214 protein-coding genes and 13 pseudogenes (1 of these 227 cut by a window edge) are annotated in these 230686 nt (G+C 37.9%); 168 read left to right on the forward strand and 59 right to left on the reverse strand.

The annotated features are described in order from the left end of the window. Positions 1–86 precede the first annotated feature (86 nt). Positions 87–962, forward strand: coding sequence for an SDR family oxidoreductase (locus ABC374_RS07600; protein WP_413016769.1), 876 nt, complete (start codon positions 87–89; stop codon positions 960–962). 412 nt (positions 963–1374) lie between these two features. Further along, positions 1375–1650, forward strand: coding sequence for a hypothetical protein (locus ABC374_RS07605; RefSeq protein ID WP_413016771.1), 276 nt, complete (start codon positions 1375–1377; stop codon positions 1648–1650). Between the two features lie 602 nt (positions 1651–2252). Here the strand turns inward: ABC374_RS07605 and ABC374_RS07610 are convergent. Beyond that, positions 2253–2804 (reverse strand): hypothetical protein, encoded by a 552-nt coding sequence (locus ABC374_RS07610; protein ID WP_413016773.1) that lies wholly within the window; start codon positions 2802–2804, stop codon positions 2253–2255. Between the two features lie 255 nt (positions 2805–3059). Here ABC374_RS07610 and ABC374_RS07615 point away from each other — a divergent pair, with 255 nt between their 5' ends. The 4 genes from ABC374_RS07615 (at position 3060) to ABC374_RS07630 (ending at position 8064) form a co-directional block, all read left to right on the forward strand. Next, the gene (locus tag ABC374_RS07615; RefSeq protein ID WP_413016775.1) at positions 3060–4124 is read left to right on the forward strand and encodes a sulfite oxidase; all 1065 of its coding nucleotides are present in this window, start codon (positions 3060–3062) and stop codon (positions 4122–4124) included. A gap of 502 nt (positions 4125–4626) precedes the next feature. Further along, on the forward strand, positions 4627–5262 hold the full coding sequence (locus ABC374_RS07620; RefSeq protein ID WP_413016777.1) for a hypothetical protein: 636 nt from the start codon (positions 4627–4629) through the stop codon (positions 5260–5262). Between the two features lie 770 nt (positions 5263–6032). After that, complete coding sequence (locus ABC374_RS07625; RefSeq protein WP_413016779.1) at positions 6033–7442, forward strand: processed acidic surface protein; 1410 nt, start codon at positions 6033–6035, stop codon at positions 7440–7442. A gap of 1 nt (position 7443) precedes the next feature. Then, a complete protein-coding gene (locus tag ABC374_RS07630; RefSeq protein ID WP_413016781.1) occupies positions 7444–8064 on the forward strand; it encodes a class D sortase in 621 nt (206 codons plus the stop codon). A 109-nt stretch (positions 8065–8173) separates the two neighbouring features. On the opposite strand, the gene ABC374_RS07635 is transcribed toward ABC374_RS07630, so the two are convergent. The 3 genes from ABC374_RS07635 to ABC374_RS07645 form a co-directional block, all read right to left on the reverse strand. Then, entirely contained in the window at positions 8174–8572 is a 399-nt protein-coding gene (locus ABC374_RS07635) for a DoxX family protein (RefSeq protein ID WP_413016783.1), read from the reverse strand. Positions 8573–9192: 620 nt separating this feature from the next. Next, positions 9193–9765 carry a YitT family protein gene (locus tag ABC374_RS07640; protein WP_413016785.1) on the reverse strand — a complete coding sequence of 191 codons (573 nt, stop codon included), beginning with the start codon at positions 9763–9765 and terminating at the stop codon, positions 9193–9195. Positions 9766–10071: 306 nt separating this feature from the next. Then, positions 10072–11577, reverse strand: coding sequence for a DHA2 family efflux MFS transporter permease subunit (locus tag ABC374_RS07645; RefSeq protein ID WP_413016787.1), 1506 nt, complete (start codon positions 11575–11577; stop codon positions 10072–10074). A gap of 936 nt (positions 11578–12513) precedes the next feature. Between ABC374_RS07645 and ABC374_RS07650 the strand changes: the two genes are divergently transcribed. From ABC374_RS07650 to ABC374_RS07665, 4 genes are all read left to right on the forward strand, one after another. Further along, entirely contained in the window at positions 12514–13857 is a 1344-nt protein-coding gene (locus ABC374_RS07650) for an amino acid permease (RefSeq protein ID WP_413016789.1), read from the forward strand. A gap of 135 nt (positions 13858–13992) precedes the next feature. After that, positions 13993–15006: an SIS domain-containing protein gene (locus ABC374_RS07655; protein ID WP_413016791.1), complete on the forward strand. Its 1014-nt coding sequence runs from the start codon at positions 13993–13995 to the stop codon at positions 15004–15006. Between the two features lie 62 nt (positions 15007–15068). Further along, complete coding sequence (gene frlD / locus ABC374_RS07660; protein ID WP_350302104.1) at positions 15069–15851, forward strand: fructoselysine 6-kinase; 783 nt, start codon at positions 15069–15071, stop codon at positions 15849–15851. An 81-nt stretch (positions 15852–15932) separates the two neighbouring features. Beyond that, a complete protein-coding gene (locus tag ABC374_RS07665; protein ID WP_101221531.1) occupies positions 15933–16661 on the forward strand; it encodes a GntR family transcriptional regulator in 729 nt (242 codons plus the stop codon). A gap of 36 nt (positions 16662–16697) precedes the next feature. Here ABC374_RS07665 and ABC374_RS07670 read toward each other — a convergent pair whose 3' ends face one another. Both ABC374_RS07670 and ABC374_RS07675 read right to left on the reverse strand, forming a co-directional pair. Next, positions 16698–16868 carry a hypothetical protein gene (locus ABC374_RS07670; RefSeq protein ID WP_413016794.1) on the reverse strand — a complete coding sequence of 57 codons (171 nt, stop codon included), beginning with the start codon at positions 16866–16868 and terminating at the stop codon, positions 16698–16700. A gap of 42 nt (positions 16869–16910) precedes the next feature. After that, positions 16911–17417: a DinB family protein gene (locus tag ABC374_RS07675; RefSeq protein ID WP_413016796.1), complete on the reverse strand. Its 507-nt coding sequence runs from the start codon at positions 17415–17417 to the stop codon at positions 16911–16913. Between the two features lie 314 nt (positions 17418–17731). On the opposite strand from ABC374_RS07675, the gene ABC374_RS07680 reads away from it, so the two are divergent. Beyond that, positions 17732–17938: a hypothetical protein gene (locus tag ABC374_RS07680; protein ID WP_413016798.1), complete on the forward strand. Its 207-nt coding sequence runs from the start codon at positions 17732–17734 to the stop codon at positions 17936–17938. A 268-nt stretch (positions 17939–18206) separates the two neighbouring features. On the opposite strand, the gene mscL is transcribed toward ABC374_RS07680, so the two are convergent. Then, a complete protein-coding gene (mscL, locus tag ABC374_RS07685; protein WP_413016800.1) occupies positions 18207–18605 on the reverse strand; it encodes a large conductance mechanosensitive channel protein MscL in 399 nt (132 codons plus the stop codon). A gap of 623 nt (positions 18606–19228) precedes the next feature. Here mscL and ABC374_RS07690 point away from each other — a divergent pair. Beyond that, the gene (locus tag ABC374_RS07690; RefSeq protein WP_413016802.1) at positions 19229–19579 is read left to right on the forward strand and encodes a hypothetical protein; all 351 of its coding nucleotides are present in this window, start codon (positions 19229–19231) and stop codon (positions 19577–19579) included. A 114-nt stretch (positions 19580–19693) separates the two neighbouring features. On the opposite strand, the gene ABC374_RS07695 is transcribed toward ABC374_RS07690, so the two are convergent. From ABC374_RS07695 to ABC374_RS07705, 3 genes are all read right to left on the reverse strand, one after another. Continuing rightward, positions 19694–20515, reverse strand: coding sequence for a DUF2935 domain-containing protein (locus ABC374_RS07695; protein WP_413016804.1), 822 nt, complete (start codon positions 20513–20515; stop codon positions 19694–19696). A gap of 288 nt (positions 20516–20803) precedes the next feature. After that, positions 20804–22444: a ribosomal protection-like ABC-F family protein gene (abc-f, locus tag ABC374_RS07700; RefSeq protein ID WP_413016806.1), complete on the reverse strand. Its 1641-nt coding sequence runs from the start codon at positions 22442–22444 to the stop codon at positions 20804–20806. A gap of 338 nt (positions 22445–22782) precedes the next feature. After that, positions 22783–23244: a general stress protein gene (locus ABC374_RS07705; RefSeq protein WP_413016808.1), complete on the reverse strand. Its 462-nt coding sequence runs from the start codon at positions 23242–23244 to the stop codon at positions 22783–22785. A 567-nt stretch (positions 23245–23811) separates the two neighbouring features. Between ABC374_RS07705 and ABC374_RS07710 the strand changes: the two genes are divergently transcribed. Beyond that, positions 23812–24582, forward strand: a complete 771-nt coding sequence (locus tag ABC374_RS07710; RefSeq protein ID WP_413016810.1) for a GH25 family lysozyme — start codon at positions 23812–23814, stop codon at positions 24580–24582. Between the two features lie 50 nt (positions 24583–24632). Here the strand turns inward: ABC374_RS07710 and ABC374_RS07715 are convergent, their stop codons facing one another. Beyond that, positions 24633–24812 (reverse strand): H-type small acid-soluble spore protein, encoded by a 180-nt coding sequence (locus ABC374_RS07715; protein ID WP_034313120.1) that lies wholly within the window; start codon positions 24810–24812, stop codon positions 24633–24635. 556 nt (positions 24813–25368) lie between these two features. On the opposite strand from ABC374_RS07715, the gene ABC374_RS07720 reads away from it, so the two are divergent. Continuing rightward, positions 25369–26115 (forward strand): TerC family protein, encoded by a 747-nt coding sequence (locus ABC374_RS07720; RefSeq protein WP_402903558.1) that lies wholly within the window; start codon positions 25369–25371, stop codon positions 26113–26115. A 129-nt stretch (positions 26116–26244) separates the two neighbouring features. Here ABC374_RS07720 and ABC374_RS07725 read toward each other — a convergent pair whose 3' ends face one another. The 3 genes and pseudogenes from ABC374_RS07725 to ABC374_RS07735 form a co-directional block, all read right to left on the reverse strand. Beyond that, positions 26245–26433, reverse strand: coding sequence for a response regulator transcription factor (locus ABC374_RS07725; protein WP_413020291.1), 189 nt, complete (start codon positions 26431–26433; stop codon positions 26245–26247). A 60-nt stretch (positions 26434–26493) separates the two neighbouring features. Beyond that, positions 26494–26814 (reverse strand): annotated as a pseudogene (locus tag ABC374_RS07730) (GAF domain-containing protein); the annotation flags it as partial. Positions 26815–26829: 15 nt separating this feature from the next. Next, entirely contained in the window at positions 26830–27378 is a 549-nt protein-coding gene (locus tag ABC374_RS07735) for a hypothetical protein (protein WP_413016812.1), read from the reverse strand. Between the two features lie 287 nt (positions 27379–27665). Between ABC374_RS07735 and ABC374_RS07740 the strand changes: the two genes are divergently transcribed. The 8 genes from ABC374_RS07740 to ABC374_RS07775 all read left to right on the forward strand — a co-directional run bounded on the left by ABC374_RS07740 (position 27666) and on the right by ABC374_RS07775 (position 35897). Next, entirely contained in the window at positions 27666–28409 is a 744-nt protein-coding gene (locus ABC374_RS07740) for an SDR family NAD(P)-dependent oxidoreductase (RefSeq protein WP_413020292.1), read from the forward strand. A gap of 313 nt (positions 28410–28722) precedes the next feature. Beyond that, the gene (locus tag ABC374_RS07745; RefSeq protein ID WP_413016814.1) at positions 28723–29148 is read left to right on the forward strand and encodes a DMT family transporter; all 426 of its coding nucleotides are present in this window, start codon (positions 28723–28725) and stop codon (positions 29146–29148) included. Positions 29149–29164: 16 nt separating this feature from the next. After that, positions 29165–29863, forward strand: a complete 699-nt coding sequence (locus tag ABC374_RS07750; RefSeq protein ID WP_413016816.1) for a Crp/Fnr family transcriptional regulator — start codon at positions 29165–29167, stop codon at positions 29861–29863. Between the two features lie 18 nt (positions 29864–29881). Continuing rightward, positions 29882–30352: a DMT family transporter gene (locus tag ABC374_RS07755; protein ID WP_413016818.1), complete on the forward strand. Its 471-nt coding sequence runs from the start codon at positions 29882–29884 to the stop codon at positions 30350–30352. 539 nt (positions 30353–30891) lie between these two features. Beyond that, positions 30892–32553 carry an amidohydrolase gene (locus ABC374_RS07760; protein ID WP_413016820.1) on the forward strand — a complete coding sequence of 554 codons (1662 nt, stop codon included), beginning with the start codon at positions 30892–30894 and terminating at the stop codon, positions 32551–32553. Positions 32554–32726: 173 nt separating this feature from the next. Then, positions 32727–33980, forward strand: coding sequence for an MFS transporter (locus ABC374_RS07765; protein WP_413016822.1), 1254 nt, complete (start codon positions 32727–32729; stop codon positions 33978–33980). A 385-nt stretch (positions 33981–34365) separates the two neighbouring features. Continuing rightward, a complete protein-coding gene (gloA2, locus tag ABC374_RS07770) occupies positions 34366–34752 on the forward strand; it encodes an SMU1112c/YaeR family gloxylase I-like metalloprotein (RefSeq protein WP_413016824.1) in 387 nt (128 codons plus the stop codon). 260 nt (positions 34753–35012) lie between these two features. Then, positions 35013–35897 carry a DMT family transporter gene (locus ABC374_RS07775; protein ID WP_413016826.1) on the forward strand — a complete coding sequence of 295 codons (885 nt, stop codon included), beginning with the start codon at positions 35013–35015 and terminating at the stop codon, positions 35895–35897. 95 nt (positions 35898–35992) lie between these two features. On the opposite strand, the gene ABC374_RS07780 is transcribed toward ABC374_RS07775, so the two are convergent. After that, positions 35993–36679, reverse strand: coding sequence for an ArsR/SmtB family transcription factor (locus tag ABC374_RS07780; protein ID WP_413016828.1), 687 nt, complete (start codon positions 36677–36679; stop codon positions 35993–35995). A 770-nt stretch (positions 36680–37449) separates the two neighbouring features. Between ABC374_RS07780 and ABC374_RS07785 the strand changes: the two genes are divergently transcribed. Both ABC374_RS07785 and ABC374_RS07790 read left to right on the forward strand, forming a co-directional pair. Continuing rightward, on the forward strand, positions 37450–38214 hold the full coding sequence (locus tag ABC374_RS07785; RefSeq protein WP_350302132.1) for a hypothetical protein: 765 nt from the start codon (positions 37450–37452) through the stop codon (positions 38212–38214). Positions 38215–38818: 604 nt separating this feature from the next. Next, complete coding sequence (locus ABC374_RS07790; RefSeq protein ID WP_413016830.1) at positions 38819–40231, forward strand: DHA2 family efflux MFS transporter permease subunit; 1413 nt, start codon at positions 38819–38821, stop codon at positions 40229–40231. Between the two features lie 345 nt (positions 40232–40576). Here ABC374_RS07790 and ABC374_RS07795 read toward each other — a convergent pair whose 3' ends face one another. Continuing rightward, complete coding sequence (locus ABC374_RS07795) at positions 40577–41374, reverse strand: carbon-nitrogen hydrolase family protein (RefSeq protein ID WP_413016832.1); 798 nt, start codon at positions 41372–41374, stop codon at positions 40577–40579. 22 nt (positions 41375–41396) lie between these two features. Beyond that, positions 41397–42671 (reverse strand): sigma-54 interaction domain-containing protein, encoded by a 1275-nt coding sequence (locus tag ABC374_RS07800; protein ID WP_413016834.1) that lies wholly within the window; start codon positions 42669–42671, stop codon positions 41397–41399. A 191-nt stretch (positions 42672–42862) separates the two neighbouring features. Here ABC374_RS07800 and ABC374_RS07805 point away from each other — a divergent pair, with 191 nt between their 5' ends. The 3 genes from ABC374_RS07805 to ABC374_RS07815 all read left to right on the forward strand — a co-directional run bounded on the left by ABC374_RS07805 (position 42863) and on the right by ABC374_RS07815 (position 46373). Next, positions 42863–43666: a carbon-nitrogen hydrolase family protein gene (locus ABC374_RS07805; RefSeq protein WP_413016836.1), complete on the forward strand. Its 804-nt coding sequence runs from the start codon at positions 42863–42865 to the stop codon at positions 43664–43666. Positions 43667–43719: 53 nt separating this feature from the next. Continuing rightward, positions 43720–45072, forward strand: coding sequence for an APC family permease (locus tag ABC374_RS07810; protein WP_350302137.1), 1353 nt, complete (start codon positions 43720–43722; stop codon positions 45070–45072). Between the two features lie 404 nt (positions 45073–45476). Then, on the forward strand, positions 45477–46373 hold the full coding sequence (locus tag ABC374_RS07815; RefSeq protein WP_413016838.1) for a DMT family transporter: 897 nt from the start codon (positions 45477–45479) through the stop codon (positions 46371–46373). A 152-nt stretch (positions 46374–46525) separates the two neighbouring features. On the opposite strand, the gene ABC374_RS07820 is transcribed toward ABC374_RS07815, so the two are convergent. Further along, the gene (locus tag ABC374_RS07820; protein ID WP_413016840.1) at positions 46526–48310 is read right to left on the reverse strand and encodes a laminin G domain-containing metallophosphoesterase family protein; all 1785 of its coding nucleotides are present in this window, start codon (positions 48308–48310) and stop codon (positions 46526–46528) included. A 418-nt stretch (positions 48311–48728) separates the two neighbouring features. Here ABC374_RS07820 and ABC374_RS07825 point away from each other — a divergent pair, with 418 nt between their 5' ends. Together ABC374_RS07825 and ABC374_RS07830 are read left to right on the forward strand one after the other, a co-directional pair. Continuing rightward, positions 48729–49493, forward strand: a complete 765-nt coding sequence (locus ABC374_RS07825) for a class I SAM-dependent methyltransferase (RefSeq protein WP_413016842.1) — start codon at positions 48729–48731, stop codon at positions 49491–49493. A gap of 148 nt (positions 49494–49641) precedes the next feature. Further along, entirely contained in the window at positions 49642–50193 is a 552-nt protein-coding gene (locus ABC374_RS07830; RefSeq protein WP_413020293.1) for a GNAT family N-acetyltransferase, read from the forward strand. A 548-nt stretch (positions 50194–50741) separates the two neighbouring features. Here ABC374_RS07830 and ABC374_RS07835 read toward each other — a convergent pair. Next, positions 50742–51068 (reverse strand): antibiotic biosynthesis monooxygenase family protein, encoded by a 327-nt coding sequence (locus ABC374_RS07835; RefSeq protein WP_413016844.1) that lies wholly within the window; start codon positions 51066–51068, stop codon positions 50742–50744. Between the two features lie 209 nt (positions 51069–51277). On the opposite strand from ABC374_RS07835, the gene ABC374_RS07840 reads away from it, so the two are divergent. The 7 genes from ABC374_RS07840 (at position 51278) to abc-f (ABC374_RS07870) (ending at position 58695) form a co-directional block, all read left to right on the forward strand. Next, positions 51278–52123, forward strand: a complete 846-nt coding sequence (locus ABC374_RS07840) for an aminoglycoside 6-adenylyltransferase (protein ID WP_413016846.1) — start codon at positions 51278–51280, stop codon at positions 52121–52123. Positions 52124–52195: 72 nt separating this feature from the next. Next, on the forward strand, positions 52196–52747 hold the full coding sequence (locus ABC374_RS07845) for a dihydrofolate reductase family protein (RefSeq protein WP_413016848.1): 552 nt from the start codon (positions 52196–52198) through the stop codon (positions 52745–52747). 144 nt (positions 52748–52891) lie between these two features. Beyond that, positions 52892–53857 (forward strand): alpha/beta fold hydrolase, encoded by a 966-nt coding sequence (locus ABC374_RS07850; protein WP_413016850.1) that lies wholly within the window; start codon positions 52892–52894, stop codon positions 53855–53857. Between the two features lie 18 nt (positions 53858–53875). Continuing rightward, positions 53876–54547: a response regulator transcription factor gene (locus ABC374_RS07855; RefSeq protein WP_413016852.1), complete on the forward strand. Its 672-nt coding sequence runs from the start codon at positions 53876–53878 to the stop codon at positions 54545–54547. Then, complete coding sequence (locus tag ABC374_RS07860) at positions 54544–55539, forward strand: sensor histidine kinase (protein ID WP_413016854.1); 996 nt, start codon at positions 54544–54546, stop codon at positions 55537–55539. Before ABC374_RS07855 ends, ABC374_RS07860 begins: the two co-directional genes overlap by 4 nt. A gap of 204 nt (positions 55540–55743) precedes the next feature. Further along, positions 55744–56613 carry a cation diffusion facilitator family transporter gene (locus ABC374_RS07865; RefSeq protein ID WP_413016856.1) on the forward strand — a complete coding sequence of 290 codons (870 nt, stop codon included), beginning with the start codon at positions 55744–55746 and terminating at the stop codon, positions 56611–56613. Positions 56614–57066: 453 nt separating this feature from the next. Then, positions 57067–58695, forward strand: a complete 1629-nt coding sequence (abc-f, locus tag ABC374_RS07870; RefSeq protein ID WP_413016858.1) for a ribosomal protection-like ABC-F family protein — start codon at positions 57067–57069, stop codon at positions 58693–58695. 224 nt (positions 58696–58919) lie between these two features. Here abc-f (ABC374_RS07870) and ABC374_RS07875 read toward each other — a convergent pair whose 3' ends face one another. Then, entirely contained in the window at positions 58920–59267 is a 348-nt protein-coding gene (locus tag ABC374_RS07875; RefSeq protein ID WP_101221618.1) for a potassium channel family protein, read from the reverse strand. 203 nt (positions 59268–59470) lie between these two features. Between ABC374_RS07875 and ABC374_RS07880 the strand changes: the two genes are divergently transcribed. Further along, the gene (locus ABC374_RS07880) at positions 59471–59896 is read left to right on the forward strand and encodes a VOC family protein (protein ID WP_413016861.1); all 426 of its coding nucleotides are present in this window, start codon (positions 59471–59473) and stop codon (positions 59894–59896) included. 327 nt (positions 59897–60223) lie between these two features. Here ABC374_RS07880 and ABC374_RS07885 read toward each other — a convergent pair whose 3' ends face one another. Together ABC374_RS07885 and ABC374_RS07890 are read right to left on the reverse strand one after the other, a co-directional pair. Beyond that, a complete protein-coding gene (locus ABC374_RS07885; protein ID WP_350302151.1) occupies positions 60224–60496 on the reverse strand; it encodes a ribbon-helix-helix domain-containing protein in 273 nt (90 codons plus the stop codon). Positions 60497–60730: 234 nt separating this feature from the next. Continuing rightward, positions 60731–61018 (reverse strand): annotated as a pseudogene (locus ABC374_RS07890) (DUF6434 domain-containing protein); the annotation flags it as partial. Between the two features lie 114 nt (positions 61019–61132). Here ABC374_RS07890 and ABC374_RS07895 point away from each other — a divergent pair. Further along, positions 61133–61414: a PTS sugar transporter subunit IIA gene (locus ABC374_RS07895; RefSeq protein ID WP_350302840.1), complete on the forward strand. Its 282-nt coding sequence runs from the start codon at positions 61133–61135 to the stop codon at positions 61412–61414. A gap of 273 nt (positions 61415–61687) precedes the next feature. After that, on the forward strand, positions 61688–62590 hold the full coding sequence (locus ABC374_RS07900) for an aldo/keto reductase (RefSeq protein ID WP_413016863.1): 903 nt from the start codon (positions 61688–61690) through the stop codon (positions 62588–62590). Between the two features lie 616 nt (positions 62591–63206). Here the strand turns inward: ABC374_RS07900 and ABC374_RS07905 are convergent. Then, positions 63207–63374, reverse strand: coding sequence for a hypothetical protein (locus ABC374_RS07905; protein ID WP_413016865.1), 168 nt, complete (start codon positions 63372–63374; stop codon positions 63207–63209). 443 nt (positions 63375–63817) lie between these two features. Between ABC374_RS07905 and ABC374_RS07910 the strand changes: the two genes are divergently transcribed. From ABC374_RS07910 to ABC374_RS07950, 9 genes and pseudogenes are all read left to right on the forward strand, one after another. Further along, a complete protein-coding gene (locus ABC374_RS07910) occupies positions 63818–69418 on the forward strand; it encodes a DNRLRE domain-containing protein (RefSeq protein WP_413016867.1) in 5601 nt (1866 codons plus the stop codon). Positions 69419–70389: 971 nt separating this feature from the next. After that, on the forward strand, positions 70390–70725 hold the full coding sequence (locus ABC374_RS07915; protein ID WP_413016869.1) for a hypothetical protein: 336 nt from the start codon (positions 70390–70392) through the stop codon (positions 70723–70725). A 630-nt stretch (positions 70726–71355) separates the two neighbouring features. Further along, positions 71356–71691 (forward strand): hypothetical protein, encoded by a 336-nt coding sequence (locus ABC374_RS07920; protein WP_413016871.1) that lies wholly within the window; start codon positions 71356–71358, stop codon positions 71689–71691. A gap of 519 nt (positions 71692–72210) precedes the next feature. Then, entirely contained in the window at positions 72211–72624 is a 414-nt protein-coding gene (locus ABC374_RS07925) for a HEAT repeat domain-containing protein (protein ID WP_413016873.1), read from the forward strand. Between the two features lie 616 nt (positions 72625–73240). After that, complete coding sequence (locus ABC374_RS07930; protein WP_413020295.1) at positions 73241–73558, forward strand: aldo/keto reductase; 318 nt, start codon at positions 73241–73243, stop codon at positions 73556–73558. 237 nt (positions 73559–73795) lie between these two features. After that, entirely contained in the window at positions 73796–73984 is a 189-nt protein-coding gene (locus ABC374_RS07935; RefSeq protein ID WP_413016875.1) for a lysozyme family protein, read from the forward strand. A gap of 12 nt (positions 73985–73996) precedes the next feature. Next, positions 73997–74134, forward strand: a complete 138-nt coding sequence (locus ABC374_RS07940) for a hypothetical protein (RefSeq protein WP_413016877.1) — start codon at positions 73997–73999, stop codon at positions 74132–74134. Positions 74135–74218: 84 nt separating this feature from the next. After that, a complete protein-coding gene (locus tag ABC374_RS07945) occupies positions 74219–74527 on the forward strand; it encodes a hypothetical protein (protein WP_488199293.1) in 309 nt (102 codons plus the stop codon). After that, positions 74496–74672: pseudogene (locus tag ABC374_RS07950) on the forward strand (IS4 family transposase); the annotation flags it as partial. The gene ABC374_RS07945 and the pseudogene ABC374_RS07950, both read left to right, overlap by 32 nt. A 10-nt stretch (positions 74673–74682) precedes the next feature. On the opposite strand, the gene ABC374_RS07955 reads toward ABC374_RS07950, so the two are convergent. Then, positions 74683–76962 carry a transporter substrate-binding protein gene (locus tag ABC374_RS07955; protein WP_413016881.1) on the reverse strand — a complete coding sequence of 760 codons (2280 nt, stop codon included), beginning with the start codon at positions 76960–76962 and terminating at the stop codon, positions 74683–74685. Positions 76963–77273: 311 nt separating this feature from the next. On the opposite strand from ABC374_RS07955, the gene ABC374_RS07960 reads away from it, so the two are divergent. The 5 genes and pseudogenes from ABC374_RS07960 (at position 77274) to ABC374_RS07980 (ending at position 80498) form a co-directional block, all read left to right on the forward strand. Further along, the gene (locus ABC374_RS07960; RefSeq protein ID WP_413016883.1) at positions 77274–77456 is read left to right on the forward strand and encodes a hypothetical protein; all 183 of its coding nucleotides are present in this window, start codon (positions 77274–77276) and stop codon (positions 77454–77456) included. Further along, entirely contained in the window at positions 77449–78873 is a 1425-nt protein-coding gene (locus ABC374_RS07965) for an amidase (RefSeq protein WP_413016885.1), read from the forward strand. Before ABC374_RS07960 ends, ABC374_RS07965 begins: the two co-directional genes overlap by 8 nt. 284 nt (positions 78874–79157) lie before the next feature. Beyond that, positions 79158–79477: pseudogene (locus ABC374_RS07970) on the forward strand (MazG nucleotide pyrophosphohydrolase domain-containing protein). 124 nt (positions 79478–79601) lie between these two features. After that, positions 79602–80114: a GNAT family N-acetyltransferase gene (locus tag ABC374_RS07975; protein ID WP_413016887.1), complete on the forward strand. Its 513-nt coding sequence runs from the start codon at positions 79602–79604 to the stop codon at positions 80112–80114. A 57-nt stretch (positions 80115–80171) separates the two neighbouring features. Beyond that, complete coding sequence (locus ABC374_RS07980) at positions 80172–80498, forward strand: DUF4825 domain-containing protein (RefSeq protein ID WP_413020296.1); 327 nt, start codon at positions 80172–80174, stop codon at positions 80496–80498. 41 nt (positions 80499–80539) lie between these two features. Here the strand turns inward: ABC374_RS07980 and ABC374_RS07985 are convergent. Both ABC374_RS07985 and ABC374_RS07990 read right to left on the reverse strand, forming a co-directional pair. Further along, positions 80540–81339: pseudogene (locus tag ABC374_RS07985) on the reverse strand (IS4 family transposase); the annotation flags it as partial. 65 nt (positions 81340–81404) lie between these two features. Further along, a complete protein-coding gene (locus tag ABC374_RS07990) occupies positions 81405–81953 on the reverse strand; it encodes a helix-turn-helix domain-containing protein (protein WP_413016889.1) in 549 nt (182 codons plus the stop codon). Between the two features lie 255 nt (positions 81954–82208). Between ABC374_RS07990 and ABC374_RS07995 the strand changes: the two are divergent. Together ABC374_RS07995 and ABC374_RS08000 are read left to right on the forward strand one after the other, a co-directional pair. Next, positions 82209–82382 (forward strand): annotated as a pseudogene (locus tag ABC374_RS07995) (TrmB family transcriptional regulator); the annotation flags it as partial. A gap of 60 nt (positions 82383–82442) precedes the next feature. Then, positions 82443–83339: a DMT family transporter gene (locus tag ABC374_RS08000; protein WP_413016891.1), complete on the forward strand. Its 897-nt coding sequence runs from the start codon at positions 82443–82445 to the stop codon at positions 83337–83339. Between the two features lie 526 nt (positions 83340–83865). Here the strand turns inward: ABC374_RS08000 and ABC374_RS08005 are convergent. Further along, positions 83866–85425, reverse strand: coding sequence for a PucR family transcriptional regulator (locus ABC374_RS08005; RefSeq protein WP_413016893.1), 1560 nt, complete (start codon positions 85423–85425; stop codon positions 83866–83868). A gap of 159 nt (positions 85426–85584) precedes the next feature. Here ABC374_RS08005 and ABC374_RS08010 point away from each other — a divergent pair, with 159 nt between their 5' ends. The 8 genes and pseudogenes from ABC374_RS08010 to ABC374_RS08045 all read left to right on the forward strand — a co-directional run bounded on the left by ABC374_RS08010 (position 85585) and on the right by ABC374_RS08045 (position 94730). Further along, a complete protein-coding gene (locus tag ABC374_RS08010; RefSeq protein ID WP_350302170.1) occupies positions 85585–86952 on the forward strand; it encodes an aspartate aminotransferase family protein in 1368 nt (455 codons plus the stop codon). After that, complete coding sequence (locus tag ABC374_RS08015) at positions 86933–87631, forward strand: CoA transferase subunit A (RefSeq protein ID WP_413016895.1); 699 nt, start codon at positions 86933–86935, stop codon at positions 87629–87631. The genes ABC374_RS08010 and ABC374_RS08015 overlap by 20 nt, the downstream gene beginning before the upstream one ends. Continuing rightward, positions 87616–88275 carry a 3-oxoacid CoA-transferase subunit B gene (locus tag ABC374_RS08020; RefSeq protein ID WP_350302172.1) on the forward strand — a complete coding sequence of 220 codons (660 nt, stop codon included), beginning with the start codon at positions 87616–87618 and terminating at the stop codon, positions 88273–88275. Before ABC374_RS08015 ends, ABC374_RS08020 begins: the two co-directional genes overlap by 16 nt. Before the next feature lie 11 nt (positions 88276–88286). Further along, a complete protein-coding gene (locus ABC374_RS08025; RefSeq protein ID WP_413016897.1) occupies positions 88287–89468 on the forward strand; it encodes a thiolase family protein in 1182 nt (393 codons plus the stop codon). Between the two features lie 25 nt (positions 89469–89493). Continuing rightward, on the forward strand, positions 89494–90768 hold the full coding sequence (locus ABC374_RS08030) for a peptidase (protein ID WP_350302174.1): 1275 nt from the start codon (positions 89494–89496) through the stop codon (positions 90766–90768). A gap of 62 nt (positions 90769–90830) precedes the next feature. Beyond that, positions 90831–92270 (forward strand): amino acid permease, encoded by a 1440-nt coding sequence (locus ABC374_RS08035; RefSeq protein ID WP_350302175.1) that lies wholly within the window; start codon positions 90831–90833, stop codon positions 92268–92270. Positions 92271–92366: 96 nt separating this feature from the next. After that, positions 92367–93029, forward strand: a pseudogene (locus ABC374_RS08040) (IS6 family transposase). A 588-nt stretch (positions 93030–93617) separates the two neighbouring features. After that, entirely contained in the window at positions 93618–94730 is a 1113-nt protein-coding gene (locus tag ABC374_RS08045; protein ID WP_413016900.1) for a DNA alkylation repair protein, read from the forward strand. 147 nt (positions 94731–94877) lie between these two features. Here ABC374_RS08045 and ABC374_RS08050 read toward each other — a convergent pair whose 3' ends face one another. After that, positions 94878–95432 (reverse strand): HPP family protein, encoded by a 555-nt coding sequence (locus tag ABC374_RS08050; protein WP_413016902.1) that lies wholly within the window; start codon positions 95430–95432, stop codon positions 94878–94880. Positions 95433–95746: 314 nt separating this feature from the next. Beyond that, positions 95747–96331 (reverse strand): CGNR zinc finger domain-containing protein, encoded by a 585-nt coding sequence (locus ABC374_RS08055; RefSeq protein WP_413016904.1) that lies wholly within the window; start codon positions 96329–96331, stop codon positions 95747–95749. 325 nt (positions 96332–96656) lie between these two features. On the opposite strand from ABC374_RS08055, the gene treP reads away from it, so the two are divergent. From treP to treR, 3 genes are all read left to right on the forward strand, one after another. Next, positions 96657–98108 (forward strand): PTS system trehalose-specific EIIBC component, encoded by a 1452-nt coding sequence (gene treP, locus ABC374_RS08060; protein ID WP_350302179.1) that lies wholly within the window; start codon positions 96657–96659, stop codon positions 98106–98108. An 82-nt stretch (positions 98109–98190) separates the two neighbouring features. Beyond that, positions 98191–99861, forward strand: a complete 1671-nt coding sequence (gene treC / locus ABC374_RS08065; protein ID WP_413016906.1) for an alpha,alpha-phosphotrehalase — start codon at positions 98191–98193, stop codon at positions 99859–99861. 31 nt (positions 99862–99892) lie between these two features. Beyond that, entirely contained in the window at positions 99893–100606 is a 714-nt protein-coding gene (gene treR / locus ABC374_RS08070) for a trehalose operon repressor (protein WP_350302181.1), read from the forward strand. Positions 100607–100733: 127 nt separating this feature from the next. Here the strand turns inward: treR and ABC374_RS08075 are convergent, their stop codons facing one another. Together ABC374_RS08075 and ABC374_RS08080 are read right to left on the reverse strand one after the other, a co-directional pair. Further along, a complete protein-coding gene (locus ABC374_RS08075; RefSeq protein ID WP_350302182.1) occupies positions 100734–101081 on the reverse strand; it encodes a DMT family transporter in 348 nt (115 codons plus the stop codon). A gap of 25 nt (positions 101082–101106) precedes the next feature. Then, positions 101107–101436 (reverse strand): DMT family transporter, encoded by a 330-nt coding sequence (locus ABC374_RS08080; RefSeq protein ID WP_101221634.1) that lies wholly within the window; start codon positions 101434–101436, stop codon positions 101107–101109. Positions 101437–101701: 265 nt separating this feature from the next. On the opposite strand from ABC374_RS08080, the gene dnaN reads away from it, so the two are divergent. Continuing rightward, entirely contained in the window at positions 101702–102832 is a 1131-nt protein-coding gene (dnaN, locus tag ABC374_RS08085) for a DNA polymerase III subunit beta (RefSeq protein ID WP_413016909.1), read from the forward strand. Between the two features lie 331 nt (positions 102833–103163). Here the strand turns inward: dnaN and ABC374_RS08090 are convergent, their stop codons facing one another. Continuing rightward, entirely contained in the window at positions 103164–103310 is a 147-nt protein-coding gene (locus ABC374_RS08090) for a hypothetical protein (RefSeq protein ID WP_350302184.1), read from the reverse strand. Positions 103311–103653: 343 nt separating this feature from the next. Here ABC374_RS08090 and ABC374_RS08095 point away from each other — a divergent pair, with 343 nt between their 5' ends. Continuing rightward, positions 103654–104115, forward strand: a complete 462-nt coding sequence (locus ABC374_RS08095; protein ID WP_350302185.1) for a GNAT family N-acetyltransferase — start codon at positions 103654–103656, stop codon at positions 104113–104115. 71 nt (positions 104116–104186) lie between these two features. Here the strand turns inward: ABC374_RS08095 and ABC374_RS08100 are convergent, their stop codons facing one another. Continuing rightward, positions 104187–104489, reverse strand: coding sequence for a CotD family spore coat protein (locus tag ABC374_RS08100; protein ID WP_413016912.1), 303 nt, complete (start codon positions 104487–104489; stop codon positions 104187–104189). 129 nt (positions 104490–104618) lie between these two features. Further along, on the reverse strand, positions 104619–105539 hold the full coding sequence (locus tag ABC374_RS08105; RefSeq protein WP_413016914.1) for an aminoglycoside phosphotransferase family protein: 921 nt from the start codon (positions 105537–105539) through the stop codon (positions 104619–104621). Positions 105540–105685: 146 nt separating this feature from the next. Between ABC374_RS08105 and ABC374_RS08110 the strand changes: the two genes are divergently transcribed. After that, on the forward strand, positions 105686–106450 hold the full coding sequence (locus ABC374_RS08110) for an alpha/beta fold hydrolase (RefSeq protein WP_413016916.1): 765 nt from the start codon (positions 105686–105688) through the stop codon (positions 106448–106450). A 255-nt stretch (positions 106451–106705) separates the two neighbouring features. After that, entirely contained in the window at positions 106706–107395 is a 690-nt protein-coding gene (locus ABC374_RS08115; protein ID WP_413016918.1) for an N-acetylmuramoyl-L-alanine amidase, read from the forward strand. A 938-nt stretch (positions 107396–108333) separates the two neighbouring features. Here ABC374_RS08115 and ABC374_RS08120 read toward each other — a convergent pair. After that, on the reverse strand, positions 108334–108972 hold the full coding sequence (locus tag ABC374_RS08120; RefSeq protein WP_413016920.1) for a LexA family protein: 639 nt from the start codon (positions 108970–108972) through the stop codon (positions 108334–108336). 134 nt (positions 108973–109106) lie between these two features. Here ABC374_RS08120 and ABC374_RS08125 point away from each other — a divergent pair, with 134 nt between their 5' ends. The 3 genes from ABC374_RS08125 to ABC374_RS08135 all read left to right on the forward strand — a co-directional run bounded on the left by ABC374_RS08125 (position 109107) and on the right by ABC374_RS08135 (position 112978). Next, entirely contained in the window at positions 109107–109331 is a 225-nt protein-coding gene (locus ABC374_RS08125; RefSeq protein ID WP_101221641.1) for a helix-turn-helix transcriptional regulator, read from the forward strand. A gap of 773 nt (positions 109332–110104) precedes the next feature. After that, positions 110105–111637, forward strand: a complete 1533-nt coding sequence (locus ABC374_RS08130; protein ID WP_413020297.1) for an esterase/lipase family protein — start codon at positions 110105–110107, stop codon at positions 111635–111637. Between the two features lie 726 nt (positions 111638–112363). Continuing rightward, on the forward strand, positions 112364–112978 hold the full coding sequence (locus tag ABC374_RS08135; RefSeq protein ID WP_241594279.1) for a glucosaminidase domain-containing protein: 615 nt from the start codon (positions 112364–112366) through the stop codon (positions 112976–112978). A gap of 225 nt (positions 112979–113203) precedes the next feature. Here ABC374_RS08135 and lexA read toward each other — a convergent pair whose 3' ends face one another. Then, positions 113204–113827, reverse strand: coding sequence for a transcriptional repressor LexA (gene lexA, locus ABC374_RS08140; protein ID WP_101221643.1), 624 nt, complete (start codon positions 113825–113827; stop codon positions 113204–113206). Positions 113828–113982: 155 nt separating this feature from the next. On the opposite strand from lexA, the gene yneA reads away from it, so the two are divergent. The 7 genes from yneA (at position 113983) to ABC374_RS08175 (ending at position 119669) form a co-directional block, all read left to right on the forward strand. After that, positions 113983–114294: a cell division suppressor protein YneA gene (yneA, locus tag ABC374_RS08145; protein ID WP_137020070.1), complete on the forward strand. Its 312-nt coding sequence runs from the start codon at positions 113983–113985 to the stop codon at positions 114292–114294. A 19-nt stretch (positions 114295–114313) separates the two neighbouring features. Continuing rightward, positions 114314–114970: a YneB family resolvase-like protein gene (locus tag ABC374_RS08150; RefSeq protein WP_350302192.1), complete on the forward strand. Its 657-nt coding sequence runs from the start codon at positions 114314–114316 to the stop codon at positions 114968–114970. A gap of 65 nt (positions 114971–115035) precedes the next feature. Next, positions 115036–115269 carry a DUF896 domain-containing protein gene (locus tag ABC374_RS08155; RefSeq protein ID WP_241594277.1) on the forward strand — a complete coding sequence of 78 codons (234 nt, stop codon included), beginning with the start codon at positions 115036–115038 and terminating at the stop codon, positions 115267–115269. A gap of 223 nt (positions 115270–115492) precedes the next feature. Further along, entirely contained in the window at positions 115493–117496 is a 2004-nt protein-coding gene (gene tkt / locus ABC374_RS08160) for a transketolase (protein WP_413016924.1), read from the forward strand. A 296-nt stretch (positions 117497–117792) separates the two neighbouring features. Next, positions 117793–118233, forward strand: a complete 441-nt coding sequence (sirA, locus tag ABC374_RS08165; RefSeq protein ID WP_413016926.1) for a sporulation inhibitor of replication protein SirA — start codon at positions 117793–117795, stop codon at positions 118231–118233. Positions 118234–118317: 84 nt separating this feature from the next. Continuing rightward, complete coding sequence (locus tag ABC374_RS08170) at positions 118318–118533, forward strand: YneF family protein (protein WP_034312934.1); 216 nt, start codon at positions 118318–118320, stop codon at positions 118531–118533. A 971-nt stretch (positions 118534–119504) separates the two neighbouring features. Continuing rightward, on the forward strand, positions 119505–119669 hold the full coding sequence (locus tag ABC374_RS08175) for a hypothetical protein (protein ID WP_350302206.1): 165 nt from the start codon (positions 119505–119507) through the stop codon (positions 119667–119669). A gap of 196 nt (positions 119670–119865) precedes the next feature. Here ABC374_RS08175 and ABC374_RS08180 read toward each other — a convergent pair whose 3' ends face one another. Then, positions 119866–120135, reverse strand: coding sequence for a hypothetical protein (locus tag ABC374_RS08180; RefSeq protein ID WP_350302207.1), 270 nt, complete (start codon positions 120133–120135; stop codon positions 119866–119868). A 422-nt stretch (positions 120136–120557) separates the two neighbouring features. Here ABC374_RS08180 and ABC374_RS08185 point away from each other — a divergent pair, with 422 nt between their 5' ends. The 3 genes from ABC374_RS08185 (at position 120558) to ABC374_RS08195 (ending at position 121861) form a co-directional block, all read left to right on the forward strand. Further along, complete coding sequence (locus tag ABC374_RS08185; RefSeq protein ID WP_413016929.1) at positions 120558–121124, forward strand: hypothetical protein; 567 nt, start codon at positions 120558–120560, stop codon at positions 121122–121124. Positions 121125–121391: 267 nt separating this feature from the next. Beyond that, complete coding sequence (locus ABC374_RS08190) at positions 121392–121610, forward strand: hypothetical protein (protein ID WP_413016931.1); 219 nt, start codon at positions 121392–121394, stop codon at positions 121608–121610. A gap of 101 nt (positions 121611–121711) precedes the next feature. Next, on the forward strand, positions 121712–121861 hold the full coding sequence (locus ABC374_RS08195) for a YneF family protein (RefSeq protein WP_413020299.1): 150 nt from the start codon (positions 121712–121714) through the stop codon (positions 121859–121861). A gap of 318 nt (positions 121862–122179) precedes the next feature. Here ABC374_RS08195 and ABC374_RS08200 read toward each other — a convergent pair whose 3' ends face one another. From ABC374_RS08200 to ABC374_RS08210, 3 genes are read right to left on the reverse strand one after another with little or no spacing between them, the layout of a single operon-like run. Further along, positions 122180–123316 carry a zinc-dependent alcohol dehydrogenase gene (locus ABC374_RS08200; RefSeq protein ID WP_350302210.1) on the reverse strand — a complete coding sequence of 379 codons (1137 nt, stop codon included), beginning with the start codon at positions 123314–123316 and terminating at the stop codon, positions 122180–122182. 13 nt (positions 123317–123329) lie between these two features. After that, on the reverse strand, positions 123330–123692 hold the full coding sequence (locus ABC374_RS08205; RefSeq protein ID WP_350302211.1) for a spore coat protein: 363 nt from the start codon (positions 123690–123692) through the stop codon (positions 123330–123332). A gap of 11 nt (positions 123693–123703) precedes the next feature. Continuing rightward, the gene (locus tag ABC374_RS08210) at positions 123704–123919 is read right to left on the reverse strand and encodes a spore coat protein (RefSeq protein WP_413016934.1); all 216 of its coding nucleotides are present in this window, start codon (positions 123917–123919) and stop codon (positions 123704–123706) included. 184 nt (positions 123920–124103) lie between these two features. On the opposite strand from ABC374_RS08210, the gene ABC374_RS08215 reads away from it, so the two are divergent. The 6 genes from ABC374_RS08215 (at position 124104) to ABC374_RS08240 (ending at position 127268) form a co-directional block, all read left to right on the forward strand. After that, entirely contained in the window at positions 124104–124310 is a 207-nt protein-coding gene (locus tag ABC374_RS08215; protein WP_137024438.1) for a hypothetical protein, read from the forward strand. Then, entirely contained in the window at positions 124307–124606 is a 300-nt protein-coding gene (locus tag ABC374_RS08220; RefSeq protein WP_350302213.1) for a spore coat protein, read from the forward strand. Before ABC374_RS08215 ends, ABC374_RS08220 begins: the two co-directional genes overlap by 4 nt. A 177-nt stretch (positions 124607–124783) precedes the next feature. Beyond that, positions 124784–125203 carry an RrF2 family transcriptional regulator gene (locus tag ABC374_RS08225; protein ID WP_413016936.1) on the forward strand — a complete coding sequence of 140 codons (420 nt, stop codon included), beginning with the start codon at positions 124784–124786 and terminating at the stop codon, positions 125201–125203. Between the two features lie 100 nt (positions 125204–125303). Continuing rightward, the gene (locus ABC374_RS08230) at positions 125304–125687 is read left to right on the forward strand and encodes an IDEAL domain-containing protein (RefSeq protein WP_350302214.1); all 384 of its coding nucleotides are present in this window, start codon (positions 125304–125306) and stop codon (positions 125685–125687) included. 51 nt (positions 125688–125738) lie between these two features. Next, entirely contained in the window at positions 125739–126053 is a 315-nt protein-coding gene (gene trxA / locus ABC374_RS08235; RefSeq protein WP_137020079.1) for a thioredoxin, read from the forward strand. 93 nt (positions 126054–126146) lie between these two features. Continuing rightward, positions 126147–127268, forward strand: coding sequence for an NADH-dependent flavin oxidoreductase (locus ABC374_RS08240; RefSeq protein WP_413016939.1), 1122 nt, complete (start codon positions 126147–126149; stop codon positions 127266–127268). A 529-nt stretch (positions 127269–127797) separates the two neighbouring features. On the opposite strand, the gene ABC374_RS08245 is transcribed toward ABC374_RS08240, so the two are convergent. The 3 genes from ABC374_RS08245 to ABC374_RS08255 all read right to left on the reverse strand — a co-directional run bounded on the left by ABC374_RS08245 (position 127798) and on the right by ABC374_RS08255 (position 130515). Beyond that, on the reverse strand, positions 127798–128616 hold the full coding sequence (locus ABC374_RS08245; RefSeq protein WP_413016941.1) for a hypothetical protein: 819 nt from the start codon (positions 128614–128616) through the stop codon (positions 127798–127800). A 728-nt stretch (positions 128617–129344) separates the two neighbouring features. Continuing rightward, positions 129345–129743 (reverse strand): DoxX family protein, encoded by a 399-nt coding sequence (locus ABC374_RS08250; protein ID WP_137020082.1) that lies wholly within the window; start codon positions 129741–129743, stop codon positions 129345–129347. Positions 129744–130155: 412 nt separating this feature from the next. Continuing rightward, complete coding sequence (locus ABC374_RS08255) at positions 130156–130515, reverse strand: DUF4183 domain-containing protein (protein ID WP_350302218.1); 360 nt, start codon at positions 130513–130515, stop codon at positions 130156–130158. Between the two features lie 135 nt (positions 130516–130650). Between ABC374_RS08255 and ABC374_RS08260 the strand changes: the two genes are divergently transcribed. Next, positions 130651–131031, forward strand: coding sequence for a DUF4183 domain-containing protein (locus ABC374_RS08260; RefSeq protein ID WP_350302219.1), 381 nt, complete (start codon positions 130651–130653; stop codon positions 131029–131031). A 185-nt stretch (positions 131032–131216) separates the two neighbouring features. Here ABC374_RS08260 and ABC374_RS08265 read toward each other — a convergent pair whose 3' ends face one another. Beyond that, positions 131217–131390, reverse strand: a complete 174-nt coding sequence (locus ABC374_RS08265) for an aspartyl-phosphate phosphatase Spo0E family protein (protein ID WP_084737866.1) — start codon at positions 131388–131390, stop codon at positions 131217–131219. Positions 131391–131647: 257 nt separating this feature from the next. Between ABC374_RS08265 and ABC374_RS08270 the strand changes: the two genes are divergently transcribed. From ABC374_RS08270 to ABC374_RS08295, 6 genes are all read left to right on the forward strand, one after another. Then, positions 131648–132355, forward strand: coding sequence for a cytochrome c biogenesis protein CcdA (locus ABC374_RS08270; RefSeq protein WP_350302220.1), 708 nt, complete (start codon positions 131648–131650; stop codon positions 132353–132355). A gap of 413 nt (positions 132356–132768) precedes the next feature. Then, positions 132769–133245 (forward strand): CcdC family protein, encoded by a 477-nt coding sequence (locus ABC374_RS08275; protein WP_137018031.1) that lies wholly within the window; start codon positions 132769–132771, stop codon positions 133243–133245. Positions 133246–133398: 153 nt separating this feature from the next. Then, positions 133399–134454 carry a YeeE/YedE thiosulfate transporter family protein gene (locus tag ABC374_RS08280; RefSeq protein ID WP_413016945.1) on the forward strand — a complete coding sequence of 352 codons (1056 nt, stop codon included), beginning with the start codon at positions 133399–133401 and terminating at the stop codon, positions 134452–134454. 40 nt (positions 134455–134494) lie between these two features. Then, a complete protein-coding gene (locus ABC374_RS08285) occupies positions 134495–134722 on the forward strand; it encodes a sulfurtransferase TusA family protein (protein ID WP_048685981.1) in 228 nt (75 codons plus the stop codon). Between the two features lie 128 nt (positions 134723–134850). Beyond that, complete coding sequence (locus ABC374_RS08290; protein ID WP_350302222.1) at positions 134851–135156, forward strand: DUF3219 family protein; 306 nt, start codon at positions 134851–134853, stop codon at positions 135154–135156. Positions 135157–135236: 80 nt separating this feature from the next. Then, a complete protein-coding gene (locus ABC374_RS08295) occupies positions 135237–135665 on the forward strand; it encodes a DUF2621 domain-containing protein (RefSeq protein WP_137018029.1) in 429 nt (142 codons plus the stop codon). A gap of 144 nt (positions 135666–135809) precedes the next feature. On the opposite strand, the pseudogene ABC374_RS08300 reads toward ABC374_RS08295, so the two are convergent. Together ABC374_RS08300 and ABC374_RS08305 are read right to left on the reverse strand one after the other, a co-directional pair. Further along, positions 135810–135971: pseudogene (locus ABC374_RS08300) on the reverse strand (transposase); the annotation flags it as partial. Beyond that, positions 135971–136200: pseudogene (locus ABC374_RS08305) on the reverse strand (transposase); the annotation flags it as partial. The pseudogenes ABC374_RS08300 and ABC374_RS08305, both read right to left, overlap by 1 nt. Before the next feature lie 367 nt (positions 136201–136567). Here ABC374_RS08305 and ABC374_RS08310 point away from each other — a divergent pair. Both ABC374_RS08310 and ABC374_RS08315 read left to right on the forward strand, forming a co-directional pair. Further along, on the forward strand, positions 136568–137713 hold the full coding sequence (locus ABC374_RS08310) for an exonuclease SbcCD subunit D (protein WP_413016947.1): 1146 nt from the start codon (positions 136568–136570) through the stop codon (positions 137711–137713). Continuing rightward, complete coding sequence (locus tag ABC374_RS08315) at positions 137710–140841, forward strand: AAA family ATPase (RefSeq protein WP_413016949.1); 3132 nt, start codon at positions 137710–137712, stop codon at positions 140839–140841. Before ABC374_RS08310 ends, ABC374_RS08315 begins: the two co-directional genes overlap by 4 nt. A 64-nt stretch (positions 140842–140905) precedes the next feature. Here the strand turns inward: ABC374_RS08315 and ABC374_RS08320 are convergent, their stop codons facing one another. Then, positions 140906–141313: an Hsp20/alpha crystallin family protein gene (locus ABC374_RS08320; RefSeq protein WP_170971631.1), complete on the reverse strand. Its 408-nt coding sequence runs from the start codon at positions 141311–141313 to the stop codon at positions 140906–140908. 986 nt (positions 141314–142299) lie between these two features. Here ABC374_RS08320 and ABC374_RS08325 point away from each other — a divergent pair. The 7 genes and pseudogenes from ABC374_RS08325 (at position 142300) to ABC374_RS08355 (ending at position 151212) form a co-directional block, all read left to right on the forward strand. Next, positions 142300–143901, forward strand: coding sequence for a long-chain-fatty-acid--CoA ligase (locus ABC374_RS08325; RefSeq protein ID WP_413016951.1), 1602 nt, complete (start codon positions 142300–142302; stop codon positions 143899–143901). 93 nt (positions 143902–143994) lie between these two features. Beyond that, positions 143995–145263, forward strand: coding sequence for an MFS transporter (locus ABC374_RS08330; protein WP_413016953.1), 1269 nt, complete (start codon positions 143995–143997; stop codon positions 145261–145263). A gap of 95 nt (positions 145264–145358) precedes the next feature. Continuing rightward, positions 145359–146531, forward strand: a complete 1173-nt coding sequence (locus ABC374_RS08335; RefSeq protein WP_413016955.1) for a thiolase family protein — start codon at positions 145359–145361, stop codon at positions 146529–146531. A 123-nt stretch (positions 146532–146654) separates the two neighbouring features. Then, positions 146655–147802, forward strand: a pseudogene (locus ABC374_RS08340) (acyl-CoA dehydrogenase family protein). A gap of 69 nt (positions 147803–147871) precedes the next feature. Further along, positions 147872–149056, forward strand: a complete 1185-nt coding sequence (locus ABC374_RS08345; protein WP_413016957.1) for a thiolase family protein — start codon at positions 147872–147874, stop codon at positions 149054–149056. Between the two features lie 86 nt (positions 149057–149142). Beyond that, positions 149143–149547 (forward strand): PaaI family thioesterase, encoded by a 405-nt coding sequence (locus tag ABC374_RS08350; RefSeq protein WP_413016959.1) that lies wholly within the window; start codon positions 149143–149145, stop codon positions 149545–149547. Positions 149548–149613: 66 nt separating this feature from the next. After that, positions 149614–151212, forward strand: a complete 1599-nt coding sequence (locus ABC374_RS08355) for a long-chain-fatty-acid--CoA ligase (protein WP_413016961.1) — start codon at positions 149614–149616, stop codon at positions 151210–151212. Positions 151213–151307: 95 nt separating this feature from the next. On the opposite strand, the gene ABC374_RS08360 is transcribed toward ABC374_RS08355, so the two are convergent. Then, positions 151308–152060 (reverse strand): hypothetical protein, encoded by a 753-nt coding sequence (locus tag ABC374_RS08360; protein ID WP_413016963.1) that lies wholly within the window; start codon positions 152058–152060, stop codon positions 151308–151310. A 263-nt stretch (positions 152061–152323) separates the two neighbouring features. On the opposite strand from ABC374_RS08360, the pseudogene ABC374_RS08365 reads away from it, so the two are divergent. From ABC374_RS08365 to ABC374_RS08390, 6 genes and pseudogenes are all read left to right on the forward strand, one after another. Beyond that, positions 152324–152434, forward strand: a pseudogene (locus ABC374_RS08365) (ATP-binding cassette domain-containing protein); the annotation flags it as partial. 308 nt (positions 152435–152742) lie between these two features. Further along, a complete protein-coding gene (locus ABC374_RS08370) occupies positions 152743–154062 on the forward strand; it encodes a helix-turn-helix domain-containing protein (RefSeq protein WP_413016965.1) in 1320 nt (439 codons plus the stop codon). Positions 154063–154103: 41 nt separating this feature from the next. Beyond that, positions 154104–155582, forward strand: a complete 1479-nt coding sequence (locus ABC374_RS08375; RefSeq protein WP_413016967.1) for a M81 family metallopeptidase — start codon at positions 154104–154106, stop codon at positions 155580–155582. A gap of 24 nt (positions 155583–155606) precedes the next feature. Continuing rightward, positions 155607–157232 carry an N-acyl-D-amino-acid deacylase family protein gene (locus tag ABC374_RS08380; protein WP_413016969.1) on the forward strand — a complete coding sequence of 542 codons (1626 nt, stop codon included), beginning with the start codon at positions 155607–155609 and terminating at the stop codon, positions 157230–157232. A gap of 60 nt (positions 157233–157292) precedes the next feature. Beyond that, positions 157293–158522 (forward strand): MFS transporter, encoded by a 1230-nt coding sequence (locus ABC374_RS08385; protein WP_413016971.1) that lies wholly within the window; start codon positions 157293–157295, stop codon positions 158520–158522. Positions 158523–158960: 438 nt separating this feature from the next. Next, positions 158961–159536: a hypothetical protein gene (locus tag ABC374_RS08390; RefSeq protein ID WP_413016973.1), complete on the forward strand. Its 576-nt coding sequence runs from the start codon at positions 158961–158963 to the stop codon at positions 159534–159536. 158 nt (positions 159537–159694) lie between these two features. Here the strand turns inward: ABC374_RS08390 and ABC374_RS08395 are convergent, their stop codons facing one another. Beyond that, positions 159695–160111, reverse strand: a complete 417-nt coding sequence (locus tag ABC374_RS08395) for a PaaI family thioesterase (protein WP_413016975.1) — start codon at positions 160109–160111, stop codon at positions 159695–159697. Positions 160112–161059: 948 nt separating this feature from the next. Here ABC374_RS08395 and ABC374_RS08400 point away from each other — a divergent pair. The 23 genes and pseudogenes from ABC374_RS08400 (at position 161060) to ABC374_RS08510 (ending at position 183845) form a co-directional block, all read left to right on the forward strand. Then, complete coding sequence (locus tag ABC374_RS08400; protein ID WP_350302238.1) at positions 161060–161914, forward strand: MurR/RpiR family transcriptional regulator; 855 nt, start codon at positions 161060–161062, stop codon at positions 161912–161914. A gap of 34 nt (positions 161915–161948) precedes the next feature. Further along, the gene (locus ABC374_RS08405) at positions 161949–163079 is read left to right on the forward strand and encodes an amidohydrolase (RefSeq protein WP_413016977.1); all 1131 of its coding nucleotides are present in this window, start codon (positions 161949–161951) and stop codon (positions 163077–163079) included. A gap of 36 nt (positions 163080–163115) precedes the next feature. Further along, the gene (locus tag ABC374_RS08410; RefSeq protein ID WP_413016979.1) at positions 163116–164600 is read left to right on the forward strand and encodes an amino acid permease; all 1485 of its coding nucleotides are present in this window, start codon (positions 163116–163118) and stop codon (positions 164598–164600) included. Between the two features lie 156 nt (positions 164601–164756). Further along, on the forward strand, positions 164757–165587 hold the full coding sequence (locus tag ABC374_RS08415; RefSeq protein WP_350302241.1) for a GNAT family N-acetyltransferase: 831 nt from the start codon (positions 164757–164759) through the stop codon (positions 165585–165587). Between the two features lie 97 nt (positions 165588–165684). Beyond that, complete coding sequence (menC, locus tag ABC374_RS08420; RefSeq protein WP_413016981.1) at positions 165685–166800, forward strand: o-succinylbenzoate synthase; 1116 nt, start codon at positions 165685–165687, stop codon at positions 166798–166800. 353 nt (positions 166801–167153) lie between these two features. Continuing rightward, positions 167154–167639, forward strand: coding sequence for a peptidoglycan-binding domain-containing protein (locus tag ABC374_RS08425; protein WP_413016983.1), 486 nt, complete (start codon positions 167154–167156; stop codon positions 167637–167639). Positions 167640–168178: 539 nt separating this feature from the next. Beyond that, positions 168179–169006: a MerR family transcriptional regulator gene (locus ABC374_RS08430; protein WP_413016985.1), complete on the forward strand. Its 828-nt coding sequence runs from the start codon at positions 168179–168181 to the stop codon at positions 169004–169006. A gap of 127 nt (positions 169007–169133) precedes the next feature. Beyond that, positions 169134–170621, forward strand: coding sequence for a UbiD family decarboxylase domain-containing protein (locus ABC374_RS08435; RefSeq protein WP_413016987.1), 1488 nt, complete (start codon positions 169134–169136; stop codon positions 170619–170621). A 47-nt stretch (positions 170622–170668) separates the two neighbouring features. Next, complete coding sequence (locus ABC374_RS08440; protein ID WP_413016989.1) at positions 170669–171244, forward strand: non-oxidative hydroxyarylic acid decarboxylases subunit B; 576 nt, start codon at positions 170669–170671, stop codon at positions 171242–171244. A gap of 35 nt (positions 171245–171279) precedes the next feature. Then, positions 171280–171741, forward strand: a complete 462-nt coding sequence (locus ABC374_RS08445) for a pyridoxamine 5'-phosphate oxidase family protein (protein ID WP_413016991.1) — start codon at positions 171280–171282, stop codon at positions 171739–171741. A 277-nt stretch (positions 171742–172018) separates the two neighbouring features. After that, on the forward strand, positions 172019–172852 hold the full coding sequence (locus tag ABC374_RS08450; protein ID WP_413016993.1) for an alpha/beta fold hydrolase: 834 nt from the start codon (positions 172019–172021) through the stop codon (positions 172850–172852). Between the two features lie 241 nt (positions 172853–173093). Beyond that, positions 173094–173780: a cyclase family protein gene (locus tag ABC374_RS08455; protein ID WP_413016995.1), complete on the forward strand. Its 687-nt coding sequence runs from the start codon at positions 173094–173096 to the stop codon at positions 173778–173780. Positions 173781–173794: 14 nt separating this feature from the next. Beyond that, positions 173795–174514 (forward strand): carboxymuconolactone decarboxylase family protein, encoded by a 720-nt coding sequence (locus ABC374_RS08460; RefSeq protein WP_413016997.1) that lies wholly within the window; start codon positions 173795–173797, stop codon positions 174512–174514. 21 nt (positions 174515–174535) lie between these two features. Then, a complete protein-coding gene (locus ABC374_RS08465; RefSeq protein ID WP_413016999.1) occupies positions 174536–175225 on the forward strand; it encodes a CoA transferase subunit A in 690 nt (229 codons plus the stop codon). Beyond that, complete coding sequence (locus ABC374_RS08470; protein ID WP_413017001.1) at positions 175218–175850, forward strand: 3-oxoacid CoA-transferase subunit B; 633 nt, start codon at positions 175218–175220, stop codon at positions 175848–175850. Before ABC374_RS08465 ends, ABC374_RS08470 begins: the two co-directional genes overlap by 8 nt. A gap of 20 nt (positions 175851–175870) precedes the next feature. Beyond that, a complete protein-coding gene (locus ABC374_RS08475; protein WP_413017003.1) occupies positions 175871–176986 on the forward strand; it encodes a muconate cycloisomerase family protein in 1116 nt (371 codons plus the stop codon). A 75-nt stretch (positions 176987–177061) separates the two neighbouring features. Further along, a complete protein-coding gene (locus tag ABC374_RS08480) occupies positions 177062–177400 on the forward strand; it encodes a DUF3870 domain-containing protein (RefSeq protein WP_048687694.1) in 339 nt (112 codons plus the stop codon). A 4-nt stretch (positions 177401–177404) separates the two neighbouring features. Next, the gene (locus ABC374_RS08485) at positions 177405–178598 is read left to right on the forward strand and encodes a thiolase family protein (RefSeq protein WP_413017005.1); all 1194 of its coding nucleotides are present in this window, start codon (positions 177405–177407) and stop codon (positions 178596–178598) included. 26 nt (positions 178599–178624) lie between these two features. Next, on the forward strand, positions 178625–179437 hold the full coding sequence (locus ABC374_RS08490) for a dioxygenase family protein (RefSeq protein ID WP_413017007.1): 813 nt from the start codon (positions 178625–178627) through the stop codon (positions 179435–179437). A gap of 139 nt (positions 179438–179576) precedes the next feature. Next, positions 179577–180944: an MFS transporter gene (locus ABC374_RS08495; RefSeq protein WP_413017009.1), complete on the forward strand. Its 1368-nt coding sequence runs from the start codon at positions 179577–179579 to the stop codon at positions 180942–180944. Positions 180945–181140: 196 nt separating this feature from the next. Continuing rightward, the gene (locus ABC374_RS08500; RefSeq protein WP_350302257.1) at positions 181141–182487 is read left to right on the forward strand and encodes an MFS transporter; all 1347 of its coding nucleotides are present in this window, start codon (positions 181141–181143) and stop codon (positions 182485–182487) included. A 21-nt stretch (positions 182488–182508) separates the two neighbouring features. Beyond that, complete coding sequence (locus ABC374_RS08505; protein ID WP_413017011.1) at positions 182509–183315, forward strand: sugar phosphate isomerase/epimerase family protein; 807 nt, start codon at positions 182509–182511, stop codon at positions 183313–183315. A 129-nt stretch (positions 183316–183444) separates the two neighbouring features. Beyond that, a pseudogene (locus ABC374_RS08510) lies at positions 183445–183845 on the forward strand (YybH family protein). A 262-nt stretch (positions 183846–184107) separates the two neighbouring features. Here the strand turns inward: ABC374_RS08510 and ABC374_RS08515 are convergent. Next, on the reverse strand, positions 184108–185541 hold the full coding sequence (locus tag ABC374_RS08515) for an aldehyde dehydrogenase family protein (RefSeq protein WP_413017013.1): 1434 nt from the start codon (positions 185539–185541) through the stop codon (positions 184108–184110). 28 nt (positions 185542–185569) lie between these two features. Next, complete coding sequence (locus ABC374_RS08520; RefSeq protein WP_413017015.1) at positions 185570–187204, reverse strand: acetolactate synthase large subunit; 1635 nt, start codon at positions 187202–187204, stop codon at positions 185570–185572. A gap of 129 nt (positions 187205–187333) precedes the next feature. On the opposite strand from ABC374_RS08520, the gene ABC374_RS08525 reads away from it, so the two are divergent. The 25 genes and pseudogenes from ABC374_RS08525 to ABC374_RS08645 all read left to right on the forward strand — a co-directional run bounded on the left by ABC374_RS08525 (position 187334) and on the right by ABC374_RS08645 (position 209516). Beyond that, positions 187334–187462, forward strand: a complete 129-nt coding sequence (locus tag ABC374_RS08525; protein ID WP_413020445.1) for a hypothetical protein — start codon at positions 187334–187336, stop codon at positions 187460–187462. A 135-nt stretch (positions 187463–187597) separates the two neighbouring features. Next, positions 187598–187807 (forward strand): hypothetical protein, encoded by a 210-nt coding sequence (locus ABC374_RS08530; RefSeq protein WP_350302263.1) that lies wholly within the window; start codon positions 187598–187600, stop codon positions 187805–187807. Positions 187808–187822: 15 nt separating this feature from the next. Further along, positions 187823–188056 carry a hypothetical protein gene (locus ABC374_RS08535; RefSeq protein ID WP_413017017.1) on the forward strand — a complete coding sequence of 78 codons (234 nt, stop codon included), beginning with the start codon at positions 187823–187825 and terminating at the stop codon, positions 188054–188056. A 436-nt stretch (positions 188057–188492) separates the two neighbouring features. Further along, positions 188493–189416: an alpha/beta hydrolase gene (locus ABC374_RS08540; RefSeq protein WP_350302264.1), complete on the forward strand. Its 924-nt coding sequence runs from the start codon at positions 188493–188495 to the stop codon at positions 189414–189416. A 77-nt stretch (positions 189417–189493) separates the two neighbouring features. Then, positions 189494–191263 carry a nitrilase-related carbon-nitrogen hydrolase gene (locus tag ABC374_RS08545; protein ID WP_413017019.1) on the forward strand — a complete coding sequence of 590 codons (1770 nt, stop codon included), beginning with the start codon at positions 189494–189496 and terminating at the stop codon, positions 191261–191263. A 135-nt stretch (positions 191264–191398) separates the two neighbouring features. After that, complete coding sequence (locus ABC374_RS08550) at positions 191399–193525, forward strand: ATP-binding protein (RefSeq protein WP_413017021.1); 2127 nt, start codon at positions 191399–191401, stop codon at positions 193523–193525. After that, a complete protein-coding gene (locus tag ABC374_RS08555) occupies positions 193500–194915 on the forward strand; it encodes a sigma-54-dependent transcriptional regulator (RefSeq protein ID WP_350302267.1) in 1416 nt (471 codons plus the stop codon). Before ABC374_RS08550 ends, ABC374_RS08555 begins: the two co-directional genes overlap by 26 nt. Positions 194916–195108: 193 nt before the next feature. Next, positions 195109–195987 carry a DUF6282 family protein gene (locus tag ABC374_RS08560; protein ID WP_350302268.1) on the forward strand — a complete coding sequence of 293 codons (879 nt, stop codon included), beginning with the start codon at positions 195109–195111 and terminating at the stop codon, positions 195985–195987. A 12-nt stretch (positions 195988–195999) separates the two neighbouring features. Further along, a complete protein-coding gene (locus ABC374_RS08565; protein WP_413017024.1) occupies positions 196000–197403 on the forward strand; it encodes an FAD-binding oxidoreductase in 1404 nt (467 codons plus the stop codon). Continuing rightward, a complete protein-coding gene (locus ABC374_RS08570; RefSeq protein WP_413017026.1) occupies positions 197400–198761 on the forward strand; it encodes a (Fe-S)-binding protein in 1362 nt (453 codons plus the stop codon). The genes ABC374_RS08565 and ABC374_RS08570 overlap by 4 nt, the downstream gene beginning before the upstream one ends. Before the next feature lie 133 nt (positions 198762–198894). Beyond that, positions 198895–199548: an ABC transporter permease gene (locus ABC374_RS08575; protein WP_133349104.1), complete on the forward strand. Its 654-nt coding sequence runs from the start codon at positions 198895–198897 to the stop codon at positions 199546–199548. A gap of 15 nt (positions 199549–199563) precedes the next feature. Then, positions 199564–200568, forward strand: coding sequence for an ABC transporter ATP-binding protein (locus ABC374_RS08580; protein ID WP_350302271.1), 1005 nt, complete (start codon positions 199564–199566; stop codon positions 200566–200568). Between the two features lie 13 nt (positions 200569–200581). After that, positions 200582–201322, forward strand: a complete 741-nt coding sequence (locus ABC374_RS08585; RefSeq protein WP_413017028.1) for an ABC transporter permease — start codon at positions 200582–200584, stop codon at positions 201320–201322. 22 nt (positions 201323–201344) lie between these two features. Next, positions 201345–202265: a glycine betaine ABC transporter substrate-binding protein gene (locus ABC374_RS08590; protein WP_350302273.1), complete on the forward strand. Its 921-nt coding sequence runs from the start codon at positions 201345–201347 to the stop codon at positions 202263–202265. 1 nt (position 202266) lies between these two features. Beyond that, entirely contained in the window at positions 202267–203580 is a 1314-nt protein-coding gene (locus ABC374_RS08595) for an MmgE/PrpD family protein (RefSeq protein WP_413017030.1), read from the forward strand. A gap of 707 nt (positions 203581–204287) precedes the next feature. Then, complete coding sequence (locus ABC374_RS08600; RefSeq protein WP_413017032.1) at positions 204288–204548, forward strand: metal-sensitive transcriptional regulator; 261 nt, start codon at positions 204288–204290, stop codon at positions 204546–204548. A 40-nt stretch (positions 204549–204588) separates the two neighbouring features. Continuing rightward, positions 204589–204894 carry a monooxygenase gene (locus ABC374_RS08605; protein ID WP_413017034.1) on the forward strand — a complete coding sequence of 102 codons (306 nt, stop codon included), beginning with the start codon at positions 204589–204591 and terminating at the stop codon, positions 204892–204894. A 119-nt stretch (positions 204895–205013) separates the two neighbouring features. Continuing rightward, positions 205014–205493, forward strand: coding sequence for a DsrE/DsrF/DrsH-like family protein (locus tag ABC374_RS08610; protein WP_413017036.1), 480 nt, complete (start codon positions 205014–205016; stop codon positions 205491–205493). A gap of 33 nt (positions 205494–205526) precedes the next feature. Then, positions 205527–205886 (forward strand): rhodanese-like domain-containing protein, encoded by a 360-nt coding sequence (locus ABC374_RS08615; protein WP_413020301.1) that lies wholly within the window; start codon positions 205527–205529, stop codon positions 205884–205886. An 18-nt stretch (positions 205887–205904) separates the two neighbouring features. Continuing rightward, the gene (locus ABC374_RS08620) at positions 205905–206201 is read left to right on the forward strand and encodes a rhodanese-like domain-containing protein (RefSeq protein ID WP_413017038.1); all 297 of its coding nucleotides are present in this window, start codon (positions 205905–205907) and stop codon (positions 206199–206201) included. Between the two features lie 51 nt (positions 206202–206252). After that, positions 206253–206825, forward strand: a complete 573-nt coding sequence (locus tag ABC374_RS08625) for a sulfurtransferase TusA family protein (protein WP_413017040.1) — start codon at positions 206253–206255, stop codon at positions 206823–206825. A gap of 45 nt (positions 206826–206870) precedes the next feature. Further along, a pseudogene (locus ABC374_RS08630) lies at positions 206871–207240 on the forward strand (DsrE/DsrF/DrsH-like family protein). 47 nt (positions 207241–207287) lie between these two features. Next, on the forward strand, positions 207288–208415 hold the full coding sequence (locus tag ABC374_RS08635) for an MBL fold metallo-hydrolase (protein WP_413017042.1): 1128 nt from the start codon (positions 207288–207290) through the stop codon (positions 208413–208415). Positions 208416–208457: 42 nt separating this feature from the next. Continuing rightward, positions 208458–208685 carry a sulfurtransferase TusA family protein gene (locus ABC374_RS08640; RefSeq protein ID WP_350302283.1) on the forward strand — a complete coding sequence of 76 codons (228 nt, stop codon included), beginning with the start codon at positions 208458–208460 and terminating at the stop codon, positions 208683–208685. Positions 208686–208736: 51 nt separating this feature from the next. Beyond that, complete coding sequence (locus ABC374_RS08645) at positions 208737–209516, forward strand: sulfite exporter TauE/SafE family protein (RefSeq protein ID WP_413017044.1); 780 nt, start codon at positions 208737–208739, stop codon at positions 209514–209516. 181 nt (positions 209517–209697) lie between these two features. Here ABC374_RS08645 and ABC374_RS08650 read toward each other — a convergent pair whose 3' ends face one another. Beyond that, positions 209698–210180, reverse strand: a complete 483-nt coding sequence (locus tag ABC374_RS08650; protein ID WP_413017046.1) for a DUF456 domain-containing protein — start codon at positions 210178–210180, stop codon at positions 209698–209700. Positions 210181–210786: 606 nt separating this feature from the next. Between ABC374_RS08650 and ABC374_RS08655 the strand changes: the two genes are divergently transcribed. Continuing rightward, positions 210787–211107, forward strand: coding sequence for a hypothetical protein (locus ABC374_RS08655; protein WP_063593101.1), 321 nt, complete (start codon positions 210787–210789; stop codon positions 211105–211107). A gap of 621 nt (positions 211108–211728) precedes the next feature. On the opposite strand, the gene ABC374_RS08660 is transcribed toward ABC374_RS08655, so the two are convergent. The 3 genes from ABC374_RS08660 to ABC374_RS08670 all read right to left on the reverse strand — a co-directional run bounded on the left by ABC374_RS08660 (position 211729) and on the right by ABC374_RS08670 (position 215483). Continuing rightward, on the reverse strand, positions 211729–213051 hold the full coding sequence (locus ABC374_RS08660; RefSeq protein WP_413017048.1) for a CitMHS family transporter: 1323 nt from the start codon (positions 213049–213051) through the stop codon (positions 211729–211731). A 397-nt stretch (positions 213052–213448) separates the two neighbouring features. Further along, positions 213449–214576, reverse strand: a complete 1128-nt coding sequence (locus tag ABC374_RS08665; protein WP_413017050.1) for an AbrB family transcriptional regulator — start codon at positions 214574–214576, stop codon at positions 213449–213451. Between the two features lie 46 nt (positions 214577–214622). After that, complete coding sequence (locus ABC374_RS08670; protein WP_413017052.1) at positions 214623–215483, reverse strand: LysR family transcriptional regulator; 861 nt, start codon at positions 215481–215483, stop codon at positions 214623–214625. 268 nt (positions 215484–215751) lie between these two features. Between ABC374_RS08670 and tcuA the strand changes: the two genes are divergently transcribed. Next, the gene (gene tcuA / locus ABC374_RS08675) at positions 215752–217263 is read left to right on the forward strand and encodes an FAD-dependent tricarballylate dehydrogenase TcuA (RefSeq protein ID WP_413017054.1); all 1512 of its coding nucleotides are present in this window, start codon (positions 215752–215754) and stop codon (positions 217261–217263) included. Between the two features lie 640 nt (positions 217264–217903). Here the strand turns inward: tcuA and ABC374_RS08680 are convergent. Further along, positions 217904–218050, reverse strand: coding sequence for a hypothetical protein (locus ABC374_RS08680; RefSeq protein ID WP_164468794.1), 147 nt, complete (start codon positions 218048–218050; stop codon positions 217904–217906). A 59-nt stretch (positions 218051–218109) separates the two neighbouring features. Beyond that, a complete protein-coding gene (locus ABC374_RS08685; protein ID WP_413017056.1) occupies positions 218110–219237 on the reverse strand; it encodes a 2-methylaconitate cis-trans isomerase PrpF family protein in 1128 nt (375 codons plus the stop codon). Positions 219238–219382: 145 nt separating this feature from the next. Between ABC374_RS08685 and ABC374_RS08690 the strand changes: the two genes are divergently transcribed. Both ABC374_RS08690 and ABC374_RS08695 read left to right on the forward strand, forming a co-directional pair. Beyond that, positions 219383–220246, forward strand: coding sequence for a LysR family transcriptional regulator (locus tag ABC374_RS08690; RefSeq protein ID WP_413017058.1), 864 nt, complete (start codon positions 219383–219385; stop codon positions 220244–220246). 251 nt (positions 220247–220497) lie between these two features. Then, positions 220498–221808 carry a CitMHS family transporter gene (locus ABC374_RS08695; RefSeq protein WP_413020302.1) on the forward strand — a complete coding sequence of 437 codons (1311 nt, stop codon included), beginning with the start codon at positions 220498–220500 and terminating at the stop codon, positions 221806–221808. Positions 221809–221899: 91 nt separating this feature from the next. Here ABC374_RS08695 and yyaC read toward each other — a convergent pair whose 3' ends face one another. Continuing rightward, the gene (gene yyaC, locus ABC374_RS08700) at positions 221900–222454 is read right to left on the reverse strand and encodes a spore protease YyaC (RefSeq protein WP_413017060.1); all 555 of its coding nucleotides are present in this window, start codon (positions 222452–222454) and stop codon (positions 221900–221902) included. Between the two features lie 587 nt (positions 222455–223041). Here yyaC and ABC374_RS08705 point away from each other — a divergent pair. The 4 genes from ABC374_RS08705 (at position 223042) to ABC374_RS08720 (ending at position 227077) form a co-directional block, all read left to right on the forward strand. Continuing rightward, a complete protein-coding gene (locus ABC374_RS08705) occupies positions 223042–224487 on the forward strand; it encodes an alkaline phosphatase PhoX (RefSeq protein WP_413017062.1) in 1446 nt (481 codons plus the stop codon). A 58-nt stretch (positions 224488–224545) separates the two neighbouring features. Further along, positions 224546–224773: a twin-arginine translocase TatA/TatE family subunit gene (tatA, locus tag ABC374_RS08710; RefSeq protein ID WP_413017064.1), complete on the forward strand. Its 228-nt coding sequence runs from the start codon at positions 224546–224548 to the stop codon at positions 224771–224773. Between the two features lie 47 nt (positions 224774–224820). Next, positions 224821–225834: a bifunctional metallophosphatase/5'-nucleotidase gene (locus ABC374_RS08715; RefSeq protein ID WP_413017066.1), complete on the forward strand. Its 1014-nt coding sequence runs from the start codon at positions 224821–224823 to the stop codon at positions 225832–225834. Positions 225835–226849: 1015 nt separating this feature from the next. After that, positions 226850–227077, forward strand: a complete 228-nt coding sequence (locus ABC374_RS08720; protein ID WP_350302291.1) for a hypothetical protein — start codon at positions 226850–226852, stop codon at positions 227075–227077. 124 nt (positions 227078–227201) lie between these two features. On the opposite strand, the gene ABC374_RS08725 is transcribed toward ABC374_RS08720, so the two are convergent. Next, entirely contained in the window at positions 227202–227960 is a 759-nt protein-coding gene (locus ABC374_RS08725) for a GTP cyclohydrolase II (protein ID WP_350302292.1), read from the reverse strand. Between the two features lie 664 nt (positions 227961–228624). Here ABC374_RS08725 and ABC374_RS08730 point away from each other — a divergent pair. Further along, positions 228625–230686: the 5' portion of a bifunctional aldolase/short-chain dehydrogenase gene (locus tag ABC374_RS08730; protein WP_413017069.1), read on the forward strand. Its footprint extends 8 nt past the window's final position; the window shows 2062 of its 2070 coding nt (coding positions 1–2062); the start codon lies at positions 228625–228627; its stop codon lies off the right edge, out of view.

Raw genomic sequence — 230686 nt, forward strand, 5'->3', positions numbered from 1 at the left:
CAATTATTAAGGGTTATTGATGGAGAAATTATTTAGATTCTATTGTCGCCCTCTAATACGAAAAAATTAAAATCGGAGGAAAAAGGATGAAAATATTAGTTACAGGTGCAACAGGGAAATTAGGGACAAAGGTTGTAGAAACGTTATTAAAAACTGTACCAGCGAGTCAATTAGCTGTTAGTGTACGAAATCCAGAGAAAGCAGAAGGATTACGAGCTCGCGGAGTAGAAGTTCGACACGGAGACTTTGATAAATCAGAAACATTAGATGCTGCTTTTTCAGGAATTGATCGGCTTTTAATAATATCTACGTTTGGGGATCATGAAACAATAATGAGACAGCATACGAATGCTTTAATTGCTGCTCAACATGCTCAAGTTAAATTTATTGCTTATACTAGTGTAACAAATGCAAGTCAAAGCAAATTTTTCCTCGCTCCACTACATAAAGCTAGAGAAGAAGCTATTTTGAAAACAGGTATTCCATACTCGTTTTTAAGGAACAATTGGTATTTGGAAAATGAAATCGGAAGCATACAAGGCGTGATGGCAGGAGCACCTTGGATAACATCAGCAGGAACAGGAAAAGCAGGCTGGGTACTTCGACAAGATTTAGCGGAGGCAGCATCAAATGTATTGACCGGAGAAGGACATGAAAATACGGTTTACGAACTTTCCGGTAAGCCAATGACTCAAGAGGAATTAACATCTGCCCTTGGAGATGTATTAGGGAAAGAAGTACCTCTACAGCATATCGATGATATTGCTTATGCGAACATGATGAAAGGTGCAGGGGTACCAGAAGCCTACCTCCCTATGCTTGTAAATACGCAAAAAGGTATTCGAAATGGTGGATTAGAGATTGAGAGCAACGATTTAGAAAAATTACTTGGTCACTCTTCTACACCAATAAATGAAGCTTTGAGTCAAATTGTCGATCAAATATCCCAAACAGGAGATTAAGTTTAATCAAAAACACCTCCTCATATGTAATGGAGGTTTCCTAACAATGGGAAAAATAAAGTATGCATCCTAATGAGTGTTGTAAGTTTATTAAACATCTCTAATACATTCTCCTGTATTTTTGAGGTTATTATAATTAAGATTTTTATAAGCGTACCATTCATTCCATCCATCATTCCAAGAATATTACGTGACCGTCTATCCATGGGTAGGCGGTTTTTTATGTTATTAGTAAAATAAGTGTGTGCCTAAACATCTTCTGTATGTTTTTATAAATCATTGAAAGGCACTCATTGTCTGGTGCTTTTTCACTGTGTATTAAATGTGTAATTTAATTATTTTGGGGACAAGCACAAGCACAATTTAATAATTTCCATAATATAAAACAAAGCATGATATGGAGGTGAATTACATGGGACAAGAAAAAGAGGAAAAAAATAATAGTAAGAAAGATAAATATTATAGTAATAAAGATAAAAATAATAGTAAGAAAGACCATAAGTCTAAAGAAGAAAAATGCTGTTTTAAATTGGAATATAGTTTTAAACTAGAGAAATGCAGTAATGAAGAGGATAATAAATGTTGTAAGAGTAAAGATAAAAATGGCAGCAAGAAAAAAGAAGATAAAAATGGCAGCAAGAATAAAGAAGATAAAAATAACAGCAAGAAAAAAGAGGATAAAAAATGATGTTGTGATTGCAGTAAAAACAAGAAACAATTGCTAACACCATTAAGGGTTAGAACCCATTTCCTTGGAGCATCCATTCATTGGGTGCTCTTTCTTTTGGAAAGTATCATACAAGGGTATGAGAGTTACTCATATGTATTCAGCTAAAAACATAATTTTGGTAAAATTTCAGTTGACGGAAATCAGTTTTATTATAAAGGAAAGACATGGTGCAGAAGAATATGACAACCCCTCTTTGTCATACCCTTTATAAAAAGATAAAGGTGTGACAATTCTGAGTATGAAGAAAAACGACCAAATCGTTATTTATATAGTAAAAGGCTCAACAATTAAAAGGTTTTTAATCCTAGATCTAATTATTGGATCAGGAATTTTTTATGTGGTCAAATTCATTTCTTCAAGTATATTAATAGCGAGTGCGAGCAGTTTTATTGGAACAGAAGGAATTAAAAAGGCACCGAAAGTTCTAAAAAATGCAATTGGATTAATATCCTAAAGGTTATGAATTCCACGAAATGGAGCTTTGTTTAACAAGAAGAGAATACATATTATAAACGCCTGATATGTATTCTCCTTTTTATAAGGATACAACGTTGGCGTTTCTACATATTTTTCCATACATTTGCATACTTCTTTTTATATTTTGCATCCTCTTCTTTTTCAACTAAATTCAGTGCGATTTGCTTTATTTCTTCATCTTTTATTTCATTAAATAAGTTCCTAAGTCCTTGAATAATATCAAAACGAATTAACGTGTAGTTTTTTTCATGAACGCAATTTAAATACCGATCAACAAGACTTTTTATTACCATTTCTTTTTGCTCAGCGCCAGCTAGACCTATTTTCCATATAGATTGTAGGCTATGCCTTGCGGTGACGAATTTTTTATCTTTTGCCACTTCCCAAACCAATGGGAAATCCGTTAGCATTCTTTTTTCAGGATCACTTTTCGCCAAACTGCAAAGAAATTGTGCAGCCCTTGATCTTCGGTGGTTATCAGAATGAGTTAAATCCTCCTTCAATTGGTTCCATACATCATAAGCCCAGTCCACCTCTTCTTTGGAAGAAGCAAGGATATGATTGTAGGCTTCGTATTGTAAGTCCTTATCTTGAGAAAGTAAATTTTCAAAAGAAGTTTGTATAGCACTATCCATTAGAAAAACTCCTTCTTAAAATATGATAGGCAGCCTCTCATCACTGTTGTTCTGTCCCGAATAGCCAGCTAGTCCAATTATAATTATTTCAAATGAAAAATATACTTACAATAAGTTTTTTCGAGAGGCGGGCCAGTTTAAGCCGGCATAAAGCTCGCTTGGTGAAATATTTGAAGTTGAAAATATACCAATAACCTAATTAGGCTGTACTGAACGTATACATATATAATGATTCATTTTAATTAGGAGGAAATTATGACAAATCCACATAAAGTGAAACCCTATTTATTGACACGAAGTTTGCAGCCGGAAAATCAGGAGACACCGATTCATTTCATCAATAATGATAGCATGGAAAACCAATTATTTTATAGAAGGAACCACTTTTCTTATCCGACTCTTTCCTATTCAAACTATTGGCTCCCTATAAATGGGTTAGTATCCGCCCCTTTGCTACTGTCCATGCAAGACATTCTTCAATACCCATCAAAAACTTTGGAAGTTGTCCTGGAATGCTCGGGTGACAAGCGTAATCTCTTCGAACCTAAAATATTTGGAGAACAATGGGGAAAGGGAGCTATTAGCCAAGGTAGGTGGAAAGGTGTACCATTACAGACATTACTTGAATTATCTGGAATAGGGGAAGGGGCAAAAGAAGTTGTCGTGGAGGGTTATGATTATGGAAATAGGAAAGATCTAGATGAGATTTATACCTATACCAGGAGTTTGCCTATCGAGAAAGCACTGCATCCAGATACCATTATTGCATATGAATATAATAACCAGCCAATTCCTTTTAAACATGGTTATCCATTGAGGTTAATCGTTCCGCAGTGGTATGCAATGGCATCTGTTAAGTGGATAAAGCAGATAAGTGTTATTAATTCTACATTCAATGGGCCGTTTCAAACAAATGATTATGTGTATTATCTAAATAAATACAATAATGAAGGCGCATTTCCAGTTACTACAATAAATATCAATTCGACTATCCAAAAACCGCTGGATATGGAAATTATAAATACTGGTAAGCATGCAATAAAAGGAATTGCATGGACAGGAAAAGGAGTAATTACAAAGATGGAAATTAGTCTTGATGGTGGCTATACATGGAGAAACGCCGATATATTACCTCATCAGAATATTGGTTATGGATGGGTTAGTTGGTCATTCGAGTGGAATATATTAGAAAAAGGTGAGTACACGATTAAATCCAGAGCAACAGATTCATTTGGTCAAATTCAACCGAATTTTCCTTTTTGGAATAAAAAAGGTTATGGGTATAATGCCATTGATCAAATTAAGGTTAAGGTAGAATGACTATTAATTTATTTTTAGATAAAGTAACGGGAGAATAAATTATTGAAGAAGAATATAAGTGATCCAATCGATAGGAAAAAAATCAGCCGTGATTATCTTTGAAATTGGTTAAATCAATTTAGTTAATCGTAGAAAATTACCAGGAACGTCGGACAAAGAGTCGCTCGCTTCCGTAGCAAGAAACTCCTTCAGTGGATATAGTGTTAAGAAAATGAGAAAAGTCGTTCCTGGATTTGGCCAAATAACGGTTTTGTGTTACAGAGAAACACCCTTCCAAAAGAGTTTAGGAGGGTTTTTTGGCATGGCCAATTTAGACTGAATAAGGGAATTGTCAGCCTATTTAGCAGGGTAGTTGAGATGCGCGTGAAAAGCAGTATAGAATTCTCAAGTCTCCAAATATTAAATGAAAGGAGGGCTGCGATATCGACACTTCGTAATTCATTTTTTGGGACTAAAATGCATTGAAAATACAGCAATAGTTATTTTAATAGGAGTGAACCTAATGAAGTTAACAAGAGTATTTTTTATAGCAGTATTTCTTTTTACTTATTTACACCTTCAAACTTACTCTTATGCAACAGAAATTAATGTTTCTGAAAAAAGTAGAGTTTTGTTAAAAGTTAAAGATACTAAAGGGATTAGTTATGATGTTTATTTTTTTGCTCCTAAAGAAACTAAAACAGACTATTACCTTTGCAGCACAGGCGATGAAGTATTTATAGGTAATTATAGTTTTCTAATTCAAAAACAAGGTGAAAAAGAAATAAAAACGACATCCATCATATTAAAGGATTATCCTTATAACAAAACCCAAAGAACTGTGTTTCCGATAATATCAAAATCTTATCCTGATATTGTGATGGTTTCAAATCAATTAGACTGTAACACAAAGGCGGGCTATCTGTATTATGTTGATAATGAAAAAATAGTATCAGTAAAGAGTGCTTTGTCCTATACTTTACCGCCAAGGTTCAATGAGAAAAATGAGTTAGAAACAATGAGTTATTACAATATGGAAGATTTACCTTGGGTATTAAATACTTATGAATTGGATTTAAAGAGTAATTCATTGAAAATGATAGATAAAAAATCTTTGTCTTTTGAGGAAGGTCAGAAGATAAAAAATAAATGGCAATGAATTAATTCTTTGATGAACTACTGCTGAAACGCCAAAATAGGCGTTTTTTTATTTGAAAACATGCAACACATAAAACTTCCGATTACCATTTGAACAAAAAAAGGAGCATTATGTTCCTAATCTAATTTAAAAGGTGAGATGTGAGAATTCCACTTAGGAATTGAGTGTCCTGGGTTTTTAATCGGTCTATTCCGTTTTAGTCTCCAATTCACCATTAACTCGATATATCTTTCTAGGTCTTCCTTTAGCTGTCGGTGCTTATTCACCAATTATTTCGGCAATCTCTTGCTCGACTAAACCGTATATCGAAAAAAATAAAAACTTGTAAATTTAAAAAATGAGTTAATAATGGCGGGTTTTAAAATTCTCAATGTGAAAAGATATCTGCAGGTTTTTTGAGAAAAGATTGATTGAAACGGAACATACCATCACTAACATCCCCATAGTTAAGGGAAGTACATGGATAAAAGTGAATGAATTAAAAAATTATACTCTTGTCTATATAACCGTATTAATATTAATAATTCTTTTATCTGGAGACACAAGGGGAGGGGTTGTTGTAATCCCTCTTTTTGAAATCAATATATTAATAGGAAGAAATACGTCTAAATTACCCCGAACAGAGGGTAAATGCTTTTAAAAAGTTTGTTAGCAAAGTAAGTAAAATAGAAATTTTCCGCTATTGGAAAAAATAACTTCATTGTTAAATTATTGTTATTACCTTATAATTTTTCTAGAAACATATGAAATGTTATGAATAGGAGAAAAGTATGAAAAAACTGTGGACGATTTTAGTTTCATTTTCGTTGTTAATTAGCTTATTCCCGCAATTAGCATCGGCATCACCAAGCAAAAATTTTGAGCAAGAACTTACAAAGTATTTAAAAGAGGTAAGCCTTGTAAGGGGGTTTGAAGTGACGAAGGATGATATTGAAACATCTCTTTCTTTTTACGATGAAAGTATTAAAAACTTTGAATCTATTGGTGATTTAAAAGAAGCCTTAGGCGAAGTCATTAAGGCAGATTTAAGTAATTTAGATGCCATTTATGAAGATTATAATCTGACTAATGAGAGCCTAATTAATCTATTACACGAAAATGGCGAAGAACTAGACGATTATATCTTTATCTGGGACTTAGATGAAGCTGTTTATTTCTATACAGAAGAGGGCGATTTTGAACGCGATCCAAACTTTGACAAAGAATTAGTCAATTATTTAGCCAAAGTTAGCAAGGAAAGAGGCTTCGAAGTAACAAAAGAAGATATCGAAGCGTCATTGGAACTTTATGATTTTAGCCTGGAAGAATTTGAATCTGTCGAAGAACTTAGCGAATTCTTGGGTGATGTCATAAAGGCAGATCTAAGCAACTTAGATTATTTTAATGAGAATTATGGAATAGATAAACAAGCCTTGCTTCAAATGTTGGAAGAAAATGGTGAAGACATTAACGATTATATATACATAGATAATCTTGAAGAAACTGTTTGGAACCTTACTGGTGGCGGGATGGATGGTGAGGTTGCAGAAGATCTGCTTCCCATTTTCGAGGAAGAACTCGGTTTGACGGAAGAGGAACTACAGCGGCTTGAAGAACACTTAATGTCTTTGGAAGAGCATCTTTCCAATCCGGAAACAGTCAAGCAACTAGAAGCATTGGGCAACCGCATGATGGCTTTCGAGGAATTCGATGTAGCAACCGAGCTTACAGCTGAACAGATAGCTGAAATGGCATCAATCTATGAAGAATTACTTTCAATCTTTAAGCTTAATGTATCCTATTCCCTTGTGAAAAGTGGCTCGGAATCACCTGTATCCCTTATGGATTTAATGAAATTGGAAGAATTGAAGGGTGCTAACCTGAAGATAGCGATATATAATACTGACGGAAAGTTCTTGGCTGATCTTTTAATAACAGGTGAAATGGTCGATTCTGACACTCTTACCAATGCAGGCGGGCAAATAAAGGAATCTGCAAAAGAGGTGCAAAAAACCATTGAAAAGGCACCAGTTGCTAAACCAGTAAAGCAAAAGATCAGTACTCATACAAATTCAGAAAATCAAACCGTAAAAGGGGCTAAACTGCCAAATACCGCTTCCGATTATTTGCCTAGCACCCTTTTAGGACTATTTCTTGTCTTGTTCGGAAGCTTGATGTATCGAAAAATCAGGAAAGCTTAATATGAAACAATTAAAGAAAAAGCGTTTGCTTCTGCTTTCTTGTACAATTGCCATTATTTTATTTGGAATTTGGTTTTCCACATCCAATATGTATAAGTTTGCAAAAGGCTACTTTCTTTACAAGACTCATGCTCCAAGTAGCCAAGTAGATGAAACTGTACAGAAACCACCAAGTAATAAAACAACAAAGAAAGAGCTATATCCTGTCCGCCCTAAAACGGGTGAAGAAATCGGGGAACTGTATATACCCAAACTAAAAACAAAACTCCCTATTTTCCATGGCACAAACGAGGATGAATTGGAAAAAGGCGTTGGTCACTTTGCAGGAAGTGTGCTACCTGGTGAAAATGACAATTCCGTTCTTTCCGGTCATAGAGATACGGTATTCCGTAAACTCGGGCAAGTTGGCGAAGGAGATTTGTTGATAGTAACAACATCGGCAGGAGAGTTCACATACAAAATCAAAAAAGTTCGAATTGTGGATGAGGATGATCGAACCGTGATCGTACCAAAACCACGGGCAACGCTAACCGTCAGTACCTGTTACCCCTTTGATTATATCGGGTCAGCACCTGAACGCTATATACTTGTCGCTTATTTGACTTCAAAAACAGTAAGTTAATCATCAAATTTCTAAAAACAAGAGTCCCAATAAGGAAAACCTATTGGGACTCTTTTAATTTCTATTTAGAAAAGAAAACGAAGGTGAAAGTAATATCACTTTGATTTATTTATATTGTTACGGTATCCTTATTACTCACTGAAGCGGATTTTAATATTTTATGATAATAAATATAAGAGCCGGCTATCAAAATATATCCGATAATGAAAAGAAGCCATCCACTGGCAGGGTCCCCCACTGATATGCTTGAATACATAGCACCCGTCAAATCAAATACAAAACCTGCATAAGCCCATTCCTTGATTCTTGGAAAGCCTGGAATAAGTATAGCCACGACACCTAATAATTTGGCAATTCCAATGAAGGGTAGGAGGTAGGTGGGATAACCTAAATGATTAAATAAAGCGACTGCATCGGGAACAGACAGTATATCCGGAATAGAGCCCAAAACCATTAGTGCCACTAAAAGTCCTGTGAAAATCCAATAAATAATTTTTGTTTTTTTCATCTATTCTCATTCCCTCCCTTAGATTGACATTCTAATCATATTCCACTTTCCTTTTATTAATGCATTCTATAAAAAATTATTGAGATTCAACAGTAATATCACTAGTGCAGCATGAATTCACGAGTAAACGTACTGAAATCACGAGTAAATAGCCAAAATTCACGAGTAAACGTCGCAAACTCACGAGTAAAACAGCAAAATTCACGAGTAAACGTCGCGAAATCACGAGTGCATCACGAAATCACGAGTAAATAAGCTGACTTCACGAGTAAATAGCTCAAACTTACGAGTAAAACAGCAAAACTCACGAGTAAACGGCGCGAAATCACGAATGCAGCACGAAATGACGAGTAAACGTACTGAATTCAAGAGTAAACGCCGACTGTCTGCAAAGCCTCATCAAAGCATGCATCTAGCGGGCCACGGCTAGCCAGTTATTCGGCAGGAGTGTTCCAAATTTCTTCAATCCAGTGAGTTTTCATCTCATATAAAACAGTAAAAAATCATGACATGATTAGCTTTTCTGCTTTTATCCCTGGAAATGATGGCATATATGAATAATAACATTGCGAACACTATATATTAGCCCCTGTTCCAGCACTTGTAGGTACAACTTTATCTTAAAAGTTTATTGATTTAAAAGAATTGATTAAAATGACGCATATCCCGACACAGGAAATCGTGATGAGGGAATACATTAACTTTAAGTCTTTCAGTATAATAATTCCCGCAATTACTATGAGAGAATCAATGATAAAAATAATAATTCCAGGATTAGTTGCTGTGGTTTTAGAGATTAATAGTGCTAGTAAATCCACTCCACCGGGGCTAATATGTTGTCTCAGCATAAAACCGACACCAATCCCAATCGTCATTCCGCCGATAATGGCACTTGTTATGATCGGTAGATGAACCAAACCGTTTAGTGGTGTTAGCCAATCAATAATGGTTGATGTAAAAGCTAACCCAAGGATGGCATTAAAGAAATAAGACTTATCGTATAGAAGAGATAAAAGGTATATGGGAATATTGATCATGATCATGGTATGTCCAACCTGGATTCCCCAAACATATTTGATTAACAAACTTATTCCAAATATCCCGCCATTTATTAGATGAATGGGAACGATAAACAGGTTAATACCAATTCCAATGCAAAAACTTGAAAAAAGCAGAGTAACTAACTTTTTCATTAATACATTCCCCTTGTCCAAATCATTATCTTAAAATATATGAGAGGAATGTAAATATATACTCAGCATATGAAAGTACCAGTGCAATTTGTGAATTGTTGGCTTTGTTCTTCAGAAGATATTCTGAAGAGACAGGGGATTACGCTGGATCAAAATTAACGCCGTCTCCTGGAGGCCATGAGGTAATTTGGGCAAAAAAAGAGACACTCAATAAAAAGTGTCTCTTTTTTTGGCATTTATATGTCTTCATGGGGCAAGTCAGTTTAATGATATAAGAATTTTTTTACCTTGGAAAATAGGTTGAATTTAGCCTTGATTATTCAAGGTGCTTTTTTTTGATAGGCGATTTGTAATGGTATCTTCTTGCGGTGATGTTTGCCGTATATAGAAGGCCAGTATGAATGCAACTATGGTCAATCCTGTTGCGATCATGAATGCATCATCCACTCCCATTACGCTGCCTTGTTTAATGGCCATCGCCATTTGTGATGTATTATCTGGTGATATATTCTTTTGAGATAAGATTTCCTGTACATGTTTCGTTCCCTGGTTTGTCATGATGGACACAAAGAACGCCATACCAACAGCGCCTGCTACCATTCTCAATGTATTGACCATTGCTGTACCATATTTATTTAGGCTAAGTGCCAATTCATTTAATCCAGCTGTGAAGATAGGCATCATCAGTATCGACATTCCGAACATTCTAATCGTATATACCCATACCACATAAGAATAGGACGTATCTGTTTCTAGCCGCGCTAAAAGATAGGTTGTAATGATAGTGATGGCAAGTCCGCTCACCGCAAGCCATCTTGCACCAAATCGATCAAAAAGCTTACCTGTAATAGGAGACATGATCCCCATTAAAATCCCGCCAGGCAATAGCATCAGACCAGATTCCATCGGAGTAAACCCACGGATATTCTGCATATAGATTGGCATGATGATCATTCCGGAGAACATACCCATAGTTGCGATGACGTTGATGATTGTCGTTAAAGTGAACATCCGATACCGAAAAATTCTAAATTCCAAAATAGGATGAGATACAGTGAATTGCCTCCAGACAAATAAAGCTAAACTGATTCCTCCAACTAGGAACATCGTCAGTACTTCAGGACTGCCCCAGCCCTTGGTGCCGCCTGTAGCAAATCCATATAGAACTCCGCCGAATCCGATAGTGGATAGAATTACACCCAGTTTATCGAGTTTAGGCCGGCTGGTTTTCCCTACTTTTTTAATGATGAAAATGGCAAAGATGAAGTCAAGCAGGGCGAATGGGAAAATGATGAAAAACAGAACCCGCCATGAATAGTTTTGGATAATCCACCCTGATAATGTCGGTCCTACAGCTGGGGCAAAATTCATCGCGATACCAAATATGCCCATTGCGAAACCGCGTCTGTTAGGCGGAAATAAAGTGAAAATTACATTTGTAATCAACGGGAACAAAATCCCCGCACCTGCAGCTTGAACCACACGTCCGATCAATAAGACGGAGAAGCTGGGGGCAATTCCACATAAAAAAGTTCCTAATGCAAAGAGTCCCATCGAAGCAAGATATAATTGTCTTGTATTGAATCGTTCCATTAAGAAAGCGGTAATCGGGATGACAATCCCATTGACCAATAAGAAGATTGTTGTAAGCCAATTAGCTGTTGCAGCTGATATGTCAAAATGAGTCATTAATTGAGGCAATGCGATATTGATTAAAGTCTGATTTAAGAAAGCGACTAGAGCACCAGCCAGCATCACCGCAAACATGGGGCCTGTACGAATTTTAGTGATGGCTGTTTTGTCGTGATTCATTATTATGGCACGTCCTTCCCGCTAGGAAGTACAAATTGTACTGCCAGCGATTTTTAAAAGTTATAGAAACTAATTCGTCTCACGAAGTATCAGTGTAAACCAACCTATATTTTTCAATAAAATATACCATTTAAGGAGATTCACCTCAATTTACGGCTTTTTTGAGATGTTTATTCTTTATTAACATTAACCACTCACTTGACAATATTTCAGGATACATTCTCTTGGAAATCCCCCAGGTTAACATCCATTCTACAGGTATATCATATTTCAAACAATAATCACCAATATAATACTTACAATGTACCAGAGAAATTTTTGCACTAGGTATAAATACTTTAACATTCTATCATTCGTATTCACTAAAAAATAGTTAATTGATAAAAAGGTGTGATGAACAATAAAATCATGCATTTTCCGTATATTGAGAATTAATATTTTTTAAATATTCAAAATAATTATTGCAATCAATGTATTGGTTAATTATAATACAAAACATAACAAATAAAAAAAGTCGTTTTGAGGGGGTGAAAGAATTTAATATTGCAGGGATGAATATCACTTTTAGGCATTTCCCTTTTCATTATTTTTTGGATTGCATGGACAAACTTGAGATTAAAAGCATTGAATTATGGGGTGGGGAGCCTCATTTGTATGTTTATCGCAACATACTAGGAAATATAAGGAGTTTGAGAAGGGAAATTAAATCTTGTTTCACAAGAGGAATCATGGAAGTATGCAAGTGACTCAATCTTTCAATTAACCAAAGTAGCTGAGAAGGAAGGTTTGATGCTTAAAAGCCATCGTTACAAAGGAAGTTGTACTCTAGAGATTATGGGATCAAATTATTATCAAAATCCAAGTGATGCAATCATGAAATCTATTGAAAAAGTAAGGGAATTGGGAATTTAATCATCTAATTTGGAGGAACTCTTTATGAGTAATGGCACACTTACACGAAAACTGGGTTTTTGGTCTGCTCTAGCAATTGCTGTTGGAACTACTATAGGATCGGGTATTTTTGTCTCATCTGGTGATGTTGCAAGGGCTGCGGGTACTCCTTCCATTTCTATTCTAGCCTGGATAATAGGCGGGGTGATTGCCATACCGCAAGTAATGGTTCTGGCCGAGTTATCGACAGCATACCCCCAAAATGGAAGCGGTTACGTTTATTTGAATAAAGCTGGGTGGAGGCCTTTGGCATTTTTATATGGATGGGCCACTTTCTGGGCGTTGGATCCTCCATCCATATCGATTATGGCTTTAGCGATTGTTTCTTATTTAGCAACCTTTTTCCCATTTTTCTCAGGAGTTGCCGGGAAATTATTGGGTATTGCGATCATCCTGCTCATCACATCGATTCATTATCGAAGTGTGAAAGAAGGAGGTCTTTTCCAAGTCATTATCACGGCTATCAAGATCATTCCTTTCCTGATCGTCATTGTGCTGGGAATAATGTATATGAACCCTGAAAACTTTGCTTATACTCCAGGACCTGGTGCCCAAAAGTCAAGTTTAATAGGCGGTGTATCTGCAACCACATGGGCATATACGGGGATGGCTGCAATTTGTTTCATGGCTGGGGAGTTCAAAAATCCAGGGAAAATACTTCCCCGAGCTCTTATTAGTTCGGTATTCATCGTGTTGGCTCTATATACGCTGCTAGCCATTTGTGTCATCGGCTTGATGCCATTTGAAGAATTAATCAACTCCAATGCTGCTGTTTCCGAAGCTGTAAAATATATTCCGGGATTATCGGATATTGCATCATCATTTGTGGCCATTACGGCGATTATTGTTATCTTGGGTTCGCTAAGCTCTTGCATAATGTTTCAGCCCCGCCTTGAGTATGCAATGGCAAAGGACGGACTATTCTTTCAACGCTTTGCGAAGGTCCATCCTAAATATGAAACTCCAAGCTTCTCCATCATCGTTCAGGTTACGTATGCATGTATTCTTGTGTGCTTCAGTAATTTAACAGTGTTACTTGGCTATTTCACACTGATTCAATTGGTTATTAACATCATGGACTTTGCCGCTGTTTATAAATGTCGTAAAAGGGATGATTATAACCCAATCTATCGTATGCCAATGTGGAGATTAACGACGGTTTTAGCTATTCTTGGAGCATCATGGCTGGCTTGGGGAACTTTTACTTGGGCGCCTATTCAAGGAGTGATTGCAGCAATGATCGTCATCGCAACAGGTCTGCCGGTTTACTATTATTGGGAAAGGAAATATGGATCCAAGAAAAATAACGACAGCGATATCGTGGCTTAGCAGAATGTTAAGGGAAGTTGGGCCTTCTCTTGACAAACGCACTAAAATTTAAAATAAAACAATTGTACAAATTATTATGTTTATATATAATACAAGACATAACAAATAAACAGAGATACAGGGAGGAAGCTGTTGATGCTAAAGTTTGATGAAGAGTTATTTCTAAATCTTGTAGAAAAAGAGGGCCTTGCTTCTAGAGGCCAGATTGAAGAAATCGTAGATGGAATCACAAAAAGGGGCTACAGCAATATTTTTCTGATCGGCGCTGGTGGCACCATAGCCATGATGTATCCATATGAATACATTTTAAAATCAAATTCTACCATCGATGTCCATGCAGAAATTGCTGCTGAGTTCATGGTGATGAATCATAAGCATTTCAGCAAAGATTCAGTCTGTATTTTTACATCTGTATCCGGGACTACTCAAGAAACAGTTGCAGCGGCTGAATATTGTAAAGGAAAAGGCGCCACTACAATCGCTTTAGTTGCAGAGCCAAATACTCCGTTAACACAAATTGCGGATTACTGTATAACGACAGGTTCTGAAACGCACTCTTTTGATACTTTCTTTATGCTTTTGTACATGGTCGTCTTCCGTTTCATGCATAACAACAATGAATTCCCGCAATATGAACAATTCACGAAGGAGGTTTCTCTACTTCCGCGTGCAATTCTAGATGCCGTTAAATCTTTTGACAAAAAAGCAGAGGAATTTGCCATTACACATAAAGATACGGATTACCACATGATGGTCGGTTCTGGTAACCTATGGGGAAACACTTATTCATATGCAATGTGCATTTTAGAGGAAATGCAATGGATCCAGGCGAAATCCATCCACGCTGCAGAGTTTTTCCATGGTACGCTTGAACTTGTTGTTGAAGATACAAGTGTTATTTTACTAAAAGGAGAAGATGAAACTAGACCGCTGATGGACCGTGTAGAGAGATTTGTAGAAAATATCTCGAAAAATTTAACGGTTATTGATACCAAAAGCTTTGAAATGGAAGGTATCAGCGAAGAATTCAGAAAGCACTTTTCTGTTAGTATTAACTGGTCAGTATTAAGTCGAATCAGCGTTTACCTTGAGCGTGAAAGAAATCATCCATTAACACTTAGAAGATACTATCGCCAAATGGAATATTAAGATATGTGGAGCACTACTTAGTAGTGCTCATTTCTTAAGTTTAAAGAAAGCGGGGGAAAAAGATGAGAACGGTTTCAATCGGAGATAACTGTATGGATGTATATCAAAGGAAAGGGGAGGTCTATCCTGGCGGTAATTCTTTAAATGTGGCTGTCTATTTAAGAGGGTTAGGTGCTGAATCTGCTTATATTGGCTGGGTGGGCTCCGATCAATACAGTGAAAAAATGGTTAAAGCGATTCAGGAAAAAGGTGTTGATATTTCTCATCTTTCGCGGAAAGAAGGAAAAACAGCTGTTACTTTTGTTGAAATGGTAGGAAATGACCGCAGGTTTGGAGAATACGACGAAGGTGTCATGGAACATTTCTGTTTAACGACGGAAGAACTCCATTACATTCAAACATATCAGCTTATACATTCAGGGATTTGGGGACATGCGGATAAGTACTATTCCTTTTTTAAAGAAAAAGGTATGCTCACGTCTTTTGATTTCTCAGATCAGCTAGATCATGATCTGGTGAAGACTTTACCTCAGTTTGTTGATTATCCTTTTTTCTCTTATACGAAGGATGATGCTTTTATCCGCCAGTTTTTAAAGGATGTAAAAAGTCAAGGAGCTAAAATTGCGGTCGCCACTTTAGGTGAAAATGGTTCACTTGCCTATGATGGCATTCAATTTTATCAATGCGGTGTCGTTGAAGATAATGTGGTCGATACGATGGGGGCGGGGGATTCCTTCATTTCCGGTTTTATTTATGGAATATTGAAAGGCCAATCCATCGGCAATTGTTTAGAATTGGGCACTGAGTCTGCTGCGAAGACAATTAGATATTTCGGTGCGTGGTGACTGGGACTGGAAATAATGTATAATAGATAATAAATAATAAATAATAAATAATAAATTTTGACGGATAAGGATGAATTTAATATGAATTTAAATCCTTCAACCCCCCAGCCATTATATATGCAAATAAGGCAAATGTTGAAGAATGATATTCAGAACGGTAAATACAAACCAGATGAACAGATCCCAACCGAAGCAGAGCTTTGTGAAACTTATAACGTTAGCCGCATTACCATACGAAAAGCAATAGAGGAATTGGTGAAGGAAGGAACACTGACACGTATTCCGCGCAGGGGTACCTTTGTTGCATCTAATAAGTTTCATAATGAGTTGTTATCCATAAGTGGATTCTCAGAGTTTAGTCATCAGCTTGGGAAGATACCGAATTCCCGGATTTTAAGAAGTGAGGTCATAGCCGCCCCAAAAGATGTTGCAGGTCATCTCCTCATTGAAGAAGGAAGCCCCGTTCTCGAACTTGAGCGACTCATGTATGTAGATGAGCGTCCGCTTTTCTACGATACCGCTCATTATTCGTTACTTCGTTTTCCGGATTTAGAAAAGAAGATTGCAAGGGATGAATCAACTTATAAGATCCTTTTGGAAGATTACCATACAGAAATAGTCAGTAACGATAAAATTATCGACGTGATTGGTGCTACAAAAATCTATGCTAAATATTTAGAATGCGATATTGGCGCAAATTTATTTAGAATAGTGAAGATTGCTTTCGATGCAAACGACCAACCTGTGCATCTCTCGACGTTCATGTGTGAAACCAACAAGGTTAATCTGACTGTTCATCGGGCAAAATAGGTCATGCCAATAATTTGGCATGACCTATTTAAATATCTAGTTTTGATTTTCCTCCTCCAATCTTTCTTCTTCGGTCATCGCATTTAAAATATCCTTACAATTAAAACATAAGATTTTCTTGTTATCTAACAGAATGCCGTTCAGAAAACCAGCCGTACAATATACATCACGTGCACAGCGAACACAAGGGCCAACTAGTTCATCCATCTATTAATCTCCTTAATCAGGAATCGGGTATAGTTTGGTGTTCTATTTTGAATAAAGGTAAAGGCCAAAATCTTGCATAACGGAAGTGTGCCCCATTTGCCGCAGCATGGTTGCTATATTGCCACGGTGATATGATCCGTGAGTGACAACGTGTAATACAGATTCGGGAATGGAAGTTTCAAGCAAGCCAGCATATGGGTTATCCACGACAATTACCTTTTCCATATCCTCTGTACTCAGAAGTGCTTTGTTTTTTTCATATAAGTCTATAAATATTTTTTTCATTTCCCCAATACTTTTCTTTTCCACCCCTTCTTTTAATTGATTAGAAAATGCCATTGCTTCATTCATACTTTTACCTGAGATAATGTCAAACCACGCGTAATCTGTGAGATAAATATGAGACAACACTTTTGATACCGACGAAAAACCAGTCTGAATTTCCTTATGGTAAATGTGCTGTGGAAGTTCATTTAGCCGATCAATGATGACTTCATTTGCCCACGCGTGATAGTTATACATTTCTAATACTGGCTCGGGATGATTCATTTGAAAAACCTCCATATACACTAGTTTTTTCGTATTGAACAATTTATGCAGGAAGAACAAAAAAATTCAGGTGTTTTTAAAAAAGTATAGTATATGTAGTTCTCTTATATATATAACATTTCCTCCTAATGATTCTATCGGTATGTCTGCTCATCGCGAATATACCATGATAAAAAAAGAGGTTTTGAGATAAGACAAACTGCTTAACATTCTGAGTATAAAAAATGAATTGTTAGTGGAGTACCACATAATGGCATTTTTTCTTGCAGGAAAATAGCTCCTTATATCGAACTGATAGTAAAGGAGATGGTAATATGAATCTAAGGGTCAAATATAGGCTTTATATCCATGTAGACGGAAAACTTATTCCAGAACAGTATGACCGATACGAGATACTAAACGTCAGAGAAGGTATAGATCCAAATGATACTAAGGATTACGAAGAGCTTATTAAAAAATTGAGTAAGTCGATTAATCGGCCCGTAAATGAATTTGAAATAAAGAACTATGAAACAATGTAATGGCATCCCCTCGGGGATGCTTTTTATTTGGAGTAGGAGCGGTGAATCAGGAAAATTTGAACTTTCAGCGTTATTTAATAAAACAAGAAAATGCCATTGGCAATTTAGAGGGATCAGTTATTAAACAGGCAGTGAAATAATCAGGATGCACTAATATACAATTTGGTCAAAAATCACTGATAGAATAAGATAAAGCCACTCTCTTAATCGAGAGTGGCTAGTTAAAAGCGTTGGTTATTGTAGACAATGAGATGAATTAATTATGAACTTATGATGTTTCATCCTGCCGTGAATTTTTTTGTAAAAGATCACGGATTTCCTTTAAATATTGCTCGGATGCCGGTACCGCTTCCAATACCTCTTCCTCGTTCGCTTGTTTTTTTCTGATAAGAGAATTCGCTACCTTCATAAACATGAAAATCGCAAATGAAATGATCAAGAAATCAATCACAGCTTGGACAAATTCACCGTATTGAACAACTGCTTTTCCAACTGTAATCTTTAACGAAGAAAGATTGATCCCCCCTAATAAAATTCCTATTAGCGGTGTGATAATATTATTGACTAGTGATGAAACGATCTTCCCAAAAGCAGCCCCCATTACTACAGCTATTGCAAGTTCGAGAACGTTTCCTTTGGTAATAAACTCCCTGAATTCCTTTATCATCGTAACTACACCTTTCTATTTTCAATTGATAAAAGCATATCAGAAACATGGTGAAAATTGAATAGTGTAAGAGGCATCCATAATTCAAAAGATAGGACCATCCATCCGTTTGATCATTTGAATCCTTAAGTTTGTCGCAATGACGGCAGTCCGTTCATAGAGGAAAGACTCTGGCTTCCATTCAATAAACGTTAAAGATCCGTTATAATAGCAGGGTCTTTTATTAAAAGGATTTAATGTAATGGTCAGAGACCCAAAGCTAAAAAAATTAAAAAAACCATTCAATAAAAAAAAATTAGTAATGGGAGGCAGATGGAGAACGGCTAAAAGCGTCAACCTTCAATGTCTAGAAGGCAGGTAAAGTAGCTTTCACTAACTTGCCATAGAAGGTGAATATAAATGTATTCGTTTGGCGATAATTATATTATTGTACTACCCCCTAAGTGGTACTCCTCCATTGTTAAAAGCCCTTCTCTTAATCGAGAGGGGTTTTTTTTGTGTTAATTTTTATATTCGGGATACTGTACGGCACTCAAAAGGGAAGTGTGTATCGACCTTTTTAATAATAAAGGAGGATTTTACGTTTCTTTTGAAGAATGTTTTGACGAATGGGGGTGGAATAATTGCGACAAGAAATTGAACAGGATTTAACTAAAGAAGATATTTTTAGAATGATTGTTAAGCACCTTGATGTATTTCCATTGACTAGTGTAGAGGCAATCAGAGAAGTAATCAGAAGTTCATTAAATCAAAGAGGCTTGATAGGGGGGATAACCAAACGAACAGGACCTGCTTCCATAACATATAACCGGAAAATATCAGACCAAGATATCCAATTCATAAATGATTGTATTTGTGATCTATTAAATAGCCGCGTTATCCAACCTGGTATTAATGATGATAATCTGGATTTACCATGGATTTCTGTATCTGATAAAGAGAAACTTAAAACATTGGTGAACTCCCTGGCATAACTTTTTACATATAAAAGCCCTTCTCTAAATCAAGAGGGGCCTATTTTAGGTTAGAATTTCTTTATCCGGTAATTTCAATTTTCTATATCCTTCATACTCAATTAATTGTATTATTTAACCTGTAAGATGGGATTCAAACATATCGATAATTTCAAGGAAACGTTCGGCCTCACGGAAAACGTGATCAGCCAATAGTGGATGAATGATGCTCTTGATTTTGCATTCTTCGATTAAATCTCTGGCGGTTTTCTTAAAGTCTCGAAGTGATACGACGGAAACACGGTTCTGATCTAGAAATTGATCCAGAAGAGGGGCCGTTTGAGATTGTGGTTTCATGGACTCTAAGTCTACGGCTTGAAAGACTAATTGATCAAAATCATTACTAAAGTTTCGCGCCATATCCACCAGCTTTCTTTCCGATGGATCAAGGAGATGTCCAATGAATTTTGCATGATCCGCCATTATTCTTAAAAAGAAAACATTTTCCTTGATGATGGCATCTGCAAGTGGTTTCAATTTACCTTCATTTAATTCTATTAATCGTTTTCTAAAATAATTGGCTTCTCTGCTTGTATGGTCGACTAGAAGTGGGAAGTTGTTTGCACCAGGCAGTTTACAGGTGAGTATTAATCCTAATACCTTCCTTTTAAACAAAAATATGCCTGTGGCAGCTTGTTGCACCTCCGCGTTAAATCTCCTGATCTGTTCTGGATCTGCTTGATTTGTAAATGAATGGGATTGCTGTTCTATCCGTTCAAACAAAAGATAAAACTGATTAGCTTCCTCAATTAGCTGTGTATCTTCACATCTAAAACCTAGTCTTAGAAATAACGAGTGTTCCTTCATTATTCTTGACCAAAAACGAATCTCATCTAAAGAGCGTTCAACAAACATTCCAGAGTTTTTCCTCATATTTTCCTGTGTGTTCTCACTCATAACTAAGCCCCCCTCTTAAAACATATCCATCATTCAATCTTATTAACAAGGGGACATTAGTATTCTGCTCAATTTGTAAATAAAGTCATTTACTAATATCCTTTTGGCACCTCAAACCAATTGGTTCTTGATGACCAAGGTGTGTAAAATTTCCTGGACGATCGGAGACTGTACTTTCTTAGATATTCTATAATACTTCGGCAGGACTCCAGGGTAATATCTAAGAAAACCCTTAGAATTAATTCATTCTTAGGGTTATCATCCAGCACATTAAGTTACAGTTGATAGTCATTTGTCACGAAGTTCGTTTATTTTTTTCGTAAGCTCATTAAACTTCTTATCGAGTTCTGTGTACGCTTTATCGTTTGGAGTCATAAAGCTAAGCTTTCCCAAAACTTCCTGTCTTTCTGTTTCAAGAGTTAATCGCAGTTCTTCAAAATCATCTCTTTTTGAGGATGATGATTCATACAATTGCTTTTGTATGCGATGATTCGAAATGACAAGTTTGCTGCTTGTCGTTTTTTCGAGAAAATATCGATCATGCGAAACGACGATTAGCGTTCCAGTATACTGTGCTAAGGTTTCTTCAAGTTGTTCCCGTGAAGCTAAGTCCAGATGATTTGTCGGCTCATCCAAAATAAGCACATCTTTTTCTTCTAATATATATTCCATTAACTTACACTTCACCCGTTCACCCATACTCATATTCTTAATGGGTTCTGTCCAATGAGACGCCGTGAAGCCTAAATGCTTCATTAAAGTTTGAACGGTCCCTCTCGACTCGAATGTATCTTTATGAAAAAGCTGGGCGGGTGTTAATTCAAGTGGTAAATCAAATACTTCTTGCGTAAGATAGCCTATTTTTGCAGATGGAGAAATCCATACATCGCCCGCAAAAGTTTCATGTCCAAGAATTATTTTTAATAATGTCGTCTTTCCGCTGCCGTTGGGGCCTATAATGGAAATCTTCTCACCATGCTGAATCGTGAAATTGACATTTTTAAACAGTGTTCGCCCGCTAAAAGTCTTCGTTAAATTCTTAACTTCCAAAAAACGTTTTCCCGTCTTGTTTTTTGTTTTAATTGAAAAGCGTACAGTATATTCTAATTCAACAGGTTCAGCTTTTGCTTTTTCAAGCTCTTTTTCAAGACGCTTTTGTTTAGATTTTACCTGTGCATCCATTCGCTTCGCTTTCACGCGATAGTATTCCTTAACTCCTTCCTTTTTCGTCGATTGTGAATGGGCTTTTTTTGACCAAGAAGTGATTTCATTCATTTGTCCCTCGATCCGTTCAACCATTTTTTGCTGTTTTTCATATTCACGTTGTTGTGTAAGTCTTTTCTGTTTGCGAACCTCCATATAACTAGAATAATTCCCTCTGTGCTCAATTAGCTTTTTATCTTCAATCGACCAAATTTTCGTTACGACAGCATCCAAAAAATAACGATCGTGCGAAACAAAAATAATGGTACCTCTATAATTTTTTATTTGTTCATTAAGGAATCCTAAACTGGCCTCATCAAGATGGTTCGTCGGTTCATCTAATAGTAAAAGGTCTGCATCTTTAGAAAGTCCTTTTGCTAGCCGGGCTTTGAGTTTTTCTCCTCCGCTTAATTGTAGGAAGTCATGGCTTGGTACATGCATTTTATCCAGTAATTTAACTTCGGTAGGCGTCTTATCTTCTGAAGAATGTGACTCGACTTCTTGTTCAACCATAAAAACTTTCAAATCTTGCTGCAGCCATTGGATCTGTCCATGTGCAGGCTCTAAATCATTGTTAATTAATTGCAGCAACGTAGATTTACCGGCACCATTTTTGCCAATGATACCGATGATTTCCCCTTGTTGAACACTAGCATTAACATTTTCAAAAATGTTATGGTCCAATACTTCAAAGCTGATATTGGTTAATTTTAATAGTTCTTTCATATAATTATCCCTCTCCTTAAAGGGAGAATAAAAAAAATCCTCCCAGTTCATATGGAAGGATTAGCCGTACCTGTGCATTATCAAATAAGAGCTATTTTCATGATAGCTCTACAATTTATAGAAAATGGGCAGACTAATCCTATTTTGTATGATTTGAAATATGCGATTTCAAATTTTAAAAATAAGATTAGTTAATCATCGGCCACCCATCATCCCTTCTGATATTAATAAAATCAGTATAGCATAAAATAATCTTTGAAAACAAAAGGAAGTTTTTCATTTATTGAAACAAATTATCTAGCCTTAATTACTGCTTTCTAAATGAATATTAGTGCCGGTTATCTTCTATAAGTAGAGGGGCCTTTTTTTATATCATTATCAACTAGTATTAAAACTTTTCCGGCCTTTATATCCGTTTCATAACTTTCTGCCTCTTTTTCTGAAATGCCTAATCCAATGAGAGTACCAGCCAATCCTCCAGTTCCTGCACCAACAGCCACTCCTGCCAGTGCTGAAACGATAGGTCCAGCAGCGAGCAGCGGTCCTATTCCTGGAATGGCCAATGCACCCGCGCCGGCAAGAAGGCCAGCCGTCCCGCCAATAACTCCACCTGTTGCAGCTCCAGTTGCTAATCCTTCTTCAGCCTTCGTACCCGTTTTTCTCTCGACCACTTTTGTTTCCTTCAGATCTTTGGCAACAACAGAAATTTCATCACGTTTATACCCTTGTATCAAAAGTTCTTCAACAACTTTTACCGCATCTTCACCGTTTTCATATATTCCTACCACTTGTTTACTCATTAAAGTCATCCTCCTTTAACTTCCATCTATTGTTCACCTCATAATATGAGTCATAAAAGGTTTATATTCGTTACGTTAAAATAACAATGTTAATAAGGATATTAGGCTTGGTGTCTCGATAGATTCAACACTTTTTTTTCGAATAAAAGGTTCAAAAGATGCAGTTAATGTTTCTCTAGGAAGGGTATGGAGGGAGACATCATTTAAATTGCTCTAATTCTGGTTCAGGTAATGAGAATCTTTAATTTACATAATCGATGCTTGAGCTTTAAAGTAAGCAGGCTATGTTAGATATAAGGAGCGGGGTATTGATATTGGAGAAAGATAAAATAAACAACTCCCCAATACAAGCTAGATCAAAGATTTTTACAAAGGAGGAAAAAATATTAATGTTTTACTTGTATTATAACGGCAATATTATCCACAATTATAGTGTGGGCAATAGGACGGTATGTCTGCTAATTAGGTGTCTATAAAAACTGATACATAATCATAAAACATAGAAAAAAGGATGATAATCATGTCCAATGGGTGGATCTTTTTTAGAGAAAGGAGGAGAATATTAATATGGAATATATAAAGGGAATCGATGTTTCACATTGGCAAGGTGCTATTAATTGGGAGGAAGTTGCAAAGGCAGGCGTGAAGTTCGTGTTCATTAAAGCAACAGAGGGAACGAGTTATTCAAAGCTATCCTATTTCAAAGAAAATGCACCACAAGCATTGGCAGCGGGATTGAAAGTCGGGGCCTATCACTATGCGAAGTTTGCAACTGTTGCAGAAGCAAAGGCTGAGGCTGCTTATTTTTTAGATTCTATCAGCTCTTTCGCTTTAAATTATCCTGTTGTTCTTGATCTTGAAGAAAATAAAAAAAAGGCAAAGAAAAAAACGCTGACCGATGCAGCAATCGCGTTTTTGGAAGCTATTGAAGAAGCTGGATACACGGCTATGCTGTATACTGGTAAATACTTTCTCGAAAATACTTTAGATGAATCAAGGTTGACGAAATACGCCTTGTGGATTGCCAGATACAACAGCACGTTGGGACGTAGCACAGATATATGGCAGCATTCTGATTCAGGTAAGGTAAGCGGGATCAGCACAAAGGTGGATTTGAATATAGCCTATAGGGATTTTACAAATACAATAAATACTTTTAGGACGCAAAACTCCCGTGCATTGAAAACGGAAACAACCACAACTTATACTGTAACAAAAGGCGACACACTTAGCTTCATTGCAAAAAAATATAAAACAACGGTAAAATCCCTTGTTAGTCTTAACGGGATTAAAGACCCCGACAAAATTTATATCGGTCAAAAATTAAGGTTGAAATAAGTAAAGGCTCTTCTCATTACGAGAGGAGCTCAGTTTTTAATGGATATTCCTTAGATTTCTTTAAGTTCGTCAATTGCTACGTCTGATCTTTCCTCTAATGGGCCTCTTAGATGTACTGTAGCCGTTCTTCCATCTTCATTTAAATTATCAATCCATACTGAAGTGCCATTATATCTAACCTCAATGTCAGATGAAGACGAAAGAATCTGCTTTACACGCTTAGCATCCATATAAATCCCTCCCTGTTAATTAGTCTTCCTATTATTTAGGAAAAGCCTTAATTTTATTCATTTGATTAATGTTGCAACTAAATCACATAAGGAACAATGATGTTTAACCTTCCTTGTTATCCGCCGTAGCTCTCTTTTTAATTAAGCATGTATGAAAAGATGAGAATTTTTAATCTTAAAAATATTTAGTCAAATAAAAGTGACTATGTTTTTGTTACGAATTTCTCCGGTACAATTGCGACGTCAGGAACATCACAAAAAGTTTTACAGAAATATCATTTAATGGCAGAATAGGAATTGAGTTGGTGCTTTTCGAAGTGCGAAGATGTAAATCCTAACTTTTCCCAATTGGAATGAAGTCTAAGCATAAAAGAATATTATAGAGCTGACGGATGCTTTACTTTAAATAGGGAGTGGCTTCGGTATTATTTTAATGAAGCTAATTGGACGGAAGGGTTGAATAAGGAAGAAGAGAAGATGGGACAATATTGGAGGAGAAAGTGTTGTTGGTTTGAATTCATATACGCATTCTTATACATGCTTTTAGGGGGGTATCATGGAACTATCGTTATTATTGGAATATGGCTGGGTGTTAATTATTCTAATTTTTTTAGAAGGTTTATTATCTGCTGATAATGCATTGGTTTTAGCTATCATGTCAAAGCATTTACCAAAAGAACAGCAAAAAAAAGCGATAAATATTGGGTTGCTTTTGGCTTTTATATTTAGGATTGGTGCAATCTTCATCATTTCGTACCTTTTCCATGTTTGGCAAGTTCAAGCAATTGGGGCTGCGTATTTGATTTTCATTTCATTAAAGCATTTACTAAAAAGGGACCACGGTGACAAAGAAAAAAAAGGGAAAAGCTACCGTATGACCGTTGCGCAAATTGCATTAGCTGATATTGCTTTTGCTATTGATTCCATTTTAGCTGCAGTCGCTCTTGTCATTGCCTTGCCAGATACACCAATGGGTGATATAGGAGGTATGGATGGAGCTAAATTCATTGTTATATTGTTAGGAGCAATTGCAGGTTTAATCGTCATCCGGTTTGCGGCAGGATACTTCGTTAAGATACTGACGGAGCGGCCTAGCCTCGAAACGGCAGCCATGTTGATCGTTGGTTGGGTAGGGGTTAAGTTATTAATGCATACCCTTGCACATCCAGCCGTTCACATTATTTCTCACGATTTTGTTGAAGGACCGATTTGGAATATAATCTTTTGGTCAGTCATGCTTCTTATCGCTATAGGCGGATGGTTTTTATCTGGAAAAACAGAAAAAAAAGGTGAAGGTAAATAAAGAATATTCTTTTGTAATAAATGAAAATTTCAAGAAGATCAAAGACCGAAAAAATTTTTCGGTCTTTTTTTGGCCCTCTATATAGATTCGTTAATGACAAATCGTCATAAGCTGTTGATTGATTCAATTTTATTTCAATAGACCTAACCGAAACCCATAAACTACTGCCTGTGTACGGTTTTTAGCTTTAAACTTTGTCATTAAACTGCTTACATAATCTCTAACAGTATGCTCGCTTAATTGCAATAATTTGGCCATTTTTTTATTGTTATAGCCCTCCGCCAGCAAATTTAAAATCATGGATTCACGTTCCGTCAATTGTATGTCGGTACCAATTGGTACCTCATCATCCTTTCTTGATAAATATAATCCGAGCCTTTTTCCGACCTGTTCAAGTAAAGTCAGTTCATCTATTGAATAATCGAATTCCTCCCCTAATTGATCAAAGGTCAGCCAGCCGAACACTTGCTGGTCATGAACAATCGGTACAAAAATGACAGATGAAAGATTAAATAGCTGTATATGCTCCTCTTTAATGTAATTACGGGGATTCTTTATAAATACCGGCTTTTTTGAATTGAATACCATGGATTGCTTGGAGCTGAGCTGCCCCCTCATGCTTTGAACTTTTGGCAGCTCCGACCCAATGGTGCCGTATAATTGATTGGACCAAGGAATATAAGCATAAAAAACACATCTTTTATAGTTAAAGAACTACTCACATTTTTTTAGGATAAAAGCAAAATCCTTAAATCCTGCTGAGTTAATTAAAAGTTCATCTAATTGGTCCAGTAGCTGCAGTCTTTTAAGTTCTGCATTCTCACTTTTGGGATTTTGCTCTGATTCGTCGCCCCTCCACTTGTTATAGCTATGGATGAGATGAGAGAAAATGGATAATAAGAACATGAGAATGGATAGGGTTTGGGCATGTTTCAGATTTACCATTAAGGTAACAATCGACTTTTCAAAGATTAATCGGAACATGCTGAAATGATTATCATTTAAAAGGGGTAAATGTAATTGCAGCCAAGAATCCAAGTGCTCTTCGTATGTGTCTTTTACTTCCTCGATATTTGGAGCGGATAAAAATAGTAAAAATGATTCCAGTAATGTTTGTATCATCTTACGTTCAGTTTCTAATATGAAGGGTTCTAGATTCAAATAAATATTGATATTTTCTTGAATCTGTTTGTTATGGCTTTTAATGAATAATATGAATTGCTGCAATGTTATTTCTTCATATGCATGAAAGGGATGAGCCATGTGAATTCCTTCTCCTTAAAACAAAATACCCTATAAAAAGGGGGGACTAACCATATTATTATACAGCAGTTTATAGGATAGTAATTCAAATTGTAAGGAGTAAAATAAATGTATGAACACAGAATGAAGCTATTTGATGGCCAGTCTATTTCAATCGAGGGTTTCACAATGTAGTCAGCTTTTTGCTTGTATAAGAATGGTCGTCTATGGAGAACCCTAGGGATGGAGATTTCTGGTGTTTAAGGAATCTGTTGCGTAGAAAATAAGAAAAGGAGTCTGGTAATATGATGAGACTTGAAAACAAAGTGGCAATCGTAACAGGGGGAGCAAGCGGGATTGGAGCAAGCACGGCTCAATTATTTGCAGAAGAAGGAGCAAAGGTGGTCATTGCCGATTTTGCTGATCATGGACAGGCTGTGTCAGAAGAGTTAAATGGAAAAGGGTATGATACTCTTTTTGTTAAAACTGACGTGACGAATGAAAATGACGTAAAGAATATGATCGAAGAGACGGTTAATAAATATGGAAAACTGGATATCATGTTCGCAAACGCAGGAATTGCAAGAGACGGAAACATTCATGAGTTAAGCTATGAGCAATGGCAAAAAACAATTGATATTAATTTATCCGGTGTCTTCCTATCCGATAAATATGCGATAGAGCAAATGCAAAAACAAGCTACTGGCGGCGCCATTGTCAATACAGGTTCCATCCATAGCCATGCAGGGAAACCGGGGGTAACAGCCTATTCTGCTGCGAAAGGTGGGGTCAAACTATTAACACAAACGTTAGGTTCGACTTATGCGAAAGATGGCATTCGTGTCAATGCAGTTTGCCCTGGATATATAGATACTCCACTTATTGCCGAAGCACAAGGTGAAATAAGACAAGGTTTGATCGATTTACATCCAATCGGCCGTTTAGGCAGAGCGGAAGAAGTGGCGAAAGCCGTTCTCTTCCTTGCTAGTGACGATGCATCATTTGTTACAGGCACAAGTCTTATTGTCGACGGCGGATATACCGCAGTTTAAATTTTAAGGATTATTCGCTCTGTCTCTCAAACAGTCAAATTAGGTTTGAGGTGCCAATTAATAGAGCTTCTTCTGTAAGATGAGTGGTGTTCGTACACCCAAATCATACTGGAGGGCTCTTTTTTACATATAACGAAATATTCCCGGAAATACTAATAAAATTTCAAACGATACAAGACTTTTTATTTCGAGAATTTTAAGTTGAAAATCATTTTTTCGTAAAAATTAAAAATGAAAATGGGACATATGTCCTTTCTCTGCACTCCACTTCCGTATTTTAATTATAGAAGAATCTCATAGAGGAGGAGTCAGGGTGAAAGGGATCATATCTTCCATAATTGCAGGAGTGTTTATTTCATTGCAAGGAGTGTTTAATTCAAGAATGAGTGAGGAGTTAAGTGAGTGGCACACTACCGCGCTTGTACATCTCGTAGGATTTATTTTTTCCATCATCATTTATTTATTCGTCCGTGATGGAAGGGCGGAGGGGTTTCAGGAGGTTCCCATTTTATACCTGCTTGGAGGAATGCTCGGCGTCGTGATTGTGTTAGGAGAAATGATTGCGATCAATCAAATAGGCATGTCTTTCGCAATAGTAACCATTTTAATTGCACAGCTTATATGTGCTTTCATTATCGATACAAGGGGACTATTCGGAATGATCAAGATGAAGGTGTCGATTCAACAAGTTATTGGAATGGCTATGATGTTAATGGGTGTAGTCATATTTAAACTGTAAAAAAGGTGATAGAACATTGAAAAAATTAAAAAATAGTTCAGGTCTCAATAAATATCTTGAACAATATGAGCTGAATATGATTTTTTCTGAAGAATTGAAGGAGAAAATATCTCTCTATCAATTCCATAATGGAGAAATTTTATGTTCAAAGGGTGAGGATATTCATTATATGTATTTTCTCGTAAAGGGAAAGGTGAAGATTTTTACAACTTCACCCGAAGGAAAATCGTTAATTGTTCGGTTTAAAACGCCATTGGCCCTTATTGGAGATGTGGAATATATAAAAGGGATGGAAGTACTCCATACAGTTGAGGCAGTCAGTGAAGTATATGTAATCGGTATTCATTTTGATGATTTACGAACGATGGAAACGAACCGATATGAGTTTTTGCATTTTTTATTGGAGATTGTTACACAAAAATTTTACACAGAATCCCATGCCGCAAGTTTGAACAGGCTCTACCCTGTCGAAGTACGTCTCGCAAGCTATCTGTTATCTCTTTCATCAGAAGGGAGCGGCTCCATGTTTCATAAAGAAATGAACACTTCGAATCTGACCGAAATAGCAGACCTCATAGGAACAAGCTATCGGCACTTAAATCGTGTCATCCATAAACTCTGTGGAGAAGGTATCATTCAAAGAAAAAAAGGAATTCTTTATATTAAAGATTTATCGCGGCTACGGGAAAGGGCGGAGGGCAATATATATGAATGAGTCAGGAGGCTGTATCTAATGCAAGGAATTATGTTTGCCGTAGTAGCTGGTGTCTTCATCAGTCTGCAAACGGTCCTTAACACTAGAGTTAGTGAAAAGGTAGGAGCTTGGGCGACAACCACGATTGTTCTCGGGCTTGGTTTTATCTCATCACTATCCATTTTCACCATCATGGATGATTCGAGCCTGTTAGCGATTGGGCACATAAACAAGCTGTATCTATTAAGTGGAGTCTTGGGAGTTGTGCTCGTCTATTGCATCATGCAGGCAATCCGGCTCCTAGGACCGGCCTATGCCATATCAATTGTACTTGTCGCGCAACTGACGATGGCAGTTCTGATTGACACCTTAGGGTGGTTCGGATTTGAAAGAGCCCCGTTAACCCTAAATAAATTGATCGGGATCGGGATCATGATATCGGGAATCATCATGTTTAAGATGAAAAAGAACCTTGTCCAACAATTGAAAGAGAGTTTCTTTTTCAAATAAGCTCAGAATCAAAATAATATGGCACATAATAGGATATATAAAATATATGTACATTCAAAAATCCTCTCTTTTTAGGGACATATATATCAATGTGAAAAGAGGGGTAATGTCGTATTGGCATAAAGGTGGGAATTATGCTGCCTATTTTATTAGTTGAATATTATGAGATGAAGTCCTATCAAATATGTGAAAGCTTAAAAGACTAGGTTCCAGTTTTTTTTTAGGTTAAATAGCATTTATAGCTGAATAAAGCATCCTATATTTATTGTTATTTTTAGAAAATATTGAAAATTATAAAATTAAATGTTTTAATGTAACTATGCCTTTTATACTGGTTCGGACGACGTGATGTTAACACCACTAGTGAAATGGGGTAAATCTATTGTTTCATTAAAGAAAGGATGTGTCATTATACTCCTGATTGACTTGTGAATATTTGCCCTATCTATTCATTATTTCCATCTGTCAGTTTGCCAAGTTAGAATAATGACGAAATGAAGTGGATTTAAAACCAAAAAAAAAGGGAGGGACTTTATTTTATGATAAAAATCGATCTTTTACTTAAAAATGCAAATGTGCTGACTCTAGATAACAGGAATCGTCGGGCTAGGTCAATTGCTGTTTCAGATGGGAAAATTGTCGGGATTTGGGATGAGTGTGAGCCACCTAAAAGTGCAGTGGAGATTACAGCAAGTACTGATGTTGTAGATTTAAAGGGATCCACCCTAATACCAGGCTTTATCGATACTCATAACCATATTTTAATGTATGGATTAACGATGGGACAGGTGAACTGCGGTACTCCGCCCAATCAATCCATAAAAGATATTTTAGAGGTAATTGGTGCAAAAGCAAAAGAAACTCCCGATGGCGAATGGATAAGGGGATATGGCTATGATGATACGCTTTTGTATGAAAAGCGCCATGTTACACGGAGTGATTTAGATAAGGTTTCGCCAAATAACCCTGTAGTCATCACACACACTTCAGAGCACTTATCCGCAGTAAATTCGCTAACTTTGCAATGTGCAGGTTTGACTGATGATGTTTCAGATCCCCAGGGCGGATATTATGGACGGGATGAGAACGGAAGGCTGAATGGGGTAATCTATGAACCAGCGGCAATGGCACCAATAAATAATCACATACCGCAAATGACAATTGGGCAACAGGTTGACATGATAGGAAAGGCTTCAAAGGATTATGTCGCTCAAGGAATTACCACGAATACAGATGCTGCAGTTGGATTTAATAATTTGGAAGATTTAGAGGTTCATCTTAAAGCGGCTGAACAAAAAATTAATCCGATGCGAACGAGACTGATGATCATGCATCAGCAGCTTCGTGAAGGACAGCCATTCGGAGGTTATTCTCCAGCTCAACTGGACCTGGAACTCAGGGAAAGGTCTGGGGGACGGGTTAAATTAGATAGCGCAAAAATGTTTCAGGACGGCTCCATCCAAGGATTAACAGGAGCTTTACGTCTTCCATATTATCAAAATCAAGATGTATACGGAGATCTCATTCATCATCAGGAAGCATTTAATGAAGAAGTCTTAGACCTGCACAGACGAGGGTTTAGAATCACGACGCATGGAAACGGGGATCGAGCGATCGGCTCGATATTAGCGGCCTATGAATATGCTTTATCCAATAGCCCTCGTACAGAGCATCGTCATAGAATCGAACATGTCCAAACCGCAACCACCGAGGACATCATGAAGATGAGGGAACTTGATGTAGCCGGGTCCTTCTTCATCAATCATGTATATTATTGGGGGGACAGGCATAAACAAATTTTCCTGGGTCCGGAGCGTGGAAGGCGTATAAGTCCGTTAGCTGAAGCTGTTGCACACAATTTATTGTTCACCCTGCATTCCGATTGTCCAATTACCCCAATCTCACCCCTATTTTCCGTATGGGCTGCAGTTAATAGAATAACGAGAGAAGGTCATGTTTTAGGCCCAGAACAGCGCATTGATGTAGAAACAGCTTTAAAGTCGATGACTATTTTTGGCGCAAAACTAAATTTTGATGAGTCACGATCAGGCAGCATAGAAATTGGAAAACAAGCAGACTTTACCATTCTCGAGACTGACCCTACAGCTGTTCATCCAGAAGAAATTAGGGACATAGCAATTCTGGCCACCTTCATAGATGGAAACCCAGTATATGGACAAGAAAAGGTAAAGACTACTTAATTTCTTACCGGAAATTTACTGGTCTAATTATAAAAGAAAATCCTATATGTTTGACATAAAGGCACCGATTATCATTGAACCCGCATCCTCGACATTAGAGACTCCATGATCCTGTTTTCCTAGAGTTTATAAAATTGTGATGAAAATTTAAGCTAAACTAGGGGGCTATGCTAGTGAACAAATTAGCATTCGGTCAAAATCCAAAAATGATTTTGTTATTACTTTTTGCAGGTAATTTGTTCTCGGCACTGGATCGCTTTGTCATTAATTATGGGATTGTCCATATATCCGATGACCTCCAATTGAGCGCATCCTCCACAGGTCTGATATTAAGCGTCTTCTTTTTAGGATATGCAATTATGCAGATCCCCGGCGGTTGGATGGCCGATCGTTTCGGCGCTAGAATCGTGCTTATTGTCTCTGTCTTTAGTTTTACCATTTTTACCAGTCTAACAGGATTGGCATGGTCTTTTGTATCGTTGTTGGTCATTCGTTTTATGTTCGGATTGGGGGAAGGAAGTTTCTTTCCTGCTGGGGCCAAAATGATATCAGTGTCCATCGCGGAAGAAAAGCGATCCCGGGCAATGTCTTTGTTTCTTTCCGCACTCACTGTTGCGGGTGTCATTTCACCCATTCTAGCAGCCACTCTGCTTGTTAGTATCGGATGGAGGATGATGTTTGGCATTATTGGGATTTTCGGGTTTACGATTGGGTTACTATATTTGTTCTTATTAAAACCAAGAGTAGGGAGTCAGGGCCCGCAAGAAGTAGATTCCTTAACGGAAGTTCCTGTCAAGGGTTCTTTTATTAAGCTGTTTAAAACCCCCTTGGTCCTTAGTTTGATGGCTGCCTCGTTTGCATATGGTTTCATCAGCTGGGGAGTGATGTCATGGATGCCGACCTACTTGGTGCAGGAACGTGGCCTGAATTTAATTTCCATGGGTCTTTTACAGATGATCCCTGCAATAGCGTCGGTGGCTTTCTATATTATCGCCGGTTATGTATTGGATAAAGTGAAAGTTGGTCGGGAAAAATGGATAGGGGGCTTTAGTGGATTAGGTCTAGCATTATTCGTTTATCTCATGTTTCATGCAGAAACGGTAACGGGAGTTATCATCTATCAAACCATAATACCTATATTTTCCGCAGCTCTATCCACTATTATATTTAGTCTGCCGCTGAAGTATTTACCGGAAGCAATCGGAGGTTCTGCAGTTGGTGTGGTCAATTTAGGGATGCAAGTAGCTGGCTTCATTGCTCCTTTAACGATCGGTTTTGTCATAGACGCTTTTGATGGATCGTTTAATGGAGCTGTTTGGTTATTGGTTTCATTCGGAGTCGTTTGTTTTATCGCTTTTATGACCTTGAAATCGGGTAAGGAAAATTTCATGACTGAAAATCCACAAACAATTCCTGCTGTAAAATAGATCGATATAAAAGCAGGCAAAAGTGGGCGTTCGGATTTATAAAAGTTTGTTCGAAATGGTATATAGAGAGTAAAAAAGTCTGCCAGCTACTATCTTGACAAGCCTGATGTTACTGAATTTCAGTTAACAGGGCTTTTTATTTTTTTATACGATATAATCAATAATATTATTCAAACAGTATGGCCTGGGTATTTTCCATGATTCAAATATACAATTTTTCCAATTTGTTGCAATTCTCTATTTGGTGGAGTGTTTAGTCCTATATCCAGGAAAATGGATGTACTAGTGGAGTCTGAAGGAGACACTGAAATCTAAGTTTTTATTAATGTATAACTTTGGTAAAATTAGTTTATAAAAATAATCAATGTTCTTAGGGAGGACACAAATGAAGGTGAAAAAAATACATCATGTAGCAATAATTTGTTCTGATTATGAAAAGTCAAAGAACTTCTATGTAAATATTTTAGGGTGTGATATCGAGAAGGAAACATATCGGTCAGAAAGGAAATCGTATAAATTGGATCTAATGGTCGGAGGGGAATATCAGCTGGAATTGTTCTCATTTCCTGATAGCCCCGATCGTCCTAGTTATCCTGAAGCTAGAGGGCTTAGACACCTTGCTTTTGAAGTGGAAGATATTAATCAAGCGATTGAAGATCTAGAAAATGAAAACATTCCAGTCGAACCTATCCGCGTTGATGAGTTAACAGGAAAAAGGTTTACTTTTTTTTGTGATCCGGATGATTTGCCTCTAGAGATATATGAAAAGTAGGAATTGCAAGCTTAGTAAGGTTGATAGGAGAGGTAAAACTTCAAGAATTGAGGTAAACTCTTTTTTTAAATTTGATTTGTATAGATGAATATGATGATTTAAAGAGGTTACTTATGCGAATTAAACATGAAGATTCCCTTTAATATGTCGATATTATTAAATTTATCTCCACTTGTATTCCATATTTCGATGAGAGCTGAAATAATCACCGGCTATAATATCTGTAGATTGGTCATTTAAATATGTCAGGAGATAAAAAAATGAATGTTTACAAATTTACAGTGTTGATACTTTTAACGACATTTTTGATGGGTTCTTCTTTTGCAGTAGTTAAAATTGGTCTACCTTATTCATCCCCATTATTATTAGCAGCATTACGCTTCACACTTGCCGGACTCATAATGGCGATGATCGTAATCTTTTTAAAAAGACCGCATCCAAACTCTAAAGGGGATTGGATAAAAATGCTCATTATCGGCACTTTTCAAACAGCCGGAGTTATGGGGTGCATTTTCCTGAGTTTACGCACGATTACAGCAAGTGAATCCTCCATTCTTACATTCACGAACCCGTTGCTTGTTGTTGTTTTCGGTACTATCTTTTCACAAACACGCTATAAACTATATCAATGGTTTGGTGTTTTATTAGGATTAGTTGGAGTAATTATAACGATGGGAGCGCAACTTGAATTTAAGGTTGGTATTCTTTTCGGCATTCTTTCTTCTGTTTTCTGGGCGATTTCCACTTTATTGGCGAAAAAATGGGGGGCGATTTCCGATACATGGGTATTATCTGCCTATCAGATGCTTTTTGGCGGTTTACTGCTTTTACTTGGCAGCTTTATTCTTGAAAAACCATTTTTCATACTGAATGGTAATTCGTTGTTCATTTTATTATGGTTAAGTATCATGTCATCGATCGTGCAATTTGCTGTTTGGTATTACCTTTTACAAAAGAGTGATCCCGGAAAAACAAGTGCCTTTTTATTTTTGGCACCTTTCTTCGGTGTATTATCAGGGTGGGCACTATTAGGTGAACAGATATACACTTCACTCTTAATTGGCGGACTGTTTATCATCATTGGCATCTATCTGGTAAATAGCAATTTCCAAAAGGAAAATAAATTTGTTAAAAGAGCTTTATAGTAAGTATTGATTGTTCTAAGCTGCTAAAGACAGAAAATCCCTCATAATGAAAAAGAAAAGAGCCCTATTCTTTTTCATTATGAGGGATTATTAAATTATACCTCTATACAAAAAAATTCTTTAAATCCTTCTTTCCCTTTAGGTGTTACTTTTACTGCGCGAATAGATGGAACACGGACTATCCAGCCTAAATCAAAAAAATGTGTAAGGAGCCCATTCCCTAAAGCTCCACCAAGATGATGGTGACGTTCACTCCAATCTAAACATGAGTGGGAAAATGAACGGCGTTTTCTTCTTAATTCAAGTAAATCGATGCCGAATTCAGAAAAAAAATGATTTCCTTTGGGCGTAACTGTAAACTCTCTCTCTTCTTTTTTCAAATATCTGGCCTTCAACATCGATTCAGTTAATTGGACTCCTAGTTTTCCTGCCAAATGATCATAACAGGTTCTGGCTTCCTGAAGCATTTTAACTTGGCTTGATTGTTTTAACGACCGAACTTGAGGAGGTGGGGAAATGGCAAGAAACGATTCTAAAATCTGCGCAATTTCTCCATTTGCTAGCTGATAGTAACGATGTCGCCCGTGTTTTTCAACTTTAACAAGGTTACCTTCCACTAATTTAGAAAGGTGAAGGCTGGCGGTTTGAGGTGTTATTACAGCCATCAATGCTAATTCACCTGCAGTATGAAAACGCCCATCCAGTAAACTAGCAAGTATTGTTGCACGTGACGTTTCTCCTAGGAGGGAGGCTATCTCCACCATATTTGGATTTATACTCACAATAGTTACCAACCTTTCTACCGATATTTTAGTTTAAATAAGCTGAACGCAAAGTAATTAGCATCAAAAATATGTAAACTTATACTTCTATTATACAGTACCGCTGCCCTCGTGATATTCGGTATGTTCACGATTGCTGCTTTAAAAATTTTTTAAGTCCAGGACATATTTAAAGAAAGCTTTATAAGAAATTAAAAAGTAAGTACAAGCAATAACTAAGAAATAATTAAACCGTTCCGCTTATTAACAGGTACATTACCTGATAAAGAAACAGCCGAAATAATTGCTGAAGCTCTGAAAATTCTTTAAGGCTGGATATGCTCATTTTTGTATCTACAGGGCATTACTTTTCCCGTTATTCAATATCTGGAGGAACAAGGGATTCTATATATCTTATTAAATCCGATATTTCTTATCAGGCAAAGAATACCTGTTTACGGAAGGTAAAAACATACGCAATCGATGCGAACCAGTTGTGTGTGCTGTATTACAAAGGTGAACCTCATAAAATTAGAGTAATTCAGCTTTTAGACCTTAGTAATTTGTTAAGACAACAGGAAATCATAACGAATATGCTTGTGGAAGCTAAACAGAAGAAAGACTGTCTATCCTTTGGATAAGCGTTTTTTAATGAAGTATATTCTTTGTGAACTAGGCATACATTCTTACATGTTCACTAACAGTAAACGTTCCTTAATAGTCTTGGAATAAATACCGGTGAATAGTCCCTTTTGTCGAATTTAGTAGTCAAATAGGAGGGAATGAAGAGAATGAAAATATCAGACGTTGGATTTAAAGGTCAAGTTTTTGGATTTATAAAGTTCACACCTTTTGTGGAAAGGTTTTTATCTGGAGATTTATATATGAATAATTTTAAAAAGTATATTGATATAGAAAATGCTTCAGGAGAAAAAGGTGTAGGAGACAAATTTGAAGCAGCACATGTTTTTACGGAATTAACAATGAATTTCTTTACTCAAGATACCCATGAATTAATAATGTCGGGGCGAACTAAAAAAATGAATTTCAGAAAAAATATAAATGAAAAAAGGCCATTATATTCTATGTTTGCAATTGTTAGCGATATGTTAAAAGTGGTTAAGGAGGATGAAAAATATTACTATACCAAATTTGATTTACCTAATGAACAAATCGATAAAATGATCAGGGAGTTCGGAGATAGCTTAATTTTTGTTACCCCATCGCAATTTATTGACAGAATTACTAGAACACTCAATGAAAAAGGTTATGCTTACAGAGGGGGCTTGGTAAAATATGATGATTATAACATCAATTCCTCAGCTAGGATGAGCTCTTATAAAAATCAAGGGACTGATATTTATTTTTGGAAAGATAAATACTTTGAAAATCAATATGAATATCGCATAGTTCTTACAGATCAAGAAGTTGATGAAGCCTTAATTGTAAACATAGGTGATATTTCAGACATTAGTACTATTTTTAATGCAAATGAATTTTTCAGTGATAAATTTGAAATAAGATTACGAAAGAAAGGAAATCTAAGCATCCATTAAATTGGGTGCTTTTTATTTGCAGGAGGGAAAAAGAAAATATAGGCTTTTTAATGAAATAAATAGAAGAGTTAAAATAACCGCGAATACTAGGATTATCACTTATAATATTCAAAAGCCCAGCATGATTTTGCTACGTATCTCCATCTTTATATTTATAAAACCTACCCGTGGTAAAGACCTAATTATCTTCTGAGCCAAACAGTTCAAACCAATACTAGTGAATTTAAATGAGTTTATTATAATTCTTGTTTTAGTAGTAGTTATTCAAAAAAGAGGATGACCAAATCATTCAGATGACTAGTTCGCCCTCTTTGATCTTTTTCTTTATAAAAAGAAGAAGCTAAATAAACAAGATGAATTAGATGTAGGTGGGGAAATATCTTTAATAATTAAATCCTGGACTATTTATCATATATTTAATTTTTAAACCATTTATGGATCTATTAAGAGAGCGCCGTTCAATAGAGTACAAAATTCAGCAAAACTACTTTGAATATGCCTTCTTTATTGCATTTATTTTTAACAGCAAATTACTGGAAATCTGATGTAAATTCGTGTAATCTACAAAAGTATGTTTTTTCCAAATCGTAAAGGGGGACCATAATTGAGTTCAACAAATCGTAAACAGACAACAATTGTTGCTCTTTTGCTTGCGGGTACATTTATTGCGATCTTGAATCAAACATTAATGATTACCGCCATTCCTCCTGTAATGGAGGAGATGAATGTTACGGCAAATAGTGCACAGTGGCTAACTACCGTTTTTATGCTGGTTAATGGGATCATGATCCCTGTTAGCGCGTTTTTACTGGAGCGCTTTACCACCAGACAGCTTTTCCTTTCCGCGATGGGGATTTTTGCTATTGGTACATTGGTAGCGGGGCTAGCTCCAAATTTTGGAATGCTGCTGCTAGGACGGATGATTCAGTCGAGCGGAGCCGGAATTATGCTCCCGTTAATGCAGACAGTCTTCCTAATGATTTTCCCTGTTCATAAACGGGGTGCAGCCATGGGACTGGTCGGGCTGGTCATTTCCTTCGCGCCGGCTATTGGGCCCGCTTTGTCGGGCTGGGTTACGGAAACCTACTCATGGAGGGTGTTATTCTTTATCATACTTCCAATTGCTATTATTGATATCATAGTTGCGTTCTTCGCTTTAAAAAATGTAACAGAAGTTACACGGCCAAAAGTGGATGTGCTTTCGATTGTTTTATCTTCCGTAGGTTTCGGTGGATTATTGTACGGATTTACAGCTGCTGGTAATTATGGCTGGACAGACGGGAGTACCATCATATCCCTAGGCATTGGAACAATTTCACTTGTATGGTTTATCAAAAGGCAATTGCGATTGAAGCATCCAATGCTGGAGTTCCGGGTGTTCACGTATTCATTATTCCCGATTGCTATTATTATTGGAGCCATTACCTTTATGGGGCTGATTGGTGCCGAAACGCTCATCCCTCTATTTATGCAAAACATGCGAGGATTTACTGCCTTTGAAGCTGGATTAGCGATACTCCCTGGAGCACTTATTACCGGAATAATGTCCCCGTTCATTGGACGTATTTTTGACCGGATTGGGGCCAGGTGGCTGGTTATTGGCGGATTACTCCTCATTACCGCGTCCTCCTTTACTTTTATGGATGTTGGTCCTTCGACAAGTTTTACATTTATTATGGTAATGTACAGTATTCGGATGTTCGGATTAGCCATGGTTATGATGCCTGTTTCAACGGCCGCCTTAAACCAGCTGCCTAAACGTTTAATCGCCCATGGTGCAGCAATGGATAATACGATGAAAATGATTGCCGCATCTGTAGGTACAGCAATACTTGTTACTGTGATGACATCAGCTACCGAAAATGCTCAGCAGCGTCCCGAGATAGTACATCCTGATATGTATGGCGCGCAAATCTCATTTATTGTCGTCGCTGTACTTTCGTTAATTAGCTTCCTCATTTCTTTTAAAATAAAGGATCAAAAATCAGCAGGAAAAGAGATAGGAGAGAAGAATTAAATATTTTAATTCGAGTTTTTAAGCTTAAAAAGAATCACAATATAGATTTATCTACTTGTGATTCTTTTTAAATTAAATATCCTATTTTCGCCGCCAGACTCGCTCCTCTTATTGAACTCCCTCAGTTTAATACGATTTTCTCGCAAATCCCGCTTATTCTCAGGGTTCCAGTGCGGATTCAGTATCTTTTTTTATTTCATGAGTTACCATGACGAAGGCATGATACGGCATGGGAGGGAAAGCCTCCAGGGGCGGCGTTGTTAAAAGTTAAATTGATGTGAGAATACGAGCTTTTAGTAAATCAATAAAGCCCTTTTTTAACATGTGACCCAAAATGTCTTTAGCTTATAAACCATGACCGCGATAAAACTCCGGCCTTCTGTTGGACAAATAATTCAAAATTCCTTTCGACCGTTCGCTCTCTTCCAAATCAATTTCAACGACAGGCAGTATTTCATTGTTATCTGCCTTGTATATTGTTTTCCCATCCGGCGCGACAACCTGGCTTTCCCCAAAAAAGATGTTATCAATATGCAATCCGACTTTATTTGTAACTGCAGTAAATAGATGGTTTTCAATGGCCCTAGAATGAACAAAAGCATGTTGATATATTTGGTAAGGAACCATATTGGCAGACAAAATAAAGATGATCTCAGCTCCTTGCAGTGCCAGCAAGCGCGCCATTTCAGGAAACTCGAGATCATATGTGATCAATAAACCGAACCTGCCTTCCGGAGCCTCAATCACCACACAGCGGTCTCCTGATGAAAAGTGCTTTTGTTCTTCATGATAAAGATGCGTTTTTCTGTACACATCGACTATCTCTCCGTTTTTATTAATGAAAACAGCCGAGTTATATAGACAATCATCTTGTTTTTCTGGAAATCCAAAGATGACGCCTATCTGATACTCTTTCGCACAGGCACAAATTGCTTGTACGCTTTCTCCTTCGACTGTTTCTCCTAACTCTTTGATTTGTTCATTCATAATATAGCCTGTTAAAAACAATTCCGGAAAGAGGACATAATCCGCTTGTTTTTGTTTTGCTTCTTTTATCGTTTCTATAGATCTTTTCAAGTTGTATCCTTTATTCAACAGTTCACACTTTAATTGGGCAAGTGCTATACGAAGTGTCCTGGCCATTTACTTTCCTCCTATAGTTAGATCAATTTTCACTATTATATTTTTTTAGCTTTTTTGAAATCGTTGATTGATCAACATGTAGGTATTGAGCTGTTTTATATGTGTTTTGAAAGACCTGGTAAGTTTGTAAAATCAGATCCTTTTCGAGCGCCTCTTTTGCTTCTTTTAACGAAGAAAAGGAAGCGGAGTTCCGATAGCGATTAGGATTGTAGGTGAAAGCAGGCAGGTTACTTTCCTTACTTTCATCATGTGATGGCGTATCTAAGACTGAAAAATTGGTAACCACAAGCCTTTCTATTGTATTCTCCAGCTCCCTGACATTTCCTGGCCAATCAGCATCCATAAACCCTTCCAACAATTGCTTATCCAACATGTAGTTTCGGTTATATTTCAGATTGAAATTATGCAAGAAATTTTGAGCAAGTTCCGGGATGCTCTCTTTCCTCTCTCTCAAAGGCGGAATAGTTAATGGAATTACGTTTAATCGATAAAATAAATCTTCTCGAAACAGTTGCTTTTGGACTAAAGAGGAAAGGTCTTTATTTGTTGCTGCGATGAGACGGACATCAATCATCTGGAACGTCGTCCCTCCCACTTTCCGAATTCGACTTTCCTGAATAACATCAAGCAATTTAGACTGAACATTCAGCGGTAATTCTGCTATTTCATCAAGAAAAATGGTCCCCTTTTCAGCTGCTTGAAACAAACCTGTTTTCCCTTTATTTTTTCCGCCTGTAAATGTGCCGGCTTCGTATCCAAACAGTTCAGACTCCACCAAATTTTCAGGCAGTGTACTGCAATTGATGGAAATGAAAGGACCTTTATTCCTTGTGCTCTTTTGGTGAATCAGTTTGGCGATCGCACTTTTGCCAACTCCTGATTCTCCCAGCAGCAAGACGGTAGAATTCACATCAGATACCTTTTCAATGATATTAATAATTTTTTGCATGGACGGGGAATTAATAATCAACTCGGAAAAGGGTTGTTTTCGCTGGGAGACCAACAAATTAACGCTCGATAAATTAATAAAGGTAACCAATTTGTTGTTCTTCAAAGGATCATGAAGTGAAAGGGAATGAACGATCACACTTGTCCCCTGAAGAGTTTGAAGAAGCTGAACGTCTTGCTTCAGGTCACATCCTCCAATAAAAAGGTCTTGCCATTTCACATGGGTAAAGTTAATTCCTTCTGCAAGCAGATGGCTGCTTTCATCCAGCACTTTACTCAAATCCCCAAACAACTTGATAATCATCCCCTGATCATTTAGTAAACAGCTAAAACTATTCTTTTGATCCAAAAGTTGCCCACTCCTTTCAATGATGCGAAGATTCATCTTGATGAAAAAATTCATCGGAATAATAAAGTTTTGTCTATTTTAATGATAAAATTCATCATTTTTCTATTATTAAAGCATTCATCGTTTAATAAATCAATATTTCAATAATTGGCACAATAATTGCAATTAATAAAGTAGAAAGGGTGATTCAAATGAAAATTTCATTAGCACAGTTCAAACCAAAGCTAAAAGATAAACAAGCGAATGTACAAAAGATAGTAGCCTATATGAAGGAAGCCAAAACAGCAGGGGCCGATGTGATTGTGTTTCCGGAGTTGGCTTTGACAGGTTATCTGTTAAAAGAGGATGTTAGCAAATTTGCGGAAGAGGAGAATGGTCCAAGCATTCGTTCATTACAGGCAGTTTGCAAAGAGTTGTCGCTCGCACTGGTTCTTTCCTTTCCTGAAAGAGAAAATGAGTTTTACTTTATATCAGTTCTCTATATTGATGAATATGGAGTCATTCTCGGAAAGTATAGAAAAACACATTTATTCCATACGGAAACGGACTATTTTTCAAGAGGAACGGAATACCCCGTTTTTTCTACCAAGTTTGGAAAAGTAGGGATGATGATCTGTTATGACCTTGAATTTCCGGAAGTGGCAAGAATTTTACGAACAAGCGGAGCTGAAATTCTCTTTATTACGACAGCCAATATGAAACCATATGAAGAAGCACAATCCATTTTCTTAAAAAGCCGGGCAATTGAAAATGAAATACCTATTGCAATTTGTAACAGACTTGGTAGAGAAGAAGAGTTAGAGTTTTTCGGTAGCAGCATGATTGTTGACCATACAGGCCGAGTGATGGCTGATGCGAAGGATAACGAAGGTATTGTTTCCGCGGCCATTGACTTAAAACCAAAAAAAGATCCCCGGTTAAATTATATTGGCAATGTGAACAAACAAATCTACTCAAAATTGACTGATTTACATCAAACGTCCGCCCGATCTTAATAACGGTCTCATCTAAAAGAACAAGGCTATTTAAACGAAAAGGAGGATTTCAAATGGAAAAGAATCGAGTTTCATTTAAACGAACATTAACATTGTCGCATGTTATATTATTTGGTCTTGCTTACATGACACCGATGGTTGTCTTTGGGACATACGGAGTGATGGCTGAGCTAACAAAAGGCCTTGTACCTGTTGCGTATATCATTGCTTTAACTGCCATGCTCTTCACTGCTTACAGCTATGGTGAAATGGTGAAAGCCTATCCAGTTTCAGGATCAGCCTATACGTATACAAGGAAATCAATTAGCCCGCAACTCGGCTTTCTTATAGGCTGGTCCGTTTTATTGGATTATTTATTTTTGCCAATGGTAATCTGGCTTATAGGAAGCGTTTACTTGAACGCCGTTTTTCCATCTGTTCCATCTTGGGTATGGATCGTTGCCTTTATTGTTCTCACCACAACAATAAATTTAATAGGAACAAAAGTGATGAAGAATGTAAACCTTTTAATGATGGTTTTTCAATTACTTGTTCTTGTCCTATTTCTGGTTTTGTGTTTCTTGAATATTATCCAAGGCACTGGAGTAGGAACCCTGTTTTCTATGGAGCCATTTATGAGCGGTGAAACATCTTTCTCCCTATTATTTGCAGGAGCTTCTGTTGCCTGCTACTCATTTTTAGGGTTTGATGCAGTTTCCACTCTTTCCGAAGAAACGATTAATCCGAAAAAAACAATTCCAAAAGCAATTTTGCTCATTACGTTTATCGGTGGAGGGATTTTCATCATCTCCTCTTACTTTCTTTACCTTGTTTTTCCCCACTATACTGAATTTCAAAATATTGATTCCGCAGCTTTTGAGATTGCCAAACTAATTGGTGGGAATTTTTTTAGTGCCCTTTTCCTCGCGGGATTAATCATTGCACAATTTGCTTCCGGTTTAACAGCTCAAACAAGTGCGGCTCGTCTTATGCTTGCAATGGGAAGAGATTCTGTTCTTCCAAAAAAGCTTTTCGGATATATTCATCCAGTATTCCGTACACCAGTGTTTAATTTATTTTTCATTGGCTGTATAGCTTTATTAGCCTTGACCTTTGATATAACGACCTCAACTTCTTTTATTAACTTTGGAGCTTTTGCTACTTTTATATTTGTGAATATTTCAGTCATTGCCCATTATTATGTAAAAGGAAAAAAACGCAGAGGGAAACATTTTTTACTTTATTTTCTCTTACCTGGCATCGGAGCTTCCCTTGATATTTGGTTGTTTTTCAACTTGGATAAGAACGCTTTACTACTGGGCAGCCTCTGGGCAACTATCGGTTTTGTTTATTTGCTGTTCTTAACAAACTTTTTTAAAAAGCAACCGCCTGAAATAAATTTTGATGAAGCTGAAGAAGCAGTTTAATTTTTAAATTATGCGTGATGATTTTATTATAAACTCGTAAAAACTATTAATTCCTGTTAATTTTAAGCTAGCCCGAAATGTTTGATTTTAAAAAGGGACTTAAGCTATCTATCTCAAAATAGGAGAGGGTAGAAGTAAATAGTACTTTCAATTTAGATAAAGAAAACAAGATAAGTTAATATAATTCTGAGTTATCGTCTTTAAGTTAATTACTAGGATTCTTGACGACAAAATATTTGAAAAGGTAAACATGATTTTCAAACATGATTCAACTTTGTATGAGGATTTCCTTGCCAAACCTTATCTGACTGTTCCACTTCACAGTGAGATAGAAAATTTATTGAAGTTCTCCCATATCCATGATACCTTCAGTTTATAGTGAATGGGTATGGGAGGAATAGGTTTTGAACACGAAGGCATTTATATTGGCATCAATTACAGTTATTATTTGGGGATCTACATTCGCTGCTATTCGTGCAAGCTTACATGGCGGGTATTCAGCTGGCCATTTGGTACTTGTTCGTTATCTTATAGCATCAGGGATTTTTTTCCTTTATGCTCTATGGCCTGGGGTGAAATTTCGACTCCCGAAAAAAGCGGATTTGTTGAGGATATCGATCCTTGCATTTATTGGTATTAGTATTTACCATATTGGGGTGACATTCGGGGAACAAACAGTTTCGGCGGGAACGGCTGGAATGCTGATTGGTTCAGCACCTGTCTTCATCGCGATCATTGCTGCTTTCGTCTTAAAAGAACGCCTCGGCCTATTCGGATGGATTGGTTTAGGAATAGGGTTCACAGGAATCACCTTAATAACTTTAGGTACTGCAGGACCTTCCCTGAATATTTCTGAAGGAGCATTTTTAGTGCTGATGTCGGCTATTGCTTCTGCAGTGTTTTTTGTTTTCCAAAAGCCATTGTTCAGCCGTTATAATCCGATTGAATTGACAGCGTATTTCACATGGATCGGTACAATACCCTTTTTAATATTTATACCTGGGCTATTTCAAGAAATTCAACATGCAACGATGGAAGGTCATTTATCAGCCATTTTTGTTGGTATTTTCCCTGCTGCCATCGGTTATGTAACATGGGCAGTCGCACTATCATTAGGAAAAGCCAGTTCCGTTTCCAGTTTGTTATACCTTGAACCTGTGATTGCCATTTTCGTCGCTTGGGTTTGGCTGCGGGAAGTACCTAGTACTCTTTCGGTCATTGGCGGCGGAATTGCGATATTAGGGGTTCTTGTTGTTAATGGGTTCGGAAAGTATAAATCAGTGATGAAAAAAGCAGCATGATAGTTGTTTGAAAAATCGTAGCATTTTAAATTCATCGTGAAGAGTGAACTTTTATCCATCAACAAATAGTAGGACACCAAAAAAAGGAATTCACCCAGGTGATGAGGTCAATCAGATACACCTGGGGAATTGGATTTTTCCGCCTCTTTTAATTACCTGAAATTAAATCTTTTTTTAAAGTCCCAATCTAATTTAAATGAATTATTTTCACCTGTTAAAAATTTATAATCGATATAGGATTTTTCTTTTTTGGACATTTCGTCCACAAAAGGGGAATAGGTACGGAATAATAATACATTTTTCTTTTCATCAAATTCTACAAGTCTTAGCCAGCCATTTCCCCCTCGATAATTCGTTTGGTAATTGACCAGCATTTGAATGACATCATTTCCTGCTGAGTTTTGTTTTACCCGATGTGCTATTCCATAAAAATGTCCATTAACCGTCATGAACACTTGATTATGGTTCTTTACAAGTTCATCCCAAATCAGCCGGCCATTAGACGAATCGACGGCAATGGTTTTATCATCTTTAACTTTCGGAAAAATAATATCATGTGAGACGAGGATTGTCGGTTTATCTTTATGCCGTTCTAGAACTTTTTTTGACCATTCCAAGTCCTTATGCAGATTTTTCATATCCACTATTAAAACTAAGTATTCATAACTGCCTGCCTTAGCGATTGCATATGAGCTATACCCAGAGGGAGACGAACCCTTATAGTATTTTTTATTCATAAAACGCTGTGGCCCATAATGTGTTAAAAAAGGATCTCCGTCAGCATAGTCATGATTCCCTGCCGCCATCATATATGGAACTTCCTTTTTATCCAAATGGGAAATGGCTCTGAGTGAATTCTGCCATTGTTTTTCTGAATCACTATCGACAATGTCCCCAACAAATGTATTCATGATAATATTGTTCTTCTTGGTGTTATTGGAAATCCAGTTCATTTGGCTATTGAAAATCTCAGGATTTTGGCTTGAATATTTCTGGGTATCTGGAACGAAAAGGAAATTATAATTCTTCTTATTCGATAGAATGGGGAAGGATTTGTTTGATCCTTCAAAGGGTTCATCGTCACGAGCATCCTGTACAAGCCATTCTTTTTCAGTTAAAGCCTTATTAGCAATTCGTATTTGCTGGATATTCCCTTTGAATAGTGCATTAAACTTATTTCCCCACTCAGATGCTCCGATGTTCCAGCCTTTCCCTATAACTGCTGCAATACCGATTACTTTTTCCGATTTTCCGTAATCACTGACGCCATTCAGAGTCAGAGTCGTCGTGTTACCATCATTAACAACCGCCAAATGGTACCATTCATCAGCATTTAATGATCGAGACCAATTGCTTACATTATAATTTAAATTAGATGGATGGCTTGTCCAGTGGATTTTTTGATCACTGGATACAGTTAAAGCAGAAAGGGTTTTCTTCTCGCCTTCCATTTTATTAAGATCTGCTGCCTGTCCTTGTCTAGAAAAAAGCCCCATGACATTCTTGGAATCGCTTGGCATCTTAAATACCGTTTCAATGGTAAAACCCTTATTGAAATTCTCCGAATTGATAGGTGCATCCTTTTTGGTCTTGAAATATCTTCCTGCAGGGGCGTTTTCGTAATTAGCGAACTTCAAGCTATCAACTTCATCTTGAGCATAATAATCTTCTTCGGACCATTGAATCATATTTTTTAATTCGGGTGATGCAGGGTCTCCTATCGTCACTAACTCTAAATCATTTCCATGTTTGCTTGTATCTTCTATAATTAAATTACCTTTATCGATTGAACCGCTTTTAACATGTTGTTTTGTGAATTTCCAATTTGCCACGATATTGCTTCGATTATTTTCAGCAATGGAATCAGCCGATTTGGCAATACCAGGAACAATCATACATAAGAGTGAGAGACCTATTAATGCTTTTTTCATTCTCATAAAACATTCACCCCATTACATTTTGATTAAGCGATATACATTTATCCTTTTTACTACCTGGATTAATTTTTAGCGTACTAAGCCAAGGTAGATTCCGTACAGCTGCAATATGGTATAGTTTGCTTATCTTCTCGTTAACTTATTAAGGATGAGTAAAAAAGTCTTACTCCTAAAAAAGACATTAGGAGATAAGACCTAAAGCGAACGATTTAACTTATTGAGATCAAGATATAGACCACAAAGAGATCAATACGACGAACAACGGAGATGTAGGATAAAAAAGCAGTGTGTTAGTATTAGGACAGTGATTCATCAAGAAAATGAGGTGAAAAAAATGGTGAGAAGGAGATAGTTGCCTCCTGTAATAGATGTGGTATGAATCTTAGGAGGCTATCTTGATAATAGGAGATGTTTGAATATGAAACAAAACAAATATGATGATGCAAATTTCTTTTCTGGGTATGAGCAGATGCCACGATCAGTCAAAGGACTTGAAGCTGCCGGAGAATGGCATGTATTAAAAGAGCTAATGCCAAATCTGCATAATAAGAGGGTACTTGATTTGGGCTGCGGTTTCGGCTGGCATTGCCGATTTGCCCGAGAGCAACATGCCAGTTCCGTCGTTGGTGTGGATATTTCTGACAATATGCTTCAAAGAGCACGTGAGAAAACGGATGACCCTTGTATTTCATATATTAAAATGCCAATTGAAGACATCGATTTTTCCGGCTCTGAATTTGATGTGGTTATCAGTTCATTGGCTTTTCATTACATTGAGTCATATGAGGCGATCTGCAAAAAGGTGCATGATTGTTTAAAGCCCGGAGGCACCTTTGTTTTCTCGGTTGAACATCCAATCTTTACTTCTCGCAACGAACAAGCCTGGTATGACGATGATCACGGAAATCATCTGCATTGGCCAGTTGACAACTATCAATCCGAAGGTGTGAGAGAAACAACCTTCTTAACCGAAGATGTAGTAAAGTATCATCGTACGATTTCAACATATATGAATGACTTAATTTGTGCTGGTTTCAGCATTAAAGCAGTAAAGGAACCGATGCCTTCTGATGAAATGTTAAAAAGTGTTCCTGAAATGAAAGATGAAAATCGAAGGCCCATGTTTTTAATCATTTCAGCAGTAAAGGAAACAAATAATTCTATTAATGAAGGAATCAAATAAACGAAAAAAAGGCGTTTCTACGAAAGTTGGGACGCCTTTTTATTTACTATCATAATTTTCTATACAATTAAGCGTTGATTATCGACTTTAAATAGGTAATGATTAAATAGTTAAATAAGAAAATGGGAGTTTGGAGGAGGGAAATTGGATAGAGAAGGTATTTCCGGTTATTGAAACCAAACGATTGATATTAAGGGAAGTAACACTGGAAGATGCGGGTGACATGTTCAAATATCTATCTGATACAGATGTGGTGAAGCCAATGGGGTTAGATCCATTTGAGACAGTAAATGATGTATGGGATGAAATTAAATGGTACGAATCTATATTCGAAAAAGGTTCGGGAATTAGATGGGGAATTACATTAAAAGATTCCGGTAAGGTTATAGGAAGTTGTGGTTTTCTGAATATGGTAACCAAACACCATCGTGCTGAAATTGGATATGAATTAAGTAAAGATCATTGGGGAATAGGCATTGCGAGTGAAGCATTGGAAGCCGTTGTTATGTATGGTTATCGCCACTTTCAGCTGGAAAGGATTGAAGCTTTAATTGAACCTGATAATCACTTATCCCAAAAACTAGTGGAAAAACAAGGATTTAGAAGAGAAGGACTTCTTAGGCATTATGAATTTACCCGTGGCAAATTCGATGATTTATATATGTACTCACTCATAAAAGAGGATTTAGTGACCTTCTAATTCATTGTGAAGACCGGTTAAAAAGCGGTCTCTGTTTGTAGACAAAGTGGGTTTCGGAATGCTCGCACACGAAGCTCTTTTACGATTTTACTGAGGGAATGATTAATAATTTTTAAGGGAATTTTAGCGGTCTCTTGCTGAAGACAAACTCAATAGAAAGCTAGTTTGACTTCAGTTTAAAAAACGTTCTATCCGCAAGCGTCTTTGGTATCTGCCAGTTACTCACCAGGAGTATGGTAAATTTCTTCAATTTAATAAGTGTTTCATAAAACAGTAAAAATCAATAATGGAAATTAGTCTTGAACATGGTTTGGGATGAACAGCCTAATGTAAAAAAATTCTAGTTGATTGGAATGGAAGGTACGAGACTCCTGCGGGAAAAGCGCGTCCAAGGGAGACCCCACAGGCGCAAAGAGCGCCGAGGAGGCTCCCGGACCGCCCGCGGAAAGCGAGTGCCTGGAATGTAAATCAACGTTCAAATTTACAAACCCTCAAAAAAGTAAAAGCGGTCTTTTTTTATAGCTGAAAATTCATAAATTTCAGTTTCCTTATTTGCTGGTATAATCTCTTTCAACCTTACAAATTCGGGTAGTGTATGACGAGTACCAATCTTTCATACCTTTTTCTTGTGCCTTTTTGTGAGCGGCATTTTCCTTCCAAAGCTTAATGGCATCCAAGGACTTCCAATAGGATACGGTAATTCCTAACCCGTTTTGATCTCTTACGCTTTCGACTCCTAAATAGCCATCTTGTTGAGCGGCAAGTTCATCCATGAATTCAGCGGTTGAATTATAGCTTGCGGCATTCTTATCGCTTCTTTGGGAAGTGAAAATACAAGCGTAATAGGGCGGTTCGGGAGTATTTGCAAAAAACATGCAATGATGCCTCCTTTTAACTTAATATTCAAAATAATATCATATCGGCAAGAGCATGGATAGATGCCCGGTAAAGCGGGTACTCAGCAAAGAAAACAAGGAGGTAAGAAGCAGTATATATCACTGACTTGGAATTTCTACGGAAGGGATTTTATTCTAATTCACGAATATATATTACTTTGACGGTTTTACAAAAAAAGGAGATGGTTTTGTGTGCGGGATTCGTTAGCAAACATATAGAAAGAGATGCATTTTTACCGAAACAACGCGATATTCTTTTGGAAAATGCATTAAAAGATTTATCGGCAGATCCTGATGTTTTGGCTATTTACATAGCCGGTTCATTAGCAAAAGGAAACGATGATAACTACTCGGATATAGATTTGCACACTATTGTTATTCCAAAACGTAAAGCAGATTTTTTAAAGGAAAAAAGGAATAGAGCCAATAACTGGGGAAATGTTTCATTTCACGAAGACTGCAATCCTTCTTCACCGTATATCGTCACTCATTATAATACCTTTGTGAAAGTGGATAGCTGGTATCATGCACCTGAGGAAATTGTTCCCTCCATCTGGTTAAAAGAGGTAGAAGTCATCTATGATCCTTTTAATATAATGAGTCCTGTTATTAAGGAATCGGCAAAGAAAGTGTATAAACCTACACCTGATGAAGTTGAGCATTGGAGAGGAAAGCTGCTTGCTTTTGTCCATGAAACCTACAGGGCCGTTATGAGAAGAGAAATGTTATATGCACTATCCAATCTTGATAGGATACGGTGGCTGATTGTGTCTGGTTGGTATATGGAAATGGAACAACATATGGATGTCCCCTATGGAGCATGGACAAAAATCGAGGGCAATAGAAGTAAATTAGCTGGAAAGCAATTATCATTGTTGGAAAGTTGGGATTGTGGCCGCAATCCGAATGAAATTATTAAAACGTTGAGACATATGATCCCAGAATTCCTTAGACTAAATAAATACCTATGTACCCAAGTGGGTGTCGAAACAAATGAAGACCATATCAAAAGAATATTGGATATGGCTATCTGATGCCTTTTACAAAAGATTATGGAACATTGTTGTTCGTGTGAATTATGTAATCAGTTATGGAGGGATGACTAAGTGGCAGAGTTGGTATATCATGTAGCCATTTCACTGGACAATTTCATTGCCGACCAAGCAATGTTGGAAGGGGATATCAATCATTCTTTTTTCTTATTTGAAGGAGATCATGTCCCGGACTTTTTATCCGATATCCAGCAATATGAAGCGGTGTTGATGGGAAGTAAAACATATGAATTTGGATTTCAATTCGGAGCTAAACCGGGTGAACCAGGTTATAAGGGTTTGAAACATTATATATTCTCGAGCTCCCTTCAGTTTGAATCGAATGAAGAGGTAGAACTTATCGAAGGAGATGCCGTTGCGTTTATAGAAAACCTCAAACAGCAAAGTGACGGAAAGCTATGGCTTTGCGGGGGCGGAGAACTGGCTGGAACGTTATTAAAACATAAACTCATTGATCAATTGGTGCTGAAAGTGAATCCAGTCATAATCGGTGAAGGCATCCCTCTTTTCGGCAGCGTTAAGCCAAGTCTAAAATTGGATTTAGTTGAAATGAAACAATATTCAAACGGTGTGATTAAACCGACATATAATATTATTTATACTTAGGGCTGCGCTGACGCAGCTTTTTTAATGCAAATCAATGAACAATAAAAGGTGAATTTTTCTTTATTGAAAATTCACAAAGAAAATTAATTAGAAATTTATTTTTAACTTATATCCTTTCAGTATAACTTGAAAGGAGTTTTCTATATGAGAAAAATATTAAAAGTATCAAAGAATATATTTGTTACCTTCTTTGCTATTATCTTATTTGTAGTATTAGCTGTTTTTATTTATCATAATTATCAAAAGGGCAAGGAATCATCATTAATTAGCGTAGGAACATCCGTTGATTTTAATAACAAAGAAATTAATGTATATACGGAAGGAAGCGGGGAGGATACATACGTTTTTATGTCCGGTTCCGGAATTGCTGCTCCCGTTTATGAATTGAAAGGATTATATAGTAAGTTTGCAAAAGAAAATAAGATTGCAGTCATTGAAAGAGCAGGATATGGATACAGTGATGTTTTTCATGATGATAGGGATATTGATGTAATATTGGAACAAAGCAGGAAATCGTTAATGGAAAGTGGGAATAAACCTCCTTATATTTTGGTTCCACACTCAGTATCAGGTATTGAAGCTATTTACTGGGCACAAAAATACCCAAGCGAAGTAAAGGGAATTATTGCTTTGGATATTGGTCTACCGCACCAATATGTAACTCATAAAATGGGCATGGTTGATTCATTGACAGTAAGAGGAGTGAATATTTTAACGAAAATGGGTTTGCACCGTCTTGTTCCTTCTGCTGTTTATAATCCCGAAGTGATTCGGCAATCATTCTTGACTGACCATGAAAAAGAAATGTATAAAGCACTATCATATAAACAGTTTTTTAATGATGATATGGAGCAAGAGCTTTTGCATAGTTACAATAATGGTAAAAAATCTGTTAACTTGCCGATTCCAAAAGAAACACCCATTTTATTTTTAGATGCGATTGCCGATGAAAATAAAAATTCGAAATATACAAAACAAAAAAATGAAGATTATGAGGAGTTTGCAGAGAAACTATTAAAAGCGGATGTAATAAAACTGAAAGGGTCGCACAGCATTTATCTATACGTGCCAGATGAAATATATGATCTAGCCATGGAATTTATCAAATGAATATAGAAAGGCCCTGTTATGAAAAGATATAATATTTTAATTGTTGAAGATGATTTAATGATTGGTGATTTATTGAAAAGTATATTGCAGCGCGAAGAGTATAATGTATGTTGGATGAAAGAAGGAAAAGATATTATCGATATAATCCATGAGATGGATTTAGTCATTATGGATGTTATGCTGCCAGGAGATGATGGCTATCAAATTACAAAGAAAGTAAAAAGTCTAGGATTGAATATTCCGGTTATTTTTCTATCCGCCCGAAATGATATGGATAGCAAACTACAAGGTTTGACAATTGGTGAGGATTATATGACTAAGCCTTTTGATCCCAGGGAGCTATTACTAAGAATGCAGAAATTGCTGGAAAATCAATATGGTACTTTCACACAAATTAAACATTTATATATTGATGCCGAACATAAAAAGGTATTCAATAATGCCTTGCATAATGAAGTGGTTTTTACTGCGATAGAGCGTAAAATATTTTTCTATTTATATGAAAATAGGAATCGGATTTTAACGAAAGAACATTTCTTTGAATATTTATGGCAGCTCGAAGATAGGAATCAAAATATCATTAATGTGCATATAAAAAAAGTCAGAACAAAAATCAATGATAACACGGGAGAGATCATCCAAAATATATATGGAGAAGGGTATAGATTGAATACCTATATAAAGAAATGAAATTAAAGAAAAAATACCAGCTATTGTTATTTATTGCCGTTATTAGCGTGCCATTTATATTGCTGTTAATCAGTATCCTTATGTCACTAATTTATGATATGGCCTTTAAATCCAATAATAGTGACATTCCTTTTCATGAATCTTTTGCATATCCTACAATGCTGGGAGTATTTATTTTATCACTATTATTGTTAGCCTTCTTATTTTCCAAATCTATTAACTCGCTATTAAATAAAATAAATATATTGAATGAAACCATCAGGAATTTAGCCAGTGATGAGGAGATTCCGAATAAATTAGAGGTCAATAGCAATGATGAACTCGGAAAATTAACTAAATCGGTGAACTTACTAATTGAAAGAACGACCTATCGGGAATTGGAACTAAAGCAACAAGGAGAAATGAAAAAGGAACTCTTAAATAAATTAAGGCATGACATCAATACACCTTTAACAGCAGTAAGATTACAATTATTCTATTTAGAAGGTCAATATACGGATCAAGCTCCACTATTACAATCACTATATCAACAAATAAATTATATTTCCGAATTAACAAATGAGTATAATATTCAATCCATAGATACGCTTGATAATTCTTATATCTTAAATGACGAAGTGAATATGCACGATTTAATAGAAATGATGGTTAAAAAATGGGCCTATTTGTATAACATGCATGGTATTGAATTAATATATCATCCTTTAAATGGAGAGTTGGAATGGATGAGTAATGACTTGTGGCTCCAAAGGTTATTCGATAACGTTTTCCAAAATGTATTGAACCATTCGAAGGCTGATAAACTTGTGATAACCATTGAAAATAACGTGGTCAGTATCAAGGATAATGGAATTGGTTTCGATATCGATAGTAGTAAGGGGCTTGGCTTAAAAATAATCGAGGATATAGCTAAGACACTTCATATAAAATATAATTTGCAATCAAATGAAAGCGGAACGTTATTTTGTTTTACTGTCGAAAATACGATATAGATCTCACTTGTTTCGTTATTTTGCGGGGATACATCCGGGGATTTTGTCAGGGACTCATCAATATCATTCTATTCAGATAGTTTGCCATATGCAACATAGTTATCTATCACTTACTTATATAAAGCGATACAAAAAGGTTGCTATAGACCCACCCATTTTTAAGTTGATATGATATTCAGGTACTTAATTGTGGGGGGAAGTTGAATGGAAGAACAAAAATATAATGACCTCAAATTAGGCGAACGTGGAGCAATCATTAGTATAATTGCTTATATTTGTCTATCAATCATGAAGCTGGCTATCGGATACATAAGCGACTCAGCGGCCTTGAAAGCGGATGGTTTGAATAACACGACTGATATTATTGCGTCCATTGCCGTACTGATCGGTTTAAGGCTAGCTCAAAGACCCCCCGATAAAGATCATGGTTATGGTCATTGGAAAAGTGAAACGATTGCATCGATGGTAGCATCATTTATCATGTTTGCTGTTGGTGTACAAGTATTGATAGATGCAGTTGGTTCCATGCTTAAAGGTGGAAAGGAATCACCTGACATTATTGCCGGGTATGTGGGTGTTTTATCAGCAATAGCCATGTATTTTGTATACCGATATAATAAAAAGCTTGCTATGAAAATTAACAGTAAAGCCGTTATGGCAGCTTCGAAAGATAATATTTCCGATGCTTGGGTAAGTATCGGAACAGCTATAGGGATTTTCGGCTCCCAATTAAACATGCCTTGGCTGGATCCCCTTACTGCAGTCATTGTTGGATTATTAATATGCAAAACAGCATGGGATATATTCATTCAAGCCTCGCATGAACTTTCTGACGGATTTGATGAAAATAAAATTCATCTATATAAGGATGTAATTACAAATGTCGATGGAGTCAAGGGGATAAAAGAAATTAAAGGGAGAAATTACGGGAATAATGAAGTGATTGATGTTGTGATCCTTGTCAATTCTACCTTGGATATTAAAGAAGCACATGATATAGCGACACATGTAGAAAAAGTGATGATGAAAGATCATGGAGTGTATGATGTTCATGTCCATGTAGAGCCCAATTAATTTTCTCTTTTTATGAATTAACTAAAAAGGGGTATAAATCTGCTTTACAAACATATGAATAATATGCAATCATTAATTCATTACATTGGAAGGAATAGGTACCTTATACAATGAAGCAGTAATCTTATCAAATAAACAGTAAATCTAAATCAATTTCATTGGGTGTTATCGGTTAGATATTTTCAATGAAAATACGCGTCACTTTTTTTGCTTACTGGTTTTATCGGTAAGTCAAGTGATTTCACTTTTTCATTTGAACAAGAATCTTTTTAGATACCCATGTGAGATTTTTAATGATTATGTTTAGAGATGGGATACGTCTGTTCGTTTATAGGTACTAATTCATATACAACTACTTTTTCTGTTATCAAAGCAGATGAGGTATATTTGGTTTATGTATATTAATTTAGTAGCAGGCGATCTCTCTCTAGAAAAATGGAGGGGGATTTTTTTATGTTATTTTTAAAAGCGAATGATTTAAAGAAAAGCTACGGGAGCCGTGAAGTTCTTTCCGTCGATACACTTCATCTTTACAGTAATGACCGTATTGGTTTGGTTGGCAGGAATGGAGAAGGTAAAACGACCCTGCTTTCTATACTTGCGGGAGTGAGGGAACCCGATTCCGGTCATATCGAGAGCTATGGAACAGTCAGCTATATCCCGCAAATAGAAGAAACTGAACAAGAAATAAGCGGTATATTAACGAGCATATGGAAACTGCCAGATGAAAATCAAGAAATCATAAGCGGCGGTGAACGTACTCGAAGAAAAATCGCCGCAGCTCTGTCTTCCAATGCGGATGTATTGATCGCGGATGAACCTACGAGTCATTTGGATATATCCGGAATTGAACAATTGGAAAAGGATTTAAAATCTTTTAATGGAGCTATTTTGCTTACTTCACATGATAAAGCATTCCTGAATCATCTGTGTACAACAATATGGGAAGTAGAGCAAGGCAAGGTAACTGTATATGAAGGGAATTACGAAGCTTATATCAAACAAAAGCAAGTAAAAACAGAAAAGGAAAATAAGCAATATGAAGAGTATACCCGTGAAAAGAACCGGTTGAAACAGGCTGCACAAAACCTCCAAGCCAAATCCGATTCAATTAGGAAAGCCCCTACACGAATGGGTAATTCAGAAGCAAGGCTGCATAAACGGAGCTCCGGGAAACAAAAGGCGAAATTGAACCGTTCTGCCGAAGCGATCGAAACTCGGATCGAAAAATTAGCAAAAAAAGAAAAACCGAGGGAAGATCCTCCTATCATTTTTGATATTTCAGAATTTCCATCTTTGCATAGCAAAAGGGTCATTCGATTTAATGGCTGTTCCCTGAAAGTTGGCTCAAGGGTGCTGAAGCAACATATTTTTGGAGATGTCAAACTAGCTTGCAGACTCGCCATCAATGGTCAAAATGGTTCAGGAAAAACGACATTATTGAAAAAGATAGTGGAAAGGCACCCAGATTTATATGTCGCGAAGCCGGCAAAGATTGGATTTTTTGCACAACAACAAGAAAATTTGAATGAAAGTAAAACGGTTCTTGAAAATATATTGGAGGACAGTCCCTACAATCAGGCTTTTATTCGGACGCTATTATCACGATTAGCTTTTAAAGGAAATGACGTTCACAAACAAGTATCACTTTTAAGCGGTGGGGAAAGAGTCAGGGCTTCCCTAGCTAAAGTTTTTTTGGGAAATTATAATGTACTGGTTTTGGATGAACCTACAAATTACCTGGACATTCATACTAAAGAGGCTTTAACCGAGGTGTTAAAAGCATATCCAGGAACCATCGTTTTTGTGACTCATGATCGTTCATTGATCCAATCGCTTGCAACGCATTCACTTTCATTTGAAGATGAACCTCCGAGAGTAAGTGCCATCAATCAGGAAGCAACAAAATCGTCCAAACGTAAGGATGATCATCAAGATAAACAGGCTGAACTTCTTATGATTGAAGTGCAAATCATCGAGACACTTGGGAAACTGTCCAGTGTTGTGAAGGAAGAGGAAAAGGAGGAATTGGATAGGGAATACCTTCGACTCTTGAACAAGAAAAAGGAACTTGAAGATTAAGTGCAACCCATAAAAGGCCCTTCTCAATCGAGAGGGGCCTTTTGATTGATAAAGAGCGGTCAAAGTAGAGAGAGTTATTTTACACTTAAAATACCAACAAAGTGGATTAGTGAAAATTAATGAAAAAAAAAGATGACAAATGTTAAAATTAACCGAGTTTATGTAGAAGGGGTATTTACACCAATCAAAAAAGAATGCCAATTATTATAAGCATTCCTATGCATTCAGATTTTGCTGCTGTTGCTCTCGTTTTCCGGTTTCTTTATGATTGCGTATGCTAGGTATCCTATTAAGCCCATAAATAATCCGGTGCCGCCTACAATATAAATCATTGTAAACACTTTTCCTAATGTTGTCTGCGGTTCAAAACTGGGATGCCCAACCGTGCTAAGAGTAACAACACAGAAGTAAAGGGAATCAATCACAGTTAGACCTTCCTGCTTAACATAGAAAATCGTGCCGGAAAATAACATAACGAGGACCAAGACGAAAAGAACCTGGAAGTTCTTCAGTTTAAAAGCGGACCAGAGCGCTTTTAGAAAACGTTTCAAGGTGAGGATAAATGAAATCATTGGTAATCGAATTTCCTTTCGGTTCATTACATTTTAAGTAAAGTGAATGAGTAAATCCTGATATTCGAGCTTGATCTGTTAATCATTCTACTATACAGGAATTCAGTTTAGATTGACAAAGAAACCTGTTTATTTTGATCTGATTTGGACTAGAAGCGTTGGTAAACAATAGAAGGAGAAACTAAGTAAGAAGGGGGACAATCATGAAGCCACGTATTACTGTCATTACATTAGGTGTGGATGATTTGGAAAAATCGCTGGAATTCTATCGGGATGGCCTGGGATTTCAAACAGAAGGGATAGTGGGCAAGGAATTTGAGCATGGAGCCGTTGCCTTTTTCGACCTGCAAGAAGGCCTAAAGCTTGCCATATGGAGTCGCAGGGATATAGCTCATGATGCCAAGGTTCCTTTGTCTCCGACAAGTCCTACTGAATTTACCCTTGGTCACAATGTAGGCAGTAAAGAGGAAGTGAATATTGTGTTGGAAAAAGCAAAAAAAGCTGGCGCAATCATAACCGATCCGGCACATGACACTTTCTGGGGAGGATACTCTGCACACTTTCAAGACCCTGATGGACACCTTTGGGAGGTCGTTTGGAACCCGCAGTGGGACATCACAGAATCATGAATGTGATCCATTTCAAGTTGATCTTGCTGAATAGAATCATGTTTTAGAAACATCACCTCAAGTTTTAATATTTCTAAAAGGACTCTAGGCAAAAGGATTCTATCTAAAGGTTAAAACAAAGTTGATTGGAACGGAAGGTACGAGACTCCTGCGGGAACAGCGTGTCTACGGGAGACCCCACAGGCGAAAGCCGAGGAGGCTCCCGGACCGCCCGCGGAAAGCGAGTGCCTGGAGTGGAAAGCAACGTCCAAATTGTACAAGCCATAAAAAACACTAGACAAACCCGATTTTCATCGAGTTTGCCTAAAGTATGAACAAGCACTTTACCTAGGGGTTAAGTGCTTGTTTTTTATTAATGAATTCTCTACTTTTTGCAATCATTTCTTTATTCTTTTCTATCGCTTCGTTATTACTGTATTTCACCTGATTAACGGTCTCATTGTCTTCCATGTATTCAAGCAGCAAGTCTACCGCTTTATCCATCAGTCTTTCGATGGGGATACCTCTTTCTTCAGCCAAATTAGCGAGTCTATTAGTCAAGTACGGATTGAGGGTAATGTTTATTGGTTTTCGCGTTTCAGAATTGATAGGCCGTTCCACCTTCAGTCTTTTAATCTATCATATACCTTTAATTGAGGGTAAACAAATTTAGTGTAGGGAAATGTATGTAGGCTTGTACAGAATTGGAAAGAAGCATTATTTAGGAGATAAATTCCTGAACGCATTAGTAAGTCTTGGTTTTAATATTTGGATAAATCTCAACTGGTTCTGTTGGCTTGAAATAAGGAAACAAATAGCGTTTTATGAACGTCGAAATAATGTCAATAGAAATGTTTAGTTGTGCTTAAAAGACTTATTATTAGACATATATTTATTGCTTCCTGGGAGTTTCTTGATTTTGTTCCAGGCTTCAATCGCTTCTTCACGACTTTTCCCTTGATTATTAGGATCAGCAAAAAAATCACGAATAAATTTATTGTATTCAAATTGAGGAGCAATATTTTTCTTGTACGATGGGTCTTTCTTTCGCTCTTCTTCTTTATACCAAGCATCTACTACATCACGATATATTTTTCCGATGTTGTTTTTAAAATAGTTTTGGATATAGGTAGAAAAATGAAAATTAAGGAAGTATTGCGTACGGCCCTCCAATTAATATCAAAATAACATACTATCAAAAGGGGTGATAATATGACGAAAACGAAAGAGGATCTCTCTGAATAATCATTTCAATTAATTCTCCATAGCGGGAATGCCCGCAGCTGTGCAATGGAAGCCATCGCCTTGCAAAAACAAGGTAAATCAAGCGATGCCCAGGATAAATTAAAGGAAGCGGAACAAGAAATCGTTGCGGCACATAAAATCCAAACCGCATTGAATCAACAAGAAGTGAATGGTGAGAAATTCGAGATTCCAATGCTCTTGATCCATGCTCAGGATCACTTGATGACTTCCATGACAACAAAAGATTTAGCGATAGAAATCGTGGAATTACATGAGAAAACACAAAGGAACTAATAATATTCAAGAGGTTGCTGCGGCAGCCTTTTTCTTATGTTCATAACGTGTGAACTTGCACGAGAAGGCGGCGATATATTTCTTCATGAACCTAAGCTCAAAAAATATGGCATGAAAGGGTCACTCAAGATTAGGAATCTCCGAAATTTTAAATTATACTAAGGTTCATGGCAGCAGCAATTGATGCTGTAACAGATTAACGAAGGGTAGTCATGATAGAAAAACAAACAACTAATTAGCAAGCCCAATCATGTTATAAAAGGGGAGAAAAACATGCAAAGAGTCAATCTAACTGAAGATCTTAGTCTTTCACGCATTGTACACGGTATGTGGAGATTGGCAGATTGGAGATTTTCTACCGAGGAAATCCTATCTCTTATTGAACACGGAATGGATCGGGGCGTCACTACATATGATCACGCCGATATATATGGCAGTTATACGTGTGAGGAGATTTTTGGGAACGCACTTTCATTAAAGCCATCTTTACGCGATAAAATGGAGATTGTTACGAAATGTGGCATAGTTCTTAAATCAGAAAACCGTCCTTCCCATAAAAGTCACCATTATGACACTAGTAAAGCCCATATCATAAAGTCTGTTGATCAATCTCTTATGAATCTTAAAACGGATTATATTGATCTGTTACTTATTCATCGTCCGGATCCCCTGATGGACCCTGCGGAAACGGCTGAGGCGTTTAATCAATTAAAAGAATCAGGAAAGGTCCGTAACTTTGGAGTATCGAACTTCAAAAAACCGCAATGGGATATGCTTCAATCTTATCTAGAATATCCGCTTGTGACGAATCAGTTGGAGCTTTCTGCATATAATCTTGAAAACTTCGAAGACGGAACCATGAACTCATGTCAGGAAATGGGCGTGGCGCCAATGGCATGGTCACCGCTTGCAGGAGGAAGCATTTTTGAGGAGTCGAATGAAAAGGCTGTCCGCTTAAGAAAAACGTTAGAAATCGTGAAAGAAGAAATCGGTGCCAATGGAATAGATGAAGTGATGTATGCATGGCTGTTGAGACATCCCGCAAAAATCATTCCAATCGTTGGATCCGGTAAGAAAGAAAGACTGGACAGCGCCATTGATTCACTAAACCTAAGCATGGAAAAAGAGCAATGGTTTAACATTTTAACAAGCTCGATGGGACATGATATTCCCTAATAAACAGACCTTTGAACAAAAAGAATGGGACTTCCAAGAGGGGGTCTTTTCTTTTTGCGTGAAAAATCATTGGGAATCAACTCAGTTGTAGACGTTTAACCAAACCTCTCATGACATTTCTCCAAAAATTCCCCAAAGACCAATCTATCTAATCAAGCGAACGACAGGAACATCAATCTTTATCCCTTTTATGAATAAAACTTCAAATAACCCTCTTTTTTTTAACCGAATTCCCACCAAAAATGTTCTACTGATATATTATTAAACGAAGACATACCTCAAAAATCATTGTAAGTAATTAAATGAAATATGTCTTGTAAATGGCAAAACTTCAAAATCAAGGGTAAAGTCTACTCTATGAGTCATTCAATTTCTCCATTCGATAAAAATCCATGGGTAAACAAGTTTTATAAAGTAAAATTGTTAGTGAGAATAATTATACCTATTATGATGATGTTTTTTTAATATATGTTCAAAAATATAGTTCTTTATACCTACTAATCTTTTGGCCTATTCCTATTTTTCATGGGTCGAATTATACTTTCCTTAATTCCATTTGAGGAAAATTGTAGAATTATAGGAGGGTGCTAATGAAGGAGACAGAAGCAACCATATCTTAAATTGGAAAGTGCTCCCATGTATGTTGATTATTCATTTGTTTAGAAGTCAATAACCAAAGACTGGTACATTGCAGCTGCCAATCAGGGTGTTGTTGTTCAATTTCTTCAAGATGAAACACAAACCACATAATTTTGTATTCGAACGACCATCCGACCAATTCCACTTTAAAACCTCATTCTTTTCCGAATGTACCTCAAAAAAGAATATTAACCAATATGCGTAGTCATACTTCATGGTACTTCAATAGTTGTCGGGGAGATGTTTTTTATTCGAAGAGGATAAGGATTCCTGTTTACAAAGTCGCTATGATACCCATGGTATACTTGATTATTCATCCAAACCAATGATTCCAGTTCATGTCATCGTTTACAATGACACCAATTAAAAACAACAACTGTACCTAAAAAAGATACACATACAAAAGGTTATTTATCAGTCTCTAGTGATTTTGGAGATCATTATACCGACAACCTATACCGGTAAAAGAGGGACTTCAAATCATTGATTGAATTCCCGGTACCAATAGTATTCAAATAAATAACAAATCATACGACATCACTAACGATACTTATGCAGCACCACCATAAATTAATGGGGGGAAATAAGATGAAGCTTAATAAAAGAAAGCTAAATAAATATAAATTGGTAGTATGGACATTGATTCTCGCACTGATTGTATCCATTATTCCGCCTTTTCAGGGAAGTGTCACTTTTGCAGAGAAGAACGAACCAATCAAAGATGTACATGAATTACAAGAGATGGATGAATTAAGGACGGAAAATTCTAAGACGTACCTTGATACTAAGACACGAGAATATGTGCTAGAGGAATATACAGAACCCATCCACTTTGAAAAAGACAATAAATGGGAGGATATTAACAATGATATAGTCGCTGAAAAAGCTGAATCAGACGATGGGGATTTATCTGTTGGAAATAAAGCAAATGATTACAAGGTGAAGTTCTCTAAGAAAAGTAAGCAAAATCGAACGATACGATTAAAAAAGCAAGATAAGCAGCTTGAATTCGGTTTAGTCGGTGTAAAGAAGGTAAAAGGTGTAGCTGAAGAAAATCGTATGACATATCCTCGTGTTTTTTCAAACGCTGATTTAGTTTTTCATGTCGATAATAATGCCGTAAAAGAAGAATTGGTTTTTGAGAGCAAGCCTGAAAATAATAAGTTCTCCTATGAGTTTACTTTGAAAAATCTACAAGCAAAAGAAGGCGATAATGGAGATATCATTTTTGAAGATAAAGACAAAAATGAATTTTTCGTTTTAACGAAGCCTTTTATGTATGATGCGGCCGAAAATATTTCACACGATGTTTCCATGAAGCTTCGTCAGGAGAAAGGGAAGACTTATGTCGATGTAGTCGCTGATGAAGGCTGGCTAAATTCAAAAGAACGGAAATACCCCATTGTCATTGATCCAACAGTTGGAATCCAAGATCACACCACTTCAGACACATTCATTTCATCCGCATATCCGAAAGTGAATTACTGGCTGGATCCTTCTCTTATCACAGGAAAACAAATATATTACGGAACAACTCGATCTTTAGTTAAATTTAATTTGAAAAATTTATTAAGCGGTGCAAAGATTACATCTGCAAATTTAAAATTAAGCTCACATTCTAACTTAAATGGATTCGATCATACAGCAAGTGTTGGGGTTTATCCCATTTCAAAGCCATGGGCTTCAGATTCAGCAACCTGGAGTAACCAGCCATCCATTGAATCGCAAGTATCAAACTTGAATGTGACAAAAGATAACGAGTATACATTCTTCATGACAAATCTTGTTAAAGAATGGTATAGCGGAAAAAAAGCGAACCATGGCATCATGCTGAAAAATGCAACTGAAACCGTAAATCGTAAAATGTTTCGTTCTAGTGATTACTCTGCAGATCCATTGAAAAAGCCTAAATTGACTGTCGTTTATACGATTGAACCCATTGGCGTTGAAAGTTTTTGGACCTCAGCGGACTCCAATGTCAATACGTATAACGGTAACTTTTATACACAGGAAACGGACTTTACGATTGATGGACGCGGCCTGCCTTTAACCGTGAATCGTACGTATAATAGCCGGTCCGACGAATCAGGTGTGTTTGGCTTTGGTTGGAGTTCGAATCTTGATCAAAAACTGATTTTTGCAGCGGATGACCTTGTCCTTTATCGCGATGAGGATGGCACGAATCATATCTTTTCAAAGAATGCATCTGGTGAGTATGATTCACCTGGAGGCGTTTATGTACAACTTGAGAAAAACACAAATGGAACATTTAAGCTCGTGGAAAAGGATGAATCTTTTACAACGTTTGATGCTTCAGGGAAAATGGTTAACGCAACGGATACGAATAATAATAAAACGACTTATGCCTATTCAGGGAATAAACTAGTATCTGTAACCGATCCATCCGGAAGAAAAATGACGATCAGTTATGGTTCCAACGGAAAGGTGAGTTCGATTGTAGATCCATCAAACCGAGAATATATGTATACGTATGATGCAGCCAGTAACCTGACAGGGTATTCTGAAACGGATTCCAAACGAACCGTTACCCAAAATACCGGCTATGGTTATGGCGCAAATCATCAAATGACGTCCTATACGGATGAAAAAGGCAAGAAATTATCCATGACCTACAATGCTGAAAAACAGCTTGTAAAATATGAACAGCCAGTTACAATTGCCGGAGCTCTCCAAAAAGATTATTATACAATGTCCTATAATGGGTCAACTGGAGTCACCACGTTAACCGATTCAAGAGGTGTCAAAACAGCCTACACCCATAATGCTTACGGAAACGTGATAAAGTCTGTTTCAGATGTCGGCGGTCTTAATTATACGCGAACATTTAACTATGATGATCAAAATAACATTATTCAAGAAAAAGATGAAAATGCAAATAAATCGGGTTCCAATGCAACGTATGATTATGGCTATGATGATTCAGGGAATGTAACATCATTCAGCAATACATTAAATGAGCAAGAAAAAATTAAGTACGATGAAAACAATAATCCCATCGAATTTATTGATGCGAAAGGTAATGTATCAACCGAGGAATATGACAGTAACAATAACAATGTGGCGTCTACGGATGCAGCAACGAAATCTTCTGCTGTAAAGTATGATTCGAACGGGAATACCATAGAGGAAACATCATCTTTAAGTATCGGTGAAAATCTCTTGAAAAATGGCAGTTTTGAAACAGATGCCAACAATGATAAATGGCCAGATAATTGGACAAAAATCGGTACAGCTACATTCACCTACGATTCAACTGGCATATCGATTCAAAAAGCTAATCTTGGCGTAAAGCAACTTAAAATTTCCAATCCAACCACAGCGGCAGCAGTCGAAAGTGGACGTATCCCTTATAATGCTCAAAAAAAGTATGTAATCAGTGGGTACATGAAAACGACCAATGCCAATTCCAATGCTAAATTAGTTATTACCGGCGGAAACGCAAGTGGTAAAATGACTCAAACCATTAGTAGTCCGATGCTTTCTGGGACAAGCAATGTAGAGCGGATGCACCTGGTCATTAACCCTGGTGACCTATCAAGTGATACTGAATCCTTCACCCTCAAGGCCTATGTCAATGCTGGTAAGGGAGACTTTTATTTTGATGGTTTACAAGTTGAAGAGGAATATTATGGAGCCTTCAACTTAATTGATAACAGTAATTTTGAAATAACGGATAAGAATGGGGTTGCAGATGGCTGGTATTATCCGGGTACCTTAACATCTTCGGATGGAGTGGATGCAACAACAGCGTATACCGGAAAAAAGTCAATCAAATTAACGGGTAAGCGCGAGGTGGACAAGTTTGTTCGCCAGGAGGTTTCCGTAAACGGAAAAGCGGGACAAGAGCTTACGGTTTCAGGGTTTTCAAAGGCCACTTCTCCAACCGCTTCTGCGGGACCTTACCAAATGAATGTAGCGATTAATCATAAAGATGGCACGACACAATGGGTAAACGGATATTTTGACAGTAGTAAAACACATGATTGGCAGCATACTTCATTAAGATTCGTAACAGCGAAAGAGTTTAAATCATTGACTGTGTACTACCAATATAAGGATCAGACGGGAACGGCTTGGTTTGATGCAGCTAAAGTGCAAATAGGTTCTATTCGGACGAAACAGGCTTATGATGCAAAAGGGAACTATGTCGTGAATAGTACCGACCCTGAAGGGAACACGGTATGGAAAACATATGATTCCATTGGAAATGTAACAGGGGAAACAACCGGCGGGGATACAAGGAAATATGAATACAATTCGAATGATAATTTAACGAAGGTTATTGATGAGAATGGCAGAACAACTACCTACGAATATGATAAAGCTGGCAATCATACAGCGACTATCAATGCGAATGGCAAAAAAAATCTGTCTGTCTACAATGAGAGAGATCATATTACATCGTTAACGGATGCGCTTGGACGACAAATAAAGTATGACTATGATTTAGTTGGAAACGAGACTAAAACAAGTTCACCAAATGGAAGTATAATCGAGCATTCCTATAATAATGTAAACCGAAAAACGTCAACTTCATTGAACGGTGTAAAGCGTTATGAATTCTCGTTTGATGCCAATGGCAACCAGCTAAGTGAAAAGGACCTCTTAACAGGAGTAACGACTAACTTCGTCTACGATGCAGACGACAAACTAAAAGAGAAGAGTTATTCCAACGGAAGGAAAAACTCGTATACGTATGATAAAAACGGTAATGCCTTAACAAGCTCTTTTTCCTCTGGGTCTACAAATATAGCCGTTAATCGTAAGGTAGATAAAAACGATCAGATCACTAATATTTCTAGCGGGAATACATCCGCGTCCTTTACGTTTACAGAAAATGATCAACTTGCAGGATTGAAAAATAAAAACGGGACGTTCACTTTATATAATTATAATGGCGCTGATCAACTGACCCGCTTGTTAACAACTAATGCAAGCGGCACGATCCTTGAATCTTTTGACTATACGTATGATGCAAAAGGAAACCGTTCATCAGAAAAGACGAAAGATGGCACAAGCCAATTCACTTACGATAAGAGTGGACAGCTTACCAAGGAAGTCCGTCCAAATGGAAACGTGATTGATTACACGTATGATGCAGTAGGAAATCGTCTGACGAAAAAAGTAACAAAGGGTTCAACCTTTACGACCCATACGTATACGTATGATGCGGCCAATCAGCTTGCCACGAATAACGGAGCTTCCGTTTCTCACGATAAAAACGGGAATCTTACAAGCGACGGAAAAAGAACATTCGTGTATGATGCTCAAGATCGTTTAATGGAAGTAAAAGAAGGGGCAACTAGTCTAGGAAAATACCAATATAACTCTGAAGGCCTAAGAACGAGCAAAACCATTGGCTCGACAGCCACTTATTACACTTATGATGAAAACAATAATGTGGTATTAGAAACCAATCAAAGTGGTGCAGTTCTCGCATCTTACGTCTATGACAACGCCAACCGCCCATTAACGATGACAAAGGCCGGGAAAACCTACACCTTTCATGCAAACGCCCATGGCGATATCACCTCAGTTACAGATGAAGCAGGAACGATCGTTGCAAGCTTCCAATACGACGCATGGGGCAACCATCTAAAAGAATCTGGCACCTTTGCCTCACAAGTTCCATTCCGTTACGCTGGATACCGTTATGATACTGAAACTAAGCTATACTATTTACAACAACGTTATTATAACCCGGATATTGGAAGATTCTTAACGTTAGATCCAGTCTTGGGTGATAAGGAAAACCCTATTACACAGAATGGTTATAACTATGCAGATAATAATCCAGTTATGTTGGTTGATCCCGATGGGAAACGAGCATGGTACGGGATGACTTTAGTGCTAAACAACAAAAGACATCTTTATGCAACTAAACAAGGATTAAAGGCAGTGAAAAAATCATATATTGGTGATGGTTACAGTGGAGCTGTTGGAAGAGGGGTTGGAGGAGCAATCGAGGGGGGAGCTACGTACAAGAAGAATAAAAAAAAGCCTGTAAAGAAAGCCAGAGGCCGGGTATTGAAGAGAACTAAGTCGAGTAGAATTGCCCTCAAAGTAGGTAGTAGAACTATCTTTGGGCCTGCCACCTGGGCTGTCGATGCTTATACTTTTTCTCGCGGTTACTATAAAGGATATAAAAGTTATACAAAAAGAAAGTGATTGGTGATTCGATTGTTTCATATAGTGTATGGTGCAATATGTTTAATCATATCTACTATTTTCTTCATTAAAAATAAAATGTATATATGGTTCATTTCCTTTATACCATTGGCATGTTTAATGATTTTTTCCATTACAGATATTTTAGATTTCATCCCCAGTTGGGCTGTAGGTCTTACTTTTTATATAATTTTTATTTTGACCATTTTCTTTTGTGTTGTCTATAGCTTAAAAAAAGATAATAAAGAAAATACGGACGATTCCTCTGATTGAATGAGGATAGGTGTAAATGGACGTTCGTAGGAGTTCACTTTTACGAACGTTTTTTCCTTTTGATGATGCGATTTTAGAATTTTCCTCGAAATTCCTGTCTTGAGTAAAAGCTAGATATGCTTTAGACACTGGACATCTCAAACTAGGTGTATAAAAAAATTATATGAAAGACTCTTTATAATGAAATACAATACAACTAATTGTAAGCAAATAAACTTTCGTTGTGGGGAGTATCCAGAAATAAATTTTTTAGAGTATGTAAATGGGTTTTATGATTTGTAAGTCCCTTTTAATACAAAGGATTTTCTTAGTTACCCAGATTTAAAAAAGAAAAAGGAAGCACTTGAAATACTTAAATTTAGTTTGGACTTTGTGATGGAGGAAAAAATTGGAATTACCCCCTTTGATCATCCATGTGAAAAAGTAAAGGAATTAGAGTATAAAAATGAATTTTTTTTTATGGGGAGGGCCTAAAGCAAGCCCGAATAGAAAGTATGTAGTTGATTATTCAGGTAGAAATTTGCGAGTTCTTTTACGAAAACTTTAATTAAATGATAAGAGGGAATTACCGTTATCAAATTAATCCTACAAGGAGAAAAGTATGAAATATCCTAGAAGTGGGTTAAGGATTAGATGTGAAAAAGGAGTTCACCGTACGAACTGTGTGTTTGAATTTTGGGAGATGGCTTCGAAAAAACATGGATTTTCCAATTCGAGTTGTTGTATATCTGAAGAGTGATTATCAGATTAAAAATCGTACAACAAAAGAGTATGTAACAGCTACCTTTTTTGCACCCTATGATAAAGATGTAGAACCTTATATACGTATTGCAACTGGAGATTATGATGAACTTATTCAAAATCGAGGAAAAGTCGATGCTCTTTATGATAAGTTAGATAGTATTGCGCATGAACTTATCCATTATCAGCAATGGATAAAAGATGAAAAAATGGATGAAAATGAGGCAGAAGAAAAAGGCATTAAGCTTGTGGATAGGTATTCTGAAAGTATAGAAACCATACTTGATTTTTAAATTATTAGAGGAGAATCGTTATGCTGATTGCATTTAGTATTTTTATTTATCTTTCGATTGCCTAGATTGTCTTGGCAAGCTACCTTAATTTATTGTTCGATCTTAAGAAGAACAAAAATAAATAGGTGATTTAATGTCTAGTATAGTGATTAGTACAGTGTTGGCGGTAATACTGATGATTCAAGTGATTAGGGATAAAGATTATATATGGTTGCTGTGTTTAGTACCTTTTGCGTGTTTAATAGTCCTCTCCCTAACAGATTTTTTAGATTTCATCCCCAGTTGGGCTGTAAGTCTTTCTTTTTATATAATTGGTATCCTGACGTTCTATTTATGTGCATATTATGGCTTAAAAAAACATAATAAAGAAAATGCGGACGATTCCTCTGATTGAAAGAGGAGAGGGGTACATGGACGTTCGTAAGAGCTCACTTTTGCGAACGTTTTTTCTACAATTGTTAATTTAGTAGCAACGTTGTGGCTTAAAGGGGAAATTACCCTGATCAAATTAATTCTAAAAGGAGAAAGTATGAAATATCCAAGAAGTGGGTTAAGGATTAGATGTGAAAAGGAGTTCACCCTGAGGTACGAACTGTGTGTTTGAATTTTGGGAGATGGCTTCGAAAAAACATGAATTTTCCAATTCGAGTTGTTGTATATTTAAAAAGTGATTATCAAATTAAAACTCGTAAAACAAAAGAGTATGTAACTGCTACCTTTTTTGCACCCTATGATAAAGATATAGAACCTTATATACGTATTGCAACTGGAGATTATGATGAACTTATTCAAAATCGAGGAAAAGTCGATGCTCTTTATGATAAGTTAGATAGTATTGCGCATGAACTTATCCATTATCAGCAATGGATAAAAGATGAAAAAATGGATGAAAATGAGGCTGAAGAAAAGGGCATTAAGCTTGTGGATAGGTATTATGAAAGTATAGAAACCATACTTGATTTTTAAATTATTAGAGGAGAATCGTTTAAAGAGTACTAGTTCCAGGTGGAACAATGGTTATTTTCTAGGATATTTTTAAAATAAGGGATATATTAATTGCAGAAAAGCTGAAGTTGAAACAACAACGAATCTGCTTGCCAATCATATAAACCAATAAGTGCCCCCGCACTATTTTAGTCGTCGTGATTTTTGCTAAGATAATCATAGGGGGGGGAATTATCTGACATGAATACTTCAGCTAAAAAATAAACATAATTAAAGAGTTACTACAATATCAGGCACGGGATTCAAGTTTGAAAATTTTGAAATATTTAGAAGATGATGATTTAGCCGTTAAATTAACGGCTATCGAAGCATTGGGGGAGCTCCCTAATAGCGACTGTATTAAGTCCATCTTGATTAAATTAACTGAAAATTCAGATGAATAAAATCGTTATTATGCTCTGGAATCACTTAATGGATATGAGGGAGAAGATGTTTTCGAAGCAATAGTGAGAAATTTAAAAGATAGTGATGAATTGGTCAGTGGTAGAAGCCATAGGTGATCTAAATGAAATAAAAGGACTAGAACATCTTTACGAAGCATTAACGGATAAAGAAGAAATTGTAAGGGGGTATGCGGCAGAAGGGATTGGTAAGATCGGAAAAGCTGCATCTATACCGATCTTAGAAAAATATCTTAAATATGAAACAAGCAGCTTGTCAAAACTAGGTTTTTTTGTAGGATTAGGTGAAAGAAAATATTTAAGATTAATGTTAGATTTACTTAAGGATCCCTCTTATAGAGTAAGATGCGCTGTTGCCAATAGCGTTGTGGACTTATTAAATCAAGAGAATGTATATCTAATCAAACAAAGCTTACTATTTGCTCTAAAGAACGAACAGACAGATGCAGCATGTTCTTCATTACAAGGAGCTCTTGAGGAAATAAACTCATAAATGAGCAGCGTTAGAAATTACCTGTCTAAACAATTTGACGAAGAAGAGGGACAGTAAATGTAACTCATTAGAAATGTAGTAACTTCTCTACCTAAATTAATTGTTATATCTTAAGAAGAGAAAAAAATGAATAGGTGATTCAATTGTTTTATATAATGTATGGTGCAGCATTTTTGGTCATAACTTCTATTTTTATTATTAGAAATAAAATGTATATATGGTTCATTACCTTTATACCAGGGGTGTTTTTAATAATTTTCTCCCTTACAGATATTCTAGAATTCATACCCAATTTGGCTGTAAGTATTTCTTTTTATATAATTTTTATCCTGACTATCAGTTTTTGTGGTTTTTATAGCGCAAAAAAAGATATTAAAGAAAATTCAGATAGTTCCTCTGATTAAATGAGGGTAGTTGTACATGGATGTTCGTAAGACCTCAATTTTACGAACATTTTTTCTTTTTGGTGATGCGAATATTGAATTTTCCCCGAAATTCCTGTCTTATTTAAAAGCAAAATCCCTGAAGCCTCTGGACAACTATTGAATTCTTATATATTTTTAGGGTTTCGCATATGCGGACAAAACCCTGTCAATCTTGTTGAACAGACGGAAATCTGAACTTTTGTCAGGAAAAGGGCGTGGCGCCGATGGCGTGTTCACCGCTTGCAGGAGGAAGCATCTTTGAGGAATCGAATGAAAAGGCTGCCCGCTTAAGAAAAACGTTAGAAATCGTAAAAGAAGAAATCGGGGCTAATGGAATAGATGAAGTGATGTATGCATGGCTGTTGAGACATCCTGCAAAAATCATGCCGATCGTTGGATCAGGTAAGAAAGAACGATTGGACAGCGCCATTGATTCACTAAACCTAAGCATGGAAAAAGAGCAATGGTTTAACATTTTAACCAGCTCGATGGGACATGATATTCCCTAATAAACAGACCTTTGAACAAGAGGAATGGGACTTCCAAAAAGGAGGGCCCATTCTTTTTCGCTTAAAAAATCATTGGGAATCAACTCAGTTGTAGACAGGGTATCGTGTAACCAAATCTCTCATGACATTTCTCCAAAACTTCCGCAAAGACCAACCTATCAAATCAAGTGAACGACTGGAACATCACTCTTTACCCCTTTTATAAATCTTCTCCTTACATCACTTTTCGGATTTGCCTTGTTCATTTCAATCAGTTTGGGCGGTGAGAATCAGTTTGAATCAGGCATGTCCGGTGAAAGAGCAGTGGGTACAGCGCAGGTGTCTTCTGAAGACAAGCGATACGAGCCGTTAATCCGGAAATATGCGGAACAAAATGGGGTTGGGGAATATGTCGGACTTATTCTGGCCATGATCCAACAGGAATGAGGTGGATGTGAATTGGATGTGATGCAATCTTCCGAATCAATCGGGCTCCCACCCGGTGCTATCAATGCCAATAGCAGTGGTGGTACTTCTTATTCGTCCGTTGAAGAATGGAAAAACTTATATCCCTTCCTAGGTTTTAAACGGATCTAGAAACGGAGGTGAAGGCATGGAGCCAACCCAAAAAAAAATTTCTTGTTTTTAATGATAGTATTCGTCTCGGCTTCTTTGGTCATCATGTATATTTTCTCTCTGCGGTCACAGCTGAATGAAGTCAGGACCAACCAAGGCAACTATGAAGAGCAGATTCAATCCCTATCATCCATCCAAAACACGGATGCTTTAAAGGTGAATCACAAGTTTCTTGAAAGTTTTTTCACCTATCAAACCACTGCCGAACGATATAAAAAGTTTGAACCATTCATGACCGATCAAGGATTCAAAGCGACCCATCCTTCCGGGATGGAACTTCCGAATTCGAAAGAGTCCGTCCAATTATCCATGATAGGGCTAAGTCGCCAGTACATCGGTTATGCAACTATGTAGTCGGTTAGAGGCTTCGACTGGCGTACTCATGAGCCAAGAGGGACTCAAACAACGCTTTAATCCAGCAGCTGTCGCATTTTTTCGAGAATTATTTACATCCCTTCTTACACAAAAGCTTTCCGCACACATGACGTCTACTTTCAATCCTAGCCTCACTACATAGATATCTTAAACTCTTTTATTTTTCTATATAATGTGCTGCGTGCAATTCCAAGTACAATTGATGCTTCGGAGACTGTTTTGGTTTCTCGTAAAGCTTGTTCAATCAGCTTTTTTTCATAGTTTTTCATTGTTTTAGCCTGATGATCTTTTCGTTGATAGTAGCCCATTAAAGATTGTGGCAAGTGTATTTTTTCTATTGTAGAATATTTTCCTTTAGCAAGTAAAAAGGCCCGTTCCAAAACATTTTTTAATTCTCGGATATTGCCTGGCCAATGATATTGGATAAAAACTTGGAGTACTTCTTCACTGACATGAATAGGTCCTTCTCCATAGGAAGATACGAACTCTTGTAATAGTTCCTGACAAAGGTGTTCCATATCTTCTGACCGCTCTCTTAATGGTAGGAGTGTAATCGATAATACATTTAATCGATAAAATAAATCAGAGCGAAATGAACCGCTATAAGCAATTTCCTCCGAAAGGTTACGGTGAGTCGCCGCGATTATCCGGACATTTACCGCTCGCTCCCCCGTTTCCCCAAGCCGGACTATTTTTTTCGTTTCAAGTGCTCTTAATAGGACAACTTGCAGCTCGAGCGGCATATCACCAATTTCGTCTAAAAATAGGGTACCGTTATTAGCTGCTTCAAACTTACCAATCGCTCCCCCTTTTTTCGCACCTGTAAAAGCCCCGTCTGTAAAACCAAACAACTCACTAGCGATTAAGTCCTTCGGCAACAAACCCGCGTTTACAGGAATAAAAGGTCCATTTCTTCGGTCACTTTGTTCATGAATCGTCTGGGCAATCACATCTTTTCCCGTTCCTGTTTCTCCAAGAATAAGGACATTAGCAGATGATTGGGCAGCTATTCTCGCTACCTCCAGCTCTGTTTGGAAACCTTGACTTAATGTTTGAATACGACCGAATGAAAGAAATGGTTTCACATACCGAACATTCATTTTCTGTTTAAGCATATACAAATGTTGATGATTTGCTTCGTAATGATTGACGTTAAAAGAAAGGTACATAGATTGAAGCAGTTGTTTCGTAAGGGTTTGTCCTTGATAGAAACGAGTCATATCCGCTGCTTTTTTGCTCATATACAAAACAACATTCTCCTTAGATAACACTAAGATTGCTTCTTCACTGATTTGTCCCCAAGATTTTAGTACAACTTCACTCAAATCATCCGACTGACTATGCTTCACTTTAAATGGTCGCGGGGAAATATTCCGTTCTGAATCCCAGACAATCTCAAATTGCCCATCAGGCATACCTTTGCCAATTTTCACTTGGCGTGCCAGATGGCGATGATCTGTATCAACAACAATTTTCCCGCAGGCTGTGTCGAGTTCTTTTCCACTTAAATGATGAAAAATATCCCGGTGGTCTTCGCTCTTCATTTCGATAATACTTTCAATAATCATTTTTGTGCCTTGATAAGTGTTAAACATCACCGAGGAGATAGCTCCTTTTTCCCCGGTGAAATGATGAAATTTGCTTATAAAGTCCATATTCAATTGATTAGAAATAGATTGAAAATAGCTAGCAGAACTATAGTGCCCTATGCCAAATTCGCTTCCCATTGCCGCGACTTCCGTTTCTTTTGTAATCGGGCTGAAAATAGGAATTTTCTTATGATTTAGTCCCATCCGCTCATAATCACGATAAAAAGGAATGATACTTTTCCCAACAAGTGTAGAAAAAATAGCATCTGGTTTTTTAAAAATAATATCTTCTAAAATATCATAAAATTTCTGTTGGCCGAAAGGTACATACCGCTCTCCAATAACTGCCCCATCCAATTCTTTTAAATACGTTTGAACTTGTTTATTTGTTTCCCGAGGATAGATATAGTCTGTACCTATGCAATAAACTCGCTTACCATAATGACTTGTTAAATAATCTAAAAGAGTATGAACTTGTTGATTCGGTACTTCTCCCGTATAAAAGACGTTTGGGTGACACTCTCTCCCTTCATATAAAGTTGGATAAACAAGCAGACAATCATATTTTTCAAGCACTGGCAAAACAGCTTTTCGACACGCAGATGTATAGCAACCGATAAAAATTTTCACTCCATCTTTAGCAAGAGCTTCTGCTTCCTGTGCGCTTTTGATTGGATCTGAACAAATATCACGTACGATTGCTTCAACTTCACATACACGGCTATCGCATTCATCAATCGCAAATTTTGCCGCTTCATACTGCCCCTTCTCTGTAATAGAAGTTGTTCCTGTTAAGGAAAATAACAATCCAACTTTAATCAACATATCTGCCCCATCCCCTTGTTTCATTTTGAGAAAGGCGTCTCAAAATCGGACAAGCCTTCTTTATATCCATAATATAACAAATTTTACAATGTACCCAAATTACTTGTCCTATTTTAAAACAATCTTAAAAATTGAAAATCTTGTCCTTTCAAGGTTTCGGTATTGGCACACAAATTGCATTTAAAAAGTATGAAAAGAAAGGGGGTTTCAATTGATAGGTCGCAGTTTAGATGTAGGTGTTTCCCATACCTAAAGCTTCACTCATAACAATTTAGTATTTCTATACTTAAAGTAAAAGGAGAGGATTAACAATGAAACTATCAATACGTGATATCTTGGAAAGTAAAGGAATATCTGCTACGGAGAATCACCTTCCTATTCTAAAAACACGCTGGCAAGCTATCGAAAACATGAAAGCAGACTTAGACAACGCTGCATTAAACGATTATGATATTTCGCTTCGCAATATTCCTGGAGGTGATCACATTGAGTAAAGAACTTATTACTAAATCCGTTGAAGAGCTGGCCCCTTTAATTGCAAAAAGAGACGTATCTTCTCTCGAATTAACAAAAGCAGTATTAGATCATGCGGAATCTCTAAATGAAACAGTGAATGCATATATTAGCTTTACCCGTAAACAAGCTGAAGAAACGGCTCAGCAAGCTGATAACGAGATTGCATCAGGTAATTACCGCGGCATGTATCATGGCATTCCAATGGCCATTAAAGATAATCTATATTTTAAAAATGAAGTCACAACAATGGCTTCAAAAATTCATCAAGATTTCGTTCCAGATTTTGATGCCACAATTATTAGTAAGCTAAGAGAAGCCGGTGTTGTATTTACAGGAAAATTAAACATGCATGAATATGCCTGGGGAATTACGACAAATAACCCTTACTTTGGTGCTTGCCGTAACCCATGGGATCTAGAAAAAATCCCAGGAGGTTCAAGTGGTGGTTCGGGGGCTGCCATAGCGGCTGACATGTGTGTGGCAACACTCGGAACAGATACAGCAGGTTCAATCCGCATTCCTTCATCCGCGTGCGGGATTGTAGGGTTAAAACCAACCCACGGCAGAGTAAGTAAATATGGTTGCTTCCCACTCTCCTGGTCTCTTGACCATATCGGACCGATGACAAAAACGGTAAAAGATGCCGCCGGGCTACTTGAAATCATTGCAGGTTACGATAAAAACGATCCAACGTCTGTAAAAGCCCCGGTCGGTAATTATACAGAAAAATTAAATGGGGATGTGAAAAACCTTGTAATTGGCGTGAATGAAGAATATTTTTTCAAAAATGTGGACTATGAAGTAGAAAAACTAGTAAGAGCTGGTATTCAGTCTCTCGTCGATCAAGGAGCAAAAGTAGAAGAAGTGAGTATTCCTTCATTAAAATACGCGGAATATGCAGAAATGATTACGATTCTAACAGAAGCTGCGACGATTCATCATCCAAACCTTTTAAAACGTCCAGAAGACTTTGGAGCAGATATTCGTTTACTGTTTGAATTAGGGGAAATCCCTTCTGCGGTGGATTACCTTCAGGCCCAACAGTTAAGACGACAAATCAAGCTGGATTTTCAAAAAGCATTTGAAAAAGTAGATGTCTTAATAGCTCCAACACTGCCAATCATTGCACCAAATATCGGTGATGACTATGCCGACTTGAACGGGGCAAAGGTAGACCTAATTGATCATATCATCCGCTTTACTGGACCAGGGAACTTAACTGGCCTACCGGCACTTACTGTCCCATGTGGACTTAAAAATGGCATGCCTGTTGGATTACAAATCATGGGAGCGGCAATGAATGAAGAAACGGTGTTAAATGTCGGTTATGCCTTAGAAAAAACAAATCCTCTTCAAGGAAAAAAACCTGAATTAGTCAGCTCATTACAAAAATAATTCAAAGGGGCTTGCCCCAAAAAGTAAACAGATCCAGATTTACAGAAACCTTAATAAACGAACAAAAAGAAAAAGTGTGTTTTGCTCTTTTTTCAAAACACACTTTTAATATATTCCATTGAGTCATTAAGTCTCAAATGAGATGACAGGATTGACTAAATAATAGGGCACACCACGTTCAAAATCCACTTATTTTTATGCAATTTACAAGTTTTAGTAGCTAATAACGAATTACTTTCATTATTTTGTTAAACTTAAGATATTGAATTGGAGGTTAGAGGAAAATGAATGTAACTGAATTTCAACAATGAGTAAAGGATTATTATGAAAGTAAGGGCTGGTCTGAGTTAGACATTTTTATTCGTATTGGCTTTTTAGCAGAAGAAACGGGCGAAGTTGCACGAGCTATAAGAGCCCTTGAGATAGGTAGGAATAGGCCTGATGAAGTAAGAGGATCTTATGCGGAAAAAAACAGGAATTAACTGAAGAGTTAGGTGATGTATTAGGTAATTTAATTGTGATTGCAAACAAGTACAATATCCCTCTAGAAGAAGTGTTTCAGTCACATAAAAATAAACTGTCAGAACGTTATTATAATAATTAGATTATAGGCTTTTTTTAACAATAGGGCCAGATTGTTGAATAGGGAATTGGTATTTATAGAGGTTATTGTTGGCTTAATACCGAATTAAAAATAAAGGGAAGTATTTTTGATGGGAGTTAGTTTAATGAACATAAAAACAAAAAGGTTATTGATACGTGAATTTGAATTCAAGGATTGGAAAGCTGTATATGAGTATACATCAGATATTAATGTTATGAAGTATATACCAGAAGGGGTTTTTACTGAAGAAGATGCAAAAGAGTTTGTAAATAAAAACAAAGGTGATAAGGCTGAAAAATTTCCTGTAGTACTAATAGATAAAGATATTCTTATAGGGCACATTGTTTTTTATAAGTATTTTGGTAAGCATACTTATGAGATTGGATGGGTGTTTAATCCAAAATATCAAAATAGAGGGTATGCTTCTGAAGCAGCACAAGCTGTTTTGGAATATGGTTTTAAAGAAATGAACTTACATAGGATTATTGCTACGTGTCAACCTGAAAATATTCCATCATACCGAGTTATGGAAAAGATTGGAATGAGAAGAGAAGGCTTTTTCAAAAAATGTATTCCAAAAGGGAATGAATGGTGGGATGAATATTATTACGCTATTTTAGAGGAAGAGTGGAAATGAACTGTAAAGAATTCTTAAGTATTTACTCCTTCAACAAAAAGGCGCAAGAACAACGATATAGATGCAAAAAAAGTAGATAAAGAAATGAAGGAAACTGTTATATCCAACTCTACATTTCTTTTTGCTCTAATCAAAAATGTAGATTGGATTACATTCAAATTTCCAGACCGAGAATTCTCTGTAACAAAAGAGAAATTACAAGATTGGTACAACAATAAATTGGATGGGTTTGAAAATGAACAAGACTTAAAGAAACTGATACAGGAACACCTGAAGTCTGAGGACTCAGTTAACAGTTTTTTCACCAGTAAAAGCAAGAGTGCTCTGGATAAGAGCACTCTTATTTTTAGGGTATTATCAACAACTATCTTTAACAGAGCCTAGTCTTTAATAAATCAAAGGGCAGGTTTGTTTAACAACTAATTCATATCAAGCTGGATGTATTCTATTTGCTTTTTTAACGTGCCATTGTTGAAGTATTCTGGCTTAGGGTTATTGATATAAATGCGTGTATTCAGCTTCAACCGCGAGATATAGTAAGCCTTTTTATTATGAATGGCTTGTAAGTCTCCTAAATCGAAGTAACCAAGATCACGCAAACACAAATCGCCCACCTCAACGGTTTCAAGGCAGATGGTACCGTATGTTTTATCATTATTCTTACCTGGTCCAAGCTGCACGTTAAGAAATTGACCACTAAGTAAATCATATTCCAATTGGATTTTCACGCCTGCCGTATTACTACTCCTACCTGAACCTTGATAGTCAGTGGCGAAATGATAAGGCAGTGAAACACTGCCGCATCTAAAATACGGATACGATTGAAAGTAGAGATCATGTGTGCAGAAAGCGATTGATTTGAACAGAGTTTTTGTGTGAGAAGAGAAGTAAAGACTTCTCGAAGAAATGCGACAGCTGCTGAATTAAAGCGTTGATTCAGTCCTTCTGAGCTCATCAGTACCCCAGTGGAAGCTTCTAACTGACTGCACAATTGTGTATGATGTGCAAGCGATTGCTTGACTGAGCCATACGCAAAGGGCAATGGATACTTACTAGATCGCTGTACAAAGCCAACTTGTTTAGCGATGTCTTGTAGGACTACTGGAGATAAAAAGTATTGTAGCTCTTGTGCGAAAAGATTCAGTTCATTTAAAATGATAGGGGATTCATCAAAAACGCCATCCTTTCTCGTAAACTTCTTACGATAAGCATAGCGTTTTTTCATTTTGAGGGTATGATTTTTAACTTCGCTTGATGGGCATGGGGTACCGCCAGGGCTAGACCCCATTTTTAGTAGTAATAAATTATATCTATAAATTCAAGCACCGTATCCAGATGATTGATAAAGGTATGCGGAAGGGAGCAGTCAAAGTGGATAGAGTCACCTTCCCGAAGCACATATTCCCCTGTATTCAGCTGAATCGTCAATTCACCCCGAATCACAAAAATATATTCCTGAGTTTTAGGAGCGTGACCATCAGAGTTATGCTTACAATTAGGCTGTAACTCAACCTTAAATAATTCAAAACTACGGTTTGGATTGGTAGTGTAGTAACAGTAGGAGACAAAGGAATTCTTATTCTCGGACTGCTTCTTGCAGTCGCTCTTGCGGATGACAACGGCATCATCTATTGGAGAATCAATCAGCCGGGTATAAGGCACCTGCAGGCCGATGGCAATCTTCCAAATCGTGTTGATGGTTGGGTTAGATCCACCTTTCTCTATCTGAGAGAGCATTACCTTACTGATACCGGACAACTCTGATAACTGACCGAGACTAAGATTTCGCTCTGTTCTTAACCTCTTTAAATTTGCAGAAATTATATCATTTAAGTTCATAAAAATCCCCCTATTGAAAAATATAACGAACATTCGTATAATATAACTAACGTTAAATATAATAAACGATCGTAAAATATATTTTATAAGATTTCCGTTTGCTATAGCAAGTGAAAAGGCAGTTCGAAAGGAGAATCATTATAAATAAGGTAAGGATTCAATTTATTTTGTCAATGCTGATTCTAGGAAGCATTGGTTTGTTCGTTAGGAGCATTCCGTTCTCATCGTACCAGATTGCATTGGCAAGAGCTATATTGGGCTGTGAAGTCAACAGATCCTGCTCTCGTTCTTATTGGTACTGAATATATTAGGCACGACATTATGGTAGAAGAAATCAAAAATACATTCGGTCCTGAAAAGCTAGATGAGCTATGGAAAGCGCGAGAAGATTTAATTAATGTAATGACAGGAAAAAACAGCTTAGCATAAAGCTGTTTTTTTACCAATTTATAGTAGTTATAATAATAACGACTTAGGGAGAGATGTTAAATGTATGCCAAATTAAAGTTTGCCATCTCCATGGCCATATTCGGTTCAATCGGTCTATTTTCAGAAAAAACAGGTCTACACTCGATTGAACTAGTTTTTGTCCGTTGCCTCTGTGCAAGTATTCTTTTAGGAACAATTTTGGGGGGGAGTACATTAAAAACACAACAACCGAGGGAAATTCCTATTCCTCGTAGAGAGTATTTACTTGCCTTATTATGCGGTGTATTCCTTATCGTAAATTGGGTGTTTTTCTTCCGTTCATTAGAAGTAATGCCTATTACTGTGGCTGTATCCATTTATCATTTAGCACCCGTTATTGTACTTCTCTTAGGGTCTGTTATTTTTAAAGAAAAAATAACAAAAATGGGATTAGTCTTTTTCTTTGTTTGCTTTTTAGGGACATTGTTAGTTGGGGGTATTCATCAACATACAACTGTGGCTGGATTTTTATCCACCGGTGTTTTATGGGTGTTTGCAGCAGCATTCTTCTACGCTCTAACTTCTATTACTGGAAAGGGAATTCAAATGCTTAGTCCTTTGTTAACAACCGTTATTCAAACAAGTCTGGGTGTTTTATTATTGATGCCATTAGTGGATTGGTCAAACTTTATGCATCTTACCTTTGAAAACTGGTTCTATATCCTTGTTACAGGATTTATACACACAGGATTTGTGTTTTATTTATTTTTCAGTAGTTTACGTGAGTTAAAGGCACAAACAATTGCTATTTTAGTGTTTGTTGATCCGGTTATCGCGATTTTACTTGATGTGACTATTTTGCACTACCGACCTGATGTTTATCAGCTTCTCGGAATATTTCTAGTGTTTGTAGGGGTCAGTTATTCTCCCAAAAAAGAAAGAAGTTTAGAAAAGAGTATATCCATTCGCTCAAACTAATAGTGTAGTTTAAGATAGTAAATAATAATGATGAATCTTGAGGTGGTGAAATTCCTTGTGGTTGTAAGGGATTTCATTTTTTGTGTGTTCCAAGAATCGACATTATGTTAACTAAAAATAAATAGAGTATACATGAGATAAAATGAAAAATGATCTTAAAAAAGGGAATCAGTATCATGCCTATCAATCCAAGAAAAAAGGTCACCCCCAAAACGATAAAATGATCACCTTTGTTACAAGAAGGTCTAAAATTTCGTTTTGGGGGTGCTGCAAAATTTTAATTTGATGGCTATGGGGTAACGTCAATATTTCGGATATTTTGTACGCTAATCAAATTTTGACATAGATATAGCCAAATACCTGTAAGTTCTATGGTTTTATGTTTATTTAAGGGTCTTAGTGAGTTAATTGGTATTCTATTTGAATCAAATTTATATTCTCCAAGAAAATTAATATGTTCCTACCCTATTATAAGTCAGGGTTACAGTAAAAAGGAAAGGTGAAAGATTGTTAAATCCGTTCCACCTTACTGAATTTGAATGTTTTTTAATAATTTATATGCCAAAATAGCTAAGTATAACTTTATGCCATTATCATAATTGTTTAGGTCTAATCCAGTTTTTTTCTGTATCTGTTCCAACCTGTATTTCAGTGTATGGCGATGAATATATAGCTCGCTTGCTGTTTCTTTAATACTTTGATTGAAAAAAAGATAAGCTTCAAGTGTAGTAATGAGGTCTATACCTTTTGAATCAAATAGATTTCCAAGGTATTTTTGGTAAAATTCTTCTAAATCTACCCCTGATTCTTTCATTTCAATGAGTAATTGATATAAGCCAAAATCGTTATAATGGACTATGGATTTTGGTTTAAATAGAATTTGGGAAAATCGTGCTGCTTGCTCAGATTCAGCAGCACTTTTGTGTAATTGATAAATGTCGGCAGTTGTTTTACCAATACCTATAGCTATTTGTTCATTTGATAATGTCGAATTCCAACTATTTAAGAGGGTCTCAGCTACCTCTAAAATATTTAATCCAGGTTTTGCTTCCACCAAAATAATGACACTATCGGATTTTGTCCTCATGAGGTAGGGGATTTTTGACTTTCCCATGGTGTATTGAATAATTTCGGTTAACTCATTGTATTTTTCCTTGATTTCCTCCTCTTTCAATAATGGGAAATAAATGTATATGATACTTTGTGGATTTGAAAGGTCTACTCCTAGTTTACGTCCTCTCTCGATCATATCTTTATTATTTGGGATTATAGGATTTAATACTTCTTCTAGGAAGTCACTAGTGAGCCTCAATTGTGTCTCCTCTACTGCTTTCCTCCGCAAAAATTCAATCGCATATACAGTAGTGGCATGCTCAATTGCAATTGAATCCAATTCTTCCGATAACCTTTTTTCCTTTATAATGAGTAGACTTCCGTAGGTATTTTTATTAGCTATAATAGGTTGACTATTAATTTTGTAGTTATCCATTTGTTTTTCATATAGATTTTTTAAATTGTTAATATCAATAAAGTCATGTTTTATGTAGGAACTTATTATTTCATCTTTTGCTATAAGGATTACACTTGCATCAATTATTTCATGAAGGGTTTTTGTAATAGGATCAAATCCGTGTTGTTCTAATACAAGCCTTGTAAAATCCTGATGGATTCGTAGTGAATATTCAAATGTTTGGCTTTGTTTGTTAACAATTTGTACCAGTAGTTCTTTTGTAATCATAGAAAAATTTATGTTTGCAGGAATTTCAATTAAAGGTAAGGCAAATTCGTCTGCGATGGTAATAAATGATTTTGGAATTTCCTTTAAATAAAATCCTGTATATATAGCTATTCCAGATAGTTTTCCGATGGATAAAAGCTTTTCAAATTCCTTACGTTTCTTCGTATTTTCTCCTAATCCGAATCCTGTTGTGATCAAAAACTCTCCATCTTGTAAACGATGGATATCTTCAATTACCTCCACAATAGTTACCCATTTGATCCAATTTTGTAACCCCTTTTTTCCAGCCTTTAATTTTGTTTGTTTCATAATAGGTAGTTGCAAAGCTTCATAAATCCGAATAGCCATAGATAGCCCCCCTAGTGATTAAACTTAGTTATCCTATCATCCATTATACGCGGTGTATAATGGAACATCTATTTTTTCATACGTTTGTCAAATTGTTATTTGTCAGAAATTTTAATAAAGTTTTAATATACTCTTATAATTCCGAGGGAGATGTAATGGATGAAGAAACGAGATTATTTAATTAAACCGGTATTAGGACAGCAATATCCAATAGCTGCATCTGCAAAAGGCATATATATATATGATCAGGGTGGTAAGAAATATATTGATGGGTCGTCTGGAGCTGTAACGGTAAGTATTGGACACGGTGTACAGGAGGTTATTAAAGAAACCCTTGCACAGGCAGAAAAAATTTCATTTTCTTATAGATCACAATTTACGAATGAACCGGCTGAAAAACTAGCAGAAAAATTGAGTCAATTGGCTCCAGGAGATCTTAATTGGTCATTCTTTGTAAATAGTGGATCAGAAGCGACGGAGACAGCGATGAAGATTGCTATACAATATTGGCAAGAAAAAGGACAACCACAAAAAGATCGCATTATATCTAGGTGGACTAGTTATCATGGCATTACAATGGGAGCATTATCCATGTCAGGACATGTATTAAGAAGACAGAGGTTTGCAGCGATGTTAGCTGATTATCCTTCAGTGTCCGCCCCATACACTTATCGTCGACCTGATAATTTAACTGAAGAAGAATGGGGTCTTCTTTGTGCTCAAGAACTTGAAACGGAGATTAGGCGTATTGGGGAAGAACGTGTTGCTGCATTTATTGCCGAGCCAATTATAGGTGCTTCTGGGGGGGCTATCACTCCACCAGCTAATTACTATCAAAAAATCAAGGAGATCTGTGAGCGTTGTAACGTCCTATTTATTGCAGATGAAGTAATGACCGGAATTGGACGTACTGGGAAGATGTTTGCAATAGAACATTGGGATGTTACTCCGGACCTTATCACTCTAGGAAAAGGAATGAGTTCAGGGTATACCCCAATGGCAGCTACTCTAGTCAGTGATAAAGTTATGGAACCTATATTAAATGGATCTAAGTCTATTATAGGAGGCCATACTTATAGTGCTAATCCTCAATCTGCAGCAGTTGCACTAAAGGTTATTACATACGTTGAGAAACATCAATTGGTAGAAAAGGCAGAAGAACAAGGTATATATCTTATGAGTAAATTGAAAACGCTTTTAAATTCTTGCGAAATGATTGGGGACGTAAGAGGAAAGGGCCTTTTAATTGGAATGGAGTTTGTAGCCGACCGTGAAAAGAAAAACCCTTATCCACCTGAATTAAATGTAACAAATAGGGTAATTAAACAAGCCTTTGAAAAAGGGTTACTTGTTTACCCAGCGTCAGGAGCTATTAATGGAATGGGGGATGCTATTATCATTTCGCCACCTTTGGTTATTACAAAAGATGAAATTGATAGTTTAGTAAATATTTTAGAAGAAGCAATTTCTGAAGTGCAATGTGAACTTAACATGGAGGGCAAGATCAATGCTACTGTCCAAGTCTAAACAAGGAAAGGTAAGTACTTTAGAGGCTGCCCTTCAAAGAATTTCTGACGGATGTTCCTTAATGTACGGAGGATTTGGTGGCATTGGTACTCCCCCTACCATTATAGAAGGGATATTAAATAAAGGATGTAAACATTTAAGTTTAATAGGTAATGACGCAGGTTTCCCGGACGTTGGGGTTGGGAGATTGGTTAGTTCAGGAAGGGTGAAGAAACTAATTACTTCTCATATTGGCTCCAACCCAATAGCCGGTCAATTAATGAACAAGGGGGAAATGGAAGTAACATTTTCTCCACAAGGAACGTTGATTGAACGTATTCGAGCCGGTGGTATGGGATTAGGTGGTATTTTATCCGATGTGGGATTAGCCACGGTTGCAGAGGAAGGAAAGACACATATTACTGTAAATGGACAGGAATATTTGATTGAAACAGCATTAACTGCTGAAGTATCTATAATCCATGCTTCAAAGGCTGATTATCTTGGAAATCTCGTATTTGATAAAAGCGCACGTAATTTTAACCCTTTAGTTGCTATGGCGGGGGATTTTACGATAGTTGAAGCAGATGAGATTGTTCAAGTTGGTGAACTTGATCCAGAATCGATTATAACCCCTGGAATCTTTGTGGATATGGTAATTCCAAGTGAAGGAGTGAATTGGAAATGGGTTTGGGAGTAGAAGATCGCCATTGTATCGCTAAGCGCGCTGCCCAAGAAATAGAAAATGGAATGATTGTTAATCTAGGAATAGGCATTCCTACATTAATTGCTGATTATATCCCACCAGATATTTCTGTCCAATTCCATGCCGAAAATGGAGTGTTGGGCACTGGCCCGACACCCAAAAGGAGTGATATTAATCCTAATTTATGTAATGCCGGTGGTTATCCCTGTTCTGTGGTTCAAGGGGCTTCCTTTTTTGACAGTGCTACTGCATTTGGTATGATCCGGCGAGGCCGTTTAGATGTTACCATTTTAGGAGCCCTTGAAGTAAGCGAAGAAGGCGACCTGGCAAATTGGATTGTTCCTGGAAAACTTGTCCCTGGTATGGGTGGGGCCATGGAGTTGGCTCAAAAGTCTAAAAAGGTAATTGTACTGATGAACCATACAAATAAACAAGGTAAATCTAAAATACTGAAGGAATGTACACTACCACTTACCGCTAAAGGTTGTGTTAGTTTGATCATCACTGAAATGGCTGTCATCGAGGTAACGCCACAAGGATTAGAGTTAAAAGAAGTTATGGAACCTTACACAGTGGAAGATGTAATTAAACATACAGATGCACAATTGAAAGTACTTAAAATCACAGGAAAAGTTTAGGAGTGATTGAAATGGAAGATGCCGTAATCGTATCAGGAGTTCGTACTGGAGTGGGTGCATTTGGAAAGTCACTTAAAAGTGCTTCCGCCACTGAAATGGGAAGACAAATATTGGAGGGTTTAATGGGGAAGACCACTCTTACCAAAGCGGATGTAAATGAAGTAATATTTGGACATGGCTATGTACATGGGGGAGGATTGAATTCAGCTAGAATATCATCGCAATTAGCTGGATTCCCAACGAGTGTTCCAGGACATGTTGTAATCAAGGCATGTGGTTCAAGTTTAAAAGCAATTACTAACGCGGCCTTAACGATTAAGGCCGGTCAAGAAGAGGTGGTAATTGCAGGTGGGGTAGAGAATATGAGTCAGGTCCCATATTTAGTTAAAAATAGATGGGGAACAAAATTTGGGAACGTAGAAATGGAAGATGCCCTATTAACTGATGGTTTAATTTGCTCGTTGGAAAATGAACATATGGGAATGACGGCTGAACGCTTAACGCGAATTTACAGTATCTCCCGCGAGGAACAAGATAAATTTGCCTTTGATAGCCATAAAAAGGCAATTCAGGCTATTGAAAATCATTATTTTCAAGATGAAATTTTGCCTGTTCAGGTCCCCGGTACGAAAGAATCTTACCTTTTCAGGACAGATGAGTCTGTACGCTCGGATATTCTGCTAGATAAATTAAAAAATCTTCCACCTGTTTTTAATACAGATGGGTCAATCACTGCTGGGAATGCGTGCCCTATGAACGATGGTGCAGCAGCAGTATTAATGATGTCAAAAAAGAAAGCTATACAAAAAGGTATAAAACCTTTGCTAAAAGTGAGAGCGTTTTCTAGTGCTGGTGTAGAACCAGGTATTATGGGGATTGGACCTGTTCCTGCAACAAAAAAGGCACTAGAGTTAGCCGGATTAACTTTAGATGATATTGGTTTGATTGAGCTTAATGAAGCCTTTGCTGCACAGGCATTAGCTGTTATTAAAGAACTAGAGTTAGACTATTCAAAAGTAAATGTTAATGGTGGAGCTATTGCGTTGGGGCATCCAGTTGGAGCAACTGGTGCTAAACTAACTGTTAGTCTAATGAATGAAATGTTACGTACCAAAACAAAGTATGGAATGGTGACGCTATGTATGGCTGGAGGAATGGGGCTTACCGTCATATATGAAAACCTAACACTATAACCACATTAAAGCGAGGTGAACTGTATTGCAATTAATCAAAGCACAAATTCAAACATGGTTAAAAGAGCATTATGAAGAAGGTACAGAATTATTACAACGACTTGTACAATCTCCTAGTATTTCTAAAAATGAGGCAAAAGCGCAATCAATAATCACTGAAGTATTGTCGACTATGGGGTTAAAGGTGGATGCCTGGGAGCCATGTGGAAAAGAATTAACCGAAAGTCCCTACTTTTGTTCGTCAAGGGATGATTTTACAGGAAGTCCTAATGTTGTAGGTGTTCTACCTGGAACAGGTGGTGGCCGTTCCATAATCTTAAACGGACATATTGATGTTGTCCCTGAAGGTGATCATGAACAATGGACAGATGATCCCTATAGTGGAGCTATTAAGGAAGGAAAAATGTATGGTCGTGGTGTTACGGATATGAAAGGTGGGCTAGTTTCATTTCTTTTAGCCTTACAAGCTATTCTACAACTCGATATTAAGCTTAGAGGCGACGTTATTTTTCAGAGTGTTATAGAAGAAGAGAGTGGTGGAACAGGGACTTTATCTACTATTCTAAAAGGCTATAAAGCTGATGCTGCACTAATCACTGAACCTACTAATATGAGAGTTTTCCCTAAACAGCAAGGATCCATGTGGTTTAGGATCTTTGTCAAAGGACGATCAGCCCACGGGGGAACACGATATGAGGGAGTAAGCGCTATTGATAAAGCAATGATACTAGTGGAGCAAATCAGGGCTTTGGAGTTTAACCGGAATCAACGTATTAATGATCCTTTATACGAGCAGACCCCTATCCCTATTCCTATTAATATCGGAGTTATTTCAGGAGGAAACTGGCCATCTTCAGTACCTGATTTGCTAAAAATAGAGGGAAGAATGGGTATAGCACCTAACGAGAAGATAGAAGATGCACAACATGAAATGGAGGAATGTTTACAACAACTATCAGTCCTAGACCCATGGTTTAAAGAAAATCCACCTGTCTTAGAATGGTTTGGTGCTCGATGGCTACCAGGGGAAATCGATCTTGAACATGATTTGATGAATACGTTAGTTCATCAATATAGAGAAACTACTGGTGAAGAACCCGTGATAGAGGCTTCTCCTTGGGGAACTGACGGGGGATTACTTACAGAAGTAGGGGAAATTCCAACGGTAGTTTTTGGACCAGGAACAACGGAAATGGCACACTTCCCAGATGAGTATATTGAATTGGATAAAGTTTTTAAATCTGCAGAAATTATTGCATTAACTATAATTCAGTGGTGTAGTATCAAGAACAATATCTGAATTAAAGGAAATGCCATAATTAGTACATGCATAAAACGGCTGATTTAATTTAGGAGGGTATTATGGCTGAATTAGATAATGAACAAGGTCTCAAAAGGGTAATGAAAAGTCGCCATTTATTTATGATTGCTTTAGGTGGTGTAATCGGTGCAGGGTTTTTCAACGCTTCAGGTTTTACGATTAGTCAGGCAGGCCCTATAGGCGCAGTTTTAGCCTATATGATGGGCGGACTTATTATGTATTTAGTTATGCTATGCTTAGGGGAATTGACAGTGGAAATGCCAGTATCTGGATCTTTCCAAGCTTATGCGACTAAATACATTCATCCATCGACAGGTTTTACAGTTGGGTGGATTTATTGGATTGGGTGGTCTTCTACCGTAGCCTATGAAATTATCATTATAGGTTCACTGATGCAAAGATGGTTCCCTGATATTTCTCCATGGATCTGGTCGTTAATTGCAGGAATTGTACTATTTTCTGTTAATGCCCTTTCTGCACGCAGCTTTGCAGAAACAGAATTCTGGTTTGCGAGTATCAAGGTAATCGCTATAATCTCTTTTATCTTTATTGGGTTAGCCGTTATTTTTGGTATTGTACCAATTGAAGGTGAACCAGCAGCTCCTTATTTTACTCACTTAACAGAATTTGGCTTCTTTCCTAATGGAATATTTGCAGTAGTTATTGCTATGATGGCTGTTAATTATTCGTTAGGTGGTACGGAACTTATAGGAATTGCTTCTGGTGAAAGTGAAAATCCTGAGAAGACGATCCCTAAGGCTATAAACCAAACTGCTTACCGAATAATATTATTCTTTGTTTTGTCAATAATTATCGTTGTTTCTATAGTTCCTTGGCAACAAATCCAACCAGCTGCTAGCCCGTTTGTTACTGCACTAGATAACATCGGTATACCATATGCAGCCGATATTATGAATTTTGTAATTATTACCTCATTACTATCTGTTGCTAACTCTGGTCTTTATACTACAACTAGGATGTTATACTCTCTTTCTAGTTCTAAGATGGCACCAAGATCCTTTCAAAAGTTAACCCAAAAAGGTGTGCCTTTACTTGCTTTAACGGCTAGTATGGGAATCTCCTGTGTGTCCATTCTTGTTTCAAAAGTAGCGGCTGAAACTATTTATACCTGGATTCTTTCTGTAGCAGGAATGGCATCCATGTTGGCTTGGATGAGTATTGCGGCATCTCAGTATTTTTTCCGCAGACGATATGTAGCTGAAGGAGGAAAAGTTAGTGATCTAAAATTTCGGACCCCACTTTACCCTTTAGTTCCTATCTTGGCATTTGTCTTTAATCTAGTTGTATTAATAAGTTTAGTATTTGACGAAGGAACTAAATTGACTATTTATATTGGTGTTCCAGTAGCCATTGCTTTTCATTTGATATATATTTTATTTTTGCAAAAACGCGGAAAGAAAGATGTTGGGTCATCGGTTCAAGAGGATTATGAAAAGGTGCGCTTAATTAATAAAAGTTAAACATAAAAAGTGGTTCTGGTGCAAAAACTTCAAAACAATTACAAACAATCTCTAAATCTTGGACATACTGTTAAGTGGAAGCACTATCAGCCGGAAATGATTATGTTAACGGTGAGATGGTACCTGCGGTACAGTTTGAGTTTTCGTGATTTGGTAGAAATGATGGATGAACGAGGTTTATCTATCGCTCACACAACCATTATGCGTAGGGTTCATCAATATGGACCTGAATTAAATGAAAGAGTACGGCGTCACCTCAAGCCAACAAATGACTCTTGGAGAGTCGATGAAACGTATGTGAAAGTAAAAGGTCAATGGATGTAGTTGTATCGTGCAGTCGATTCAGAAGGGAATACGATTGACTTTTATCTAAGTGAATCAAGAGATAAACAAGCAGCCAAGCGCTTTTTCAAGAAAGCCTTGGCTGCTTCTCATGTTTGTAAACCTCGTGTCATAACAGTGGACAAAAACCCAGCCTATCCCGTAGCGATTCAAGAGTTAAAAGAAGAGAAACGTTTGCATGAAGGCATACAAATAAGGCAAGTTAAATATCTCAATAATATGGAGGAACAGGATCATCGTTTTATAAAGAAGCGAGTTCGTTCGATGTTAGGATTGAAATCATTTCGTACAGCTACTTACATACTGAGTGGCATAGAAGCGATGCATATGATTAAAAAGAAGCAGGTTTACCAAGGGGGGAAGTCTGCCCAAAACCAAAAAGAATTCATCCATAAACTGCTTGGGTTAGCTTCATAAATTAGCAATTTAAAGGAAACGGACATTCTATGTTTCTAGCGAGTAATTTTTGCACCAGAACCAAAGAAAGTAATTAGGTGATTTAATGTTTATTATAGTGATTAGTACAGTGTTGGCGGTAATACTGATGATTCAAGCGATTAGGGTAAAAGATTATATATGGTTGTGTGTTTCATACCTATTGCGTGTTTAATAGTCCTCTCCCTTACAGATATTTTAGATTTATCCTCAGTAGGGCTGTAAGTCTTTCTTTTTATATAATTTTTATCCTGACCATCTTTTTATGTGGTTATTATAGCGCAAAAAAAGATATTAAAGAAAATTCGGATGGTTCCTCTGATTAAATGAGGGTAGGTTTACATTGGATTTTTCATTTTGACGTTTGTGAAAGGTCACTTTTACGAACTTTTTTTCTTTTTACTAGTTGATTTTGCTGATTCCTTTTAATTAGTTCATTATCTACTGACCTAATATGGATCTCACGGTTGTGTGTAGGGTAATTGCGTTATCTCCTTGTTATATGATAGGGGAAAATGCTATGGTTGAGTTACATTTGCAAGTCCAATATATAGAAAAGAAGTGAATTAAATGGCCGAGCCTTTAAAGGATTTATATAATGAAACGTTCATTCGTGAATTCGGTGATAAAGTAAAGGGTGTCCATCCGTCCTTCTCAACTGAATCGTTTATAGGGGAAGTAATTGATGAGCATTGGGACGAGAGGAAGTTAAAAGAACGAATAAGGCACATTTCCATTACTCTTGGAAAGCATCTTCCAAGTGATTATCAAGAGGCTTTGGATATTTTGTATCGGCTTGATAAGGATTGTGAAGGGTTTAGATATTTATTTTTCCCGGATTTTGTAGAGGTACATGGATTGAATAAGAAAGATTGGCCGTTATCGCTAGATGCGTTGGAGCGTTTTACAGCAAGGTCATCCTCAGAGTTTGCCATCCGTGCTTTTATTTTGCTTGATCCCGTTTTAATGATCGAGAAGATGAAGGAATGGACCAAGCATGAAGATGAACATTTCCGCAGGCTGGCAAGTGAGGGATGCAGGCCCAGGTTACCTTGGGGACAAGCTTTACCGATGTTCAAATCCGATCCGGCACCCGTCCTGGAATTACTTGAGAACCTGAAAAACGATCCGTCCCTATATGTTCGCAAAAGTGTGGCCAATAACTTGAATGATATTGCCAAGGATCACCCGAAAACCGTAATAGAAACAGCCAAGCGCTGGCATGAAAGCGGAGAACCTAACACCATATGGATTGTCCGACGGGGATGCAGGACCTTAGTTCGTCAAGCAGATCCAGAAGTCCTTTCATTATTTGGATACACGGATATATTGAATAATCCGAATATCATTACAAACGCATTTATTAGAAATGAACCAGACTCGATTTTTATTGGGGAAACGAGTGAACTTCATTTCGGCTTTCAAGTTCAAGAAAAGAACTCTGAAAAACTTCGCATCGAGTATGCCATCGATTTTGTAAAAGCAAATCAGAAAACTTCCCGTAAAATTTTCCTTTTGGCAGATAGGGATTTCACCGATGGAGAACAAGTCGAGAGAGTGAGAATCCACAATTGGAAGGACCTGACCACACGTCGTCATTACACGGGAATCCATCGAATCTCCCTTCTCATAAACGGAGTGGAAGTTGCCGAAACGGATGTAAAACTAAATGATGGAAGATAAAGGTTAATGAAAAGTGTGGGAAATCATAATTTGCAGGATTTTCCACTGGGAAAATGAGGAACCTGAGAGTTCCTCGATTTTAATTATTTCCTGATAGTGAAACGTAGTTACTTTTCATTCTTTCTCTCATAACACATTAAAAAGCAATCAAATCCAAAAAGTTGGATAGCTCCGATTGCTGCGCAAATTATTAATTAACAACGCCAGTAAAACGATTATCACAGCACCAGTTAAAACAGGCGTAAATAAATAACTCCAGCTATACTGGCCAAGCATGACTACAAGTGGGTCTGCCCCAGCAGGCGGGTGCGTCGTTTTTGTCAGCATCATCACCGCAATTGCTAATCCGACTGCCAAGCCGATGGCCCAAGGCTCATCGCCAAAAAAATGATAGGTAGCTAAACCTACGAATGTTGAAACGAAATGGCCGCCAATAATATTCCGTGGCTGTGATAATGGCGCGTTCCACAGACCGAACGCCAGGACACAGCTGGCACCAAAAGGAGCCATTAACCACAGTGCTGATGTTATTTTTGTTAAAAGAATTAAAGCGAATATTGTTAAAAATCCCCCAATCAGTCCCGTTATTGCGTCCTTTACATTTATCTGTAAAGGGCTTCTTCCTTTTCCCTTCATCTTGGATAAATAACGAATATGAAAAAAGCGTTTTTCTTTAAGCCTGGCTACTGATATACGATCCAATATTACCCCTCCTTTTTTATATAATTAGACTTTACATGAAATAAACTAACCTGTCAAAACCATTTTTGATGGTTAGTTAAAAATCTATAAAAAAACCAACTTATATAATAAGTTGGAAAGACTGTAGCCAAAAGGGGTTTATCTATAAGTAAAAACAAAGCTGATTGGAGCGGGTGTTCGAGAAAAGCTCGTCCAGGGGAGGCACCAAAGGCGCCGAGGGCGGTCCGCCCGCGGAAAGCGAGTCCCTGGAGGCAACGTTTAAATTGTCAAACCTAAAAAAACTGTTAGACAAACTTATTTAATAAGTTGGATATTCATTCATCATCAGATTTCCGGTGTTGAAATCGTGCTACTTTTTTTCTATTACCGCATATTTTCATTGAACACCACTTGCGTCTCCCGCTTTCATCGATGAATAATAGTACGCAATCATCATTCGAGCATCGCTTTAGTGATGACAGCTTATTTTCTTCAATTAATTTTAAGGAGTCAAAGGCAATATAAGATTGCAGGATATCTTCCGCTTCTCCAACAGGTATTGGAACCAGTTTTTGATCACTTAGTTTATAAGTGAAAGGTGATTTTTCGATTTTTTTTTCTAAAAAGGCGATAAACTCATGAGGAATCGGATTCCCATCTGCTATTAACTCAAATTGTTTTCTTAAAATAGTACGCATTTGTAGAATGCCTACAAATACCTGCCCGATTCTCTCTTTAATTTTTGAGGATAACTGATTAGCCAAATAAGAGTTTTTCCCTTTTATTACAGTAAGCCAGTCCAGCACATCCCGTTCTGAAAGTAATAAGTCCTGCCGCTGACCACGACTGACCAGTTCTGTATTCACTAAATCCAGAGAAAGATTACCTGATATAAGTGGAAATTTATTGGTTTCAGACATAAGTTCATCTCCCATTTCCCTGCTGAAATCTAACCATAAAAATGTTAATTGAGGGGTTATATCATAATTATACCCTATTTCGGTATTTTTCAGCTACTCGTTATCTTGAGAGAAATTACGGGTTAACATGAATGTTATCAAACATCCATATTTGCAATAACAGGATTGTAATTGAAAGTACATGATAATCAATCCTTTTAAAGTGAGGAAAAAAGTTATTGACAAAACCTGTACGTACAGGATAATATGAAAGCGTATACAGAACCTATACGTACAGGTTATAAAAACAACAATATTTTGCTTTCTAGGGAAAGGAAGTAGTGAAATGGGTAAATACACAGAACCAGCAACGGATTTGCTCCAACATGTCGGAGGGAAAGAAAATATTGCGACGGTTACGCATTGTGCAACAAGAATGCGTTTTGCGTTGAAAGATCCCGCCAAGGCGGACGTAACGAATATCGAATCGATTAAGCTTGTGAAAGGAACGTTTACACAAGCTGGCCAGTTTCAGGTCATAATCGGGAACGAAGTATCATCGTTTTATAATGAATTCGTTTCCATAGCTGGACTTCAGGAAGCGTCAAAAGAAGATGTGAAAAATGCGGCAAAACAGAACATGAGCTGGCTGCAGCGGATGATTGCACATCTTGCGGATATTTTCACCCCGCTGATTCCTGCCATAGTCGTTGGCGGACTCATTCTTGGATTCCGCAATATCATCGGGGATATTAAAATGTTCGATGACAGCACAAAGACCCTTGTGGATATTTCACAATTTTGGGGAGGGGTACACGCCTTCCTTTGGCTGATAGGTGAAGCAATTTTTCATTTTCTTCCTGTTGGGATTACATGGTCGATCTCGAAGAAAATGGGCACTACCCAAATTCTCGGCATCGTCCTTGGTTTGACCCTGGTTTCCCCACAGCTTCTAAATGCATATGCAGTGGCAAACACAAAGGCAAGTGATATACCTTTTTGGGATTTCGGTTTTGCCCAGGTCGATATGATCGGCTACCAGGCCCAAGTCATCCCAGCGATACTTGCAGGGTTCGTCTTGGCGTATTTAGAACGGTTCTTGAGAGATAGGGTGCACAATTCCATTTCCATGATCGTCGTTCCATTTTTCGCTTTACTTCCAACTGTAATCATTGCCCATACCATTTTGGGGCCTTTAGGCTGGAAAATTGGTTCTGTCATTTCTACGGTTGTATATTCCGGATTGACCTCATCAGTTGGCTGGCTATTTGCTGCCGTTTTCGGCTTTGCCTATGCACCGCTTGTCATCACAGGCCTGCATCACATGACAAACGCAATCGATCTTCAGCTTATGAGTGAACTTGGCGGTACGAACCTATGGCCGATGATCGCATTATCCAATATTGCGCAAGGTACGGCAGTGCTAGCAATGATTTACATCAACAGAAAAGACCAGGAGGAAAGACAGGTTTCCATTCCCGCCACGATTTCATGTTATCTAGGTGTAACCGAGCCAGCCATGTTCGGAATTAACCTGAAATATGGCTTTCCGTTCTTAGCGGGCATGATCGGTTCACTTTTCGCAGGTATCGTTTCAGTCGGATCTGGAGTAATGGCAAATTCCATCGGCGTTGGAGGGATCCCAGGTATCCTATCCATCAAGCCGCAGCATATGGGAATGTTTGCACTCGCGATGCTGGTTGCATTCGTTGTGCCATTCATTTTGACTATAGCATTCTCCAAGCGCCCTAATATGAACTTGAAAACAAGAACGAAAACAACGAAACTAAATGCTTAATAACGCGGAGGGAGAGCATTCTCCCTCTTTTTTTACCATACTGGCAAAAGATACATCAGGGTTAAGCAGGGGAGGAATTACAATGAAGGATTTTAAAAAAAGTACGATCTATCAAATTTATCCGAAGTCATTTAAGGACTCGAACGGTGACGGCATCGGGGACATAAATGGTGTGATAGAAAAACTTGATTATTTGAGTAAACTGGGAGTGGATTATATTTGGCTGACCCCTTTTTATCGTTCACCTCAAAATGATAATGGATATGATGTAGCGGATTATACATCCATTGATCCTGTTTTTGGGACGATGGATGATTTCGAAAGATTGGTGAAGGAAGCTAATTCGCGGGATATTCAAATCATGCTGGATATGGTATTCAACCATACATCAACAGAGCATGAATGGTTCCAAAAAGCACTGGCTGGAGAGAAAGAATATAAGGACTATTATATTTTCAAGAAATCGAAAAATGGGGAGCCCCCTACGAATTGGATTTCGAAATTCGGAGGCCCTGCATGGGAATATGTAGCGGAACATGATGAATACTACCTCCATTTGTTCGATCGGACACAAGCTGACCTTAATTGGGAAAATCCTAGAGTGAGGCAGGAAATCTTCAATGTAGTGAACTTCTGGCTGGATAAAGGTGTGAAAGGGTTCCGTTTGGATGTCATCAATCTTATTTCGAAACCTGACATCTATGAAAATGACAAAGATGGAGATGGACGATGCTTTTATACAGACGGTCCCAAGATTCATAAATTTCTAAAAGAGATGAATGAAGAAACTTTCGGGAAGGATGAAGAGGTGATGACTGTAGGGGAAATGTCATCGACGACCATTGACCATTGCATCAAATATTCATCTCCAGTTGAAAAGGAGCTGTCCATGGTATTCAGTTTCCATCATCTAAAGGTGGATTATAAGGATGGGGAAAAGTGGTCACTTGCAGATTTTGACTTCAGGCAGTTAAAGGAGATCCTAAGCAGCTGGCAATATGGGATGCAAGAAGGAAATGGATGGAATGCCCTGTTCTGGTGTAACCATGACCAGCCGAGGATCGTATCCAGATTTGGGAATGATCAAGAGTATCACAAGGAATCGGCCAAGATGCTGGCAACAGCCATTCATATGCTTAGGGGAACCCCTTATATTTATCAAGGCGAGGAAATAGGGATGACCAACCCGAAATTCAATGATATTGGACAATATCGGGACGTGGAATCGATTAATTATTACAATATTTTAAAAGAGGCAGGCAAGGATGAAAAGGAAATAATCGAAATCCTTCAAGCTAAATCCCGTGATAACTCGCGAACTCCAATGCAGTGGGAAAATTCGGAGCATGCAGGCTTTACAAAAGGGACTCCATGGATTGCAGTGCCTGATAATGCCAAGATCATCAATGCTGAACACGCACTGATGGATCAGGATTCCATTTTTCATCATTACCAAAAACTTATATTCTTACGCAAGAAACATGATATCATTGCATATGGGGACTATCAGGAAATTCTTGGCGACCATGACCAATTGTTCGCCTATGTACGCAGTTATGATGACGAGAAACTTTTGGTCATCAATAACTTTTATGCAAAAGAAGCGTCCTTCGAAATTCCAAAGGATATAGACCTATCCGGATACAACTCAGAGCTCCTTCTCTCAAACTATATCGATTCGAAAGAACTTGCAGGTGATGTTATCCTTCGTCCCTATGAATCGGTTGTCTATTTGTTGAAAAAGGACGAGTAGCAGACTAAGAAAAATATATTGTGGTGATGAAATGAACAGCAAATACCTATCGTTATATAGTGATATCGTTTCAAAAATTGAAGAAGGAATCTTTCCGACAAATTCAAAGCTTCCTTCCGAAAGCAGCTTCATGGAAGAGTATGACATATCCAGGGATACTGTGAGAAAATCCTTACAGTTGCTTGAACAAAATGGATATATCCATAAAATCAAAGGCAAGGGTTCCTTTGTCTTGGATTTCAGCAAATTTAATTTTCCTGTAGCAGGGTTGATTTCCTATAAAGAAATGGTGGAAAAGTTGAATTTGCATTCCAAAACGATCATCCATAAGTTGGAGCTTGAGACCCCCGACACTAACATGGCCAAGCTTCTGGACTTAAATGATGATGGTGAAGTATGGAAGGTATTTCGGGTACGCCAAATCAATGGGAAGAAAATCATACTGGACAAAGACTATTTCAAAAGCGAATTCGTAACTAACCTGACCAAGGAAATTTGTGAGGATTCTATTTATGGATATATCGAAAAGGAACTCGGGCTCCAGATTGGTTTTTCCAACAAGGAAATTACCGTGGAGCCATGCAGCGAGGAAGATAAACAATTATTGGACATTGAAGACTTCGATATGGTGGCAGTTGTGAAAAGTACGGTCCATTTAATCGATGGAAGCTTGTTTCAATATAGCGAATCCAGGCATAGACCCGATAAATTCAAGTTCACGGACTTTGCACGAAGGACTTGGTGAAGGTTAAGGAAGAAATGAAATGAAGGACTGACTATTGAAAGTTCAGCTTCATTTAAAATGAGAGGCCGTGGCGGGCTTTGAAGACATTTTTATTTTTGAGCGAGCGGGGAGAGGAGGAGAGTCAAACTTAGTTTGACTCTCCTTCTGCTTGTTTAGTGGTATGGGAAGCATTAAGTAAAACCACTCCGCCAATGATTAATACTAAGCCGCCTAATGTAGTAATACTAAATGGCTCATTCCATAATAGTACGCCAATCAATGCTGTTAAAGCTGTGCCTATACCTGCCCAAATGGCATATGCCAAGCTTAACGGGATTGTTTTAAGACATAAAGATAAGCTATAAAAGGCTATTCCAAATCCTATTATAACCCCAAATGAAGCGGATAAATGAGTGAAGCCTTCGGACAACTTAAGCATGGTCGTACCAAATACTTCGCTTATGATTGATATTCCTAAAGCTATGTATCCTTTCATATTATTACCTCCGATTACTAAATTGTTAAGAAGTGCCTCCACTAGAGAGTTTCAAAACAACCACCCCTCCAATGATCAGGACTAAACCTAAAAATTTTTTCACATTAAAGCTTTCTTTATAAACGATAACTCCCACTAAAGCAGTTAAAGCAGTGCCTATTCCTGACCAAATGGCATAAGCCGTTCCAAGCGGTATGGTTATTAATGATAACGATAGGCAATAAAAAGCCAAACCCATTCCGATTACCACACCAATGGAAGGGAATAACCTTTTAAACCCGTTTGATACTTTTAACATCGAACTGCCAAACACTTCACTTAGGATGGCTATTGCCAAAAATGCATAAGGATTCAAGATGAACTCCTCCTAAATATTGATTAATATTTTCAATCACTTCACCCAAGAATCTTATCATCTAAAAGTCTTATATTAAACTAATACCACCTATAGTCAATTTCATATTTTCTGTCACTGCATTTCACGCTCAATATTAGGCTGAAAGTGATACAATAAGCCGCTTCTTCGAACCTGATAGCAACATATAACAAGGGTGAACAGGAATTTTTAGGGATTTTGTCGAATGATTCCTTTAACGATTATATTGGGGTGAACTTATTTCATGGAATTTAAAATAAACAAAGAATGCTTCAAAAAGGCGATTTCAGATGTCAGCCATGCCGTTTCCATAAAAACGCCTATACCCATTTTATCAGGAATAAAGATAGTGGCTAATGACGATTGCTTAACCCTTCTTGGTAGTAATTCCGATATTGTCATTGAAAAAACCATTCCTTTAACGATTGATGATGTAAAGGAATTGGAGGTTCATGAAAAGGGCACTGTTGTTTTATCGGCAAAATATTTAAGTGAAATCGTTAAAAAATTATCTGATGTCATCCATGTTAAGGTGAATGAAAATCATTCAGTTACTATTAAATCAAATGAAATAGTAATGAATTTAAAGGGATTACATTCTGGGGAATACCCAAATCTTCCACAAATAGATGGAGCTTGTTATTTTAATATCCCAAGTGCTGAATTATTGGAAATCATAAAACAGACTGCGTTTGCCGTTTCTAAAAGCGAGGCAAGACCTTCCCTGACAGGAGTTAATTTGTCTATCAGAGAAAACAGCCTTTCTTGTGTTGCAACAAATTCCCATCGTTTAGCGTTAAGAGAACTTTCGTTGGAATCGAAGGTGAATGGGTCTTTCATCGTTCCAAGTAAAAGCCTTAATGAATTAACCAAGTTAATTAATGATGAAGCGGGTATCATACATATTTTCATTACAAAAAGTTATATCGTCTTTAAATCAAATAATATCTCACTTTTTTCAAGGCTGATTGAAGGTAATTATCCGAATGTATCAGGATTGCTGCCAAAAGATTTGAAAACGATCATCACCATGGATACGAAAACACTGTTAAGGGGTATTGATAGGGCCTGCCTTTTTGCAAGTGAATGGAAAAATAACAATGTACATTTAGAAATTCTGGACAATAGTAAGCTAAAGATATCTTCTAACTCAACAGAAATGGGGAAAATTGAAGAAGCGCAAAGCATCAAGGAAATCAGAGGTGATGCGGGGTTAAGTATATCACTGGATGGAAGTTTTTTATTGGATGCCTTAAAAGCGATAAAGGAAAAAGAGGTAAAGCTAAGTTTTGGCGGTCCAATGAGACCTGTCTTAATTGAGCCAAGCGATAATCCCTCCTATCGTCATCTTATTTCACCAGTGAGAACATATTAAAGAACAAAGACTATAAAAAACGAATAACAGGGTGAACGGCAACAGCTGATTAATAAAAAAACAAGGATGGGTGTTATGGATAGTGGGGTAATGCCAAATGCATTCACCATGAAAAAGAGGCCCAGAAAAGTCTGGGCCCATATATTTATATAGATTGAAATAACGGTTTTCATTCTTGGTTTCAAGCAGGCAAATCAATTATATGAAATAAATAAATAGTTATTCGGCAATATAGTTGCTTGAGCACTTTCGAAAAAACCTCTGTAAATACAAAATTTATTTCAAAATATAACTCGATAGAATACATAATATAAATGTGATCCAACAATAGCTAAATACCCACAATTCGTTTTTCAGTAGGATTTATTAATAATACGGAATTACGTCCGGAATAAGCACTATAATGGGCAACTGTCAACCAATTATCACATGCCGTCATAGTCGTCATTGTTAACGATAAGATCCATATCAAATACATTGAAATCCACCATGATTTTCTGCAATTCCAGTGAAGTTGCTGATTTACCCGAGCCACTAATGCCAGTCATAATAAAAAGAGGGTAAGTCATGATCATCACCTTCCAGTATGTTAAGGAAATAGGTTACTAATATCCTAATGATATTTTCCACTCTATTTATTAGTATATTCAAACTGTTAATTCGCCTCTTTTTTTACCCAGAATGAAAAAAGAACTTTGCCTTCCTCTTTAGGAATGGGATTCTTCTTTATGGCTATTGACTGGCCTATATAAATAATTGTACTTTGAATATGGACATTACTGGTATATGGAAATTCACAGGATATAAACAGGGGGATAATTATGTATGTTAGTCAAACCAGGGATCATGAAGTAATTGCAAAATTAAATCGAAATGTTCACAATCTGCATGCAAAACTATATCCTAAGTATTTTAAGGAATATAATTATAGTGCAATGAAAGAGTCTTTCAAAAGTTTGGTTGAAAATAACAGTTTTGTTTTTCTCGTTTTAAAAGAACATGAAGAACCGATCGGTTACGTATGGATTGAAATTAAAAACTATCCAGAAAGTGCTTTTAAAAATGCGTATAAATCAGTATACGTGCATCAGCTTAGTATCGTTGAAAATCAAACCAAAAAAGGTTACGGTAAAATACTAATGAATGAGGTCTATGAAATTGCCAAAAAGAATGATATAGATTTAATTGAACTGGATTATTGGTTTGAAAACAAAGCTGCAAAAGAGTTTTATCAAAAACAACACTTTAAAAAGTATAGGGAGTTTGCATTTAGACAGTTGTAAATCCTTTGACACTCATTATTCAAAGGATGGAGGAAGGAATTAATAAAAACCCCGAATTGGGGTTTTTTTAATTAATATCTTATCATTCTCCTAGAAAAACTAGGGGGTTGAGGGACTCCACAAATAAAGCTTTGGGAATAACACTCTTTCACGATACTTCGGGTATGCGGTATATATGTGTTGAAGTGTTTATTCACCGTAGTTGTATGTGTCGGGTGAAAAACCGGAATCACCGTGTTGATGACATTGGTTTTTACATATTGCTTTGCTGTGGAGATTTGTGTTGGAGTATACTGAGTAGGCATTCTGTGAGGTGGGCAATATTGTCGTGGACATTGACCACCTTTCGGATGCCCCCAGGGCTTATTATACATTTAAACACCTCCTGGATTTTTTTGAAAGTCATTATTAGTTTATGAAAATAAATGATAAAGGGACTAGTATAAATGCCTTTATCAAAAATATCCTGGGCATATCAGATTTTTCACTCATTTTAAAAAGCATTAATTTAAACGAATTCGGTTAATCGCTTGACGAACAAATGACTTGTGTCTTTTTCGCCAGTTATTTTCCTTGCTCTTTTCCAAGCCCCATTCTGGAAATGTAGATAACCGTAATGCGGCAAATAATTGCCAGTAGGGTAAGTTTGTAAAATTCACCTCAGGCATCAGGGTTTTATATTGATTGGTGAAGTCATTCATCGCTTGCATTCCAAAATGATATAAAATTTCAAGCTGACTATTGGCAAGGTCAGCCAAAGGGTCCCCTAAGCCTGAATCTTCCCAATCAATTATGGAAACTAGTTTATCCTCTTTCCATAATAGATTTCCTGGCCAATAATCACCATGAAGGATTACTTCCTTATTCATGGATGGTAAAGGCGTGAAATATTTTAATAAATCTCTAATCAAGCTCAGATTTAATGTTTCGTCCAGGATTACCCTATCGTTATTATTTAACATTTCGATATATGTATTTACTAATTTAGGCAGGAATGTTAAAGATAGATTTGCACAATCAACACGATGGATTTTTGCTAGATTGATTGCTGATTGTAAGATATGATCGTTGAGATTTGAGGGTGTGAATTCTGACTTGCCCTCAATAAACTCGATAAGTATGCACGGCTTGGAAAAAATCTCGCCCGATTGCTCTAGGTAATATGGCATCGGTACAGGCAAACCTGCAGCTTTCAATATCCCTAAGAGCTTGTGTTCATCAGCTGCAACATTTGGATTCCGTTTTAGGTCATGATCACCATGCTGACGAACGATCATTTTCTTGATCCGCCCTGAAGGATGTAATACTTCAAGGCCTGTGACCTGTGCAGAAATTCCGCCTTTTAATTCCCATGCGCGAATTAGCTTGCTTCCTTGATTAAACTTTTGAACCAATTGTTCAAACTTACCATATTCATTCATCATACAGCTCTCCTTTAAAATTAAAGCTCTTGGATTAGTTTCCAGATAACTTCCGTGAAAATTAAAGCATTATGTTAGTACTTCAATAAATGAAACCAATAGCTTGTTTCACACGTAGAGTAATCTAAACAAAGTGAGGTGCGCTGACATTGAAAATAGAAAAATATAAAGTGGAAACATCAAAAGGGACTTTACAATATAATATTAGTGGAAAAGGCAAACCAAATATAGTTTTGATTAACGGTGGTTCTGGACCGATAGAAGGTTGGATGAAAATACTACCGGCAATTTCGGAAACAGCATCTGTATTTTCATATAATCGCTTTGGTGTTGCTGGCAGCGATAAACCGAAGGAAAGCCAAGACGGGAAAAGTATTGTTAACACTTTAATTGAGGCATTAACAATCGTGGGGTTTGAACCTCCATACTTATTGGTCGGACATTCGCTAGGCGGCCTATATGCTAATTTATATGCCCGACTTTACCCAAATGATGTGGGGGGAATAGTTTTTTTAGAATCCAGTACAACGAAAGATATAAGCCTTGATGAATATCAAAGCAATGCCGTAAAAACCATTAATAAGATGTTCAAGGTGTTTGATTCCTTATCCTCGCATAAACAATTCAATGAAGTTAATTTTGTAAAAAAAACTGTGGATCAAATCCAACAAACTGATATCTTTCCCGAAATACCTGTATTTGTCATTACTGGTGGACAAGAAAATCGAATGATGCCAGAGGAAATTCGAAAAAAACGACTTGAGAATCAATTGGAATTGCTTTCATTGTCAAGAAACAGCAAACACATTGTCGCAAAAAAAAGTGGGCATTTTCCGCAATTATCCGAACCAACTATAGTGATTGACTCAATCAAAGATTGTGCAGAACAATTAAATAAAACAAACCATAACTAAAAATAATCTATTACTTTATTTTTAGATGCCCAATAATTCCTGATAGAAAAGTATAAAAAAGGAAGAAGGCTTTTTGAAAAATTTCCCGTCCATTTGGCGAATGTCATCATATAATGCCATGACACCTTTAGGGTGTATTTTTTTTTGAACTGTAGCCGAGAGGATGAATTCTTTATTTTGAAATTTCTTTAATCAGATAGTTACGTGTACAAGCATTTATTGATACGTAACATAAGATTAATAGAGGTGATAGAAATGGTAAAAGTATTTATTGATCCCGGCCACGGCGGTACGGATCCAGGCTCGGTGGGGAATGGATTGAGAGAAAAGGATTTAACTTTATCCATTGCAACTCGAATCAAAGACATCTTATTAATAGAATATAATAACGTTTCTGTAAAAATGAGCAGGTCCCAAGATACGTACCCCTCTTTAAACGATAGGACGAATGCAGCGAACGCGTGGGGAGCCGATTTTTATCTCTCCATCCACATTAATGCCGGCGGTGGCACTGGGTATGAGGATTACGTTTATACTTCTACTAATCAGATTACGAAAACGTATCAAGATCATATTCATTCAGAGGTCATGAAGCTTATCAACATCCAAGACAGAGGACAAAAAACAGGAGATTTATATGTGCTCCGTGAAACGGACATGCCTGCACTCCTGACCGAAAATGGATTTATCGATAATGTCAATGACGCAGCCAAATTGAAAACGGCATCCTTTATCGAATCACTGGCTCGCGGACATGTAAACGGTTTAGTTAAATGCTTCAATCTTAAAAAGAAAAATACAGCTGTATATCACACAGTCGTTAGTGGTGACACCGTATACTCCTTAAGCATTGCTTATGGCAGTACGGTTCAGCAAATTAAAGATTGGAACGATCTTGACAGTCAGTACACCATTACAGTAAACCAGAAATTGCGTGTTAAATGAATAATTAATAGATGCCTGGTTAAATTATTTTTAACTTCCAGAAGCACACCACACACGAAGCCCTTCTCAAAAAGAGTTTGTCTACAGTTTTTTAGGGTTTGTACAATTTGAACCCCTGGACACGCTTTTCCCACAGGAGTCTCGCACACCCGCTCCAATCAAAATCAACTTGTTTTAACTTTTAGGTAGAACCTCTTTGTCTACAAACTCAGCCCTTCTCAAAAAGAGGGGCTTTTCCTTGTTCAGGAATATGCATGTAATAAAATAATCGTGTACATACTACTGTCCTATAAGTACTTGGAAAATAGCGGAGGAAGTGAAAGGGAAAAATAAAAAAATTGCACAGAAGGCAAAAGTGGAATTTGATATATACTCTCGGATTTTCCAGGAAACAAGCCTCTGACGGGATTCGAACCCGCACTCCTTTCGTATGCATAGGCTAGGGGAGAACACGCTTCCCTACGGATTTTCACCGGCAGGAATTCCACCTGCCTCAGCGTATTTGCTTTTCGGTGCTTCTGAAACCCTTACCTTGCGACCCGGTGGCTACAAATGTTTTCCGGCGCTCTTCCCTTCTAGAGCTACAGAGGCAAATGCTTATCATCCCATTATAAGATTCTTATATGAGGTTGTGAACCGAATAATAAAAATATGATAATTTGATTGCCTAATACAGACAATTATATTCATTCTGTATGAAAGGGAAATTTACTGAAATAAGAATACTAGGAAGCTTATAGTTCCAAAAACATTCACTCAATGAAATAAGTAATCTGGGGAAAACGGATATAGGCTGACACAAATTTATATTTACATTTTGCAAAGACATATTTAAAGAACAATACTAAAAAGCACAAACCATGATGGCTTGTACCTAATATGTATCAGTCAACAAAGGGAACTAAAGTAATATTCCGTAAAGAAACTCTAAGTTGATATTAATCGTATATTTTAATGGCTTGAACCACTTTTCCTAAAATTCGAACTCTATCATTTTTTAAGTTATAGGTTTTTTCTTCATAAAAAGGATCCGTGCTGCAGGGAGTGAGTGTGATGTTTTCTTCAGCGATATTCACTTTTTTGACCGTAGCATCGTGACCATTTACCAAGACCACTCCAATTTTTCCTTTATCAACGCAGGTTGTTTTTTCAACGAGAATCAAAGATCCGTCACTGAATTCTTTGTTCATGCTATTGCCGTTCACTCTAAGGAAAAAATATTCTTTATTCGTTTTTAGCATTGAATTTAATGTAGGCATATAGGCTTCTATATATTCATTGGTAAAATTAGGCTTTCCAGCAGGAATATTACCATAGACCCCAATTAATCTTACATTCTTTTCATTTAGAAATTCCATTCCAGGAGCATTTCTAACGCTAGGTGCTCCTTCAATGAGGTGGGATAGCGGTATTTCAAAGCATGCGGACATCATGCTCAATTTATCCATTAAAGGTTTATTCCGTCCGGATTCCCATGCTGATACTGCCGTTGGCGCCACCTTTAATATATTTGCCAAATCTTCTTGTGTCATTTTTCTTTCTTTTCTTAACATTTTAATCCGTTCACCAATGTGCATATTTCTTCACCTCTTACTTGAATATACACCATGAGTGAAAATGAGTAAACTTAAAGTGCGTGAATTTTGCGAAAAATTGTTGGTAACTATACTTCAAGTGTGATATTATTTTTTTAGATAGGTGGTGACAAGATATGACAAACGTTAAGTTCACACTTAAACAAGCGAGGAAGTATAAAGGTTTAACACAAGAAGAAATGGCTAAAGTGCTGAAGATGGCCAAGAGAACTTACATTGACTATGAGCAATATAAGATTCCTTTGCGAATCGATAAGGCTTATTTGTTTGCTGAATGTGTAGGGTTCTCGATCGACGATATCATTTTTTTTGATCCCCACCTACACTTCAAATGTAGTTAATGGATCAAGACTATCAACCATTTCTTCACCAAAGTAACCATTCCTGGGGCAAGATTTAAGTAATGATCGAAAGAGGGTGAAAAAAAAGGGGAAAGGAAAATCAGATAAACAAATTGTACAATCGGAAGAACGAGCATAGCCCTGATATCATTTATCCAGTTCTCATTGTGAAATACGTGTATGTGGGGTTGAGGGAAGGGCTTTAAGGAGTTAAAAATCCAAATAGACGATTGATACTGAGATCCCTATGAATGACAGCCAATTGCTGTGAAAGAGTTTTTTTTAACAATTTACTTAATGTATAGGATGGACTTCAAATCACCATGAATAGGAGCAATTGGACAGTGGCAAATTCGAAGAATAATATTTGGATGATCATAAAAAAGTCAAGCCCTATATCCTTTGCAGGAGAAGGGCTTATTCTCTTTTCCTTCGTGAACATAAAGCATTCGATATATGGATTTCCTCCATAAGGATAATTTAATAAATGGAAAATGACTGTATACATAATCGAATCGAAGGCAAACCATCATACTATATCTCCATTTTTTATGAATTCTTCTAGTTTTTTTCTCCCATCTTTATGAAGATAGCAGGTAATGGTATGCAAAAGTACAAATATATACTAATGAAGGCTATGAAAGGCCTGGAAGGAGGGCGTTGATAATAGGATGAGTTCGAAAAATTCCACATGATATTGGAGGAGATAACAATTGAAAAGGAATGTAATCAATTATGTCGTTTTTCTTGTCCTCATTCTAACCATATTGATTATGGCTAAGCCAGACATTTCCTCAGCAGGAAAATTAAAGCCTCCTTCCGAAACTTTCAGTCCAGGGGATTGGTTTCTTGGAAGTATTCCTCCCAATCTTGATACGAAGAAACCACCGATCGTGTTTGTTCAAGGGAAAAACGGCAGTTCAACCAGCTGGTACGGTGAAACGGATTATCATGGTGTCAATGATATGTATACCAAAGCGTATGAAGCAGGCTACCAAACTGTTTTTGTTCAGCTTCATGATTCAGCTGGAAATGGATCAGTGAGCCAATATGCCAATGGAAGGCTTTTAGCTCAAATGCTTGCAGAAATCAGTAACCATTTCGGGGGCGAAAAAGTAAATATTATAGCTCACAGCAAAGGGGGCCCAGATACCCAAGCGGCTCTAGTGCATTATGGAGCACACCAATATGTTGGAAGGGTGATCACTTTAGCTTCCCCTCATCATGGTTCTCACCTAGCTGATTTGGCTTATAGCTGGTATGCAGGCTGGCTTGGTTCCCTATTAGGTCAAAAAGATGAGGGAACTTATTCTTTACAAGTTGGTAAAATGGCGGAATTTCGTTCTGTCACGGATAACCACGTTAATTCTCGTAAAAACATGTATTTCACTGTGGCAGGCATGAACAGAGGCCCGGTTCTATCAGCCTTATCAATGGGTGGACAATATTTATCTTCATATGGGGAAAATGATGGTCTAGTGAATGTATGGAGTACAAAAATACCCTATGCAACACATTTATTTTCAGATCCCAACTTTGATCACGACAATATACGAGTCGGCTCAGCTGTATTTTCAAGAATTGAACCATATTTAAGAAGCACTTCCACCGCTGGGATCCCTGAATATAATGTCAATTATAAAGAACGGGTTGAAGATGATGTCATTACCACCGCACTCGCTCAAACCGTTCTGGGTGATGTCCTGAAACAAAATGTCTGGATCGAACAAAGCTTCCATGTAAATGAAGCAGCCCCAGGCAATATAAACATATATACAGCCTCAAATGATGTTGAGATTGAATTGATTTCTCCATCCAATAAAAAGTATTCACCTTCCTTAAAGGTTCATTCAGCCAAAAATGAAACTTCCTTTTTTAATGGTGTAACCATCCAATCATTCAATAGAAACAACCTTGAAATTGGTGATTGGAAAGTGCGAATGAAGACTAAATCGCCAAAAGACGCCTACCTTTTCACAGCACAATTTAACGAAAAGAATCCCATTACATTAAGTATGGCCGGTAAAGTTAAGCAAAAAGATGCAAAATTTTTAATAAAGAACCCAATGAATGATAAAAAAAGGCCAATCAGCACAACATTTTCGGTTCATCTAATAGATGAAACCGGTAATGAAATTAGTGAAAAAAGCTCAATTAAGGCAATGGATACCGAAAATTTTACTGGCACCCTTCCAGAAGTACCTAAGTCAGGTGTTTATAATGTAACAATAGATGTCAAGGAAAAAAATGTGTATGGTACTGAAAGAACCCGGACGCTGATTCGTTCGGTCTATATTGAGAAATAGTGAAATGCCGTCTCTTCTTTGAGAGTGTATCAGACTGTAGACAAATTCTAAGTTTGCCTACAGTCTTTTCTTTTAAAAAAAGATCCAGTCGATTGCAGAAAATCCGCTTCCTTTCCGCCGACTGTCTGCCAAGCCTGCTCGGCTAGTCAGGAGTGTAAAAAACATAAAGGATAACTTACTTTTCCCGACAAATTGATCCCTTCTCTTAATTGAGAAGGGGTTTTTTGGATGTGTGTAATGGGATGTTAACATGGGTGTTAGTGTTTAATAAAAAGATTGCTGAATTGCAGCGAGAGATACCCTGTATAGGTTTAATCCGTCTTTTTATAGGATTCTCTATAAGACAAAATACCAGTTTTGAGTGCAGCATAATTGCCAATGTTTGCATAGCCATAAAACCAGCCCATGAAAATTCCTGAAACCAAGTGATGACGATGACTGATGAAAATGGAAATGAACAAGTTTTGAAGGTTTTCAGTGTCCAACTTAAAAAGCCGTCAATCCATTTAATTATATGGATTGACGGCTTTTCCTGTTTGGTAGGGAAGTGGATAAATAATACGCGGAGCGATCCACTTCTAGGTAAGTAATCTATAATGAAAAAATTAGCCAGACATCGGAACTTTTTGTGCAGGACAAGCTGTAACCTTTTTCATAGAGGAGAATACGATAAGAATGAAGATAAACAGTGAAAAATAAAGTAATGCCTATTAGTGGGAGGTTCTAATGAGCAAGGAAACATTTATTAAGGAAATTGCTCCCTATGCCCAGAAAATTCAACAGGAATTTAAAATATTACCTTCTGTTGTCATTGCACAAGCTTGTTTGGAGAGTGGATATGGGACAAGTTTATTAGCAAGCAAAGGAAAAAATATATTCGGTACAAAAGGTGACTTCAAGGGTGAGTCAGTCATTATTCAAACAATGGAATATGTCAATGGTGTGCCCGTTCAAGTATGGAACAAATTCAGAAAATACCCATCTTGGGAAGAAAGTCTTCGAGATCTCGCCAATTTATATGTAAAGGGGACTTCATGGAATAGAAGTCTTTATACAGCTGTCATTGGAGAAAAAGATTATAGAAAAGCACTCAAAGCAATATTCGATGCGGGGTACGCCTCGGATCCCAAATATATTGAAAAACTGGTGAACCTTATCGAAACAAGCGATTTAACAAAATATGATGCAAGCATTGAAGAGGTTTATCATATTGTCCAAAAAGGGGATACCGTCTCTGCGCTTGCAAAAGCATACGGTTCTACACAAGTGCAGATTCAACAGTGGAACGGTTTGGTCGATCTTAACCTCATTAAAGTGAACCAAAGATTACGAGTGAAGTGAATTTTAACTGGGAGCGGTAGTTAAAGCTCTCTTTTTTATTGTAATCAGATTGTTACCAAAGTACATATTAGGCGAGCGTATAACTTCCATTCGTAATAAAGGATGTTTAAATTTCCATGAAAACTTGATTCTATTAAAAAATATGTCAATATCTAATCTTCCATATGCATATTGAGAGAATTCGGGACATAGATTAAACAAACAAAAAAAGCGCGGTTAGCGCTTTTAGTGTATTTGTCTATATAAGCCTATTACTTTTCCAAGTATCGAAACATCTCGTAAAATAATTGGTTCCATATTTGAGTTCTCAGGCTGAAGCCTTATGTAATCCGGTTCCTTAAAGAATCGTTTTACAGTGGCTTCATCATCTTCCGTCATGGCCACGACGATATCTCCATTATTGGCATTGCTTTGTTGTTTCACGATGACATAATCCCCATCATGAATTCCTGCTTCGATCATACTTTCACCCATGATTTCCAGCATGAATACATGGTCATCATGCGGAACCATGCTTTCGGGAAGCGGAAAGTATTCTTCTATGTTTTCAATGGCCGTTATCGGCATTCCCGCTGTTACTTTTCCAAGTAACGGCACGTTCACGACATTGACTTTGGGAATATTGTTCGCTTCCTCCAAATTCATTATTTCAATGGCCCTTGGCTTGGTTGGGTCACGTCTAATCAGGCCTTTGCTTTCCAGGCGTGATAAATGTCCGTGTACTGTTGAACTTGAAGCAAGTCCCACTGCTTCGCCAATCTCCCGTACGGAAGGTGGATACCCTTTTTGGCGGACCTCTTCTTTAATGAAATCAAGAATATCTTGCTGCCGTTTTGATAGTTTAGTCATTTGTGCACCTCTTCCCCAATGTTCTTTGCTACATTATAGCATGACCCCCAACTCTATACAAACATAAGTTCGAATTTTGTTGTTGACTGAAACAAACGTTCGTATTATAATTTGACCATAACATACGAACGAACATTCGCTTTGGAGGGATATTTATGAAAAATTTATACAAAAATTATATTTATACGATTCTATTAGCGGGATCAGTATTCATCTTTTCAATTTTATTCTCTTGTACATTGAACAATGATCCAAAAAAGGATTTCCTTTCTATAGAAGTAAGTGAGGGTGATACCCTATGGGGAATTGCCGAAGAATATGAAGAAGCAAATTTGACAAAAAAAGAATTCATTGGTTGGATAGAAGAGCATAATGGAGTCAGGGCGGATTCAATTAAACCTGGTCAAGTCATCGTCATACCGGTTAAAGGGGAAGAACTTGTCCAGAATTTGGCCAGTGAGCAGTAAGTAGTGAAGGTAGGGTATTATGAAGGCGGTAATCTATTGTAGGGTAAGCACAGAAAAAGAGTCACAGGAAACATCATTGGCAAGGCAGGAAGATGAATTAGTCAAATTGGCAGAAAAGATGGATGTTGAAGTCATTTCCATAATAAAAGAGCAGGCAAGTGGTTATGAGTTGAATCGGGATGGCATTTTTGACATGCTCGAACTATTTAAAACTAAAGAAGCTGAAGTACTATTAATTCAAGATGAAACAAGGCTGGGAAGAGGGAATGCCAAAATAGCCCTTTTCCATGTCATCCTTAAAGAAGATGTGAAAATTTATACGCTCTCACATGACGGGGAGCTTGAGTTATCGGATTCGGATGCCATGGTCATCCAGATAGTCGGTATTGTAGAAGAATACCAAAGGAAACTACATAATCTTAAAATAAAGCGCGGGATGATAAGAGCCGTTGAAAAAGGGTACCGTCCTCAAAAAAACCTTCAGAATCAAAGGAATTCCACTGGAAGGGACCGTATGGAAATTCCTATTGAAGAAATTATTAAACTTCGGGCCAATGGATTGACATTTGCAGAAATCGCAGCCACTTTAAGGGGCTTTGGATACAATGTTTCCAAGGCTACTGTGAACAGGCGTTTTCTCGAACATCAACTGAATAAAAAGGAAAGTCAATCTTAGAACTTGTAATTTCGCTTTTTTTTTAATACCATGACAATATCCGGAGATTATGAAGGAGCGAAATTATGTTATCAAAAGAAAAAATAACCCGTATTAATGAACTTTCTAAAAAGGCAAAGACTGAAGGTTTGACGGAAGTTGAGGCGAAAGAGCAAACCCAATTGAGAAGTGAGTATTTGGAAACATTCAGAAAGTCCATGACCGATACGTTGGAGCATGTGAAAGTCGTTGATCCAGAAGGTAATGACGTCACTCCTCAAAAGATAAAAAATATAAAAGAAAAAAGAAACTTACATTAATGCTTGAATTCCTCTCATGGAACGAGGATCCTATTAGCATTTAGGAGTAAAAAGGGAGTGCATGCATGTATGTATTCTCCTATTTAGTTTAATCTAAATAGGGGGCTTCTCTTATTTCTAGAAAATTTTAATATTGAGGCAGTAAATAGTGATTTTAGTTGTGATATTATGCTTGTCACTATAATATAAAGAGGTACATTACAGGAAGGGATGTTTTTACAATATGTTAGATAAATTAGATGCACTTTCTATCAATACGATTCGTACATTATCAATTGATGCAATTGAAAAGGCTAATTCCGGCCATCCAGGTATGCCAATGGGGGCAGCGCCGATGGCGTATAAACTATGGACCGAATATATGAACCATAACCCGAAAAATCCAGATTGGTTTAATAGAGATCGCTTTGTTCTTTCAGCTGGACATGGTTCTATGCTGTTATACAGCCTTCTTCATTTATCGGGCTATGGCTTATCTATCGATGATTTGAAAAGCTTCCGTCAATGGGGCAGTAAAACTCCAGGACATCCTGAATTCGGACATACGGCTGGTGTAGATGCAACTACCGGGCCGCTTGGACAAGGTATCGCAATGGCAGTCGGAATGGCAATGGCTGAACGTCACTTGGCAGAAAGCTATAACCGCGATTCTTATAATGTGGTCGATCATTATACATATAGCATTTGTGGAGATGGAGATTTAATGGAAGGTGTTTCTGCAGAAGCCGCTTCATTAGCTGGACATCTACAACTCGGAAGACTTGTTGTTTTATATGATTCTAATGATATTTCCCTTGACGGCGACTTAAGTCAATCATTTAGTGAAAGCGTAGCAGACCGGTTCAAATCTTATGGATGGCAATATATCCGCGTTGAGGATGGCAATGATCTTCAGGAAATTGCTAAAGCGATTGAAGAAGCGAAAACCGACGATGCACGCCCAACATTAATCGAAGTGAAAACGGTTATTGGTTACGGTTCACCAAACCGTTCAGGTAAATCCGCTGTTCACGGCGCTCCGCTTGGTGCAGATGAGCTTAAATTGACAAAAGAAGCATATAAATGGACATTCGAAGAGGACTTCCATGTTCCGGAAGAAGTGTATTCACACTTCAATGAAGCTGTTGTTGATGCTGGCGCTCAAAAAGAAGAAGCTTGGAATGAATTGTTCAAAAATTACAAAGAAGCACATCCTGAGTTAGCACAGCAATTGGAGCTGGCCATCAAAGGTGAACTGCCTGCTGAATGGGATCAGGAAATTCCGGTCTATGAAGAAGGTAAAACAATAGCTTCCCGTGCTTCAAGTGGGGAAGTGCTAAATGCGATTGCCAAACGGGTCCCTAGCTTCATTGGGGGTTCTGCGGATTTAGCCGGATCTAATAATACTGCCATCAAAGGTGAGACTGATCTATTACCTGGTAATTACAGCGGCCGTAATATATGGTTCGGTGTACGTGAATTCGCTATGGGTGCGGCTTTAAACGGAATGGCACTTCATGGTGGATTAAAAGTATACGGAGGAACATTCTTCGTATTCTCTGATTATCTACGTCCTGCCATTAGAATGGCAGCACTAATGGGACTGCCTGTAAACTATGTATTCACTCATGACAGCATTGCTGTAGGGGAAGACGGACCGACTCATGAGCCAATCGAACAATTGGCATCATTGCGTGCAATGCCTAACCTAGGGGTAATCCGTCCAGCTGATGGCAATGAAACGGCAGCAGCCTGGAAAGTGGCTATGGAGTCTACAAATAAACCAACTGCCCTTGTACTTACTCGTCAAGGATTGCCAACAATTAAAGACACTTCCGAAACTGCGTATGAAGGTGTTTCAAAAGGTGCTTACATCATCTCTGCTTCTAAGAAAGAAGTAGCCGATGCATTACTTCTTGCGACTGGATCCGAAGTGAACTTGGCTGTGGAAGCACAGAAAGCTTTAGCGAACGAAGGAATTGATGTTTCTGTTATCAGCATGCCATCATGGGATCGATTTGAAACTCAATCTAAAGAATATAAACAAAGCGTAATCAATCCGGCAGTGAAGAAACGTCTAGCTATCGAAGTGGCTTCACCGTTTGGTTGGGATCGTTATGCAGGTGATGAGGGTGAAATATTGGCCATCAATCATTTCGGAGCTTCTGCACCAGGCGGTAAGATCATGGAGGAATTCGGTTTCACTGTAGAAAATGTAGTTTCTCGTGTTAAGGAAATGCTTAACTAATAGTAATGGAGAACTGACACCAACTAGATTGGTGTCAGTTTTTTTATCAAAACAATCCTGATTTATATTGCGTGCTCCCATTCTAAAGGGAAATCTTCCATTCGACAAAAAAAGAAGAAAATTTCTCCAGCAAACAACATATCTTTTTAGTTTGTCAATATATAATGAGAATAAATAAATTTCGTTTGAATGTGTCAGTTAAAGGGGAAAGTTATCAATAGTGGAAAATAGTGGAGAGGTCCCTGGTGGTTAGTTGTTTTCGTGACCAAAATAGGAAAGCTAGGAGGCATTGGCTGATGAGAACCTATCAAATTTATTTAATCGAAGATGAATTTGCCCATCATTATTATGGAAGAGAAAAGCTATTTTTCAATTTGTTTTTGGAGTATATTCAAGCAAAGGGCAGACTGAAGAGTATTTTGCAAAAACAAATCGAATATGTCACCAAAACAGTCCCGATTATCCAGTTGCAGTTAGCTATTGAACAACGTTTGCAAAAAAAGATGAATTATTGGAATCAAAATGGAAAATACTATTTAGAAAAAACAAACGGATCAAGTAAAGCCGTTTTAATCATTCAGCATGATTCCATTACTCTAAAAGCTGAAGGAGACTATGAAGCGGAGACGGCTTTCTTTGAAAGTATTCGAAAATATGAAGCGAGTTTTCTGGCCATTGATTTTGAACATGAAAAATACGGTTGGTTAAAACCGATAAAAGAAAGAAAATTTGTCTAAATGGGGGACTTTTCAGTAGCGGGTATTGTATAATAACCTTTGGTCTAGTACACTGATGTTAGACAACACGAAGGAGGAAATAGTATGTGGGTTTACATTCTAGTTGGCGTACTGGCATTGATTGCTGGAGTAGTGCTGGGATTTTTCATCGCTCGTAAATACATGATGGATTACTTAAAGAAAAATCCGCCAATTAACGAACAGATGCTAAAAATGATGATGATGCAAATGGGTATGAAACCATCCCAAAAGAAAATTAATCAAATGATGAGCGCCATGAATAAACAACAAACAAAATAAGTTAGCATGAATCCTTGATATATCAATGTTCTTGAAAGATTGGATGCAAAATTTTATATAATATCGAAATGGTTGATCCATTTAGACTGAATCCTTCCACCGATTTTATATAAAATTTTGGTTTATCTTTCATTTTTGTTTCTTAAGCCACTTTTTCTGAATGAATGATTCAGTAAAGGTGGTTTTTGTTTTGGAATTGATAGATATAATTGAAGAGTATGATTATCATTGTTTAGCAAAAGGATTTACGAAGAAAACGATGATTAACAAGCGACAAGAGCTTAAACAAATGAGGATCCTTTAAGCAGCTTTTTGTGAGCTTTTGGCCTTTCAACTCACCTCATTGGATTTCCTGTTATATATTCCTCTTTTACACAACAATTTAAAAAAACTGAAACCATCTTATGCATCGATATAATACTTGCAGCTTGTAAACCAGCCTTTTGTTTACTCCTAATATAAGCTTTTAAATCAAAGAGATACCAGTATGATTGTCAAAGGGAAAGGGAAAGGGAATAAGGAGAGGATAGTATTCATCAGTCCGGCTCTTAAAAAGGTACTGATCAAGTATGAAAGATATAGAAAGGAATATATCATGGATAAGGAAATAAAAGAAGATTGTTATTTCCTTAAAATTAGCACATGCAGATAAGATGGATGAAATGTTGACTTATATCCTAAGCAAGAAGATGGTGAATTATTAATTACCATCAATAGGCTGTTACTAGAAATGAAGATGATCAATGTAAACTTTACATATGGTAATTACAATCAGAATAAGGTCAGTAACTAAATGGATATTAAAGAAGCTTATATAGAAGAATTTTTCAACCTTACAAAACGTACATTCGTTAGACAGACTTGAACGTAAAATTATGATTTATTGGAATAAAGTTAAGACAGTGTGTATTGGAAAAGGTGATGTAACAGAATAACATAGGCTAACTACCAAGGATGAAATTCAATTAAACATGCAAGTTGAAGATGAGGTAATGATTGAATTAGGTTGTGAGGATAAGCAGGATATAGTTAAGAAGGAAATGTGGAAATACAATAAGAAAGAAGTCAATAAGATTCTAACAGAGAAAGCTAACATTATTAGGAATGTAGGTAAACTTACACGAAATAGCCAATAAAGTTGTTTTCTAGCTCACTTTCCAAGTGCAGGAAAGTTCCTTGGATCAGAACGCTATGAAAAAAGATAATTTGCGTCCAAACTTCAACCTGGATTCCTATAGTATAGAACTATTAGAAAGAGAAGATTTAGTATTGAAGGCATCCGAGTAATCGGGTGTTTTGTATTTGGATGAACTTTATACATAGAAAAAGCACTTAACCTAAATGGTCGAGTGCTTTTTGAGTCTTATTTAATACTTCTTTATTCTTATTAATGAAAACTTTATTTCTTAATATCATTTCTTTATTATTAAGCTCATCAATCAGTTCGGTAGTATTGTCCAGTTTCTCTAGAAGTGAGACTATTGATGGCATTGCTAATAATTCATGGAAAGCTATGTTTGTTTTAGTAGATAAGATTTTTAGCTCAGTAAGTTGACGAGGAGATAAAAAAGACTCAAATGGTTGCCTTTCATTTATTTCCATGATTGTACCCTCCATATGATGATGAATTATTAAATTGTAATTTAATTATAAAATAGATAAGTTCAATAAATGTATTAATCATGTAAAGATTCGATGAATTGCAGAATAAAGGAGGGATTTGAGTAATTGGGTGTTTTTTTATTTTTGCGAAAATACATAGTCGAAAGTATCACTTTCCCTAAGATACCTTATGGGAAAGATGATCAAATTGAATTAAATGCTAAATCCATAAACTAAGAGATAAGCTGAGAGAGATACCAAAACCATTCAACCCTAGGTCAAGTTACGATGCTCCTAAGATTTATAGAAACCTCAGTGAGAAAATGTTACTGAACTATTATTCGAATAAAACATTATTTACCATGAAATATATGGTAGTTTTATATAGTGGTAAATTTATACAGGGGAGATGTTAATGTATTATGGGTTTTAAAAAAGGTATGATTTCCATTATTTCTTTTGTTTTATTTGTAGGTATTGTATTTTCACCGATTTCTATCCAAACAAATCAATCGTCGGCATATGCTGCTACTACAATTGAAAAGGATAAAATTCTATCAGTATTAGAAGTTATACAAAATGGTATTGTTGAAGAAAATGATGAAATTAAGTTAAACTTAGATTATGCTAAAGAAAATGGTCTATCGACTGCTGAAGTTAACAATCTCCAACAGGCACTTATTGGGATTTCTTCAGATGATTTAAAAGAAATTGAAAGCGCAACAGCATCATTAGAGAAAGAAATACTTAAACAAGACGATTTTATTCAAATAAACGAACTATCAGCGTCAGCTATAGGTAGACATTCTCCACCGCCTTCAGGTTTCGAAAAGGCTTTAAAACTTGTATTTGGGGCTGTTGTTGGGATGACTGTTGCTACTTTAATAGTTCAAGACTTGTATAAATTAGGAGCTTATTCTGCTTGCCACAAATGGGGTAAAAAGAAACCTAAAGTTAAAAAGGCTTGTAAAGCACTAGGATACTGGTAAAATATCCGAAACTAAGGGGGAAACACATTGTTTGACATACCTGACTTTTCGAGAATAAAAATGCTGAAATTATCGTTACATTCTTTGCTTTTATGCATTTTATTAAGCTTAGTTAGTTTAATTATCAACGATGTTTTTTCAATTATCGTTGATAAAAGAATTAATTTAAATTTATTTTTTATTCCAATAATCATGGTTTTTTGGGTTTTGATAGCTGTTAAAAAACCAACATACCAAAAATGATTTCTGGATAGGAGTCTGGGCACAATGCTCAGACTTTTTATATTTGTGTTAGAAGAAGAAATGCAAGCAGGGTTCAATTATCGACTTGCTTCAATTGAAGACCTTCATGATTACGTAGCTGGCACAGGTGAGATATTTACATACAACGTTGAAACTGCAGAAGGTGTTGCTAAATGGCATACTGAAGAATTTCACGAAGAGTCTCCAATGGATTACATCTGTAAATATCGGGTGATTAACTAATTAATAACAGATACCTTCCTTTTATTATAAAAGAAGAAAGATAAACCTAAAACTAGTAGTAGGAATAAAAAGTTATAGACAAAATTCAATTTTAAAGGTATATTTTTCTCAACAGAAGAAGTGAGCCTAAAGGGAACAAAAACATTGATGTATCAGGGTTTTTCATGATGATGATGCAAATGGGTATGAAACCATCCCAAAAGAAAATTAATCAAATGATGAGCGCCATGAATAAACAACAAACAAAATAAGTTAGCAATTATAAGATAAGCAAATCATAACTACCTTGAAGAGTGAATCTTTCATCATAAATTTTCCTTGTTTTTGCTTTATCTTTCGTTACTAATCCGAAACTTCTTTCTCTGGTGGGAACTAAATCAGAGAGAGGGGTTTTTTGTGTTGGTAGGGGATAAGCAAGAGGGCAATCAGGGAGCATGAAAGGTTTCATATAGAGGAAATCTAGTTCATGGACTTTCAAGACACAGGATTCATCAAATTCAGAAACTTACTATATTTCATGTATGGTTTCTGAATTTGAGTGCCTGGCCATTCAATTTTACATATAATACTTACGGTTTTAAGACGACTTTAATGCAACCGTCTGTCCTTGTATCGAATACTTGGTAACCATGTTTAGCTTGATCCAATGGTAGTACGTGGGTTACGACATCGCCGGGATCCACTTTTCCTTCGGATATGAGTTTATAGAGATATGGCATATAAGGAATAACAGGAGCTTGTCCGGTCTTAATATCCACGTTTCTTTGAAAAATATCTCCTAGCGGAAATCCGTTATAACGCCCACCGTAAACACCGGTAATTTGAATGGTTCCTGCTTTACGTACGGCTTGGGAAGCAATTACAAGACCACCCATGGCACCTCCGTGTAACTTAAGGCCTGTTGCAAGATATTCCATAGGCGTCATTTTACCGCTCATGCCCGAACAGTCAATTACGATATCAGCTCCGCCTTTAGTTATTTCTTTGAGATATTCGCCAACGTTTTCATATTGTTCAAAATTAACCGTTTCAACTTTATTTGTCCTTTTTGCATGTTCTAAGCGATAGTTGAGATAATCGACGGCAATGACCCTTTTCGCTCCTTTAAACCAAGCGAATTTTTGAGCGAGTAATCCAACGGGACCACAGCCCAAAATGATGACTGTATCACCAGGTTTAACTCCTGCATGGTCTACACTCCAAAATGCAGTTGAAGCGGCATCGGCGAGTAATACCAATTTCTCATCTTCGACCTCACAGTCTTCTGGAATCTTAAAGGGAGTGAAATTCCCATAAGGAACCCGCATGTATTCCGCTTGTCCACCCGCATACCCACCTGTTGTTTCTGAATATCCAAAAAAGCCTCCCATTTCCCCATGAGGATTTGAATTATCGCACTGACTTGTAAGATCGTTGTCGCAATACCAGCAGCTTCCACAACTAACATTAAATGGGATGATTACACGATCTCCCTTTTTCAATTTATTTACACCCGGACCAACTTCCTCGACAACCCCCATTGGCTCATGTCCAATAACATAATCCGTTGGCATATTTGGAATCATTTGATGAATCAAGTGCAAATCCGAACCGCAAATGGCTGAAGTTGTAATTTTTACGATAATATCATCTGAATTTTTGATATGGGGATCCTTAACCTCTTTAACCTGCACGTTTTTACTGCCCTGGTAAGTTACGGCTTTCATAAAATTTCCTCCTCTATTTATTCGGCGTCGCAAACATACCGAGTCTATCTGTATCGTTAGGAAATAACTTCATCCCAGCGATGCTGACTGCCATATCAGCTGATTTCAGATCCAATTCAACTTGCTTTCCAACATCATTTGGATAGAGCCAGCCTTTACTTATCATTAAATCGGTTATTGCTGCATGTAAATCAATGGATTGCTCCATTTGCCGGTATAATGCTTTTCGCAATTCTGGACTTGCTGTTTCTGACAAAGCGATACCATACGTATGAATACCGCTTTTGACCGTCAGTAGGAAATCCAGGGCAAAAGAGGAATCTGCCATTTCAGGCATATGTTCAGCACCTTGGGGATCTAAAAAGTCCATTTCCATTAAAGCTCACCTCATTGTTTATAGTTTGTTCGGGCACCTTCGTAAAAAGTCTTTAGTTCATTAATGGCTACTATGGATTGTTGTACGTCCTTTTCCATTAATGCTTTCAAATCATTATCAAAACAAATTCCTTGCATCAATTTGGATTTCATTAAGCATATTGTTTTAAAATTTATTATTTCATGCGTCTCCATGGTCTCGTGAAATGCGAGCTTTTCATTTTCCATTCACTCACCTCCTAAGTCTAGGTAACAACAGTAATTTTCCCTATTCAACACTCAGGTATACAGAGGACTATATGTTGTTTTCCAAATGGTTTTAACCTTCTAAAAAAATGAAAAGGAATGAATAAGAGCTTTTGAACAACGAAAGATAAGTAAGTGATTGTTACTGAAAGGAGAGATACTTCTAGTGGAAAAGTTGGGACTGCATGAAACGTTAGAACTGCATGAAATATTGAATTTCAAAAGCCTTTGTCTATCAAAAGCTTCTACAATGAATGGGTTAGTCCAAGATACGGAATTAAAAAACATTCTTTTACAAGACATGAGCAACGGAAGAGAGCATATTCAAAAATTACAGGAAATCCTGGTAAACCAAGGCGAGGGAAGACAATGACTAACTTTTTGCAAAATATGGCGGGGATGGGTGGTATGACCGATCAGGTGATTGCTACTGACTTTCTGAATTCTGCCAAATCAGGAATAAGGAATACGGCTTTCGCCATAACAGAAACAGCTTCACCTGAATTGAGGGCTGCATTACGGGAACAGCTTAGGGTTGCTGTAGAAACACACGGGGTCATTAGTGATTATATGATCTCGAAAGGTTATTATCATCCCGGGGATATCAGTGAACAATCACAAGTGAATATAAGAGCGGCAAATACTGCAATTACCCTTTCGCAACAATAAGTAGTAACCAATTGTTGAAGATGGTCAATGAAGCCTCCTATCCTAAGTGGATAGGGGGAATTTCAATGCAATGAAAAAGTAATCAACAAAGTTTAGGACTCGGTTGAGTTTTTTGAGTTGACTTTATCAACTGTAAACATTAAAATTACAGTAATCTCCTTGAGGAGGATGCGAAAAGTGAATAGTGATTTTACAATAGCTGTGCATAGTTTGGTCTATTTAGCTTATCTACCAGATCATATGGCAAGCAGTGAGTCTATCGCAGAAAACGTTTGTACAAACTCGGCAAGGATTCGGAAAATGATGAGCTGCTTAAGAAAAAAGGGATTTGTTAAAACGAAAGAAGGTGTGGGCGGAGGCTATATTCTAGACTGTAATCCTGAAGAGGTAAGTTTGGCAGATATTTATATAACGGTCTCACATGGAACCTTGAAACCGAAATGGTGTACAGGTGATCCGGAGAAAAAATGTGTCATATCCTCCAATACCCAGGTAGTCATGGATCAAATATTCGATGAAGCGGAATTGTATTTTGAAAAATATTTGGAAGATATAAGTCTCAGCACTTTTTTGGAAAAAATTAAACAATGTCCGTGATATTGATTTAGTTTTTTCTTTGCACAAAATGTATATTTTATTAATACAGTTAATAACTATAGTTTTAATATTAAATGAACATAAAAGGGGTGTTAAGGAAATGGTTGAAAACAATCTGTTCAAAAATGGGGATTGGGTACAGGGAAAATCAAGAGATGGAGAACTTATCCATGGTTTCGTTGAAAACGTGAGCGATAATCGTGAAATTGTTAAAGTGAATGTGGTGGAAAGTGACAATGAAAAAGCGGTTGGAAAATCGATTTGGATTCCAAGTAGATGGACTGAAAAGCTGCCGGATCTAGAAATCAGTAACGAAACACATCTTTTGGCTTTAATTGATTTGGCTTTACTTTCTAAAGATGAAACATGGTTCATGGAGTTATCCGGTAAATTGGAATCCATCAAAATCCATCCTAAAATGAATGCCAGGAAATCAGAGGCTTTTATCCCGGGAAATAGAATCGCAAATTTTGATTTAAAATAGATGGTGAGTAAAGACCATAAATATTTCGGATAATACAAGGAGGAAATGATCATGACAATAGAACATGTTACAGATGATAATTTTGCTAGTGAAATCAAGGAAGGTTTAGTATTAGTTGATTTTTGGGCACCGTGGTGCGGTCCGTGCAAAATGATTGCCCCAGTTCTTAATGAAATCGATGAGGAAATGGGTGATCAGGTTAAGATAGTAAAACTTAATGTGGATGAAAATTCAAATACGACAAGCGAATATGGAGTGATGGGAATTCCAGCACTTATTCTATTCAAAGATGGAGAAAAGGTAGATCAAGCTATTGGCTTCCAGCCAAAAGAAGCCATTTCGGCATTAATTGAAAAGTATGCATGATATTTAGATTAGTTTGCGGATTTGATTTGATTTGATTTGATTTGATTTGATTTATTATACAAACCGGTGGGTTACAAAATGGAGGATTACTAAATGAATTCTAAATATACACCATTATTTGAATCGTTCAATTTAGGAAAGGGAATAGAATTGAAAAATCGATTGGTGATGGCGCCTATGACAAATTTCTCTTCTAATTCTGACGGTACCGTTACCGACGCAGAAGTTAATTATTATGAACGCCGGTCAAGCGGTGTCGGCATGGTTATAACGGCATGTACTTACGTGATGGCTAATGGCAAAGGTTTTCACGGGGAATTTGGCGGAGATCAGGATGAATTGATACCTAGTCTAAGTCGTTTGGCATCAGCGATTAAAGCGAAAGGGGCAAAGGCAATTCTCCAGATTTTTCATGGCGGCCGAGAGGTTCCGCCGGAATTGGTAGATGGCGATGTTGTCAGTGCAAGCAATATCCCTTCGGAAGGCGAAGGGAAAGCAGTTCCGCGTCCACTTTCTGAAAAGGAAATAGAATCGATCATACTCGACTTTGGTGAAACCACCCGACGTGCCATTGAAGCGGGATTTGACGGAGTGGAAATTCACGGTGCTAATGGTTACTTGCTACAGCAATTCTTTTCGCCTCATTCAAACCGTCGTGAAGACAAGTGGGGCGGTTCCCTTGAAAAGCGCCTGACTTTTCCATTAGCGGTTGTGGATGAAGTGAAAAAGGCTGTTGCTGAACATGCCAGGGATCCGTTCATCGTAGGATATCGTTTTTCACCGGAGGAGCCGGAAACACCAGGAATCACCATGGATGATACACTAGCATTAATTGATGGACTTGTAACAAAGGATTTGGATTATCTTCATGTTTCATTAATGGATTTCTGGTCGAAAGCAAGACGGGGAGCTGACGTTGACCGACCTCGGATAGAAATTATAAAAGAACGTATCGGAGATCAAGTTCCCGTCATTGGAGTTGGTTCCATCTATACAGCGGATGATGCGATCAAGGCACTGCAATCCGGGATTCCATTAATCGCATTAGGGCGTGAAATTATAATCGATCCTGAATGGGTACAAAAAGTGGAACAAGGCAGGGAAGCTGATATCGTGACAAAAATAAACAAAGATAATCAGCTGCAACTTGATATTCCAGATCCATTATGGCAAGCAATCATCCACTCTCCAGGATGGTTTCCAGGAGTAGAATAAAGTAAAAAATAAAAAATGCATTAATGGGTTTCAAATAACCCCGAATAAGGAACACATATAAAAGTGTTCCTTATCCGGGGTTTTTAATGTTTATGGAAGGGGAGTGGTTTTCAAGTTGAATCCTTAAGAATGAATAACTATTTCTAAGCTGTTTCGGAAAATAAAAAAGGGAAAGACTTTCGAATTTTTATTAATCAGCAATTAAGTCTCACCGGCAGATACATTCGGAAATTTTGTGAGGATAGGGGCTATCTTTACGGAACACGTGAATAAGGTTAGGAAGGACGTTAGGTAACACCAGAAGAGCAACCATTAATTAATGGCTGCTCTTCTGGTGTTACCTTCTTTTTAACAGAATAGCTAATATCAAAGATATTTGCAGAGAAATGATAAGTAAAAGAGACAACATATAATCACTATCTAAAGATGCATTATAGCTAAAGATAAAAAATAAGATCACTGATATTATTAGAATGAAAATGAAATTAATAATGATTTGCCTCATGGTCCCCCCCATTTTAACAACAGATCAATAAGACAGCGTCAATGCATATGACCTTGTATCTGTAGTATTATTTGGTGTAATAGATAAACCGGCCGGATAAACTGACACAGAAGGTGTACCAGAAATTCTCTTATGACCATACGTTATTTTAATGTTTATTTTACCATTTTTGGATGTGGGAACATATACATATTGTCCAATATATCCTTTATGCTTGGTTTTACTAGTAGAAGCCCTTATATCATATGAACCAGCCACTCCAGCGCTTGGTTCCCAATTACTTGGGGAATACTTGATTGCATAATCAATCCAACGTCCATTTCCTTGTTGATCTTGAGAATATCTGTGCTGGTGTTGTTTTACTTTCCCTCCACTAGTTGGCAGGTACAGTCCTGAACTTGAAGGGAAACCAATTGTCATTTTATCAACTAACGTATATGAAGGTGTTTTTAGCCATTGAAAGTTACCGTATATATAAAATTTATCTTCTTTTGAACGATCACTTTTTACTTTATATACAGTTCCCCCCATTTTTAAAGTTGTTGCAGCAATTGATGCAAAAGTGCTGATTTGCCCTGGTTTAGTAACTTCTAAGTCATATATAACCATAAATTCCGATCCAGAATCTATAACTTTAGCCTCCTCTTCAATTAATCGTCTTGAAACTTCAACAGGTAAATCCTCGGATTCTTCTTGAGTATTGCCGACTTCATTTACAAGATAATTCAACTCTTCTGGTGTCAGTCTTTCTTCGCTAAGGCTTGTACCATTTTCCTCGGCAAATCCTGTTGCAGCAAGACTAAAAGAAAATAAAAATACTGTCACAAAAGATAAAATCCTCATTTATTTTTCCCCCTTTTTCATTGATCTCTTTATTACTGTATTTTTCTGTTTTCAAGTGCTAAGGAATATTCATCGAAGTAAGGTTTATGAAAGAGTAAATGATTATGTCATCACTCGGGGATTTATATTGTTTATCTAGGTATGATCTTTTTTTACTAGAGTCTATATATCGATCGTTTGTTTACTGAAAGCCATAGGAACAAAATAAAGTACCATTGATTTCTATTATCTTCAGTCAGGATGGGATAGGAGCACTTTAACTGTCTCTGAGGGAATATATAACTTAGTTCTATAAAAAAATAGCGTTTCTTTTGATTCATTGAGGACACACCGGAGATAAAAAAACATGAGGTTATGATCATTCTTATTATTACTGTACTCTATTATTCTTGATTATGAGTCTTAGTTTTTAGACATGATATTTCAAATTAGGAACTATTGTTTTCAATCCAAAATTTTCTTATGTAAGAACATAAAGAATAGGATTCGATGGTACTCTATAATTCAATGGCATTATTCCAATATTGAAACCATCTTATTTAAATATGGGACAACCTATGTTCCAATTTCCTCAACACTGTAATCGAAGTATCCATTATTCGAGTTATAAGCTTTGATAACCGATAGAAAAATTTCTGGACAATGGGGAAAAAGAAAAAACACGGAGTGGATTAAACCAACTCCGTGTTACCCGTAATGTAGGGATTTAGCAAACCCAAGCGATTTCCTTAAAATAGAAAGGAATCAAGTGAGTATGGGCCAGCTCCCGTTAACGCTATGCCAATCGCCACTGCAAGGATGGCAAGATTATATTCATAACCGTTTTGAGTTGCCCAGTAACCATTTGGTCCATGGACTTTAACGATCGCAACGAGCATAGTAAGTGCAATTAATATACCTGCAAAGGGTGTAAAGAGACCTAAAGCAAATAAAGCTCCGCCAATAAGTTCTGATAGACCAGCAAATAGGGCCATGGTAACTCCTGGCTTCATGCCAATCGAATCAAACCAGCCTCCTGTACCTTTCAAGCCATGACCGCCAAACCAACCAAATAATTTTTGAGCCCCATGACCAACAAACGATAAACCGATTACTACCCGTATAACTAATAAGCCTATACCAATCATTTATGATTCCTCCTGGAATTTATTTTGAATTTAGATATCTTTAATTCGAGATTTATACTTAAAAAATAAGGGGTGTTATCTCGAATTAATTTATCTTTAATTAAAGATAATATTATTTTAGTGATTTGTCAAACATAATTTTATCTCTAATGCTTATTTCAATAGGGAGGGTTTTGGAAAACAGGTGAGCTTAGCCTGGAGCAGAACAATAAACCACTTTACTCATGCGTTTTACGCGTTAATCGTGAGTTTCGCACTTTTACTCGTCAAATTTGCTGATTTACTCGTGAGTTCTACGCAATTACTCGTATATTACTCAATTTTACTCATGAACAGTATATGAAATTCAATTTCAATTTTATTGTAGGTGCCGACCTGGAATTAAGGAATCGTTTAGGAACAGGCCGCTCATTTAAATAATGAACATTTGCAATATGATTGGTGTCCCTTTTATTGGGATATCAATCGTATTCAATTTAAGTTTTCCTTTTTCAACGGTGTAATTATCGTGGGGCTGCAATACGCCATTTATGAATAAATTCATATAGGATACTTTTGATGGATCCAGTATTACCTGATTTTCTATGTCAGTTATTCCGTCTTTTTCTTCATAAATCCGTTGGCAGCCATTTGCAATAGCATAAAATTCATAAGAAATGATTCTTTTTGGGATTCTCGTGCGAACTTCGTTGGGAGAGCACATAGGGAAAAACAACAAAGGTCTCGGGATTTCTGGATCCTCTTTAATGAATCGGCAATATTTACTGTTCATTTCTAAAACTCTCCCCTTTTCTTATCTCCTATACATTTTATAAAAAGTAAGGATTATCGTGAGGACCATTTTTGAAAATTGTCTATACAATTCCTTTCGCAAAGTCATAGCATGGAGAGAAGAGAGGTGAATATTTTGCCGTTAAAAATAATGAAGTTAGCGATTGCGGCTACCTCGGTGATTAATGTGAATCCACTGATCACGCGATTATTTTATGAGGCGACTGCCACATCGACTGGTCCAACCACGCTTTCAATTGATCCAGCAAGTTTTTTCTCGGATACTGGTGATCCTGCGACTGTACTGCCTGCATTAAGTGCGGAAAACAGTTCATATGAGGTGTTTATTAATGGGGTGCTGCAAATGGAGGATTTAACAACATACACACCAGGTGCCACTGGGGTAGGAAGTCTTGTGATCACTGTTCCGGACGGTTCTTCCATCTTAGCTGGATCTCCTATTGTTCTTGTTGTGACAAACTATGCACCGACATCCGATGTTGATATTGCAACATGATTTCTATGCATTATTTTAAATGAAAAAACAGGAAAACAGGCAGTGCCCATATCGCTTGCCTGTTTTTTAATATAGCAAAGGATATGCCTATGTATTCAAATTGAGAAAGAATGTAAAAAGGGGAGATTGACAGCAAAATAAATCATATAATAACATATGTGGTTATCAATGGGAGAGGTACTGGGTTAAAAATTTGTACCGGTTTTATAAAAAAGTTCATTATATTTATTTAATAATTGATCAAGTTGCTGGCTGTATTCAACGGCAACATGTGAGTTTAAACCATCTTTAGCGACAATCTTTATAAGTTCATTTCTCTTCAATTCAATCTGTTCGAGAAATTCATTCTTTTTAGCCATTATATTTCCTTTCTGGCCCCAACATATTTTCATGGTACCATTAAATTATGTGTTCGTTGTAAAATCTGTATGAATATAACAATTATATCGGCTTGGACTAATGAATTCAAATAAGTTATCTTATGGAAAATTAAACCGTCGCCCCATTCTGTTTTTAGGCAATTGGCTGTCATGAAATATTCACAGTTCCATAAATGTATTTTTTTATCTTATTTGTTACAATGTTTATAGGTTGACATACATAGGAGTGAGCTTATTTGAATGATATTAATATGTTTTTAGCATTTGGGGCGGGATTCCTGAGTTTTATTTCGCCATGCTGCTTACCGCTATATCCGGCCTTTTTATCTTATATCACTGGTATGAGTGTAGGTGAAATCAAATCCGAGAACGCCATGCTCCAAAGAAGAAGCATGCTGCATACCTTATTCTTCCTGCTTGGGTTTTCTCTGGTTTTTATTGCAATAGGTTTTAGCACATCATACCTAGGTTCTTTCTTCTCGGATTACAAAGAATTAATTCGTCAGATCGGCGCCATCCTGATTATCATTTTTGGTTTATTCATTGTAGGAATCTTTCAGCCGAGATCTTTGATGAAAGACAGCCGCTTTGAATTCAAGAACCGACCTAGCGGATATATAGGTTCCATTCTTATCGGACTTGCCTTTGCCGCTGGATGGACCCCTTGTGCAGGTCCGTTGTTAGGCGCTGTCATTTCACTGGGTGCAACTAATCCTAGTGCTGCCATGAGCTATATGACTGCCTATATTTTAGGATTTGCCATACCGTTTTTCATATTATCCTTCTTTGTCGGAAAATTGAAATGGATCAAAAAGTACAGCCAATACATCATGAAGATTGGCGGATATTTAATGATTATAATGGGTGTGATTTTGTTTTTTGATTGGATGACCAAAATAATTGCAGTCCTGTCTAGACTATTCGGTGGCTTTACGGGTTTTTAGTCCATAATAAGTTATTTTTTCAATAATCTAGTTGATTTCCTGCTATTAGGACTGATGGTGTCAATTTCGTTGATTTTGGGTCTAATGTCTGTCACTAAGCTGTCGGTATATCAAAATTAAATCCTGACCTAAGAAATTAAGAAGGAATTTCAGGCCGCAAAGGGTATAATATGCTCTCTGCTATAGGTGGTCAGCAAAAATATGGTTATCGAAGGCTATAGAAGCCGTGGTGCAAGATTTTATCTTCAAGCCTTTTGACGAGGGCGGGGCATTGGAAGCATCAAAAGGGAGCTTATTTAAGAACACCTCCTTGTTTATCTCAAATAGGTAATATATACTTTGTTTATAAATTGAAGTCATATATAATTTTTAATGGTACTTACCTATTTTTAGTTTAAAGGGATGGTTAATAGATGATATATATATCAACAGGTATAGCGATTGTGATGGCTATAGGTGTTTTCATATTACGTATGAAGGAAACGAAAAAACCAGTGAATGAAAAGAAAATCATCTTACCGCCGCTGTTTATGAGTACGGGTGCTTTAATGTTTATTTTCCCGATGTTCCGTGTTACTCGATACGAATTGCTGGAGGCTATTGTTGCAGGGATGTTATTTTCCATCTTATTGATTAAAACATCTAAATTTGAAGTAAGAGATGAAAAAATTTATATTCTGCGCTCTAAAGCGTTCATATTCATATTGATTGGGCTCATGGTGATTCGACTGGTGGCAAAACTGATGCTGGGGAGCACGATAGAAATCGGTGTATTGAGCGGAATGTTTTTCTTACTTGCTTTCGCGATGATCGTTCCGTGGAGAATTGCCATGCTTTACCAATATAAAAAAGTTAAAGCAGCCAGTTTCGGCGGAAGCAGTATGGTGTGATAATCTAAAAAACCTGAGTCGATATTCATGATGACTCGGGTTTTTCATTTGCCTGGAAACTTTTCATGAGTAAAAAAATATGCAAAAACCTAGTAATTTCATCCGGATTATATTATATTAGTATTATTATTTTATTTAAGGAGGAAACGGTACATGTTACAAATGATTGTGTTTGGGATTATTTGTGGTTTACTGCTGGGATTTGTGCTTCAAAGAGGCCGTTTCTGTGTTGTTGGTGCATATCGTGATTTGATTTTAGCTAAAGATGGACGGATGTTTTTGGCTACTTTTGTTGTAATAGCAATACAAAGTATTGGTGTTTATGCATTGAATGATACAGGAGTCATTCAGTTTGGAAATGATGGTTTTCCATGGTTGGGAACAATTGTGGGTGGCTTTATTTTTGGTATTGGTATGGTTCTGGCAGGGGGTTGTGCCACTGGAACATGGTATCGTGCCGGAGAGGGCATGATCGGAAGTTGGGTTGCCCTTTTTGGATATATGCTAGGGGCAGCAATGACGAAATATGGTGTATGGAAAGTGGCAGGGGATAATCTGTTATCTTATCGTACAAATGATACGTATATTCATGAAACGTTAAATGTTTCGCCTTGGGTGCTTGTGATTATTGTGACACTCTTGGTTGGCATATTGGTGATTCGTGAATTGAGAAAGCCGAAACTGCCAATTTTTAAAATGAAACCGAAAAAAACGGGATTGGCCCACATCTTATTCGAGAAACGTTGGCATCCTTTTGTTACAGCATTATTGGTCGGCCTTATTGCAATCATGGCATGGCCGCTAAGTGCAATGACAGGCCGAATGTTCGGACTTGGAATTACAGCGCCTTCCGCGAACATTTTAACTTTCCTTATAACCGGAGATGATGCGTTAATCGATTGGGGTACGTTTTTAGTATTGGGCATTTTCCTCGGTGCTTTCATTGCAGCCAAAGGGAGCGGGGAATTCCGTTGGCGTTTGCCTGATATGAAAACGTTACGTAACAATGCAATTGGCGGTGTAACCATGGGATTCGGCGCAAGTGTTGCCGGGGGATGTACAATCGGAAATGGTCTGGTGAACTCGGCGCTATTTGCTTGGCAAGGTTGGATCGCAATTGTCTTTTTCCTGCTGGGTACATGGGTAGCAACTTATTTCACGATTATCCGTAAGCAAAAGCAGACAGCAGCTGCATCCAAAGCGGCTTAAGAGACGAGCCGAAAATTTTTGATCAAGGAGTGGAATATAAATGGCAAAGGTATTGGAAACGACTGGGATGGTATGTCCATTCCCTTTAGTGGAAGCAAAAGAAGCGATAGTGGACATGGCAAAAGGAGAGGAATTGATCATTAATTTCGATTGCACACAAGCAACGGAGAGCATTCCGCGTTGGGCTGCTACTGAAGGTCATGAAATCACGGAGTTTGAGCAAATCGATGACGCTAAATGGCGAATAATCGTGAAAAAGGGAAAGTAAATTGATTGGAAAAAAACGTGCTCGGGTTTCCTGTGCACGTTTTTCTATTTTACAAGGTTGAATGATTGGCGCTGGAAGCTCCCAGTGATAACATGGCTTTAACCACTTTTTTTAAGGAGATGTTGATAATGGTAGACGAGGTCATTTTAAACGATGTTCCAATTCATGTTACTGATTTTCATGCTGAAAATGTAAAGGATTCTGAAGGTAAGGAAATGAGGAAAATCAGTTTCAATTTCAAGGTTACACATAATGAATATCATGATATTACAACACTGCTTTATCAAATGGTATTTGATATAAAGATACCACAGTCAAACGAGGAGTTTAGAGCAGAGATCTTTAACTATGCAACTTCGGTAACGAATCTATATGAAGAAAATGCGGTGGGGGATTTTTCGCTTGTCTTGCTGGAAGTGAACGGTCCAGAATGATTGCATTGCCAGTCTTGTAAAGATATGGGTTACTGTCTATAATAATAGTGACGATCATTCTATACATATGAGGTGGTACTTTGCTTAGCGGATGGTTTTTATGGTTTATTCTATTTTGGGTAGCCCTGTTAATTATATTGATGAGCATAGGTGGCTTTTTCATGTTTCGAAAGTTCCTGAAAAGATTTCCCAAAGAAGATGGGAAATCCGATATGGATTGGGAAGAATACTATTTGGAGCAAACAAAGCACTTATGGTCAAAGCAGCAAAAGGAATTACTAGAAGATTTAGTGAGCCCTGTGCCAGAACTTTTTCGTGATGTTGCACGTCATAAAATCGCAGGGAAAATCGGAGAGTTGGCGTTAAAGGAAAAAGCGGGCGATATTACGGAAGATTTAGTAATACGCGGCTATATCATTGCCACACCAAAACGTGACCATAAATTTTTACAAAAAAAATTAGCTGAAAGAAAGGTGAATATGGGTCCATATGAACACTTATTCAGCTAATGATGAAAAAAGCAGACTCTTTTGGAGTTTGCTTCAGTTTGTAGACAAAAGGGGTTCAGAATAAAAAAATTTCGAACCCCTTTTAAAATTCCCTTTGAAATTTTGACCAAAGGTTAAGAGATTTGGGCTCTTCGAGCCACTAGGTTATGCTATTTTAGGACCTAGCCATGTCCACATGGCCATCTTCTTTAAATTAATGGCAGCGAAAGTAAGCATCGATTGCATCGACAATTTTTTAAGTCCCCTTAAAGTAGTACAACGCATACCTTGCTTTTCTTTTGCATCCGCGAATACACACTTAATAGTCGCATGGAACGAATAGCGAAGGTATATTGAATGAATATCAGTTTAACTAAAATAACTGGGCATTACTTCGGCGTCTTACCTCTGAATACATATCTTTAACCAAGTCATGAATGAAAGTGAAGTCAATGGAAGCCTCAATTTTACGAACCAAATGGTTCGCCGGCACCAGTTGATCAAAAGTAATCATTTCAAGTTGATCTCGTTGAATAGAAAGATGTTTCGAAAACATCCTCATCAGCTCAAGTTTTAATAGATTTATTTTAAAACAAAAAAGACTGTAGGCAAAAGGAGTTCTATTTAAATTTTTAAACATAGTTGATTGGAACGGAAGGTGCGAGACTCCCGCGGAAAGCGAGTGCCTGAAGTGGAAATCAACGTCAAAATTTGTACAAGCAAAAAAAATGTATACAAACTCGATTTTCATCGAGTTTGTATATAGTCAGAAGCAGACTCTTTTGGAGTTTGCTTTTTTTATTCTGAATAATTCAAAAGAATGGTGCGGTGTGGTAAAAATTAGAACGTCTGTACCCAAACCATGCTATTCGTAAAATTTTTGATATAATAATAGTAAGTGAAAATTAGGACGGAGTGAAACTATGAAATTTATCCATACGGCTGATTGGCATTTAGGGAAAATCGTTCACGGGGTACATATGACAGATGACCAAAGGCATGCGCTCTTGCAATTCATAGAAATTGTCGAAGAGGAAAAACCGGATGCGGTTGTGATCGCCGGTGATCTATATGATCGTTCCGTTCCGCCGACTGAAGCGGTGGAGCTACTTGATGAAATCCTTTATACGATTAATGTGAAAATGAATACACCAATCGTTGCGATATCGGGAAACCATGATTCTGCGGAAAGGCTTGCATTCGGTTCATCATGGTATCGTCATAGTCAGTTATACATTCATGGGAAATTGACAAAAACATGTGAGCCGGTTCGCATAAAAGGCGTGAACTTTTATTGTGTTCCATATGCAGAACCCGGGACGGTTCGCCATCTTTTTGAAGATGATAGTATCCATTCCCATCAAGAAGCGATGAAGCGGATAACCGGAACGATTGCTGAGAATTTCAATAAGGATGAGCCAAATGTCTTCGTAGGACATGCTTTTGTATTAGGCGGAAAAACGAGCGATTCGGAAAGGGTCTTGTCGGTAGGTGGTTCTGGCTGTGTTTCATCCGACTTATTCGATGCGTTTGATTATACGGCACTTGGGCATTTACATAGTCCAGACGCGATACGTCATCCTAAGGTGTTTTACTCTGGATCACTATTAAAATATTCTTTTTCCGAGGCCAAGCAGAATAAGTCGCTTTCCATCGTCGATATGCAAGAAGATGGAAGCTTTGATATTCGCTATCGTTCTTTGGCACCCAAGTTCGATATGAGGGAAATATCCGGATCGATGGAAGAGTTGCTTGATCCCGATTTTTATCAATCGCAAAAAAGGGATGACTATTTAAAAATAACACTAAATGATGAAGGGGCACTCATCGATCCCATTAATCGCTTGCGCCAGATTTATCCGAACGTACTACATCTAGAACGTAAATGGGATTTGACCGACCTTAGGAGAAAACATTCCTACTCTTCAGTAAAAGATGAACGGAAATCGGAATTGGACCTGTTCGAGACGTTTTATCAAGAAATGACAGATCGGGCCTTTGATTCCAAAAAGCAGGATTTGATGGTTTCGGTAATTGAAGCTGTTAAGAAAGAGGAGGCTTTGAAATGAGACCGGATATTTTAACGATGCAGGCATTCGGACCATATGCAGGAAGGGAAACCATTGATTTTAATTCCCTTGGAGAACGGACCATGTTTGTCATTTCTGGAAAGACAGGCGCAGGGAAAACAACGATATTTGATGGGATTAGTTTTGCGATATATGGTAAAGCCAGCGGTGAAGATCGTAGCGGGCAAGATTTGCGAAGTCAGTTTGCCGAAGATGATATGTTGACGGAAGTCTCATTACAATTTACCCTGCGTGGGAAAACGTATTTGGTTACCCGGTCGCCGCAGCAGGAACGCAAGAAAAAAGCAGGTGAAGGAACAACAACAGTTGGAGCAAAGGCTGAATTATATGAGATATTGGCCGAAGGAAAAAAATTGCTTGGTGCAAATGTGCGAGAAGTTGAAGAAAAAATAAAAGTGCTCATTGGACTTGATGCGAATCAATTCCGGCAAATCCTGATGATTCCTCAGAATGAATTCCGAAAACTGCTAACTTCCGACAGCAAGGATAAGGAACAGATTCTTCAGAAATTATTTCATACTGAACTTTATAAACGAATAGAAGAAAAATTAAAAGAAGAGGCTTCCATCCTAAGAAAGCAAAGTGAAAAAAGTGCTCAGCGAAGAATTGAATTAATGAAAGGCATCCAGCCTGGCAATCATGAAGAATTGCAGGCGCAATTACAAGGGGAAGAGCCTAATGAACAGCAGGTCTTGCCCTTGTTACGGGAAGTCATTTTGCAAGCAACAGAAAAAAATGAGTATATAAATAAACAAATACAGGAAAAGCAAAAAGCTCGTGATCAAGTAAATCAAGAACTTTCAAAAGCTGTCGATTTATTGAATCGATTTTCGGAAAAAGAAACACTGCGAAAAGAAAAGGAGGCTCTTGAAGCAAAGCTGCCAGAAATGGAACTAGTGAAAGTCCAAATAAAAATGGCACACAAAGCGGCATCGCTTGAAAAGCAGGAACAATACTATTTGCGTATCGGCAAACAAGTACAAGATGCTAATGCCGAACTTCAAAAGTTAAGTGAGCAGTCCGAGAAGTTACGGGCTGAGCGCATTGAGAAGCAGGATTCCTATGATAAGGAAATGTTGAAGGAAAATGAAAGAGAGCAGGCAGTCCGAACTGTTCATCAGCTTGAGCAGGTAAAAGAGGCTGTCATGACTTTTGCAAGCTTGAAAGCACAGGTTACTTTAGACGAAAAAGAGTGGCAAAAGAGTAAAAGACTTCGTGAAAAAACTGTTTCGGAACATTTGTCGATTGAAGCGGAAGCAGAGAAAGTCGCTCAAGAAAAAACAGAAGCGGAAAAAGCCGCTGTCCTTTATCGTGATCAGGAAATTGAAGCAGAAAGAAATAATTCATCGTTATCGAAAATTAAAAAGCTTCAAGAAGTTCTTAATGAAATCACTAATACGAAACGGGTTCTGGATGAAAAGAATAATCGGTTCCATGAGTTACAAAGAATACAAACTCAGGAGAAGGAAAAACTGGAAACCCTGAATCGAAACTGGCGATCAGGACAAGCGGGTATGCTTGCCTCCATGCTGCACTCTGGAGAAAATTGTCCTGTTTGCGGTTCGCAAAGTCATCCAAAACCTGCGCAAATGCATGAGCATATGCCGACAGATTTGGAACTGAAAGAGCAAGAAAACAAACTGAAATCTGCGGAACAACAAAAAAGCCAAGCGGAAAGTGAATATTATCAAGCGAAATCCAAATATGATGCACTGGCAGAGTCTTCACAAGAAAAGCTTAGTGACTTACAAAATGACATGCCGGAGTTTAGGTTTGAGGATATTGAAGAGCATTTGACACAGTTTGTACAAAAAGGAAAAGTGCTGCAAGAGCAGCTAAAGGAATTGATGAGGAAAAAGTCTGTATTCAATGATCTGGAAAAAAGGTTGCTGGATTTAAAAGGCAAGTCAACCCAGCTAAAGGAGAATCTGACCTCTTTAGAAAGAAAAGAGGACGAAGGGAAAACCAGGTATATTGAAAACTCTACAAAACTAACAGGATTAACCGATTCCCTGCCAGACGGAATACGGACAGAGGAAGAATATAATGCTGCTTACCAAATGGCTGTAAAAACACAGAAACGCTTACAATCAGCCTTGGAAGATGCACAAAAAAACCTTCAACTGGTGAAGGAAAGAGAATCGGCCATCATTGCAAAAACAGAATCCTTGAGTGGAAATATAGAGGCTTTCAAGACAGAATTGAAAGAGGAGCGGGAAAAGTTAATTACGGAAATGACCAATCAAGGCTTCTCTAATTATAAAGAATATAAGGCAGCAAAAAAATCGGAAGCTGCTCTTGGAAATTTGGAAGACCAAGTTCAGCAGTATAATCAAAATTGGCAAAGTGTTTTAAGTCTATTTCATGATTTGGAAATGAAATTAAAAGATGTTACCAAACCGGATCTTGAAGGATTGAGAAAGACTTTCGATTTCATAGATGGAGAATTGGAGTCTTTACGCCTAAATCAGAATGAATTGCAGGCTGAAAAACGGACTAACGAAGAAATCGATAGGAAATTGGCGCAAATCAGGGAAGAACAGAAAAGTTTGGATGAAAGGTACAGTATCGTCGGTCATCTGTCTGAGATTTCCAAAGGTCAAAACTCCTTCAAAATAACTTTTGAACGTTATGTACTGGCAGCCTTTTTAGATGATATCCTAAAAGAAGCCAATTCAAGGCTGCTGAAAATGACCAGCGGCAGATATCAGTTATTGCGAAAGCTTGATCCTACACGCAGGAATATCCAGAGCGGTCTGGAGTTATCTGTGTATGATCAATATACAGGACAAGAGAGGCATGTCAAAACCCTTTCGGGAGGAGAGAGCTTTAAGGCTTCCCTTGCACTTGCCTTGGGTCTTGCGGATGTTGTCCAGCAGAATGCTGGCGGAATTTCACTTGAAACGATGTTCATCGATGAAGGTTTCGGTACGCTCGACCCTGAATCTCTTGATCATGCCATTGAAGCATTAATGGATATACAAAGCACCGGGAGATTGGTCGGGATAATATCCCATGTCCCGGAATTGAAAGAAAGAATCGATGCCCAGCTTCAAGTCATTTCTACGCAAAAAGGAAGTCGGACGTCCTTTTATTTTGCTGGTTAATCAAGAAAAAAGAATGGCTAAGGGGAGGTTCCCCAGGCCATTCTTTTTATTTTTAATGAACGGACTACTCAATGTTAATATCTTCAGCTGTTTTTCCGGGGGAAAACTTATGGATGCGAATCACCAAAATCGGATTCGAGAATTCAGCGGTAATTCTGCGTGAGCAAATCGAAAAGGGGAAAGGGATTTTTCTCTGTGTGGGCAGCTTATCTTCTTTTTTTTCAAGAAATGGCTTATGAGTATCGTCAACTATGATCGATAGCTCATTATCACTTAGGCATACTTTAATATCTTTCACATCATGATCTTCCAAAACCGCTTCCACCATATACTCATCGTCACTTTCGTATATATCAATTGAAAAAAGTTGATGATCCAACGCACAAGTTTCCGGATCCAGAAAAAAACTTTTTACCCATTCATCAAACTTTTCAACCTCATTCATTTGCGATCCATGTTGATTGTCTTGCATGTTGATACCCCCGGTTTTCCTTTGAGGTATTATATGTTGGAGCATGAAGAATGGTGAATGAAAAAGTGAAATTGATGATGATAAAAGATACCGGAAAAAAATGAAAAAACAACCAATGCAAAGGAACGATGGGTATGTAGGTATAAAAGAATCAAAAATTAGAAGGAATTCAATAAAAAAGTGATGACCAATTCTAAATGAGTTGGTCATTTGTTTATAAACAATCAAGTTGTCGATCATGTCATTAAAGTTAATACAATTAAAAATGTCATATTAAATGTATTTTTTAAATAATTCACCAAAAATAATTGCAACCCTGAAAATACCTTGGATCTGTTTCCTCTTAAGCAAGCTTTGTTATAAATTCAGCAGAACCTTAACATTTCTGAATGGTCAACTCTTCTATTTATGTTGCAATGAAATGGAAGATACTTGTTTCACTCAAGCTCTTATAAGGACCTATATCGGCCGGTTAATATATAAACAACTAGGTATATAAGTATAATGGGCCAAGCATAAATTACAAACTTTATTTGAAAGTCTATAAAGTTTGTCTCCGTAGAATCAACTAACATATATAGAGCTGAAATAACTGGTGGAATTAATACACTCGTAAGCAAAGTTTAAAAAAATATTACACTTGCCCATCCTTAGCTGGATGGGCTTTTCAAATTTTATAATACAGCATGGATAAGGTCTAAATCACGATTTGTGAGTAGTTATAATCTATAATATGGTAAAAACCTATTTTTTAATATCGTTAGAAAACCAATAAGAGCCTATTTAAATTCAAAAATGAATTATTGGCATTTTCGATGAATCCTCTACAGAAAGGCATTATATGCTAATAAAATTCATTAATGAATTGAATATTTTTGATACTAAGCGATTTTACACAAAATTAGGACTTGGCATGCAAGTTGCATAATCATATAAGTATAAAACAAACATGTGCGATATGAAATTCGTTTATGTGTGGAGGGATAATGGTGCGAAAAACGATAAATAAACCATGGGAGCAGTGGTATGTTGAAAGAATGAAATCTATGAAGCTACCGGAAATATCCGTCTATTCACTGCTTGATATAACAGCAAGTAAGTTTCCACACCATACAGCCATCATTTATGAAGACCAGTCAATGGATTATAAGAATTTAAAATTGCAGGTAGACAAACTTGCTGGTAAATGGAGAGAAATGGGCTTTGTTAAAGGTGAACGGATTGGTCTGATGATGGCAAACCACCCTTATTTCATTATCAGTTATTACGCTGCCCAGGCACTAGGTCTGTTGGTAGTCCAAATTAATCCCATGTATAAACCGCGGGAACTATTGCAAATTTTAATAGACTCAAATACCAAGAATATTGTATTTGACCATACGGCCGCAGTTACAATCGAAGAAACGAAAGCGATATATGAATTTGATGTTTGCATTGATACGGAGAAAGATCAAAACGGGTCTTATTCCCTTCAAACGATGATTAAGACCGGTGACGCCATTAAGAAGCCCGAAATGATAAGCCCTCATGAAGATACTGCAGTCATCCAATATACTGGTGGCACCACTGGGAAGATGAAGGGTGTCATGCTCACTCACCATAATTTAACCTCCAATGTCGTGCAGAGCTTTGAAATGTATGGTGATTCCTTGAAACCTGGCGAAGAAATCGTTTTGGCAGCTACGCCCCTTTACCATGTTTATGCCATGACAAGTGCAATGAATCTCGGTATCTATATTGGAGCTGCCATCCTCTTATTTCCCAAATTCGAACTTGAAGATGTACTTGCAAAAATAAAAAAGCATCGTCCGACATTCTTTCCAGGAGTTCCAAAAATGTATAATGCATTTGTCAATCATCCTGGAATTGAAAATTATGGACTGAATTGTTTAAAAAGCTGTTCTTGTGGATCGGCGCCCCTGCCGGTTGAAGTAATTAAGCGATTTGAGGAGCTGACCGGTGCCAAAATCGGAGAGGGTTTCGGTTTGTCGGAGGCCTCACCTTCCACTCATCGTAATCCGCCTTTCGGAAAAAGGAAAATAGGAAGCATTGGCATCCCTTTTCCAGGCACGGACTGTATGATCATTGACGATGAAAATAATGAAGTGCCTAACACATGCGTCGGGGAGTTGCTCATAAAAGGCCCGCAAATCATGAAGGGTTATTGGAATAACGAAGCCGAAACCAAAAAGGCCCTACAGAATGACTGGCTATATACTGGCGATCTTGCTGTGATGGATGACGAAGGTTATTTCTATATCGTCGGCAGGAAAAAAGAAATGATCATCGTCGGCGGATTCAATATTTACCCCCAGGAGGTAGAAGGGGTTCTGTATGAACATCCGGCAGTTAAAGAGGCAGCTGTGGTGGGCATCCCCCATAAAGAAAAAGGTGAAATAGTGAAAGCATTCATCGTACCTAAAGAAAGCGCTTCCGTGGATCTTGAAGAAATAGAAGGATATTGTTATACCCAATTGACGCCTTATAAGGTACCAAAAGTATTTGAATTGAGAAAAGAACTTCCGCGAAATACAGTGGGTAAACTTTTAAAAAGATTGTTAGTTAAAGAGGAATTAGAAAAGGATTGAAAGAGGGGGAATATGGTTCCAACATCTAAGTTGAAGCTTACGTTGGAAGGCATGCCAGTTTGTGAACAAAAATAAAGAAGAGGAGGGATTCATATGCGGTGGGTTGTTCTCATTCTATTATTCTTTGGAGCCGTCATCAATTTTGCAGATAAATCGATCGTAGGTCTCGCAGCTGTTCCCATCATGAAGGAATTCAATCTTACCTATGCGGAGTGGGGTCTTGTTGGAAGCAGTTATTATTGGCTATACCCAGTAACAGGGATTTTTGGGGCAGCATGGGCTGATCGGCTGGGGGCTAAAAAAGTGCTTGGGTTCATCATGCTGACATGGACCGTTTTGCAATTCGGGGTCTTAGCCATCACTGCTCTTCCATTATTAATTCTATACAGGATTTTGCTGGGTGCATTCGAAGGGCCTTATAGCCCAATTGCTTACAGTCATGCCGATAAGTGGTTTCCGCCAAAACTGAAAGGCTTTGCCAATTCGGTAGTTGTTGGCGGAGGAACCGTTGGTGCGATGATCGTGGCACCGATCCTCGTTTCCTTAATTACGATATTCGGCTGGAAGGTTGCCTTTGCAGCACTTGGTGCAGCAAGCCTTGTTTGGTTCTTCCTCTTTCAATTTTTAACAAAGGAAAATCCGGTTGAAGTATACGAAAATGTACAAAAGAAAAAGAAACAAAAACTGGAAAAAATAAAAGTGAAAGACTTTTTGCTGCTATTGGCTTCACCTACTGCTTTGTTTACTACGCTCGCTTATTTTTCAACGTATATTTTAGTTGTTTGGTTTTCTGTTTGGCTCCCGATTTATTTAGTGGAAGCCGTAAAAATGTCTCCAGGTCAAATGGGAACCAGCGTTGTGATAATCGGAGTCGTTTCCGTATGTATTTATATGGGTGTTTCGATGGCTTCCGATCATTTATTCAAGAAGAACCAGAATTGGCGATCATCAAGGGTATTCGTCGTCGCGGGCGCCATGATTCTTGGTGCATTGTTCTTTTCCTCAATCATGGTATTTCAAAATCCAATCTGGGTGATAGTCGCCATGTGTTTAGCAAAGGGCCTTACATATGCCATCTTACCGATCGGACCAACGATCATGATCAATGAAATGCAGGAGCGGGGGGGATTGATGACTAGCATCTTAACATCATCAGGAAATCTAGCGGGAATTGTTGCGCCTCTATTAACTGGCTATATCATAAGTTTAGCTGGAGGAAATCAACTATTGGGTTATAACCTTTCGATATTGTTCATGGCCATCCTTGTCCTGGCTTTTGGCATCCTGTTTGCGATATTCGTTAAACCGGCCGGGAAACTTAAAAATAAAAGGTCTGATAACTTTGACCTTAAGTCCTCATAAGCAGGGTCGAACCTGCTTACATTCAATGAAACTAGTGAAGAGAAGGAATGCCTTCAAATAATGGTGTGAATATAAGGAAAAGGAGCGGATGGGAAATGAATAGAGATGCCGTCATAGTTTCTGCAGTTCGAACAGCAATTGGAAAGCAGGGAGGTGCACTTGCATCGGTTCCTGCCCATGTATTTGGAGCAGAAGTGATGAAAGAAGCCTTGAAACGAGCGAATGTCGAACCTCGAATGATAGACGATGTAATCATGGGGAATGTGTTAAGTGGGGGTGGAAACATTGCCAGGTTAACTGCACTCGAAACTGGCCTCTCGATACATCTTCCGGGACTGACTGTCGACCGTCAATGCGGCTCGGGAATAAATGCTGTCAACTTGGCTGCACAAGCAATCCGGGCTGGCGAAGGCGATATCTATATCGCCGGTGGGGTCGAGAGCATGAGCAGGGCGCCATACTTGATGGATCGTCCGGAAAAAGCATACAGTGCAAAGCCACCGCAGTTCAGAAAGTCACGGTTGTCCCCGAAAGCGATCGGCGATCCCCCGATGGGAATCACGGCTGAAAACTTAGCGGAAAAATATGAGGTCAGCAGGGAAGAACAAGATGAATTCGCTCTTCAAAGCCAAAAAAATATGGCCCGAGCCGTGGAAGAGGGCCGTTTCAATGAGCAAATTGCGCCTATTCACATTCCCGTCAGAAAAGGTGAAGATATCGAATTTAAATTGGATGAACATCCACGACCGCAAATAACGAAAGAAGGGCTAGCCAAATTATCGCCTGCGTTTTTAGAAGGCGGGTCCGTGACTGCAGGCAATAGTTCGGGATTGAATGATGCCGCATCAGCATTGGTCATCATGTCGAGGGAAAAAGCGGTTGAATTGGGGATTAAGCCTTTAGCGACGATCAGGGCACAGGCCGTTGCAGGGGTAGATCCAAATTATATGGGAATAGGACCTGTTCCAGCTATAAGAAAGGTAATGGATAAATCAGGGCTTTCCTTAAATGAAATGGACATAATTGAAATTAATGAAGCATTTGCCGCTCAAGTCATTGCTTGCAATAGGGAGCTTAATATGAATCCCGCCAGAGTGAATGTGAACGGGGGAGCCATTGCACATGGACACCCACTTGGTGCGACGGGTGCCATCCTCATTACGAAAGCGGTTTATGAATTGAAGCGTTCTGCCGGAAGATTTGCTCTTATTACGGCTTGCATTGGAGGCGGACAGGGAATTGCTACGATAATTGAACGTGAAGCTTGATTTTGTAAGTGTGTTTAGCCCGTTAAATGGTTAGAAAACACAGCATTCAGCTCTATATGCCCTATTAAGAAAACTTGTACAATGGCTGCTATACATGAACAGACCTAAGGAGGAAATAAACTCATGACAATCACTTTAACCAAGGAAATGCAGCAAATGAAGGAAATGATCCGTAATTTTGTTGAAAGGGAAGTGGAACCCTACGCCATACAAATTGAAGAAGAAGATGCCATCCCTGAGCATTTGGTGGAAAAAGCAAAAGACCTTGGCTTATTCGGGATAAGCATACCGAACAATACGGTGGAATTGGCTTAAATTCGGTGGGAAAGGCTACCGTATTAGAGCAGTTAGGAAGGACACATAATGGTTTCGTTTCATTAATAAGCGCTCACACCGGGATTGGAAGTACAGGTTTGGTTAAGCTTGCATCCGAACATTTGAAAAATAAATACTTGCCAGAAATGGCAGCAGGCACGAAAATTGGTGCCTTTGCTTTATCTGAACCCGGAGCGGGATCGGATGCAACCAATTTGGCAACAAGTGCAGAAAAGAAGGGTGATTACTGGGTGATGAACGGGACGAAACATTTCATCACGAATGGGCCGATTGCTGATGTTTATACAGTATTCGCTCTAACGGATAAAGATAAAGGGGCAAAGGGAGGGATTACAGCTTTTTTAGTAGAAAGAGATTTTCCTGGTTTGACTGTCGGCAAAAAGGACAAAAAAATGGGGTTGAGAGGATCATATACCTCACAGGTCATTTTTGAGGATTGTATCATACCCGAAGAAAATGTGATCGGCGAAGTGGGAATGGGATATATCTCTGCCCTTAAAATTTTAGCTGAAGGGCGGGTCGGATTGGCTGCAAGAGCAGTGGGGTCAAGTGGTAAATTAATTGAATTATCAGCCAAATATGCAAAAGAGCGCATTCAATTCGGTAAACCAATCGCAGACAACCAAGCGATTCAATGGATGCTTGCTGATATGGCAACCGAAACGGAAGCGGCAAGGGCATTGACGATGATGGCGGCACAAAAGATTGATGAAGGAAAAAAAGTGATCAAGGAAGCGTCTATGGCAAAACTGTTCGCTTCAGACGTTTTTAATCGGGTGGCGGATAAAGCGGTTCAAATTCATGGCGGAATGGGATATATGGCCGAATATCCAGTTGAACGTTTTTATCGGGATGCCCGCATAACGAAGATCTATGAAGGAACGAATGAAATCCAACGTTTAATCATTGCTAGGAATGTCTTGGAAGAGTGTTAAGTGTTTACTGTTTTATTCGGGCAGGTAATCTTTTGCCCAGGTATCCGGATTTTAAGGGGGAGGAACGAAATGGGTGAAGATATCGTGATCGTGAGTGCTGTACGAACACCAATTGGAAGGTACGGTGGTGCATTTAAAGAGATCAGTTCCGGTCATTTGGCGAGCATTGCCATTAAAGAAGCGATCAAGCGGGCGAATATTGCAACTGAACAAGTGGATGAAGTCATTTTCGGGGAGGTTAGGCAGACGACCGAATCCTCGAATGTAGCGAGAGTTGCAGCACTGCGCTCAGGAATTCCCGATTCGGCACCGGCTTTTACGGTAAACCGCTTATGTGCATCCGGGATGCAGGCCATTACCTCAGCAGCGCAGCAAATAAGCTCAGGTCAAGCCAATATAGTCGTTGCCGGCGGTACGGAAAGCATGAGCCGCGCACCTCTTTATTTAAGAAGTGCCCGTTTTGGGGGAGACAGGACTAAGCTAGTGGATTCAAATACTGAAGCGGGACAGCAGCCTCAAGAAATTTATGGAAAAGGTTTGGGGATGGGAATTACCGCTGAAAATGTGGCACAGCGATACAACATTTCCAGAGAAGAACAAGATGCCTTTTCAGTGGAAAGTCAACGAAGAGCGGCGAAAGCGATAGAAGAAGGAAAGTTCAAAGATGAGATTGTTCCTGTTCAAGTTTCTGACAGGAAGAGTACGGTTACGATTGAAACGGATGAATATCCGCGCCCGGACACCACAATGGAAAAACTTGCAGGCTTAAAACCGTCATTCAGGGAAAACGGAACAGTCACTGCCGGTAATGCTTGTGGCCGTAATGACGGGGCAGCAGCATTGGTATTAATGAAAGCCAGTGAAGCGGAACGGTTGCAAGTACAGCCAATCGCAAAGATTGTCGATTGGGCGACTGCCGGAGTTTCTCCTGAAGTGATGGGAATTGGTCCAGTACCAGCAGTTGGAAAACTTATGGAGCGTACCGGAAAAAAAGTAGAAGATATTGGGCTTTTCGAATTAAATGAAGCGTTCGCTTCACAGGCGTTGGCAGTAATCAGAGATTTATCGCTAGATGAAAACAAGGTTAATGTAAATGGGGGAGCCATTGCACTTGGGCACCCAGTCGGATCGACAGGCGCCCGGATTGTGACAACGCTAATATATGAACTGATTCGCAGGAAAGAAAGATATGGAGTTGCTACACTTTGTGTTGGCGGCGGACAGGGAATGGCTATCATGATTGAAACGATATAGGCCAACGATAAAGGAGTGGAAACCCCATACGTTTCTGCTCCTTTCCGTATATAAGTTGAATTGCGCAAAAGTGAGGGGGAGGAAGATTGCCTGTTGAAGTGGAGGATATTAGGAACCAATTCGAAAGTAGTGCATTCTTTTCACATATAGGGTTTGAAATCATTCGATTTGAAGAAGGGAATGTAACGATAAAGTTAAACGTTGAAGAACATTTACTTAATGTTAATGGAACACTGCACGGAGGCATTCATGCTACCATGCTGGATACCATTCTAGGAATGGTGACACGCTCCGTTACCAAATCTAAAGTCGTGACGACAAGTTTAACTGTACATTATTTAGCCAGCATATCGAGCGGGGAATTGTTTGCGGAAGCAAAAGTCCTTCAAAAAGGATATAAAATTGCCTTTACTGAAGGAGAAATAAAAGATACTGAAGGCAACATCATCGCAAAGGGCACAGGAATTTTTAAAATCATTCGGGATAAATGAGGCAAGGAAGACAAAGTTGGCTTGCCTATGCTCCATTTTATTAGAAAAGAATGAGGTGTGAAAAAATTGACTAGAAATTGGCATGGATTTTATCCGAAAGAAACTCCTGCTGAAATTGACATTCCAACATTGTCATTATATGGACTCCTTGAACGTTCAGCCCGACTTTTCCCAACCTGCAAAGCCGTAATAGATGGGGATCGGGAAATGACATATATGGAATTAAAGGATGCCTCAGATCGTTTTGCTGTGAATTTAGACAACCGTGGATTTCAAAAAGACGATCGTATAGCAATCATGCTGCCAAATTGTCTAGAATATATCATTGCCTATTATGCCATTCATCGTTTGGGAGGTATGGTCGTTCAAGTGAACCCGCTGTATTTGTCGGGTGAATTGGATTATATATTACGGGATTCAGAAGCCAATTGGTTCATTGGGCGTGAGGAACAGCGGGAAAAGTTAGTGCTAACAAGTTTTTCTGATAGATTAACGTTCATATCTGCCGAGCAATTAATGGAAACTGGAACCGATTTATCAAGGAAAGATAAGGAACTTCCTGCCCTGGCTATCGACCCCAAGGAAGCTGTGGCTGTTCTTCAATATACAGGAGGGACTACAGGGAAATCAAAAGGGGTTATGCTCACGCACTATAATTTGATCTCGAATGTATTTCAAGACTTTGCCTTCACGGCAAATGCGCTACAACTCCAAAGGCCTGGCGAACGGATGCTTGGCTTGACCCCATTATTCCATGTGTTTGGTAATGGACGATTGAATAGTGCCATATATGCCGGATCAACTTATATCACATTAGAGAAATTTGAAATAAATAAGGTGGTAGATTTGATTCGAACACATCGGCCAACCATTTTTCCTGGTGTCCCGACCATGTATATTGCTTTACTGAATCACCCGGATATAAAGGCTGACGATTTAAGCTGCTTTAAGTACTGCAGCTGTGGTTCTGCCCCGCTCCCGATAGAAATCATTCAACAGTTCGAAAAAAAATTACGGGTTACAATATTTGAAGGTTTTGGAATGTCGGAAACTTCACCCACTACACACCGCAATCCAGTCATAGGACAGAAAAAACCAGGAAGTATCGGAATTCCATACCCTAATACCGATGCTAAAATCGTCAATCTGAAAACAGGTATTGATGAATTGCCAGCAGGAGAAACAGGCGAACTGATCATTAAAGGTCCGCAAGTAATGAGGGGATATTGGAAAAATCCAGAGGCAACGGCAACAGCTTTGCGAGATGGATGGCTTTACACTGGGGATATCGCGACGATGGATGAAGACGGATATTTTTATATCGTAGGCAGGAAGAAAGATATGATCATTGCAAGCGGTTATAATGTTTATCCAATTGAAGTCGAGGATATTATTTATCAGCATCCAGCCGTAAAAGAGACATGTGTATATGGAGTACCGGATTCATACCGAGGGGAAACGGTAAAAGCGGTTATAGTCTTAAAGAAGGGAAAGTCAGTCTCGGAGCAGGAAATCAAGGAGTATTGCATGCAACGATTGGCCAGATATAAAGTGCCGCGAAGTTTTGAGTTCAGGGAGCAACTGCCAAAATCAGCTGTCGGGAAAATATTGCGTAGAATATTAATGGAGGAAGCAACGCAGAGCCCTACTGCCGGGGAGAGATAAGCATAACAGTTATCGTAAGGGAGCTCAGATGAAACCTTAAATAAGTGAAACCTTTTTTCGAGGTTCCCCTTATTTAGGGTTTATAGACTATAAAACTACTTTCCTTTTAGGGGAATATCAAATGAAGTCCCATCCACCAATAATTCATGAGACTCACCATCCGCTATATCATCGGTAGTGAATGAAAAGGAATCGAGCCGATCTAAGTTTGCCTCGGGATCAACCAATAAACCAATTGTGCCTTTTCTCAATTCTCCTGGTTGGTAATCTGAACGACTTACTTTTTTTGTCCCTATAAAAGTATCCCCCGAATGGATGAAATTTTTAGAAGGCACATCATATGTAAGATCATCATTGAAAGTAACATTTTCCATGCTGAAGAACTGAAGTTCCTTCGAGTCCTTATTTTCAACAGAATAAGTTATCTCTAGAAAAGAAACCTCTTCATCGATATCCGTTTTAGACAACGCCGCCTGTTGATCGATTTCCTCCATGGATAAATTCTCTTTATAATATATCGAATAGGCCTCTTCAAAACTCAATCCCGTATAGGCCTTGAGCTCCTCCTTTGTTTCATCTGTAAGTGATGATAATTGAATCCTGCGGATATCCTTGACTGTGATGACCATGGGTGCCAATTCAAATGACTCATTAATAGACTTCGTTTCTAGTAATGTGAATGTTCCCCAATTTTTTTGGTGAACCTTATCGCCGACTTTTTTTAGATGGATCCCGCCATATTCCTCTACCTCAGGAATTTTGGATTCCTTGGCTTCCGCATTTTTCCCTTTTTCAGTTTTATCGCTCTTGAAATAATTGAAGGCAATTACACTTAAACAAATAAGCAATAATCCAACTATTGCTGAAATGATCCAACTTTTACGAATACTTCATCACTCCTTGTCTTAAACCATTGATGTCAAAGAATAATATACCATTTTTTTTGCATATGGTGGGATTGGGTATCTGAAGAAATTAAAAGGCAGGAGCCCAGTAGATTTCCGGGTACATGTCCTTAAGGCTGCTTATTTAAATAAAATGTCTAACTTTTTGGGTTCACTGGGACGAGGTTACATATCGTATGCCAGCTACCATTCAGTTAACTATAGTCCTTGTTCAGGACATTAATTTTGAACTTAAACAAGAAAAGGTACTCGGTCTCGTTGGGGAAAGTGGCAGTGGTAAAACCGTTACAAGTATGTCCATCTTACAGCTACTTGAATGGTTAGTTATTTTCCTATTAATATTTAATCTTAATAGAAAAAATCCTATTCAAAATTCAAGCAAATGGCCAACTGGATAAAGGGAGTTTTAAACTAACGGGGTTTATTTGAAGTGAATATAATGTACGAAGATATAGTATCCTCTAGTGGAAATGGAATGGAGAAAGATCAAATAAATAACTGACTGCTCAAAAAAACGTAATTCGGTCCATTAACAGACATTTACTTTTAATATTTTGATAGTTAAAGTTATAAACAATAATAAAAACTTACTATTCAGTATTATTTGAAAATAGGTGGAGGATGAATGAATACAAAAGTATTAGTTATAGGTCCTTTAGATTTAGTAGAACTAGTGTTTACCATCGGCCAATCGTACTCCGACATTACCATGTTCCCTGCACCGTACAAACATGAACAGGAAACAATAGATGTGATAAAAAAAAGAGTCGATGAGGCGGATGTTTTATTCTTTTTAGGCACCATCCCTTATCAAATAGCAAAGAATCAAAATATTACTAAGCCTATGGTTTTTATTCCTTCAACAGGTACATCTTTGTATCGTACTCTTTTTAAGATCATTACAGAAACCTCATTTAATCCAATTAAGGAACCGTTGAGGATTAGTATAGACACATTGCCAACTAGAGAAGTAAAAGAATGTTTGGAGGATTTAGAAATATATCCAGAAAAGCTGTTTCTAAAATCCGATCAAAAAGCAGATGAATTGGTTCATTTTCATTATGAACTATGGAAAAATAATCAAACTCAAGTGGCAGTTACATGTGTTAAATCCGTATACGAATCGTTAAAAGGGCTAGGGGTGCTAGTATTCAGGGTTGTCCCTACTATGTCTGCTATTCGAACTAGCCTGAATAATGTTCTTTTAGAAGGGAAGGCCCTGCTTCAAAGCGATACACAAATTGCAATTGGAATCCTGCATTTTAATAACTTGCTTTCTTCTTTAAAAAAGCCCATATCAGAATATGGAGAACAGCGAAAAAAGGCTGTACTGCAAAATCTTCTTATAGATTTTTGTGAAGAGGCCCAGGCTATTTTTGATTGGTCAGAACGAGATGAAGTGCGATTTATAACCACTCGGGGCGCCATTGAAAGGACTACCCATAAATATAAAAAAGCTCCTTTGTTAGATGAGATAGCCATGAAAATCGATGTAGAGACCACCATCGGAATAGGATTCGGACATACAGCAAACGAAGCGGAAGTGAGTGCTCGTAAAGCACTTATGAAAGCGAAAGTTAATAAACCGAGTTGCTTTGTGGTTGACATGGATGGAACTGTTTTTGGACCTGTTGGAAAAGATAGGAGATTGAAATATTCCTTGCGGAGTGATGATCCACATCTAATGAACTTAGCAAAAACAGCTGGACTCAGTATTGCAACCATAAACAAATTACTTTCCTTTTGTGAGTACTTTGGCAATAGATGCATCACAGCAAATGATCTTGCTAACGGACTAGGTTTAACCATTAGGAGCGCAAGGAGAATCCTGAATACCCTTGAAAATACGAATCTAGCTGTCATCGTTGGTGAGGAACAGCCCATACACCGAGGAAGACCCCGACAGCTGTATGAATTTCAATTTTCCAAGGAGTCAGTCAGATAGGATTTTTATTAGTCAATACGAGTGAAGAAAGGGGTAATTTTATGAGAATAGCAATCGGTCAGTTGGCCCATGAAACGAATACGTTTTCTCGAGTAAGAACGACAGTCGACTTATTTAAAGTCTGGGAATGGACCCAAGGAGAGGAACTTCTCGAAAGGCATACTGATGTATTAGATTATTTGGGTGGGATGATCGATCGGGGAGAAGAGCTGGGGATTGAAATTGTGCCGACCTTTGCAGCCATGGCCAATCCTTCAGGAACGATAACACAGGAAACGTTCCAAAAAGCAAAAAATCTATTAATATCTAGCATTATGAATTCTGGCAAACTGGATGGGATTTGTCTATTTCTTCATGGAGCAGGAGTAGCAGAAGGAATTGACGATATTGAAGGTGAAATTTTATCGGAATTAAGAAGCATTTTGGGATCAGAAATACCAATTGTAGTTGCTTTGGACCTGCATGGCAATATTACGGAAACCATGGTTAAAGAAGCTAATGTACTACTCGGCAATATAGATTACCCTCATACGGATTCCTATGAAAGGGGGACTGAAGCGATTGATTTAACTGCTCGCATCATTCAAGGGAAAGTAAACCCGGAAATGGCTCTAACGAAATTACCATTACTTATCCCTACTACAACCTCCTACTTTTCTCCGATTAAAGAAATCAATGAATGGTGCGAAGAATGGGAAAAGCATCCTGAGGTGCTTGATTGCACCTTATTTCACGGCTTTCCCTATTCAGATATCCCTCACGCAGGAGTTTCTGTAATTACCATTACGAATAATGAACCCTCTTTAGCACAAAAAATTTCAGATGATATAGCTGTTAGAATTTTTGAGAAGAAAGATGAATTTTTTCCTATATTACCGACACCAAAGAAAGCCATTTCATATGCTTTCTCCCGAACTGAAATGCCAATCATCATTAATGAAGCTTCTGATAACCCTGGTGCAGGTACACCAGGCGATGGGACCTTTTTATTGAAAGAAATGATTGAAGCAAACATTCTAAATAGCTGCTTTGGATTTATTTTTGATCCGGAAGTAGCAAAAATGGCCCATAAAGAAGGTGTGGGTTCCCTAATTCATGTTGAATTAGGTGGTAAAACAGATACATTACATGGTAACCCTCTAAAAATATCAGCTTATGTAAAAAGCCTTTCTGATGGCAAGTTTATTCAATCCTCACCGATGTGGAATGGAAGCAAAGTGAACTTGGGGAGAAGTGCAAGATTAACGGTTGGAAATGTGGATATCATTGTATGCTCTGTAAATTCACAGACGTTTGATGAACAAATTTTCCTCCTACATGGAATAGATGTTGAGAAATCAAGTATTGTTGGTTTGAAATCATCACACCATTTCCGGGCAGCCTTCATGCCTATTGCTAAAGAAATAATAACGGTTGACTCGCCAGGGTTAAGCAGTGCAAAGTTATCAACCTTTGATTACAAGAATATAACCAGACCGATTTACCCTTTTGATTCTATTTTGAATCATCTATTAGTCTAACTAACATAAAAAGGATGTGATCAAATGCTAGACGTGATAATAAAAAATGGAAGGGTTTATGATGGAACAGGGAACCCTTGGACGAAAACTGACATTGGAATAGAGGATGGGAGAATTACTATTATCGGGAATTTAAGCAGCGAACAGGCTGAGCAAATTATCGATGCCAATGGGTTGGCAGTTTCACCAGGATTTATTGATCCACATGTCCATTCCGATTTACTTTGCACCGTTCCGGAAGTTCATAAAATAAAGGCACTTCAGGGTGTGACTACAGAATTATTTGGACAGGATGGCATTTCTGTCGCTCCTGTATCAGAAGAAACAAAGCCGTTATGGCAAAAACAATTAAGTGGACTAAATGGCGATATTGGGGAGTGGCCATGGAATAGCATAGATGAATATTTTTCATTTCTAGAAAAGTCAAAAATAATAGGCAACGCAGCTTACCTGGTACCTCATGGCGCGGTTCGTTCCTTGGTCATGGGATTTGAGGATAGAGTGGCTACTAAACAGGAACTGGAAAAAATGCGTTTGCTGGTCGAGGAAGGAATGCGTATGGGAGCAGTAGGCTTGTCCTCAGGATTGGTATATCCCCCAAATGTTTTCTCCAATAAGGAAGAATTGATTGAAATATGTAAGGGTACCGCGAAATATGACGGCTGTTTCGTTGTCCATATTCGGAATGAAAGCATTCATTCTTTAACAGCTTTGGATGAAGTCATAGATGTTTCCAGACAATCCGGTGTAAGATTGCATATTTCCCATTTTAAGATAATCGGCCAGGGAAATAGGTATAAATTTAAGAAAGCACTGGACAAGATGAATGCCGCTAGAAAGGAAGGTATTGAAATTACCTTTGATCAATATCCATATTCAGCCGCTTCAACCGTTTTTCATGCCATACTTCCACCTTGGATGCATTCAGGGGGAACGGAAGAAACGCTGATACGATTGAGTATTCCAGAAATCAGAAAAAGAATCTCTGATGAATTTAAAACAAACACAGAGTATGAAAATTGGGTTTTGAATTGTGGCTGGAAAAATATTATTATTACATCCGTTCAAACGGATTCTAATAAATGCTTAGAAGGTAAGAACATGATTGAAATTTCAGAAATTAGGCAACAATCCCCTGAAGATGCCGCATTTGATATTCTCATTGAGGAAAAAGGGAATGTAGCAATGGTTATTCATTGGGGCTTTGCGGAAGATGTTTTGCTGAGTATGTGTCATCCACTACAAGTGGTGGGATCGGATGGGATTTTTGGAGGTAAGCCGCATCCTCGATTATATGGGACATTTCCGAGAGTATTAGGCAAATATGTTAGGGATGAAGGAGCTTTGACGCTTGAACAAGCGATTCGTCGAATGACAGGTGCTCCTGCGCAGTTAATGAGATTAAAGGATAGGGGGTTAATAAAAGAGGGATATCAGGCAGATATTGTTATATTTGATCCCGAAATAATTAAAGATAGAGCTACATTTGAAGAGCCGTTATTAGAGCCTGAGGGCATACATGTGGTTTATATAAATGGGAAATTAACCGTTTATCATGGGGAATACACAGGAGCACGAGATGGAAAGGTAATTAGAAGGTTCCAAAGTTCAAAAATAGATAAAGTGGCAACATTTAGGATCGATAGATAGTCCCTATCAATTCGCCTATGGAAAGAAAAATGAAGGATTAGTAGAAAAGGGAGGAATAAGATGAAGCGTTACATTGGAGGGTCCCAGAATAAGCACTTTATATTATTTTTGCTGTTCGTTGGTTATCTGGTTGATTATTTGGATCGGATGGTCATGAGTGTGGCTGTTGTATCTATTAAGGAAGAATTTAATTTGGATGCTGCCGCTGTCGGGGCAATCTTGAGTAGCTTCTTCTTATCCTATGCTATCATGCAAATACCAGGAGGGTGGCTAACGGATAAACTGGGTTCCAGAAAAGTCTTAATATGGTCTATCATTGTTTGGTCTGTTTTTACAGTATTTACCGGTTTTGCCTGGTCTCTTATTTCGTTACTTGTTATACGTTTTCTCTTCGGGCTTGGTCAAGGAGGGTATCCTTCCGCTTCCCAAAAGGGGATTGCGGATTATTTTCTCCGAGAAGAAAGGCCAAAGGCTTCTGCTTACTTAATGTCATCCAATTACTTTGGGATGGCACTTGCCCCACTGGTGGCCGCGCCGATGATATTATTTATGGGCTGGAGAAACATGTTTTATGTAATCGGGTTGCTAGGAATATTGTTAACGATAGCTTTCTGGGTATATTTTAAACCAAAAGAAAGCACTGCTTCAAACAAAACATTAAAAGAGAATAGTGTTCCCATGAAGGAATTACTGACGAATTCTGGCTTGTGGAAAATAACTGTGATGTGGTTTGCTGCCGGAATAGTAAATTGGGGACTTTCTTCCTGGATTCCATCCTATTTGATGGAAGCTAGGGGGATGGATCTGTTGTCCATGGGTTTTTATGCAGCGTTACCGGGTATCTCAACTGGAGTTGCTATGTTGTTCAGCGGATGGCTTCTTGACAGGTTTTTTAATAACTTGGAAAAATATTATGCGGCATTTGGCATGCTTATGTCAGGGATATTCCTATATATGATGTTTACCTCGACCTCCATTGTAGCAGCTATGGTATATTTGAATCTTTGTATGGTCTTTAAAAGTTTTGCCTTTACAGTTGCTTTTGCTTTGCCGCATAAAATCATGTCTAAACAGGTTATCGGTTCCGCAATGGGAATAATTAATATGGGGGCACAGGCAGCAGGATTTATATCACCGCTTGTCATGGGCTTTATCATTACACTAACAGGTTCTTACAACGGGGCTTTTTGGTTCTTAATCGCATGTTCCGCAATTTCAATCATCGCTGCGCTTTCCATTAAAAAGAATAATCATATGGAGCAATCAAAAGATGTAGACTTATTAGCATAACACTTGAAAAATTCCTCTTCATACTTATCAAAAAACATAAATTCAAAAGCCTCGGATAAACTACCCCGAGGTTTTTGAATTTATTTAAGAAGACTTCAAAAAATAAGCATTTTTATCTCACTCTATTCCCTTCATTGGAATAAGTGTAGTGTTTTTTTCCAGGTCCTCAGCTACAGTACAAGCCGTTTAATAATAAAGTCATACTATATAACGAAGGGGAAATCTTGAAAAACTGAGAACATGATCGGTAATGGATCCATGGATGCTGGAAATGGTTTAGGAACGACAAATAGCATACCCATACCTATGAAATTGCCGTTCATGAAACTGCTGCAAAAATCTTTTCCTTATTATTGATTCTTCTATGTACTTGTTTTTTCATCCCTGGAAACCCATCTCGCTAGTAACAAATATTAAAAAAAAGGAGACGTTTAGGGAATGTTATGGCCTATTAACAATGGTAAGGCGAGGATACATCAGACGAATAAGAGTACAATGCTGTCCCGGCAAGAGATAAAAGCCATTGAGTCCTGGATATCTCAAATGGGGAAATTCCAATTTTATGAAACAGTTGGACAAAAAATGTCTTCTGCCAAAAAAACGCTAAGGTTCAAGTATAAAATCATTGGGCATGGATTTAACCGAGTTGTCTATGATTTAAATAATGGCTATATATTAAAAGTTGCATTTTCGGAAGTAGGATTACTAAGCAATGCAAATGAAGCTTATATATATAATAACTGTAATGAGAAAGTCAAAAAGTATTTTTGTCCGGTTAAGGAGCATGGTACGGGCTGGATTATCATGAAGAAGGTGGACACGAAAGTGCCGTATACAATCAATGAATATACGAAACTGATCAAGTTGGAATTAAAACTCCTGAAGTACGGGATTATCCCAATAGATTTACGATTGGATAATGTCGGATATAACGAGAATGATGAAATGGTCGTCATTGATTACGGTCTGTTCACCATGGATCTCAAAAGCCCTGTGTTGCGATGGTTAGTTTGATGATGGGGATACTTCAAGTAAATATATAATGGAGCTCACAATGAAGTGATTAGGCGAAGCGGTAAATCTTGTGAGCCGTTCTTGATTTACCGAATTATTTAATTGAAAGAAGCATGTTACGAAGGGATTTTTTGTGCAACATGCTTTTTTTATTTGGTTTAAAGGACCATAACTGATGACACGACACTTGCCACTTTTTTATCATTTTGAAATAAATCTGCCAGTACATAAGCTGTTTTTTTTCCAATTCGGTCTACTTTTGCTTCAACTTGTACATCTCCTAATCTTACTGGCCGATGAAAGGTAGTATGTAAATCAATCGATGCGAAGGATTGTCCGATGCTTAATTTAGATGAGATCGCATAAGCCATAATAATATCTGCTGCAGAAGTGACAAATCCCCCCATTGCTACACCATTTCCGTTTATGAATTTTTCATCCACTTTCCATAGTCCCCTAGCAATTCCATCCTGTGCATGATTTGCTTCAATCTGCAACGTTAAATCACAATTCGGAGGCTGTTTCCCTTCCGTTATAACTTGTAAAAGTTCGTGTCCTTTAGATGATTCCCCCATTAAATAGCCCCCCTTGAATAAGTTGAAACTACTGAATATTCTAACATATATCTTAATGTCAATGAAGTAGTTAACTTTACAAATAAAGTAATTAGAGACCCGAACCAAGAAATGTAATTTGGTGGTGGATTTGATTTCCACTCCAGGCACTCGCTTTCCGCGGGCGGTCTGGGGAGCCTCCTCGGCTTGCGCCTGCGGGGTCTCTCCTAGACACGTTTTTCCCGCAGGAGTCTCGCACCTTCCGTTCCAATCAACGGGAACGTTTATTAAGAAAAAACTCTAGGATAGTCTCTTCCCGAATTATTTTAAGACTGGATGATCCTTCAAGTTTTTTTACTATAATTCTTAATGGATTGAAGAAATTTGCGACACTCCTGCCGAAAAACTGGCTAGCCTAGACCCCACAGACGCTTGCGTCGAGGAGGCTTGGCAGACAGTCGGCGGAAAGGGAGCGGATTTCAGAAATCACAGGGAACGTCCATTAAGAAAAAACTCTAGGATAGTCTCATCCCGAATTATTTTAAAACTGGATGATCCTTCAAGTTTTTTTACTATAATTCTTAATGGATTGAAGAAATTTGCGACACTCCTGCCGAATAACTGGCTAGCCGAGACCCCGCAGGCGCTTGTGACGAGGAGGCTCGGCAGACAGTCGGCGGAAAGGGAGCGGATTTCTGAAATCACGGGGATTTTTTAAAAATAAAAAACTGCAGGCAAAAACGGTCTTTTATTTGGATTTGTCTACAGTCTGCTTTCTTAATAGTCATTTTTTTGCTTACTATCTGATAGGCAAATTGTTACTAGAATTTTGAAGTTAATAATTATCAAAAAAATCAAAAAATCATCTTCTTTTTCTAATTAAATTGTGATAGTGTATAAAACAAAGAAGTATTACCTTCTTCATTTTGTTAAAAAGAAGTATTTGATTCACCAGAAAGGAGTGACATTGTGGAAAATCTACCATTTAAATTATTAGTGAAAGAAAGATTTGACCATCTATCGACAGGTCAAAAAAAGGTTGCCGCTTACCTGATTGAAAATTTGGATCAAGCTGCCTTTAAAACGGCTTTTCAAATTGGTCGGGAAGCGGAGGTCAGTGAAACGACGGTCATTCGGTTTTCCTATTCATTAGGATTTGAAGGGTTTAGTAAAATGCAGGATCGAATTCAAAAACAGCTGCTGCACCAAAATCAAACGGATATATCCAATAGTGATTCCATTCTTAGCATTGATGACAAGCAAGATCCATTTACCAAAGTGATAGAAAACGAAGTTCATATTTTAAGGCACTTATTAGATCATACGAACGTTCAGGATATATGGAAAGCGGTCGATGTCCTGATACAGGCTGACCAAATATTAATTGCAGGGCATCGGATTTCCCATGCTGCTGCCTATTGGTTCTCCTATACGCTAAGTTCATTAAGGGAAAATGTAAGTTTATGTTCTCCAACAGGTGACTTCTATGAAAAGTTTTGTAATCTCACTAACAAGTCTGTGATAGTTGTTTTTTCCCTTCCAAGATATGCGAATGAAACATTAAAAGTTGCGGAGTGTGCAAAAGAACAAGGAGTTTGTTTAATTTCAGTTACAGACCGCCTCCTGTCACCTGTTGGCCGCATCTCTGATATTGCACTGACAACTGAAGAAAACGCAGAAACCGGAACGAATTCAATCGCTTCCGTCATTAGCTTATTGGACTTGGTTATTGCAGGCATACATCAAAAAGACGCAAAACGGATATATACCCATCAGCAAAAATTAGAAGGGCTATATTCAAGTTATGAAGTGTTTAATGAATGAGTTTAAATTCATGTAAAGGGGGAGGTGCATCATTATGAACCCGATTCAATATATTGATCAGCATCAAGAAACATTGATAAAGTCCTACCATGACCTGCATTCCTTGGCTGAGCCAAGCTGGCGGGAGGAAAGAACATCTAGCTATATATTAAATGGTCTTAGGGAAGCAGGAATAACCGTAAAAACATTTCAGAGCCATTATGGAATCATTGCCGAGATACCAGGCATCTCAAAAAAGGTTGTGGCATTAAGGGCTGATATGGATGCGCTTGTTCAGGAAGTAGATGGAGTTGTAAAGGCAAATCATTCATGTGGACACGACGCACATAGCACAATGGTTTTATATACAGCATTGGCCATTGCCTCCAGCGGAATCCGGCCAAAACACTCTCTCCGATTTATATTTCAGCCTGCGGAAGAAAAAGGGGAAGGCGCTCTTCAAATGATCAATGATGGCGCGTTGGAGAATGTTACATATTTATTCGGGATACATGTAAGACCCAGTACGGAAGTTCCTTATATGAAGGCTTCCCCCGTCATTGTCCATGGCTCAGCCGAAACAATAAGGGGAACAATCAAAGGCATTCAGGCCCATGCATCCCGTCCGCAAGATGGAATAAATGTAATCGAGGCAGCAGCTTTGCTGGTCCAAAAATTACAGCAGATTAATCTGGAAACCGAAACTCCTTATTCCATCAAAATGACTCAATTTGAAACAAACAACAAAGCATCAAATGTTATCCCGGAAACAGCTGTCTTTGCTATTGATGCCAGAGCGCAGTCAAATGATGTAATGAATGAACTGAATCGCTTAACGAAGGATGCTATTGACCAGACAATGGAACAAACTGAAACATCCATCTCCTGGTCTGCGGAAGAATATGTCCCCGCTGCGACCTTGCATGAAAAAGCGATAAAGCTGGCTGAGGCCGCAATAGAAGATATCCTTGGGGCGGAAAATGTCGTTCCGGTCTGTGTTTCTCAAGGAGGCGAGGATTTTCATTTTTATACAGCCAAAAATCCTGAATTAACAGCAACCATGATAGGGTTAGGCTGCGATCTAACGCCTGGTCTGCACCATCCGGATATGAAGTTTAATTTAAAAGCACTTATTTATGGAACGAAAATTTTAATTAACACAGTAATGATGACGGCAGGAGAATAAAATTTTTCACTTAAAAAATTAATGAAGGGGTGTTTTATGGAAAATACCGCACAAACATCACAAACCGGGGACAAAACAGCTGCTGAAGAAAAACAACTGGAGCGAAAACTCAAACCAAGGCATCTTTCCATGATCGCAATCGGCGGAACCATTGGAACAGGGCTATTTTTAGCAAGCGGTTCCATTATTCATACTGCGGGTCCCGGAGGAGCTGTAGCCGCCTATATAATTGCCGGAATCATGGTTTACTTCCTGATGACAAGCTTAGCCGAAATGGCTGCCCTTATTCCTATCACAGGCTCTTTTAGTACCTATACATCAAGGTTTGTCGATCCGGCTTTAGGATTTGCGATCGGTTGGAACTATTGGTATAACAATGCAATCGTAGTCGCGTTGGAATTAGCAGCCTCCTCCCTTATTATGAAATATTGGCTGCCTTCTGTTCCGGGCATCATTTGGAGCGCATTATTTCTTGCACTCATATTTGGCCTGAATATTTTATCGGTAAAAGGATATGGAGAATCAGAATTCTGGTTTGCCATTATAAAGGTTTTGACGATTATCATCTTTATAGCAGTAGGGTTATTAATGATTGTAGGAATCATGGGAGGGGATGCCGTAGGTTTTGAAAATATCACCAAAGGGGAGGCACCGTTTAAGGGAGGCTTTTTATCCATTATAAGTGTCTTTATGGTGGTCGGGTTTGCCTTTCAAGGCACCGAGTTAGTAGGAATTGCAGCCGGCGAGAGTGAAAACCCGAGAAAAAATATACCAAAGGCCATTAAGCAAATCTTCTGGAGACTGCTCTTGTTTTATGTATTGGCAATAATCGTGATTGGATTTTTAATAAGCTATAATGATCCGCGTTTGTTAAGCTCGGATATTGAAGATATTGCGGTAAGTCCCTTTACGCTAGTTTTTCAAAACGCAGGGCTTGCCATCGCTGCCTCCGTTATGAATGTGGTCATTCTTACTTCCGTTCTTTCTGCGGGCAATTCGGCCATGTACGGGGCTTCTCGCGTGCTTTGGGTGCTGGCGAAAGAAGGCAAAGCCCCTTCGTTTCTAAAAAAAGTGAATTCAGGCGGCATTCCAGTGAATGCTGTGTACTTTTCTACCATCGTTGGGATGGCAGCTTTCCTGACCTCTTTTTTCGGTGAAGGTTCGATTTACAATTGGTTATTGAATGCTGCAGGTTTATCCGGCTTTTTATCCTGGTTAGGAATTTCGATTACACATTATCGATTCCGGAAGGCATATATTGCACAAGGAAGAGATTTAAAAGATTTACCTTATGTATCAAAATGGTACCCATTCGGTCCAATATTAGCGACATTTTTATGTGTTACGGCTATCCTGGGACAAAATTACTCTGCTTTTTTCGGCCCTGAGATTGACTGGTATGGAATTTTAATTTCTTATATCGGGCTTCCATTATTTTTACTGGCTTTTCTAGGTTATAAAATCGTAAAGAAAACAAAAATGACTCCATTGCAAGAGGCTGATTTCAGTAAAGTGGAATAATTTCTTTTGTTGAAAAATAAGAGAGTATTTCGTAAACATAAAGTATTTAAATGATAGCTCCAGTGCCTTGCACGATAAGCCGTCAGCTGTGGAACTTACTTGTCCATCTTATGTTGGGTCGATCAAGGCGCTTGTGCTTTTCATAGGAGGTTAACCATGACGAATACACATGAAATTGCAATTCGTTCTCTTCATCGAATTGAAGAGCTAGAGGAAGTAAGAAAGCTAGAATCCGCCATTTGGGGAGAAACCGACTCAATCCCTTCACACCAAACCATAACTGCTGTGAAAAACGGCGGTTTGGTTATAGGAGCTTATTGCGAGGAGAAACTGATTGGATTTCAATATAGCTTTCCGGGATTCAATGGGCAATCAGCCTATCTTTGTTCACATATTCTGGGAATTGATGAGCAATATCGCAACAAAGGTATAGGGGAAAAGTTAAAGTCAGCACAACGTGAGGAGGCGATAAAGCTCGGCTATTCCCTTATTACCTGGACATACGATCCATTAGAAAGTGTTAATGGGTACTTAAATATAGCCAAGCTTGGCGGGGTATGTTCCACTTATATACCAAACTGCTATGGTGAAATGGAAGATCTTTTAAACAGCGGAATTCCTTCTGACCGCTTTCTTGTCGAATGGCATATTGGTAAAAAGGAGAAAACGGATTCTATCGGACAGGGAATGCCGTTGGACTTTATGATAGAAAACTCGCTTATCCAATGGGATGCCATTGAAGAGGGAGTGCCTGTTCCTTCTTTCACTCTTCCGCTGCCTGAACAAGAATGTGATACAGCTTTTGTGGCCATTCCAAAGGACTTCCGAACAATAAGAGTCACAAACATTCAAGCGGCCAATGAATGGCGGATGAAAACGAGGGACATTTTTACCGATTTATTTCAGCAAGGATGGCAGGTAACAAATTTTATGAAGAATTCCATGAAGGAAATTCCCGTTCAGTTTTATGTGCTATCAAGGAAATAAGCAGGTTTATATTTAAATATGAATTAACAATAAGCTGCTGTCAGCAATTGAAAATGACTGGGGTAAATAGTTTTATCCCCAAAAGGAGAATCTACTAGTGAAAATTAAACAAGTTAATTTAAGGCATCTGAAGCTTGACTTGCTTCACCCCTTTACAACTAGCTTTGGGACGGAATACAATCGGGATTTTATCCTTGTGGAAGCAAAAAGCGATGATGGCATTTCCGGTTGGGCTGAATCAGTTGCGATGCTCGACCCACTGTATAATGAAGAGACCTTAAAAACAAACTGGCATATACTCGAAGATTATCTAATTCCAATTATCCTTAAAAATGAAATCAAGCATCCTGATGAAATTTCCGAAAAATATTTCACCCATATTCGCGGCAATTACATGGCAAAAGCCGCTTTAGAGGGTGCTGTTTGGGATTTGTATGCTAAAAAACAGGGTGCTTCTCTTTCAAAAGTGTTAGGTGGAACAAAAAAGAAAATTGAAGTTGGGGTAAGCATCGGAATAAAGGATTCGATTGATTCGACCCTAGATATAATCGAAGCTCGTCTCGGTGAAGGCTATAAACGCTTTAAACTAAAAATCAAACCGGGCTGGGATGTTGAATTAATAGAAAAGGTCCGAAAAGTATATCCTGAAATCCCGCTCATGGCAGATGCAAATTCAGCGTATACCTTACAAGATATAGACCGGTTATCCGCCTTGGATGATTTTAATTTAATGATGATTGAACAGCCGCTTGCCTATAATGATATTATTGACCATGCAGATTTACAGTCAAGGTTAAAAACACCTATTTGCCTGGATGAAAGCATTCACTCATTAGCGGATGCAAGGAAAGCTATTAAATTGGGCAGCTGTAAAATTATTAATATCAAGATTGGCCGTGTCGGAGGTTTGACTGAATCCAGGAAAATCCATGATTTATGTCTTGAACATGATATTCCGCTATGGTGTGGGGGTATGCTGGAATCAGGCATTGGAAGAGCTCATAATATTGCAATCACATCACTGCCAAACTTCACTCTTCCCGGCGATACCGCAGCTTCCTCCCTCTATTGGGCAGAAGATATTACCGACCCTGAAGTTACAGTGGAAAACGGAATAATCAGTGTTCCAGAATTGCCCGGTATTGGCTTTGAACCAAGCATGGAAAAAATCAATAAGTATACTATACACAGTCAAACCTATCATTTAAGTTAGAATGTTGATAGAAACGGCTAGGGTAGTTACTTCCTGCAACATCTATTTTCCTTACATAAAGGTATGATTTCCGAAAAAGGGAGCATGCCTTTTTTTTCTGCAATCCATTTGCCATTCAAAAAATTTATTGTAATTCGACTTTCTGCCATGTATTGAACTCCTTTATCCAAGTTTCGTATGAAGTGGTTTGCGTTATGAGATCTACTTTATCTAGATATCCCACTTATTCGAGCCTTCTGGGACACTTTTTGTTTAGCAAGGACAAAACAGGACATCGGTCGGAAGGGAAATATCAATCTGAAGGGAAATAGTAAAGGTAGTTCGGATGTACAAAAAAAGAGGGAGATGGAGCTATGAAGAAATTACTTACTAGTTTGGCAGTATTGGCAATGGCCCTTGGGATATCTTTTTCCACCGCTTCAGCATCTGCTGGAGGTTTTCACCACCCCGAAAGCTGGGATAAGAATTCTATTTTGCGGAAGGACACTCATGGGGTGGAGGTCAGAAATATGCAGTATATCCTGAATGTCATGGGTTTTTATACGGATTCTGCAGTGGTTGACGTTGATGGTATCTTTGGACCAAAAACCGAAACGGGAGTGAAGAAATACCAAAAAGAAAACAACTTGAAAGTGGATGGTGTGGTTGGCCCCCGGACGTGGGATAGCTTCTCGCAATATATTAAGAAGAATGGCAATGAAACATATGGAGCAGGCGGAAACATGGGACTCAGAATTAAATGGAAGTACGATAATTCTTCCTATACATCGGGCTCAAAAGCCTATATTTACGGTAATGGAGATACATTAAGCGACCAATACCGCTTGTATGCAAATTAAGATACAGGAAATTCCTTTCATATGAAAAACGTGTCCACAAATAGGCACGTTTTTATTTTTTGCTTTCACAAGTTGATTGTATTTGTAAGCTCCTGTTCTTTCTTGGTTATTGTGTGGCCTGATTTTTGATTCCCTTCTAAATAATATTCCTTCCAGAATCAGTTTAAGTCCAAAAACATTAATGCTGGTAATGATGTTACTGCTGACGATAGTGAAAAAATCCATAATCCTTTTGATTCATAGGAGGATTTTTTTTATACTCATTTAAAATTTAATAATATTGAATTTAACTTTCTCACTTATTGCTTATTAATGAAGATGTAGATATGATCCATTTTTTCGATAGGCAGGGCCTTTAATATCCATTCATTTTAAATGGAAAAATGGTAAAGTTAGAGGGGATTGAAGTTTTCTTTAGAATACTGACCCTCTCCAATCGGTTGTAGCTGCCGAATGGAAGGAGGGAAATTAATAAATTAATATATGATATAAGACTTAGAAAGAAATTTACAAAAAGTATTTGCAGAGGAGTAGCGCATATGGACAATTACTTATCAATCAGTGAAATGGCTTCCATTCACAGTATCTCAAGGCAGACTCTCATTTATTACGATAAAATCGATCTATTTAAACCGGTACATATAGATGAACATGGTTATCGATATTATAGTGCAGTTCAGATTCCATTTCTAAGGGAAATTTGCTTTTTGAAGTCGATTGGCATCAAGCTGAATGATATTAAGGATCATATTGGAAACCGAAATTTAACCACTGCCATATCACTTTTGGAGTTTCATCAAGAATTCATAGAAAAAGAAATAAATGCCTTGATGAATACACGTACATTTATTCAACAAAGATTAATGAAATATTCAGAAGCCAAAAATATTAAAAGTGAATTGGATAAACCTATTATAGAAGAATTTCCTGAAAGGCATGTCTTATTTATACCATTTGAAAATGAATTGTGCCGAGAAGAATTACATTTAACGCTGATGAAAGCTTGGAATGTATTAAGTAAACATGAGATGCTTCCGTCAGAGGGATTTGGCACGGTTATTTTAAAGGATAAGCTTGGAACGGATGATGTTTTCGAGGGTGCGGGAATATATACTGCATTACCTTTTATAGATCCTGATATGGATAACATGATGACGTTGCCTGCTGGGCAATATGCATGTGTGTATAAATATGGAATGCCATATAACATTGAGTTTTTAAATGAATTGGTTCAATGGATCAGTGAAAATCACTATACAATTATAGGGGACGTTGTGGACGCTTGCTTATTGGATACGACCTTTTACGAGAATGATAGTAGTGTTGATTTTTGTCAGCTGCAAATCCCTGTAGAGAAAATTACTTGAATTTTCAAATATCCATTGACTGTATAGTAGAAATACACTTTAGAATATCATTTGTAACCGATAACATTTAGGTTATTTGAATGACTATACATAGGATACTGATCACAAAGTGACAGGGGGATTTATTATGTCTGAAAAAATGAATAAAGTGAGAGATTTACGTTCTGCGCTGGAACTACTGAAGTCGATTCCAGGACAATTGATTGAAACGGATGAACCAGTCAATCCTCATGCTGAATTATCTGGGGTGTATCGTCATGTCGGTGCAGGCGGGACAGTGATGCGTCCAACAAAGATCGGACCTGCCATGGTTTTCAATCATGTTTTGGGTCATGAAGATTCAAGCGTGGTGATCGGACTTTTAGCCAGCCGGGAAAGAGTCGGCCATATGCTGGATACAAAACCGGAGCGGCTCGGGTTCCTTTTAAATGAAGCTGTAAAAAATCCAATTGATCCAATCACCATTTCGAATGATAAAGCGAAAGCTCAAGAAGTGGTTCACTATGCAGAAGATCCCGATTTCGATATCAGAAAATTAATACCTGCGCCTACGAATACAGAAGAAGATGCAGGCCCGTATATCACCATAGGAATGTGCTATGCCTCCGATTCAGAAACGGGTGAATCTGATATAACGATACACCGATTATGTTTACAAAGTAAAGATGAGATGTCCATGTATTTTGTTCCTGGCCGCCATTTAGAAGTATTCCGTGAAAAGGCTGAAAAAGCAGGAAAACCGTTACCAATTTCCATTAGTATCGGTGTTGACCCTGCTATTGAAGTCGCTGCTTGTTTTGAAGCACCTACGACTCCCCTTGGCTTTAATGAGTTGAGTGTGGCAGGGGCGATCAGGAAAGAAGCGGTAGAATTGGTCCAATGTTTGACCATTGATGAAAAAGCTATCGCGAATGCTGAATATGTAATAGAAGGGGAATTGGTTCCCGGTGTGCGTGTTCGGGAAGATCAAAACACCAATACTGGAAAAGCAATGCCGGAATTCCCTGGTTATACAGGTTCAGCTGTTGCGGACCTGCCTCTAATCAAAGTGAAAGCCGTAACGCACCGAGTCAATCCAATCATGCAAACAGTTATTGGTCCAAGTGAGGAGCATGTGAATATGGCTGGCATTCCAACAGAAGCAAGCATCCTGCAAATGGTGGAAAAGTCCATGCCAGGCAAATTATTGAATGTTTATGCCCATACTTCAGGAGGAGGTAAATACATGGCTGTTCTTCAATTCAAGAAAAGTCAGCCAAGTGATGAAGGGCGCCAAAGACAAGCTGCACTATTGGCATTCTCTGCCTTTTCTGAACTTAAGCATGTATTCATCGTGGATGAAGATGTGGATCCCTTCGATAGCAATGATGTTTTATGGGCGTTAAATACTCGTTACCAAGGTGATGTTGATACGGTTTTCATTCCTGGAGTGCGCTGTCACCCGTTAGATCCTACACAAGATCCCGCATACAGCCCTACCATTCAGGAAAAGGGAATTTCCTGTAAAACCATTTTTGACTGCACAGTACCATTTCATTTAAAAGATGAATTTAAAAGGTCCGAATTTAAAGAGGTGGATCCAAGTCGATTCGTTCCTGGATTTTCCAATGCATAATTTTCCATAAAGTTTCGATTCGATGACTAATGTAAGGAGGGGAATTAATGAAAATCATTGTTGGAATAACAGGAGCGACTGGAGCCATTTTCGGAATTAGGATTCTTCAGATGCTTAAAAGCAGTGAAGTGGAGACCCATTTAATCATGTCCCCGTGGGCACATGCCACCATTCAACATGAAACACCATATTCTGTTAAAGACGTGGAGGGATTAGCTGATCATTCCTATTCTTACAAAGATCAAGCTGCAAGAATATCAAGTGGATCATACCGGGTTGATGGCATGATCGTAGCACCTTGCAGTATGAAAACACTAGCTTCCATTCGAATGGGACTAGCGGATAATTTACTAACACGATCTGCTGACGTCATGTTGAAAGAAAGAAAAAAATTATTACTAATGACAAGAGAAACCCCTCTGAATACGATTCATTTGGAGAATATGACGGCGCTTTCCAAAATGGGGACCATTATATTCCCTCCTATGCCAGCCTTCTATAATCATCCTGAGAATGTTAACGATATCATTGATCATCTGGCTTATCGGGCGTTAGATCAATTTGAAATCGATGCTCACGGCGCGAAACGGTGGGACGGAATGAAATATCGCACCAAAATATAACAGATTACTAGGGAATTAATGAAAAAGGTGAAAAAATGAATGGGATGGAAATGCCAGTTGAGGTATTCGACTTGTTAAATGGTAAAGAACTTGTCGACAAGCAGCATGAAGCCATGATGCTGTTGACGATAAGTGAAGAAGGCTGGCCTCATACAGCAATGATTAGCGTAGGTGAGATCGTAGCGGTAAGCAGGACCGAATTAAGGATTGGCCTATGGCCGAATACTTCGACTACAGCCAATGTCATTCGTACCCATAAAGCTACACTGGTTTTGTTTTGGAAAGGTAAAGCACAATATATTCGCCTTTCATTAGAGAGATTAAAAGATCTGCCAAATGTCCAATACAAAAGAGAAAGATTCCACGCAAAAATTGTGGAGGCACGGGAGGATATTGCTAAGTATGCTGAAATAACTTCTGGAATTAAAATCGACTTGAAAAACCCTAAAGAAGTTGTTGAACGTTGGAGTGAGACCATAGTGGATCTCCTTCAATAAAATTCCCAGGTACCGACTTTAAGTTGCTGAGAAATCGAAATTATCAAATTATGATTGAAATAAATAGAACTTCATGTAAAATGGAATCATTACATGATTTATAACTTGCCTATTCATTAACCATTAAAAAAAGCCCTTTTTTAATGAAAATTAATGAACTGACTGGCTATCTTAATTTCTCGATCAAGTTACCTTGATGGTGAAGTTAAGATAGCTTTTTTTTTTAAATATGCTGGTTGGTTTATGTTAATAATCATGGAAATTGAGGAGTGACACTATGGAAATGTATGTAAAGGAATTGGGGAACAAAAGAATTCAAATTGCAGATTATCCTGGAAGGAAAGGGCCAATCATCGCCATACATGGTTTAACGGGTAATCATAAGCAAATGCATTATTATGCAGAAATGTTAAAAGGCGAGTACAGAGTCATCTCGATTGACTTAAGAGGAAGGGGAAATAGTTCGAGGGCAGATGTGCAGTCTTCTCTTTTTAAACATGCAGAAGATGTAATTGAGTTAATTCAAGAATTAAAGATTAAAAATCCGATTTTGATAGGATATTCAATGGGAGCCTTCATCTCAAGCGTTGTAGCCAGCAAATTAACCTCGGTACAGGCCTTGATATTATTGGATGGTGCGGCCATTTCCTCTCAACAACAAAGGGACATCGTACAACCATCACTAGGCCGATTAAGTAAAGAATATGAATCTCAGGAAAGTTATATTGCAGAAATTAAGGAAATCTATAGCCGTTTGGGTATCAATTGGACGGATCACCTGCAAAGTGTGGCGGAGTATGAGGTTCATGAAGTGGATGGTCACTGGGAGAATAAATCATCAGAAGATAGCATTCTTAGGGATTTTGATAGTTTTTATTCTTTTGTCCCTAAAGAAGTTTGTAGACAAATTTCCTGTAAAACCTTATTGGTGTATGCCAGTGGGAAGATAGGGGAATTTCCTCCATTATTTTATGAAGAAGCCTATGCTGATACGAAGAAATATACGCCTGATATCGAAACGATCGTTTCTACATGTAATCACTATACAATGGTGTTTGAAAATAGAGTGGAAATTAACGAAGGAATAAAATCTTTTTTAAATCGAATTTGATTTTTTGCAGTTATTTTTAAAAAAAGATATTGAAATTAACAGAAAATAGTGTAATATTAAGAATATATAATAAACTTAATTATTGCCTATTCATTAGCTATTAAAAAATAACCTTTTTTAATAACAACTAGTGAACAACTGGCTACCTTAAACACCTGCTGTCAATTATTGATAGTAATGTTTAGGGTAGCCATTTTTGTCGTGATAATGTAAACGCTTAATGAATTTGGGGGTTTTATGGTTGAAAATCATTGATTTAACATTGGAACTTTACGATGGTCTAGTTACAAATAATGATTTACCTGCAATTGGCATTAAAGATGAACCTCTTGAACAAAAGGGGAAATCTGATTCACTTCCTAAAGGATACCGTTCCAAGTTGATTTCTTTTTCTGACCATAGTGGGACACATGTCGATGTGCCTTCACATTACTTTGAAAACGGGGAGTCGGTTGAAAACATCAATCTGAAGAATATGTTTGGGGATGCCCTCATATTGGATGTAAGCATGTTAAAAGCGACACACGAACCTGTTACGAAAGCTTTACTTGAAGAGGCGGAACGCAGGCAGGGGGTGTACGTAGAAAAAAGCGATATCGTCCTCATCAGGACATGGGGGAAATCATGGGGGGAAGAAGGATTTTTTGAAGCGCAGGCCTTAGATGATAGTGTGGCCCAATGGTTTATTGAAAAGCAAATACATATTGTCGGGTTGGATTTGCCCAATGCCGATTTGAACCAGGATTCAGAAAGCGGAATTCATCAAAAATTACTGAACCATGATATATATATCGTTGAAAATCTAGTGAATCTTGAAAAACTGCCTAAGCATTCTCGCTTTCTTTTTTTCGGGATCCCTTTAAAACTAAAAAATGCAACAGCCTCACCTATAAGGGCACTATCGATACTTGATTCACAATTAATATAAAGAGGTGCAGACGAATGAGCGAGGGATTATTGTATTTCAAAGAAGTTTATGATGTGGTACCAGGCTGGGTGCAAAAAATGCACGATTATAGCCCAAATGCACTTGATCACTATACCAACTTACGCAGTAACATCATGCAAGAGGGAGCCTTGACGAGGAAGGAAAAAGATATATTACTGGTTGGCATGAATGCTGCGAGGTTGTATGAACGGAGTATGGTTTACCATACCAAAGGGGCAATCGATGGCGGGGCAACAATACCGGAACTGGTGGAATACCTAATTGTTCCTTACTTATATAACGGAACAGAAGCATTAAAAACAGGAATGAAGTCTTTGGAGTATGCTCTAACACTTAAAGGCATTCGATATCCCGAAATAAGTGGCGATCAAGGAACAGCAGAAGAAATCCTGCTTTATATGATTGAACTATTAGGGGATGAGGAGACGGGATTCGTCACGAATGTTTTGAAACTGGTTAAATCGGAAGACCAAAACTCCCTCAAAGATTATATATTAAGTGATTCAGTGGTTTCAAAAAGGCTAAAACATCTCCTGATGGCAGGAATATTCATTACAGAATTAAAAGGGGAACAGGTTGGGGAATGGATGGAGGCGGCAAGGTTAAATGGAGCTTCGGAAGAACAATTAGCTGAAGTGGGACTTATTTGCTTATTGACTGCCGGAATACCTGCTTGGTTTGAGGCAAGTGATTCATTGATTGAAAATAAGTAACGTGAGATTGGTGGGGAAAACATGACGAAAGTACATCAAGATATAGAAGCAGCTTTATCTTGTGTGAAGAACGGTCATACATTAATGGTAGGTGGATTTGGCTTGATCGGTGCCCCTCTTACATTAATAGATGGTTTGGCCAAAAAGGATGTAGCAGGCTTGACAGTAATCAGTAACAATTTAGGCGAGAAAGGAAAAGGTCTGGGAGTTCTCCTAAGCCAGAAGAAAATAAAAAAGGCGATTGGTTCTTATTTTACAAGCAATCGTGAAATTGGGGAGTTCTACCAACGTGGTGAAATTGAATTAGAACTATTACCACAGGGGACATTAGCGGAATCCATTCGCGCTGGCGGTGCCGGCATAGGCGGTTACTATACGAAAACGAGTGTAGGGACCGATTTAGCTAAAGGAAAAGAAGAAAGGGAAATAAATGGGGCTGCATATATTTTTGAACCTGCCATTAGAGCGAATGTAGCTTTGATCAGGGCATGGAAGGCTGATACACTTGGTAATCTTGTTTATTATAAAACGGCTCGAAACTTTAATCCGGTAATGGCAACAGCCGCAGATGTCGTAATTGCGGAAGTGGATGAGATAGTTGAACCTGGTGAACTCCCCCCAGAGGAGATTGTAACACCGCATCTATTCGTCGATGGAATTATTAAGGCAAAGAAAATCCTGACGAAGGAAGGTGTCAAAGGTTATGAGTGACAAAGAATTAATGCAAAATATGATAGCAAGACGCGCGGCAAAAGAATTGACGGGCCCTTGTATAGTAAACCTTGGAATCGGGATTCCGACCTTGGTTGCAAAATACATTGATGATGAAAATGTTTTTTTCCATACGGAAAATGGATTACTAGGGGTTGCAGAAGTTGATGAAGATGAAATCGATCCCAATTTAGTTAATGCAGGCAAGTTACCGGTAGGGGAATCGATTGGTGCATCATTCTTTAATAGTGCAGAATCGTTTGCAATGATCCGTGGAGGGCACATTGATGTTGCCATCTTGGGTGTTTTGCAGGTAGGTCAAACTGGGGAAATTGCAAATTGGGCGGTGCCTGGCAAGAATATCATGGGTGTTGGAGGAGCGATGGACCTGTTGGTTGGTGCCAAAAAAGTGATCGTGACCATGACACATACAAGTAAGGAAGGTAAAAGTAAAGTTTTAAAGAAATGCACCTACCCGATTACTTCCACAAGAAGCGTTGACTTGATCATCACCGAGTTGGCTGTCTTTGAAGTTATAGACAAACAGTTGAAATTGATTGAATTAATGCCAGGTATAACGATCGAAGAAGTAAGAGCAAAAACAGAAGCGGATTTTATCTATTAAATGTTAAAAAGGTGGATTAAATGAAAATACGTTCAGTAGATGTATACATTATTGATTTACCCACAATTCGTCCTCATCAGCTTGCCATGCATACGATCGTGGAACAAACGATCATTCTTGCCCGTGTTATGGATGAAGAGGGTGCGGAAGGTTGGGCGGAAGTGGCGACAATAGGCGGGGCTTCATATGGTGAGGGGACGCCTGAGGCGATCAAAGTGAATATTGATACATATATCGCCCCGCTTATCATTGGTAAAAACCCCGTCCATTATGACAAAATCATGCATGAAGTTTCACTAAATGTTAGAGGAAATAATTTTGCGAAGGCTGTCGTTGAATCAGCCATGGTGGATTTAGTAGCCAGAAGGAGAAACATCCCTGCTTATGAATTATTCGGTGGACAAATTCATAAATCATTGCCGGTGGCATGGACTTTGGCAAGTGGGGATACGAGTAAAGATATCGAAGAAGCGAAAGAATCCTTACACCAAAAACGTCATAATATCTTTAAATTGAAAATTGGCAAAGGTAATCCAAATAAGAATGTGGAGCATGTATTGAAAATTATTGAAGCCGTGGGAGATCAAGCACGCATTACGGTTGATGTTAATCAAGCATGGGATGAAACAACGGCTACGTATTGCATTGAAGCTTTAGAGGAAGGCGGGGTTTCCATGGTCGAACAGCCGCTGCCAGCTTGGGATAATGAAGGGATGGCAAGGTTGACCGAACGTTTTAAGGTCCCGATCATGGCTGATGAATCATTGAATTCATTACAAGATTCATTCCAAATAGCTAAACATAGGGCAGGTAATTCCTTCGCCTTGAAAATATGTAAACATGGCGGGATGACCCAAACGAAAAAGGTGGCTGCGATTGCCGAAGGTGTAGGCTTTGGTTTGTATGGCGGAACGATGATTGAATCATCATTGGGAACGGCCATTTGTGCACAACTTTATTCAACCATTCCAAAATTTGAATTCGGTACTGAATTATTTGGACCGTTACTTTTCAAAGAAAATATTACGCTAAACCAAATTAAATATGAGAATTTTGAAATAATCATCCCGGATGGGCCAGGATTTGGCATGGAGATAGATATGGAAAAAGTAAAACATTTTTCAAGAGGTCTTTAATTAATATAAACTGGAAAGTGGAATATGGAACACCCACTGGTTTATGCAAGTAATCTTGAGAGGATGTAGTTTTATATGGGACAGCCAACATTATTAATTACCGCCTATGCGAAGGCACCGCAAAATACGAGCATGTATGAAAATTATAAATACGCTGGGATGGTACTGGAAATTCACAAGGAAAGTCACATTATCATTAATGCAGAATTTACGTTTTTAACAACTTTGGCCCAGGATTTTTTTAAGCGAATGATAGTTGGTTTTGATTTTAGTAAAGATATTGATTCCTTAATAGAGAATATTAAAACGGACTTTTTAGCTCCATCGCAGCAGTCGGTGATTGTTGCCTTGAAAATAGCTCACCAAAGATATAAGGATAGTTTAGAAGAAAGAAATAAAAATAGCAGGAGGTAGAAAATTGAGCAATGTAGTTATTATAGACTCGGTTCGCACGGCTATTGGGAAATTAGGGGGAGCATTGGAAAATGTTCCTGCCGATTTCCTGGCAGCTGCTGTCCTTGATGAAGTTATCAAGAGAGCGGATATTCCTAAAGAGAGTATTGATGAAGTGATTATGGGACAAGCCAAACAAAGTTCAGATGCGTCAAATTTGGCAAGAGTTGCATTGCTCCGGGCAGGATTTCCTGTTGAAGTACCAGGTTATACCGTACACAGACAATGCGGATCCGGCATCCAGGCGATCAATTCTGCCAGTCAACAAATACAATGCGGGTTTGGAGATGTAATCATTGCAGGCGGAGCGGAATCAATGAGCACGGCCCCATACTATATGAGAAATATCCGTTTTGGGTTGAAATCAGGCAATGGACAGTTATTGGACCCGAATACGGAAAGCCAGCCAGGTTCACAGCCCGTTGAAGATTACGGAATGTTGACGATGGGAATGACAGCAGAAAATCTGGCTGAAAAATATTCCATTTCAAGAACTGAACAAGATGAATTTGCTTTAAGGAGCCAAGAAAGTGCAAAACGGGCAATTTCTACTGAAATATTTTCGAATGAGATCGTTCCCTATCAAATTAAAACGAAAAAAGGGTTAATGGAATTTAATGTGGATGAGCACCCAAGAGATACCAGTCTGGAAAAGTTGGCTAATTTAAAACCGGTTTTCAAGAAAAATGGAACGGTAACCGCTGGAAATAGTAGTGGAAGGAATGACGGTGCAGCCGCTCTGATACTAATGTCGGAAGAAGCAGCAAAAAGGCGTGGTAAAAAGCCAAAAGCAAGAGTGATTGCTCAAGCGGCAGCAGGCGTATCACCGAATTACATGGGGCTGGGGCCTGTCAACTCCACCTTGAAAGCGCTTCAAATATCAGGGCTGAAACTGAATGATATTGATTTAATAGAACTGAACGAAGCCTTTTCTGCACAAGCTTTGGCAGTAATCAAAGAATTGAAGCTTGATATGAATAAGGTGAATCCTAATGGCGGTGCCATTGCCATGGGACATCCAATAGGTGCCACTGGTGCAATTTTAGCAACCAAATTGATACATGAGTTAGAAAGAACCGGAAAAAGATATGGGCTAGTCACACTATGTATAGCAGGTGGATTAGGAATCAGTACCATCATTGAAAATCAACAAATATAAAAAACTTAAAAAATGGAGGAAATATTATGAAAAATCAAAAAGTAATCGACGTTTATAATGGATTGGTAGTTAAATTCAAGGAATTAGTTAGTGAATACGAAATTGATCATAATGACTATCAAGCTCTTATTGATTGGATGGATCAATTAGGCAGGGCAGGGGAAATTCCGTTATTTATGGATGTTTTCTTTGAAACTCATGCCCTTCAAGAAATGTATAAAAGTGTAAAAGGAACTGAACCTACTATTCTAGGACCTTATTATATTGAAAATACGCCAGTCGTTCAAAATCCCGGAGTGTTGCCACAACGTGAAAATGAACAAGGTGACGTCCTTTACTTTTCAGGATCTGTTAAAGATGTTAATGGAAATCCGTTATCCAATACCAAAATCGATATGTGGCAGGCTGATACAAATGGTGAATACTCATACTTCGCTGAAGGAATCCCAGATGATAATTTACGTGGCGCTTTTTATACGGATGCGAATGGTAATTTTGAAATAAAAACAGTTGTACCGGGTAATTATTCAATTCCTACAGATGGACCTTCTGGTCAATTCTTAAAGTGGATTGATCATCATGCTTTTCGTCCAGCACATTTGCACCTATTATTCCAACCGGAAAATGGCGATAGATTAGTAACGCAAATATATTTTGAAGGCGATGAATATTTAGAAAATGATGTTGCACAAGGTGTTCGCGGAAGCTTAATTACAAAATTAGAAAAACATTCCGGTGCAGAAAAAGGATTGAAAAATGATTATTATACGGCTCATTTAGATTTTGAACTTAGATTACAAGATAAACCTGTTTTCAATAATGCTGTCGTGAAAAACTAATCATCGATAGGAATATGCATTGTTTGTTAATGGGCAATTTCAAAAGTTATTATCTGATTTTTTTGAGTATTTTCCGAGTTCTTATTTTGGAACTCGGAAAATACATTCGAACCGATATTTTTATGATGGGAGGCGGAAAATGCGTAGTGTAGTTGCTTCGGATATCATTGCTGTCAGTAAATTTAACCGCTTTCATTTACTTGTTTTTCTTTGGTGTTTTTATGCCATCGCTTTCGACGGGTATGAAATAGCGATGTATGGTGTGGGTTTGCCTTGGATGATGGAAGAGTGGGATTTAACTTCCATTCAGGCAGGGGCAGTCGGCAGTTATTCCTTATTCGGCATGATGATTGGCGCCCTGATTTTAGCACCGATCGCAGATAAATATGGCCGGAAGAATGTTCTCGTCATTTGTATGATTTTGTTCAGCGTATTTACCTTGGGGGCAGGGATTGCACCTAACCTCACATGGTTCACTGTCATGCGTTTCATTGCGGCAATTGGCATGGGAGCATTGATGCCGAATGTAATATCGCTAATGACTGAATATTCCCCAAAACAAAATCGGGCCATCATTGTAGCTGCGATGTATTGTGGCTATTCAATCGGTGGAATCATGGCATCATTAGTGGGAATGTATATCATTCCTTATACGGATTGGCGTGTATTATACTTTATTGGAATTCTGCCATTACTTACACTTCCAATATTCATGAAGCAGTTTCCTGAATCCCTTTCCTACTATTTAGCAAAGAAGGAAATTGGTAAGGTTGTTGAAATCCTCAATAAAGTCAAACCAGAAGGGAATTTTAAAGAAACAGACGATTTCAGACTTAGTGAAGCTGAACATAGGGGGAAAGGATCTCCAGTAAAAAAACTATTCACGAACAAACGGGCATTCAGTACGGTTTCCATATGGGTTGCTGTGTTCTGTACATTGATGATGGCTTACGGATTAAATACATGGCTTCCAAAAATGATGCAGGATTCCGGATTCAGTATCACCTCAAGCCTTTCATTTAACCTGGTTTTATGCCTTGGTCAAATTGGAGGTTCCTTAGTAGGCGGTTATTATGCTGGAAAAATGGGTCATCGTAAAATTCTTGTTACACTATTCTTATTAGGGGCCGTTACATTTGTCGCATTGAGCGCTACGACTAATACCATCGGAGTATACTTACTGATTTTTATGGGGGGTGCCTGTACTGTTGGTGCCATGAACTTAGCCAATCCGTATATCACAGAATATTACCCCCGTGAAATCCGTACGACGGGTATGGGCTATTCGCAAGCTATCGGCAGGATTGGCTCAATTCTCGCTCCTACTTTAATTGCCTTTCTTCTGTCAACAGGCATGGATCCGAAGGTGGCTTTTGCTACATTTGCCCTGCCAAGTATCATCGCAGCGGTCGGTTATATTCTGGTCCAAGAAAAACATGGATCTTTTGACAGGGTAGTCAAGGAGGACCATGAAGAGGTAGAATCAGAGAAGACTGTAACTATTTAAAGAAATGATTCACAATTCGGAATACAATCCCCTTGGTTGTTTAATTTTGCAACAAGGGGATCTGCAATTCAATGTTTCTAGGGGCTTTTGAAAATAATAAACTAAGGTTATAAGTAATGGAAGGAAACATAGTAGCATTCATGAATTTAGTAGAACGATGTACTAATATTGGGCATTAGGTTAAGGGGGAAATATATTGAGCTCAGAATTAAAGGCAATAATAGAAGATCGCACATCGGAACCGGTAACTGACAGATCAAAAAAAAGAAAACAGAAAACTGTTCGATGGTTCATCTTATTTCTAATTGCTTTGGTCACGTGTATTAATTACATCGACCGTGCCATCATTTCGCTTGCGGCTCCGAATATTCAAGCCGATTTACAAATTGATCCGGCTATGATGGGAATCATATTTTCCGTATTTGGCTGGAGCTATACCTTCTCCATGCTATTCAGCGGCTACTTTCTTGATAGATTCGGTCCTAGAAAGGTATACACGGTTTCGCTCATTTTATGGTCTGTATTTACATTCATGGTAGGAACCGCGAAAAATATATCGTCACTTATTACATATCGCATAGGACTGGGTGCCTTTGAATCTCCCTCCATACCTACTAATGCCTGGTGTGTATCCGAGTGGTTTCCTAAAAAAGAACGTGCTACTGCTGTTGGGATTTATACGGGTACCCAATATATTGGGTTAGCCTTCCTGACTCCAGTTTTTACATGGATCATCATAACCTTTGGATGGAATTACCTTTTTTATATCGCCGGAATTATAGGGATTCTTATTGGATTTGTTTGGTATGGATTCTATCGGAACCCTAGGGAACATATGCGGATTTCTCAGGAAGAGCTAAATTATATCAAAGAAGGCGGAGGGATGATCGGAACTGAAGAGAAGCATCCTTTCTCCTGGAGCCGATTAGGCCAACTGCTTAAACACCGTCAAATTTGGGGAATGTTCATCGGGCAATTTTCCATTCAAACTACTTTGTTTTTCTTTATGACTTGGTTTCCATCCTATTTGATTGATGAAAAGGGAATGACGATGTTGAAAACCGGAATTTATGCGAGTATTCCTTACATTGTAGCCATATTAGGAACTCTAATTGGCGGCCGATGTTCCGATTGGATGCTGACACGCGGGGTATCAACAGGATTGGCACGTAAACTTCCCATCATTGTCGGATTGTTACTGTCTTGTTTGATTCTCGGGGGGAATTATACGGATTCACCAAACATAGTCATCACCTTTATGGCGATAGCGTTCTTTGGACAGGGGATGGCATCAACAGTTACAGGAGCCCTTTTAGCTGATATTGCCCCGAAAGGAATGGTAGGCCTGACGGGTTCCTCACTATATTTTGTAGCAAACATTGGCGGGGCATTATCTCCGTTAATCGTCGGTTTAATCATTAGTGCGACACATTCTTATGCAGCAGCGTTAACCTTTATATCCGTAGTGGCCCTAATTGGCGCTTTTGCTTATATCTTCCTTCTCGGAAAAGTACAGCGTATAGAAATCACAATGAAAAAATAAAAGGAGAAAGGCGGAATTACATTGAAACTGAGTTTATGCACTACAGGATTTAAAGAATGGGACATAGAGGAAATAATAAATTGGCTGCTTCCTTTGCAAGCGGATGTTAAAGGACTTGAATTATGGAATAAACATATAGAACGGTTTCAGGAGAAGCACGGACCATTGGACAAGTTAGCCAAATTACTTGAAAACAATGATTTACAAATACCATCCATTAGTGGATATACGACTTTTTCAAAACTCTGGAACCAAAAAGAACATCAAAACGAAATCAATCAAGCAAGAAAATTGTTAGATATGGCTCATCAATTAAACTGCCCATTAATACGGACGTTCGCAGGACATATAGCATCAAGGAATGCCTCACCAGAGCAATGGTCGGAAACGGCAACCGAATTAAATAAATTAGGGCAAATGGCTGATCTCTATAGAGTGGATGTAGCAATAGAAATTCACTATGACTCTTTTGCTGATAACCTTGAAGCCATTCAAAAGCTTTTAGAAGATATTGACCATCCACGGATAAAACTGATTTTCGATGGTGCTAACTTATACGTTGATCAATTGAATCCGAAGGAGGTATTGGAATCCATCTTCCCCCATGTCAGCCATGTACATTTAAAAAATTATCACTACAATCATAAAGAGCGATATAAAAACAAACCAGCACCCATTTTTAGTGGGGATGTTGACAATATTCGCTTACTCGAAGAATTGAGAGAGCGGAATTATACAGGCTTTGTTTCTCTGGAATATTTCGGTCAGGAAGGAATGCCTAACTTGCTTGCCTCATTAGAACAATGGAAACAGCAACTGACATATTGATTTCTTTACGGGTATTTTAGCTGAAGATTAAAAATGATTCTTTTCTCTTAATTAGCAGGATATCCCATCAGGGCAGTCGAACATCAATTGGAGCGGTCCAATTAAGAGAAGTTGAATAGGAAGGTGAATATGCAGAATCATGAGCTGGAACAAATCATAAAAAATGCGGACAGGGCAATAAATAATGAGGATTTCGATCATTTAATGGAGTTCTATTCAGAGGATGCAACTTTAGTTGTCAAACCTGGAACTTTTGCAAAAGGGAAAGCGGAAATTCGTCGGGCATTCATTGCTATCGCTGAATACTTTAAACATAGTTTAATCGTCAATCAAGATAAGATGGCAATAATCGAAACGGGAGATACGGCATTGGTTGTGGCAAAAGCCCAGCTAAGTGCCAATCAAAAGGAAGATTCCGAATTCTCATGGAAAGAACCGCGACATATGTATTTAAAAAGGATTCCACGGGTATATGGCGCTGCATAATCGACAACTCTTATGGTGCTGAAATAATCGAAGAATTGAAGTAATAAGTGAAAGCTGCCGTATATGGTGGCTTTTTATTTTTCCAACTAGATTACATCTGTATGTAACTAAGAGGCATTTTGTAAGAGAAAACAAAAATAGCGTTTTTAGTTATTAAAAAATCGCCTATGTATATAAGTGATGATGAAATGATTGTGCCCATTAATAATAAGAACAAAGACTACAATAAAAACATTAATTTACGACAAAACAAGAAGACGAAATCTTTAAGAAATCGCCGTCTCATTTACTAACCGTTAATATTCTTCAATTGTCGCTTATTTTAAAGCTGATAAACTTCTGCTCCATCATTTCATGCATCGCATATTTGACGCCTTCTCGGCCAACTCCGCTGTCCTTCCAACCACCATAAGGCATATTATCAATCCGGTAAGTTGGGATATCATTGATTACGACTCCACCTGTTTCCAAGCGTTCCGCCGCATAAAAAGCTCGTTCTATACTCGGAGTCATCACTCCTGAGTTCAATCCGTAGCGCGAATCATTTGCATCATTGATTGCATCATCCAGCGTATCGAATGGGAAAATGCAGACAATTGGACCAAATACTTCGAAACGAAATACCTTTGAGTCACGATTTACATTGGTTAAGACGGTGGGCAAAAGTACATTGCCTTCCACTGTACCGCCGCACTCAATTTTTGCTCCTTCCTGTACTGCCTCGTCAATCCAACTTTGTAAACGTTCCAATGATTTTTTTGAAATAACCGCTGTAATATTTGTATTTTCGTCCAGTGGGGAACCGATGACAAGCTGTTTTGTTGTGCTTACGAATCGATCTAAAAATTGTTGGTATAGTGATTTGTGGACATAAATTCGTTGAATCGAGATACACACCTGACCATTATTCGTAAATGAACCCATCACACTTCTTTGAATGATTTTATTGATGTCGACTCCTTCATCAATGATGAACGGCGAATTGGATCCGAGTTCAAGGGTAAGCTTACGGAAGCCTGCCTGCTGCTGGATAAGGTGTCCGACCTCTACACTGCCTGTGAAAGTCACTTTTTTTACATGAGGATGGGTGGTCAATGCTTCACTCAAAACATCCCCTTTTCCTGGTATGATGTTCAATACTCCGTCTGGCAACCCTGCTTCTTTAAAAATATCGGCAAGAACCAGTGAACTCAACGGGGTTTGTTCGGCAGGTTTTAACACAATCGAGTTTCCAGCCGCAATAGCTGGCCCAACTTTATGTGCGACCAGATTAAAGGGAAAGTTAAATGGGGTAATCGCAGTAACGACACCAATCGGGGTGCGAACCGTGAAGCCAAAACGGTTTACCCCGCCAACTGCCGCATCCATCGGGATTTGCTCTCCATAATTGTTCTTGGAAGCTTCTGCTGCAAAACGATAGGTCTGAACCGTACGATTCATTTCTTCACGAGCATTTCGAATCGTTTTCGCCGCCTCTAGAGAAATGATTTTCGCAAGTTCTTCACTGCGTTCTTCCATGATTGCTGCAGCTTTAAATAAAATTTCTGCTCGTGCATGAGCCGGGTAGGATCGGTATTTCTGAAAAGCGGCATTTGCCTCAACAATCGCTTCGATGGCATCCGCTGGTTCAGCCTGGCCGATTTGTGCAATTTCTTCATTTGAATGGGGATTAAATAAAGGCTCATACGATTTAGCCTCCCGCCATTTGCCACCGATCCACAATTGCCACTTTTTCTTCATTTGACATTCCTCCAATAATACATGCTCTTTATAATTTACAAATATAATCACCTAGTGTTTTCGATAGCTTTACATTTTCCGAATAATCGACATCCACATCAATCAAGACAATTTCCCGACTCGAAATTGCTTCTTCTAATGCAGGAAGCAATTCATCGGAATGGGTTACTTTCACTCCTTTAACCCCAAAACTTTTTGCGAATCCTAAAAAGTCTGGGTCTGTAAATTCAATCGCATTCGTACGATCAAATTTATTCAATTGCTTCCACTCGATAAGGCCAAATTTTGAATCATGGAAAATGACAATAACGAAAGCAAGACCCAGACGTTTGGCAGTTGCCAATTCAACCCCATTCATCAGAAATCCACCATCCCCTGTAACCGCAATGACAGGTTTGTCAGGTTTTGCCAATTTGGCCGCAATGGCACCGGGAACCGCAATACCCATTGATGCAAAGCCATTAGAAATGATAGTGTGATTAGGTTTTTCCGGCTGATACATCCTGGCAATCCATAATTTATGGGCGCCCACATCCGAAATGACAATGGCATTCCCTTTTTCCGCCTTTTTTATATCGGCAATAATTCGCTGAGGGATGATTGGGCTTCCTGATACTTCATCCGAAGAATGAAGCTTTTCAACAATCTGAGACCTTAACCTTTTAACTTCTGGCCAAAGTTCCTTTTCTTCTACACCAGTAGTCAAGGCTTCAAGTGCCTCTGTGACGTTACCGACCAATTCAGCTTGAACGGGGTAATAGGCATCAATCTCAGCCGGTCGGGCATCAATATGAATAATCGGATTTCTCGCCTCATCGTTCCAATATTTTGGCAAATACTCGACGAAATCATAGCCGACGGTGATAATAAGATCGGCCAAATCAAACCCGCATAGAACATAATCCCTTGCTTGCATCCCTACTGTAAAAAGGGTCAATGGATGGTCAGAAGGTAAAACTCCTTTGGCCATGAACGAATTCACAACGGGAATTTGCTTTTCTTCTGCAAATTTCAGTAAGGACTCAGCAGCTTCATCGCGAACTACGCCATTACCAGCTAGAATAATCGGCTTTTTAGCGCGACTGATTAATTCGACAGCTTTTTTGATTTCTTCCTCGGCAGGGCGGGATCTTGGCATTGGTGTAACCCTTAGTGGTTCACCTTCTGTATCCATCATCGCCACATCTTCAGGGAGTTCTATATGAACAGCTCCCGGCTTTTCTATGACTGCAGTCTTAAATGCTTTACGGATAATTTCCGGAATCGTATGCGGCACCTTAATTTGTTGATTCCATTTCGTTACTTCCTCAAAAACCCCAATAATGTCCACATATTGATGCGACTCCTTATGAATTCGATCAAGGCCCGCCTGTCCTGTAATCGCGACAACAGGGGAATAATCCAGATAAGCATTTCCTATTCCTGTCAATAAATTAGTTGCACCCGGTCCCAATGTGCCCAAGCAGACGCCAGGATTTCCAGTTAGCCGGCCATATATATCTGCCATAAAAGCTGCAGCTTGTTCATGATGAACCAAGATAAATTCAATATCAGAGTTTATTAGAGAATCAATAAGATCCGTATTTTCTTCACCAGGTATCCCAAAAATATACTGAACCCCTTCATTCTCTAAACATCTTACAAACAAATCAGATGCTTTCAAATTATTCCCTCCTCGACCACTTCAATTTCTTTCCCTATATGTTGGCTTTGCCCACTAGAAATTATGTACTTGCGGATTATAAAGAAATTCAGGGTAATAACCTCAATAGTCATAACTAGGAGGGGGAATATGGAAATCGGTTCTAATCTATATAATAATATTGACCGAAATCAGAATCATCACGCCATACTACGGAATTATCCAGTACTGGGCAGGGTGCGATATTTTTTAGAAAAAGTCGGCCCGGAATTTTGGTGAAGAAGGCCTTTTTGTTTGGAAGTTTCGGTTGTAATCAAAATAGATAGGGGGAGAGCAAATGATTAGCTTTGAGATTAATCATGAGCTGTTGAAGACGCTTTACATTCAGAGGGTAGAAGAACACCTAAGGGAGATATGGATTCAAAACAATTGAAGCCATTAATATTAATTCTATTAGGATTATTTTTAATAGGGATTGTGGCAACATTCTATATGTATTTTACTCGGCCAAGTGGTGAGGAAATAGTAAATCAATTTGAAGTTGCGGTAAATCAAGGGGATATAGATACGCTTGAAAAACTAGTAAAAGTTAACAAGGAAATGAAACTTACTAAAAAAATCTAGAACAATTAATTACCTATGACAAAGGAAGGAAATCTTAAAACAACGATACAAAGCTTGCCCCCAGGCATTTATACCGTGACAGGATCTAAAAAATATGAGTATGCTGAGATAAATGCTAAAGAGGAAATTAATCTCTTTGAAGATGATACGTTCAGTAAATCTGTTTCTCTTGAATTAACAGGGGAGCAATTAGCAATAGAATCTGATGTTGGAATTCTCTATGGAAAGAACCGCGACATATGTATTTAAAAAGGATTCCACGGGTATATGGCGCTGTATAATCGACAGCTCTTATGGTGCTGAAATAATCGAATAATTGAAGTAATAAGTGAAAGCTGCCGTATATGGTGGCTTTTTATTTTTAATTGTTATAACTTGCTTATAAATATGAAAAAACTAAGATGGTTGTTGATGTTAAATTTAATAAGCAATTGAAGCTAATAAGAGTATTTGTATGCATGTTAGATTCAATAGACAGCTCATAACTCTATTTGTCATAAAAATAACTTTCCATGTAAAAAAAATTTAACACATTTTCTGTTTTAATAGATCCTTACTATGACAATTTTGAGATTTCCCTTTTATTTTCTCCATTTTTCTAATTCTAATGGTTAAATATTAAACTGGCACGCTGCTTGCAATAACTAATAATGAAAGCTATTAAAACATTATTGGAGGTAGGGAAATGATAGAGCGTCAAATTCAATTTTATAGTGAAGGTTACAAATTAGATGGCACAGTGTATCTTCCAGACGATTATAAAAAAGGAGAAAAAAGACCGGCTATTATTCCGAATTCTGGATATCAAGGGTTTAATGAATTTTATCCAAAGTTATTTGCGAAAAATTTAACAGCGGCAGGTTATGTCTGCTTTGGATTTGATTATCGGAGCTTCGCAAAAAGTGAAGGTGAAGAAGGTCGCGTTATTTTGGATGAGCAGGTAGAAGATATTCAAAATGCGATAACATTCCTCTCCCTCCAGGAAGAAGTAGATTCAGATAGAATAGGATTAATAGGTTGGGGTATGGGCGGTTCGAATGTGGTCCGTGTGGCCGCAAGAGACAAACGGGTTAAGGCAGTTTCAGCACTAAATGGTTTTTATAATGGTCAAAGATGGTTACGCTCTATTCATTCCTACGTTGAATGGAATGAAATCTTGAAAACGGTTGAAAAAGATCGAGAACAACGGGTATTAACTGGGAAGTCCCAACTTGCAAGTACGTTTATTCATTATCCGCTTGATCCGGCCACAGCGGATTATGTTGAAAAGGAACTGGCCGTTCTGTCCCCATTTGGTAAGCAGACAGTATTGCAGTTTACAGACTCAATAATTAGCATGAACGCAGAATTAGAAGTGAAAAATGTAACGGTGCCGCTTTTCATTGCCCATGGAAAAGAAAACTTATTACATCCGCTTGATGAGGCAAATGAACTGTACGAAGCAGCAAATGAACCGAAAAAACTTTATATAATAAATGGTAAGCATAATGATTTCATGTATCATGAGCATGAAGTTTTCCAAGATTTAATTGAAACGCTTAAAGCTTTCTTTGGTGAAATTCTAATAAAAAAGGAAGAAAATATTAAAGTCATCCAAATGCAAGGGTAAAATAGATAATCGCGTGACAGGTGGCAAATTATTTTGTCATCTGTCTTTTCATATTTTGAATCAAAAGGAGCAACTTTATGGATAATAAGCATCCTTTCAAAGCAGCCATTATTGAGTTTAATCCACTATTAAATCAATTGGACAACAATATTGATCATTTGCTTGAGGCGGTAACAGAAGCAGCGAAGAATGGAGCTAAATTAATTGTCACACCGGAAATGGCTACAACAGGCTATCATTACGAGAATCGTCAGTCTATACTTCCATTTGCAGATACGATCCCGGGGAAAACCACTAAACGTTTTGAAGAAATCGCAAACTTTTACGATACACATATTATCATAGGGATGGCGGAGGTAGATGAAGAAGACGGACTTTGCTATAATTCGGCTGCGCTTGTTGGTCCTATGGGATATATCGGAAAATACAGGAAAGTGCATCAATGGGCAACAGAAGATAGCTGGGCACATTGGGGGGACATGGGCATTCCGGTATACGAGACGTCTATTGGGAGGATTGCAGTCATTATTTGTATGGATTCAAGCTATTTTGAATCGGCCCGGATCGTTGCTGTGAAGGGAGCGGATATTCTTTGCTTTCCGACGAATTCAACAGGTGGATCGCTTTCGATGCTGCAGGCATGGGCTGAAATGAACGGTCTGTACGTCATTGGTGCGAATCGTTCCAATACAGAAACCGATTACCATATGATCGGTGCAAGTGCCATTTGGTCACCTTTAGGTAGGAAACTTGCTGAAACCCCATACGTAGAAAAAAGTCACACGAGAGATGAGACAGTCATTTTATATGCGGATATTGACCCTGCTTTATATGAAAATCCCGCAAAAAAAAGAATAGAAAAACGAAAGCCAGACCTATATTCTGATTTAATGTTGCACGTCGGACCTTGGGAGTATAAAAAATCACCATCAAAGCAAATGGATACCGGGACTTATGAAAAAAAGACTTCTACTGCTTTATTGCAGTATGAACCGGTAATAGGAGAAAAAAAAGAAAATCTTAAGAAAATAAAAAACCTCCTGGCGGATGCTAGCTTCAAGGCTAAAAAACAAAAAAGCTTGTTATCACTAGTTATTTGCCCGGAACTTTCCTTAACAGGTCCCGTTAATTCACTTAGCCCTGAGGAAATCCGCAAACTTGCTGAACCCATATATGGAGAAACCATAAGAGAAATGAGAATGCTTTCAACTGAATATCAAATTAATATCATTTTTGGTATGATAGAGGAAGAAAAGAATCTCCTTTATAATACAGTGGTTCTTCTGACGCCAGAGGACGATAGGGTTACCAAAGCCCGTAAAATTCATTTGTCAGAATCGGACGAACGCTGGGCCTCTGCCGGTTGGGAAATGGTAGTAGCAAATGTAACGGATATAGGGCGTGTGGGCCTTATAGTCGGTAGTGATGCTGCATATCCTGAGGTAGCGGGCATTATTGCCGTAAAACGTGCCGATTTTATTGCCATCCCCTCATGCTGGCATGGTGAATTTGGTGCAACACTGGCGCTTCCTGAAAAAATGATGGAAAATAAGTTTCCGATAAATTCGATGACGACATGGGACGCCACGGCAAGATTTTCGCAAACAAAAACACTCATTGCGAATTTTATAGGTTCAGATATTGATTGTAAAGGTGGGAGTGCCGTTTATACACCTGATCCGATTTATGGAAGTGACATTCCCGTAGTTGCCTCTTCTCACAGTGAAGAGGTATTGATAGTGGCTAATTCTAAAATGGGACAAAATTGGTGGTTTGATCAGCATAAGCTATTACTATCAAGAAGGCCGATTTTTTATCGGGAACTGGTAAAGAAGTTACAAATGTAAGCGCTTTGAATCGTTAGTATACTTTAATAATAGGTAACAATTAAAAGTGAGGGTGTTAAGAAGCACAAATAAAAAGTAATTTAATAACAATGTATAAAGTGCTTTTTTCATTTCTCACATATCGAGGTTTTGTAAATGAAAGTATTTCAATCAAGGCTAATGAAGCGTTATGTAACTATTGTTTTAGTTGTCATTTTGTTTGTACTGTCCTCTCTTTATTTGATTGCCATACATGTAATGAATGGATCTGTACGGTCACAAATGGAATATCGAGATGAACTTATAGCCAAAACCCTTGGCAACCAAACAGAGAATATCTTCAAAAATTCAATTTCCGATATGAGACAGGTATCGCCCATTGTTACAAATATTGATAACAAAGCAGAGAATGCTTTTCATGTAGAAATAGAGACGATTTTGGCACAGGATCCACTTTATCTGTTCATAGAAGTATATAAAGAGAATCAGTTGAACCAACGTATTCCGAATGTACCATTTTCTGATTTTATTGAAAATGGTACTATTTTAAAAAGGCTCAGCTGGAGTCAGACAAGCTATATTTCAAATATGATGGAACTGCCTGACGGCCGCAAGACCATTGCGATTGCATATCCATCCATTAATGAAAAGGGAGAATTTAAGGGGAGTGTAGTCGCTTATTTAAATTTAAACATTTTATCAGAACACCTTCAAAAATTTGCAATCGGGGAAGAGGGTGTGAATGCAATAATTGACCGCAATGGAACAATTATTGCACATACCGACCAAAGTTATATTGGCAAATCCATTAAAAATCATGAAGTTGGGATTCATCTTCAAAAAGAAGATATAGATATTTGGAATGGCGAGATTTTCAACAAAGAAATGGCCATTGCGTATCGGCCCATTCTCTTGGGAGATATTAGTTTGATTGTGGGAGAACCGATTAAACAAGCGCTAAAGCCTGCACGAGTGGTCCAAAGTTTACTTTTACAAGGTTTTTCCATCGTTTTCATTATCGCAATAGGACTTGCTATGTTCAGTGCATCAAGAGTGATTCTTCCTGTCACGAAGCTCATCAAGCATGTACAAGAATATAAAGTAGGTAAGCGTAAAGAATTCGTTAAAGTGAAAACAAATGATGAAATTGAGGAATTATCGATTGTATTATCAGAGATGGCAACGGAATTGAGGGAAAAAGAAAGAAGTATGTTTTATATCCTGGAGTCCATTCCATATTGTGTTATTACTACGGACAAGGATGGTAGGATTATGACCTTCAATAAAGGAGCAGAAGATTTAATGCTTTATAGCCGGGAAGAAGTATTAAATCAGCTTATTTTTAATTTGCCGATAATACATGATATACAAGAGTTCGTTCTTTTAAAAACGTTTAATGCAGGGAAGTCTTTTGAAGAAGTAGAAAGCTATATTATTGATAAAGAAAAGGGGTATCATGATGTCCGTATTTATGCATCTCTTCTTAAAGGAGAACAAGATGAGTACATCGGCGCCATTCTTGTCATTCGTGATGTAAGTGAAGTGAAGAAGCTTGAAGAATACTTAAAACAAAGTGAACGGCTAGCATCCCTTGGTGAGCTCACTGCTGGGATTGCCCATGAAATAAAAAATCCTTTAAGTATTATTCAGGTTGCTGCAGAAACAATTCGCCTACAAATAGAAGATGAATTTAAAGAAAAAGAAGTGATTGATGAATTGACAGGAGATATTTTAACAGCCTCTGATCGCATGAACAAACTGTTAACTGATTTTCTGAAGCTAACGAAAGATGATGAATATAACAATCATGTTCTGACAGATTTGGTTATGATTACTGATGAATTGCTTAATTTATTAAGAAGAAAATTTAATGATGCAAACCTTATGGTCACAACCGAATACAATTTTAGTAAAGCTCCCGTTTTGGGGGACCGGCATAAATTGACACAATTGCTTTTAAATATATTTTTGAACAGTATTCAAGCGATAAAAGATGAGGGTAATATTCATGTTGCGCTTAAAGAGAAAGGGGCATATTGGCAGCTTTCCATTTCGGATACCGGAGAAGGCATTAGGAAAGAAAAATTAAACTGGGTCTTCAATCCGTTTTATTCCACGAAACCAGAGGGAACAGGTTTAGGTTTATCTATTGCTCACGAAATTATAGTTCAACATGGTGGGAAGATATGGGCGGAAAGCGTATTCTCTCAAGGAACCACAATACATATTGAAATACTAAAACATGAGGAGAATGAATATGAAGAGCATTCTGTTTGTGGATGATGAAATTAGACTTTTGCGTGTTCTATCATTGTCATTTCGCAAGAAGGGATATGAAGTAATTCTTGCTGCCAATGGACAAGAAGCACGAAGAAGAATGAAAGAAGACGGCCCCAACCTTGTTTTCCTCGATTTAAATCTTCCAGATGCAAATGGTTTGGAACTTTTAGAGGAATTCATGGCACTCTATCCTCAAAAGGTATTTGTCATCATGACGGCTTATGGCGATATAGAAAGCGCTGTATCCGCTATAAGGGCAGGTGCATTTGATTATTTAGAAAAACCAGCGAAACTAGAGGAAATAGAACTTGTTATTAACAGAGCTTATACACTACTTGAAGTAAAACAAGAGAATATCCAACTGAAAAGTCAGTTAAACAAACTTGAATCTATAGAGGGCTTTATTAGTATAAGCAAGCAAATGAAGCAGATTTACGAATTAATTGAACGTGTCTCCGCCACTGATGCAACGGTTCTTCTTCATGGGGAAAGCGGAACAGGTAAAAGTATGATCGCCAAGATGATTCATTCCTTAAGTGATCGCAATAACGGTCAATTCATTGCTGTAAACTGCGCTGCTATCCCTGAAAATTTGCTGGAAAGCGAGATTTTCGGTTATGAAAAGGGTGCATTTACCGGTGCCACAGCAAGTCGTGCAGGGAAATTTGAAGCAGCACAAAATGGTACTATCTTCTTGGATGAAATTGGCGAAGTGCCACTTACGCTTCAAGCTAAGCTTCTTCAAGTCGTGCAGGAGAAATCCTTCATGCGTCTTGGTAGCAATCAATTAAAACAAGTAGACGTTCGAATTATTTCTGCAACAAATCGTAATTTGAAACAAATGGTACAAGAGGGGAATTTCCGTGAAGATTTGTATTATCGCTTGAATATTATAGATATGCATATTCCGGCACTTAGAGAAAGAAAAGAAGATGTTCCCCTTCTGGTTGGGGAATTTTTGGAGAAGCACCGTAAAAAAATGAAGAAAAATTTTCGAGTGTCACCTCAGCTTATGAATATATTGAAAGCATATGAATGGCCAGGAAATGTTCGGGAGCTTCAAAATGCCGTTGAGCGAGCAGCAGTTTTATGTAAGGAGGAAGACTTGTCGTTACAAGATTTCCCTTCTGAAATTAGGGGATCTAGTGAAATGAATGCAGAGTTTCCTTCAATCGTTTCTTTTAATAAAAAGAGAACGCTTCCAGAACAAATGGAAGACATTGAACGGCAATTTATATTGTCTGCGGTTGAAGAGAACGATGGGCAAATTTCCGCAGCAGCCAGAGAGCTGGGAATTTCAAGACAGCGGCTATTTTACAAGATAAATAAGTATCATGAACAAATGAATAAGTCATCTGAAGAAATTAAGCAAAAAAAGGAAGAATTATTTTAATTCTTCTTTTTTTTCGTTTTTCTGATGTTTTTGGCAATCCTCAAAGTTTGTAAAAGTATTTTTTCAAAGCGAAAAATTTTTTTACAAAATATATCAAAAAGATATGTAGAAATTGAAAAAAAGCCCATATATAGTTGGCATGTTACTTGCATTAATTTATTAAAGAATTAACTTTTAAAAAGGAGTGGCATAGATGGATTTTCATCCGTTATTAGAAGGTGCAATAGAGTTACATTGCCATACGTATCCTAGTATTTTCCCAAGAAAGCAGAATGATTGGGAATTTATAGAAGACTTAAAAAAAGCTAAAATGGCAGGTGCCGTATTAAAAGCACATGAGGCATCAACTGTGGACCGCACGACATTAATCCGTTTAAAAGAGCCAGAACTTCATGTTTACGGTGGACTTGTTTTAAATGAATTTACAGGTGGCTTATCACCCAAAGCGGTTGATGCAGCAATAAGGCAAGGTGCCAAAATAATTTGGATGCCGACTATTTCAGCAAATCAGCATTGTTGTAATTTTGCAAAAAAAAAGACCCGCTTTTTCAATAGTGAACGAAGCCTGCCCATTGAAGAAGGTTTAACTATTTTGGATGAGAATAGACAGATAAAACCAGAAGTCATTGAAATTCTGGAACTTATCAGTGAAGCAAATATCACCCTTGCAACAGGTCATCTATCGGAAGAAGAAGTCTCTGTGTTAATTGACGCAGCCAATGAACATCATATCGACAAGATCTTAATTCAGCATGCAGATCTAGGCATTGCCCCAGTATCAATAGAAAAGCAAAAAGAGTTTGCCAAAAAAGGCGCTATAATCGAGAAATGCTATTTAGCCTGCGGTGAGGATTTTCAAGATTTAACGATAACACAAATGGCTAAGTCAATACGGGAAATTGGTCCAGCGTCATGTGTGCTTGTAACAGATTATGGCCAAGAACACAATATTCCGCCAATAGAAGCATTAAGTCGCTTTGTCAGTGCAATGATCGAAGAAGGTATAACAGAAACCGAGATTGAAAGGATGATCATTCATAATCCAAAGCAGCTTTTAGATATTGAAAAGTGAGGATGACAAGTGATGAAAGAGCAGCTATTAAGGCTTATATATACCATCGTTCCAAAAGAAAGGGTACTGACAGATTTAGCAGAGCTTTATTCTTATAGCTTTGATGCATCATTCGGCGAATACTTGCCGGAAATCGTTATTCAACCAAAAAATAAAGTAGAAGTTGCTGACTTGGTCAAGCTTGCAAACGAATTTAAAATTCCTGTTTATCCTAGAGGAGCGGCTACCTCCTTAAGCGGGGGTTCCCTTGCTGTTGAAGGGGGCATGATTCTAGATATGTCACAATTTGAAAAAAAACTTGTGATTGACCGTGAAAATTTACTGGCAATCTCCTCACCAAGTGTAATTACAAGTGACATACAACAAAAGGCAGAAGAGGTAGGCTTATTTTATCCACCGGACCCAAGCAGTTCCCATGTTTCAACAATTGGAGGGAATTTGTTGGAAAATTCAAGTGGTCCAAAAGGCTTGAAATATGGTACTACGAAGGAATATGTAATTGGTTTAGAAGTTGTTACACCAACTGGAGAAATTATTCGCACAGGAGGTCGAACGGTTAAAAATGTGACTGGCTACGATTTAACAAGGCTCATAGTTGGATCGGAAGGCACACTGGGAATTGTAACAGAAGCCATTTTGCGTCTGATACCAAAGCCGCTTGCAAGAAAAACACTTTTAGCTTCATTTGTACGAATTGCTGATTCGGGGCATGCGATAACAAAAATATTATCAAATGGAATATTACCAAGTGCGATGGAATTAATGGATAATGCATGTATTCGTGCGGTTGAAAATTACTCACCAGCAGGTTTGCCCATTGAGGCGGAAGCCATCGTCATTATTGAAGTGGATGGGCATCCAGCGGCAATCGATGAAGAAATAAAAAAATGTGAAGATATCTGTCTTTTACAAGGGGCGACTAGTGTCAAAGTGGCGAAAACAGATGCTGAGCGTGATGAGATTTGGAAAGCGCGTAAAATGGTTTCTCCAGCTATTACACAAATGGGACCAACCAAAATTTCTGAAGATGCGACAGTACCAAGAAGTCAAATCCCCGAGATGATTGAAAAGCTTTATCAAATTCGTGAGAAATATCAGTTGAACCTAGTTGTTTTTGGTCACGCGGGGGACGGTAACCTCCATCCCAATATTATTACAGACAAGAGAAATATCGAAGAAATGAAACGTGTCGAAGATGCAGTCAGTGAAATTTTTGAAGCTGCCATCGAACTTGGCGGTACGCTTTCAGGGGAACATGGGATTGGGATATTAAAATCTCCTTATATGGAATTGGAGCTTGGATCAGATGGATTGCTAATGATGAAAAAAATTAAAGATGCATGGGATCCAAATTCTATATTAAACCCAGGAAAAATATTTCCACAGCCTGGAAAACTAAAGGTGGAATTAACATGAATAAAGCACCTCACGAAAAGGAATTAGCAATTACAGATAAGTTCACTCAAAAATTGCGTGATCTTTCGTATGAAGCAACCAATCAATGTGTGCAATGCGGATATTGTCTTCCTGCTTGTCCAACATATGAATCTATGGGGAAAGAATCACAATCGCCTCGCGGACGAATTAACCTGGTTAAAATGGCTGCAGAGGGAAAAATCGATCTTCAAAAAGATCTAGTTGAGCCAATTGACCTTTGTCTTGGTTGCAGAGCCTGTGAAGTAGCGTGCCCCGTAAATGTACCATACGGACAAATTTATGAGGCAGCTAAAGAAGTCATTACAGAACATCAAAAGCATGAACATCATAAAAAGCAAAAAAATAAACCTAAGATTCAAACAAAAGTGGTCGATTTTACGCTGACCAGTTTATTTCCGCATCGCAATCGTCTTCGTACATTAGGCAATCTAACGTGGCTATATCAAAAAACAAAAATAAATAAAGTGGTGCAAAAAACAAAAATGATTAACAAAGTGTCAGAGCCCATGGGACAGTTTGAAAAGATCCTGCCGGAGCTCGAAGCACCAATCAAACGATATAAATACGGACAAAAATTTCCAGCATTAGGCGAGACAAAAGCAGTAATTGCCTTTTTCCCGGGATGCATCATGGACGCTATCATGTCAAAGATTAATAGGCTAACAATTGAACTGCTTCAAGTAATTGGCTGTGAAGTGATTATTCCGAAAAATCAAAAATGTTGCGGTGCACTTCATTCCCATCAAGGAATGAAGGATGGTGCTGTAAAACTCGCAAAAGCAAATATAGAAGCATTTGAAGCATCCGGTGCCGATTATTATGTCAATAACGCTGGAGGCTGCGGAGCGATGCTTAGTGAGTATAATCACCTTTTTGGCGAAGAACCGGAATGGAAAAAGCGCAGTGAAGCATTTGTAGGGAAATCAAAAGATATTACCGAAATTCTGGTGAAGTTTGGTCCACTCCCGTTTAAAAAAGAATGGAATGGTATTATAACTTATCAAGATTCTTGTCATTTGAGAAATGTCCAGGGAGTATTTCAAGAACCTAGGGAGCTTCTTAAATCCATACCAGGGGCAAGTTTTATGGAGATGGAGGGAAGTGACCGCTGCTGTGCATCCGGCGGTATTTATAATTTAATGAATTTTGATGAATCGATGAAAATATTAGACGAAAAGATGTATAAGGCGGGAAAAACAAATGCAAAAACAATTGTAACAACAAATCCGGGGTGCCTGCTCCAAATGAAACTAGGTGTAGAGAGAAGCGGTACAGGAGATGATGTGGATGCTAAACACATTGTGGAAATATTGGCAGAAGCTTGTTTAATTAAGTAGGAACACGTTTTTATAAGTGACATTAGACCATATTAAGAAGCAATTTATTTTTACAACTAAATAAAAAAGTGACCTGAATTATGCAAGACTATCAAGTCATAATCGAATCATTTAAATTAAAGGAGGGTAAAAAGTGGATTTATTGGACTTTATCGGGTCGAACTGGGGAGAGCTTTTAGCAATGACATGGGAGCACATCCAATTAGTTGGATTAGCAGTTGGTGTAGCCATATTACTCGGTGTTCCATTTGGAGTTTATATTACACAGCATGAAAAGTTATCAAATCTTGTACTGGCAGTAGCAGGCATTATTATGACGATACCAAGTATTGCACTGTTCGGTATCATGATTCCGATTTTATCTATCATTAATCAAGGGATTGGGTTTTTACCAGCGTTTATCGCATTGGTCTTGTACTCGCAGCTTCCAATCATCCGTAATACATTCATCGCTGTTAAAAATGTAGATCCCAATATGCGCGACGCTGCAATAGGAATGGGAATGACGGCATGGCAACGTCTTTTAAAAGTTGAAATCCCAATTGCCCTTCCAGTAATTATGGCAGGAATTAGAATGGCCGTTGTATTAACGATTGGAATTGGGGCAATTGCTGCCTATATCGGTGCGGGTGGACTTGGGGTATATATCGCAAGAGGAATATCCACAAGTTACACAGAGATGGTTCAAGCTGGAGCCATTGCCGTTTCAATATTAGCTATCGCTGCTGATTATTTACTAGGTCAGGTACAAAAACGGGTTTCGCCCAAAAAAGCTCATATAGGATAAGAAAGGGGATGACTTATGATTACATTTAAAAATGTGTCGAAGGTATACAAAAGCTCTGGAAAATCGGTGAAGGCAGTAGATAATGTAAATATGACAATTGAAAAAGGAGAAATTTGTGTATTTCTTGGTCCCTCAGGTTGTGGGAAAACAACTCTTTTACGAATGGTTAATCGTTTGGTTTCTATCACAGAGGGGACTATTGAAGTCGGAGGAAAAGATATTTACTCATTGGATCCAATCGAATTAAGACGTTCAATCGGTTATGTAATTCAACAAAATGGTTTGTTTCCGAATATGACAATTGAACAAAACATTAATGTTGTACCAAAGATGCTGGATTGGAACGAAGGGGAAATGAAAAAACGATACAAAGAATTAATGGAGATGATGGGGTTAAACCATGAGGAATACCGAAAGCGTTATCCTTGGGAATTATCAGGCGGACAGCAACAGCGTATTGGAGTGGCAAGGGCGCTGGCGGCAGACCCGCCAGTTATGTTGATGGATGAACCATTTGGGGCACTAGATCCGATTATTCGCGATCGGTTGCAAAATGAATTTTTACGAATTCAAAAAGATGTAAAGAAAACGATCTTATTTATCAGTCACGATATCGATGAGGCTTTGTGTCTTGGGGATAAAATTGCTATATTTAACGATGGCCAAATCATGCAGTATGGAACACCGGATGAGATTTTGTCTAATCCAAAAAATGATTTTGTTAACAACTTTATTGGAAGTGATCGTGAAATTAAACGTTTACAACTATTAACGGTCAGGGATCTATTAAATAAAGCGAAAAAGGTAAATCGAAAAATGAATATGAAAATTGAATCTAGCGAATATGTGGTTAATATTGATGCAGATCTTCGAACAGCACTGTCTCTATTATTATCATCACCAAAAGGGGAAGCTGTGATTTTGGATCATAAAGGACAGCCAAGCGGAGTATTAGGTATTGGTGACTTTGAAGTTTTGACAGGTGTTCACCCTTCGAAATTAAAGTCAATAATTCAATAAGGTGGGTGTCTTAATGAAGGAAATAAACAAGATAGAAATATTGATTCGTGCTTTGTTAGTGTTGATTATTGTTGCACTGCTAGCTTATGCTCTCCAATCAGGTGCATTTCAATATATAAAAGATAACTCTGGTGAACTTCTTCATTTGGCCGGACAGCATTTGAAATTGGTGGCGCTTTCATCCATGGCAGCCATTCTTGTGGCCGTGCCGCTTGGAATTTTTATTACGAGACCACAGTTTAAAAAATTTGAATTTATTGTAGTTAATTTTGCGAATATCGGACAAACAGTGCCAAGTATAGCCATTTTAGCGCTTGTCATGAGTTATTTAGGTTTAGGCTGGCAAACCGCGGTATTTGCGCTGTGGTTCAGCTCACTTCTTCCAATTTTACGGAATACGATTGCTGGAATTCAATCGGTTCCTCCATCGATAATTGATGCTGGAACAGGAATGGGTATGACGCAAAAACTCATTCTTTTCAAACTTGAACTCCCGAATGCTTCATATGCAATTCTTGCAGGCATTCGTACCGCAACCGTTATTAATGTGGGATCAGCCGCACTTGCCTTCTTAATTGGAGGAGGTGGGTTAGGTGACCTTATATTCACCGGAATCTCACTTTACGATCCAGGCATTATGCTCGCAGGTGCCATGCCCGTTATCTTTTTGGCCATTGCTATTGATTTCTTATTAGGGAAAATTGAAGTAGCCACTACTCCGAGAGGATTGCAAAGAAAAGCTGATTTTATTTAAGACAATAAAGGGGGAAGTAAAAATGAAAAAGTTTAGCATGTTATTTTGTGTCGCACTTCTTGCCTGTATGCTTACAGCATGCAGTTCTTCGGAGTCTAATGCCGGTTCAAATGAAAATAAAGGGAAAATTACAGTGGGAGGAAAGGATTTTACTGAACAGCACATTTTGACACAAATCACTTCTATTTATTTGAAAGAAAAAGGATACAAAGTCGATGAAGCAAGTAGTATGGGCAGTACAGTGGCACGTTCCGCGCTTGAAAATGGTCAGCTCGATGTGTACTGGGAGTATACGGGTACAGCACTTATGGTTTATTTAAAGGAACCAGTTGAAACTGATCCCGAAAAGGCATATGAAAAAGTAAAAGAAATCGACAAAAAGAATAAACTTGAATGGTTAAATAAATCCGAATTTAATAACACATATGCTATTTTAATGCGCGAAGATTATGCAAAAGAATTAGGAATCAAATCCATATCGGATCTAGCTGATATTGTAAATCAAGATTCTAGTAAATTAAAATTTGGATCGAACTCTGAGTTCTATGCGAGAAAAGATGGAATGAAAGGTTTAGAGAAAAAATATAATTTCTCTTTACCAGCTAAAAATGTTGTCAAAATGGATACAGGACTTCTATATAACTCTTTAAAAGAAGGCCAGGTTGATGTAGCTGTAGGTTTTGCTACAGATGGACGAATTGAAGGTTTTAAACTTGTTGTGTTAGAAGATGATAGTCAGTTTTTTCCGGCATATAATGGAGCACCGGTCATTCGTCAAGAAGTATTAAAGAAAAATCCGGAATTAAGAGATCTTCTTAATACACTTTCAGATAAGTTAGATTCAGATACAATGAAGAATTTAAATTATCGTGTTGATATTAAGCATGAAGATATTAATGAAGTGGCTAAAACATGGCTGGATGAACAGGGAATGCTAGATTGAGATGAAAGCTAATAATTCGCTCATCACCTATATTGAATCTGAGTCGATTCAGAGTTTAGATAGTGGCACACTAACTTCACTCAAAGAAGCTTTAGCAGACATTATCGCTTGTACCATTGCAGGCCGCAATACGAAAGCAGCAGAGATTGCAAAAGTATTTGCTGTTTCGCAGTGGGGGATGGGAAACAGTTCGCTTTTCCTGTTCCCAGAAAGATTAACGCCTGCCGGAGCAGCTTTTGTTAATGCGACAATGGCAAATGCCCTCGATTTAGATGATGGACATCGCCTCACAAAAGGACATCCCGGCGCTGTCATTTTCCCCGCTGTGCTCGCCGTTGCAGAAGATAATAATATAAGCGGAGAAGAGTTTTTGACGGCACTCCTTATAGGCTATGAAGTGGGGATCCGTGCAGGTATTGCTGCACACCTGACCCGGCTAGACTATCACTGCACCGGTTCATGGGGAGCAGTTGGAGCTGCCGCAGGTGTTTCGTACATTTTAGGACTTAAGGGTAGAACAATTGATCACTCACTGGGCAATGCAGAATATTTCGGTGCTTATTCTCCAATGATGCGTTGCATCGAACATCCTTCTATGTTAAAGGACGGGATCAATTGGGGATGTATGGCTGGGGTAAGTGCAGCTTATTTGGCAAAAGCAGGCTATACAGGGATTCCATCACTATTTACATTAGAAGAAGCAGAAGGACTTACAAACGATTTAGGAAAAAGTTATCGCGTAAATGAACTATATTATAAGCCGTATGCATGCTGTCGGTGGGCACAGCCAGCAATTGAAGCCATTAGGGAAATTCAAATTAGAAATATACTAATATCCGAAAATATTAAAAAAATAGTAATTCATACATTCACAGAATCTGCAGCATTATCGAAAGAATATCCAGAAACTACAGAGGAAGCACAGTATAATTTACTTTTTCCTGTTGCAGCATTTCTTTCTTACGGTAAAGTGGGACCAAAACAAGTACTAGAACATCTGAATGATCCAATTATTCTTAGCATGATGGACAAGATTACAGTAGTAGTGGATCAAAAACTTAACGAAGCATTTCCTGAAAGGGCATTAAGTATGGTTAAAATAGTAATGCAAGATGGTGACACTTATCAATCCGATATTATACAAGCAAGAGGAGACTATGATTATCCGTTAAACGCTGAAGAAAAAAAAGAGAAGTTTTTCTGGCTGACAACGCCAATTCTAGGAAAAGAATCTGCGAAGAGTTTATTAGAATCCATTCAAAGCCTGGAACATATGAAAAGTATTCGAGAGCTTATACCTACCATAGAGGCATAGGGTAAATAAAAAATAGTAGTGCAAACCAAGGGATAGGTTTGCACTACTATTTTTTTACTATAAGTGGTGGAGTCAGTAGGAACCTTCTAATTAATAGTCATTATGAAATCTAGTTAATAATAGTAGACGATGCCATCTTATATCCAATAGCAGGATAGACATTATGCGGTTCAAGAGATTAATTTTCTAGAGGGAGATTAGATTGGCAATTTCATAAGCTTTCAAAAACATCTATATCAAGACAAGTTTTTCATCACCCCGGTTAAAACGAGTTTGAAGAATTCTCCTCTAAGCTTGATACTAAACTTTATAAGTTAGTTTAACTAGCTTGACAATATACCCCCATAGGTATAATATGAACTCACAAGTTAAAAAAACACAAACTCACGAGTAAATCGCCCAAATTCACGAGTAAAGTGCCTAAACTCACGAGTAAAACGCCCAAATTCACGAGTAAAACACGCAAACTCACGAGTAAAACGCCCAAATTCATGAGAAAAGCACTCAAATTCAAGAATAAAATGCAAACTCACGAGTAAAATCGATTTAATTTGGCTATGGGCTTATAATCATAAGCACGATAAGGTTGATTATGCCTATTGAAACGTTTTAATGAAGAAATCTGAATTGAAAACATTCATATCATTGCTTCTAACAAACGGGAAGTGAACTTGGGGCTATTGTTTTAAATAGAAGGGAGGCGAAGTATGGAGTATGATAAAAGCAGCATTCATCGCTTGAAGCGGATTGAAGGACAAATCAAGGGTGTTCTTGGCATGATGGAGCAGGGAAAAGATTGCAGGGAAGTCGTCACTCAGTTGTCTGCTGCACGTAATGCCATCGATAGGGCCATGGGTGTTATCGTAAGTGCCAATCTTGAGAAATGCGTTCGGGAAAATGTCGTGAAAGGCGAAGGCACTGATCATCTAGTCAAGGAAGCGGTTAATTTACTAATTAAAAGTAGGTAAACGAATTAGATCCTTTCCTGTAAAAAAAGGAGTGTTATTCATGTCTTATATTTTACAAGTGGATTTTAAAATGGAGGGACCATTTGGTCACGAAATGGTAAAAGAATTTACTGATTTAGCAAAAGGCATTAATGATGAAGAGGGCTTGATCTGGAAGATTTGGACCGAAGACAGTGAGGCAAATGAAGCAGGTGGCATTTATCTGTTTGAAACGAAGGAATCCGCAAGTATGTACTTGACTATGCACACAGCTCGGTTAACAGGATTTGGTATAGAGAAGGTTAATGGAAAAATATTCGAAGTGAATGAAGGTTTGACTTCAATCAATCATGGACCAATTAAATAAAGAAAAACCTATTCCATTCAATTTTAGTGAAGTGGGTTGACGAACTAAATTTTTTAGCATAATATATACCCCATAGGGTATTAAAGTTAAATGAAATATAAATCAGGGGGAAAACATAAATGACTGAAAAGAAAAGAACGACGATCATATTATTTAGTGGTGATTATGATAAGGCAATGGCTGCTTATATCATTGCAAATGGGGCGGCGGCTTACGATCATGAAGTGACCATCTTCCATACATTCTGGGGATTGAATGCTTTAAGGAAGGATGAGCCGATTTCATTAAAAAAAGGATTTCTTGAAAAAATGTTTGCAAAAATGATGCCGCGTGGTTCTGATAAAATGGGTCTATCAAACATGAACTTTGCTGGGATGGGGCCTAAAATGATCAAACATGTGATGAAAAAGCATAACGCCATGTCACTGCCGAATTTAATTGAGCTGGCCCAAGAACAGGAAATCAAACTAATAGCCTGTACGATGACTATGGATTTATTGGGCTTGCAGCAAGAGGAATTAATGGATGGAATTGAGTTAGCAGGTGTTGCGGCTTATTTAGCTGAAGCAGAGGATGGAAATGTAAACTTATTTATATAAATTTGGGTACTGGAGTGAGTCCAATTGGGAACTATATTTAATCTCATCATATTAAGTTTCATCGTTTGGTTTTTATATCAGCGCTTTGTCCCGGCAAAGGGGATAAAAAATATAAATGCGGCTGATTTAAAAGCTCTGTTGAATAATAAAGGAAATAAGCAGTTCATTGATGTCCGTACTTCTAATGAATATAGGGGCAATCACATTAAGGACTTTAAAAATATACCTCTAAGCGAACTTGGCAAAAGGACACAAGAACTTTCAAAGGATAAAGAAGTGGTTGTAATCTGCCAAAGCGGGATGAGGAGCAGTAATGCGAGTAAAGTATTGAAGAAACTTGGGTTTAATGAAGTCACCAACGTAAAAGGCGGCATGAGTTCTTGGCGCGAATAAAAGGAGGATCTTAAAAAGATGAAAGAAATTTTACCGAATGAAGTGAATGCATTATTGAAGGGAAACTCGCCAGTACATATTATTGATGTGCGGGAGGTGGATGAAGTAAAGGCAGGGAAAATACCAAATGCTTTGAATATCCCGTTGGGTCTGGTGGAATTTAGAATGCAGGATTTGGATAAATCAAAAGAATATATCATCGTCTGCCGTTCAGGGGGCAGAAGTTCAAGGGCAGCAAAGTTACTTGAGGATTATGGATATAAGGTGTTGAACATGATGGGTGGTATGAATGAATGGGAAGGTCCCATAGCATAATTTTATATCCGAATATACCCCCACCCCTAAAAAACACAAGGAGGAAATAAAATGATTAAAACAAATTCCGTTTTGGATGCTAAAGGTTTAGCTTGTCCAATGCCAATCGTAAAAACGAAAAAAGCCATGAATGTTTTGGAAGCGGGGGAAGTATTGGAAGTTCAAGCAACTGATAAAGGGTCAACCGCCGACATGAAAGCTTGGGCGGAAAGTTCAGGTCACCAATACTTGGGTACGGTTGAAGAAGGAACAACACTAAAACATTATCTTCGGAAAGCAAACGGAGAAGAAACAGCAGTGAAGAAGCATGAAAAAATCGTTTCAAATGAAGAACTCCTTCAACTAATGCAAGAAAACAAAAATACGATCATCCTGGATGTACGAGAATCCGCAGAATATGCTTTTAATCACATTTCAGAAGCAAGATCCCTTCCAATGGGTGAATTGGAACAACGTATGGGTGAACTTGATAAAGAGTCAGAGATTTTCGTGATTTGCCGTACAGGCAGCCGAAGTGATCTTGCTGCACAAAAACTGACGGCGGCCGGTTTTGAACGGGTATTCAATGTTGTACCCGGCATGAGCCAATGGAACGGTCCTTCACAAAAATCCGTGAATGAATAAAAGTGACTACAAAATGGAGGAATATATCATGACGAATAAAGAGCTATAATCGCAAGTAATGGTGGATTATTTGACGCATATAAAGTGTTTAACATCGCAACGGCAGCAGCAGCAACAGATCAAAAAGTGGCCATTTTCTTTACTTTCGAAGGCTTGAACTTAATTCATAAAGAAGCGAATGGACAACTTCCACTCCCTGAAGGTAAAGAGCACTTTGCCGAAGACTTTAAAAAGGCCAATGTTCCTTCCATTCCAGCATTAGTTACCATGGCACAGGAAATGGACGATTGGGTGTCAAATGACCATGGACGTTTTGGGCATGGAAAAAGAAGCTTTCGTTGCCGGTATCGAAGTAGGTGGAGCGGTCACATTTTTGGAGTTCGCTAAGAATGCTGATGTTACATTAACCTTTTAATGAAGGAAAAAATTTTGAAATCATTAATACTGTAGGGGGTATAAAATATGGCGTTTAAGCAAATGACAGCCGCTGAGGTTTCAAAGAAAGTAATCAATAAAACCGACTTATTTATTTTGGATGTTCGAAATGAAAGTGACTACAATGATTGGGAAATTGAAGGGGAGAATTTTGAATTCCTTAATATCCCTTACTTTGATCTGCTGGATGGCGTGGAAGAAATACTCGATCAAATCCCGTCCAATAAAGAAATCCTGGTAGTATGTGCAAAGGAAGGCTCATCCGTCATGGTAGCTGAAATGTTATCTGAAGCTGGATTGAATGTTTTTTATTTAAAGGGCGGCATGAAAGCATGGAGTGAACATTTGGAACCAGTGAGAATCGGCGAATTGACCAATGGCGGCGAAATTTTCCAATTTGTTCGACTTGGTAAAGGCTGTTTATCTTACATGGTCGTTTCCAATGGTGAAGCAGCCGTAATTGATTCCACAAGAATGATAGATACCTATCTTGATTTCGCCGATGATATCGGCGTGAAAATTACACATGTTCTGGATACGCACTTACATGCCGATCATATTTCAGGTGGAAGACGAATAGCGGAATTAACAAATGCAGCTTACTGGCTGCCGCCAAAAGATGCGGCTGAAGTAACTTTTGAATATCAGCCATTAGAAGGCGGGAAAGTGATAACGATTGGTCATACTGCGATTGATATCCAAGCATTATATTCCCCGGGCCATACCATTGGATCTACATCATTTGTGGTCGATCAAAAATACTTGCTAAGCGGGGATATACTATTCATTGATTCGATTGGCAGACCGGACCTAGCTGGGCTGGCTGAGGATTGGGTAGGCGACTTGAGAGAAACACTGTATTCACGTTATAGAGAATTATCAGACGAGTTAATCGTATTGCCATCACATTTCATGATCATTGATGAATTGAATGAAGATGGAAGTGTCGCTAAAAAGTTGGGTGCGCTGTTTGCTGAAAATCACGGATTGAACATTGCAGATGAAACGGAATTCAGAGAGCTTGTAACAGGTAATTTACCGCCTCAGCCAAACGCTTATCAAGAAATTCGCGAAACCAATATGGGGAAAATCGAGCCTGACGATGAAAAACAGCGCGAAATGGAAATCGGGCCTAATCGCTGTGCGGTTCGTTAATACCGATAAAAATAGAAGCAAAAAAAATAGGAGGAATGAAATATGAATTCAGATAAAGTGTTAAATGCTAAGGGACTAGCTTGTCCAATGCCGATCGTTAAAACGAGAAAAGCGATGAATGATTTGCAAACCGGGGAAGTGCTGGAAATACATGTAACCGATAAAGGAGCTAAAGCCGACTTAGCCGCTTGGTCAAAATCCGGTGGCCATGAGCTGGTGGAAACGGCAGAAGAAAATGATATACTGAAATTTTGGATTAGAAAAGGCTGATAAAGAGAAGGGAACCAATAGGGTTCCCTTCTTTTGAGGGAGGCACTGACAATGGATATCACCTTTATCATTACCATCTTTTTGATTGGTTTTATAGGTTCATACGTTTCAGGAATGCTCGGCATCGGCGGTTCGATAATAAATTATCCAATGCTGCTGTTTATTCCCCCAATCTTCGGTTTAGCGGCATTTAGTGCCCATGATGTGACAGGTATAAGTGCTGTACAAGTCTTATTCGCTTCCATCGGAGGTATATGGAGCTATCGTAAGAGCGGACATTTAAATAAAACGCTGATTCTCTATATGGGGATCAGTGTGTTAATCGGAAGCGTGGTTGGAAGTTTTGGATCACAATCGATGTCGGAAAACGGAGTGAATATCGTCTATGGCATTTTGGCGTTGATAGCTGCTGTCATGATGTTCATTCCGAAGAAAGGGATAGATGACATTCCTTTGGATCAAGTTACCTTCAACAAATGGCTTGCGGCCATCCTTGCCTTAATCGTAGGTTTAGGTTCCGGGATAGTCGGTGCCGGAGGGGGCTTTCTATTAGTTCCGATCATGCTTATCGTTTTAAGAATACCAACCAGGGTAACGATTGCGTCTTCATTAGCTATCACATTCATTTCATCCATTGGTGCAACAGCAGGGAAAATATCAACCGGTCAAGTTGACTTCTATCCGGCGTTGATCATGGTTATAGCTAGCTTAATAGCATCTCCGCTTGGGGCAATGGCCGGTAAAAAAATGAATGTAAAAGTGCTACAAGTCATACTGGCTCTATTGATTTTAGCCACGGCTGTAAAAACTTGGGCGGGAATCATGTCTTGAGTTTTCACACAGAAGGGAGCAGTTGTGAAAAGTTCTATCGTTAAAGAAGTGTTCACAATAGGCCACACTAATAGTTCCTTTTCCTCCATCACTTTTTTTCTTATCTTGTACGGACTTCTGTTAATAGAAAAAGCTGACTGTTGAAAGTCAGCTTTTTCCTTATGCGGCCGTTTATAAATAATTAAAAGATTGCCGCTAAAATAAACCAAACAATCATCAATAATTGAATTAATACTTTGGCTAAACTGCCGCCTAAAAAACCGATGATAGTTGCAAACCCAACTTTAGTAGCCTTCATTATATCTTTTTGAATGATTAATTCCGAAACGAGGACTGCTAAAAATGGTACGAGAATTATTCCAAAAGGAGGAAAGACAAATGAACCAACAATCGTGGCAATAGCTGCTATTGTCTCGGATGTTTTTGACCCCCCATACTTTTTAACAAAATAACTATTTGCGATAATGTCTGCCGCGATTAATACACCGCTCAACACAACCATACTGATCCAGAACCATAACGATAACTCATCAGGATTAATGAGAAATTGATAAACTGCGAATCCTCCCCAAATGGCAACAACCGAAGGAATAATAGGATAGACAATTCCTACAAAACTTAAAGCAAATAAGACGATCGTTAACCCCCACCATAAAATATCCAATGAAACTCCACCTTTTCATACTTACTTTTTCATATATCTATTAAATTATATTTCTATTTAGGGACAAACACCATTTATTCTGTTCTTGTATATTCGAATCCCGCACAGGTCATCAACTAACAAAGGCTCAAATCCTTGATATTTGGGCCTTTCTTTATTTTGTCTAACGGGAGGCGTTTAGATCATGATTATGTCATTACTTGTTTCCCATATACTTAAAACCAAAAAATTCACCTCATAGATGTTGGATTAATATTAGATTTTCAAGCGGTTGCTTCTTTCTTGGAAGAACTTACTATATTATACTCCCAAAAAAATGATTCCTTATTATTGCAACAATCTTTACGAATGCAGCTTTCATTAACATTAGATGTATAATTTGTATAAATGGATTAAGTTTATGATGAAATAAAAATATTTCTCAATTTGCCAATAAGAACTTGTTGATGAATCTTTATATTAACACTTTAACTAGGGTTTTTTCGGCAACCTTTTTCTTATTCAAAAAACTGGGCAGGTTAGTTGGAGCTTATTTTCATTGACATTTATAAGCCATTTTCATATAAAGATGTTGTAATATTAAGGGACATGTAGGAGGTTGAGAAGTTGAAAACTTTTGATTTAAAATCAGGAACAAAAGTAGTAATAGACGAAAGTAGAATAGTAATAGAAAGAACAGGTGGAAAAAGTGCAATGAAGGGTTTATTTGCAGGGCGAGCAATGGGGCAAATGACCATAAAAACGTCAGCAGTGACTGGGTTAATTCACTTTGCTGACTTTTTAATGATTTGTGCTTCTGGACTCCCGACTCCCAATGATTTTAAATTATCCAGCGTAGCAGAGATAAAACAATACCCTAACTGTATTGTGGCAAAAGAAAGTGAATTAGAAGAGTTATATCAATTTCTCAACGGATTTATTAAGTAATGATTCCATAAAAGCCTCAACCTTTAGAGGTTTCCATATAGGGAAAATAAAAAACAACAATGAAAGCAGTTGATTTCACCTAAGAAATACAACTGCTTTTAGCTTTTGGAAGAGTTATTTACGGTATAGTTCAAATACAATTGGTTATGATTTGAGAGCAAATAATAAGATTGAAGCCGTCTTTAAGGCAGCTTTTTACTTTAGGCAGTTTCATAACAAAAATAAGAATATATTTTTTGTAATAACATTAAAGTAAGAATTGTATTTCTTCCCAATTCATTCGTTTGGTTATTCTTGATCGAGTAGCTGTAAAAGATTTTTTGTTTTTTCACGCTCAATGTTTGGGTATTCATTCGTACGATCCCAAAGTTCCTCCATTAAATTATGTAATACCTCCATGTAGTAATCAGCCAGCTTAATTTCAACTTCTTTTCATTATCTTTCAAATGGGATATAAGATTACCATGTGATTATCTGTTAATGATATGCCGCTGAGTCTTTCTTTCAATAGTTGTTGTTCCTCACATTTATGATAAATTGATTAAAAGTCCTTAGTAGTTGTTTTTGGAAAGGATCCTGCGGATATTTCCTAGCAAACAAGTATACAAGGACTTTTATAATTTACATAAAAGAAATAGCGCCACTAATTATAGCTAATACTGTTAAGGTTAACGATGTCAAGATGGCCCATTTGTATGCGAATTTCTGATATTCTCCAAGGTCTTTATCAACCATGCCAACTAATAGAATGGTTGATGCAACAAGTGGACTCATTAAATGAGCGGGTTGTCCCAATATAGAAGCGCGAGCAATTTCTAACGGACTAATACCATAGGCTGAAGCTGCTTCTGCAAGAATAGGGAGAACCCCAAAATAATAGGCATCATTCGATAAAACGAACGTGAATGGCATACTTGTAATGCCAACAATTACAGGGAAAAACTGTCCTAATGAAGCAGGTATTATCGCAACCAGTCCATTAGCAATAGCATCAACCATTTTTGTACCGGAAAAGATTCCTGCAAATACTCCAGCTGCAAAAACTAGTAGAACAACAATTATGGCATTTCCAGAATGTGCTAATATACGTCTTTTTTGCATTTCCAGATTAGGGTAGTTAATCATTAAAGCAATAGTGAAACCGACCAAAAATAAAATAGGGGAAGGTACCAATCCCATAATAAGAATGACCATAATGCCTACCACAATTAATAAGTTAACCCACAAAAAACGGGGGCGTTTAATTTCAATATGAGGTAATGCATCAGTGGCTTCATTTTCTACAGTAGCAGCTATTTCATTTTTTAACTCTTCTATGTGTATTACACCCAATCGTTTACGTTCTTTTTTCCCTAAAATAAATGCCACGAAAATAACCCAAATAGCACCGCCGATCATGGTAGGAATAAGTGGAACAAAAAATTCGGATGCATCAAGTCCCAATACTGCTATTGCTCGGGTAGCAGGTCCGCCCCAGGGGGTCATGCCACTCATAACACTTAAAGCTAGCATGGCTACTGTAGCTAAAACCAATGGATTCATACCGATTCGTTTATAAAGTGGATACATAGCTGAAACAGTAATGATATAAGTTGTTGTACCGTCTCCATCTAGGGCCACGAGTAATGCAAGAATTGTGGTACCTATCGAAATTTTGACAGGATCTCCCTTGACAACTTCTAATAACTTTTTGATAAGTGGGTCAAATAAGCCCGTGTCTATCATAATGCCAAAAAACAATATGGCGAATAATAATAGAGCTGCAGAAGGAGCGACTAGCTTAATGCCTTCCATCATCATAGTGCCAATTTTACTTCCAAAACCACCAACTACAGCAAAAACGATCGGAACTAAAGTTAAAGCAACAATGGGTGATAAACGTTTGGACATAATTAAATAGGTAAAGACGGTAACCATGGAGATGCCTAAAATTGTAAGAAACATTATTAAATCCCCTCCCATACTTTGAATGCGCTTTCAAATGATCTCTGGGTGACTAGAAATAATTTTGTGATTTTTCGGAAAAATTAACTGGTAGATTAATAAGTTTTAAACTATGCTTATGCGCTTTTCTTTATTAAAGGTAATACAGAGAGAACAATAAGTTAAATACATATTTTTTTTGTATTGGTATCAAAATAATTTATTCTTTAAAAAAGAATGGGGAGGAGAGCAAATAAAGCCATAGGATAAATGATTCAATAACGAAATTCTTTTTATGTCTAATGCTACTTTTAGGATCAAAAAAAGAAGGTCATCATCTAAATATTTTGCATGATAACCTTCTTTTCTTTATAAATCAGACTTTTTTCATTGTCCTTGAGCAAAGCTTCCCCCTTTTTTATTTACCATTTAGTTTTACATTACTGTTCTTGTCTTTTTTTCTTAAACGTAATTTTAATACCAATTTTAGTAATGGAGGCACTGCGGCATAAATAAACGCCATCCGAAATAGTTGATAGCTGGTAACAGTAGATACATCAGCATTTACTTCATGTGCAATGATTCCCATTTGATCCATTCCACCAGGGGCTAAACTTAAAAAACCCGTAATAGGCGATAAATCATAATACTTGGTCAGTAAAAAACTAAAAAACATTGTTGCGCAGATCAAGATTAGTCCGTTCATCAAAGCCAATAATAAGGTTTTTCTTTTGTTATCAAGTTGTTCTGGTTTTAATAATAAACCGATATAACCGCCAACCATAAATTGAGATATATCAAGAAGTGAAAGAGGAAGTGGTGGTCCCTGCAAACCTAAAAGACCTATTGCAGCAGTAACGATTACTGGTCCTAAAAAGTAAGGAGCTGGTAATTTGAATATTTTACCTATTCCTGCTGCGAGAAAACAAATAAGGGCGAACAGAAAGATAAGAGGAAATAAATCACTCCACTCAGGAATAACGTTATCCATTATTTTAGATGAATCATTGGTACGATTCGCTGCAAACAGGGGACTGATAATTAAAAGGGGAACTAAGAAAACCACCATTATCACTCTTGTAACATGGAAAAAGGTTACGGTAGTAATATCAATACCTTTCATTTCTTCTACAAACACAACGATTTGTGACAAACCTCCAGGAATACTACTCGTTAAGGAGGTGGGATAGTCAATGCCGGAATATTTTGACATAACAAAAGAAGAACATGCACACACAAGGACAATTAAGATTGTAAGGATCAACATTGAGGGAAGGTGACTAATCATATCAGACAGTGAGCTCTTGGTAAAGGAGATGCCTATTGAATAACCTACAATAATTAATCCAGTATTTCTCATCGAAACGGGCCAAATCAATTTAACGTTTTTGAAACGTGATGCAATTAATAGGGCTGCCATTGGACCAAGAAGCCAGGGGATTGGAAACCTGAAAAGAGAGAAAAGGCCGCCTCCAATAAAAGCAGTTAGAAGTGCAGCCGAAAATTGGATTGTCTTGCTTGCATTATTTAAATCCCACTTTTTCATATTAATTCTCTTCCTTTGAATTAGTTTTACTTCGTTTCGTCTTGTTTCATTGTTTAGAATCATTAAGAAAATCAATAAATGCTTTTACTTGTGCCAAATCCATAGTCACATCCCGATAAAAAACCCAAGTTTCTCTAAGCAAATAGCTATTATTGCTTAATACAATGGGGAAAGTATACAGTGGTTCATCATCTTTAATACAGATTTCTGGTAAAATGGCATATCCTAAACCATTAAGAACCAGTTCCTTACATGTTTCAATCCGATCTACCTCCATTGAAATCTTAGGTGGTAACGCAAATGTTTCCTGCCACCAGTTTTCAATAGTATTTCTTAACGATTGGTCTGTCTGATAATTAACTCTAGGAAGAAAAGGAAGTTCTTTTAATTCAATTTTTTTACTGGAGGCAATACAAATCTTTTCTTCTTGAAATAACACTTTATTTTCCTGCCATTTGTAAGGACCTCTAACAATCCCGAGGTGTGCTTCTTCTTTTTGAAGCATTTGATGAATTTGAGAACTCCATCCAGTTTTCAAACTGATTTCAACCTCTGGATATAGGGTTAGAAATTCTTTTAATAATACTGGTAGTTTATATCGGGCAAACAAGCCAGATACACCCAATCGTAAAGTTCCTTTTACTTTTTTATCCAAATTTGAAATGTGTTCTTTTGCAGCTCCTAATTGCTTACGCATATTTTTCGAATATTGAACGAGGTATTCCCCTTCAACTGTAAACTCGACACCTCTTTTGCCTCTAGAGATCAAATTAGTTTTGAACTCTTTTTCCAGCTGTTTTATACGATAGGATAAAGCTGGCTGAGAAATAAATAGTCGCTGTGCTGCCTTTGTTATATTTCTTTCTTCGTAAAGAGTAATTAATATAAGCCAGTCTTTTTCATCCATAAAACTTTTCTCCTTTAACCATAAAAAATATTTATGGGTAATTATAAATTATGATAATTTATTTGATTTCTAAAAGTATAATACAGCTAATTAAAAAAGAAATCTATCTTTTTATGTAAATCAATAGACTCACTATAGTTTTGCCTTTCCAGCATTCTTTCATAAAATTTTTCTATGGCAATGAATAAAAAAACAATATTATTTTTATTCATTATTATCACTTATTATTTACATGAAGAGTTATCACTACTTAACAGGAGGGGTAAAAATGTCAAATGCACAAACTTATGATGTAGTTGTAGTAGGGGCAGGAAACGCAGCTTTATGTGCCGCAATCTCAGCAAAAGAGGGAGGTGCTAGAGTTCTTGTACTAGAACGGGGACCAGTGGAAAAGCGTGGAGGGAACTCTTTCTTCACGGATGGAGCCATTCGCGTTGCATACAATAATTTAGACGGAATCAGAAATATAATACCTGAATTAACAGATGAAGAATCCGAGTTAATTGTAATGCCTAAATACACGGAAACCGATTATTACAATGATCTAATGCGAGTAACAGGTGGACAAAGTAATCCTGAGTTAGCAAAACAGCTGGTTTCTAGATCGTATGAAACAATTGCGTGGATGCGTGATCAGGGAATAAAATTTGAATTGAATTATGAAAATCAATCATTCGTACAAGCTGGCAAGCGCAATTTCTGGGGAGGACTGCCTATCAAAACGGAGGATAAAGGCGTTGGCTTAATGAGACAGCTCTTTGCGCGGACAGAAGAAATTGGTATCGACGTTTGGTACGATTCACGTGCTGTGGAGCTTGTATCAGAGCATAACACAATAACCGGTGTCGTTGTTGAGAAGGGTCATACAATGGTAACTGTTCAGACATCCGGTGTGATTTTGGCTTGTGGGGGCTTTGAAGCCAATAAGAAAATGAGAAGTGAAAATATTGGTGAAGAATGGGAAGCGGCTATTGTTCGTGGAACCGAGTTCAACACAGGAGACGGCATTTCCATGGCTATGGCAGTGGGGGCTCAAAAATTCGGGCAGTGGTCTGGATGTCATTCTATTGGGACAGATTATAATGCGCCAAAAGTAGGGGACTTCACGAAGCCGGGGGATATTTTTAAAAAGCATTCTTATCCGTACAGCGTCATGCTTAATAATGAAGGGAAACGGTTTGTTGATGAAGGAGCAGATTTACGAAATTACACCTATGCCAAGTACGGCCGTGAGGTATTAAAACAGCCTGGACATGTGGCATATCAAATTTATGATGCACAGGTACGCCCGATGCTGCGTAAAGAATATGACCTTGAAGAAGCGACTATTTATAAAGCAGATACGCTTGGAGAGTTGGCTAGTTTACTGCCGGTCAATCAAACACAATTTCTAAAAACGATCGAAGAGTATAACAGTGCGGTACAAGATGGCGAGTATAGACCCGCAGAGAAAGATGGCAAAGGAACGAAAGGAATTACCCCTCCTAAATCCAACTGGGCACTTCGAATTGAGCAAGGTCCATTCTATGCTTTCCCTGTAACGTGCGGAATCACCTTCTCGTTCGGTGGTCTGCATGTAGATACAACGGGTCATGTGTTAGACAAAGAAGATCAACCGATAAAAGGTCTCTTTGCGGCTGGTGAAATGATTGGGGGGATTTTTTATGAAAACTATCCTGGTGGATCCGGGTTAATGTCTGGAGCAGTCTTTGGAAAATTAGCTGGTTCATCAGCAGCACGCTATACTCAAGAAAAGGTTGAAACGATCAATAATCACTGAGTCTTTTCCTTGAATGGTTTATTAGATAAGAATGTGTCCAAAAAATAATAGAGATACGTGAAGTAGAAGAATGAAAAATAGCCAAGGCTTAAAAAGTCCTTGGCTGTTTGGTATTTTAACATATTTAAAGTCTATATGCTTTGACTAAAACTCATATCATATAGGTATATAAAAGGTCAAACTTAGTAACAGTTTATCTATTGGAGTTTTTTCAGATGGAGTGATTGTATAGCTTTAAGCGTCCTGATGGCCAGACAATAAGGTTCTTCAGTACTAGCTTTTCGAGTTCAGCACCAGCTTGAAAGGATCAGCATTAACGCTTATGAAGTCAATTCTAACTTATCAAGATTTACCAGTTATATTGCTGTTTATCACTCCGATGCTAAAATTCAGCATGAAAAAAGGTAAGGATTTGTGAATTGGTATTTTCTCTAAACAAGATGTTAGATAGTAATTAGCTTTTTTTAAATAATATGGTAACCATAAAAATCTGGTTTCAGTATCTGTACCCTAATTTGTATAAGGGTTTTAGCTTTCCTAGGAAAATTTTTTTCTATTCTCAATCCTATTTTATAATTGAATTTTGTAGGCATCGGTTAGTTGGAGATACATTAGAGTCTGGGTTCTATTGAAAACTCACTTATACAAAACAAGGATCATTGAAGTAAACTATTTCAGAAAGAATTTTAGTGCCTTTCATATTTTTGAATAGTTCTTTCGCTTCTTTTTCTGTGTCAAATTCAAATATTTTAATATTTCCTTTTAAAAAGACAGTGATGACCCACATTTGACAAGCCTCCAAGTGATAGAAAATTTTTTTTGCTGTAATTTAAGGATCAATTCAAATCAAGCTAATTGATAGGATAGCTCGTAATTTTTTTTCGTGTACACGTATCCTTCCAAAATGATTCTTGCTGTGCGTACCACTTTAATAGCGCGTATGTGTCCTGCCAAAAAATCAACCTTTGTTTCCATTATCCCTGCCGGGTGGGCTAATCGAAAAATTTCGTGTTTAATATTCACCATCTCAGATAAAATCGTTTCCTGTAAGTAAGCCCCTGCTGTTGCACAGATGGCTCCTGTAATAGCAAGCGCTTGATGGGGCTTTTGCATCGACATCATTCTGATCATCAAATCCATCTCTGACGCTTTTCTTACCGATCCGTTTAGATCGACGTAATCCATAGGAGGAGCAATTAGGGTCATTTTAGGTACAGCCGGAGATTTGACAGTAGCTGATTTCTTATCGGAAAATTGACACATTTCAGCTGCAATCGACCGGATTTCTTCTAGTTCATTTAATTTTTCCTGTGAATAATCAGAGGGCAATTCGCTTCCGCTTAGACCAATATCCTGTGCCCTTACGAAAACGAGTGGATTGGCAACATCTATAATTGAAACTTGAATCAGTCGATCCTTGGTTTTTATCATATCAATCGGGTTTCCTGTAGGGAAAAGTTTTCCTGTAACTGCTCCTTCTGCACGAGTAAAAGATAGATAGATAGGTGATCCTTTACCAGGCACCCCAGGAATTGAGCAGCATCCTTCTGATTTTACTTGTCCATTTTCAACCTCTACTTCTGCAATAATCAATTTTTGTGTATTCACGTTAAAAATTTTCACCGTTGTAACAGGTTCTTTTGCAGGGACTAATCCTTGCTCAATTGCGTAAGGTCCTACAGCAGATGAAATATTTCCACAATTTCCTTTGAAATCAACCATTTGATTATCGATGCTTATCTGAGCAAATGTATATTCCACATCGAATTCTGGTGAATCTGATTTTTTGATGATCGCTGCTTTACTTGTCAATGAATTCGCTCCTCCAAGACCATCAATCTGTCTCCGATCCGGACTGCCCATCACGTCAAGTAAGAAACTTTCCCAGTCTGATGGATTCGAAGGCATATGTTCAAAGTGAAGGAACACACCTTTACTTGTCCCGCCGCGCATTACAACTACTGGTACTTTCATTGTATAACCACCCTTTCTCAACCAATTTATAGCACTACCGGTTCCTTTGAAAATATAGTATGATAAGTTCAATCATAAGTAAAATACATATTTTTTTAATAAAAATGATAAAAAAACTTATAATCAAAAAGTGGGAGATGGTTAAGTGGACGAAAAAGATTGGATTGCGATAAGGGTACTATATGAAGAAAAAAACATTAGCCGTGCCGCAGAGCGTTTATATATATCCCAGCCGGCGTTAACGTACCGGCTTAAAAATTTAGAAAAAGAATTTAGCACGAACCTATTTTTTAAAATAAAAGGAGGCATTGAGTTTACTTCAGAAGGGATACATTTAGCGGGCTATGCGGAAGAAATGGTGAAAAAGTTGCAAAAAACGAAAGATTATATGCTGAATATGAAAAATGAGGTAAGAGGAACGTTAAGGCTTGGCGTTTCCAGCAACTTTGCCCAATATAAACTACCAGAAATATTGAAAAAGTTTTCAACACAATATCCTCATGTACAATTTAATGTGAATACAGGCTGGAGTACTGAAATCATGAATCTTCTGGATTCCTCTAGTGTTCAATTAGGCATTCTGCGTGGAAATTATGAATGGTATGGAATCAAATCGCTACTGCATAAAGAAAGACTTTGTTTAATTTCTAAGAAAGAGGTAGACTTGGATAATTTACCGGAGCTTCCATTCATAAATTATAAAACCGACAGTTCTTTAAAAAACTTAATAAATGGCTGGTGGCATGATAGATTCCCGGAGCCACCATTTGTAACTATGGAAACAGATCGGCAGGAGACGTGTAAAGAGATGGTCAAAAATGATCTTGGTGTTTCTATTCTGCCAGAAATATGCCTGCAGCCTTCAGATAATTTGCATACATACGGGTTATCCTACAAAAATGGGAAGCCGGTGTTAAGAAATACATGGTTAATGTATAATCAGGATTCATTAAAACTCTCTACTGTGAAAAACTTTATTGATTTCTTGAATAAAAATTCCAATCTTTAACGAAAAAGCACAATGAAATTATTGACAATTTCATTGTGCTTTTTTGATTTATTAATTTAATATAAAATGGATTATAAGTTTTTTTTTCGAAAAAGTACAAAAAATATGTATTTCACTTATTTAATGATATGAACTATTCTAAAAATAGAAAACAAAGCAACAGGAAAACAGAAAATAATATGCAATATTTATTAACTATTCACACTTTTTATCTGATTTGTAAGCGGTTTCTTTAATGGGAGGGGATTCATATTCTAACGTTACTTGGAATTTCAATGGTCGTTGTCTTTACTTATTTAATCATGTCAAAACGGTTATCGCCTGTTACTTCTCTTGTAGTCGTCCCAATTATCTTTGCATTAATTGGCGGATTTGGTCCAGAGCTCGGAGATATGATGCTGGATGGAATAAAGGTTGTCGCACCTTCAGCCGCTTTGCTATTGTTCGCTATTCTGTTTTTCGGAGTTCTGATTGACGCTGGATTATTTGATCCACTTATTAAAACTATGTTAAAAATCGTAAAAGGGGATCCGGTTAAAATAGCGATAGGAACAGCAGTAATCGCAATGACCGTTGCCTTGGATGGTGATGGTACCACTACTCATATGATTACGATTTCCGCTATGCTGCCTCTTTATTTACGACTTGGGATGAATCCACTTATTCTTGCCACTATTTCTATGCTGGCTGTCAGTATTATGAGTGGTATGACTCCTTGGGGAGGACCTGCTACAAGGGCAATAGCATCTTTAGGTCTGGATGCAAATGAATTCTTTGTCCCGATTATCCCAACACTATTCGCGGGAATAGCAGCTATTCTGTTTACCGCTTATGTACTTGGGAAAAAAGAGCGCAAAAGGCTTGGTGTTGTTCATATCAATGCTGCACCTGAAATGAAAGGGGCTCTTGCTGAAGCTGCGGTAGCTTCAGCCATCCAAGACGATTTAAAGCGCCCTAAATTAATATGGGTCAATCTTTTGTTGGCGCTCACTGTCATGGTCGTTCTTGTAATGGGCTTAGTACCGGTACCGGTGTTGTTTCTAATCGGATTTGTGCTTGCTTCAATCATTAATTACCCTAACTTAGAACAGCAAAAAGAGCGAATCGTATCACATGCAGGAAACGCTATAACCGTTGTCACATTAGTATTTGCGGCTGGTATTTTCACAGGGATCTTTTCCGGAACGAAAATGGTAGACGCCATTGCAAATTCATTAGTGGCCATCATTCCGGATTCTTTAGGCTCTTTTTTACCAATGGTCGTTGCATTCACCAGCATGCCATTTACGTTCGTTTTATCCAATGATGCTTACTACTTTGGTGTTTTGCCAATTCTTGCCGAAGCAGGAGAAGCTTATGGAGTGAGTCCTTTAGAAATTGCCAGAGCTTCGGTACTGGGCCAGCCTGTACATTTCTTAAGTCCACTCGTGGCATCGACTCTTTTACTGGTAGGGATGGTAAAGACAGATATCGGGGAACTACAGCGGTATGCATTTAAATGGGCTCTAATTTGTTCATTAGTCCTTATCATAGTTGCTATCTTGACAGGGGCTATTATTTAAGAATAATCATCTAATAATTTCTTCAAACTTATACAAAGTAGGGCTGTGCCAAAACCAATTATTATTAGTGGTTTTGGCACAGCCCATTCTTTTATTTAATTCCAGAAGTAATGATTTTTACGATTTTATTTGCCAGGTTCATAACCGTGTATAGACGAGTATCATTTAGAAATTGCATCGTTGGCAGCGGATCTATATAATTTACCATTCCGATAATATGATAGTCTCCCACTTCAGGCAATACTTTTTTTAATGCTTTCCCTGGGACAAGAGGTCCATCCTTCAAGAAGACATAACCGACCTGGTTTTGATTCCCTAAACAAGCATCCACACTAAAAATAAGTGGCTTTTTGAATTGTTTTTTAATTTCTTTCAACGTGTCTTTTAAATTAAATGCATGAACGGGATTTTCCAAGGTACCGTAAACACGATAAGGCACCGTATGTTCTTTAAGCATCGTCCCGACTAATGGGCCCAATGAATCCCCAACTGATCGGTCTGAACCAATACACAGAAAGATTACATCTTCATTTTGACATCCTGAAGATTGAATAATCTCTTTGACTTTTAATGCTAAACTGTTTATTTCTTCGCCTTTTGGTTCCACAGAACAAATCTGCTCCCTCTTTTTGTAAATTAGACTCATTTTGATTCCCTTTATTCTATTATACGAATTATAGAGATATCATGCATGTAAATATGAGCATATGCTTGAGACTGATGGATATTTATAAATTATTAGTATTTAACACTCTGAAAAATGTCAGTAATTCAAAACATGCCCTTTAATTTATTTGGCGAGGAAGTGGGAGTAGGTTTACAACTAGAATATTTCTAGTTCAATTATATACGAAGTCTTAGCCGTTCCTCTTTCAAAAATTTTATTAGATTTGGGTAGAATTAATCGGGTTAACTAGTTTGTCATAGTGTATCTCTTATATTTACAAACCATTAATAAGCTTTAATATTCTGCATCGGTCTTTTTATGACAAAATCCTTAGTTGTTTCTCCATTTTTGACTCATACCATCAATTTCCACCCTTTACATGTTATATATGTCGTTATAACCTCCTTTGTTTTCGTATAAACCGTGACTTTTGGTTTATCTTTCATGTAAAGGAATAAAATCACATGGGTTTAACAGAGCATTTAAAATGGTCTGTTAATTTTAAGTGTAGAGTTTGCTATAAGGAATATAGCATCCCTCAAAAAGATCTTTTGGAGGTAATGTTGATGAAATCTAGCAATAGCTGTTTAAACAGACGTAATTTCTTAAAAGTTGGCGGAATGAGTACTTTAGCATTGACACTTGGTTCAACCGGGGTATTTTCTCTTGCAGGGGCTACAAAAGGATTTGCAGCGGAATCCAGCAATCCAACAAGCGGATTTGGTGGCTATGGCCCACTAGTAAAGGATCCAAATGGAGTTCTTGATCTGCCAAGGGGATTTCATTACAAAATGCTTTCACGAACTGGTGATATCATGCCTAATGGTGACCTTGTCCCTTCTGCTCACGATGGAATGGCTGCCTATAAAGGAGAGAAGGGTACGACCATTCTTGTAAGAAACCATGAAAATGGGACAAATTCAGATTACCCTGTAAACGGAAAAAAACCTTGGAGCGCTGGTGCTGCGGGCGGCACAACTACAATAATCGTTGGACAAAATAACAAAGTCATTGATCAGTATGTATCAAGTTCAGGTACAATACGTAACTGTGCGGGTGGAGCTACGACTTGGGGTACTTGGTTAACAATGGAAGAAACTCGTGATATGGGACATGGCTTTGTATTTGAAGTAAATCCGCATGATCCTGAAAACGAAATGTCAAGAACACCGATCCGTGATATGGGTTATTTCTCCCATGAAGCTGGGCATGTAGACCCTTCAACAGGAATTTGGTATTTAACCGAAGACGCAAGTCCAAGCTTCTTGTACCGTTTTACACCACATGACCGAAGTCAAAAGCTAGGTTCTCTGCAAAAGGGCGGTATCCTTGAAGCGGCAGCGATTGATGAATTGCCGGCTGCAGCTGCAAGTCAATTTAATACTAGACAAAAATTCGGGATTGTTTGGAAAAAATTAAATCCTGAAATCGCACAGCAGGATGCTAAGGATAAAGGCTGTATTCAGTTTAGCCGCTTAGAAGGGGCTTATTTTTCTGAAGGTACTTTATGGTTTGATGATACAAGTGCAGGTTCAGCACGACTTGGCCGTGTTTATCGCTACACGCCAGCGACAAACACCTTAGAACTATTCTATGAGTCTACTGATAAAAATGATTTAGAAGCACCGGATAACATTACAATCACTCCTTGGGGAGATCTTTGGATTGCCGAAGATGGAGGCGGTAATGATCGTATTGTCGGATTAACTCCTGAAGGAAATATTTATACTTTCGCTGAAAATATGATGAACGGTTCTGAATTTGCTGGCCCTACATTTTCTCCAGATGGAAATACTTTCTTTGTAAATATGCAAACACCAGGTATCACCTTTGCGATTTGGGGACCATTTGCACGCAGAAATTCTACCCGTAGACGAGCTATGAACCAGGCTATGCCGCCAGCAAGTCTTGCTCCTGTTGTTTCGGATAGACTTACTGCATTCGCAGAAGAACAAGGCATGTCTTTATTAGAAGCAGCAGCTTTAGAGCGTCATGGTATGCCAATTTTATAAGTAATGATCGCATTTTTTTGAGTACTAACAAACCATCATGGTATAGGAGGTGAGACCTTTGTTATCTAGTATCGGCATCCCTGGTCTAATTCTCATTCTAGTCATAGCGTTAATCATTTTTGGCCCTTCTAAATTACCGGAAATTGGAAGGTCTTTTGGAAACACTTTAAAAGAATTTAAAAAAGCGACTAATGATTTGATCAGCAATGAAAAAGAAGAAAAAACTAACTCTGAAGAAAAAAATAAACTAGTAGCTCTTGAGAAATCCGAAAAGACTGGAAACTAAATAACTTCTTTTATCATTTAATAGAGTAATTGCTTGGAGGAAATAGTATGAAAAAAACGGGAAAAATATTTTTGACTGGCTGCTTTTCGCTGGCGATGGCTGCCGCTTTTGTCGCAAAGCCCGTTACGGCAGATGCGGAGGAAAAGCTCAAGGAGGGAGAGAAGTTTAAACTCACCATTCTCCAGACGAATGACTTTCATGGTCATTTGGATGACATCGTCACGCTGGATGATGGAACCGTTCATCACAATTCTATTGCGAAGTACGCCACCATCATTGAAAATGTACGCAATGAAGAGGAGAATGTGCTTCTCGTCGATGGCGGGGATGTCTTCCTGCGCGGAGAGTTTCAAGCGGGTCAAGGAGAGTTGGAGACGTCTCTTTTGAAAGCTTTGGACTATGATGCGATGGCTCTCGGAAACAACGACTTCCGCGTTTACCCTGCCGGGGAGGGCACACCGGACAGCCGTTATGAACAGTTAAAGGATTACCACCGTAACGTGAATTTCCCCATCCTTACTGGTAATGTCATTGACAGGGAAACAGGAAAGTACATACAGAATGTAAAACCTTGGAATAATTTTACTTTCACTGGCGTTAAAGTCGGCATGATCGGCCTTACTTCGATGAAGCCGGAAATTCGCGGTTGGGATGATGTTGCTGACCTCGATTTCTTCGAACCGGTTGAAGCGTTGAATGCGTTGCTTCCTGAAGTGAGTGAAAAGTCAGACGTTAACATTGTCCTTTCGCATGCCGGAAACCCAGAAGACCATAAGCTGGCTCAGGTTCCCGGAGTCTCAGCGGTAATCGGCGCAGATACACACAAGGTCATCGAAACTCCCGAATACGAATTCAACGGAGAGGTGATGGTGCCAATTACTCAAGCCGGCGGAGAACAAGAACATTATTTGGGCCGCCTGAATTTGACTTTCGAAGTCGTTAACGCCAAAATGACTTTGGTCGAATCCGATGGATTTCTCTACGACGTCACAAATGTTCCGGCAGACCTGGAGATACAAGCGATTATAGACGATTATCGTGCAGATTTGAAGGCGCAATAATCAAGTCTTCATAATGCTATGAGGTATGGAAAAGCGAGATTAATCGCTTTGTCGTTTCTTTCTTAATTATGAAGTAAGTATGCAAGGGGTTGTCAGAAAGTCGGTGAAAACTAACTGACTGGCGGCCTTTTATTTTTGCTCATTTCCCGCCCTACGGACAATCATCCAGCTTAGTGTAGATTTTTTCTGTGTCGTTTAGCTTAATTCCACTACTTGTTATAAAAGGATCGTTAGGAAACAATGCATTTCATATGCCATTGAGATTGCGAAGAATTTCACTAAAATTACCATGAAAATAAACTTCTGTAACTGATAAAATGACAATAATAAGACGCATCCTATTCCATAAATCAATGAGTTCATTCACCAAATTTCATTATATAGCTATAAATTGATTTTAAACAATTCTCGATATCCATAAACAACCAGGTGTTTTTTAACCGCTGATGGTCATTATAAATAAAGAAGAAGGGGCTACTGATTACGTATGATTCACATCATATAGTAAATGAGGTGTCGGTTAAAGACGTTTAACTTAACTACTGGTAGCTTCATTAAAAAATCGATTCGAGCAAGGAGATGGTTCTCTTGCACGTAAAAGCAGAAAACTCATTCAATAATTGTCATTTATGCTTTGAAAGTTGAGGAAACTTTTAAGATATAGGGGATGGTTGCTTTGGATGGTAAACTCTAGTCAGATACCAGTATTTACTCTAAAGTAGATGAGGTGTTTATCGCAGAGAATGTATGCTGATTCGAAATGAAGCAAACCCCTTTTTCAGGCAGGGTGCAACTTTCCGTTGCATCCTGTTTTTATGTATTTTCTTGTTATCACTTGCGTGAGCTATTTTATTTTATCCCCACTTTACTTGTATATTTTTTCATTTTACCGTAACCTGTGCTGTTATCACTAAAAGCGGCCCAATAAGGAAAAGCATATGGGTAACAAGATGATAAAAAAATAATACACTATTATCGGAGAAGACATAAATCAAACAAGAAGGATGGGATCCTGATGGTTGATGAAAATACACAAAAAAACAAACGGGAACAATGGAAAAAGCAAGTCATGAATAATCTGAAGAGGGAAGCTGTCAAAAATATCATAGCAGGAATGGGAGACCTAGCAAGATTAGATGCTAAAGTCAATAATACTTACACTGTATACATCAAGGATGGAAGAATGATAAAGCAAGCTACAAATGGGAAGTGTGTTGTCATTAATGGAAAAATCCAAGATTAACTGAAAAGGGTTAGTAAAAACCATTAAGGGTTCTTTTGGTAATTTAACTTCAGCTGCTCTTTCGGAAACACACTTATAAACCTATTCAGGGATATAACAAACCAATTTCATTTAAAACAATCAGTCATTCATCTTTAATATCATTTAAATGACCGGAACGTACCACTTTAGTTTTTAAATATTTTTCATTAAACTCGGAAATATCTCCCCATAACGGAACTCTGCCTGCAACGTTGGCACCAGAGTTTTGAAGGGCTTCTAATTTTCTCGGATTGTTGGTGATAAGGGTGACTGGATTAGAGCGCAGTTTTTTTAACACCCGAATGGCGTCATCATAGTTACGTGCATCATCCACAAATCCAAGCTCCAAATTCGCTTCCACCGTATCCAATCCTTTTTCTTGTAGAACATAAGCCATGGCTTTACTAAATAATCCGATGCCTCTTCCTTCGTGATTCGCTAAATAAAATAAAGCTCCGGATCCTTGAGTTGCAATCATTTTCATAGCCTGCTTTAATTGAAAGCCACAATCACAGCGTTTGCTGCCAAATATATCCCCAGTATGACAAATACTATGCATCCGGATAAGGGCATCGGAGGAGTTTTGAAAATCCCCATACAGTAACACACTTGATTGCTGCATTTCCGCTAAGTTGGAAGAGGCTAAAGTTTCAATGATCTTTTCTATATTATAAGTGCCGTCACCACAAAAATGACCCGCCATATACTCACATCGTAACCAGCAATACCACTGGAATATAATTGTTTCGCCCTCTAAGTTTATGGGTAATTTGATTGGGCCGACTAAATAAATGGATGTTTCATCACTTTTAATAACGTTAATTTTTTCTTCTAATATCAATGCCACTTTTTCATTAATCATATAAACTTCCTCCCGAATCTTCTAATACTACGATAACGTTTACTAGTTCATCTCATATTGTACCCAATCCACTCTTTTGTAAATCTTTGATTTTAAATAGAAACAAAAGCTCCAAATGTACTAAAACTAAAGACAACAACAAAAGGTTAACTCCATCTTTGGTGTGAAAACCCATGTCCATTTCTTATTTGAACAGTAACTCATATAATCTCAATAAAGCCACAGCACCGATTTTTCAGTAAAAAGGATTGAGAGACATTATTGCATCGTTGGTATTTGGGTTAGAAAGAAGTTTGTCTGCAGCTGCCTGTTTACCCGGGAAAATGATGTCTTTCCGTAGGAAATGTCCTGCGAAGTCTTTGGGAAGTTTTGCATCTGTCTTTTTCTAAGATGGAAGGGACATGGTGTTTACATTCATGGTCATTTGTTGTACTTACGTTTATTTTACAAACTTCATCTAAGGAAAATGGTGATTTTTTAGATGATATTACCTTGCAGAATGATTTGGATTGTTGAAAATGCGGATACATCCATTGTCTTTCACGCTCACCGATTTTCCTTGTTTTCATAAAATTGGTAACAATTAAAAAAACTTCTTCAAATGAAAACAAAAGTGTTATACAATAAAACAAACATAAATAAAGATAAACGGGGGTAAAACAAAGTGGTTAATAATTTATGGAATGATAAAGAAGCGTCAAAAGTAACATCCGGAGTAGAAGAACTGGTTTATCGGTCTAATTTAATCGGTACAGATCGAGCCGTCTGCAACTGGGGAGGCGGCAATACATCCATGAAAACAATTGAAAAAGATTTTCGTGGCCGGGAAATTGAAGTCATGTGGGTTAAAGGAAGCGGTTCCGACCTTGCGACAATGAAAGCGGGCAATTTCACAGGTTTGAATCTAGCGGATATTCACCCTTTAATCGAGCGTGATGAAATGCCTGATGCAGATATGGTTGAATATTTGTCACACTGCATGATCGACAGTAAGCATCCACGTATGTCGATTGAAACTTTACTTCATGCCTTCCTTCCCTTTAAACATGTTGACCATACACATCCAGATGCAATTATTAGTCTTTGCTGTGCAGACAATGGAAAAGAAGTCGCCAATGAAATTTTCGGTGATCGTTTTGTCTGGGTACCATATGAGCGCCCTGGCTTCACTTTGTCTAAAATGATTGCAAAAGGTGTGAAAAATAACCCGCAGGCCGAGCTTGTTTTAATGGAAAAGCACGGATTGGTAACTTGGGGTGAAACATCGAAAGAAGCCTATGAAAAAACCATTTCGATTATAACGGAAGCAGAAGAGTTTATTAAAAGCCGCCAGCATGAAGAAGATGCATTTGGTGGACAGGCATTTGACTCTTTACCTGAAGCAGAGCGCAAAAAGGTACTTGCTTCGATTATGCCAGTTATCCGCGGTGCTGTGGGCGAGGAGAAAAAAATGCTTTTAACCTTTGACGATGCAGATGATGTCCTGCAATTTTTGAATAGCAAAAATGCGGCAGTCTTATCACAAGTCGGTGCAGCTTGCCCGGATCACCTTGTACATACAAAAATGAAGCCGCTATACATTAACTGGGATCCTCAAAATGAACGAACAGAATCCTTGGTGGAAAAAGTTAAAACGGGTATTCAACAATATAAGGAAGAATATAAGCAATACTTCGAGCGCAATAAAAACGAAGGAGATGTGATGTTTGAGGCGGCACCACGAGTTATTTTGATACCAGGTGTCGGAATGGTCAACACAGGCAGAAACGTAGCCATGGCAAACGTGAGCGGAGCACTTTACCATCGAGCGATTGCGGTTATGAAAGGGGCAACAGCACTTGGCGATTTCGTATCTCTCAGTGAAAATGAGTCATATAACGTTGAATACTGGCCACTTGAGCTGTATAAATTGTCTCTTTCGCCGGCAGAAGCGGAGTTCTCACGCAAAGTAGCCTTCATTACAGGCGGTGCGGGCGGTATTGGCAGCGCAACAGCACGGCGTTTAGTTTCTGAAGGTGCCCATGTAGTTCTAGCTGATTTAAATATTGAAGGTGCTGAAAAAGTTGCAGATGAAATCAATAAAGAATACGGGGAAATACGTGCTGCAGCTTTTAAAATGGATGTTACCAGTGAAGAGCAGGTACAGATTGCCTTTGAGAAATCAGCTCTTACATTTGGGGGAATTGATATTATCGTCAACAATGCCGGCCTTGCCACATCCAGTCCGTTTGATGAAACAACCTTAAAAGAATGGAACCTAAACATGAATGTACTGGGGACGGGCTATTTCCTTGTAGCACGTGAAGCTTTTAAGCAAATGAAACAACAGGGAACAGGAGGAAATATGGTATTTGTCGGATCGAAAAACTCTGTTTACGCTGGAAAAAATGCTTCTGCTTACAGTTCAGTCAAAGCCCTTGAAACACATTTAGCACGTTGCATTGCAGTGGAAGGCGGGGATTTCGGAATCCGTGTTAATTCTGTTTTGCCAGACGCCGTATTACAGGGATCTTCCATTTGGGGATCGGGTTGGCGTCAAGAGCGTGCCGCTGCATACGGAATAGAGCCAGACCAGCTTGAAGATCATTACAAAAAACGTACGACATTGCTAGTAAATATATTCCCGGAAGACATTGCTGAGTCCATAGCGTTTTTCGCTTCATCAAAAGCAGACAAAACAACGGGTTGCATGGTCACTGTAGACGGCGGTGTACCTGGAGCTTTTA

The sequence above is a fragment of the Peribacillus phoenicis genome (genome assembly GCF_047238085.1).
Lineage (GTDB): Bacteria > Bacillota > Bacilli > Bacillales > DSM-1321 > Peribacillus.

What these genes read in the sequence shown, in the direction of transcription:
- ABC374_RS07600 (WP_413016769.1), top strand. Translation starts at nt 87, where the DNA reads ATGAAAATATTAGTTACAGGTGCAACAGGGAAATTAGGGACAAAGGTT.
- ABC374_RS07605 (WP_413016771.1), top strand. Translation starts at nt 1,375, where the DNA reads ATGGGACAAGAAAAAGAGGAAAAAAATAATAGTAAGAAAGATAAATAT.
- ABC374_RS07610 (WP_413016773.1), bottom strand. Translation starts at nt 2,804, where the DNA reads ATGGATAGTGCTATACAAACTTCTTTTGAAAATTTACTTTCTCAAGAT.
- ABC374_RS07615 (WP_413016775.1), top strand. Translation starts at nt 3,060, where the DNA reads ATGACAAATCCACATAAAGTGAAACCCTATTTATTGACACGAAGTTTG.
- ABC374_RS07620 (WP_413016777.1), top strand. Translation starts at nt 4,627, where the DNA reads ATGAAGTTAACAAGAGTATTTTTTATAGCAGTATTTCTTTTTACTTAT.
- ABC374_RS07625 (WP_413016779.1), top strand. Translation starts at nt 6,033, where the DNA reads ATGAAAAAACTGTGGACGATTTTAGTTTCATTTTCGTTGTTAATTAGC.
- ABC374_RS07630 (WP_413016781.1), top strand. Translation starts at nt 7,444, where the DNA reads ATGAAACAATTAAAGAAAAAGCGTTTGCTTCTGCTTTCTTGTACAATT.
- ABC374_RS07635 (WP_413016783.1), bottom strand. Translation starts at nt 8,572, where the DNA reads ATGAAAAAAACAAAAATTATTTATTGGATTTTCACAGGACTTTTAGTG.
- ABC374_RS07640 (WP_413016785.1), bottom strand. Translation starts at nt 9,765, where the DNA reads ATGAAAAAGTTAGTTACTCTGCTTTTTTCAAGTTTTTGCATTGGAATT.
- ABC374_RS07645 (WP_413016787.1), bottom strand. Translation starts at nt 11,577, where the DNA reads ATGAATCACGACAAAACAGCCATCACTAAAATTCGTACAGGCCCCATG.
- ABC374_RS07650 (WP_413016789.1), top strand. Translation starts at nt 12,514, where the DNA reads ATGAGTAATGGCACACTTACACGAAAACTGGGTTTTTGGTCTGCTCTA.
- ABC374_RS07655 (WP_413016791.1), top strand. Translation starts at nt 13,993, where the DNA reads ATGCTAAAGTTTGATGAAGAGTTATTTCTAAATCTTGTAGAAAAAGAG.
- frlD (WP_350302104.1), top strand. Translation starts at nt 15,069, where the DNA reads ATGAGAACGGTTTCAATCGGAGATAACTGTATGGATGTATATCAAAGG.
- ABC374_RS07665 (WP_101221531.1), top strand. Translation starts at nt 15,933, where the DNA reads ATGAATTTAAATCCTTCAACCCCCCAGCCATTATATATGCAAATAAGG.
- ABC374_RS07670 (WP_413016794.1), bottom strand. Translation starts at nt 16,868, where the DNA reads ATGGATGAACTAGTTGGCCCTTGTGTTCGCTGTGCACGTGATGTATAT.
- ABC374_RS07675 (WP_413016796.1), bottom strand. Translation starts at nt 17,417, where the DNA reads ATGAATCATCCCGAGCCAGTATTAGAAATGTATAACTATCACGCGTGG.
- ABC374_RS07680 (WP_413016798.1), top strand. Translation starts at nt 17,732, where the DNA reads ATGAATCTAAGGGTCAAATATAGGCTTTATATCCATGTAGACGGAAAA.
- mscL (WP_413016800.1), bottom strand. Translation starts at nt 18,605, where the DNA reads ATGATAAAGGAATTCAGGGAGTTTATTACCAAAGGAAACGTTCTCGAA.
- ABC374_RS07695 (WP_413016804.1), bottom strand. Translation starts at nt 20,515, where the DNA reads ATGAGTGAGAACACACAGGAAAATATGAGGAAAAACTCTGGAATGTTT.
- abc-f (WP_413016806.1), bottom strand. Translation starts at nt 22,444, where the DNA reads ATGAAAGAACTATTAAAATTAACCAATATCAGCTTTGAAGTATTGGAC.
- ABC374_RS07705 (WP_413016808.1), bottom strand. Translation starts at nt 23,244, where the DNA reads ATGAGTAAACAAGTGGTAGGAATATATGAAAACGGTGAAGATGCGGTA.
- ABC374_RS07710 (WP_413016810.1), top strand. Translation starts at nt 23,812, where the DNA reads ATGGAATATATAAAGGGAATCGATGTTTCACATTGGCAAGGTGCTATT.
- ABC374_RS07715 (WP_034313120.1), bottom strand. Translation starts at nt 24,812, where the DNA reads ATGGATGCTAAGCGTGTAAAGCAGATTCTTTCGTCTTCATCTGACATT.
- ABC374_RS07720 (WP_402903558.1), top strand. Translation starts at nt 25,369, where the DNA reads ATGGAACTATCGTTATTATTGGAATATGGCTGGGTGTTAATTATTCTA.
- ABC374_RS07735 (WP_413016812.1), bottom strand. Translation starts at nt 27,378, where the DNA reads ATGGCTCATCCCTTTCATGCATATGAAGAAATAACATTGCAGCAATTC.
- ABC374_RS07740 (WP_413020292.1), top strand. Translation starts at nt 27,666, where the DNA reads ATGAGACTTGAAAACAAAGTGGCAATCGTAACAGGGGGAGCAAGCGGG.
- ABC374_RS07755 (WP_413016818.1), top strand. Translation starts at nt 29,882, where the DNA reads ATGCAAGGAATTATGTTTGCCGTAGTAGCTGGTGTCTTCATCAGTCTG.
- ABC374_RS07760 (WP_413016820.1), top strand. Translation starts at nt 30,892, where the DNA reads ATGATAAAAATCGATCTTTTACTTAAAAATGCAAATGTGCTGACTCTA.
- gloA2 (WP_413016824.1), top strand. Translation starts at nt 34,366, where the DNA reads ATGAAGGTGAAAAAAATACATCATGTAGCAATAATTTGTTCTGATTAT.
- ABC374_RS07775 (WP_413016826.1), top strand. Translation starts at nt 35,013, where the DNA reads ATGAATGTTTACAAATTTACAGTGTTGATACTTTTAACGACATTTTTG.
- ABC374_RS07785 (WP_350302132.1), top strand. Translation starts at nt 37,450, where the DNA reads ATGAAAATATCAGACGTTGGATTTAAAGGTCAAGTTTTTGGATTTATA.
- ABC374_RS07795 (WP_413016832.1), bottom strand. Translation starts at nt 41,374, where the DNA reads ATGGCCAGGACACTTCGTATAGCACTTGCCCAATTAAAGTGTGAACTG.
- ABC374_RS07805 (WP_413016836.1), top strand. Translation starts at nt 42,863, where the DNA reads ATGAAAATTTCATTAGCACAGTTCAAACCAAAGCTAAAAGATAAACAA.
- ABC374_RS07810 (WP_350302137.1), top strand. Translation starts at nt 43,720, where the DNA reads ATGGAAAAGAATCGAGTTTCATTTAAACGAACATTAACATTGTCGCAT.
- ABC374_RS07820 (WP_413016840.1), bottom strand. Translation starts at nt 48,310, where the DNA reads ATGAGAATGAAAAAAGCATTAATAGGTCTCTCACTCTTATGTATGATT.
- ABC374_RS07825 (WP_413016842.1), top strand. Translation starts at nt 48,729, where the DNA reads ATGAAACAAAACAAATATGATGATGCAAATTTCTTTTCTGGGTATGAG.
- ABC374_RS07835 (WP_413016844.1), bottom strand. Translation starts at nt 51,068, where the DNA reads ATGTTTTTTGCAAATACTCCCGAACCGCCCTATTACGCTTGTATTTTC.
- ABC374_RS07850 (WP_413016850.1), top strand. Translation starts at nt 52,892, where the DNA reads ATGAGAAAAATATTAAAAGTATCAAAGAATATATTTGTTACCTTCTTT.
- ABC374_RS07855 (WP_413016852.1), top strand. Translation starts at nt 53,876, where the DNA reads ATGAAAAGATATAATATTTTAATTGTTGAAGATGATTTAATGATTGGT.
- ABC374_RS07860 (WP_413016854.1), top strand. Translation starts at nt 54,544, where the DNA reads ATGAAATTAAAGAAAAAATACCAGCTATTGTTATTTATTGCCGTTATT.
- ABC374_RS07865 (WP_413016856.1), top strand. Translation starts at nt 55,744, where the DNA reads ATGGAAGAACAAAAATATAATGACCTCAAATTAGGCGAACGTGGAGCA.
- abc-f (WP_413016858.1), top strand. Translation starts at nt 57,067, where the DNA reads ATGTTATTTTTAAAAGCGAATGATTTAAAGAAAAGCTACGGGAGCCGT.
- ABC374_RS07875 (WP_101221618.1), bottom strand. Translation starts at nt 59,267, where the DNA reads ATGATTTCATTTATCCTCACCTTGAAACGTTTTCTAAAAGCGCTCTGG.
- ABC374_RS07880 (WP_413016861.1), top strand. Translation starts at nt 59,471, where the DNA reads ATGAAGCCACGTATTACTGTCATTACATTAGGTGTGGATGATTTGGAA.
- ABC374_RS07900 (WP_413016863.1), top strand. Translation starts at nt 61,688, where the DNA reads ATGCAAAGAGTCAATCTAACTGAAGATCTTAGTCTTTCACGCATTGTA.
- ABC374_RS07910 (WP_413016867.1), top strand. Translation starts at nt 63,818, where the DNA reads ATGAAGCTTAATAAAAGAAAGCTAAATAAATATAAATTGGTAGTATGG.
- ABC374_RS07915 (WP_413016869.1), top strand. Translation starts at nt 70,390, where the DNA reads ATGGATTTTCCAATTCGAGTTGTTGTATATCTGAAGAGTGATTATCAG.
- ABC374_RS07920 (WP_413016871.1), top strand. Translation starts at nt 71,356, where the DNA reads ATGAATTTTCCAATTCGAGTTGTTGTATATTTAAAAAGTGATTATCAA.
- ABC374_RS07945 (WP_488199293.1), top strand. Translation starts at nt 74,219, where the DNA reads ATGTATATTTTCTCTCTGCGGTCACAGCTGAATGAAGTCAGGACCAAC.
- ABC374_RS07955 (WP_413016881.1), bottom strand. Translation starts at nt 76,962, where the DNA reads ATGTTGATTAAAGTTGGATTGTTATTTTCCTTAACAGGAACAACTTCT.
- ABC374_RS07960 (WP_413016883.1), top strand. Translation starts at nt 77,274, where the DNA reads ATGAAACTATCAATACGTGATATCTTGGAAAGTAAAGGAATATCTGCT.
- ABC374_RS07975 (WP_413016887.1), top strand. Translation starts at nt 79,602, where the DNA reads ATGAACATAAAAACAAAAAGGTTATTGATACGTGAATTTGAATTCAAG.
- ABC374_RS07990 (WP_413016889.1), bottom strand. Translation starts at nt 81,953, where the DNA reads ATGAACTTAAATGATATAATTTCTGCAAATTTAAAGAGGTTAAGAACA.
- ABC374_RS08000 (WP_413016891.1), top strand. Translation starts at nt 82,443, where the DNA reads ATGTATGCCAAATTAAAGTTTGCCATCTCCATGGCCATATTCGGTTCA.
- ABC374_RS08005 (WP_413016893.1), bottom strand. Translation starts at nt 85,425, where the DNA reads ATGGCTATTCGGATTTATGAAGCTTTGCAACTACCTATTATGAAACAA.
- ABC374_RS08010 (WP_350302170.1), top strand. Translation starts at nt 85,585, where the DNA reads ATGAAGAAACGAGATTATTTAATTAAACCGGTATTAGGACAGCAATAT.
- ABC374_RS08015 (WP_413016895.1), top strand. Translation starts at nt 86,933, where the DNA reads ATGCTACTGTCCAAGTCTAAACAAGGAAAGGTAAGTACTTTAGAGGCT.
- ABC374_RS08020 (WP_350302172.1), top strand. Translation starts at nt 87,616, where the DNA reads ATGGGTTTGGGAGTAGAAGATCGCCATTGTATCGCTAAGCGCGCTGCC.
- ABC374_RS08025 (WP_413016897.1), top strand. Translation starts at nt 88,287, where the DNA reads ATGGAAGATGCCGTAATCGTATCAGGAGTTCGTACTGGAGTGGGTGCA.
- ABC374_RS08035 (WP_350302175.1), top strand. Translation starts at nt 90,831, where the DNA reads ATGGCTGAATTAGATAATGAACAAGGTCTCAAAAGGGTAATGAAAAGT.
- ABC374_RS08045 (WP_413016900.1), top strand. Translation starts at nt 93,618, where the DNA reads ATGGCCGAGCCTTTAAAGGATTTATATAATGAAACGTTCATTCGTGAA.
- ABC374_RS08055 (WP_413016904.1), bottom strand. Translation starts at nt 96,331, where the DNA reads ATGTCTGAAACCAATAAATTTCCACTTATATCAGGTAATCTTTCTCTG.
- treP (WP_350302179.1), top strand. Translation starts at nt 96,657, where the DNA reads ATGGGTAAATACACAGAACCAGCAACGGATTTGCTCCAACATGTCGGA.
- treC (WP_413016906.1), top strand. Translation starts at nt 98,191, where the DNA reads ATGAAGGATTTTAAAAAAAGTACGATCTATCAAATTTATCCGAAGTCA.
- treR (WP_350302181.1), top strand. Translation starts at nt 99,893, where the DNA reads ATGAACAGCAAATACCTATCGTTATATAGTGATATCGTTTCAAAAATT.
- ABC374_RS08075 (WP_350302182.1), bottom strand. Translation starts at nt 101,081, where the DNA reads ATGAAAGGATACATAGCTTTAGGAATATCAATCATAAGCGAAGTATTT.
- dnaN (WP_413016909.1), top strand. Translation starts at nt 101,702, where the DNA reads ATGGAATTTAAAATAAACAAAGAATGCTTCAAAAAGGCGATTTCAGAT.
- ABC374_RS08090 (WP_350302184.1), bottom strand. Translation starts at nt 103,310, where the DNA reads ATGTATTTGATATGGATCTTATCGTTAACAATGACGACTATGACGGCA.
- ABC374_RS08095 (WP_350302185.1), top strand. Translation starts at nt 103,654, where the DNA reads ATGTATGTTAGTCAAACCAGGGATCATGAAGTAATTGCAAAATTAAAT.
- ABC374_RS08100 (WP_413016912.1), bottom strand. Translation starts at nt 104,489, where the DNA reads ATGTATAATAAGCCCTGGGGGCATCCGAAAGGTGGTCAATGTCCACGA.
- ABC374_RS08105 (WP_413016914.1), bottom strand. Translation starts at nt 105,539, where the DNA reads ATGATGAATGAATATGGTAAGTTTGAACAATTGGTTCAAAAGTTTAAT.
- ABC374_RS08115 (WP_413016918.1), top strand. Translation starts at nt 106,706, where the DNA reads ATGGTAAAAGTATTTATTGATCCCGGCCACGGCGGTACGGATCCAGGC.
- ABC374_RS08120 (WP_413016920.1), bottom strand. Translation starts at nt 108,972, where the DNA reads ATGCACATTGGTGAACGGATTAAAATGTTAAGAAAAGAAAGAAAAATG.
- ABC374_RS08125 (WP_101221641.1), top strand. Translation starts at nt 109,107, where the DNA reads ATGACAAACGTTAAGTTCACACTTAAACAAGCGAGGAAGTATAAAGGT.
- ABC374_RS08130 (WP_413020297.1), top strand. Translation starts at nt 110,105, where the DNA reads ATGGCTAAGCCAGACATTTCCTCAGCAGGAAAATTAAAGCCTCCTTCC.
- ABC374_RS08135 (WP_241594279.1), top strand. Translation starts at nt 112,364, where the DNA reads ATGAGCAAGGAAACATTTATTAAGGAAATTGCTCCCTATGCCCAGAAA.
- lexA (WP_101221643.1), bottom strand. Translation starts at nt 113,827, where the DNA reads ATGACTAAACTATCAAAACGGCAGCAAGATATTCTTGATTTCATTAAA.
- yneA (WP_137020070.1), top strand. Translation starts at nt 113,983, where the DNA reads ATGAAAAATTTATACAAAAATTATATTTATACGATTCTATTAGCGGGA.
- ABC374_RS08150 (WP_350302192.1), top strand. Translation starts at nt 114,314, where the DNA reads ATGAAGGCGGTAATCTATTGTAGGGTAAGCACAGAAAAAGAGTCACAG.
- ABC374_RS08155 (WP_241594277.1), top strand. Translation starts at nt 115,036, where the DNA reads ATGTTATCAAAAGAAAAAATAACCCGTATTAATGAACTTTCTAAAAAG.
- tkt (WP_413016924.1), top strand. Translation starts at nt 115,493, where the DNA reads ATGTTAGATAAATTAGATGCACTTTCTATCAATACGATTCGTACATTA.
- sirA (WP_413016926.1), top strand. Translation starts at nt 117,793, where the DNA reads ATGAGAACCTATCAAATTTATTTAATCGAAGATGAATTTGCCCATCAT.
- ABC374_RS08170 (WP_034312934.1), top strand. Translation starts at nt 118,318, where the DNA reads ATGTGGGTTTACATTCTAGTTGGCGTACTGGCATTGATTGCTGGAGTA.
- ABC374_RS08175 (WP_350302206.1), top strand. Translation starts at nt 119,505, where the DNA reads ATGCAAGTTGAAGATGAGGTAATGATTGAATTAGGTTGTGAGGATAAG.
- ABC374_RS08180 (WP_350302207.1), bottom strand. Translation starts at nt 120,135, where the DNA reads ATGGAAATAAATGAAAGGCAACCATTTGAGTCTTTTTTATCTCCTCGT.
- ABC374_RS08185 (WP_413016929.1), top strand. Translation starts at nt 120,558, where the DNA reads ATGGGTTTTAAAAAAGGTATGATTTCCATTATTTCTTTTGTTTTATTT.
- ABC374_RS08190 (WP_413016931.1), top strand. Translation starts at nt 121,392, where the DNA reads ATGCTCAGACTTTTTATATTTGTGTTAGAAGAAGAAATGCAAGCAGGG.
- ABC374_RS08200 (WP_350302210.1), bottom strand. Translation starts at nt 123,316, where the DNA reads ATGAAAGCCGTAACTTACCAGGGCAGTAAAAACGTGCAGGTTAAAGAG.
- ABC374_RS08205 (WP_350302211.1), bottom strand. Translation starts at nt 123,692, where the DNA reads ATGGAAATGGACTTTTTAGATCCCCAAGGTGCTGAACATATGCCTGAA.
- ABC374_RS08210 (WP_413016934.1), bottom strand. Translation starts at nt 123,919, where the DNA reads ATGGAAAATGAAAAGCTCGCATTTCACGAGACCATGGAGACGCATGAA.
- ABC374_RS08220 (WP_350302213.1), top strand. Translation starts at nt 124,307, where the DNA reads ATGACTAACTTTTTGCAAAATATGGCGGGGATGGGTGGTATGACCGAT.
- ABC374_RS08230 (WP_350302214.1), top strand. Translation starts at nt 125,304, where the DNA reads ATGGTTGAAAACAATCTGTTCAAAAATGGGGATTGGGTACAGGGAAAA.
- trxA (WP_137020079.1), top strand. Translation starts at nt 125,739, where the DNA reads ATGACAATAGAACATGTTACAGATGATAATTTTGCTAGTGAAATCAAG.
- ABC374_RS08240 (WP_413016939.1), top strand. Translation starts at nt 126,147, where the DNA reads ATGAATTCTAAATATACACCATTATTTGAATCGTTCAATTTAGGAAAG.
- ABC374_RS08245 (WP_413016941.1), bottom strand. Translation starts at nt 128,616, where the DNA reads ATGAGGATTTTATCTTTTGTGACAGTATTTTTATTTTCTTTTAGTCTT.
- ABC374_RS08250 (WP_137020082.1), bottom strand. Translation starts at nt 129,743, where the DNA reads ATGATTGGTATAGGCTTATTAGTTATACGGGTAGTAATCGGTTTATCG.
- ABC374_RS08255 (WP_350302218.1), bottom strand. Translation starts at nt 130,515, where the DNA reads ATGAACAGTAAATATTGCCGATTCATTAAAGAGGATCCAGAAATCCCG.
- ABC374_RS08265 (WP_084737866.1), bottom strand. Translation starts at nt 131,390, where the DNA reads ATGGCTAAAAAGAATGAATTTCTCGAACAGATTGAATTGAAGAGAAAT.
- ABC374_RS08275 (WP_137018031.1), top strand. Translation starts at nt 132,769, where the DNA reads ATGATATATATATCAACAGGTATAGCGATTGTGATGGCTATAGGTGTT.
- ABC374_RS08280 (WP_413016945.1), top strand. Translation starts at nt 133,399, where the DNA reads ATGTTACAAATGATTGTGTTTGGGATTATTTGTGGTTTACTGCTGGGA.
- ABC374_RS08285 (WP_048685981.1), top strand. Translation starts at nt 134,495, where the DNA reads ATGGCAAAGGTATTGGAAACGACTGGGATGGTATGTCCATTCCCTTTA.
- ABC374_RS08290 (WP_350302222.1), top strand. Translation starts at nt 134,851, where the DNA reads ATGGTAGACGAGGTCATTTTAAACGATGTTCCAATTCATGTTACTGAT.
- ABC374_RS08310 (WP_413016947.1), top strand. Translation starts at nt 136,568, where the DNA reads ATGAAATTTATCCATACGGCTGATTGGCATTTAGGGAAAATCGTTCAC.
- ABC374_RS08315 (WP_413016949.1), top strand. Translation starts at nt 137,710, where the DNA reads ATGAGACCGGATATTTTAACGATGCAGGCATTCGGACCATATGCAGGA.
- ABC374_RS08320 (WP_170971631.1), bottom strand. Translation starts at nt 141,313, where the DNA reads ATGCAAGACAATCAACATGGATCGCAAATGAATGAGGTTGAAAAGTTT.
- ABC374_RS08325 (WP_413016951.1), top strand. Translation starts at nt 142,300, where the DNA reads ATGGTGCGAAAAACGATAAATAAACCATGGGAGCAGTGGTATGTTGAA.
- ABC374_RS08330 (WP_413016953.1), top strand. Translation starts at nt 143,995, where the DNA reads ATGCGGTGGGTTGTTCTCATTCTATTATTCTTTGGAGCCGTCATCAAT.
- ABC374_RS08335 (WP_413016955.1), top strand. Translation starts at nt 145,359, where the DNA reads ATGAATAGAGATGCCGTCATAGTTTCTGCAGTTCGAACAGCAATTGGA.
- ABC374_RS08345 (WP_413016957.1), top strand. Translation starts at nt 147,872, where the DNA reads ATGGGTGAAGATATCGTGATCGTGAGTGCTGTACGAACACCAATTGGA.
- ABC374_RS08370 (WP_413016965.1), top strand. Translation starts at nt 152,743, where the DNA reads ATGAATACAAAAGTATTAGTTATAGGTCCTTTAGATTTAGTAGAACTA.
- ABC374_RS08375 (WP_413016967.1), top strand. Translation starts at nt 154,104, where the DNA reads ATGAGAATAGCAATCGGTCAGTTGGCCCATGAAACGAATACGTTTTCT.
- ABC374_RS08380 (WP_413016969.1), top strand. Translation starts at nt 155,607, where the DNA reads ATGCTAGACGTGATAATAAAAAATGGAAGGGTTTATGATGGAACAGGG.
- ABC374_RS08385 (WP_413016971.1), top strand. Translation starts at nt 157,293, where the DNA reads ATGAAGCGTTACATTGGAGGGTCCCAGAATAAGCACTTTATATTATTT.
- ABC374_RS08390 (WP_413016973.1), top strand. Translation starts at nt 158,961, where the DNA reads ATGTTATGGCCTATTAACAATGGTAAGGCGAGGATACATCAGACGAAT.
- ABC374_RS08395 (WP_413016975.1), bottom strand. Translation starts at nt 160,111, where the DNA reads ATGGGGGAATCATCTAAAGGACACGAACTTTTACAAGTTATAACGGAA.
- ABC374_RS08405 (WP_413016977.1), top strand. Translation starts at nt 161,949, where the DNA reads ATGAACCCGATTCAATATATTGATCAGCATCAAGAAACATTGATAAAG.
- ABC374_RS08410 (WP_413016979.1), top strand. Translation starts at nt 163,116, where the DNA reads ATGGAAAATACCGCACAAACATCACAAACCGGGGACAAAACAGCTGCT.
- ABC374_RS08415 (WP_350302241.1), top strand. Translation starts at nt 164,757, where the DNA reads ATGACGAATACACATGAAATTGCAATTCGTTCTCTTCATCGAATTGAA.
- ABC374_RS08425 (WP_413016983.1), top strand. Translation starts at nt 167,154, where the DNA reads ATGAAGAAATTACTTACTAGTTTGGCAGTATTGGCAATGGCCCTTGGG.
- ABC374_RS08430 (WP_413016985.1), top strand. Translation starts at nt 168,179, where the DNA reads ATGGACAATTACTTATCAATCAGTGAAATGGCTTCCATTCACAGTATC.
- ABC374_RS08435 (WP_413016987.1), top strand. Translation starts at nt 169,134, where the DNA reads ATGTCTGAAAAAATGAATAAAGTGAGAGATTTACGTTCTGCGCTGGAA.
- ABC374_RS08440 (WP_413016989.1), top strand. Translation starts at nt 170,669, where the DNA reads ATGAAAATCATTGTTGGAATAACAGGAGCGACTGGAGCCATTTTCGGA.
- ABC374_RS08445 (WP_413016991.1), top strand. Translation starts at nt 171,280, where the DNA reads ATGAATGGGATGGAAATGCCAGTTGAGGTATTCGACTTGTTAAATGGT.
- ABC374_RS08450 (WP_413016993.1), top strand. Translation starts at nt 172,019, where the DNA reads ATGGAAATGTATGTAAAGGAATTGGGGAACAAAAGAATTCAAATTGCA.
- ABC374_RS08460 (WP_413016997.1), top strand. Translation starts at nt 173,795, where the DNA reads ATGAGCGAGGGATTATTGTATTTCAAAGAAGTTTATGATGTGGTACCA.
- ABC374_RS08465 (WP_413016999.1), top strand. Translation starts at nt 174,536, where the DNA reads ATGACGAAAGTACATCAAGATATAGAAGCAGCTTTATCTTGTGTGAAG.
- ABC374_RS08470 (WP_413017001.1), top strand. Translation starts at nt 175,218, where the DNA reads ATGAGTGACAAAGAATTAATGCAAAATATGATAGCAAGACGCGCGGCA.
- ABC374_RS08475 (WP_413017003.1), top strand. Translation starts at nt 175,871, where the DNA reads ATGAAAATACGTTCAGTAGATGTATACATTATTGATTTACCCACAATT.
- ABC374_RS08480 (WP_048687694.1), top strand. Translation starts at nt 177,062, where the DNA reads ATGGGACAGCCAACATTATTAATTACCGCCTATGCGAAGGCACCGCAA.
- ABC374_RS08490 (WP_413017007.1), top strand. Translation starts at nt 178,625, where the DNA reads ATGAAAAATCAAAAAGTAATCGACGTTTATAATGGATTGGTAGTTAAA.
- ABC374_RS08495 (WP_413017009.1), top strand. Translation starts at nt 179,577, where the DNA reads ATGCGTAGTGTAGTTGCTTCGGATATCATTGCTGTCAGTAAATTTAAC.
- ABC374_RS08515 (WP_413017013.1), bottom strand. Translation starts at nt 185,541, where the DNA reads ATGAAGAAAAAGTGGCAATTGTGGATCGGTGGCAAATGGCGGGAGGCT.
- ABC374_RS08525 (WP_413020445.1), top strand. Translation starts at nt 187,334, where the DNA reads ATGGAAATCGGTTCTAATCTATATAATAATATTGACCGAAATCAGAAT.
- ABC374_RS08530 (WP_350302263.1), top strand. Translation starts at nt 187,598, where the DNA reads ATGGATTCAAAACAATTGAAGCCATTAATATTAATTCTATTAGGATTA.
- ABC374_RS08535 (WP_413017017.1), top strand. Translation starts at nt 187,823, where the DNA reads ATGACAAAGGAAGGAAATCTTAAAACAACGATACAAAGCTTGCCCCCA.
- ABC374_RS08540 (WP_350302264.1), top strand. Translation starts at nt 188,493, where the DNA reads ATGATAGAGCGTCAAATTCAATTTTATAGTGAAGGTTACAAATTAGAT.
- ABC374_RS08545 (WP_413017019.1), top strand. Translation starts at nt 189,494, where the DNA reads ATGGATAATAAGCATCCTTTCAAAGCAGCCATTATTGAGTTTAATCCA.
- ABC374_RS08550 (WP_413017021.1), top strand. Translation starts at nt 191,399, where the DNA reads ATGAAAGTATTTCAATCAAGGCTAATGAAGCGTTATGTAACTATTGTT.
- ABC374_RS08555 (WP_350302267.1), top strand. Translation starts at nt 193,500, where the DNA reads ATGAAGAGCATTCTGTTTGTGGATGATGAAATTAGACTTTTGCGTGTT.
- ABC374_RS08560 (WP_350302268.1), top strand. Translation starts at nt 195,109, where the DNA reads ATGGATTTTCATCCGTTATTAGAAGGTGCAATAGAGTTACATTGCCAT.
- ABC374_RS08565 (WP_413017024.1), top strand. Translation starts at nt 196,000, where the DNA reads ATGAAAGAGCAGCTATTAAGGCTTATATATACCATCGTTCCAAAAGAA.
- ABC374_RS08570 (WP_413017026.1), top strand. Translation starts at nt 197,400, where the DNA reads ATGAATAAAGCACCTCACGAAAAGGAATTAGCAATTACAGATAAGTTC.
- ABC374_RS08580 (WP_350302271.1), top strand. Translation starts at nt 199,564, where the DNA reads ATGATTACATTTAAAAATGTGTCGAAGGTATACAAAAGCTCTGGAAAA.
- ABC374_RS08585 (WP_413017028.1), top strand. Translation starts at nt 200,582, where the DNA reads ATGAAGGAAATAAACAAGATAGAAATATTGATTCGTGCTTTGTTAGTG.
- ABC374_RS08590 (WP_350302273.1), top strand. Translation starts at nt 201,345, where the DNA reads ATGAAAAAGTTTAGCATGTTATTTTGTGTCGCACTTCTTGCCTGTATG.
- ABC374_RS08595 (WP_413017030.1), top strand. Translation starts at nt 202,267, where the DNA reads ATGAAAGCTAATAATTCGCTCATCACCTATATTGAATCTGAGTCGATT.
- ABC374_RS08600 (WP_413017032.1), top strand. Translation starts at nt 204,288, where the DNA reads ATGGAGTATGATAAAAGCAGCATTCATCGCTTGAAGCGGATTGAAGGA.
- ABC374_RS08605 (WP_413017034.1), top strand. Translation starts at nt 204,589, where the DNA reads ATGTCTTATATTTTACAAGTGGATTTTAAAATGGAGGGACCATTTGGT.
- ABC374_RS08610 (WP_413017036.1), top strand. Translation starts at nt 205,014, where the DNA reads ATGACTGAAAAGAAAAGAACGACGATCATATTATTTAGTGGTGATTAT.
- ABC374_RS08620 (WP_413017038.1), top strand. Translation starts at nt 205,905, where the DNA reads ATGAAAGAAATTTTACCGAATGAAGTGAATGCATTATTGAAGGGAAAC.
- ABC374_RS08625 (WP_413017040.1), top strand. Translation starts at nt 206,253, where the DNA reads ATGATTAAAACAAATTCCGTTTTGGATGCTAAAGGTTTAGCTTGTCCA.
- ABC374_RS08635 (WP_413017042.1), top strand. Translation starts at nt 207,288, where the DNA reads ATGGCGTTTAAGCAAATGACAGCCGCTGAGGTTTCAAAGAAAGTAATC.
- ABC374_RS08640 (WP_350302283.1), top strand. Translation starts at nt 208,458, where the DNA reads ATGAATTCAGATAAAGTGTTAAATGCTAAGGGACTAGCTTGTCCAATG.
- ABC374_RS08645 (WP_413017044.1), top strand. Translation starts at nt 208,737, where the DNA reads ATGGATATCACCTTTATCATTACCATCTTTTTGATTGGTTTTATAGGT.
- ABC374_RS08660 (WP_413017048.1), bottom strand. Translation starts at nt 213,051, where the DNA reads ATGTTTCTTACAATTTTAGGCATCTCCATGGTTACCGTCTTTACCTAT.
- ABC374_RS08665 (WP_413017050.1), bottom strand. Translation starts at nt 214,576, where the DNA reads ATGAAAAAGTGGGATTTAAATAATGCAAGCAAGACAATCCAATTTTCG.
- ABC374_RS08670 (WP_413017052.1), bottom strand. Translation starts at nt 215,483, where the DNA reads ATGGATGAAAAAGACTGGCTTATATTAATTACTCTTTACGAAGAAAGA.
- tcuA (WP_413017054.1), top strand. Translation starts at nt 215,752, where the DNA reads ATGTCAAATGCACAAACTTATGATGTAGTTGTAGTAGGGGCAGGAAAC.
- ABC374_RS08680 (WP_164468794.1), bottom strand. Translation starts at nt 218,050, where the DNA reads ATGTGGGTCATCACTGTCTTTTTAAAAGGAAATATTAAAATATTTGAA.
- ABC374_RS08685 (WP_413017056.1), bottom strand. Translation starts at nt 219,237, where the DNA reads ATGAAAGTACCAGTAGTTGTAATGCGCGGCGGGACAAGTAAAGGTGTG.
- yyaC (WP_413017060.1), bottom strand. Translation starts at nt 222,454, where the DNA reads ATGAGTCTAATTTACAAAAAGAGGGAGCAGATTTGTTCTGTGGAACCA.
- ABC374_RS08705 (WP_413017062.1), top strand. Translation starts at nt 223,042, where the DNA reads ATGAAATCTAGCAATAGCTGTTTAAACAGACGTAATTTCTTAAAAGTT.
- ABC374_RS08715 (WP_413017066.1), top strand. Translation starts at nt 224,821, where the DNA reads ATGAAAAAAACGGGAAAAATATTTTTGACTGGCTGCTTTTCGCTGGCG.
- ABC374_RS08720 (WP_350302291.1), top strand. Translation starts at nt 226,850, where the DNA reads ATGGTTGATGAAAATACACAAAAAAACAAACGGGAACAATGGAAAAAG.
- ABC374_RS08725 (WP_350302292.1), bottom strand. Translation starts at nt 227,960, where the DNA reads ATGATTAATGAAAAAGTGGCATTGATATTAGAAGAAAAAATTAACGTT.